Annotated in this window: 263 protein-coding genes, 4 pseudogenes and 3 riboswitches (1 of these 270 only partly in view); of the genes and pseudogenes, 63 read left to right on the forward strand and 204 right to left on the reverse strand. The window is 44.1% G+C overall.

All coding sequences use genetic code 11. The features are described 5' to 3' along the window. Window positions 1-163: 163 nt before the first annotated feature. From N288_RS12585 to N288_RS12600, 4 genes are all read right to left on the reverse strand, one after another. Window positions 164-361 carry a hypothetical protein gene (locus N288_RS12585; protein WP_009793540.1) on the reverse strand — a complete coding sequence of 66 codons (198 nt, stop codon included), beginning with the start codon at window positions 359-361 and terminating at the stop codon, window positions 164-166. Window positions 362-425: 64 nt separating this feature from the next. Further along, window positions 426-752 (reverse strand): MerR family transcriptional regulator, encoded by a 327-nt coding sequence (locus N288_RS12590; RefSeq protein ID WP_022543929.1) that lies wholly within the window; start codon window positions 750-752, stop codon window positions 426-428. 122 nt (window positions 753-874) lie between these two features. Beyond that, window positions 875-1,180 carry a hypothetical protein gene (locus N288_RS12595; protein WP_009793537.1) on the reverse strand — a complete coding sequence of 102 codons (306 nt, stop codon included), beginning with the start codon at window positions 1,178-1,180 and terminating at the stop codon, window positions 875-877. Window positions 1,181-1,199: 19 nt separating this feature from the next. Further along, window positions 1,200-2,045, reverse strand: coding sequence for a YwqG family protein (locus N288_RS12600; RefSeq protein WP_009793536.1), 846 nt, complete (start codon window positions 2,043-2,045; stop codon window positions 1,200-1,202). A 240-nt stretch (window positions 2,046-2,285) separates the two neighbouring features. Between N288_RS12600 and N288_RS12605 the strand changes: the two genes are divergently transcribed. Together N288_RS12605 and N288_RS12610 are read left to right on the forward strand one after the other, a co-directional pair. Further along, window positions 2,286-3,749 (forward strand): M20 family peptidase, encoded by a 1,464-nt coding sequence (locus N288_RS12605; RefSeq protein WP_022543930.1) that lies wholly within the window; start codon window positions 2,286-2,288, stop codon window positions 3,747-3,749. 129 nt (window positions 3,750-3,878) lie between these two features. Beyond that, on the forward strand, window positions 3,879-4,466 hold the full coding sequence (locus N288_RS12610) for a VanZ family protein (RefSeq protein WP_009793534.1): 588 nt from the start codon (window positions 3,879-3,881) through the stop codon (window positions 4,464-4,466). Between the two features lie 61 nt (window positions 4,467-4,527). Here the strand turns inward: N288_RS12610 and N288_RS12615 are convergent, their stop codons facing one another. The 3 genes from N288_RS12615 to N288_RS25680 all read right to left on the reverse strand — a co-directional run bounded on the left by N288_RS12615 (window position 4,528) and on the right by N288_RS25680 (window position 6,683). After that, window positions 4,528-5,415, reverse strand: coding sequence for an SDR family oxidoreductase (locus N288_RS12615; protein WP_009793533.1), 888 nt, complete (start codon window positions 5,413-5,415; stop codon window positions 4,528-4,530). 515 nt (window positions 5,416-5,930) lie between these two features. Next, window positions 5,931-6,413 (reverse strand): hypothetical protein, encoded by a 483-nt coding sequence (locus N288_RS12620; protein ID WP_009793531.1) that lies wholly within the window; start codon window positions 6,411-6,413, stop codon window positions 5,931-5,933. Between the two features lie 141 nt (window positions 6,414-6,554). Then, window positions 6,555-6,683, reverse strand: a complete 129-nt coding sequence (locus tag N288_RS25680; protein ID WP_009793530.1) for a hypothetical protein — start codon at window positions 6,681-6,683, stop codon at window positions 6,555-6,557. Window positions 6,684-6,825: 142 nt separating this feature from the next. Here N288_RS25680 and N288_RS12625 point away from each other — a divergent pair, with 142 nt between their 5' ends. Both N288_RS12625 and N288_RS12630 read left to right on the forward strand, forming a co-directional pair. Continuing rightward, the gene (locus N288_RS12625; RefSeq protein WP_009793529.1) at window positions 6,826-7,467 is read left to right on the forward strand and encodes a TetR/AcrR family transcriptional regulator; all 642 of its coding nucleotides are present in this window, start codon (window positions 6,826-6,828) and stop codon (window positions 7,465-7,467) included. Beyond that, window positions 7,445-7,645, forward strand: coding sequence for an anti-repressor SinI family protein (locus N288_RS12630; RefSeq protein WP_009793528.1), 201 nt, complete (start codon window positions 7,445-7,447; stop codon window positions 7,643-7,645). Before N288_RS12625 ends, N288_RS12630 begins: the two co-directional genes overlap by 23 nt. 362 nt (window positions 7,646-8,007) lie before the next feature. Here N288_RS12630 and N288_RS12635 read toward each other — a convergent pair whose 3' ends face one another. From N288_RS12635 to N288_RS12645, 3 genes are all read right to left on the reverse strand, one after another. Then, on the reverse strand, window positions 8,008-8,373 hold the full coding sequence (locus tag N288_RS12635; protein WP_022543932.1) for a hypothetical protein: 366 nt from the start codon (window positions 8,371-8,373) through the stop codon (window positions 8,008-8,010). 200 nt (window positions 8,374-8,573) lie between these two features. Continuing rightward, complete coding sequence (locus tag N288_RS12640) at window positions 8,574-9,011, reverse strand: GNAT family N-acetyltransferase (protein WP_009793525.1); 438 nt, start codon at window positions 9,009-9,011, stop codon at window positions 8,574-8,576. A gap of 193 nt (window positions 9,012-9,204) precedes the next feature. Then, the gene (locus tag N288_RS12645) at window positions 9,205-9,738 is read right to left on the reverse strand and encodes a GNAT family N-acetyltransferase (protein WP_009793524.1); all 534 of its coding nucleotides are present in this window, start codon (window positions 9,736-9,738) and stop codon (window positions 9,205-9,207) included. 170 nt (window positions 9,739-9,908) lie between these two features. On the opposite strand from N288_RS12645, the gene N288_RS12650 reads away from it, so the two are divergent. Next, window positions 9,909-11,234, forward strand: a complete 1,326-nt coding sequence (locus N288_RS12650; protein ID WP_009793523.1) for a S41 family peptidase — start codon at window positions 9,909-9,911, stop codon at window positions 11,232-11,234. Window positions 11,235-11,287: 53 nt separating this feature from the next. On the opposite strand, the gene N288_RS12655 is transcribed toward N288_RS12650, so the two are convergent. Together N288_RS12655 and N288_RS12660 are read right to left on the reverse strand one after the other, a co-directional pair. Then, window positions 11,288-11,578 carry a DUF5316 family protein gene (locus N288_RS12655; RefSeq protein WP_009793522.1) on the reverse strand — a complete coding sequence of 97 codons (291 nt, stop codon included), beginning with the start codon at window positions 11,576-11,578 and terminating at the stop codon, window positions 11,288-11,290. A gap of 77 nt (window positions 11,579-11,655) precedes the next feature. After that, on the reverse strand, window positions 11,656-12,096 hold the full coding sequence (locus tag N288_RS12660; RefSeq protein WP_009793521.1) for an HIT family protein: 441 nt from the start codon (window positions 12,094-12,096) through the stop codon (window positions 11,656-11,658). 181 nt (window positions 12,097-12,277) lie between these two features. Between N288_RS12660 and N288_RS12665 the strand changes: the two genes are divergently transcribed. Further along, on the forward strand, window positions 12,278-13,054 hold the full coding sequence (locus N288_RS12665; RefSeq protein WP_009793520.1) for a Cof-type HAD-IIB family hydrolase: 777 nt from the start codon (window positions 12,278-12,280) through the stop codon (window positions 13,052-13,054). Between the two features lie 58 nt (window positions 13,055-13,112). Here the strand turns inward: N288_RS12665 and N288_RS12670 are convergent, their stop codons facing one another. The 3 genes from N288_RS12670 to galU all read right to left on the reverse strand — a co-directional run bounded on the left by N288_RS12670 (window position 13,113) and on the right by galU (window position 16,449). Then, window positions 13,113-14,120: an NAD-dependent epimerase/dehydratase family protein gene (locus N288_RS12670; RefSeq protein ID WP_009793519.1), complete on the reverse strand. Its 1,008-nt coding sequence runs from the start codon at window positions 14,118-14,120 to the stop codon at window positions 13,113-13,115. A 25-nt stretch (window positions 14,121-14,145) separates the two neighbouring features. Beyond that, a complete protein-coding gene (locus N288_RS12675) occupies window positions 14,146-15,453 on the reverse strand; it encodes a UDP-glucose dehydrogenase family protein (RefSeq protein WP_009793518.1) in 1,308 nt (435 codons plus the stop codon). Between the two features lie 111 nt (window positions 15,454-15,564). After that, window positions 15,565-16,449: a UTP--glucose-1-phosphate uridylyltransferase GalU gene (gene galU, locus N288_RS12680; protein ID WP_009793517.1), complete on the reverse strand. Its 885-nt coding sequence runs from the start codon at window positions 16,447-16,449 to the stop codon at window positions 15,565-15,567. Between the two features lie 339 nt (window positions 16,450-16,788). Between galU and N288_RS12685 the strand changes: the two genes are divergently transcribed. Together N288_RS12685 and N288_RS12690 are read left to right on the forward strand one after the other, a co-directional pair. Continuing rightward, a complete protein-coding gene (locus tag N288_RS12685; protein ID WP_410110756.1) occupies window positions 16,789-17,847 on the forward strand; it encodes a CotS family spore coat protein in 1,059 nt (352 codons plus the stop codon). Beyond that, window positions 17,844-19,544: a glycosyltransferase family 4 protein gene (locus tag N288_RS12690; protein ID WP_009793515.1), complete on the forward strand. Its 1,701-nt coding sequence runs from the start codon at window positions 17,844-17,846 to the stop codon at window positions 19,542-19,544. The genes N288_RS12685 and N288_RS12690 overlap by 4 nt, the downstream gene beginning before the upstream one ends. Window positions 19,545-19,762: 218 nt before the next feature. Here N288_RS12690 and N288_RS25155 read toward each other — a convergent pair whose 3' ends face one another. From N288_RS25155 to N288_RS24310, 11 genes are all read right to left on the reverse strand, one after another. Further along, window positions 19,763-20,305, reverse strand: coding sequence for a hypothetical protein (locus N288_RS25155; protein ID WP_009793514.1), 543 nt, complete (start codon window positions 20,303-20,305; stop codon window positions 19,763-19,765). A 327-nt stretch (window positions 20,306-20,632) separates the two neighbouring features. Further along, window positions 20,633-20,812 carry a hypothetical protein gene (locus N288_RS12700; protein WP_009793511.1) on the reverse strand — a complete coding sequence of 60 codons (180 nt, stop codon included), beginning with the start codon at window positions 20,810-20,812 and terminating at the stop codon, window positions 20,633-20,635. Further along, window positions 20,809-21,393 carry a hypothetical protein gene (locus N288_RS12705; RefSeq protein ID WP_022543935.1) on the reverse strand — a complete coding sequence of 195 codons (585 nt, stop codon included), beginning with the start codon at window positions 21,391-21,393 and terminating at the stop codon, window positions 20,809-20,811. Before N288_RS12705 ends, N288_RS12700 begins: the two co-directional genes overlap by 4 nt. 60 nt (window positions 21,394-21,453) lie before the next feature. After that, the gene (locus N288_RS12710) at window positions 21,454-22,308 is read right to left on the reverse strand and encodes an aminoglycoside phosphotransferase family protein (RefSeq protein ID WP_009793509.1); all 855 of its coding nucleotides are present in this window, start codon (window positions 22,306-22,308) and stop codon (window positions 21,454-21,456) included. A gap of 16 nt (window positions 22,309-22,324) precedes the next feature. Next, the gene (locus N288_RS12715; protein ID WP_009793508.1) at window positions 22,325-22,753 is read right to left on the reverse strand and encodes a GNAT family N-acetyltransferase; all 429 of its coding nucleotides are present in this window, start codon (window positions 22,751-22,753) and stop codon (window positions 22,325-22,327) included. Window positions 22,754-22,848: 95 nt separating this feature from the next. Beyond that, on the reverse strand, window positions 22,849-24,420 hold the full coding sequence (locus tag N288_RS12720) for a DUF4179 domain-containing protein (RefSeq protein ID WP_022543936.1): 1,572 nt from the start codon (window positions 24,418-24,420) through the stop codon (window positions 22,849-22,851). Next, window positions 24,407-24,937: an RNA polymerase sigma factor gene (locus N288_RS12725; protein ID WP_009793506.1), complete on the reverse strand. Its 531-nt coding sequence runs from the start codon at window positions 24,935-24,937 to the stop codon at window positions 24,407-24,409. The genes N288_RS12720 and N288_RS12725 overlap by 14 nt, the downstream gene beginning before the upstream one ends. Window positions 24,938-25,081: 144 nt before the next feature. After that, window positions 25,082-25,267 (reverse strand): hypothetical protein, encoded by a 186-nt coding sequence (locus N288_RS12730; protein WP_009793505.1) that lies wholly within the window; start codon window positions 25,265-25,267, stop codon window positions 25,082-25,084. An 18-nt stretch (window positions 25,268-25,285) separates the two neighbouring features. Continuing rightward, window positions 25,286-25,927: a pyridoxamine 5'-phosphate oxidase family protein gene (locus N288_RS12735; RefSeq protein WP_035402472.1), complete on the reverse strand. Its 642-nt coding sequence runs from the start codon at window positions 25,925-25,927 to the stop codon at window positions 25,286-25,288. Window position 25,928: 1 nt separating this feature from the next. Next, on the reverse strand, window positions 25,929-26,165 hold the full coding sequence (locus tag N288_RS12740) for a hypothetical protein (RefSeq protein WP_009793503.1): 237 nt from the start codon (window positions 26,163-26,165) through the stop codon (window positions 25,929-25,931). Window positions 26,166-26,304: 139 nt separating this feature from the next. Beyond that, on the reverse strand, window positions 26,305-27,072 hold the full coding sequence (locus tag N288_RS24310; protein WP_022543937.1) for an STAS domain-containing protein: 768 nt from the start codon (window positions 27,070-27,072) through the stop codon (window positions 26,305-26,307). 239 nt (window positions 27,073-27,311) lie between these two features. Here N288_RS24310 and N288_RS12750 point away from each other — a divergent pair, with 239 nt between their 5' ends. After that, window positions 27,312-27,830, forward strand: a complete 519-nt coding sequence (locus N288_RS12750; RefSeq protein WP_022543938.1) for an NUDIX domain-containing protein — start codon at window positions 27,312-27,314, stop codon at window positions 27,828-27,830. Window positions 27,831-27,853: 23 nt separating this feature from the next. Here the strand turns inward: N288_RS12750 and N288_RS12755 are convergent, their stop codons facing one another. From N288_RS12755 to N288_RS12800, 10 genes are all read right to left on the reverse strand, one after another. Further along, window positions 27,854-28,354, reverse strand: coding sequence for a histidine phosphatase family protein (locus N288_RS12755; RefSeq protein WP_009793500.1), 501 nt, complete (start codon window positions 28,352-28,354; stop codon window positions 27,854-27,856). Between the two features lie 172 nt (window positions 28,355-28,526). After that, on the reverse strand, window positions 28,527-29,414 hold the full coding sequence (locus tag N288_RS12760) for an AraC family transcriptional regulator (protein ID WP_009793498.1): 888 nt from the start codon (window positions 29,412-29,414) through the stop codon (window positions 28,527-28,529). Window positions 29,415-29,516: 102 nt separating this feature from the next. Next, entirely contained in the window at window positions 29,517-29,711 is a 195-nt protein-coding gene (locus tag N288_RS12765) for a hypothetical protein (protein WP_009793497.1), read from the reverse strand. 52 nt (window positions 29,712-29,763) lie between these two features. Next, entirely contained in the window at window positions 29,764-30,255 is a 492-nt protein-coding gene (locus tag N288_RS12770; protein WP_009793496.1) for a GNAT family N-acetyltransferase, read from the reverse strand. A 279-nt stretch (window positions 30,256-30,534) separates the two neighbouring features. Continuing rightward, complete coding sequence (locus N288_RS12775; protein ID WP_009793494.1) at window positions 30,535-31,071, reverse strand: GNAT family N-acetyltransferase; 537 nt, start codon at window positions 31,069-31,071, stop codon at window positions 30,535-30,537. 98 nt (window positions 31,072-31,169) lie between these two features. Further along, on the reverse strand, window positions 31,170-32,264 hold the full coding sequence (locus N288_RS12780; RefSeq protein WP_009793493.1) for a threonine aldolase family protein: 1,095 nt from the start codon (window positions 32,262-32,264) through the stop codon (window positions 31,170-31,172). 115 nt (window positions 32,265-32,379) lie between these two features. Further along, window positions 32,380-32,634, reverse strand: a complete 255-nt coding sequence (locus N288_RS12785; RefSeq protein WP_009793491.1) for a DUF3949 domain-containing protein — start codon at window positions 32,632-32,634, stop codon at window positions 32,380-32,382. Between the two features lie 632 nt (window positions 32,635-33,266). Further along, on the reverse strand, window positions 33,267-35,096 hold the full coding sequence (locus tag N288_RS12790) for an ABC transporter ATP-binding protein (RefSeq protein WP_009793490.1): 1,830 nt from the start codon (window positions 35,094-35,096) through the stop codon (window positions 33,267-33,269). Further along, on the reverse strand, window positions 35,089-36,846 hold the full coding sequence (locus tag N288_RS12795; protein WP_009793489.1) for an ABC transporter ATP-binding protein: 1,758 nt from the start codon (window positions 36,844-36,846) through the stop codon (window positions 35,089-35,091). The genes N288_RS12790 and N288_RS12795 overlap by 8 nt, the downstream gene beginning before the upstream one ends. A gap of 77 nt (window positions 36,847-36,923) precedes the next feature. Continuing rightward, complete coding sequence (locus tag N288_RS12800) at window positions 36,924-37,349, reverse strand: MarR family winged helix-turn-helix transcriptional regulator (RefSeq protein ID WP_009793488.1); 426 nt, start codon at window positions 37,347-37,349, stop codon at window positions 36,924-36,926. A gap of 153 nt (window positions 37,350-37,502) precedes the next feature. On the opposite strand from N288_RS12800, the gene N288_RS25400 reads away from it, so the two are divergent. Further along, on the forward strand, window positions 37,503-37,643 hold the full coding sequence (locus tag N288_RS25400) for a hypothetical protein (protein ID WP_022543939.1): 141 nt from the start codon (window positions 37,503-37,505) through the stop codon (window positions 37,641-37,643). A 69-nt stretch (window positions 37,644-37,712) separates the two neighbouring features. Here the strand turns inward: N288_RS25400 and N288_RS12805 are convergent, their stop codons facing one another. After that, complete coding sequence (locus N288_RS12805) at window positions 37,713-38,435, reverse strand: sensor histidine kinase (RefSeq protein ID WP_022543940.1); 723 nt, start codon at window positions 38,433-38,435, stop codon at window positions 37,713-37,715. 235 nt (window positions 38,436-38,670) lie between these two features. Here N288_RS12805 and N288_RS12810 point away from each other — a divergent pair, with 235 nt between their 5' ends. From N288_RS12810 to N288_RS12820, 3 genes are all read left to right on the forward strand, one after another. Next, a complete protein-coding gene (locus N288_RS12810; RefSeq protein ID WP_009793485.1) occupies window positions 38,671-38,910 on the forward strand; it encodes a hypothetical protein in 240 nt (79 codons plus the stop codon). Between the two features lie 101 nt (window positions 38,911-39,011). After that, window positions 39,012-39,740 carry a ZIP family metal transporter gene (locus N288_RS12815; RefSeq protein ID WP_009793484.1) on the forward strand — a complete coding sequence of 243 codons (729 nt, stop codon included), beginning with the start codon at window positions 39,012-39,014 and terminating at the stop codon, window positions 39,738-39,740. Window positions 39,741-39,866: 126 nt separating this feature from the next. Beyond that, on the forward strand, window positions 39,867-40,130 hold the full coding sequence (locus N288_RS12820; protein WP_009793483.1) for a CotD family spore coat protein: 264 nt from the start codon (window positions 39,867-39,869) through the stop codon (window positions 40,128-40,130). A 33-nt stretch (window positions 40,131-40,163) separates the two neighbouring features. On the opposite strand, the gene N288_RS12825 is transcribed toward N288_RS12820, so the two are convergent. Genes N288_RS12825 through N288_RS12835 form a run of 3 tightly spaced genes read right to left on the reverse strand, consistent with a single transcriptional unit; the run spans window position 40,164 to window position 41,374 of the window. Further along, on the reverse strand, window positions 40,164-40,361 hold the full coding sequence (locus N288_RS12825) for a hypothetical protein (RefSeq protein WP_009793482.1): 198 nt from the start codon (window positions 40,359-40,361) through the stop codon (window positions 40,164-40,166). 9 nt (window positions 40,362-40,370) lie between these two features. Next, on the reverse strand, window positions 40,371-40,826 hold the full coding sequence (locus N288_RS24315) for a hypothetical protein (protein WP_022543941.1): 456 nt from the start codon (window positions 40,824-40,826) through the stop codon (window positions 40,371-40,373). Beyond that, window positions 40,823-41,374, reverse strand: coding sequence for a DinB family protein (locus N288_RS12835; RefSeq protein WP_009793480.1), 552 nt, complete (start codon window positions 41,372-41,374; stop codon window positions 40,823-40,825). The genes N288_RS24315 and N288_RS12835 overlap by 4 nt, the downstream gene beginning before the upstream one ends. 152 nt (window positions 41,375-41,526) lie before the next feature. On the opposite strand from N288_RS12835, the gene N288_RS12840 reads away from it, so the two are divergent. Then, window positions 41,527-41,772 carry a DUF2164 domain-containing protein gene (locus tag N288_RS12840; RefSeq protein WP_009793479.1) on the forward strand — a complete coding sequence of 82 codons (246 nt, stop codon included), beginning with the start codon at window positions 41,527-41,529 and terminating at the stop codon, window positions 41,770-41,772. Window positions 41,773-41,804: 32 nt separating this feature from the next. On the opposite strand, the gene N288_RS12845 is transcribed toward N288_RS12840, so the two are convergent. From N288_RS12845 to brnQ, 3 genes are all read right to left on the reverse strand, one after another. Further along, a complete protein-coding gene (locus N288_RS12845) occupies window positions 41,805-42,290 on the reverse strand; it encodes a GyrI-like domain-containing protein (RefSeq protein WP_022543942.1) in 486 nt (161 codons plus the stop codon). A 110-nt stretch (window positions 42,291-42,400) separates the two neighbouring features. After that, a complete protein-coding gene (locus N288_RS12850; protein WP_009793477.1) occupies window positions 42,401-43,246 on the reverse strand; it encodes an aldo/keto reductase in 846 nt (281 codons plus the stop codon). A gap of 907 nt (window positions 43,247-44,153) precedes the next feature. Further along, complete coding sequence (brnQ, locus tag N288_RS12855; RefSeq protein WP_022543943.1) at window positions 44,154-45,494, reverse strand: branched-chain amino acid transport system II carrier protein; 1,341 nt, start codon at window positions 45,492-45,494, stop codon at window positions 44,154-44,156. A gap of 260 nt (window positions 45,495-45,754) precedes the next feature. Between brnQ and N288_RS12860 the strand changes: the two genes are divergently transcribed. Further along, window positions 45,755-46,411 (forward strand): GntR family transcriptional regulator, encoded by a 657-nt coding sequence (locus N288_RS12860; protein WP_009793475.1) that lies wholly within the window; start codon window positions 45,755-45,757, stop codon window positions 46,409-46,411. A 40-nt stretch (window positions 46,412-46,451) separates the two neighbouring features. On the opposite strand, the gene N288_RS12865 is transcribed toward N288_RS12860, so the two are convergent. The 3 genes from N288_RS12865 to N288_RS12875 form a co-directional block, all read right to left on the reverse strand. Then, the gene (locus N288_RS12865) at window positions 46,452-47,021 is read right to left on the reverse strand and encodes a CBO0543 family protein (RefSeq protein ID WP_009793474.1); all 570 of its coding nucleotides are present in this window, start codon (window positions 47,019-47,021) and stop codon (window positions 46,452-46,454) included. 243 nt (window positions 47,022-47,264) lie between these two features. Further along, on the reverse strand, window positions 47,265-48,722 hold the full coding sequence (locus N288_RS12870; RefSeq protein ID WP_009793473.1) for a CoA-acylating methylmalonate-semialdehyde dehydrogenase: 1,458 nt from the start codon (window positions 48,720-48,722) through the stop codon (window positions 47,265-47,267). Between the two features lie 37 nt (window positions 48,723-48,759). After that, window positions 48,760-49,956 carry an iron-containing alcohol dehydrogenase gene (locus tag N288_RS12875; RefSeq protein ID WP_009793472.1) on the reverse strand — a complete coding sequence of 399 codons (1,197 nt, stop codon included), beginning with the start codon at window positions 49,954-49,956 and terminating at the stop codon, window positions 48,760-48,762. Between the two features lie 313 nt (window positions 49,957-50,269). Here N288_RS12875 and wrbA point away from each other — a divergent pair, with 313 nt between their 5' ends. Next, entirely contained in the window at window positions 50,270-50,893 is a 624-nt protein-coding gene (gene wrbA / locus N288_RS12880; RefSeq protein WP_022543944.1) for an NAD(P)H:quinone oxidoreductase, read from the forward strand. A 117-nt stretch (window positions 50,894-51,010) separates the two neighbouring features. Here the strand turns inward: wrbA and N288_RS12885 are convergent, their stop codons facing one another. The 3 genes from N288_RS12885 to N288_RS12895 form a co-directional block, all read right to left on the reverse strand. Continuing rightward, window positions 51,011-51,973 (reverse strand): RNA polymerase sigma factor, encoded by a 963-nt coding sequence (locus N288_RS12885; protein WP_022543945.1) that lies wholly within the window; start codon window positions 51,971-51,973, stop codon window positions 51,011-51,013. A gap of 134 nt (window positions 51,974-52,107) precedes the next feature. Beyond that, window positions 52,108-52,866: a MerR family transcriptional regulator gene (locus N288_RS12890; protein WP_009793469.1), complete on the reverse strand. Its 759-nt coding sequence runs from the start codon at window positions 52,864-52,866 to the stop codon at window positions 52,108-52,110. 24 nt (window positions 52,867-52,890) lie between these two features. Further along, window positions 52,891-53,709 (reverse strand): VOC family protein, encoded by an 819-nt coding sequence (locus N288_RS12895; protein WP_009793468.1) that lies wholly within the window; start codon window positions 53,707-53,709, stop codon window positions 52,891-52,893. 252 nt (window positions 53,710-53,961) lie between these two features. Here N288_RS12895 and N288_RS12900 point away from each other — a divergent pair, with 252 nt between their 5' ends. Continuing rightward, on the forward strand, window positions 53,962-55,104 hold the full coding sequence (locus N288_RS12900; protein WP_009793467.1) for a metal ABC transporter solute-binding protein, Zn/Mn family: 1,143 nt from the start codon (window positions 53,962-53,964) through the stop codon (window positions 55,102-55,104). 173 nt (window positions 55,105-55,277) lie between these two features. Next, complete coding sequence (locus tag N288_RS12905) at window positions 55,278-56,069, forward strand: STAS domain-containing protein (RefSeq protein WP_009793466.1); 792 nt, start codon at window positions 55,278-55,280, stop codon at window positions 56,067-56,069. Between the two features lie 43 nt (window positions 56,070-56,112). On the opposite strand, the gene N288_RS12910 is transcribed toward N288_RS12905, so the two are convergent. After that, window positions 56,113-56,703, reverse strand: coding sequence for a hypothetical protein (locus N288_RS12910; protein WP_009793465.1), 591 nt, complete (start codon window positions 56,701-56,703; stop codon window positions 56,113-56,115). 301 nt (window positions 56,704-57,004) lie between these two features. Here N288_RS12910 and N288_RS12915 point away from each other — a divergent pair, with 301 nt between their 5' ends. After that, window positions 57,005-57,760 carry an SDR family NAD(P)-dependent oxidoreductase gene (locus tag N288_RS12915; protein ID WP_009793464.1) on the forward strand — a complete coding sequence of 252 codons (756 nt, stop codon included), beginning with the start codon at window positions 57,005-57,007 and terminating at the stop codon, window positions 57,758-57,760. A gap of 118 nt (window positions 57,761-57,878) precedes the next feature. On the opposite strand, the gene N288_RS12920 is transcribed toward N288_RS12915, so the two are convergent. The 5 genes from N288_RS12920 to N288_RS12940 form a co-directional block, all read right to left on the reverse strand. Next, a complete protein-coding gene (locus N288_RS12920) occupies window positions 57,879-58,451 on the reverse strand; it encodes a hypothetical protein (protein WP_009793463.1) in 573 nt (190 codons plus the stop codon). Window positions 58,452-58,824: 373 nt separating this feature from the next. Then, on the reverse strand, window positions 58,825-59,241 hold the full coding sequence (locus N288_RS12925) for an RrF2 family transcriptional regulator (protein WP_009793461.1): 417 nt from the start codon (window positions 59,239-59,241) through the stop codon (window positions 58,825-58,827). A gap of 59 nt (window positions 59,242-59,300) precedes the next feature. Continuing rightward, window positions 59,301-59,696: a transcriptional regulator SpxA gene (gene spxA / locus N288_RS12930; RefSeq protein WP_009793460.1), complete on the reverse strand. Its 396-nt coding sequence runs from the start codon at window positions 59,694-59,696 to the stop codon at window positions 59,301-59,303. A 257-nt stretch (window positions 59,697-59,953) separates the two neighbouring features. After that, window positions 59,954-60,958, reverse strand: a complete 1,005-nt coding sequence (locus N288_RS12935; protein ID WP_009793459.1) for a DUF3231 family protein — start codon at window positions 60,956-60,958, stop codon at window positions 59,954-59,956. 148 nt (window positions 60,959-61,106) lie between these two features. After that, entirely contained in the window at window positions 61,107-61,619 is a 513-nt protein-coding gene (locus N288_RS12940) for an SRPBCC family protein (RefSeq protein WP_009793458.1), read from the reverse strand. A gap of 194 nt (window positions 61,620-61,813) precedes the next feature. On the opposite strand from N288_RS12940, the gene N288_RS12945 reads away from it, so the two are divergent. Beyond that, a complete protein-coding gene (locus N288_RS12945; RefSeq protein ID WP_022543947.1) occupies window positions 61,814-62,455 on the forward strand; it encodes a cupin domain-containing protein in 642 nt (213 codons plus the stop codon). A gap of 124 nt (window positions 62,456-62,579) precedes the next feature. Here the strand turns inward: N288_RS12945 and N288_RS12950 are convergent, their stop codons facing one another. The 7 genes from N288_RS12950 to N288_RS12980 all read right to left on the reverse strand — a co-directional run bounded on the left by N288_RS12950 (window position 62,580) and on the right by N288_RS12980 (window position 65,508). Further along, window positions 62,580-62,879 carry a hypothetical protein gene (locus tag N288_RS12950; protein WP_009793456.1) on the reverse strand — a complete coding sequence of 100 codons (300 nt, stop codon included), beginning with the start codon at window positions 62,877-62,879 and terminating at the stop codon, window positions 62,580-62,582. Window positions 62,880-62,893: 14 nt separating this feature from the next. Then, on the reverse strand, window positions 62,894-63,349 hold the full coding sequence (locus N288_RS12955) for a DUF4064 domain-containing protein (RefSeq protein ID WP_022543948.1): 456 nt from the start codon (window positions 63,347-63,349) through the stop codon (window positions 62,894-62,896). A gap of 165 nt (window positions 63,350-63,514) precedes the next feature. Then, window positions 63,515-63,982: a nucleoside 2-deoxyribosyltransferase gene (locus tag N288_RS12960; RefSeq protein WP_009793454.1), complete on the reverse strand. Its 468-nt coding sequence runs from the start codon at window positions 63,980-63,982 to the stop codon at window positions 63,515-63,517. A 64-nt stretch (window positions 63,983-64,046) separates the two neighbouring features. Beyond that, window positions 64,047-64,484: a hypothetical protein gene (locus N288_RS12965; RefSeq protein ID WP_009793453.1), complete on the reverse strand. Its 438-nt coding sequence runs from the start codon at window positions 64,482-64,484 to the stop codon at window positions 64,047-64,049. Beyond that, the gene (locus N288_RS12970) at window positions 64,481-64,687 is read right to left on the reverse strand and encodes a helix-turn-helix transcriptional regulator (RefSeq protein ID WP_022543949.1); all 207 of its coding nucleotides are present in this window, start codon (window positions 64,685-64,687) and stop codon (window positions 64,481-64,483) included. The genes N288_RS12965 and N288_RS12970 overlap by 4 nt, the downstream gene beginning before the upstream one ends. A gap of 122 nt (window positions 64,688-64,809) precedes the next feature. After that, window positions 64,810-65,022, reverse strand: coding sequence for a helix-turn-helix domain-containing protein (locus N288_RS12975; RefSeq protein ID WP_009793451.1), 213 nt, complete (start codon window positions 65,020-65,022; stop codon window positions 64,810-64,812). A gap of 9 nt (window positions 65,023-65,031) precedes the next feature. Then, window positions 65,032-65,508 (reverse strand): DUF2975 domain-containing protein, encoded by a 477-nt coding sequence (locus N288_RS12980; protein WP_009793450.1) that lies wholly within the window; start codon window positions 65,506-65,508, stop codon window positions 65,032-65,034. 329 nt (window positions 65,509-65,837) lie between these two features. Between N288_RS12980 and N288_RS12985 the strand changes: the two genes are divergently transcribed. Then, window positions 65,838-66,230: a hypothetical protein gene (locus N288_RS12985; RefSeq protein ID WP_129612697.1), complete on the forward strand. Its 393-nt coding sequence runs from the start codon at window positions 65,838-65,840 to the stop codon at window positions 66,228-66,230. 221 nt (window positions 66,231-66,451) lie between these two features. Here N288_RS12985 and N288_RS12990 read toward each other — a convergent pair whose 3' ends face one another. The 6 genes and pseudogenes from N288_RS12990 to N288_RS13015 all read right to left on the reverse strand — a co-directional run bounded on the left by N288_RS12990 (window position 66,452) and on the right by N288_RS13015 (window position 70,008). Further along, entirely contained in the window at window positions 66,452-67,036 is a 585-nt protein-coding gene (locus N288_RS12990; protein WP_009793448.1) for a GNAT family N-acetyltransferase, read from the reverse strand. A gap of 275 nt (window positions 67,037-67,311) precedes the next feature. Continuing rightward, window positions 67,312-68,130 (reverse strand): annotated as a pseudogene (locus N288_RS12995) (YitT family protein). Window positions 68,131-68,299: 169 nt separating this feature from the next. Next, window positions 68,300-68,695 carry an NUDIX hydrolase gene (locus N288_RS13000; RefSeq protein WP_009793445.1) on the reverse strand — a complete coding sequence of 132 codons (396 nt, stop codon included), beginning with the start codon at window positions 68,693-68,695 and terminating at the stop codon, window positions 68,300-68,302. Between the two features lie 17 nt (window positions 68,696-68,712). Further along, complete coding sequence (locus tag N288_RS13005; protein WP_022543951.1) at window positions 68,713-69,267, reverse strand: AAA family ATPase; 555 nt, start codon at window positions 69,265-69,267, stop codon at window positions 68,713-68,715. 52 nt (window positions 69,268-69,319) lie between these two features. Beyond that, window positions 69,320-69,739, reverse strand: coding sequence for a VOC family protein (locus tag N288_RS13010; RefSeq protein WP_009793443.1), 420 nt, complete (start codon window positions 69,737-69,739; stop codon window positions 69,320-69,322). 62 nt (window positions 69,740-69,801) lie between these two features. Continuing rightward, window positions 69,802-70,008 carry a hypothetical protein gene (locus N288_RS13015; RefSeq protein WP_009793442.1) on the reverse strand — a complete coding sequence of 69 codons (207 nt, stop codon included), beginning with the start codon at window positions 70,006-70,008 and terminating at the stop codon, window positions 69,802-69,804. A 77-nt stretch (window positions 70,009-70,085) separates the two neighbouring features. Between N288_RS13015 and N288_RS13020 the strand changes: the two genes are divergently transcribed. The 4 genes from N288_RS13020 to N288_RS13035 all read left to right on the forward strand — a co-directional run bounded on the left by N288_RS13020 (window position 70,086) and on the right by N288_RS13035 (window position 72,643). Further along, window positions 70,086-70,274 carry a DUF4083 domain-containing protein gene (locus tag N288_RS13020; RefSeq protein WP_009793441.1) on the forward strand — a complete coding sequence of 63 codons (189 nt, stop codon included), beginning with the start codon at window positions 70,086-70,088 and terminating at the stop codon, window positions 70,272-70,274. A gap of 134 nt (window positions 70,275-70,408) precedes the next feature. Continuing rightward, entirely contained in the window at window positions 70,409-70,945 is a 537-nt protein-coding gene (locus N288_RS13025; RefSeq protein WP_009793440.1) for a sigma-70 family RNA polymerase sigma factor, read from the forward strand. Continuing rightward, window positions 70,945-71,352 (forward strand): PadR family transcriptional regulator, encoded by a 408-nt coding sequence (locus N288_RS13030; protein WP_022543953.1) that lies wholly within the window; start codon window positions 70,945-70,947, stop codon window positions 71,350-71,352. The genes N288_RS13025 and N288_RS13030 overlap by 1 nt, the downstream gene beginning before the upstream one ends. Before the next feature lie 4 nt (window positions 71,353-71,356). Next, window positions 71,357-72,643, forward strand: a complete 1,287-nt coding sequence (locus tag N288_RS13035) for an FtsW/RodA/SpoVE family cell cycle protein (protein WP_009793438.1) — start codon at window positions 71,357-71,359, stop codon at window positions 72,641-72,643. A 51-nt stretch (window positions 72,644-72,694) separates the two neighbouring features. Here the strand turns inward: N288_RS13035 and N288_RS13040 are convergent, their stop codons facing one another. From N288_RS13040 to N288_RS13050, 3 genes are all read right to left on the reverse strand, one after another. Continuing rightward, complete coding sequence (locus N288_RS13040; RefSeq protein ID WP_009793437.1) at window positions 72,695-73,471, reverse strand: sulfotransferase family 2 domain-containing protein; 777 nt, start codon at window positions 73,469-73,471, stop codon at window positions 72,695-72,697. 178 nt (window positions 73,472-73,649) lie between these two features. Next, window positions 73,650-74,303: a 2OG-Fe(II) oxygenase gene (locus N288_RS13045; RefSeq protein ID WP_009793436.1), complete on the reverse strand. Its 654-nt coding sequence runs from the start codon at window positions 74,301-74,303 to the stop codon at window positions 73,650-73,652. A gap of 201 nt (window positions 74,304-74,504) precedes the next feature. Further along, window positions 74,505-74,927, reverse strand: a complete 423-nt coding sequence (locus N288_RS13050) for a cytidine deaminase (protein ID WP_009793435.1) — start codon at window positions 74,925-74,927, stop codon at window positions 74,505-74,507. Window positions 74,928-75,053: 126 nt separating this feature from the next. On the opposite strand from N288_RS13050, the gene N288_RS13055 reads away from it, so the two are divergent. Both N288_RS13055 and N288_RS13060 read left to right on the forward strand, forming a co-directional pair. After that, entirely contained in the window at window positions 75,054-76,169 is a 1,116-nt protein-coding gene (locus N288_RS13055) for a serine hydrolase (RefSeq protein ID WP_009793434.1), read from the forward strand. A gap of 842 nt (window positions 76,170-77,011) precedes the next feature. After that, window positions 77,012-77,335, forward strand: a complete 324-nt coding sequence (locus tag N288_RS13060; RefSeq protein WP_009793433.1) for a hypothetical protein — start codon at window positions 77,012-77,014, stop codon at window positions 77,333-77,335. A gap of 293 nt (window positions 77,336-77,628) precedes the next feature. On the opposite strand, the gene N288_RS13065 is transcribed toward N288_RS13060, so the two are convergent. After that, window positions 77,629-78,108 (reverse strand): NUDIX hydrolase, encoded by a 480-nt coding sequence (locus tag N288_RS13065; RefSeq protein ID WP_009793432.1) that lies wholly within the window; start codon window positions 78,106-78,108, stop codon window positions 77,629-77,631. 107 nt (window positions 78,109-78,215) lie between these two features. Here N288_RS13065 and N288_RS13070 point away from each other — a divergent pair, with 107 nt between their 5' ends. Further along, window positions 78,216-79,073 (forward strand): hypothetical protein, encoded by an 858-nt coding sequence (locus N288_RS13070; protein WP_009793431.1) that lies wholly within the window; start codon window positions 78,216-78,218, stop codon window positions 79,071-79,073. 17 nt (window positions 79,074-79,090) lie between these two features. Here N288_RS13070 and N288_RS13075 read toward each other — a convergent pair whose 3' ends face one another. The 6 genes from N288_RS13075 to N288_RS13100 form a co-directional block, all read right to left on the reverse strand. After that, window positions 79,091-80,923: an LTA synthase family protein gene (locus N288_RS13075; RefSeq protein ID WP_009793430.1), complete on the reverse strand. Its 1,833-nt coding sequence runs from the start codon at window positions 80,921-80,923 to the stop codon at window positions 79,091-79,093. Then, window positions 80,910-82,523, reverse strand: a complete 1,614-nt coding sequence (locus tag N288_RS13080) for an aminotransferase class V-fold PLP-dependent enzyme (RefSeq protein ID WP_009793429.1) — start codon at window positions 82,521-82,523, stop codon at window positions 80,910-80,912. Before N288_RS13080 ends, N288_RS13075 begins: the two co-directional genes overlap by 14 nt. 240 nt (window positions 82,524-82,763) lie before the next feature. Further along, window positions 82,764-82,964 carry a hypothetical protein gene (locus tag N288_RS13085; RefSeq protein WP_009793428.1) on the reverse strand — a complete coding sequence of 67 codons (201 nt, stop codon included), beginning with the start codon at window positions 82,962-82,964 and terminating at the stop codon, window positions 82,764-82,766. A 56-nt stretch (window positions 82,965-83,020) separates the two neighbouring features. Continuing rightward, a complete protein-coding gene (locus N288_RS13090; RefSeq protein ID WP_009793427.1) occupies window positions 83,021-83,596 on the reverse strand; it encodes a histidine phosphatase family protein in 576 nt (191 codons plus the stop codon). Next, window positions 83,589-84,158 carry a GNAT family N-acetyltransferase gene (locus N288_RS13095; RefSeq protein WP_009793426.1) on the reverse strand — a complete coding sequence of 190 codons (570 nt, stop codon included), beginning with the start codon at window positions 84,156-84,158 and terminating at the stop codon, window positions 83,589-83,591. The genes N288_RS13090 and N288_RS13095 overlap by 8 nt, the downstream gene beginning before the upstream one ends. 36 nt (window positions 84,159-84,194) lie before the next feature. Beyond that, on the reverse strand, window positions 84,195-84,665 hold the full coding sequence (locus N288_RS13100; RefSeq protein ID WP_009793425.1) for a GNAT family N-acetyltransferase: 471 nt from the start codon (window positions 84,663-84,665) through the stop codon (window positions 84,195-84,197). Between the two features lie 145 nt (window positions 84,666-84,810). On the opposite strand from N288_RS13100, the pseudogene N288_RS13105 reads away from it, so the two are divergent. Further along, window positions 84,811-85,270 (forward strand): annotated as a pseudogene (locus N288_RS13105) (DinB family protein). A 134-nt stretch (window positions 85,271-85,404) separates the two neighbouring features. Here the strand turns inward: N288_RS13105 and N288_RS25160 are convergent. Next, entirely contained in the window at window positions 85,405-85,551 is a 147-nt protein-coding gene (locus tag N288_RS25160) for a hypothetical protein (RefSeq protein WP_156917012.1), read from the reverse strand. Window positions 85,552-85,768: 217 nt separating this feature from the next. Here N288_RS25160 and N288_RS13115 point away from each other — a divergent pair, with 217 nt between their 5' ends. Next, window positions 85,769-86,992, forward strand: a complete 1,224-nt coding sequence (locus tag N288_RS13115; protein WP_022543956.1) for a Bcr/CflA family efflux MFS transporter — start codon at window positions 85,769-85,771, stop codon at window positions 86,990-86,992. A 13-nt stretch (window positions 86,993-87,005) separates the two neighbouring features. Here N288_RS13115 and N288_RS13120 read toward each other — a convergent pair whose 3' ends face one another. Beyond that, window positions 87,006-87,383, reverse strand: coding sequence for a DUF4181 domain-containing protein (locus N288_RS13120; RefSeq protein WP_022543957.1), 378 nt, complete (start codon window positions 87,381-87,383; stop codon window positions 87,006-87,008). A gap of 337 nt (window positions 87,384-87,720) precedes the next feature. Between N288_RS13120 and N288_RS13125 the strand changes: the two genes are divergently transcribed. Together N288_RS13125 and N288_RS13130 are read left to right on the forward strand one after the other, a co-directional pair. Then, window positions 87,721-88,338 carry a DUF421 domain-containing protein gene (locus tag N288_RS13125; RefSeq protein WP_022543958.1) on the forward strand — a complete coding sequence of 206 codons (618 nt, stop codon included), beginning with the start codon at window positions 87,721-87,723 and terminating at the stop codon, window positions 88,336-88,338. Next, window positions 88,339-88,899 carry a hypothetical protein gene (locus N288_RS13130; RefSeq protein WP_009793417.1) on the forward strand — a complete coding sequence of 187 codons (561 nt, stop codon included), beginning with the start codon at window positions 88,339-88,341 and terminating at the stop codon, window positions 88,897-88,899. A gap of 32 nt (window positions 88,900-88,931) precedes the next feature. Here the strand turns inward: N288_RS13130 and mgrA are convergent, their stop codons facing one another. From mgrA to N288_RS13175, 9 genes are all read right to left on the reverse strand, one after another. Beyond that, window positions 88,932-89,924 carry an L-glyceraldehyde 3-phosphate reductase gene (mgrA, locus tag N288_RS13135; protein ID WP_009793416.1) on the reverse strand — a complete coding sequence of 331 codons (993 nt, stop codon included), beginning with the start codon at window positions 89,922-89,924 and terminating at the stop codon, window positions 88,932-88,934. A gap of 125 nt (window positions 89,925-90,049) precedes the next feature. Continuing rightward, window positions 90,050-90,973, reverse strand: coding sequence for an ROK family protein (locus tag N288_RS13140; RefSeq protein WP_009793415.1), 924 nt, complete (start codon window positions 90,971-90,973; stop codon window positions 90,050-90,052). A 47-nt stretch (window positions 90,974-91,020) separates the two neighbouring features. Next, window positions 91,021-92,037, reverse strand: a complete 1,017-nt coding sequence (locus tag N288_RS13145) for a LacI family DNA-binding transcriptional regulator (RefSeq protein ID WP_022543959.1) — start codon at window positions 92,035-92,037, stop codon at window positions 91,021-91,023. Between the two features lie 91 nt (window positions 92,038-92,128). Further along, complete coding sequence (locus N288_RS13150) at window positions 92,129-92,971, reverse strand: carbohydrate ABC transporter permease (RefSeq protein WP_009793413.1); 843 nt, start codon at window positions 92,969-92,971, stop codon at window positions 92,129-92,131. After that, complete coding sequence (locus tag N288_RS13155; protein WP_009793412.1) at window positions 92,968-93,933, reverse strand: carbohydrate ABC transporter permease; 966 nt, start codon at window positions 93,931-93,933, stop codon at window positions 92,968-92,970. Before N288_RS13155 ends, N288_RS13150 begins: the two co-directional genes overlap by 4 nt. Before the next feature lie 66 nt (window positions 93,934-93,999). Beyond that, window positions 94,000-95,334: an ABC transporter substrate-binding protein gene (locus tag N288_RS13160; RefSeq protein WP_371931557.1), complete on the reverse strand. Its 1,335-nt coding sequence runs from the start codon at window positions 95,332-95,334 to the stop codon at window positions 94,000-94,002. A gap of 331 nt (window positions 95,335-95,665) precedes the next feature. Then, window positions 95,666-97,105, reverse strand: coding sequence for a glycoside hydrolase family 1 protein (locus tag N288_RS13165; RefSeq protein ID WP_009793409.1), 1,440 nt, complete (start codon window positions 97,103-97,105; stop codon window positions 95,666-95,668). A gap of 129 nt (window positions 97,106-97,234) precedes the next feature. After that, window positions 97,235-97,816, reverse strand: coding sequence for a GNAT family N-acetyltransferase (locus tag N288_RS13170; protein WP_009793408.1), 582 nt, complete (start codon window positions 97,814-97,816; stop codon window positions 97,235-97,237). Window positions 97,817-97,925: 109 nt separating this feature from the next. Further along, entirely contained in the window at window positions 97,926-98,534 is a 609-nt protein-coding gene (locus tag N288_RS13175) for an alpha/beta hydrolase (RefSeq protein ID WP_022543962.1), read from the reverse strand. A 232-nt stretch (window positions 98,535-98,766) separates the two neighbouring features. Between N288_RS13175 and N288_RS13180 the strand changes: the two genes are divergently transcribed. Then, a complete protein-coding gene (locus N288_RS13180; RefSeq protein WP_009793405.1) occupies window positions 98,767-99,618 on the forward strand; it encodes a pentapeptide repeat-containing protein in 852 nt (283 codons plus the stop codon). Between the two features lie 97 nt (window positions 99,619-99,715). Here the strand turns inward: N288_RS13180 and N288_RS13185 are convergent, their stop codons facing one another. From N288_RS13185 to N288_RS13200, 5 genes are all read right to left on the reverse strand, one after another. Next, window positions 99,716-100,069 carry a hypothetical protein gene (locus tag N288_RS13185; protein ID WP_009793404.1) on the reverse strand — a complete coding sequence of 118 codons (354 nt, stop codon included), beginning with the start codon at window positions 100,067-100,069 and terminating at the stop codon, window positions 99,716-99,718. A 54-nt stretch (window positions 100,070-100,123) separates the two neighbouring features. Further along, window positions 100,124-100,282, reverse strand: coding sequence for a hypothetical protein (locus tag N288_RS25165; RefSeq protein ID WP_009793403.1), 159 nt, complete (start codon window positions 100,280-100,282; stop codon window positions 100,124-100,126). Between the two features lie 70 nt (window positions 100,283-100,352). After that, window positions 100,353-102,020, reverse strand: a complete 1,668-nt coding sequence (locus tag N288_RS13190; protein ID WP_009793402.1) for a ribonuclease J — start codon at window positions 102,018-102,020, stop codon at window positions 100,353-100,355. A 26-nt stretch (window positions 102,021-102,046) separates the two neighbouring features. Then, entirely contained in the window at window positions 102,047-102,229 is a 183-nt protein-coding gene (locus N288_RS13195; RefSeq protein WP_022543964.1) for a hypothetical protein, read from the reverse strand. Between the two features lie 226 nt (window positions 102,230-102,455). Then, the gene (locus N288_RS13200) at window positions 102,456-102,899 is read right to left on the reverse strand and encodes a hypothetical protein (RefSeq protein ID WP_022543965.1); all 444 of its coding nucleotides are present in this window, start codon (window positions 102,897-102,899) and stop codon (window positions 102,456-102,458) included. A gap of 96 nt (window positions 102,900-102,995) precedes the next feature. On the opposite strand from N288_RS13200, the gene N288_RS13205 reads away from it, so the two are divergent. After that, window positions 102,996-103,421, forward strand: coding sequence for a hypothetical protein (locus N288_RS13205; RefSeq protein WP_009793399.1), 426 nt, complete (start codon window positions 102,996-102,998; stop codon window positions 103,419-103,421). A 43-nt stretch (window positions 103,422-103,464) separates the two neighbouring features. On the opposite strand, the gene N288_RS13210 is transcribed toward N288_RS13205, so the two are convergent. Both N288_RS13210 and N288_RS13215 read right to left on the reverse strand, forming a co-directional pair. Further along, the gene (locus N288_RS13210; RefSeq protein ID WP_022543966.1) at window positions 103,465-104,118 is read right to left on the reverse strand and encodes a hypothetical protein; all 654 of its coding nucleotides are present in this window, start codon (window positions 104,116-104,118) and stop codon (window positions 103,465-103,467) included. Between the two features lie 195 nt (window positions 104,119-104,313). Continuing rightward, window positions 104,314-104,814 (reverse strand): NUDIX domain-containing protein, encoded by a 501-nt coding sequence (locus N288_RS13215; RefSeq protein ID WP_009793397.1) that lies wholly within the window; start codon window positions 104,812-104,814, stop codon window positions 104,314-104,316. Window positions 104,815-104,986: 172 nt separating this feature from the next. Here N288_RS13215 and N288_RS13220 point away from each other — a divergent pair, with 172 nt between their 5' ends. Continuing rightward, window positions 104,987-105,499: a CBO0543 family protein gene (locus N288_RS13220; RefSeq protein ID WP_022543967.1), complete on the forward strand. Its 513-nt coding sequence runs from the start codon at window positions 104,987-104,989 to the stop codon at window positions 105,497-105,499. A gap of 177 nt (window positions 105,500-105,676) precedes the next feature. On the opposite strand, the gene N288_RS13225 is transcribed toward N288_RS13220, so the two are convergent. After that, the gene (locus N288_RS13225) at window positions 105,677-106,063 is read right to left on the reverse strand and encodes a hypothetical protein (RefSeq protein ID WP_009793395.1); all 387 of its coding nucleotides are present in this window, start codon (window positions 106,061-106,063) and stop codon (window positions 105,677-105,679) included. Between the two features lie 146 nt (window positions 106,064-106,209). Then, window positions 106,210-106,764 carry a GNAT family N-acetyltransferase gene (locus tag N288_RS13230; protein WP_009793394.1) on the reverse strand — a complete coding sequence of 185 codons (555 nt, stop codon included), beginning with the start codon at window positions 106,762-106,764 and terminating at the stop codon, window positions 106,210-106,212. A gap of 643 nt (window positions 106,765-107,407) precedes the next feature. On the opposite strand from N288_RS13230, the gene N288_RS13235 reads away from it, so the two are divergent. Next, window positions 107,408-107,605, forward strand: a complete 198-nt coding sequence (locus tag N288_RS13235; RefSeq protein ID WP_022543968.1) for a hypothetical protein — start codon at window positions 107,408-107,410, stop codon at window positions 107,603-107,605. 193 nt (window positions 107,606-107,798) lie between these two features. Here the strand turns inward: N288_RS13235 and N288_RS13240 are convergent, their stop codons facing one another. The 6 genes from N288_RS13240 to N288_RS13260 all read right to left on the reverse strand — a co-directional run bounded on the left by N288_RS13240 (window position 107,799) and on the right by N288_RS13260 (window position 112,462). Beyond that, window positions 107,799-108,668, reverse strand: coding sequence for a GNAT family N-acetyltransferase (locus N288_RS13240; protein WP_009793392.1), 870 nt, complete (start codon window positions 108,666-108,668; stop codon window positions 107,799-107,801). A 115-nt stretch (window positions 108,669-108,783) separates the two neighbouring features. Further along, entirely contained in the window at window positions 108,784-108,960 is a 177-nt protein-coding gene (locus N288_RS25405; RefSeq protein ID WP_009793391.1) for a hypothetical protein, read from the reverse strand. A 23-nt stretch (window positions 108,961-108,983) separates the two neighbouring features. Beyond that, complete coding sequence (locus tag N288_RS13245) at window positions 108,984-109,193, reverse strand: hypothetical protein (protein ID WP_009793390.1); 210 nt, start codon at window positions 109,191-109,193, stop codon at window positions 108,984-108,986. 114 nt (window positions 109,194-109,307) lie between these two features. Next, window positions 109,308-110,306, reverse strand: coding sequence for a DUF3231 family protein (locus tag N288_RS13250; RefSeq protein WP_022543969.1), 999 nt, complete (start codon window positions 110,304-110,306; stop codon window positions 109,308-109,310). Window positions 110,307-110,424: 118 nt separating this feature from the next. Further along, window positions 110,425-112,215: an oligoendopeptidase F gene (gene pepF, locus N288_RS13255; protein ID WP_009793388.1), complete on the reverse strand. Its 1,791-nt coding sequence runs from the start codon at window positions 112,213-112,215 to the stop codon at window positions 110,425-110,427. A 58-nt stretch (window positions 112,216-112,273) separates the two neighbouring features. Then, the gene (locus N288_RS13260; RefSeq protein WP_009793387.1) at window positions 112,274-112,462 is read right to left on the reverse strand and encodes a hypothetical protein; all 189 of its coding nucleotides are present in this window, start codon (window positions 112,460-112,462) and stop codon (window positions 112,274-112,276) included. 152 nt (window positions 112,463-112,614) lie between these two features. Here N288_RS13260 and N288_RS13265 point away from each other — a divergent pair, with 152 nt between their 5' ends. Next, entirely contained in the window at window positions 112,615-113,079 is a 465-nt protein-coding gene (locus tag N288_RS13265; RefSeq protein ID WP_083783098.1) for a BsuPI-related putative proteinase inhibitor, read from the forward strand. Window positions 113,080-113,117: 38 nt separating this feature from the next. Here N288_RS13265 and N288_RS13270 read toward each other — a convergent pair whose 3' ends face one another. The 3 genes from N288_RS13270 to N288_RS13280 form a co-directional block, all read right to left on the reverse strand. Then, entirely contained in the window at window positions 113,118-113,531 is a 414-nt protein-coding gene (locus N288_RS13270) for a hypothetical protein (protein ID WP_022543971.1), read from the reverse strand. Between the two features lie 47 nt (window positions 113,532-113,578). Continuing rightward, window positions 113,579-113,914 carry a hypothetical protein gene (locus N288_RS13275; RefSeq protein ID WP_022543972.1) on the reverse strand — a complete coding sequence of 112 codons (336 nt, stop codon included), beginning with the start codon at window positions 113,912-113,914 and terminating at the stop codon, window positions 113,579-113,581. A gap of 350 nt (window positions 113,915-114,264) precedes the next feature. Continuing rightward, window positions 114,265-116,271 carry an LTA synthase family protein gene (locus N288_RS13280; protein WP_035402433.1) on the reverse strand — a complete coding sequence of 669 codons (2,007 nt, stop codon included), beginning with the start codon at window positions 116,269-116,271 and terminating at the stop codon, window positions 114,265-114,267. A gap of 471 nt (window positions 116,272-116,742) precedes the next feature. Here N288_RS13280 and N288_RS13285 point away from each other — a divergent pair, with 471 nt between their 5' ends. After that, complete coding sequence (locus tag N288_RS13285) at window positions 116,743-117,339, forward strand: hypothetical protein (RefSeq protein WP_022543973.1); 597 nt, start codon at window positions 116,743-116,745, stop codon at window positions 117,337-117,339. Between the two features lie 31 nt (window positions 117,340-117,370). Here the strand turns inward: N288_RS13285 and N288_RS24320 are convergent, their stop codons facing one another. The 10 genes from N288_RS24320 to N288_RS13335 form a co-directional block, all read right to left on the reverse strand. After that, window positions 117,371-118,888: a CPBP family intramembrane glutamic endopeptidase gene (locus tag N288_RS24320; protein ID WP_009793376.1), complete on the reverse strand. Its 1,518-nt coding sequence runs from the start codon at window positions 118,886-118,888 to the stop codon at window positions 117,371-117,373. A gap of 16 nt (window positions 118,889-118,904) precedes the next feature. Then, complete coding sequence (locus N288_RS24325) at window positions 118,905-119,333, reverse strand: hypothetical protein (protein ID WP_009793375.1); 429 nt, start codon at window positions 119,331-119,333, stop codon at window positions 118,905-118,907. After that, on the reverse strand, window positions 119,330-119,533 hold the full coding sequence (locus N288_RS13300; protein ID WP_009793374.1) for a helix-turn-helix transcriptional regulator: 204 nt from the start codon (window positions 119,531-119,533) through the stop codon (window positions 119,330-119,332). The genes N288_RS24325 and N288_RS13300 overlap by 4 nt, the downstream gene beginning before the upstream one ends. Window positions 119,534-120,103: 570 nt before the next feature. Next, window positions 120,104-121,315: a TolB-like translocation protein gene (locus N288_RS13305; protein WP_009793373.1), complete on the reverse strand. Its 1,212-nt coding sequence runs from the start codon at window positions 121,313-121,315 to the stop codon at window positions 120,104-120,106. 54 nt (window positions 121,316-121,369) lie between these two features. Then, window positions 121,370-121,816 (reverse strand): SRPBCC family protein, encoded by a 447-nt coding sequence (locus tag N288_RS24330; protein ID WP_009793372.1) that lies wholly within the window; start codon window positions 121,814-121,816, stop codon window positions 121,370-121,372. A 19-nt stretch (window positions 121,817-121,835) separates the two neighbouring features. Next, entirely contained in the window at window positions 121,836-122,126 is a 291-nt protein-coding gene (locus N288_RS13315; RefSeq protein WP_009793371.1) for a hypothetical protein, read from the reverse strand. A 254-nt stretch (window positions 122,127-122,380) separates the two neighbouring features. Next, window positions 122,381-122,863 carry a tetratricopeptide repeat protein gene (locus N288_RS13320; protein ID WP_009793369.1) on the reverse strand — a complete coding sequence of 161 codons (483 nt, stop codon included), beginning with the start codon at window positions 122,861-122,863 and terminating at the stop codon, window positions 122,381-122,383. Between the two features lie 4 nt (window positions 122,864-122,867). Next, window positions 122,868-123,167 carry a DUF5316 domain-containing protein gene (locus N288_RS13325; RefSeq protein ID WP_009793368.1) on the reverse strand — a complete coding sequence of 100 codons (300 nt, stop codon included), beginning with the start codon at window positions 123,165-123,167 and terminating at the stop codon, window positions 122,868-122,870. Window positions 123,168-123,303: 136 nt separating this feature from the next. Further along, window positions 123,304-124,482 carry a GTP-binding protein gene (locus N288_RS13330; RefSeq protein WP_022543974.1) on the reverse strand — a complete coding sequence of 393 codons (1,179 nt, stop codon included), beginning with the start codon at window positions 124,480-124,482 and terminating at the stop codon, window positions 123,304-123,306. Between the two features lie 43 nt (window positions 124,483-124,525). After that, complete coding sequence (locus tag N288_RS13335) at window positions 124,526-125,695, reverse strand: FAD/NAD(P)-binding protein (protein ID WP_009793366.1); 1,170 nt, start codon at window positions 125,693-125,695, stop codon at window positions 124,526-124,528. Between the two features lie 519 nt (window positions 125,696-126,214). Between N288_RS13335 and N288_RS13340 the strand changes: the two genes are divergently transcribed. Together N288_RS13340 and N288_RS13345 are read left to right on the forward strand one after the other, a co-directional pair. Then, window positions 126,215-127,210, forward strand: coding sequence for a permease (locus N288_RS13340; protein ID WP_022543975.1), 996 nt, complete (start codon window positions 126,215-126,217; stop codon window positions 127,208-127,210). A 14-nt stretch (window positions 127,211-127,224) separates the two neighbouring features. Further along, complete coding sequence (locus N288_RS13345) at window positions 127,225-128,217, forward strand: TIGR03943 family putative permease subunit (protein ID WP_009793364.1); 993 nt, start codon at window positions 127,225-127,227, stop codon at window positions 128,215-128,217. 26 nt (window positions 128,218-128,243) lie between these two features. On the opposite strand, the gene N288_RS13350 is transcribed toward N288_RS13345, so the two are convergent. From N288_RS13350 to N288_RS13360, 3 genes are all read right to left on the reverse strand, one after another. Further along, window positions 128,244-128,765 carry a DinB family protein gene (locus N288_RS13350; RefSeq protein ID WP_009793363.1) on the reverse strand — a complete coding sequence of 174 codons (522 nt, stop codon included), beginning with the start codon at window positions 128,763-128,765 and terminating at the stop codon, window positions 128,244-128,246. A gap of 153 nt (window positions 128,766-128,918) precedes the next feature. Continuing rightward, complete coding sequence (locus N288_RS13355) at window positions 128,919-129,176, reverse strand: hypothetical protein (RefSeq protein WP_157638551.1); 258 nt, start codon at window positions 129,174-129,176, stop codon at window positions 128,919-128,921. 132 nt (window positions 129,177-129,308) lie between these two features. Beyond that, a complete protein-coding gene (locus N288_RS13360; RefSeq protein ID WP_022543976.1) occupies window positions 129,309-129,497 on the reverse strand; it encodes a hypothetical protein in 189 nt (62 codons plus the stop codon). 139 nt (window positions 129,498-129,636) lie between these two features. Here N288_RS13360 and N288_RS13365 point away from each other — a divergent pair, with 139 nt between their 5' ends. Then, window positions 129,637-129,810, forward strand: a complete 174-nt coding sequence (locus N288_RS13365) for a DUF4083 domain-containing protein (RefSeq protein ID WP_156917013.1) — start codon at window positions 129,637-129,639, stop codon at window positions 129,808-129,810. A gap of 36 nt (window positions 129,811-129,846) precedes the next feature. On the opposite strand, the gene N288_RS13370 is transcribed toward N288_RS13365, so the two are convergent. Then, entirely contained in the window at window positions 129,847-130,416 is a 570-nt protein-coding gene (locus N288_RS13370) for a DUF6434 domain-containing protein (protein WP_009793359.1), read from the reverse strand. 151 nt (window positions 130,417-130,567) lie between these two features. On the opposite strand from N288_RS13370, the gene N288_RS13375 reads away from it, so the two are divergent. Together N288_RS13375 and N288_RS13380 are read left to right on the forward strand one after the other, a co-directional pair. Next, window positions 130,568-131,071: a DUF2243 domain-containing protein gene (locus N288_RS13375; RefSeq protein ID WP_009793358.1), complete on the forward strand. Its 504-nt coding sequence runs from the start codon at window positions 130,568-130,570 to the stop codon at window positions 131,069-131,071. After that, complete coding sequence (locus N288_RS13380; protein WP_035402279.1) at window positions 131,058-131,858, forward strand: cytochrome c oxidase assembly protein; 801 nt, start codon at window positions 131,058-131,060, stop codon at window positions 131,856-131,858. The genes N288_RS13375 and N288_RS13380 overlap by 14 nt, the downstream gene beginning before the upstream one ends. A gap of 57 nt (window positions 131,859-131,915) precedes the next feature. Here the strand turns inward: N288_RS13380 and N288_RS25685 are convergent, their stop codons facing one another. The 4 genes from N288_RS25685 to N288_RS24335 all read right to left on the reverse strand — a co-directional run bounded on the left by N288_RS25685 (window position 131,916) and on the right by N288_RS24335 (window position 135,742). After that, on the reverse strand, window positions 131,916-132,764 hold the full coding sequence (locus tag N288_RS25685) for an STAS domain-containing protein (protein ID WP_022543978.1): 849 nt from the start codon (window positions 132,762-132,764) through the stop codon (window positions 131,916-131,918). 232 nt (window positions 132,765-132,996) lie between these two features. Continuing rightward, window positions 132,997-133,830 carry an STAS domain-containing protein gene (locus tag N288_RS13390; protein ID WP_009793355.1) on the reverse strand — a complete coding sequence of 278 codons (834 nt, stop codon included), beginning with the start codon at window positions 133,828-133,830 and terminating at the stop codon, window positions 132,997-132,999. Window positions 133,831-133,934: 104 nt separating this feature from the next. Further along, window positions 133,935-134,846 (reverse strand): aminoglycoside phosphotransferase family protein, encoded by a 912-nt coding sequence (locus N288_RS13395; RefSeq protein ID WP_009793354.1) that lies wholly within the window; start codon window positions 134,844-134,846, stop codon window positions 133,935-133,937. Beyond that, a complete protein-coding gene (locus N288_RS24335) occupies window positions 134,846-135,742 on the reverse strand; it encodes an alpha/beta hydrolase (RefSeq protein WP_022543979.1) in 897 nt (298 codons plus the stop codon). The genes N288_RS13395 and N288_RS24335 overlap by 1 nt, the downstream gene beginning before the upstream one ends. A gap of 362 nt (window positions 135,743-136,104) precedes the next feature. Between N288_RS24335 and N288_RS13405 the strand changes: the two genes are divergently transcribed. The 4 genes from N288_RS13405 to N288_RS25170 all read left to right on the forward strand — a co-directional run bounded on the left by N288_RS13405 (window position 136,105) and on the right by N288_RS25170 (window position 139,633). Beyond that, a complete protein-coding gene (locus N288_RS13405; RefSeq protein WP_022543980.1) occupies window positions 136,105-137,355 on the forward strand; it encodes an MFS transporter in 1,251 nt (416 codons plus the stop codon). A 139-nt stretch (window positions 137,356-137,494) separates the two neighbouring features. Further along, the gene (locus N288_RS13410) at window positions 137,495-138,007 is read left to right on the forward strand and encodes a DUF3231 family protein (RefSeq protein WP_022543981.1); all 513 of its coding nucleotides are present in this window, start codon (window positions 137,495-137,497) and stop codon (window positions 138,005-138,007) included. Window positions 138,008-138,624: 617 nt separating this feature from the next. Then, complete coding sequence (locus N288_RS13415; protein ID WP_009793350.1) at window positions 138,625-139,374, forward strand: class I SAM-dependent methyltransferase; 750 nt, start codon at window positions 138,625-138,627, stop codon at window positions 139,372-139,374. A gap of 97 nt (window positions 139,375-139,471) precedes the next feature. Further along, window positions 139,472-139,633, forward strand: coding sequence for a hypothetical protein (locus tag N288_RS25170; RefSeq protein WP_022543982.1), 162 nt, complete (start codon window positions 139,472-139,474; stop codon window positions 139,631-139,633). Between the two features lie 159 nt (window positions 139,634-139,792). On the opposite strand, the gene N288_RS13420 is transcribed toward N288_RS25170, so the two are convergent. Further along, the gene (locus N288_RS13420; protein WP_009793348.1) at window positions 139,793-140,236 is read right to left on the reverse strand and encodes a CBS domain-containing protein; all 444 of its coding nucleotides are present in this window, start codon (window positions 140,234-140,236) and stop codon (window positions 139,793-139,795) included. A 254-nt stretch (window positions 140,237-140,490) separates the two neighbouring features. Continuing rightward, window positions 140,491-140,629, reverse strand: a riboswitch (cyclic di-AMP (ydaO/yuaA leader). Between the two features lie 369 nt (window positions 140,630-140,998). Here N288_RS13420 and N288_RS13425 point away from each other — a divergent pair. After that, a complete protein-coding gene (locus tag N288_RS13425) occupies window positions 140,999-141,184 on the forward strand; it encodes a hypothetical protein (protein ID WP_035402415.1) in 186 nt (61 codons plus the stop codon). Window positions 141,185-141,348: 164 nt separating this feature from the next. On the opposite strand, the gene N288_RS24340 is transcribed toward N288_RS13425, so the two are convergent. Then, entirely contained in the window at window positions 141,349-142,125 is a 777-nt protein-coding gene (locus N288_RS24340; RefSeq protein ID WP_009793346.1) for a LysM peptidoglycan-binding domain-containing protein, read from the reverse strand. A gap of 409 nt (window positions 142,126-142,534) precedes the next feature. Here N288_RS24340 and N288_RS13435 point away from each other — a divergent pair, with 409 nt between their 5' ends. Further along, complete coding sequence (locus N288_RS13435) at window positions 142,535-142,726, forward strand: hypothetical protein (protein WP_022543984.1); 192 nt, start codon at window positions 142,535-142,537, stop codon at window positions 142,724-142,726. Between the two features lie 33 nt (window positions 142,727-142,759). On the opposite strand, the gene N288_RS13440 is transcribed toward N288_RS13435, so the two are convergent. Together N288_RS13440 and N288_RS13445 are read right to left on the reverse strand one after the other, a co-directional pair. Further along, entirely contained in the window at window positions 142,760-143,236 is a 477-nt protein-coding gene (locus N288_RS13440) for a hypothetical protein (RefSeq protein ID WP_022543985.1), read from the reverse strand. A 25-nt stretch (window positions 143,237-143,261) separates the two neighbouring features. Then, window positions 143,262-143,723 carry a hypothetical protein gene (locus tag N288_RS13445; protein WP_009793342.1) on the reverse strand — a complete coding sequence of 154 codons (462 nt, stop codon included), beginning with the start codon at window positions 143,721-143,723 and terminating at the stop codon, window positions 143,262-143,264. Between the two features lie 325 nt (window positions 143,724-144,048). Between N288_RS13445 and spoIIP the strand changes: the two genes are divergently transcribed. Further along, complete coding sequence (gene spoIIP, locus N288_RS13450) at window positions 144,049-145,182, forward strand: stage II sporulation protein P (protein WP_050767291.1); 1,134 nt, start codon at window positions 144,049-144,051, stop codon at window positions 145,180-145,182. 49 nt (window positions 145,183-145,231) lie between these two features. On the opposite strand, the gene N288_RS13455 is transcribed toward spoIIP, so the two are convergent. From N288_RS13455 to N288_RS13475, 5 genes and pseudogenes are all read right to left on the reverse strand, one after another. Beyond that, window positions 145,232-146,092 (reverse strand): DMT family transporter, encoded by an 861-nt coding sequence (locus tag N288_RS13455; protein WP_009793339.1) that lies wholly within the window; start codon window positions 146,090-146,092, stop codon window positions 145,232-145,234. 133 nt (window positions 146,093-146,225) lie between these two features. After that, on the reverse strand, window positions 146,226-148,106 hold the full coding sequence (locus N288_RS13460; RefSeq protein ID WP_022543986.1) for an FtsX-like permease family protein: 1,881 nt from the start codon (window positions 148,104-148,106) through the stop codon (window positions 146,226-146,228). Continuing rightward, on the reverse strand, window positions 148,081-148,845 hold the full coding sequence (locus N288_RS13465; protein ID WP_035402406.1) for an ABC transporter ATP-binding protein: 765 nt from the start codon (window positions 148,843-148,845) through the stop codon (window positions 148,081-148,083). Before N288_RS13465 ends, N288_RS13460 begins: the two co-directional genes overlap by 26 nt. 60 nt (window positions 148,846-148,905) lie before the next feature. After that, window positions 148,906-149,936: pseudogene (locus N288_RS13470) on the reverse strand (sensor histidine kinase). 3 nt (window positions 149,937-149,939) lie between these two features. Further along, window positions 149,940-150,638, reverse strand: coding sequence for a response regulator transcription factor (locus N288_RS13475; protein WP_009793335.1), 699 nt, complete (start codon window positions 150,636-150,638; stop codon window positions 149,940-149,942). A gap of 220 nt (window positions 150,639-150,858) precedes the next feature. On the opposite strand from N288_RS13475, the gene N288_RS13480 reads away from it, so the two are divergent. Further along, window positions 150,859-151,386 carry a small multi-drug export protein gene (locus N288_RS13480; protein WP_022543988.1) on the forward strand — a complete coding sequence of 176 codons (528 nt, stop codon included), beginning with the start codon at window positions 150,859-150,861 and terminating at the stop codon, window positions 151,384-151,386. Here the strand turns inward: N288_RS13480 and N288_RS13485 are convergent. The 3 genes from N288_RS13485 to msrA form a co-directional block, all read right to left on the reverse strand. Next, window positions 151,328-152,461 carry a DUF1835 domain-containing protein gene (locus tag N288_RS13485; protein ID WP_009793333.1) on the reverse strand — a complete coding sequence of 378 codons (1,134 nt, stop codon included), beginning with the start codon at window positions 152,459-152,461 and terminating at the stop codon, window positions 151,328-151,330. The two genes, N288_RS13480 and N288_RS13485, sit on opposite strands and share 59 nt — an antisense overlap. Continuing rightward, on the reverse strand, window positions 152,462-153,004 hold the full coding sequence (locus tag N288_RS13490) for a GNAT family N-acetyltransferase (RefSeq protein ID WP_009793332.1): 543 nt from the start codon (window positions 153,002-153,004) through the stop codon (window positions 152,462-152,464). Between the two features lie 264 nt (window positions 153,005-153,268). After that, window positions 153,269-153,799 (reverse strand): peptide-methionine (S)-S-oxide reductase MsrA, encoded by a 531-nt coding sequence (msrA, locus tag N288_RS13495; protein ID WP_009793331.1) that lies wholly within the window; start codon window positions 153,797-153,799, stop codon window positions 153,269-153,271. Between the two features lie 265 nt (window positions 153,800-154,064). On the opposite strand from msrA, the pseudogene N288_RS13500 reads away from it, so the two are divergent. Continuing rightward, a pseudogene (locus N288_RS13500) lies at window positions 154,065-154,229 on the forward strand (hypothetical protein); the annotation flags it as partial. Window positions 154,230-154,282: 53 nt separating this feature from the next. Here the strand turns inward: N288_RS13500 and N288_RS13505 are convergent. The 12 genes from N288_RS13505 to N288_RS13560 all read right to left on the reverse strand — a co-directional run bounded on the left by N288_RS13505 (window position 154,283) and on the right by N288_RS13560 (window position 166,654). Then, a complete protein-coding gene (locus tag N288_RS13505; RefSeq protein ID WP_009793329.1) occupies window positions 154,283-155,575 on the reverse strand; it encodes a histidine--tRNA ligase in 1,293 nt (430 codons plus the stop codon). A 256-nt stretch (window positions 155,576-155,831) separates the two neighbouring features. After that, window positions 155,832-156,680, reverse strand: a complete 849-nt coding sequence (locus N288_RS13510; protein ID WP_157638550.1) for a halocarboxylic acid dehydrogenase DehI family protein — start codon at window positions 156,678-156,680, stop codon at window positions 155,832-155,834. 167 nt (window positions 156,681-156,847) lie between these two features. Then, complete coding sequence (locus N288_RS13515) at window positions 156,848-157,786, reverse strand: catalase family peroxidase (protein ID WP_009793327.1); 939 nt, start codon at window positions 157,784-157,786, stop codon at window positions 156,848-156,850. 79 nt (window positions 157,787-157,865) lie between these two features. Then, on the reverse strand, window positions 157,866-158,600 hold the full coding sequence (locus N288_RS13520) for a membrane protein (RefSeq protein WP_009793326.1): 735 nt from the start codon (window positions 158,598-158,600) through the stop codon (window positions 157,866-157,868). Between the two features lie 352 nt (window positions 158,601-158,952). After that, window positions 158,953-159,804, reverse strand: coding sequence for an AraC family transcriptional regulator (locus tag N288_RS13525; RefSeq protein WP_009793325.1), 852 nt, complete (start codon window positions 159,802-159,804; stop codon window positions 158,953-158,955). Window positions 159,805-159,964: 160 nt separating this feature from the next. Then, window positions 159,965-161,077: an ABC transporter substrate-binding protein gene (locus N288_RS13530; RefSeq protein ID WP_009793324.1), complete on the reverse strand. Its 1,113-nt coding sequence runs from the start codon at window positions 161,075-161,077 to the stop codon at window positions 159,965-159,967. Beyond that, window positions 161,078-161,557 carry an ABC transporter substrate-binding protein gene (locus N288_RS13535; RefSeq protein WP_009793323.1) on the reverse strand — a complete coding sequence of 160 codons (480 nt, stop codon included), beginning with the start codon at window positions 161,555-161,557 and terminating at the stop codon, window positions 161,078-161,080. Window positions 161,558-161,681: 124 nt separating this feature from the next. After that, complete coding sequence (locus N288_RS13540; RefSeq protein WP_009793322.1) at window positions 161,682-162,197, reverse strand: RNA polymerase sigma factor; 516 nt, start codon at window positions 162,195-162,197, stop codon at window positions 161,682-161,684. A gap of 11 nt (window positions 162,198-162,208) precedes the next feature. Next, entirely contained in the window at window positions 162,209-164,419 is a 2,211-nt protein-coding gene (locus N288_RS13545) for a sensor histidine kinase (RefSeq protein WP_009793321.1), read from the reverse strand. 4 nt (window positions 164,420-164,423) lie between these two features. After that, on the reverse strand, window positions 164,424-165,116 hold the full coding sequence (locus N288_RS13550) for a response regulator transcription factor (protein ID WP_009793320.1): 693 nt from the start codon (window positions 165,114-165,116) through the stop codon (window positions 164,424-164,426). Window positions 165,117-165,697: 581 nt separating this feature from the next. Continuing rightward, entirely contained in the window at window positions 165,698-166,327 is a 630-nt protein-coding gene (locus N288_RS13555) for a DUF2812 domain-containing protein (RefSeq protein ID WP_009793318.1), read from the reverse strand. A gap of 12 nt (window positions 166,328-166,339) precedes the next feature. After that, entirely contained in the window at window positions 166,340-166,654 is a 315-nt protein-coding gene (locus N288_RS13560) for a PadR family transcriptional regulator (RefSeq protein WP_022543992.1), read from the reverse strand. A gap of 158 nt (window positions 166,655-166,812) precedes the next feature. Between N288_RS13560 and N288_RS13565 the strand changes: the two genes are divergently transcribed. Next, complete coding sequence (locus N288_RS13565; RefSeq protein WP_009793316.1) at window positions 166,813-167,586, forward strand: class I SAM-dependent methyltransferase; 774 nt, start codon at window positions 166,813-166,815, stop codon at window positions 167,584-167,586. Between the two features lie 57 nt (window positions 167,587-167,643). Here N288_RS13565 and N288_RS13570 read toward each other — a convergent pair whose 3' ends face one another. From N288_RS13570 to N288_RS13585, 4 genes are read right to left on the reverse strand one after another with little or no spacing between them, the layout of a single operon-like run. Continuing rightward, the gene (locus N288_RS13570) at window positions 167,644-169,347 is read right to left on the reverse strand and encodes a M56 family metallopeptidase (protein WP_022543993.1); all 1,704 of its coding nucleotides are present in this window, start codon (window positions 169,345-169,347) and stop codon (window positions 167,644-167,646) included. Window positions 169,348-169,359: 12 nt separating this feature from the next. Continuing rightward, window positions 169,360-170,421, reverse strand: a complete 1,062-nt coding sequence (locus N288_RS13575) for a LolA family protein (RefSeq protein ID WP_009793314.1) — start codon at window positions 170,419-170,421, stop codon at window positions 169,360-169,362. Continuing rightward, window positions 170,411-171,886 (reverse strand): HAMP domain-containing sensor histidine kinase, encoded by a 1,476-nt coding sequence (locus N288_RS13580; RefSeq protein ID WP_009793313.1) that lies wholly within the window; start codon window positions 171,884-171,886, stop codon window positions 170,411-170,413. Before N288_RS13580 ends, N288_RS13575 begins: the two co-directional genes overlap by 11 nt. Then, window positions 171,876-172,592 (reverse strand): response regulator transcription factor, encoded by a 717-nt coding sequence (locus tag N288_RS13585; protein WP_009793312.1) that lies wholly within the window; start codon window positions 172,590-172,592, stop codon window positions 171,876-171,878. The genes N288_RS13580 and N288_RS13585 overlap by 11 nt, the downstream gene beginning before the upstream one ends. Before the next feature lie 238 nt (window positions 172,593-172,830). Between N288_RS13585 and N288_RS13590 the strand changes: the two genes are divergently transcribed. Continuing rightward, window positions 172,831-173,154 carry a hypothetical protein gene (locus tag N288_RS13590; protein WP_009793311.1) on the forward strand — a complete coding sequence of 108 codons (324 nt, stop codon included), beginning with the start codon at window positions 172,831-172,833 and terminating at the stop codon, window positions 173,152-173,154. Window positions 173,155-173,443: 289 nt separating this feature from the next. Continuing rightward, a complete protein-coding gene (locus N288_RS13595) occupies window positions 173,444-173,779 on the forward strand; it encodes a hypothetical protein (protein ID WP_009793310.1) in 336 nt (111 codons plus the stop codon). Window positions 173,780-173,816: 37 nt separating this feature from the next. On the opposite strand, the gene N288_RS13600 is transcribed toward N288_RS13595, so the two are convergent. The 4 genes from N288_RS13600 to N288_RS13615 form a co-directional block, all read right to left on the reverse strand. After that, complete coding sequence (locus N288_RS13600; protein ID WP_022543994.1) at window positions 173,817-175,505, reverse strand: methyl-accepting chemotaxis protein; 1,689 nt, start codon at window positions 175,503-175,505, stop codon at window positions 173,817-173,819. A 156-nt stretch (window positions 175,506-175,661) separates the two neighbouring features. Continuing rightward, on the reverse strand, window positions 175,662-176,672 hold the full coding sequence (locus tag N288_RS13605) for an NAD-dependent epimerase/dehydratase family protein (protein ID WP_009793308.1): 1,011 nt from the start codon (window positions 176,670-176,672) through the stop codon (window positions 175,662-175,664). 13 nt (window positions 176,673-176,685) lie between these two features. Continuing rightward, on the reverse strand, window positions 176,686-177,570 hold the full coding sequence (locus N288_RS13610; protein WP_009793307.1) for a GNAT family N-acetyltransferase: 885 nt from the start codon (window positions 177,568-177,570) through the stop codon (window positions 176,686-176,688). After that, window positions 177,570-178,403, reverse strand: a complete 834-nt coding sequence (locus N288_RS13615; protein ID WP_022543995.1) for an alpha/beta fold hydrolase — start codon at window positions 178,401-178,403, stop codon at window positions 177,570-177,572. Before N288_RS13615 ends, N288_RS13610 begins: the two co-directional genes overlap by 1 nt. Window positions 178,404-178,544: 141 nt before the next feature. On the opposite strand from N288_RS13615, the gene N288_RS13620 reads away from it, so the two are divergent. Continuing rightward, window positions 178,545-178,889 (forward strand): YlbF family regulator, encoded by a 345-nt coding sequence (locus N288_RS13620; RefSeq protein WP_009793305.1) that lies wholly within the window; start codon window positions 178,545-178,547, stop codon window positions 178,887-178,889. 383 nt (window positions 178,890-179,272) lie between these two features. Here N288_RS13620 and N288_RS13630 read toward each other — a convergent pair whose 3' ends face one another. The 7 genes from N288_RS13630 to N288_RS13660 form a co-directional block, all read right to left on the reverse strand. After that, window positions 179,273-179,746, reverse strand: a complete 474-nt coding sequence (locus tag N288_RS13630; RefSeq protein ID WP_009793303.1) for a hypothetical protein — start codon at window positions 179,744-179,746, stop codon at window positions 179,273-179,275. 579 nt (window positions 179,747-180,325) lie between these two features. After that, window positions 180,326-180,640 (reverse strand): hypothetical protein, encoded by a 315-nt coding sequence (locus N288_RS13635; protein WP_022543996.1) that lies wholly within the window; start codon window positions 180,638-180,640, stop codon window positions 180,326-180,328. A 23-nt stretch (window positions 180,641-180,663) separates the two neighbouring features. Further along, window positions 180,664-181,866, reverse strand: a complete 1,203-nt coding sequence (locus N288_RS13640; protein WP_198018079.1) for a hypothetical protein — start codon at window positions 181,864-181,866, stop codon at window positions 180,664-180,666. Between the two features lie 206 nt (window positions 181,867-182,072). Continuing rightward, the gene (locus N288_RS13645; protein WP_009793299.1) at window positions 182,073-183,677 is read right to left on the reverse strand and encodes a DUF4179 domain-containing protein; all 1,605 of its coding nucleotides are present in this window, start codon (window positions 183,675-183,677) and stop codon (window positions 182,073-182,075) included. After that, window positions 183,655-184,221 carry an RNA polymerase sigma factor gene (locus N288_RS13650; protein ID WP_022543997.1) on the reverse strand — a complete coding sequence of 189 codons (567 nt, stop codon included), beginning with the start codon at window positions 184,219-184,221 and terminating at the stop codon, window positions 183,655-183,657. The genes N288_RS13645 and N288_RS13650 overlap by 23 nt, the downstream gene beginning before the upstream one ends. Window positions 184,222-184,351: 130 nt before the next feature. Further along, window positions 184,352-184,822 carry a hypothetical protein gene (locus N288_RS13655; RefSeq protein WP_009793296.1) on the reverse strand — a complete coding sequence of 157 codons (471 nt, stop codon included), beginning with the start codon at window positions 184,820-184,822 and terminating at the stop codon, window positions 184,352-184,354. Then, a complete protein-coding gene (locus N288_RS13660) occupies window positions 184,819-185,031 on the reverse strand; it encodes a helix-turn-helix transcriptional regulator (protein ID WP_009793295.1) in 213 nt (70 codons plus the stop codon). The genes N288_RS13655 and N288_RS13660 overlap by 4 nt, the downstream gene beginning before the upstream one ends. 168 nt (window positions 185,032-185,199) lie before the next feature. Here N288_RS13660 and N288_RS13665 point away from each other — a divergent pair, with 168 nt between their 5' ends. Further along, entirely contained in the window at window positions 185,200-185,790 is a 591-nt protein-coding gene (locus N288_RS13665; RefSeq protein ID WP_009793294.1) for a YhcN/YlaJ family sporulation lipoprotein, read from the forward strand. 200 nt (window positions 185,791-185,990) lie between these two features. On the opposite strand, the gene N288_RS13670 is transcribed toward N288_RS13665, so the two are convergent. The 13 genes from N288_RS13670 to N288_RS13730 form a co-directional block, all read right to left on the reverse strand. Further along, window positions 185,991-186,701, reverse strand: a complete 711-nt coding sequence (locus N288_RS13670) for a Type 1 glutamine amidotransferase-like domain-containing protein (RefSeq protein WP_035402266.1) — start codon at window positions 186,699-186,701, stop codon at window positions 185,991-185,993. Window positions 186,702-186,716: 15 nt separating this feature from the next. Next, window positions 186,717-187,337: a YdcF family protein gene (locus N288_RS13675; protein ID WP_022543999.1), complete on the reverse strand. Its 621-nt coding sequence runs from the start codon at window positions 187,335-187,337 to the stop codon at window positions 186,717-186,719. A 119-nt stretch (window positions 187,338-187,456) separates the two neighbouring features. Continuing rightward, the gene (locus N288_RS13680) at window positions 187,457-187,726 is read right to left on the reverse strand and encodes a hypothetical protein (RefSeq protein WP_050767296.1); all 270 of its coding nucleotides are present in this window, start codon (window positions 187,724-187,726) and stop codon (window positions 187,457-187,459) included. 234 nt (window positions 187,727-187,960) lie between these two features. Then, complete coding sequence (locus tag N288_RS13685) at window positions 187,961-188,461, reverse strand: GNAT family N-acetyltransferase (RefSeq protein ID WP_009793290.1); 501 nt, start codon at window positions 188,459-188,461, stop codon at window positions 187,961-187,963. Window positions 188,462-188,475: 14 nt separating this feature from the next. Beyond that, entirely contained in the window at window positions 188,476-189,837 is a 1,362-nt protein-coding gene (locus N288_RS13690) for an MATE family efflux transporter (RefSeq protein ID WP_009793289.1), read from the reverse strand. 349 nt (window positions 189,838-190,186) lie between these two features. Beyond that, complete coding sequence (locus tag N288_RS25410; RefSeq protein ID WP_022544001.1) at window positions 190,187-190,348, reverse strand: hypothetical protein; 162 nt, start codon at window positions 190,346-190,348, stop codon at window positions 190,187-190,189. A gap of 15 nt (window positions 190,349-190,363) precedes the next feature. Beyond that, complete coding sequence (locus N288_RS13700; protein ID WP_009793286.1) at window positions 190,364-190,627, reverse strand: hypothetical protein; 264 nt, start codon at window positions 190,625-190,627, stop codon at window positions 190,364-190,366. Between the two features lie 74 nt (window positions 190,628-190,701). After that, window positions 190,702-191,472: a 3-oxoacyl-ACP reductase gene (locus N288_RS13705; RefSeq protein WP_009793285.1), complete on the reverse strand. Its 771-nt coding sequence runs from the start codon at window positions 191,470-191,472 to the stop codon at window positions 190,702-190,704. 11 nt (window positions 191,473-191,483) lie between these two features. Beyond that, entirely contained in the window at window positions 191,484-192,977 is a 1,494-nt protein-coding gene (locus N288_RS13710; RefSeq protein ID WP_232217695.1) for an acyl-CoA reductase, read from the reverse strand. Continuing rightward, the gene (locus N288_RS13715) at window positions 192,940-194,043 is read right to left on the reverse strand and encodes a LuxE/PaaK family acyltransferase (RefSeq protein WP_009793283.1); all 1,104 of its coding nucleotides are present in this window, start codon (window positions 194,041-194,043) and stop codon (window positions 192,940-192,942) included. Before N288_RS13715 ends, N288_RS13710 begins: the two co-directional genes overlap by 38 nt. Further along, window positions 194,006-195,361 (reverse strand): solute carrier family 23 protein, encoded by a 1,356-nt coding sequence (locus N288_RS13720; protein WP_022544002.1) that lies wholly within the window; start codon window positions 195,359-195,361, stop codon window positions 194,006-194,008. The genes N288_RS13715 and N288_RS13720 overlap by 38 nt, the downstream gene beginning before the upstream one ends. Continuing rightward, the gene (thiW, locus tag N288_RS13725; RefSeq protein WP_009793281.1) at window positions 195,327-195,878 is read right to left on the reverse strand and encodes an energy coupling factor transporter S component ThiW; all 552 of its coding nucleotides are present in this window, start codon (window positions 195,876-195,878) and stop codon (window positions 195,327-195,329) included. The genes N288_RS13720 and thiW overlap by 35 nt, the downstream gene beginning before the upstream one ends. A 78-nt stretch (window positions 195,879-195,956) precedes the next feature. Beyond that, a riboswitch (TPP riboswitch) is annotated at window positions 195,957-196,067 on the reverse strand. 236 nt (window positions 196,068-196,303) lie between these two features. Next, window positions 196,304-196,414, reverse strand: a riboswitch (TPP riboswitch). Window positions 196,415-196,470: 56 nt separating this feature from the next. Continuing rightward, on the reverse strand, window positions 196,471-197,076 hold the full coding sequence (locus N288_RS13730; protein ID WP_009793279.1) for a DedA family protein: 606 nt from the start codon (window positions 197,074-197,076) through the stop codon (window positions 196,471-196,473). A 222-nt stretch (window positions 197,077-197,298) separates the two neighbouring features. Here N288_RS13730 and N288_RS13735 point away from each other — a divergent pair, with 222 nt between their 5' ends. Further along, window positions 197,299-197,565, forward strand: coding sequence for a hypothetical protein (locus N288_RS13735; protein ID WP_022544003.1), 267 nt, complete (start codon window positions 197,299-197,301; stop codon window positions 197,563-197,565). A gap of 74 nt (window positions 197,566-197,639) precedes the next feature. Here the strand turns inward: N288_RS13735 and N288_RS13740 are convergent, their stop codons facing one another. Beyond that, a complete protein-coding gene (locus N288_RS13740; protein ID WP_009793277.1) occupies window positions 197,640-198,485 on the reverse strand; it encodes a manganese catalase in 846 nt (281 codons plus the stop codon). Window positions 198,486-198,700: 215 nt separating this feature from the next. Here N288_RS13740 and asnA point away from each other — a divergent pair, with 215 nt between their 5' ends. Beyond that, on the forward strand, window positions 198,701-199,684 hold the full coding sequence (gene asnA, locus N288_RS13745; RefSeq protein ID WP_219620051.1) for an aspartate--ammonia ligase: 984 nt from the start codon (window positions 198,701-198,703) through the stop codon (window positions 199,682-199,684). Window positions 199,685-199,740: 56 nt separating this feature from the next. Here the strand turns inward: asnA and N288_RS13750 are convergent, their stop codons facing one another. From N288_RS13750 to N288_RS13765, 4 genes are all read right to left on the reverse strand, one after another. Further along, window positions 199,741-200,211 (reverse strand): GNAT family N-acetyltransferase, encoded by a 471-nt coding sequence (locus tag N288_RS13750; RefSeq protein ID WP_232217696.1) that lies wholly within the window; start codon window positions 200,209-200,211, stop codon window positions 199,741-199,743. Between the two features lie 28 nt (window positions 200,212-200,239). Then, entirely contained in the window at window positions 200,240-200,989 is a 750-nt protein-coding gene (locus N288_RS13755) for a hypothetical protein (protein WP_009793273.1), read from the reverse strand. Between the two features lie 84 nt (window positions 200,990-201,073). Further along, window positions 201,074-201,406 (reverse strand): hypothetical protein, encoded by a 333-nt coding sequence (locus tag N288_RS13760; RefSeq protein ID WP_009793272.1) that lies wholly within the window; start codon window positions 201,404-201,406, stop codon window positions 201,074-201,076. Further along, on the reverse strand, window positions 201,406-201,804 hold the full coding sequence (locus N288_RS13765) for a hypothetical protein (RefSeq protein ID WP_009793271.1): 399 nt from the start codon (window positions 201,802-201,804) through the stop codon (window positions 201,406-201,408). Before N288_RS13765 ends, N288_RS13760 begins: the two co-directional genes overlap by 1 nt. Before the next feature lie 82 nt (window positions 201,805-201,886). Here N288_RS13765 and N288_RS13770 point away from each other — a divergent pair, with 82 nt between their 5' ends. Then, window positions 201,887-202,114 (forward strand): hypothetical protein, encoded by a 228-nt coding sequence (locus tag N288_RS13770; RefSeq protein WP_009793270.1) that lies wholly within the window; start codon window positions 201,887-201,889, stop codon window positions 202,112-202,114. 312 nt (window positions 202,115-202,426) lie between these two features. Here the strand turns inward: N288_RS13770 and N288_RS13780 are convergent, their stop codons facing one another. After that, window positions 202,427-202,702 (reverse strand): hypothetical protein, encoded by a 276-nt coding sequence (locus N288_RS13780; RefSeq protein WP_022544006.1) that lies wholly within the window; start codon window positions 202,700-202,702, stop codon window positions 202,427-202,429. Window positions 202,703-202,704: 2 nt separating this feature from the next. Further along, window positions 202,705-202,953, reverse strand: a complete 249-nt coding sequence (locus tag N288_RS13785) for a hypothetical protein (RefSeq protein WP_009793267.1) — start codon at window positions 202,951-202,953, stop codon at window positions 202,705-202,707. A 158-nt stretch (window positions 202,954-203,111) separates the two neighbouring features. On the opposite strand from N288_RS13785, the gene N288_RS13790 reads away from it, so the two are divergent. Continuing rightward, entirely contained in the window at window positions 203,112-203,360 is a 249-nt protein-coding gene (locus tag N288_RS13790; RefSeq protein WP_101548457.1) for a YueH family protein, read from the forward strand. Between the two features lie 209 nt (window positions 203,361-203,569). Here the strand turns inward: N288_RS13790 and N288_RS13795 are convergent, their stop codons facing one another. From N288_RS13795 to N288_RS13885, 19 genes are all read right to left on the reverse strand, one after another. Then, a complete protein-coding gene (locus N288_RS13795) occupies window positions 203,570-205,030 on the reverse strand; it encodes a DHA2 family efflux MFS transporter permease subunit (protein WP_009793265.1) in 1,461 nt (486 codons plus the stop codon). Between the two features lie 30 nt (window positions 205,031-205,060). Continuing rightward, complete coding sequence (locus tag N288_RS13800) at window positions 205,061-205,639, reverse strand: TetR/AcrR family transcriptional regulator (RefSeq protein WP_232217697.1); 579 nt, start codon at window positions 205,637-205,639, stop codon at window positions 205,061-205,063. Between the two features lie 114 nt (window positions 205,640-205,753). After that, a complete protein-coding gene (locus N288_RS13805; protein WP_009793263.1) occupies window positions 205,754-206,665 on the reverse strand; it encodes an ABC transporter permease in 912 nt (303 codons plus the stop codon). Further along, window positions 206,662-207,528 carry an ABC transporter permease subunit gene (locus N288_RS13810; protein WP_022544008.1) on the reverse strand — a complete coding sequence of 289 codons (867 nt, stop codon included), beginning with the start codon at window positions 207,526-207,528 and terminating at the stop codon, window positions 206,662-206,664. Before N288_RS13810 ends, N288_RS13805 begins: the two co-directional genes overlap by 4 nt. 595 nt (window positions 207,529-208,123) lie before the next feature. Next, the gene (locus N288_RS13815; protein ID WP_009793261.1) at window positions 208,124-208,606 is read right to left on the reverse strand and encodes a hypothetical protein; all 483 of its coding nucleotides are present in this window, start codon (window positions 208,604-208,606) and stop codon (window positions 208,124-208,126) included. 64 nt (window positions 208,607-208,670) lie between these two features. Next, entirely contained in the window at window positions 208,671-210,446 is a 1,776-nt protein-coding gene (ggt, locus tag N288_RS13820) for a gamma-glutamyltransferase (RefSeq protein WP_009793260.1), read from the reverse strand. A 321-nt stretch (window positions 210,447-210,767) separates the two neighbouring features. Continuing rightward, the gene (locus tag N288_RS13825; RefSeq protein WP_009793259.1) at window positions 210,768-211,109 is read right to left on the reverse strand and encodes a hypothetical protein; all 342 of its coding nucleotides are present in this window, start codon (window positions 211,107-211,109) and stop codon (window positions 210,768-210,770) included. A gap of 45 nt (window positions 211,110-211,154) precedes the next feature. Then, a complete protein-coding gene (rpsN, locus tag N288_RS13830; RefSeq protein WP_022544009.1) occupies window positions 211,155-211,424 on the reverse strand; it encodes a 30S ribosomal protein S14 in 270 nt (89 codons plus the stop codon). A gap of 202 nt (window positions 211,425-211,626) precedes the next feature. Beyond that, on the reverse strand, window positions 211,627-213,135 hold the full coding sequence (locus N288_RS13835) for a tripartite tricarboxylate transporter permease (protein WP_009793255.1): 1,509 nt from the start codon (window positions 213,133-213,135) through the stop codon (window positions 211,627-211,629). 12 nt (window positions 213,136-213,147) lie between these two features. Further along, window positions 213,148-213,606: a tripartite tricarboxylate transporter TctB family protein gene (locus tag N288_RS13840; RefSeq protein ID WP_009793254.1), complete on the reverse strand. Its 459-nt coding sequence runs from the start codon at window positions 213,604-213,606 to the stop codon at window positions 213,148-213,150. A 14-nt stretch (window positions 213,607-213,620) separates the two neighbouring features. Continuing rightward, complete coding sequence (locus N288_RS13845) at window positions 213,621-214,625, reverse strand: tripartite tricarboxylate transporter substrate binding protein (RefSeq protein WP_022544010.1); 1,005 nt, start codon at window positions 214,623-214,625, stop codon at window positions 213,621-213,623. 201 nt (window positions 214,626-214,826) lie between these two features. Next, window positions 214,827-215,504 (reverse strand): response regulator, encoded by a 678-nt coding sequence (locus N288_RS13850; protein ID WP_009793250.1) that lies wholly within the window; start codon window positions 215,502-215,504, stop codon window positions 214,827-214,829. A 14-nt stretch (window positions 215,505-215,518) separates the two neighbouring features. Further along, window positions 215,519-217,099: an ATP-binding protein gene (locus N288_RS13855; RefSeq protein WP_009793249.1), complete on the reverse strand. Its 1,581-nt coding sequence runs from the start codon at window positions 217,097-217,099 to the stop codon at window positions 215,519-215,521. Between the two features lie 87 nt (window positions 217,100-217,186). Next, window positions 217,187-217,618 (reverse strand): DUF4362 domain-containing protein, encoded by a 432-nt coding sequence (locus N288_RS13860; RefSeq protein WP_022544011.1) that lies wholly within the window; start codon window positions 217,616-217,618, stop codon window positions 217,187-217,189. Between the two features lie 102 nt (window positions 217,619-217,720). Next, complete coding sequence (locus tag N288_RS13865) at window positions 217,721-217,924, reverse strand: ChaB family protein (RefSeq protein WP_009793247.1); 204 nt, start codon at window positions 217,922-217,924, stop codon at window positions 217,721-217,723. A gap of 75 nt (window positions 217,925-217,999) precedes the next feature. Then, complete coding sequence (locus tag N288_RS13870) at window positions 218,000-218,692, reverse strand: LrgB family protein (RefSeq protein WP_009793246.1); 693 nt, start codon at window positions 218,690-218,692, stop codon at window positions 218,000-218,002. Further along, window positions 218,670-219,059, reverse strand: coding sequence for a CidA/LrgA family protein (locus N288_RS13875; RefSeq protein ID WP_009793245.1), 390 nt, complete (start codon window positions 219,057-219,059; stop codon window positions 218,670-218,672). Before N288_RS13875 ends, N288_RS13870 begins: the two co-directional genes overlap by 23 nt. Window positions 219,060-219,133: 74 nt before the next feature. After that, window positions 219,134-220,321, reverse strand: coding sequence for an MFS transporter (locus N288_RS13880; protein WP_009793244.1), 1,188 nt, complete (start codon window positions 220,319-220,321; stop codon window positions 219,134-219,136). Between the two features lie 108 nt (window positions 220,322-220,429). Next, complete coding sequence (locus N288_RS13885) at window positions 220,430-221,896, reverse strand: aldehyde dehydrogenase family protein (RefSeq protein WP_009793243.1); 1,467 nt, start codon at window positions 221,894-221,896, stop codon at window positions 220,430-220,432. Between the two features lie 231 nt (window positions 221,897-222,127). Between N288_RS13885 and N288_RS13890 the strand changes: the two genes are divergently transcribed. After that, the gene (locus N288_RS13890; RefSeq protein WP_035402375.1) at window positions 222,128-223,828 is read left to right on the forward strand and encodes a transglutaminase domain-containing protein; all 1,701 of its coding nucleotides are present in this window, start codon (window positions 222,128-222,130) and stop codon (window positions 223,826-223,828) included. A 157-nt stretch (window positions 223,829-223,985) separates the two neighbouring features. Beyond that, window positions 223,986-224,201, forward strand: a complete 216-nt coding sequence (locus tag N288_RS13895; protein ID WP_022544013.1) for a hypothetical protein — start codon at window positions 223,986-223,988, stop codon at window positions 224,199-224,201. A gap of 493 nt (window positions 224,202-224,694) precedes the next feature. Here the strand turns inward: N288_RS13895 and N288_RS13900 are convergent, their stop codons facing one another. Further along, window positions 224,695-224,844: the 3' end of an ROK family protein gene (locus tag N288_RS13900; RefSeq protein WP_009793239.1), read on the reverse strand. 756 nt of this gene lie beyond the right edge of the window; the window shows 150 of its 906 coding nt (coding positions 757-906); its start codon lies beyond the right edge, outside the window — the gene reads right to left on this strand; its stop codon occupies window positions 224,695-224,697.

Consider the following 224,844-nt stretch of genomic DNA (forward strand, 5'->3'; position numbering starts at 1 on the left):
TGCATTGATTAGACTGTTTTCTATGCATGAGGTCTCTTTTGAAGCGAGGCTCATGCATCGATTAGACTCTTCTTATGTTTGCCCTCTTTCTGCAGGTCTCAAGCGTAACATGATTTTTTTTTAAGATAAAAAAGACCCTTCCTATAAAGAAGGGTTCATCTGGTCATACGCCCATTTTTCTGCGGGTATTACTCGCCTTTTTAGTCATCTGGCTTTTCATTACCTGATTTTTAGCAGCTGACTTGGCGCCTTGTTTTCCATTTCCCTGCGCCTGTTTCTTTTTCTCGAGCTGCTGCTTCATTAATTCTTGAAGGCTTACTTTTTTCTTTTCGCCGTTTTGGTTATTTTCCTGGTTAGACATATTGTTTCTCCTTCAGTTCGTATTTCTTTTTATTATAATACAAGCCGCGGAAAATTTCTTTCATTTATTGAAAGATCATATAGCCTTCTGAACTCAGCCATGAATCAAGGGCCGTCCTGGTAAAATAAACCTTATATCCAATTCTAATAAATGGGATGGATCCTTCATCATAATTTTGCTGGTCAAAAGGCCCTAGTTTCTGAAAATCCTCCATGCTAATGCCTAAATAGGCTGCAGCTTCATCAGGCTTCATCAGCATTTGAGGCTGAACAGCTTCCTGAACTTCTGCTTCTGTGTTCTCCTTCTTCAATGCTGTGCCGATATACCAGCTTCCCCCTGCAATACTGATCGCCAAACAGAAAATAGAGCAAGCTATCCAATTGATTTTCATAAAAATTTCCTTTTCATTTTAAACCCATTATATCATTGTGCAGTTATTCTAAGAACGCTTATCAAGAAATTACAAATTAAAACATTCGCAATATCAAAAGTTTTTGCAGCTTCAGCTCTCCCTCACTCAGGCATTTTCATCCTTGGAAAACAAAAATAGAGCATCAATCCCCCGATCCCAGCCATAAAAAGGAATCCTAATATACTGCCTTCTATTAAGGCAAAAAAGCCAAACACCAAAAAAATGATCGACAGCCATGTAAGAAAGGAATTAATCGTATATTCATAAATCGCACTTATAAAGGTCAGAGTCCTTCCAAGGAACTGTCCTTCGCTTCCTGCCCTTTTTGCGTGAATCGCTGCAAGCAGCGTACTCCATAAGAGTAAAGCAGGCAGCCCCCACAAGAAAATCCATCCAAAAAGCCCCATAGAAATCCTCCCCGCCAAATCAGCAGCAGTCCCAGTTAAACAGCACCCGGTCAAACCGGCGTGCCTTCAGGTCGCTTACGTTAATAAAAAAATTACAGATGCCGACATCCCCCCAAATGACCGCGTATTTTTCACTGACCTTGTCATAATCGCTGTCCAGCTGGAACAGGAGGGTATCATATCTGCTTCCGTCCTCACGCGGATCCATCTGTGTGAAATAAGGGTAGCCGCCCATCTGATGGTGGACTTCTCCCTCAGGATTGCTGTAGTCATTATAAAGGTCGTCAACCTCTTCATATCCTTCTGGCATTTCTTCTTCTGCCAGCCTTTCGAAATAATTTAGGCTTGATTCCCCGATCACTTCATCAAACCGGTAATCCCCTGCTGCTATATACATACTTGAAGCTTTTCCTTTAACCATAAACTCTCCGCCTTCGAGAACTTCATATTCACAATTGGAACGGTGTTCATCTATAGCGGAAAAGTCTGTGACCAGATTTTCTTCATTTTCCTCCACATCCTCAAAAAATAGGACACGGAAGCCTGACTGGTCATCCTGCTGATCAAAATTCATCCCGAAAACATCATCATTTAAGTCGATGTAAAAAGATAGAATGCCTTTGTCCGGAAAATCCGGCAGTTTAGGGAGTTTGCCTAAATTTAGCTGGGCAAGCAAATGAAGGGGCTCCCCTGCTTGATTAAGAGGATATTGGGTGCCTTTTGGCATGTAAGGATTTCCTCCAGCCTTGCTTTCCCAGAGCCGAAGCTCATATTCAGGCTTTACAAGTTCTAGCTGCACAAACTCTTTCCTCGTCTTTTCAAATGTTTCCCGATCATTATGGCGTATTAATTTTTCCTGTTTCATCAAACAAACCTCCTGATTTCAAAACATAGACTCTCATTTATTTTTTCTGGCGACAGTATTAAACGATGCTGCAGGGAGACAGTTCCTAGTCCATTTTCCTTTTTTCTTAAGAAGTAAGAAGTAACAGCTCAACCCAAATATAGAGTACTTTACAAATTGTAATCGTACAATAAAATTTTTCCGAAAATTCAACATATTAATCTATAATAAAAGCAGATAAAGAACTAAGGGGGAAATAGATTGAGTAAATGGAAAATCAGTCTTATGATCTTCGGAGGATTGCTTCTGCTATTTGCAGCTGTAACCGGTTTCAACACTTTAATGGTCAAATCCCGGCAGCCCGAACCAAAAGAAGCATCCTTGAATATCAATGAAGACCAGGCTGTCGGGCATTTATCAGAAGCAGTTACATACAAAACGGTTTCCTACCAGGACAGAACCAAATTTGACTGGAAGGAGTTTGACAAGTTCATTTCATTTCTGGAGGAAAGCTATCCACTCGTCCATCAGAAGCTGGAGCTTGAAAAAATCAACTCTTACGCACTCGTGTACAGATGGAAAGGAAATACCGGGAAGAACCCAATCGGCCTGACGAGCCATTATGATGTGGTGCCAGTCCTTTCAGGAACGGAAAATAAGTGGGAACAAGGACCTTTCAGCGGGAAGGTGGAGGGAAAGAAAATATGGGGCCGCGGTACCCTGGATGATAAAATCGGGGTCATCAGCATACTTGAAGCAGTGGAGCATCTCCTATCCGAAGACTATCAGCCTGAGAGGGATATCTATTTAATGTTCGGATTCGATGAAGAAATTGGCGGAGATGAAGGGGCCTTTGCCATCGCTGAAACTATGAAAAAGCGGGGTATCGAATTTGAATTTGTCCTTGATGAAGGCGGCGCCATCGTGGATGGGATGGTACCAGGCATCAGCCAGCCGGTCGGAGTTGTAGGGATTTCTGAGAAAGGCTCTGCAACAGCCGTACTATCGATTGAAGGCAGCGGAGGACATTCATCGCAGCCGAAAAACCATACGAATATCGGCCGTATATCCAGCGCGATAGCAAAGCTTGAGGAGAAACAGTTCAAAGGCGATCTGAAAGGCCCTGGCGAGGATCTATTCGATTTCACCGCACCGGAAATGAGCTTTCCGATGAAATACGTTTTTGCCAATAAAATGATCTTTGAGCCTGTCATTGAGCGGATTCTCCTGCAGCAGCCTGCATCAGCCGCCCTTATCCGCACTACGATCGCTCCGACCATCTTTCAGGCCGGGGAACAATACAATGCCCTGCCGGAAAAAGCAGAAGCAATCATCAACCTGAGAGTCATGCCGGGAGACACACTTGATTACATCCAGTCTTCCATAGAAGACACAATCGAGGATGAAGCTATTAAGGTTACCGTCACCGGCAGCGAAGCTTCCAAGGTTTCCAGCATTGACAGCTGGCAGTTCAAGACAGTGCAGCAGGCAGCAAGAAATGTCTATAAAGATGCCGTTATTGCGCCATACTTAATGTTCGCCGGCTCTGACGCCAAGCATTATGACTCTGTCTCCAAAAACACATACAGGTTCCTGCCTGTCCACATCACCTCAGAAGACCTGAACCGGATGCACGGAACAGATGAACATATTTCAATTGAAAACTATCTGAACGCAATTGCCTTTTATGCAGAAATCATGAGAGAGGCGGATGCAGCAGAATAGTTGCACTTGTCCTTTCAATGTCCATTTGCTGTGCTCGGCACAGTTCATGGGCATTTTTCATTTGTTCGGAACATTTTTACAGTGTATGATTCTCTTATCTGAAAAACTTTTAAAAAGGTGAATCTATTTATGTCCCGTACAATCGTCCGCAGTGCCGCCGCTGCACAGCTTTTCTTTCTCCTGTCTCTGCCATTCATCGGCAATCTGATTCAATATCTGCATCCGCTCGCTTTAATTGTCGTATGGGCCAGCATTACCAGCTTCACAATTACAGCTGGTCTGCTGATCCGCGGTGAAAAGCTGCCATTAAACAAATATCTAATTCTGCTCGTTTTTGCCTTCTATAGCGCTTCCCTCCTGGTCCTGCTTTTTTTCAGGCCGGGTGATCATGCTAATGCAAACTATAACTTAGACCCCTTCAGTACGATTGAATTTTATTTAGCCGGACGGGTGGACTTCCTGGTTGCCTTTTATAATTTAGCTGCAAATGTCCTGCTGTTCGTCCCTTTTGGGCTTTTTCTCCTTTCCCTTTTGAAAAAGCAGTCTTTCTTTACTCTGCTGGCCATTCCGTTTGCAGCTATATCGGCCATTGAGATAGCACAGTTTCTAAGCAGGCGGGGCAGCCTGGACATTGATGATCTGATCCTGAACATGTCAGGAGTATTTTTGGGGTATGCTTTATTGCCGCTTCTAAAGAGATCTTACCGGATTAAGTGATTTAAAAAATCAGCAGCCATAAAAAAACCAATCAGCTATTTAGGCTGATTGGTTTTTGGGTTTATGCAAGCTCAATCCCTCCAGTGACGCCATATACCTGGGCGGTCACATAGCTGGATTCTTCAGAAGCAAGGAACACGTAGACGCTAGACAGTTCGACCGGCTGTCCGGCACGCTTAAGCGGTGTATCCTGGCCAAATGTCGGGATGACTTCCTGAGGCTGCCCTCCGGAAATCTGCAGCGGTGTCCAGATTGGCCCTGGCGCCACAGAATTAACACGGATTCCTTTTGAAGCTACCTGTTTAGCCAGTCCCCGCGTAAAACCGTTGATGGCAAACTTAGTTGCAGCATAATCCAGCAGGTTCGGACTCGGGTTGTATCCCTGCACAGAAGAAGTGGTGATGATAGAAGCTCCTTCAGGCAGATGCGGAAGTGCCGCCTGAACGGTCCAGTAAAGGGAGAATACATTGATCTCAAATGTTTTGCGGAGCTGTTCGCTTGAAAGATCTTCAATATTTTCTACTGCCTGCTGCTTGCCGGCAACAAGGGCAAGAACATCAAGTCCTCCCAATTCTGATTGAGCCTGTCCGACCATGTCTTTGCAGAATGACTCTTCGCTTAAATCACCAGGGATAAGAACGGCTTTGCGGCCTTCAGCTTCAATCAGCTTCTTTACCTCTTCAGCATCTTTCTGCTCCTCAGGGAGATAATTGATTGCTACATCTGCACCTTCGCGGGCATATGCAATGGCTGCAGCACGGCCAATCCCGGAATCACCGCCGGTCACCAGTGCCTTTCTCCCCTTCAGTCGACCAGTTCCTTTATAGCTTTTCTCACCACAGTCAGGCTGAGGATCCTTCATCTCATTCTGGACCCCTGGCGGCTCCTGATACTGCTTCGGGAAATCTCCATTGAAGAATTGTTTTAGCGGATTTTCAGGGTTTGACATAGTCCAGCACTCCTTTTATAAATTTAGTCTCAATACATAAAAAGCCTGCTGCTAAGATTGTGCAGCACTTCACTATGTATTCGTACTAATAACATTCCCTTTTCTGGTGGCGATAAACTAGCAGAGGGGGATTTTGATTGAGAGCGGAAATTTGTAACTAGTTGGATTTTATGTAGAACCATTCAGTTTTTGTGTAGAATTCTAGTATTTTTAAGTAGAATTAATAAATTTTCAGATAGAATTAGGCTGATTTTATGTAGAATTACTAATCTTCCACAAATAAACCCGCCTTTTTGAGGGCGGGAATGATAATAATCAGGCGGAATGCTGCCAATCTGAGAAATACAAGCTCGGTAACCTCTCTGCACATGGCAGATTACGAAAAACCAGTCTAAATTAGGAAGCTGTTTAAGAAGGCTTGCATCACTTTTCGGCTGGTCATATTGCCAGCAGCCCGTATTTTTTAAAAATAGTTATACATGATCCTGTGAAGAATTTTCAGCAGACAGTCCCACTTAATCACAATAAGAGTCTGTGCTGCAGCGGCGCGCACAATGCTGGGTAAGTGCTTCAATAGCTTTTCTTACATCCGAAACTGTGATGAATATGGCATTTTCCTCACCAAAGAACAACGCTTTCACTTCGGTCCTGCACCAAAGAAGTCCATAGATCTGATTGATGAAGCCTGGCACACCTGCCGGGGTCTCTGTATTGGCAACGATTATTTCTATTTCCTTATAACGTATGCCTAAATTATGAAGAATCCTCCTGGCGGCACGCAAAGATTCCTGTGTCTGGCCCTCAGGGGCTCCTGCCACAAGCCTGACAAAATTCTTCCGGCTTTTATCCTTTGCCACCAGAATTCCTGTGATATTTACTGACATATGTGCTAATTTCTCCAATACAAGTGCCAGCTTTTTATCAGAAGCATAAAAGATAAATTGTCTTCGAATGTCAATGTCAATATTAAATTCATCAGAGCCATAGGGGTAGTTCATGTCATCCACTCCTTTACATAGATTTCCCTATATTCTATGAAAGGCAGTGGATTAAGGCTTGGACAAATATATTGCGTAAAAGGCACATTTCCTCATTCCTGAATGTAAAAAAGCCAGGATTCTTGTTCCCGGCTTTTTCGTTTACTTTTTCTTCACATCATCATTCGGTGAATCTCCTGTTGCTTTAAAGCCTTTGCTATTATTCGAGCCAAAGGTCTGGCCGTCATTTGTTACTTTAGCCCCTTCAGGAAAATTGTCCTTTGTTTTCATAGTCGTCACCCCTTTTGCTTATTATTGCACTGCAAAATAATATTATTCTTATGAAAATGGTTAAATTTTCTTAATATATTGACTGTTTATGGTATATAATAAATAATACTTATAAGTAATATAATCTTCAGGAGATAAATTTATGGCTAATCGAGGACGCAAGAAAGGCTCCATTGGGAAAAACAGCAAAAATCTGCTTTTAAAGATTGCTGCAGAGGAATTTGCAGAGAAGGGATTTCACGATGCCAAGATCAGCACAATTGTAAAAAAGGCAGGATTGACCCAGCCCTCCTTTTATCTGTATTTTCCAAGCAAGGAAGCAATTTTCCACGAACTGATCATGGAATTTCAGCAAAGGCTATCTAATTTAACAGAAGCAAGCCGAATAGAGCCAGGTGTAGAGTTGTCTCAGCTTCCCCTAAGAATTAAATCTGGACTTTATGGCATTTTCCATTTTTTCAATGAAAATCAAATGCTTGCTAAGATCGGTTTTTTTGTGAATCCCAATGCAGAAAGCATAAAAACGCAAATGGCTGCCCAAATCCATCACAACCTTCTTTCCGAGCAAAGAGCAGGCTACTTCCGGGAAAATGCTAACATGGAACTGGCTGCTGCGAGCCTTGCAGGTGCTATTGAAAGGCTTGCAGTCACAGAGATTTTTACGGGGAAGAAATCACCCGATATATTGGCAGCGGAAATAGTAGATCTCTTTCTCTACGGACTGATCAACAATAAGAAGGAAATGAACAGGGGGCTATCCTATGGAGGAAAAACAGCAAATTGATCCTGAATGGAGACTGTTAATTCTAAAAGCCAGACACTTAGGATTATCAAAGAATGAAGTGCGCCGCTTTATTCAAGGTTCAAACGGTTCAAAGACCCCCTTGAAGATACAGCTTGCCAGCAAATCAAAGCAAGAAGGAGACAAACAACATGAAATTCTTCCCCGGCAGCAAAGATAATATCCCTCATGAGCTAGATATAATGAATTCCCACCCGGAATTTTATACTATTGCCACAGGGAAGCCTATTCTATCACAAGAAGATATTATAAGGACTATCTAGAAGATTCTATGCTGAAAAAAGAAAGATATTTAATTGGCATTAATAACATTCCAGCAGGCATTATTGAATTTATCATGAAAAACACAAAGTTTTTCACCAAAAGATTCACGAATTTAAACATTTTTCAGCTAATTAGGGAATAAGCTGCCCATTAATCTGCATAGCTTTGTACTTTTGATTTAAATAAAAATATAAAGCCTTTGTTGCGGAGGCAAAGGCTTTATAAAAGAAAAAATTTATTGTTGATCCAGCAGTTTTTTCAGTTTGCCTGCTGCTCCTTATCGGCAAGATAAAATCGTTCTCCTTCTTTAAGGACCGCTGTCCCGTCCTCTGTGTACCATAAATAAGCAAATTTCTCGGCAACTCCTTGTTTTGGCCGTTTTAAAACAAAAGCAGTATCTGCTGTTCTGCCGGGCTCCCCAATTGAATTTTTTACTGTCAAATCGTCCAATAAAGACCGGAGCTGCTGGATTTGAGCGGAATCATCCACTTCAGTATGAAACCGGACCCCTTCAACTCCAGCCTCATGAAAAGGTTTGCCGACTGACAAAACTTCTTCAGCCGAACAGCCAGCCAAAATAGCAGCCAGCATAAGTAATAACAGTATTAGAATGTTTTTCTTCACTTTCAAAAACCCCTTAGACTTCTCTCTGGATAAGCTAAAAGGACATCACCCTTTTATGAAAATAAGCAGTGAGCTAACTTTATGAAGAACATTTTATAAGCATAGATGAAGTTTCATGCTCACCTGCCTGCAGCCTGCGGGAAGCTTTGGTAATGCCCAGCCAAAGCCATAAAAAAAGGAAGCCGTGAAAGGCTCCTTTCTTAAAGTTCTTTTAAGACAGCCATCTCCCTGCCGAATCTATCTCTCTTATCAATAAAACCAAGGCTTGCATATAAGTGATGTGCAGCCAGATTGTCAGGATGATAGCCAACCGCTATACTCCTGGCACCTGGCAGCTGTGCCATTTGCTCAATCATCAGGAGCGCGGCTGCTTTTCCAATCCCCTGCCCTTGCATACTGGAATCAATCATGATTCTGTATACCCAGATAGAATCCAATTCTTCTGGAACAGTATTATACATCAATAAGCCTGCCATTTTTCCATTATTTAAAATGGCAAAAGCTCTTAAGGTCTGTTCATAATGAGACTGCAGGATTGATACTGCATTAGGCTCCATATAAGCCTCCTGGTCACTGGCTACCTTCAGCTGGCAGCATTCATACCAATTTTCTTCATTGATTTCTTGTAAATTAATCATTGTTTTCCCCTTTCATCATAAGGGGAATGCTCGACTATTTTGTTAAGAAGCCGTATTCCCCTCTGTGCTGTTATGCTTTCTTACTGAATTGTTTGGCATAATGAACGCCTCCTTTAACTAACTGGTCCAGTTATATACTGGCATTCTTATAATAGCAGAATTTTCTATCTTCGCCTATATTTCTCTTATAGGATTACCGCTTTTCCTTTAAAAGAGAATAAAGGTATGTATCATTTGCTTTTCCATCCTGATACATATACCCCCTCAGCAGACCTTCCTTTTCAAAGCCCAGCTTGCAAAGGAGCTTATTAGATGCATGGTTCTCAAGAAACACAACCGCCCCGATCCTGGACAGTTCCATTTCTTCAAAACCGTAAGCAATTGCCTTTTCGGCAGCCTCTAAAGCATATCCTTTCCCCCAATAGCCAGGATGAAGCTCATAGCCTATTTCAGCGCGATGGTGCTTGGGGAGCCAAGAGTTAAACCCGATGGTGCCAATCAGCCTATCAGTTCCTTTTATTTCAATAGCCCAGCGGACTCCCCTTTTATCGTTGAAGTTTTTTTGAAAAGAACGGATCATTTCTTCAGCCTGTTCTACCCGCTGGAAAGCATCCTGTCCGTAATGGCGTACAATATCACTTCTCGAAAAGTACTCAAACAGGCTTGCCGCATCCTCCATCACAATCTCCCTTAGCCTTAATCTCTCTGTCTCGAGTTCTTCAAACATTTATTCTCCCCCTCGGAAAGTCATTTTCTATTTTACAGATATTTTCCCAATTGTTAAATACTTACTTTTTCAGTTAGTATAATAGTGTAGACTTATAGGCAGGCAGGTGTACGATGAAAAAATACATAATGATGCTTCTGATTTGTTCAATATTTTTATCGGGATGTCAATTGAAGCCTCAAGCGGTATTAACAGAAGATGAGATGATGAATAAAGAAATGCTGAAACCAGAAGACCTGCTTTCTCCTGACGTAATGAAAAAGGATTTTGATTTCATGAAAACAAAAATCATTGAGATCCATCCCGACCCTAAAAGGAATATCGATAATTGGGATAAAGCTGTAAGGGATACCGAGAAAAAGCTTGAGAGGCCATTAACTGCCGGAGAATATGCACAGGTAATCATGGCGTTTACAAGCAAACTGAAGGACGCGCATACTACTGTGTTTCCTTCTTCTGAAATGCTGGGGAAATCAAAAACCTTCCCGGCAGCTTTGGAATGGGTAAAAGAAGGACTGGTTGTCACCAAAAGTTTTGACTCTTCCCTAAAGGCTGGAGATCTTATACTAAAAATGGGCGGGAGTTCTCCTGAGGAATTGAATGAAAAGTTGAGCAAGCTGATTTCTGCAGAAAATGAATATTGGGAGAAAAAAACCAGCTTAGCATTGCTGCACTACGAAATCTTTCTTAAAGAAGCATCAATCGCTGAAAAGGACGATACAGTCAAAGCAACGATTGAACGAGATGGAAAACAGCTTAAGGCTGAAGTGAAATTATTAGAAAACAATTACAGCACCACTGGCCAATCAAAAGAATGGTTCAACTGGGAGATCCAGCAAGATCGGAATATAGCATATTTCAATCTGGACACATGCTTAGATACAATAGGCTATCAGTCTGCAGTAGACTCTTTTTTTCAGGAAACAGTTGAAAAAGGTATTGATAACATCGTTATTGACCTGAGGGGTAATGCTGGTGGAGATACGGACGTGACAAATAGTTTTCTCAAGCATCTTCCTGCTGCGAATATTCAAAGTATAGGATATATAACGAAGTACTCTAGCGAAGCGGCAAAAAAATATAGCTACAGACGGACTAAAGGTATGCCGAACATACCCTCAAGCAAAGTTGAAAATTTACAGGAGCCTCCTATATTCACTGGCAAGATTTATATTGCTTCAGATAGCGGCACATTCAGCTCTGCTGCTCAATTTGCAGTTATACTTCAGGACAACAATCTGGCTGAAGTCATCGGTGAACCTCCAGGCGGAAATCCGGAAGGCTTTGGCGATTATATTATCTTGAGCCTTCCATACAGCAAATTTGACCTAGGAGTTTCCCACAAGGAGTATTTCAGGCCCAATCCTGAAAAAAGCCATATCCCTTACATTGAACCAGATATATTGATAGAAAAAACAAGGAAAGATATCATCTCCGGACGGGATGGCCAGCTTGAACGGATTTTGGATTATGTAGAAAAGAATGGGCAGAGTTAACAAGAAGATTTGCGTAGAAAAAAAGTGAAAAGGACCTTCTCAAAAGGTCCTTTTCATCTGGCCATATAAAGAAGCAAAGCAACCGCAATATTCGGAAGTCCTATTAAAATAGAGGCAGCCGCTGTTCTTCTGCGCTTTTTTCTCTGCTCCGGAGGTTCTTCCACATGCAAATCAGCTTTGTACCTATGGGGTCCCATAATGATGCCTGAAATAAGAATGGATATTCCCAGGAAGAGCAGTCCAAGGGCTCCGGTCACCAAATGGGCATATTCCAAAATCTCTAATAATAACGAAGCTATAACACCAAGGATGGATATGAAAATCCCTATCAATAAATATTTCAAGCTGTTTCCCCCTTTTCCTTAGTTATAATACGAATCAGGCATCCATTCGGTTTCAGTTTATAGAAAATTCGAAATCATTAACTTTCTTTTTGGATTAACATTAGAGCTGAGGCAAGTTCCCTCTGTGTCAATGGTAATCTCCTTTTTGTCTCTTCATTTCCCAATACTGCATCTTCCGCAAAAAAAGCTGCGAAAGGTTGCCGCTGTCTTCTAGGAATCACATGAAGGTGAAAATGGTTCAGGTCATTGAAGATTCCTCTTTTTTGGCAAAGAGTAATACCGTCAGGTTTATAGAGCCGCTTTATCACTGTTGACAAATGCTGGGCAGCTCGAAAAACAGCCACGGCTGATTCTTCATCCAGATCAGTCAATTCTTCTGCATGCTTTTTGGGCAGAATCAGAACATGCCCCTCCCCGAATGGATCATGATCCAAGATACAGGAAATCAGGTTGTTTTCATATATTATAAAAACCGGCTCACTCTTGTGTGCCAGCCGGCATCCAAGACAATCATCCATAAACACCAGGGTCCCCCATTTTTCTTACAGTTATTGTCTCTATACACCTATCCAAATATTAACATATTTCTCAGCGAATGTTATAATACTCACTAAACATCTGAAAATAGTAATTCCGATTTTAGCGCGAATCATGCCTATTAAACTAATAAAATGAAAATAACTGTCGCCGGAGGTCCTTATGAGCTATAAAATTATATTTTTCGATGTGGATGGGACAATCACCCATCATGAAGACGGAAGCATTTCAGATAAGATGAAGGAAACGATATTTAAGCTGAAAGAGCAAGGGATCAAGGTTGCTGCTGCGACCGGCAGGCCCTTGTCATTGTGCAGGGAGATTGAGGAGCTTGGCATTGATACATTTGTGACTGCAAACGGCGGATATGTTAAGCACCGTGATCAGGTCATCCATAAGGTAACGCTTGATCCGCAGGTCATCCGCGATGTGGCTGCCTTTTCCCTAGCAGAAAACCATGGTTTATCCTACTTTACGGAAGAATTCAGCACCAATGGCGTACAAAGCGAAGAAATTCTAAAGACACTGAAGGAGACGCTGGCCTTCACAGATTATCCTCCCTTCTATGAAAATATCCATGAACAGGAAGTCTATTTAATGTGCCTGTATGCAAACGAAGAAATGATGGAAAAATACATTCGCGCTTTCCCCGATCTTTCTTTTCAAAGATGGCATCCGTTTATAGCAAATGTGCTCCAGAAGGAAGTTTCCAAGTCTTTAGCCATCATGAAAGTGCTTGAATTCTTTGAGATTGAGCCATCAGAGATGGTTGCTTTCGGAGATGGAAACAATGATATCGATATGCTTGAACTGGCCGGTCTCGGGATAGCAATGGGGAATGGAACTGATGAGCTAAAAGCCATTTCTGATTTTGTCACCCGCAAATCCAGTGAGGATGGCATCGGATACGCTTTAAAAAAATTTGGGATGCTGGAGTGAATTTGAAAAATAATCTTGCCTTCAAACAGCATTCAGCCGTTAAAATGAACCCTGGATTCTATAATCTAGGGTTCTTTGAATCAGGCACTATATGATAAAATTCTTTAAACCAATCGGCAAACTTTTCGAGACCCTCGTCAATGGTGGTTACAGGCTTGTAGTTAATCAGTTTCTCCAGATCATCAACTTTGGCATACGTCTCCTGTACGTCCCCCGGCTGCATAGGCTTGAAGATCTTAATTGCCGGGATGCCCAATTTGTCTTCAAGAACCCTGATGAATTCTTTCAGCTCAACAGGCTGGCTATTGCCAATATTATAAATACTGAACGGCAAAGACTTCTCCGGTCTTCTCTCCATCAGCCGCCAAATTGATTCTGTTACATCATCCACATAGGTGAAATCTCTCTTCATATTGCCATAATTGTAAACTTCGATCGGCTCTTTTTTGACTATTTTCTCGGCAAATCTGAAATACGCCATATCCGGCCTTCCCCAAGGGCCATAAACAGTAAAAAACCTGAGGCCGGTTGCAGGAACTTTATATAGATGGCTGTATGTGTATGCCATTAGCTCATTGGCTTTCTTCGTCGCTGCATATAAACTTACAGGCTCGTCTGTCCGATCCTCCACTGAAAAGGGGATGGTTTTGTTATTTCCATAAACTGAACTGGAGGAAGCGTAAAGCAGGTGGTCAATTTTATATTTACGGCAGCATTCTAATATATTCATAAATCCAGTCACATTTGATTGGATATAGGCATGTGGATTTAACAGACTGTAGCGGACGCCCGCCTGGGCTGCGAGGTGAACGACGATTCGAGGCTCATGCTGTGTAAAAAGAGATTCAAGCAGCCTTTGGTCTTCAAGTGATCCTTTTGTAAAATAAAAACCAGAATAGTTATTTAATAATTGGAGTCTTGAATATTTCAGATCCTGATCATAATAGTCATTTATAGTGTCCAGGCCAAGTACGGGGAGGCCTTTTTCGAGCAGCTTTTTTGATAAATGAAAGCCAATGAATCCTGCACAGCCAGTAATAAAAATAGGATTTTTCTTCTGATGCACCCTTCAGACTCCTTTCCTTCATGCTTTAAAATGAACTTATGCCGACCCCTTTATAAATAAAACCCGCTCTTTTCATAGCTGAAGGGTCCAGGGCATTGCGTCCATCAAATAAATGGCTTCCTGACGCAAGCACTTTCGCCTTTTCCCAATCCATTTCTACTATTTCGTTCCACTCGGTAACAACCAGAATCGCTTCTGCGTTTTTCACTGCTGCTAAAGGCGAAGAGGCATAAAGAATATCAGGATAGATTTTTTTCATATTTTCTGTTCCTTTTGGATCAAAAGCTGTTATGATAGCTTTCTTATGCAGGAGGAAATCTATTATTCTAAGCGAGGATGCTTCCCTGATGTCATCAGTTTGAGGTTTAAAAGTGAGGCCGAGCAGAGCGATTTGTTTCCCTTCTAATGGTCCAAGAGCATCTGTAACCTTTTCCAGGAACCATTCAGCCTGGGTATCGTTAACATTTGAAACAGCCGTAAGAATATCCATAGGGGTTTTCTTTTCCGAGGCCATGGCAAGCAAAGCCTTTAAGTCCTTTGGAAAGCAGGAACCACCGTATCCTATCCCCGCTCTAAGAAACTGCGGGCCAATCCGGCTGTCAAGACCCATTCCTTTTGCGACCTCATTAATGTTTGCCCCTGTTTTTTCGCATAGCCGTGCCAGTTCATTGATAAAGGATATTTTTGCAGCTAAAAACGCGTTCGAAGCATATTTAATCATTTCCGCGTCTCTTACTGATGTAAATAAAATAGTTGAGGAAACATCTTTATATAATCTTTCCATTGCTTTTTGGCATGGGCCCGGCTCGCATCCTATTACTATTCTTTCAGGATGGAGGGCATCCTCTAAAGCCTTCCCCTCTCTCAGGAACTCAGGATTTGAGACAAGGTCAAAAGGAATTTTTTTATCTTTTTCTGCAATCGCACTCCCTATTATTTTTTTGATATGGTCACCGGTGCCTACAGGAACGGTACTCTTAATGACAATAATTTTATAATCGTTCAGAAGTCCCCCAATCGACCTGGCAGCAGCCTCCACATAGGATAAATCGGCTTCTCCTTGAGGCGACGATGGTGTGCCGACTGCAATAAAAATATAATCACTTTTCCTTATACATTCTTCTAAATCACCTGTGAATAGTAGATTCCCATTTAGCTGAAGCTGCTGGAACTCGTTTTCTAACCCATCTTCATAAAAGGGAAGTCTATTCTGCTTCATCATGCTGATTTTTGTGGGATCCTGATCCATTACGAACACTTTGTGGCCGTATTTGGCAAATGCCACACTTGTCGTAATTCCGACATAGCCGGCTCCAATTACTCCTATATTCATCTTTTCACCCCGAATCCACTTCTGTCATTGCATTCCAGAAAGGTAATTTTCTATAAACTATGGCAGCCGGTACAGACTTGCAACCGTCAAAAACCCAGCAGAATGCAAACTCTAATGTGATTGATCTTCGAGGGCAAGCTTTCTGAGATAGCTTGAAATCTCTGCTTTCAGATCTTCCCGCTCTAACGCAAAATCGATCGTTGCCCTGATAAAGCCTGCCTTTGTTCCGATATCATATCGCTGCCCCTGGAAGCCGCAGGCTAGGACTGTTTCTGATTTATTTAAAATGTTCAGTGCATCTGTCAGCTGAATTTCCCCGCCAGAGCCTGGCGGTAAATCTTTAAGAATGCTGAAAATTCCTGGCGTTAAAATATATCGGCCCATAATAGCCAGCCTGGAAGGAGCCAATTTCTTTTTTGGCTTTTCTACCAATGCTTCTATATTGAACACATCTTGCTCTAAATTTCTGTTTATCGGTTTGATGATTCCATATTTTGACACATCCTCTTCAGCTACCTGCTGTACTCCTGCAACAGAACAATGATGGAGGTCAAAAACTTCTATAAGCTGCCGCAGGCAGGGTATCCTGGATTTGACAATATCATCACCGAGGAGGACAGCAAACGGTTCGTTGTTAACAAAACTTCTTGCACAGTAGATAGCATCGCCGAGTCCTTTCGGTTCTTTTTGGCGGATATAATGAATATTGGCCAGCTGGGATATTTTTTGGACCTCTTTTAACAGGCTTTGCTTGTTTTTTTTATAAAGGGTTTCTTCAAGCTCATAGGACTTATCAAAATGGTCTTCAATTGAACGCTTGCTCCGTCCGCTGATGATAATAATATCCTCTATTCCTGACAGCACCGCTTCTTCGACAATATATTGGATGGCCGGTTTGTCCACGATCGGAAGCATTTCCTTTGGCAATGCTTTTGTTGCAGGGAGGAATCTTGTTCCAAGTCCGGCAGCCGGTATGATTGCTTTTCTAATTTTCACCTGTCCTTCTCCTTTCCTAAGAATCTCATCATACTTGTTAACTATTTCTATGACAAAACAGACTAATGCGCATGTGGGATAGCACAGGTGTACAAAATATTGGTGAATATTCTAAAAAAACGGGGGAGCTGTCCTATACAAAAGTCTTTTAAAATCATAATTTAGTAAAAAGTACTCTCCCTTCAAATGACCCTGCTTTAATCCAACAAAGCTAAAATTCCGGCCAGGAGCTTATTACAGAAACTCTTTCGTTATTAATTTTGAGGGAAACTGCTTTTTAATTTTAGGAGGGATAGCGTGGAAAGGATAGAAATTGTCCCATGGGAAGTAACTGATTCCATGCATGAATTTTTTGTTCCAGAATATATTAACGAGCTTGCTGCCGAAGTTCTCAAATCCTACGACCTTTCCGTTCAGAGCATTACGGTGGTCACAACGAAGCCGGATAAAGGCGGAGCCATATGGAAGCTTGAAACCGGCTCTGGCCCGAAAAGCTTAAAGCTTTTGCACCGAAGACCCACAAGGAGCCTTTTCAGCCTCGGAGCCCAGGAGTACTTGGTTGATGTCCAGGATGCCAGGGTCCCGCCCATCTATAAAACAAAGGAAGGGCATAACTATGTTGAAGCAGGAGGAAAGCTCTGGTTTGCAGCTGAGTGGATAGAGCCCCTGGCGCCTGTTACCAAGGATTTGGAGGGTGCGAGGCAGCTTTGCTATGCACTTGGAGAGTTCCATCGCTTAAGTAAGGGATATACACCCCCTCCATCTGCTGAAATTGCTTCAAGAGTTTTAAAATGGCCGAAAAGCTACCAGAAAGTCCTCAACAAAATGGACTGGCTCCGAAATATAGCTGCTGCTTATAAAGAAATGCCGGCAAGCGAAAGTTTAAAAAACGCAGTCGGCCATTTTGAAGAACAGGCTAAGCAGGGAATAGAAAAACTAAAATCTTCAGCTTATGGCGATCTTGCAGCACATGGGAATGAGTTCTGGGGACTCGTGCATCAGGACTACGGCTGGTCTAATGGCCAAATGGGTTCTGGGGGGATGTGGATTATTGATCTTGACGGAGTTGCGTATGATTTGCCAATCCGCGATTTAAGAAAACTAATAACAGGTTCAATGGCAGATTTGTACAGATGGGATATTACTTGGGTAAGGGAAATGATCAAAGCCTATCACGAAGCATACCCAATATCTCCTGAACTATATGACCTGTTATTGATAGATCTTTCCATGCCTAATGAATTTTATAAGAATTTAAAGGAAGCAGTATATGAACCTGAATTATTCCTGAATGAACAAACAACACAGCTAATACAGACAATCCTGGACACAGACCAGACGAAATGGCCTGTGCTGGAGGAAATTCAAAATGACTGGAAGGGAGCCCAATCACTATGAAAATATTAATGATCTGTACGGAGAAACTTCCTGTTCCTCCAGTTCTGGGCGGGGCAATACAAACCTATATCTCCGGAGTCCTTCCTCATATAGGAAAACATCATGATATTACTGTCCTTGGAATCAGCGATCCTTCCCTTCCCGATCAGGAAACACTGGACGGCATTGATTATGTGCGGGTTCCCGGCAAATTATTTGACCTTTATCGTGACGGAGTAGTTGGCTATATAGAAAAAAATCAATTTGACCTGATCCACGTCTTTAACAGGCCCCGCCTGATCCTTCCCGTTCGAAAAGCGGCCCCTCAGGCTAAAATTACCTTGAGCATGCATAATGATATGTTCGGTCCTGATAAAATAGCCCCCGAAGAAGCTGCGGCAGCACTAGAAGAGATTTCAAATATTGTTACGGTCAGCAATTATATCGGAAATGTGATTAAGGATCTTTATCCTCAGGCTGCGCCAAAGCTGCAAACGATTTATTCAGGAGTAGATACCCAGCGCTTCCTGCCGGGAAATCATCCAAAAATGCAGAAAATCCGAAACGAACTCAGAAATGCTCATGGGCTTGAAAACAAAACCGTTCTTTTATTTGCCGGGCGGCTCAGCAACAACAAAGGTGTTGACAGGCTGGTCAGGGCGCTGCCACAACTTTCACAAAAATTTAAGGATCTGGCTTTAGTTATTGTCGGCAGCAATTGGTTCAGCCAAAACCATGTCACAGATTATGTCGCCTATGTCAGGGCATTGGCAAGTAAACTCCCGATACCTGTTGTGACAACAGGTTTTGTCGCACCGAGCGAAATTCATAATTGGTTTGCAGCCGCAGACATGTTCGTCTGTACTTCTCAATGGCAGGAGCCGCTTGCGCGGGTTCATTATGAAGCGATGGCTGCTGGCCTTCCTATTGTCACTACCGCACGGGGAGGCAATCCGGAAGTTATATTACCAGGTGAAAATGGCTTGATTGTTGAAAATCCTGAAGATCCTGACTGTTTTACAGAAAAAATTTCTAATATTCTTTCCAGCAAACCATTGATGAAGAAAATGGGGCAAAAAGGGAGAGAATTGGCAGTATCTCAATATGAATGGCCGAGGGTCGCCTCTGAGCTGCTTGGCATCTGGGAGAGAACAAAATTTACGACTTATGGTGCAGCACCAGAAGCAGGGACAATTCCGGTGGTTCAGGAAACTCCATCCAATACCTCAGTCAGGGAAATCACAAATTCTGCCCAAGATCGTAACGAAGCTGCACCCCTGACTGAGAAGACTTCCTTTGAAGATAAAAAAGAAAGGAAAAAACCTCTTAAAGAAATGCCGGTAAAACAGAAGCAGAAAAAACCCAGCCCTGAAAGTATGGATTCTGCCAAGAGTAAGCGAAGCAGCAGAGAACTGCTTAAGCTATTGCAGGATGAATCTATGAAAAAGGAAAAACATGATTCAATTTACAAACTAATAAGGAACAAAAAAGACAATATTTCAGAGGTGAACATGAAAGAGACAGTCAATGATGCCGTCTCCTCCGTAAATTCAAAAGCAGGCAAAGTAAATTCTGAACAGCCACATACAAAAGAGACAACAAAAAACGATAGGCTTAGGGGTATTGTCAGAGAATGGATCAGGGAATCCGCAAAAACGACCCTGGACCGTCTCAAGGAAGAACAAACAAAAAAAGAAAGAAGTACTAATCGAAAGTAAGAATAACTATATTGCCCGCCGTACTTAAAAGGCGGGCTATTTGGGTTGCATATATATGTAAATAGAAAAATCCTCCTTAGCAAAATATTAATGCTGCCAAGGAGGATTGCTTTCAATCTTAATTACATTACAATTCTTCAATCTTCTTTTGGATAGTAACAAAAACCGGACACCCAGCAGTAAGCAGCTGGGTCAGGCCAAGTTTTGTATGTCTAATATTATAGTGCCATTCGGTCAAGTATGAAAGTCTCAATGAGCTTACGTCTTCTGATTCGCTTGTTCTCTGCCTCATTTCCTGATGAGGCAGCTTCTGTATCAACAAGCTGAGCATCTTCGTCGTCTTCTTCATCATCTTCATCTTCATCTTCATCTTCATCGTCATCATCTTCATCTTCATCGTCATCATCATCTTCATCATCTTCATCTTCATCATCTTCATCTTCATCTTCGTCTTCGTCTTCATCTTCTTCTTCATCTTCGTCTTCATCTTCGTCTTCTTCTTCATCTTCGTCTTCGTCTTCTTCTTCTTCGTCTTCTTCCTCATCTTCTTCTGCTAAGTCTTCTCCTTCTTCACCATCTCTTTCAAATTCTGTCTCAGTTCCATCTTCAAATTCAACTTTTAAAGTGACTTCCCCGACAGCTTCATTGTTCATTGAACCTGACAGAAAGCTCAACACATCTTCATAGGTTGAGTTTTCATTCAGTTCAATTCCCTCCGTGAACTCGATCTTGATTTTGGCCTTTACAACTTCTTTAGACATTTCTCTTTCCTCCCTTGGAGCTTTCTTGTTTAATACCTATAAGCTTTTGAATATACATGTCCAAAATTGTCATCAGGGTTTCTGAATCCTTAGTATTAGAATATGTTTCTCTTAAAAACTTGATATAGGACAACTTTCTCATGTTGCGTCTTTATATAAAAATTGGGTAAATGCCCCTGCTGCCTAAGAGCTGACTTGCCAAAACAGAAGCATGAAAAAAAGCATCAAAATGATGCTGAGATTGGGTTCTATATTTTTTGGGAGGTTATTTCCCTTCTGAAGTATTCTCCAAGTATCAAAAACGAAGACTCTTTATAATACAATCACCTAAAAATTTGAGCCCCCATGATCCCTGTTGTCTCCCATCATATAATTGGAATCATCGCCAGGCTTGGCATGAGGATGTGTGACATTGGGCGGGTTATTATTTATTTTCTTTCGCCGCCAGTCGATCAGAAAGGCAAATCCAAGGACAAGGAATATGAAAATAAACAGAAACCAAATCATGATTCTCCTCCTTTTCCATAGTACTCCAGCGGGATTTTCAACTTGCCAATTATCAGTGTATGATCCTCATCCACTTCATATGACATCTTAATTAGTTTATTCTGGCTCTTTTCAGCGAGTTTCGAATCGTCTCTAAATTCTTTTCCCTCTTTATAAACATACGGTAAAACCCTGCTATAGACCTTTACGGCCACACCATCATAATCTTTTTGCGGTATTTCATAGCTAAATCCGGTGATGGCATAATCTGTACCTTCAATGATCGTATAATTTTCTGCAAACATGAGCCTTGGCAGGATGGATACAAGAATGATAAGCAGCAGAAGCACCGCTGCCATCCCAGGTATGCTTTTGTTTTTAAAGTATATTCCCGCAACCAGTGTGAACACAAAGACCATCAGAAAGTCGGGAACCAATGCTGCCATCTGCAGGTCCTGCCCTTCTGGTCCGATAAGAGCGAAGCCTGCCGCCGACAGAATGATCATGGCCAGTCTAATGAGGAGATACATTCCCGTAATTCCCAATAATGTTAAACAAAAAAAAGAGAGGATATAATGATAAGGACGCCCACTGGCATTCATCGCTAGACCTCCTTCTATCTGGCTTTTTCAAATACAATGAAGTGAAGAAAAGGTAAGCCTTCAAAACATCGACGCAAGCAGCAGCTCATTCTCTCTCATAAATTCCCTATGCTTCTCTGCCCCCCTCTTCTGCCCCCAGCCGACAGAACAAAATGCATCAAAGAACTTATAAAAAGGAAGGATGCTTTCCAGATCAATCATGGGACTTATGGTTTCATAGCCTTCTGTATAAGCCTGCCTGGAACCTTCATGACGTTCCCAGACATCCCGGTTTATCTTAGAAAAGTCCATTTCAGGAGATCCGGAACGGGCACTTTCAAAATCGATGATACCTGCCACATTATTGTCTTTCACCAGAATATTTCCCGGCCTGAAATCCATGTGGATGATACAAGGGCCATCAGGGGCGGGAAGTTCCTGCAAACTTTTATAAAAATGCTTCTGAGACATTTCAAGCAGACTATCAGGAAGCACCTTGGAGGCATGCAGGCCGAAATGTTCGAATGTCTCTCTGACCATTTCTCTCCACGCCTTAGGATCAAAGCAGGAATATGCCTTAGGAAGCGGCGCATTATGCAGCATTGCATGGTGCCTGCCAATCTTGAAGGCAAGATCCCCGTCCATACTCCGGGTGCATGGTTCGCCTTCGATTCCTTCAAGCAGCAGTGCACCTGCCATTTTTTCATCCCCTTCCCAATGATCAAGGACAGCAGGCACCGGGACATGTCCTCTTAATAATTGGAGCATTTCCAGTTCTCTTTCAAGCTTCTCCCTGGAAAATGGAATTTTCAAATATATCGTCTGTCCTCCATTAAGTACTAATTTGTACACAGTTGAACTGAAAGACTCGGGAACATTGCTGATTTGCTTTACACATATTTGAAATCGGTCAATATATTTCTGCATATATTCCATGGGTTCTCCTATTCTGCTATAAGCTTTTTACATAGCCTGTGCTTTTGGCCGCATAACCTGCGCTTAAATAAAACTGATGCGCTATTTCACGTTCTTCGCGGTTGCCGCTGTTCAGCACAATTCCTCCTGCGCCAAGCTTGACGGCCTTTTCCTCCATCTTAGCCAGGAGCATTTTACCTATGCCTGACCCGCGGAAATCTTTGTGTATGACTAGCGCAGTCACTCGTGCATACAGACTGTCCTGGGTATACAGATAGCCTGTGTGAAAGCCAATCATTCCCATTAAGCTGTCTTTCGATACTGCAGCTAAAGTATAATGATCAGCAAGTGTTTGAATCTTCTTAAATCGATCTGCCATCCTTTCGATCGATACTGGATAGCCGAGCTGCTCTATTAGTTCAGTCAGCTCCGGAATATCTTCATATCTGGCCTCCCTGATTTCCATTTTTATCTCCTTTTATGGTTGCTTTTGTTTTTACATTCGACTAAAGAATAGGAAAAACCTCTTAAAAAGTAATTTATTGTAAAATAAAAGCAGGGTCAGTGCCCTGCTTTTCCTTCCAGTTCAATCTTTATGTTTTTGCTGCTGAATATGGTGTAGCTGTAGCCCTTGATTTCAAGCCGTTCAGGAATCACCTCCCGGCTTCCATCTCCTCTTAGATTAATAGTATGCTTTGTTGTATACAGTCTCGGTTCGGATAGTTCGGCTGTACGCATAAAGTATTCGTCAGCCTTGTATCTCTGGCCATCTTTGGCGATAAAATAACCGTCTGAATTGCCTGCTGATGAGGTCCTGCCTTTACCTTCAATTGTAAATTGCAGTTTTTCATATGCACGGCTTTCCGGCAATTCCTCAGTCAAGACTACTTGAGCCGTTTTGCCGGGTTCTATGCTGTCGATTGAGATGCTGTTTCCTTTATATTCAGCCTTGATGGGAAGGCTTTTCCCCTTAAGATCAATGCTTTTTGGTTCTTCTACTGAATATTGCAGAGCACCCAGATTTATTTTAATATCCTTTGGCTCTTCCCCGTATATAGAATCGAAGGAAGCTGTCACTGTATTCCACCCACCGCCTGATATGTCTCCTCCAGGACCGAAGAGCTGGTTGCTGACAAGGCCTTTCTCTGTTTCAATACTGTCGATGGCAATATAATCAAGGATTTTATCACTATGGGTGTTTTGATATCTGTAAGTAATCATGGTCGCTGTAGGAGCAATGACGAGTTTTTCAAAAACAATTGGATTCCCATCCGCTTCTGTTTTGGCAGATAAAGGGTATTCCAAGCTGGGGTTTTTTACCACTGGAACCGTGAATGACCATTCCCCTTTCAAAGTTTCAAGTGTATTTTCTTTTCCCTCATCCCGATTTGATGCTTCAATAAATTTCTCCAGCTGCACAATTTTAAGATTAATGGTTCCTTCTGGCTGATCCATTGGCGCCACAGCAAGTTTTCCCCTAAAGGTATTTTTTTGATTGGAATAAAGATTCATTTGGCTTCTAATGGGCGAAAATGAGGGTTCATCCTGATCCCCCCAATACTCATCAGCATTCATGACTTGAATGCCGTCATAATCCGGCTTAAAAAGATCGTCGTTCTTCAAATTTTCTACTTCATAATAGATCAGAGTCTGGATATCATCTGCCGCCACACTTGTTATCCTCACTTTTACCCCGCCGCTTTCTGCTTCCAGATCCAGCTTTTCGCCAAGTCCTGACTGGATGTATTTCTGCTCCTGCTCACTTTCTTCGGTACTGAAATTCTGCCACCAATCTTTAAAAGTAGTGAATCCGCCATTGGCAGCTGCCGTACCGACAAATAAGGTAAGGCAGACAGCTGCCGCCAAACCGCCGATCATGCTGGCTTTGCTCTTCTTCTTCCTTTCCGATTCTGACAGCCTGACCCTTTTTGCCACATTCAGCATAAATTCTTCAGGCATGTCAATTTCTTGTGATCTTACAGATAATGCTGCCGTTATTTCCTGCAGCTGTATCATTTCAGCTCCACATTTTCCGCAGTTTTCCAAGTGGCCTTTCAATATTTTTTCGTCTTCATGCTGGAGTCTTCCTTCCAGGCTATCCATCATCAAGTTTTCTATTTCACTGCATGTCATGGCCAGCACCTCCATATTCTTTGCGAAGAATCAGCAATCCCCTATAAATACGGCTCTTAACAGTGCCGAGCGGAAGCCCGAGAATGCCTGCAATTTCTTCCTGAGAAAATCCTTGTATATATTTCAGCAGAATCGGCTCCCTGAATTTCTCATCAACCTGATCCAGTGCATCCAGCAAATCCAGACGGTCAGAGGGATGCTGCCCGGCCTCACTTCCTTCTATGGCATTTTCCTGCTGCCTGCGCTTATTCCTCCGGTAAATGTCCCTGCACTCATTGATGAAAATAGAAGTGACCCATGTTTCAAAATAACGGTCCTGCTTCAGTGTATCGATATGGTCATGAACCTTAAGAATCGTATTATGGAATACATCCTCCACATCATGATGATTCTTTAAATAAGCCCAGCCGATTTTGTAAAACTTTGATTTGCGTGCCTCAAACCAGCTTAAAACGGCATCTATATCCTTTTCCTTAATTTTTTTCAGCATAATTGAATCCTTTATCGCTTTAATCACACTCTTCCCCCGGCCCCTTCTGCTGTATCTTTGTTAATTAGAGGAATGACGGCTGCAAAAAGTTCCCATTAATTTTAGTTTTCAATAAAAAAAGAGCTGCAGAGCAGCCCTCATCAAGACAGTCATAATCCCACTTGTATTTTTTTAATGAATATGATTGCTGTAAGGATCATAAATCCCTGTCAATAAAAGCACAGAAATACAAAGAATAATAGTAGCGAAAGCCAATGTTAATGAGGCTGCCTTTTTGTTCAGCTTTAAAATTGAACATCCTGTTATCAGGAGAACAGCCCCCATGATCAGCAGTATGATGCCAGCCCCAACATTCATAAGAAAATCTCCCCGTGATCAATAAAGCCTCTGCACATAGCCTTCATTCAGTTCCTTTTCAACCTGCTCTGCAGAGACATTCGGTATCTTTGTATGAGCGACGATCATTTTAGCTGCAGATGGAAGCTCTTCTTTGTCTGCCCATGTTTCCGGGTTCCACAGCCCTGACCTGATAAAAGCTTTGGCACAATGGGTATAGCATTCCTTCACCCGGACCCCGATGCCGAACAAAGGCAGCTTACCATTCACCGCACTCATCTCAAGCAGCTCGTGGTCGCGGACTATAAAAGCCTCCCCATTAACCCTTAAGGTCTCACCAAGCCCCGGTATAAAAAAAACAAGACCAACATGGGGGTTTTTCAATATATTTTGGACAGAATCCAGCCTCTTATTTCCTGGCCTTTCGGGAATGAATAAGTGCTTCTCGTCAATTACGGCAACAAACCCCGGCATATCGCCTCTTGGAGAAACATCGCATTCGCCAGCACTGTTGGACGTTGCCATCGTTAGAAACGGTGACATACGGATGAACTCCCGGCAATGTTCATCGACTATTGGAATCACCTTGCTTTGTGCCCTTTCACTTGGAGAGCCGACGACAGGACGGAACTCTTCAAATTCTTCCTTTGTTTGAATGACATTTTTAAAAATAGTATTCATTTTAATCACCTTTTTCATCAGATTTACGCACCGCCTGGCTGTCACTCTTCTTTTCTGTAAATGCCCATGTAAAAAATAGCCTGGCTCCAGTAATACAGATTGCGATACTCACGTTCCTTTGCCAATGGATGCTATCTCCACGAATCACATCATATAGACTGAATGAAAACATCCAGATCAGATATAGGACTGCGGGATGCCATTTAGGGTTCCTGATGCCTGTTCCCCCAATCTTCATTCCAGGAATAATCCTTTTTAATATGTCTAAAACTTCCAGATCAGTATATGTATTCAGTATAATAGACGAAATGCTGAGAATAAAGATTCAATTTTCCGCAGAAAAAAGAGAAGCAGTTTCTGCCTCTCCTTTCTTCTGTCTATAATACCTGATGAAGGCTTGAAAAAACTTGTATGTCGTTTAAATTCACCCCAAGCTTCACAAATGTCTGGGCAATTTCCGGCCGGATCCCTGTCAGCTTAACTGTCATCCCTGTTATCTGAATCGCTTTGACTGTCCTAAGAAGTTCATGAGCGATGCGGGTATCGATGAATTCTACACCTGACAAATCAATGACCATGCAATTCAGTGACCTGCGTGCACCATACTGCAGCGCTTTTTCCATGAGGTCATTCGTCCTTTTTCGATCAAGATCGCCAACTAGCGATATGACCGCTACGTCGTCAGAAACCCGGATAATTGGAATAGACAGCATTTTAACCTTCGCTTCTGCTGCCAGCAATCTCGTGCGCATCAAAGCAGATCCCTTTTCACTGGTCCAGCAGATGATATCATCGGCTGTTTTGTGAAATTGCCTGTCCCATTGTTCATAAAGTTCCTCAGTCCAATGTTTTTGTTTGGCCACCTTTCTGAGCTTTGCAGCAGTTTCCTCTCTGAAGGAGCATACCTGCTCTATCATTAGCTCAGCCGGTGTACCTGCCGCTAGCAGCTGATCCAGATTATCTTCCCAAAAGCCAATTGTTGTCTTCCTATATTCCTTGTCAGGATGAAAGGCCTCCGCAAACATATCAGCCAGATAGTTTCTCCAATGATGGAGCACATTTTTCCACTCAGGGGGCATATCCCGAAGTTTGTTTTCCAGGAAAACCTGATGAGTAATCTCTCTCATAATGCTGGTGTATTCCATAATCGTCTCTCCGTTCTTCATAGACTGCTAATAAGTTTTATTTTGTGACCTGATGAAGAAGGATTCGGCTATTGTTCCCTCTTAACCTACCTTTTCCAGTATGGGGGTTCATCAAACGAAAAAGGACTTAAAGAATGTGGCTGGTTTGACCCGGTAGGTCAAGAGCATAGAAACTTGACAAGTCAAAATGGTTTTCCAAAGATAACCATCATATAATAGAAGAATAAGGAGGTATGTTCATGTCGGATATAATTGTGTATTGGGGAGATGCGAAAATCAAGCTTTCCTGGACTAAAAGCATTTCATTGCCGCCATTAAATAAGATTACCAGCATCCATAGCTTCTGTTTTTATAATGACCAATTACTGCTTGTTAATCTGAATGAACGGGGATGGGATTTCCATGGGGGACATCTTGAGGAAAATGAGACACCGGAGGAATGCTGCAGGCGGGAAGCCTGGGAAGAGGGCTATATAGAAGGAAATTGCACCCTTCTTGGGTATATCACTGTCAGCCATGAGGAAAATCCGCTTTGGAACGAAACCAGCCCGTATCCTAAGATAGGATTCCAGGCTATTTATAACATGGAAATAGAGCTGCTCCACCCTTTTGAAGGGAAATTCGAATCTGCAGAGAGAATGCTGATAGATCCTGATAGAACCTCTATATGGTATAAAGGCTGGAATTCGCTGTACGAAGAAATACTGGAAGATTCATTGGCCAGCCGGCAGCTTAGAGCAGTGCCTCCAGATATATAATGGGGACATTCCGGGCCGCGAAGCTAGACATGGTAAAGCCTGGTTACCTTTGAAAGTATGATTCCATCAAATTCCAATTTATATAAATCAGGCTTGGAGGAACTTAATAAAAATCCCAATCCGTATTCTCTACTAAACTTACCCATCATAAGAGTCATAACAGCCCCATGCGTACCGATGGCAATTCTCCTGCCCTGATTTGTTCGAATCAGATGAAGCAATACTCTTGTTGCTCTATCTTGGCAAGCTCTATTCGACTCCCCGCCCGGCAAAGTGTAATCAGGGTCGGAAAAAGAGCGCTCCAGCAGCGGCAGCAATTTCTCTTTACTTATAATAGCTTCATCCGGCAGGAACACTCTTTCCTTCAGATCCTCAAAAACATGGATGTCTTTATTGAGCCTTGCTGCGGCCCCCTCAATTGTCTGTACCGCACGCTGATAAGGACTTGATGCAAACATATTAACTCCTTCATCCAGAAGGCATTCACATACCTTTTGTGCATCTCTTTTTCCTTTTTCAGTCAACCCTCTTGATCTTTCATTTTCATTTTCTTTTGGCGACTCTCCATGCTCACCATGTATATGTATGTTATCATAGCTTCCCCTTTGTCTTTTTTTAGACGCCTCTATAGGCCATTTAATCAGCAGGCAAACTAAATATTAAAAAGGAAAGGATTGCTGCCCTTTCCTTTCTCATTCATTTAAAGGGTGTCTTCCGTTTTATTACCGGTATCCAAATTTCGCTTTTGAATTGAGGGGATGAGGTATCTTTGCTTTCGTTCCAGAGAATTTCCGGACCTTCCGTCTGTTCATAACCTGATGAGGGAAACCATTCAGCATAAATGCGTCCCCATATATTCTGCAAAGTCTCAGGAAAAGGCCCCTTCGCTTCAAACACAGCCCAGGAGGAAGACTCAATCTTGAGTGATTCATATCGTGCTGGGCCCGGCTCTCCAGTGGCAGCACCAATATAATGGTCAAGCTCTCCTTTTTCCTTCATCCTTCCTTCTGAAAAGTGGACAGAAGCACTAATCAGGCCCCCGGGTTCCTGGTCGGACAATGCTTTCAGTTCCTGGATCTTATCTGGAGTCAAACTCCTCCACATTTCAGCGATTTCTCCGTTCACACCATTAAATTGGATTCGAACCCTTTTTTTAAGGCCCACAATATAAAAAGGACCCTTTTCTTCAAGCCGGAAGTTCATTTCATTTCCTCCTTTTATTGTCAACTGAAAGGACATCGGTGGAAATGCTTTTAGCCTATAGCCAGTTTTCCGAGCTTCTGATGGGGTAATCCCATGCATCTGGAAAAATGCCCTTGAAAAAGAATCCGGCGAGCTGTAGCCATACTTCACTGCAGCATCAATCACTTTTATCTTTTCATCAGCCAGCTCGAGCGCTGCCATGGTCAGCCGCCTTTTGCGTACATATTCTGATATGGAGACCCCAGAAAGGAAAACGAACATCCGCTTAAAGTGAAATTCCGAACAAAAGGCTTTTTTTGCTGCCTCCCTATAATCTATATCTCCTGTCAAATTTTCCTCAATATAGGCAATAGCTTCATTCAGCTGCTTTAGCAAATCCACTTGAATGACCTCCTTTCATATTTAATTTAACAGTTGAAGGAATTGAGCATCCGACTTTCTATGCACTCTAGTGCATGATTGATCTTGTTTTGCAGCTGTTCTTTATTTTCTCTTTTTAATAAGCAAGAAATAAGTAAAGAATCCCACAGTCGCCACTATAGACAGCAGGTGAGGAACAAAAAAGAATTCTGAAGGGACTACCCAAAACATTATAATTGACACGGCAATAACCGGCAGCATGATGAGCACCCACGCTCGAACAAGCTTATTATTCAGGCTAAAATCAAAGCGATCCATATAGCCTTCCTCCCTCTATACGTTTTTTATTACAAGGATGAGACTTAGGGCATTAACTAACCAAACGCAAAACCATGCGGATTGTCATTAATACATGTCCTTCAAATTCCTCCTCGAACTCTTTGATAAGCTCAAAACCTTTTGCCAGATAAAAATTCCTGCCGATCTCATTATCTTTTTCTACATTTATATAAATCTCTTTCACACCGGCCAGTTCTTCTATACCTTTGTTGAGGAGGGAGGTTCCAATCCCTTTGCCCTGTGCTTCCGGAAAAAGATAGATGGCACCCAACTCTGCTTTTCCTTCCTTGTTTACAGGTGAAAAGTTGGCAAAGCCGACAATCTGCCCTTCTGCCTCTGCAACAAAAAGATGGGATCTTTCAATTCTTTGCAGCATACGTTCACTGCTGTAGGCTGCAGCCAGGAATTGATCCTGCACCTCCCTGGGTATGATGCCTTCATAGGTGCTGTGCCAGCTTGCCTTTGCTACATTCTGTACCTGTTCTGTATCATTTGGTTCCATTTTACGGATGGTATGTGTCATCTTTTATGCTCCTCTGCTAAAGTTGCTGATGGCTGTTATTTTACATCGTATTTGCTGTTCAAGACACCAGAAAAAAATAAGAAGAATAGCATATAGAGGGATTCCGGCAGGATCTGACGCTGCATGATGGCCTGCAGGGATGCTTATGCAACCGGCCGTACAAGATATCCTGCTTATTGACCACCATGAGGCAGATAAAGAACCAACCAGCAAATAGATATATTAGACACCCAGTTAGAATAATCGTACCAGTTGTCTCCATAACCGAAAGGATTTCTTTTAAAACTGATTCTGCAAGATTCTGCCCATAACTATTGTGTCATAATATTTACCGTCAGACAGCAGTTTATCTCTTCTCAATACACCCTCAATTTCAAAGCCAACCCTTTTGTAAAGCTGGATGGCATTTTCATTTGTTTCCAGTACTTGAAGGGTGATTTTTTTTATATCTGCATCTTCCGCCCACCTGATAGAATCAATCAGAAGGCGTTTACCGATTCCATTTCCCCAATAATCTTTCAGAACGCATACTCCGAACTCCACTTTATGGGCCGTTCTTCTTAAATTGGAGCCTTCGCAGCGGGAAAAGCCGACAAGTTTGCCATCCGCTTCAGCTACCAGAAAAAGATGGGTCTTCTGCTTGCTGTCATTTAAAATGACTTTTTTAAATCCTTCTTCACTGATAAAATCCTCGCCGCTCTCCCTGTCCATGTTTTCCGTTTCGCCGTCTATTTTCACCCTCAGTTCAGAAAGGCTTTTGGCATCTTCTATTTTCGCTTCCCTTATCGAGAAAGCATGCTTTGCATCTTGCAGCAATATAATCTCTCCTTGAGCATTAGTATCTTCTTAGGATTTCGTCTTTAGAAAAATGGTTATACCATCCGCATTATGTGCAAAAAACGAATATAAAAAAGTCATTCGAACGCCTTTGCCATCTTTTCATTGAGCAGCTGGAATGATTGATTGAGCAGGTCTTTTGGAACCCCCTCATACAAGTCGCCAATGCTTACCTCATAATAGGAGGAATGGCTGTCTTTTTCTCTAAGATTTCCTGTAAAACCTATCCCTGTCTCTTCCTGTATTTGAATCAGAATTGGTTCGGTTTCTCCTTTCGGGTGCTCAAAATGGACATGAAACATATTGGATACCGGAATAGTTGGTAAAGTATATACGCCTTCACAGCTGTTGTACAATTGTGCAAGCTCTTTTGCTTCTTCATAATAAGCATCCATTTTCCCGGAACGCTGGTCATAATAATAATCAGCTGAAAGGATATATGGATAAAGGCTGATCAAATCGCCTCCGTGGCGCCGTTTCCAGACCTTTGATTTCTCCGTGAACTCTTTGCTCCCCGCAAGAACGGCACCGGCAATCCCGCCAATTCCCTTGTAAAGTGAGACATAGACACTATCAAATAGTGCACACACTTCTGCGGCTGTTTTTTTATAGTAGGGGAGCACTTCCAGTAAGCGGGCACCGTCCAGCTGCAGCTTAATCCCTTTTTCACGGCAATAGGCTGATATTTTTTCCAAAGTCCCATAATCAGGAAGCTGTCCGCCGATCTCACGCTGAGGCAATTCAAGCAGCAGGCAGGCAACGTCCTCTTCCATGCCAGTGACATCATCAAGTTCAATCACCCTTGTTTGGTCTGCGAGCAGGACAGTTTCGATATGGTGCAGCTCTTTCAACCCATCTTCTTCATGAATTTCAAGATGGCTTAAAGGGTGGTAAGCAACCTTCGCAACGCCCTTTTCGTCGCACCAGATACGCAGAGCGATCTGCTGGGCCATTGTACCGCTTGGGAAAAAAACAGCAGCCTCCTTTCCGAGCAGGTTTGCCATTTTATCCTGAAAATCCTCGATTACCTTCCCTTTCCCGTACATTTCACTCTCTATAGAACCGCTGATCTGTTCAAATGCCTTTTTCAGTACTTCTACATTCCGTTTGCCATGGCCTGCGAGCGGATATTTAACCAGGCTGTATGATTCTTGAAGCGATTTAGTATGCATATGTATTCTCCTGTCTTTTCAGAATAATAGAATTATATCCCAAAGCGAGCTGCCGGGTCTATGGAATGCTCTGTTCCAGAAAAAAGGGCCGCCGCAAGGGCTGCCCTTCCCATTCTTATCTGTTTTTGAGTCTGTAAAATAATGAAGCAATTAGATTCGCTCCCCAGAATAGGAACCCTTGAGCATTATAATGCAGCAGCTGATTTTCAAAGGCCATGCTCTCATAAAACTCATCCTGGGCTTTTCCTTGTGCTTTCCGCTCCTGATCCATTTTCTTCAGCTCTTTAATATATCCATATTGAACGGGAGCAAGAATAAATGAAAGCAGCAGGTAAATGCCCGCAATCCATAAAAAGATCATACGGTCCATTTTTACAGCTCCTTTCCAGTGGTTTTCCTATATTTACGAATGGCGGCATGGAAAGGTTTCATTTTTTCAAAATATTTCCTTTATTTTTTGTTTAGCTCATCATATTTGTTTGTTTAACCACAGGACAATTTTGTTTAAGCTAGGATGATATCTTCATGCAGAAATAAGGTTTTAAAAAAAGGAGAAAAAAAGCTGTCTTTTTAGTCGACAGCCTGACATAATGGTTTGTTTTTGATTATTATAGCGAATCGGTTGGATGGATCCCTCTGTTTCGATTTTCTGTGTTCAGAGGGTCTTAGCCCGTATGACTAGTACCCTCTGTTTCTTTTTTCACCGTTCTAAGGGTTTTAGTCCGCATGACTAATACCCTCTGTTTCTTTTTTCTCTGTTCAGACGGTCTTAGTCCGTCTGATTAGTACCCTCTGTTTCTTTTTTCACCTTTCAGAGGGTTTTAGTCCGCATGACTAGTACCCTCTGTTTCTTTTCTCTGTCCAGACGGTCTCCACTATGCCTATCGCCAGCCTCTCAGTAATTTTATTTGGTATATAAAAAGATTCCGTTCTGCGAGCATAGATGAGTGTGCCATTTTTACATAAAAGCTATCAGTTTCTATCCTTACCATCAGCCTTTCTTTAAGAAGCATCCTCAAACTGGCTATTATACAAATCGGCATAAAAGCCATTCTGCCCCAGCAGTTCCTCGTGATTTCCGCTTTCGATGATGTCCCCATCTTTCATGACGAGAATCAGGTCGGCGTTTTTGATGGTGGACAGCCTGTGGGCTATGACGAAGGATGTTTTGCCTGCTGTCAGCTTATCCATTGCCTCCTGGATCAACACTTCTGTGCGTGTGTCTACAGAGCTTGTTGCTTCATCCAGAATCAGGAGCGGTGCATCTTTTACCATGGCCCGTGCTATCGTAATTAACTGCTTCTGTCCTGCTGAGAGATTTGCCTTATCATCGAGGATGGTATCATATCCCATAGGCAGCGTCTGGATAAAATGATGCAGGCCAACGGCTTTTGCAGCTTCCGCTACCTCCTGATCACTTACCCCTTTTCTGGAATAGACAATGTTTTCACGGATCGTCCCTTCAAACAGCCATGTATCCTGAAGCACCATGCAGAACAGGCTTCGCAATTTTTCACGGCTCAATTCTTTTGTGGGCACACCATCGATCAGGATTTCTCCCCCGCTTACTTCATAAAAGCGCATCAGCAGGTTGATGATGGTCGTTTTTCCCGCCCCAGTCGGTCCGACAATCGCCACTTTTTGCCCTGATTTTGCGAGAGCAGAAAAATCATTGATAATCATTTTATCTTCGCTGTAGCCAAAGCGGACATTTTTAAATTCAACTTCTCCTTTGACATCATTGAGAACTGTTTTCTTATTATCTTCATTTTCCAGCTCATCTTCAGCCAAAAACTCAAACACACGCTCACTTGCAGCTGCGGTGGCCTGAAGGTTTGCCGCTGCCTGTGCAAGCTGGGAAAGCGGCTGGGTGAACAATCTGATATAGATCATGAATGCGACGATGACTCCAAATGTTATTGATCCATTTACAGCCAATACTGCACCTGCCACACATACAACGACATAGCCTAAGTTGCCGACGAACATCATGATCGGCATCATGAGCCCAGAAAGGAACTGAGACTTCCAGGCGCTTTCATACAGCCTTGTATTGATTTTGTGGAAAGTTGCCTTAGCTTCCGGCTCTCCGTTATATACTTTTACCACGCTGTGCCCTGAATATATTTCTTCAATATGTCCGTTTAGCCTTCCCAGCTCTGCCTGCTGCTGGGCAAAGTATTTCTGGGACTTGGATATTAAGAAACTCATAAACACAAAACCGATCAATGTTGAAAGGATGGCAGAGACAGCCATGATCCAATTTGTATAGAACATCATGACGAGTGAGCCGAGGAACATCGTTATGGCTGATACCAATGTGCTTAAGCTCTGGTTCATCGTCTGCCCGATCAGGTCGACGTCATTTGTCACGCGGCTGAGAACATCTCCGGTGCTGCCTGAATCAAAGTATTTCAAAGGCATCCGGTTCATTTTAGAGGATAAATCGCTCCTTAAGTTTTTGGATACCCGCTGGGTAACTGTTGCCATGATGAATCCCTGAATATAATTGAACAGAAAACCCAGGCCATATAAAAAGGCGAGGATGGAAGCAATACTCACTACCTCATCCAAATTGATTTCTGTCATCAGCCCTTCTGCAATCAGGTCAGTGATCCTGCTGAGAAGGTCCGGGCCGATGATGCTGAAGATGGATGCTGCCATTGCCAGAACAAGGGCAGTCACAATAAACGGCAGATAGGCCCTGCAATAGGAAACCAGCTTCTTTATAGTCTTCTTGAAATTCTTCGGTTTTTGACCGCCTTCCGGCCCTTTGGCACCTGGTCCGCCCTTTTTTCCTGGCCTTTTGCGGTTATATTTTTTATCAGCCAATTTCCAGTTCCTCCTTTGACAGCTGAGAATAGGCAATCTCCTGATACACGCTGCAGCCGTCCAGCAATTCTTCATGTGTTCCGATGCCGACAACCTTCCCTTGATCAAGGACTACGATGCGGTCTGCGTCTTTGATGGTACCGATCCGCTGGGCCACAATCAGGGTGGTGCTATCACTGGTTTCTTTTTTCAAAAGTGACCGCAGCCGCCTGTCTGTTTTATAATCAAGTGCCGAGAAGGAATCATCAAACAGATAAATTTCCGGCTGCTTATAAATGGCCCTGGCAATGGACAGCCTCTGCTTCTGGCCTCCTGAAAGATTGGTTCCTCCCTGGGAAATCACGCCTTGATACTGGTCTCCCAGCTTTTCAACAAATTCAGAGGCCTGCGCTATTTCTGCCGCTCTTTCTATCTTCTCTCCAGGTTCTGTCCCGCCGGTGCCGTAGGCGATATTTTCCGATACTGTGCCGCTGAACAATACAGCCTTTTGCGAAACGTAGCCAAGCTTATTGCGGAGATCTTCCTGCCTGTATTCTTTTACGTTGATGCCATCGACCAGCACTTCGCCTTCTGTCGCATCATAAAAGCGGGGAATCAGGTTGAGCAAGGTGCTTTTCCCGCTGCCTGTTGATCCGATAAAAGCGACAGTCTCCCCTTTATGGGCGGTAAAGCTGATATTCTTCAGGATATAATCCGCCGCATCCGGATATTTGAAGCTGACATTCCGGAATTCAATCTCCCCTGCAGCTTTTGAATCATTCCCTTTTAAGGTGCCGTCAAGGATTTTGGAATCTGTTTGCAGCACCTCATTGATCCTCTTTGCGGATACCGTCGCACGCGGCAGCATCACAAAGATGATCGACAGCATCATGAAGGCCATTATGACCTGCATGCTGTAAGAAGAGAACACGACCATATCAGAGAAAAGGGTCAGTTTATCTGGTGTAGCAGCATTGTTGATGATAAAGGCACCGATCCAATAGATGGCAAGATTGATTCCCGACATGATCAATGTCATAACCGGCATCATGATCGCCATGGTCCTTCCTGTAAAAAGATTGGTCCTCGTCAGCTCACTGTTTGCCTTTTCAAACTTATCTTCCTGGTATTCCTCAGCATTATAGGCTCTGACTACCCGGATTCCAGTGAGGTTTTCCCTGGTCACGCGATTCAGGTTGTCTGTTAAAGTCTGGATCACTTTAAATTTAGGGAGCGCTATGACAATGATGACAGCGAGCATCACCATAAGAACGGCAACAGCAATCCCGGTCGCTGCAGTCCACTGCCAGCTTTTGCCCATAATTTTCAAAATTGCCCAAACAGCCAGTATCGGCGCCTTAACAATCGCCTGCAATCCAACAGCGATCAGCAGCTGAATCTGGGTGATATCATTGGTGGAGCGCGTGATCAAACTTGGGGTTGAGAACCCATTGATCTCCTCCATAGAAAACGACATTGTTTTTTCAAACACCATTCCGCGCAGCCGTACGGCAAATCCGGCAGCCACCTGTGCGGCAAAAAAACCGACTATCATGGCAGCAGCCATACTGCCGATGGCACATAAAAGCATGTAAGCGCCCTGAATAAGGACATCACCCATACTGCTGCCTTCTGTCTGGACAAGCATGGTGATTTCATGCATATATTCAGGCAGCTTTAAGTCAAGCCAGACCTGTACAATGATAAATATGAGGCTGCACAGGACAAGCAGCCAATCTTTCCCTTTAAAATGCTTAAACATAGCAAGCATCCGCCAAATTCCCCCTTAGACTTTATCTAACAGTATTAGATATTAAGTGCAGATTAACCGAATTGCGCGGTTGAACATTATTCCATTTCTTTATGAATTTCTTCTATGCGCTTCACAATACGGACAAACTCTTTAGCATCATGTTCCCCGAGCTTCCTGAAGGTCTTTTCGACAATACGCTTTGCTTCTCCATGCTCTTCCATTACAAAAGTTCTGCCAAATGGAGTAATGGAAACAATCACGAGACGTTTGTCATTTTCGTCCCTGCTCCGCTCGATATATTCTTTCTTTGCCAGATTTTTGAGTGCGGCAGCGACTCTCGGGGTTGAAAGGCACAGCTTTTCGCTCAGTTCACCTGAAGTAACCTCATTTTGTATAAAGGTCAGGTAGCCCAATATACTCCTTTCCCCATGAGAAAGGTCATTGACTTTCTTTTGGAAAGGCATCTTTGGTGATTTGCTTATATTCTGGAAAAATTCATCCACTAAATCTTTATAATCCATAATCAGCACCTTTTAATTTATTTTATCTAATACTATTAGATATCATAATGCCAAGAATGTCAACGACGTGAAACAGCAGCTAAAGGCAGCCAGCATAAACCCAAAATAAAAACCTTTAACATTGGTTATTTTACTGATATGGAGGTGATTGGAATGGCGGAAAAGGAATTTCCGAATGTGAGTCTTGGGGGTAAGATCGCCAAGGAAAAAGGGGACGGCGGAGACCAGGTGCACGGGCATGAAAAAGAAAATAAAAACGGAAGAGTCAATACAAACCCAAAAACGAATATGTGAGGGCTGCATGCCGGCAAGACAGGAGCATCTAAAGCTGTTCTCCTTTCTTGCCGGTTTTTTATACGAGGTTTAAGTTTCCAAAGATGGGGACATTGGAAACGAGACAGTCACAGCTGTGCCCCAGCCCTCTTTACTTTTGATCAGGAGCTCTCCTGAATCAGCCTTGACTAATTTATGGCAGATGGTCAAACCAAGGCCAGTTCCTTTTTCTTTAATTGAATAAAAAGGTTCTCCAAGCCGGGTTATTTTTTCGGCTGGAATTCCGGTTCCTGTATCAATCACCCTCATTCTTGCTCTGTTATCAGCGGAATCAACCACAACTTTTATTACTCCAGATGGCTGTGAAGCTTCTATTGCATTCTTAATAATATTTTCAGTGATGCGCTTAAGGTAATGCCGGTTAACAAATATGGAACAGGAAGCTTCCCTCTGTTTGTGGATCTGCAGTTTTTTCCCCTCTTTTCCGGCTTCAGTCTGAAGCGTCTTGACTGCTGTCTTTATTTCAGCAAAAAGATCGATCTCTTCTTTTCCTTGAAAATGTTGGGCAGCTTGAGGATTCGCCAATAAAAGCAGATTCTCTAAATATTCATCCATCCGGTCAATTTCTGTCATTATGACCTTTTCATATTCCTTAAAAGGAGTATTCCCCTGTTCACCGGCCAATTGCAGAAATCCCTTAACCACTGTCATTGGATTGCGGATTTCATGTGCAACACATGCAGCTAATTCACCCAGAACCTCCAGTTTTCCGCCTGCTTTATGTGCGGTTTCTTTAGTCGTAAAATTAACCACTTTGTCTCCTCCAAACAGCCACATATCAGTATGTATAAACTTACCATTTTAGTCATAATACCATAACTGGGTGAATGAAAATGTGGCTATCCAGATAAAGATGCATTGTTAGATGAATTTGGCAATATATTGAAAAGCACAGCAAAAAAATGATTCCTTAAACACATTCAAACAGGAAGCCACTCTCAGTCTCTGCTATTCTCTTTATTAAAGACATAATGAAGGAGTCCTGAAATTGGAAGAAGACCATTTGAATGAACTGCTGAAAATACTGGAAAAATACCCGCAGACCGAAATAACCCTCACCCTTTCGACCCAGCAAAATATTCCCTACGCCATTATAAATTACGTAAAGAATGTATTTGTACTTGTAGACCAAGGAACACAAATGTCCTCTGTTTATACAGATAAATGGACATTAATATCAGCCATACAAAGTTACTGGGATAACAAAAAGAAACTGGCAGGAGCCTAACATCACTTCCCTGGAACCAAAATAAGCATGTTTCCCCTTCAACTGTGCACTCTAAAAAGAGAAATTAAGAGTAGCCGCAAAAACCGAGGGGGTAAGTCTGCATGTGGAATGCCTTGTTTTGGGGAGGACTATCAGGATCTGCTGTCTTATTGGGGGCAATGGCATCAATGCTTTTGCCTATCCCGCAAAAAATCATAGGGCTGATCATGGCATTCGGTACAGGTGTACTGATTGGTGCAGCATCTTATGAACTGATTGGAAATGCCGTTCTTGAAGGCGGCATCCTAGCCACTAGCATCGGATTTCTCTCGGGCGCCCTCCTTTTTACCATCCTTGACAGCATAGTTTCCCGGAGAGGTGCGGATAAACGGAAACGGTCCAGCCATATGGCTGCAGGAAGCGGAGGAATGGCCATTTTTATCGGCACCGTCATTGATGCAATTCCTGAATCGATCATGATCGGAGCAAGTTTGATCGAGGGACAGTCTGTCAGCTTCCTCTTAGTCGCGGCCATATTCATCAGCAATATTCCGGAAGGACTCTCCAGTACTGCCGGCATGAAAAAAAGCGGATATTCCTATACAAAGATTTTTCTGCTCTGGTTCACTGTACTCGCCATCTCTGCCATTGCATCGCTTACAGGCTACAGCCTCCTTGCCGGGGCTCCTGCTGAAGTGATGGCGGGAATCGCTTCTTTTGCTGGGGGAGGCATCATTAGCATGATCGCTTCAACGATGATGCCGGAAGCCTATGAAGACAGCGGTCCTGTTACAGGGCTTGTCGCCTCCCTTGGGCTTCTTGTATCCATCATCCTGGATCATGCTTCTTAAGAAAGCTCCCGTTATTAAAATCACTTGTTCCCCCCCTCCTTAGCGAAAAGATGATGCTTTCATCTAGTACAAGCTCAGCCCCTCAATCATAAAATAATGTAGCGCCATGATGAGGGAGGTGGAGTCATGAGATGCAATTGCAGAAAATGCCGTGAACGTGCTGCAGCTGACAAAACGATTGTAAGCCCGACGGAAACAGTTGTCCGCAAGAACACACGCACTAAAACAATCAGAAGGATTCACCCGACGGAAATTGTGAATGTTAACCGCACGATCATCCGCAATGAGAATTATTTCCCTGTCACTGAAAGGACAGTGAACGAAACTATTGTGGAAAATTTCGATTGCGGCAGGGACCCTAACAATAATCGCAACTGCCGCAGAATCTAAGCTTCCAGAATAATAGGCACCCTGCATGGGTGCCTATTTCAATTTTTTGACCAGATCGATAACATAATACAAAAGTGCAATCAAAAAAGAAACTAAGATAATAATGATGCAGCCAAATGTCACTGCGGCGAATTCCCCCGGTGAACTGTCATCAAAAATACTTGCAAAGATAAAAAACAGTATGATGCTGGATCCGATCCCAAGAAAAAAGATGCTGATATATTTAGCCATGGCCCCTCCTTATTTCTTAAGCTTTGTTTCTGCCATAACTGTACCCGCCATTAAAAGAACAAATATAATAACAAGACCTGGGATAAGCAGCGGCTGAAATTTATTTCCTTCAGATTCTGAAAATGTGTATTCCCCATCCCTGTCAGCTCTTACATATATCCCGCCCCCTGCTTCCACTGCAATCGATTCTTCTGTACTCACTCCTTTTATTGAGAAATATTTGCTTCCTTTCTCAAACTCATTGGAAAAATTGCCGCCCATAGGATACATATCTGAATAAGATGTCACTTGCCCGATTTCTGACTCGATTTCACTTTCTTCTATATATTCATCCTGTACTGTATACTGATAGCCTTCCCAGACAACAAAGCTGCTCACCCACTTGGTCGCTCCAGTGATAGCCGGACATGCTGCAATCAAAAGAAATAGAAGGCTAAAGGAAAAGAACATTCTCCGGATTCTCACTTTTCTTCTCCTAACCCGGCATTTCCATTTCTGCTGAGTATACCAAGATACTCTACCCAAGGGCCGACATCCTTACGATATCTTTCTGCCATAACCCTTGCGATCTGTGAAAGATGGGTCAGGTCATGCACTGCCCAGGTGGAAACCAGCTCCCTTGCCTTCACGGTTCCAAATGCAGGATGCTTTCCTGCAGCTTCCAGCCTGTCTTCGGTCACCATCAGTTCCCGCAGAAGAGCCAGGTTTTCAGCCCTGATCTCTTTAAATTCATGAAGCTTCCGGGCGACCGTCTGTTCCTCCTTTTTCAAGTGGGAAAAGCGGTCAAACGGAGGGAATGATTCTTCTTCCCCTTTTTCCAGCATAAACTTGAGGCGAGGCACCCAGTTATGCTTTTCTCCTTCAATCAAATGGTCGACCACTTCGACAGGATTCCAGGTTCCTTCCCCTTCATTGGCCCCAAGCCATCCAGGAGACAGCCCTCCCAGAAGTATGTCCAATACCCGGGGTGTACGCTCCAGCACTTCCATTGCTTCACCCAGCTTGAATTTCATCCCTTAACTCTCCCTTATGTTTATAATTTCTATAATTCTATTCCAGACTTTTACCAATTACCTGCTGTACATAGATTTCAGGAAAATAACAGTCTTGGATTTGCTCCGCTATTTGTACTATAGTAAGTGCAAACCGAAGGAGTGATATATATATGTTCATCAAGCTGACGAAAGAACAGCAGCAAACCATGGTTTCTGATATCCAGGAGTTTTTCCTGCAGGAGCGTGACGAAGAAATATCAGAATTTGCAGCTGAAAGGGTGCTCGATTTTGTAAAACAGACACTCGCCCCTCATTTTTATAACAGCGCCGTTTCAGATGCAAAAACCTTAGTGGAACAGCAATTCGCTTCAATGGAAGAAGAAATTCTGACGCTTCTGCGCCCGATAAAAAAATAGATGTGATTGCCTGGATATACTCCGGGCTTTCTTTACTTAATGGAATCCAATAGCTCCACGTGTACATGATCAGTATTATCAGGATCGCTGTTAAAATCATAAATCTCCAGATTCCATCTGTCATTTGCCCGTTCATATCCCTTAGCTTCTATCCAGCGGTGCAATATTTCATAGCTTTTACGCATATCTGTGTTCGGCCCATGATGATGGATCGCAGCATACCGCTGAGGCGGAACAGTCAGACTTGTCATCCCTTCTGGCACCTGATCTTTTCGGTCAGCTGAAACCCCTATCCAATAACCATCTTCATCTTCCGAAGCCGGATTCACCACAAATGCGCCAATCTGCCGCCCGCTATCCTTTACACCTTGGATTTCGGAAACCCGCTCCTTCAGCCACTTAGCTGCCATGGGTATCTCCTCTATATATTGGCTTCCCTCACAAAGTACGCGAAAGCCTATCAGGTATACTTCTTCCATTTCGACTATCCTTTTTTCATATTTCAAGTTCGCCTGCATTCTGCCAGCTCCTTTCTTCTCACACCTTATTTCGACAAGGAGAGCAGGCAATCCCCCTCATTCACTAAAATTTGGGCAAAAAAAATGAGCTGTAGCCAGCTCATTTTTGATCAGAATTCCTCATATTCAGCCGGGTCCTGGTCATGCAGCCTGCCGCCGGGATGGCTTAATTTTGAGATGGCCTCCATATCCTCCACATCCAGTTCAAAATCAAAGATAGAAATATTCTCTTTCTGTCTTTCAGCAGAGGAGGATTTAGGAATGGATACAGCTCCCAGCTGATAATGCCAGCGAAGAACCACCTGGGCTATGGATTTCCCATGCTTTTCAGCAATCTTTTGAATATCCCCATTTCCGAGAAGATCGCTGCCGCGGCCGAGCGGGCTCCATGACTCTGTCAGAATACCATGTTTCTCATGATAGGCGCGCTGTTCTTCCTGGTTGAAATAAGGATGCAATTCGACCTGGTTCATGCTCGGTTTAACCCCTGTCTCCTTCTCCAGCCTGTCCAAATACTCCGGCAGGAAATTGCAGACACCGATTGAACGGACATACCCTTTTTTCTTTGCTTCTATTAAAGTTTGCCAGGCTTCAACATACAATTCTCTCTTCGGGTTTGGCCAGTGAATCAAATAAATATCATAATAATCCAAGCCAGCTCTGTAGAGGGATTCTTCAATTGCAATCATCCCTTTTGCTGATTCATGATAACGCCCCGGGAGCTTCGATGTGATGAGCAGATCCTCCCTGGAAACAGAGCTTCTTTTTACAGCCTCGCCGACTGTCCCCTCGTTTTCATAGTTATACGCAGAATCCAGAAGCCGGTATCCTCCCTCATCAATCGCCTTGCGGATCGACTCGGCGCCTGCACTCCCCTTCAATTGATATGTACCCAGCCCGATTGCCGGAATGGACAATCCATCATTAAGCTTTACTTCAGGTATCCCATTAACCATCTTCCATCACTCCTTTATCTGTCATACTATTACCTTACCATACTTTGGATTTTATACCCTGCTGGGGAGATTTGATTCTTCCCTCTTGGTATTCAGAAAACCGATCTCCTCCTGCAATTTTTGTTTTTCACTCCATATTTTTAAGGCAGCCTATTTGCTATTCTCGATATCTGGAGTGCTCCATAGAACTCTCCTGAGGCACTCTATCCACTTCTTTCACACTCTAGAGTGCTCTATAGACCTCTCTTGAAGCACTCTGAACGCTCCTTCAATCCTCTAGAGTGCTTCATAGACTTCGTTTGAATCACTCTGTACGCTCCTTCCCATCTTTAGAGTGCTTCATAGACTTCGTTTGAGGCACTCTGTACGCTCCTTTCCTACTCTAGAGTGCTTCATAGACTTCGTTTGAATCACTCTGTACGCTCCTTCCCATCTTTAGAGTGCTCCATAGACTTCGTTTGAGGCACTCTGTACGCTCCTTCCATCCTCTAGAGTGCTTCATAGACTTTGTTTGAGACACTCTGTACGCTCCTTTCCATCTTTAGAGTGCTTCATAGACTTCGTTTGAGGCACTCTGTACGCTCCTTTCATCCTCCAGAATGCTTCATAGGCTTCTTTTGAATCACTCTGTACGCTCCTTCCCATCTTTAGAGTGCTTCATAGACTTCGTTTGAGGCACTCTGTACGCTCCTTTCCTACTCTAGAGTGCTCCATAGACCTCTCTTGAAGCACTCTGTACAATCTTTCCTCCCTCTAGAGTGCTCTATAAACCTCTCTTGAAGCACTCTATCTGCTCTATTCCCACTCTGGAGTCCTCCAAAGATCAAACAATCCCCACCTCAATTCTCAACCTGCATCAATTTCACCCAAAAACAAAAAACCTCCCGCAAAGGAGGTTTTTCTACTATCAAATGCTTTCTTTCGCCTGCGATACACCGCCGCTGCGAATGGCAGCCACAAAGAATCCGATCACTGCACCCACTACGGCCGGCATGATCCATCCAAGCCCGACTTCATATAATGGCAGAATTGTGCTGAATACCTCTTCAACCGGTCCAAAGCTTAGGCCTGCAGCCTTTAACCCATCGAATAAGCTGACAATGAAAGTGAACAGCATACTTACCTGGTAAACTTCCTTTTTCCCTTTGAAAAGAGGATGAAGGAAGGTAAGGAACATCAGGCAGATGGCTAAAGGATAAATTCCTGTCAGAACTGGAACCGAAATGCTGATCAGCTGGCTGAGCCCGATATTGGAAAAGACGGCGCTGAATACAGACAAAATAACAACAAAAACTGTGTAAGAAACCGAAGGAAACACTTTATGGAAATAAGATGAACATGCTGTCACGAGTCCGATGCTCGTTGTCAGGCATGCCCCAAGAACAATGACGCTTAAAAGCAGGGCGCCGAATGAACCAAAATAATATTCAGATGCACCGGATAACACGGCTCCGCCATTATCAAGCCTTCCAAGCTCACCCACGCTTGATGCGCCAATATATGACAGTGAGGTATAGATAATAGCAAGAAGTGCTGCTGCAATAAGTCCTGCTTTAGCTATCGAAACCATGATCTCTTTTCTCGTGGCAGCTCCTCTTTCTTTTACTGCATCGACTACAATGATGCCAAATACGAATGCTGCCAGGGCGTCCATTGTCAGATAGCCTTCCTGGAAACCTTTAAAAAAGGTGTTAGCTAAATAATTTTCTCCTGGTGATTGGAAAGAACCCATAGGATTGAAAAAAGCGGCAATGATCAAAATGCCTACTACAATCAGCAGGATCGGCGTCAGGTATTTACCGACAATATCAACAATCTTGGAAGATTTTAAAGAAAAGAAGCCTGTTACTGCAAAAAACAAAACAGAAAAGACAATCAGCCCGATTGTGCTGTTCCCGGCTAAAAAGGGCTTTACGCCCATTTCAAATGAAACGGTTGCTGTCCTGGGAATCGCAAACAGCGGCCCTATGGACAGATACAAAAGCATCGTAAATACTGCGCTGAATGCTGGGTGCACCCTTCCTGCCAGCGACTGCAGATTGCTTTTGCCAGAAAAGCCAAGCGCCAATATCCCTAATAGCGGGAGCCCTACCCCAGTTACTATAAAGCCTGCATTGGCTGACCAGATACTGGTTCCTGCAGACTGTCCGAGCATCGCAGGGAAAATGAGATTTCCTGCCCCGAAGAAAAGTGCAAACAACATAAAGCCTACGGCGACTACATAAGAAAACGGTATTTTAGTTCCCATCCTATTCTCCTTTATGCTAAAGATTCTAGCTGCTTATTTTTCACCAACTTAAAAATTTCAGAAAATGATAAAAGCAGTTTAATAGTTACGTAATATATTGCATAACTCAAGATAACACACCATTAATCCGTATGCAATATATCGCATAAAGAAAATTGTCGAATTATGCAATATATTGAATTTTTCTTTCTAATTCTCTATACTAAATGTATAATCCAGTAAAAATTAAGAGTTTATGAAAATACTAGAGGTGAAAATAGATGCCCATCCCTGCCAATTTTGCTTCTCCTGCACGTGTATCAGCGAAAGACCGCGCCTTCCTTCAAATCCAGGAATGGATTATTGACGGCACCTTAAAGCCTCAGGAAAAATTAAACGATGGCGATCTTGCCAAGGCGCTCGGTGTAAGCCGCACACCGATCAGGGAAGCGCTTCAGCTGCTGAGCGTCCAGGGATTCGTAGAAATGTTCCCAGGCGTCGGCACTCAGGTCACTACCGTTAATCCGGAAGATATCAACAAGATTCTGCCGCCGCTTGGAGCCTTGCAGGCATTAGCAGCAGAGCTTGCAGCACCATACATGGACAGTTCGACGATTGAGAAATTGAGATCCATCAATCGTTCTTTTGCGGATTCCCTTCTACGGGGCGATACTTTTTCAGCACTGAAACAGGACGAACAATTGCACAATCTCATCATTGAAAAAGCGGATAATCCATACATCACCAGTTATGTTTCTTCCATGCAGGCACACGTAATGAGGCTTTATTATAATAAAACGATCATCTTGAAGCCCCGCTCAATCGATGAGCATGAGGATATCATCAAAGCTTTTGAAGAAAAAAATACGCATAAAGCTTCAGATGTAGCACGGACCAACTGGCTGAGGGCCATTGATGAATATTACGGTGAAAAATAAGATTAACAAAAAGGAAATGGCATATGCCCATTTCCTCTTTTTATTCTGCATCGGCCCTCAGATGTGCTCTTCTCACCAGCCTGGTGCCTATATAAGCAATAAAGGCAATGGCAAGATCTATCAAAAACAAGTAAAACAAGTTCATTCCCTTATTCAGCTCCACCATGCCGAGCGCTTTCTCTATCGAAGCAAAAACAAGCGAATACACTGCACTGAGAATGATAGTATACAGAATAAAATTTTTCCCATGACTGGTGCAGTACTGATAGATCAGCATAAATCCTACAGGCAGTACTGACATCGTGATGTTAAAAGCATGCGGGAAAATCGGCAGCATATAATAGGTGTGGACGAGCAAGGTATAATTACCGAGCACAATGTCCGTGTAGGTCCAAAGAGCATGTACAATAAATCCGAAAAAGAATATCTCAAAAATCCTCTTGCGGTCCACTGTAAAATATAATAAAACAAGCGGCAGCACCAGAAGTACTGCTACAGCCCAGAACTGCCATGAACCAGGACCGGAATAGCTCTTCCAATAAGAATCAACCAAGGAAGTCATCTCTTCGCTCAGCTGAAATATTTTATCCCAATATTCGCTATAGCTCATCTGCAGCACTCCATGATATGTATTTCAAGCCCGACTCTTACAGCTTGCCTTCTTATTGTTCGTAGAACTTATCTAGATATACACATAATTTCCATGAATCAAAATCAGAAAGAAAGGCACGCCAGCTCAGAACATCAACCTGGTAATATTCCCATTATCGACTGATTGCTTCCGTTACCAAAAAAAGCCAAAATAAAGACACCCAATTTATTTTAGGGTGTCTTCTCAGCACTATCCTTCCGTTTACCAGCGGGCAGTCAGCATCTTTCTTCTGGTATAAAACTCGACTCCGTCAGAGCCGTTGGCATGGAGGTCTCCATAGAAGGAATTCTTCCACCCGGAAAATGGGAAAAAGGCCATCGGTGCAGGTACGCCGATATTGACACCGAGCATTCCAACTTCAATGTTTTCCCTGAAATAGCGGACATTGCTTCCGCTGTCGGTGAACAGGCAGGCGCCATTGCCAAAATCTGATAGATTTGTCACCTCAATCGCTTCCTCAAGGCTTTTTACCCTGACGATGGAGAGCACCGGCGCAAAAATTTCTTCTTTCCAGATTTTCATGGTTGGATCCACATGGTCAAAGATGGTTGGTCCTATAAAATACCCATTTTCATGATAGGCTTCGTCTTTACGCCCATCACGAATAAGGACTGCTCCTTCTTTCTCGCCGACTTCAATGTAATGCCTTGTCCGTACTTTATTTTCCTGGCGGATGACAGGTCCTAAGAAAATATCTTCATCCAACCCATTTCCTATTGTCAGGCTGTCTGCCTGCTCCTGCAGCTTTGCCGCGAGTTCGTCAGCGATGGAGTCTACAGCAACCACAACTGAGCAGGCCATACACCGCTCCCCTGCTGACCCATATGCAGCTGCAATAATTTCTTTAACAGCTCCGTCAAGGTCCGCATCCGGCATCACAATCGAATGATTCTTTGCACCAGCAAGCGCCTGGACCCGTTTGCCCTTCGCTGAAGCTGATTTATAGATATACTCGGCAACAGGCTGAGAGCCTACAAATGAAATGGCCGGTACGTCCTGGTGGTCAATAAGGCTGTTTACAACCTCGTGGGCGCCATGCACAATATTGAAAACACCTTCAGGGAGGCCCGCTTCGGCAAATAGCTCTGCCAAACGGTTTGCGAGTATCGGTGTCCTTTCGGAAGGCTTTAGCACAAAGGTGTTTCCGCACGCGATTGCCAGCGGGAACATCCAGCAAGGGACCATCATCGGAAAATTGAAAGGCGTGATGCCGCCGATGACGCCAACAGGGTAGCGGTACATGCCGGATTCAATATTTGTCGCAATATCGGGCAGCTGCTTGCCCATCATAAGAGATGGGGCTCCTGCAGCAAACTCCACACATTCGATTCCCCGCTGCACCTCTCCATACGCTTCTTTATAGTTTTTCCCGTTTTCCTGTGTGATCAGTTTTGCAAGTTCGTCCCAATTGTCTATTAAAAGCTGCTGATATTTAAACAGAATTCTTGCTCTTTTAGGAACTGGCGTTTTGCTCCATGTTTTATAGGCTTCCCTGGCTGCCTGTACGGCATCCTCCACGTCTTCCTTGGTGGAAATCGGTGTACGCGCCAGTTCCTCGCCGGTTGCAGGATTGGGGACAGCTTCAAACCTTTCTGTTTTTGCATCCACCCAATCGCCATTGATAAAGTTTTTTAAAATATTTGCCGTTTTCGTTGCCATAAAAATAGCTCCTTTCAGCATTAGTGACAGTCAGCAATTATACTTTCTCAGATGCAGAGGAAAAATGATAGTCGTAGCAAATATGATAAAGTTCCTCCAGTTCCAGCTGGCTGGGCACTTTGGGATTATTGGCCGGGCTGCCGCTGTCAATAGCGTCTGCTGCCATTTTTCCGACGGCCTTCTCGAAGGCTTCCCCGTCAATTCCCCACTCCTTTAAGTTGGGTATATTTAATTTCCTGCATAACTCTTTTACAGATTGTACAGCTATTTCAGCTGCCTTAACACCGTCACCGCTTACAATATCAGGCCTGAAGATTCTGCCTATATCAGCAAGCCGTTCCACGCAGGCTTCCTGGCTGAATTCTAATACAGCAGGCAAAAGCATAGCATTTGAGATGCCATGCGGCACATGGAATAAGGCACCGATCGGACGGCTCATTCCGTGGACAAGGCAGACTGAAGCATTCGAAAAAGCCATTCCCGCCTGCAGTGAGCCAAGACTCATTCTTTCTCGCGCATCTAGATTCCCGCCATCATTGTAAGCGGTTAAAATATTCTCTGCAATGAGCTTCATGGCTGAGATGGCCATCGTGTCTGTCATGGGATGTGCTTTTTTAGATAAGTATGCTTCAATAGCATGACTTAGAGCATCAATCCCTGTAGCCGCGGTGATATTCTTTGGCGAAGATACTGTCAGCAGGGGATCCACAATTGCAGCATCCGGCAAGAAAGCAGGCTGCTTGATCATCATTTTAACATTGTTGAATGTATTAGTAATTACGGTTACATCAGTTGCCTCAGAACCTGTACCGGCTGTGGTTGGTATAGCAATATGCGGGACAGGGGTTTGCTGTGCCAGTTTCTTACCCCCCAAATAATCGCCAATAGATCCGCCATTTACTGCCAGGACTGCTATTGCTTTTGCAGTATCGATACAGCTGCCGCCTCCAATGGAAATCACCAAGTCGCACTGCTCACTTTTAAAAAGATCCAATGCTTCTGACACATATTTATCAGTGGGTTCAGATGCAATACCCAGATAGACTTCGCTTTGAACACCTGCAACATGAAGCAAAGCTCTGCCTTCGGTCACATATCCAAGCTGATCCATTACATTATCACTAATGATCAATGCCTTCTTCCCTTTAAGAGCCGCTTGCGATCCTAAATTTTCAAAGGAGCCCCTCCCATAAAAAATGGACTCCGGCACGCGGAATACCGCTGGTTTTTTCAATGCTTTTACACCCCTTTTTCATAGACGGCCGCAATTCCATCCCAGGCGTTATCTTTACAAATCATCCGGCAGATCCTGGCTAATTAGGTGAAAGGGCTGGAGGAACAGACGTCAGAATAGTTAGATTATTAAAATTATATCATTGAATTAAGAATTCCCGTGTGTTATTATGCAAAATTTCTCCTCTAAACAAAAGAAAACCCATCCTTAATCCTTAGTTTCCCTATTGAAAACTGAATGTATATTCTCTCAGAGAGCGGGTAAACAATGAAGAGTGAAAATATAAATTTAGCTTTGAATGGAGGATATTTTAATGACTGTCAAACTAGCAATTGTTTATTACAGCTCAACCGGAACGAACTATCAGATGGCCCAGTGGGCTGCTGAGGGCGCAAAGGAAGCAGGCGCTGAAGCCACAATCTACAAAGTGCAGGAACTTGCGCCAGAAAGCGTGATTGAAGGTGTTCCTGCATGGAAAGCACATTTGGAAGAAACAAAGGATGTGCCTGTAGTTACACCTGATGATATCGCTGAAGCGGATGCCATTATCTTCAGCACACCGACACGTTTCGGGAATATGGCAGCCCAGATGAAGCAGTTCCTCGATACAACCGGCGGCATCTGGGGTGCAGGAAAAACAGTCAATAAGGTTGTCAGCGGCATGACTTCCGCTCAAAACCCGCACGGCGGTCAGGAGGCAACCATCCTTTCACTTTATACAACCATGTACCATTGGGGTGCCATCGTCGTGACACCAGGATATTCAGATCAGTCTTTATTCCCTGCTGGCGGCAATCCTTACGGAGCAAGTGTGACTGTCGACCAAAGCAATGAAATAGTTGGGGATAAGGATGCTTATAAGGGAGCGATTAAATATCAGGCGAAACGTGTTATCGGAATAGCTGAATCTGTAAAGAATGGCGCAGGGCAGCAGTAAAGCGAAGAAAGCAACCAGCTCGCCAGCTGGTTGCTTTTTTTGAAACTGATTTATTGCCTGTGCTGAGTTCGTGTGAAACAGGATAAGAGCCTAAACCAACATGTAAAAGGCTTCACCTTAAATCCCCTGCCACTCCTGTCCAAACAGGTCTTTCTCTGTATCAAGCTTTATTGAAAGTTCAGCCGCCGCAGCCTCCAGAAATTCCCTGCAAAAATAATAGCTCTTATGCCGGATGAGCTTTCCATCCTCTATCTCCGCTGTTGCTATGTCCCATAATACAGGGCCGCAGCCTGCATCCCTTGTATAGATGACAGCATACCGTCCCCATAAGAAAGCAAGCTCTGCCGAGAGTCCAGCTGTACTGCTGCCCCAGTCGCCCATAGAGTTCTTCCTTATCTGTGTTTTTCCGATATCCATGCCCTGCCCGACCACTTCATTTGTTGCATATTTACCTAAAAGCTCGCCGATAGACTTAAAATCGCCTTTCACAAAATAGTCCATATACTGCTGGATAACTTGCTTTTTTTCATCCGCCAGCACTGCCTCTTGGAAAGGAAGATTCTCCACTGCTTTCTGCTTTTTGAGATTAGCTCTCGCCCGGCTTAACAAGGACTGGACACCGCCTTCTGTTGAACCGATCATTTCAGCGGTTTCCCGGATGGTGAAACGGTATACCTCTGCTAAAAGAATGGCTGCTGCCTGCTTCGCAGGCAATTGATGAATCAGAATCTCTACACTTTCAAGCACTTCTGAATAAGGTACGAGGTCTCCATCCGGAATTTTTTCGGACTCCATATCCAGGAGCTGAGGCGATTTTTTCCTGCAATGGTCTATCCAAATATTCGTCGCAATCCTGAACAGGTAGCTTTTTGCATTCATTGTCTGCCCGATTCTTGATAAAGAAGAAAACGCCTTTAACAATGTGTCCTGCAGCAAATCTTCCGCGTCCCAGGGTGAACCAGTCAGCTTCCTGCAGTAATGCCATAGCTGTTCCCGGTATGGCTGAACAATGCAGTCAAAAGAAGGTGCAAGCTCCTTCATATCTTTACTGATAGAAGACAAATCATTATGTTTTTCCACAAAAACTCCCCCTTTTTTATATCTAACTTGTAAGACGGAAAAGACTTGTGAAAACATACGGGCTGCATGAAATTTATTTCGTCATTTTTATAGCATAATTTCAGTTGGTTTTTTAGAATTTGAGAAAAATGCCTTCAGCTTCCAGCAAGCGGAATGAGGTAACTAAACGTCCGGCTCTCAGGAAATTCGTATTTTTCCAGTTTCATTCCTTCTGCTTTAAATCCGAACCGGTGAATCTGCCTCATATAGTGGAAGCAGGTGAAAGGATCATATACATTGCACTCTACTGCAGCAAATATTCTTGGCCCGAACGGCTCTGTATATAAGTCATCGAAAAAATCAATTTCTTTGCCGGGTATATTATGTAATAGGAAGCCCACTTCCCCGGCTATTGTATCTCCCTTTGATTCTAACGTTCTTACAAACACACCTGGCTTTGTCTCAATCCTCAATATCCTCAGTCTTTCGCTTATTTCAGACATTTTCTCTTGAAAAGGATGAAAAGCCCGTGGAACAGTGCACCTGAACCAGATGAAGCAATTGTCCCCCTCCCACTTAACGAGATGCAGATGCCGCTCTTCAGCATGCATGGAGCTCAAATATTGCTTCGCGATATTCATGGACGCAAGCTTTTCCTCTATTTCCCGCTTCCATCCGGATATCCATGTCTTCTTCTCTTCTTCTTCTGCCTCCAAATAGGATTGTATTTCTTCTATTTTTATATCAGCCTGCCGGAGAGAATGGATGATCATTGCCTTGTGTATCTGTTCTTCTGTATAGATACGATATCCTTTTTCACTGCGTCCTGCCGGCAGGATCAATTTTTTCCGGTCATAAAATCGGAGAGTACTCGGAGGAAGTCCAGTCCGCTCAGCAAACTTCTGTATATTCATTTCCAATGCAGTACCTGCTTTCTTTTATAAGGGATACGACCAGACATTGATCATGTTCCCATCAGGGTCATAGAAATGGAAACCGCCCCAGCCTGCTGTTGGATTGCCCGCAATTTCGGATGGGCTTAAGCCTTTTTCAGACAGCAGCTCATATGTATGATAAAACTCATCAGGCCTAAGATCAAAATAATTTCTCGCTGAAGGACTCCCTTTTTCGAAAGCAGTGCCAGCAGCCGTTTCGAGCCATACACTGTCATGGAATATTTGTTTATGCTGAATCCAATCGTAAGCATCTTCCACCTGCATATGAGCAAATTCGCTCCCAAAACGTTTAGCCAGTCTAAGTCCTAAGTGCTCCTCATACCAGGAAATTGCTTCATCCAAATTTCTTACGCCTATTCTTGCATTAACAGGACCGAATCCCGTGATTCTCGCATCCGGAAATTGATCTGCCTCATCAGAATTATACACGGCTGTGATTCTAGCGTTTTCATATGCAAATATATCAAAGCTCTTTTGTCCGCCGGGAAGCTCAGCTATCGGAGTAACTTCAATCCCCTCATTTTTAAAATAAGAAAGGGACCTGTCGATATCCAAAATTTCAAAACATAGCCTCACATGGCCTTCAGTCCCGCTGTCCTTTTGAAAGTGCTCAAAATTCCCTTCAAAAGATTTCAGTGTCACAACCCCCAGTCTTGGCATCTTCAAAAAGGCCTTTTTGCCGACCGGCGAAATGATCTTATCCAGGCAGCTCCAGCCAAAATGCTTAGTGTACCATTCTACCCCTTCCTCAAATCCATCCCATGAAACCATGATAAAGCCGCCATCCCAACGAAATGTCATTTTGCGAACCTCTTTTCATTTAAAATACGGAAAGTTCTTCCATACTTTATACTAAAGCTTAAAGTAAGTTTAAGGTCAAACAAAATTATTGATAAACTTAAAATGTTTGTTTGCTATTTTAAAATACATGCATTAGAATACAAATAGTAATCATTACGCTTTAATATGCTGTGCAGCTATTTTTTTACCAACTAAATCGTAATGATTTCTAATTACAGTACATAAAAGATTTAGAGAATAGGAGATTACACGATGAAAATAAAAAAATGGAAAAATGTCCTGCTCGGCACTATGCTTGTCTCCTCTGCTTTCCTGGCAGCCTGTTCAGATGCAGATAATGAAGGAAAGTCCGGTAAGGAAAATACAGGAGAAAAACTTCAAGTGTTCACCACAATTTTTCCTCTTCAGGATTTTGCAAAGAAAATTGGCGGAGATGAAGTTGTGGTTGAGAGCATTTATCCCCCGAATATTGATGCCCACTCTTATGAGCCGGATATTAAAACGATGACTAATATAGCAGATGCAGACCTGTTTATCTATACAGGAGCGGGTGTTGAAGGATTTGCAGAAAAGGCGGAAAAAACACTCCAAGGAGAAAAGGTAAAAATTGTAAAAGCAGCTGAAGGAATCGAACTCTTAAAAACGGCGGATGAACACAGTCATCAAGACGAAGGACACTCTCATGAAGAGGAAGACCATGACCACTCTGAAGAAGGCCACTCCCATGAAGGAGAAGACCATGACCACTCTGGAGAAGGCCACTCCCATAAAGGAGAAGACCATGACCACTCTGGAGAAGGCCACTCCCATGAAGGAGAAGATCACGACCACTCTGGAGAGGGCCACTCCCATGAAGAAGGACACTATCACGGCGACCATGATCCCCACGTTTGGCTTGATCCATCAAAGGCTATAACACTGGCTGAAAATATAAAAAACAGTATGGCTGAATTAAAACCCGAAGCAAAAGAACAGTTTGAAGAAAACTTTAATACTTTGAAAGAACAGCTTACATCATTGGACGCTGACTTTAAACAAACGATAGCAGAAAGCAATACAAAATACATTCTTGTTTCCCATGCAGCATATGGATATTGGCAGGAGAGGTATGGGCTTGAACAAATCGCAATTGCAGGCCTATCCCCTACACAGGAGCCCAGCCAGAAGCAGCTTGCAAGGATAATAGAAGAATCCCGGAAGCATGAACTGAATTATATCCTGTTTGAACAGAATGTTGAATCTCGTGTGGCAAAAGTCATCCAGGAAGAAATCGGTGCGGAAAGCTTGACTCTTCATAATCTTGAAGCGCTCACCGAAGATGACATTAAAAATAATGAAGACTATTTCTCTATAATGGAGCGCAATTTAGAGACGCTTGAAACGGTTTTGAATTAAATTTTCCAAGCCGAAGTGTATCTTATTATAGAACTAATGGCCGGCGGTTAGCCGGCCTCTTCTTATTCGCCCTCCCCTACTTTTTCCATCCGGCTAAAACGGCATAAACCTTACTTATCTGTTAAAATACTGTTAAGTGACTATCTAAATTGCCACAGCCTGGAGGAATACACATGAGTTCAATCGGCCGCTTGCCGGAACATATGCAGCCGCTGGATGCACTCAAAAGCATCGGCGAAAACATCATCATTGCTGATAAAGATTACAAGGTAGCCTGGATGAATGACAATGCCAGGAAACTCCTTTCTCAAGCAGCCCCTTTATTTGGCTTTGCAGGATCGGAGGATTTGATCGGCCTTTCTATGGACCGGTTCCATCGAAACCCCGGTCACCAGAAGCAAATAATGAAAAGGCTGAAGGGCAGCCACCGTTCGAGGATCAATATAAAAGACCAATTTGTAACTGATATCGTCATAAGTCCCGTTAATGACAAAAACGGCCAGATCAATGGCTATATCGTCATGCTGATGGATGTTACAACTAAAAGTGAGGAAGACCGCAAAAAAGAAGTGCTTATTCAGGCTCTGTCTGTTCCAATGATCACTATTTGGGATTGCACGCTTGCTCTGCCGCTGATCGGCGGCTATGATAAAGAACGATCTGACTATGTTCTTGGCAGATTGCTTGAAAAATGCGTAAAAGATAAAATTAAATATGTCTTAATAGACTTGAGCGGCCTTTACGATTTTCAGGAGGAAACAAAATTTGAGCTTCAGAAGCTGTATGACTGCCTAAGGCTCATCGGCACAGAATGCCTCCTTGTTGGAATGACAGCTGAGCTCGCCAGAACCGCAGGTGACATCCATCCTTCCATACAATCATTCCGGTCTGCCCATGAAGGATTAAAATACTTGATCAAACGAAACTTCCCTTCAGAAACAGAGCTTTCTTCAAATTTTTTATAAGCAGCATAACACATTGTCCCCTCCCTATTATAGGCGGGGACTTTTATTTTTTTTCCTTCCTTGCCGATTGTTTGTACCGCTTCTCCATCCACAAAAAAATATTTGTTATCACTTTTGCTGTCAATAGGACAATCAAATACCCTCCGAACAAGTGGAAATAATGAGTATCTCCATACAACCGAAAAAGGCCAACTGCAATTAAAAATGGCTTAAAGACAAATGCTAAAAATACTGCTGTAAGGATGGAATACACATAATAGTTCTTTCCTTTATTCAATGTCCACTGATAAACAAGCATAAAAACTACAGGTATTAAGCTCGAATCTAAGGATATTCCGGGAGTCACCGGAACCAGCGGAAACGGATAATTCCAAAAGCCGCTGTTTTTGCCGTACCAGTCTGTATAATTGAAAAACACATGAATGCTGTAACCGTAAAAACCCAGCAGAAAAATCCTACTTCGATCTATTCTGAAATAAAGCACAATTAGCGGAACAAAGAAAAAAGCCGCCATCAGCCAGTATTCAAAGGATGCATACAGCGAATAATCCATCCAGTAAGAATTGAGGGCATCCTGCCCTTTTTCATTCATCTCTACAATTTTATCGAATTCTTCGACCCTTTTATTCTCCATCACTAATCATCCTTATGAGCTGCTTCATTAATATTATTTCATGGCTGTTCCAAAAATAATTATTTTGTTCTCCTAACTATAATATCAATCAATATTTTCAAAAATATTCCTCGGACTTTTGCCATCCAGTAATTAAGACTCATGGGGCACCCTGCAAGACTAACTATTCCCTCTTATCTGGCAGAATAAAGGCCATGGATCCCTATTAGTCAGATGAGATGTTTAAATGTTAATAATTAGAGAAAAATTAGAGAGTACACATTAAAAAGTCAAAGTTTTTATACAGCAAGGAGGAATAGTCATGAGCAGCAATAAAGCAGCTATTATAACAGGTGCAGGAAGCGGAATAGGACAATCAACAGCGGTACGTTTAGCAAAAGAAGGTGTAGATATAGCTGTTGTCGATATAAGTGAAAAAGGCGGTAATGAAACAGTCGAGATGGTTAAAGGGCTGGGTGCCAATGCTATCTTTATTAAAGCTGATGTCTCCAGGAAAGAAGAAGTTAAAAATTATGTAGATAAGACCCTTGAAGAATTCGGCAAGATAGATTATTTCTTCAATAATGCGGGTATTTCCGGCAGCGGCCAATTCTTTCTTAACACAAGTGCAGAAGAAATTGAGCAAATTGTTGGCATCAACCTCATGGGAGCGCTGTATGGCGTCCGCTATGTTGCTGAAGAGATGCTGAAGAAAGGCGGTGGTTCAATCGTTAATACCGCTTCCAGTGCAGGTGTAATCGGGCAGGATTCTGTTGTAACATATTCCGCAACAAAGCATGGTATCGTTGGATTAACGAAGAGCATGGTTGCTGAGTATGCAAAAGATGGTTTAAGAGTAAACGCTATTGCTCCAGGTCCGACTGAAACTCCCATGGTTAAGGCCTTTTATGAGGCAAATCCTGAAATGAAGGAGAATGCAACAGGCGGCATTCCCCAAAAGCGTTTAGGAACACCGGAAGAAGTAGCAGAGCTTGTCACTTTCCTTCTAACTTCCAAAGCAGAATATATTAATGGTGAAGTAATCAGAATTGACGGCGGCTTCACTAATACTAAATAGCAATAAGAATATGGCATAAAGCAGAGGGACCCCCTCTGCTTTTCATTATCTATCTGTATATACCTATAATACTAAAAGCAGCACACTATCCTGCCTCACTTAAGCATTCTTCAGGGAGCTAAACTTCTGCCCGGTTCTTTTGCATGGAAATGAATATATTGGTGATGATTTTAGCGACGAGGAAAAAAGCAATATAACATAAGAACAAATGGAAATAATTCACGCCCTTGAACATTCTGAAAAAATCTAAGCTGACTAATATAGGCTTAATGACAAAAGCAAATACAGCAGATAATAGCAATGAATATAAATAAAAGTTCTTCTTGTGGTTTAATGTCCACTGGTAAAGAAGGATGAACGTAACAGGAACAAATGATGCATCCAGGGCAAAGCTCGGGAGGACAGGCAGCAGTTCATAAGGATACTCCCACAGACCCAGCCTGATTCCGATTGAATTCGTATAAGCAAACCAAATATGATAATTCAGTCCATAAAAACCCAGGAGCAGTATTTTACTTCGGTCAATTTTAAAATACAGAAGGATCAGCGGGACAATAAGAATAATAATTACTGCCCATAGCTGCCAATCATTAAAGCTCGAATACTCTTTCCAATATTCAATCTGCTCACTGGAAAGAGCCCCTGCCTTTTCTCTTATATCCTTAAGCATCTCCCGCTGTCTCTCACCCATCAAATACACACCTTTACTTTGAATTTAGTTCTGTTATTCATGCCATGCTGATTTTTGGCCCATCTGTGAAACTTTGTTTAGCACAGCATGATAATGGGATACAAGAATAGGTTTTGGTGTTACGGAACAAATTATTCCAAGATGCATTAGAAAAGCGGACTCAAAAAAGAACGCAGACTATAAATGCCGTGTTCAAAGGCAATGTCTTATAAATCCTGCCAAAAAGCCTTAAAAACACTCTCCTGGAATGGCATCTATGAAGTGACAGCAGCCAAGACAGCCATTTAAGCTGGAAATATGCTTCTTTGTCATAAAACGAAAAAATGCCAGCTGCAATGAGCCGGCATTTACCTGGAAAACGGTAAGAACATATTTAATTGCTGTCCTGATTGACCAGTTCAACTATGTCCTTAATCGTATAATCTTTCAAATATTCGCCAAGATGCTCTTCTGCTCCGATGAAGATGCTGAAGAGAACGTTCCGCATATTGGCCCCTACTATGCATTGTTCGTTGGATTCCGGACATTTTGGCTGCAATGCGCCTTCAGAGGTGATTTTATAGATATCCCATAAACTGACCTCATCCAGCTCCCTTGCAAAAATAAATCCTCCGCCGGTGCCTTCCTTGGATTTGATAAAGCCATTCCTTTTTAAAAGGCTCAATACTTTACGGATCCGTACAGGATGGACCCCGGCGCTCTTGGAAATTGCCTCGCTTGTAGACATCCGGTCCAGCTGCAGCGCAAGATAGGCCAGGCTGTGAATGGCTAGTGTAAAGTCGCTGTTCATGGATAGCCTCCTAACTAAGCAGAGTTCCAAGCCATTCTGCTGTTTTATGCATCAGCAGATCAGTTGGCCAAATTCTGCATTTGCATGAATGAGAATGTGCGCAGTTTCCGCGGAAGGAAACTTCTGATTTCTTCATCATTATATCCGACCTGCAGCCTTTTTTCATCAATGATGATCGGCCTTCTAAGCATCTGCGGATTGTCAGCAATCAACTGATACAGCTCTTTAAGCGGAAGAGAATCTATTTCCATATCCAGCTGCTGATAAGCTTTTGATTTGGTTGAGATGATTTCTTCAGTCCCATTTTCCGTCATGCGCAGAATGGATTTAATTTCTTCAACAGAAAGCGGTTCGTTAATGATGTTTCTTTCAGTATACTCAATATTATGCTCTTCAAGCCATGCCTTTGCTTTGCGGCAGGATGTACAGCTGGATGATACATATAGATTGACCATTAATCATGCACTCCTTTAATGAAGATATAATGTTATATAGTGATTATTTTATGATTATAATTAAAGTGTAAAATAAAAAGTTACAGTTGCAGCAAAAAAATAAATACAAATTTAAATCCCTTACTGTAATTTTAATATTTACAGTTGAAAAAGTCAACCTGTTTCTTGCTTAGGGATCTGGTCATTGCATGATCTTTTACCAGCCCCCAGCGAGCTTCTTGATCCTAGTATAAAAGAAGAATACGTATTGTGACGGATTACTCCTTAGCCAGAGCTTCATGATCGGCAGCTGCAGGAGGTGCTTCAAACCAGGCATTTTTAATCATAAGCTGCATGCCATCCTCAGCGATCAGAGCAATTTCTACATTCATTCTGGTATATGCAGAAACAATATCCCTTCTTTGGCTGAGGGCTGCTGCTTTGCCATAATAACTGATTGCTGCCGACAAAAGGCCAGTTATATGGAAAAGCATCAGCTTATCAGAAAATGGCGGCACAGTTGAATCTGTCACTTCCGATTCAAAGACTTTGGGGACATGCAGGTTCTCTTCTTTCAGTAATGATGCAAGTATTTCAAAGTGCTTTACACAAAGCCCTCTTGCCCTTTCCATGTACGCCCTCACATCATTGGATTTGCAAACCTGGCTGAAGCCGAGCTCTAATACCATCTTCACCATCGTCTTCTGCATATTCAGAAAGACACCGCTGATTTCAATCGCATTAATGGGCCTGCGTTTTCCAAGCCAGCCCTTCATATAACCGTTTTTGATAAAATGCACTTTCTGTTTATTATGGAGCGTTGGAGCTTTATCAATTATACCTTTTTGAAGAGCCACCTCGGTAGTGCGGTCATACAGCTCCAGAGCTTCTGAGGTACATTGCATAAAGTATTGCCTGATATCCTTCCGTGAGCATACTGACGTCGCGCCTGCATATCTTGTAAGCCCATGAAGTGCCATGATATGTAAATAAACGATTTTAAAAGCATCCGTAAATAATCCAGGGGCATCTGCATTTACATCTTCTTCAGAAAAGCCTATCGGCAGAGGCTGATTCTCACTTTTCAGGAGCTTTTTAGTCTTTTCTAAATGCGGCTCTGACAGTTCAAGGGCGAACTCAAACACTTCCCGGATATTTTTGTCTTCTGCATCTTTCAGCATATGCTGAAGCACACAGCTTGATAAACTGTCATTTATGTATTGCGACCATATGACAGCATATTCAGAAGCATTCATTTTTGTTTGGTGCTGGATCTGTTCCATGCATTTCCCTCCCTGCTGTATATCCGTTATTTTTAACTTTTTTAATAAAATTATTTATCTTTAAACATAAAGGGAGGGTGCAGGTTTTTATTTCTATTCTGCCATTCATACAAAAAGGCCAAATCCCATGATCCGGCCCCGCTCAATTTTAAACCTTATTCCCTGACAAGAGTGCATCCAGTTTTCTTAGCTGAGAAGAGAACCCCTCAGCAGCCCCCATATCGATGATCTGCCTGATAGCTCCGCTGGAGGGAAATTCAGTGACGGACACATACTTGGTTTTCCCCTCTTCTTCACTAAATGTTGCCGTAATCAGGGTTTTTGGCAATGATTCATTAATATTTCCTTCTTCATCGGAGAAAGCATCAGTATGGACAATTTTCTCTGGTGCCGAGATTTCCTTATAGACAGCAAGCCCCCAAGATTCCATCCCATAAAATTCGCCCTGGCTTTTGTCCTTGCAGGTCATACCATAATGCCATATCCCGCCAGGTTCAAATTCAAATTTCTTATTATTCGTTTCCCAGCCCTCAGGCCCCCACCAGCTTTCCAGCAATTTGGAATCTGAGAATGCTTTAAATACTTCCTCCCTTGGCGCATCAAAAATCCACTCCATTATCAGGTTATTGCCTTCTTCCCTCATAATCAGCTTTCCGCTCATTTATTTCTGCCTCCCTTTTCGTTTGTTCCGCGCTGCCTTTAACTTCTGTCCGTGTTTATATTCAACAGGCAGTAAGCATTTCCTTTAGGCAGGCTTCAATACATTTCGACATTCTTCTCTCAGAATGGCACCTGCACAATCAGCTCATTGCTGCATAGTTTATTGGAAATAACATTCCCTGGGAGAAAATGAACATGACTGCTTATCTGGATTACACTTCCCCGTCCCTTGCGTACGCTTTCGATGTGAATAAAAGCCCCCTTATGAAAAAAGACAAACATAACTTTATCAATATTCTGGGGATTGCCCAGCTGAATACCCTTGAAAATGTTTCCCTGCTTGATATATTTCTAAGCACCGGCAATGCGGTAGAACCCCATTACCACCAGAACGCTGCAGAATTGGTCTACTGCATATCCGGAAAGGCCACTGTTTCCCTGCTGAATCCTTTTACAAAGAATATCCAAAACTATACGATCGGACCAGGACAGGTTGCCAATGTACCTCAAGGCTGGTGGCATTACGAAGTAGCCCTGCAGGATAACACGCATCTTCTTGCTATTTTTAATGCACCTACGCCTGAAGTGATACTTGGTTCTGATATCCTGAAATTTACACCGGCCAATATTATGGCAAATACCTACTGTATAGATGAAAATCAGTGGAATGAGACGGTTGCCCAAGTGCAGCCTACAGCCTATATCGGACCCGCCAATAGCTGCAGCAAATCCAAAAAAATGGCGCGCAGGCACCATTATTCTTATGGACATCAGGGTTCAACTTCCCGGCGATCCGCTTATAGCAGAGCAGGATACTGGCCCGTATATCCAGGATGAATGCTTTCATTCCACAAAAGGATTATTAAATTTAAATGCATCCCCAAAAAGAGGATAAATAAAATCCGCTGCTTTTATTAATAGAAAGCGGCGGACACCTTGACAGAGTTAAGAATAATTTTACTCATAGTTGTTTCTCTTCTTTACTATTGCTGTACTTTTTCCCGGCTCCAGAACCTATGAATACAGTAAACATAATGCAGGAAAAGGTATAGACTCTCTCGTCTTCAATGGGGACAAGCTCAGTGAGCAACAGCCATGCTGCAAAAGGGAGTGTGATCGCCAATGCCCCGGCTGCCATTGTGCCTAATCTGTTGAAAAGTTTTTCACGAATTTTAAAGACAGGCTCTATTGCGAACTCTAAAAAGAGAGCCAGAGCTAATGGAATGGTTATAAACATCCTATTTTCCTTTCCATATTCCATAAATCCGGCCTTTTTTAATAATCCGGATACGAAGGTTCTTTTTTCTTATTCGCTGTCAGGATCAAAATTCCGGAAGTTATCAGGAGGCCGGGAATAATTAATGTGGGAAGACTCAATACACCAACGACAATAAAAATAACCGCTGCGGCTTTAGGATTTTTCTTTATAGTTAAAATGCCGGCCAGGTTAAGGAACAGCATAAGGAGCCAAAAAACGAGAAATATAATAAGCACAACCTCGACAAAATCCATAGTGCCGTCCGCTATTTCCCTGGCTGCTGCCGTTCCGTCCTGCCCTGACATTTCCCGCTGGAATTTTGGATCGCTGCTGATAAGTTCAGTTAAAACATTCGCCGTATACCCCCTTGATACGAGGAAATAGAAGAGCCCTGCGGTAAAGTTTATCAAGACCGTGATGCCAAAAGAAATTAATCCAAGCAGTTTAGGCACCCTATAAGTTTCTTCTGCCAACTTTTTTCTCTCCCTGCTCAATCTGTATTTTTTCATTTATTTGAGTTTTTAGACAAACACACTTTTGGATTCCCACCAGGAATCATTTTCCTTTTTCATTGTAATCTTTGCCTCTTTATTATTCAATACTTCCGGTTATTCTTGTGCCAGGCAAATTCATTGCCTTTAAATAAGCGGACCTTTATATGGAATTTTCGGCATATTGATAAAGTCATAGCCGGCAATCTCATCTGCCTTAGTCAGGTATGCATGCAGACTTTCCACCAGCATCAAGTTCGGGATGCTGGTTTCTTTTTCTTTTATCAAAATGATCGGCTTTTGCAGTGCATACGCATAGCCAAGCTCAAAGGCTGTCCCGCTGTCCACGGAATTTTCTTCATAGTCGTGAATGGCAACTACTACGTCAGCACGCCGCAAATATCTTAAATCATTCTGGAAAACAGTCTTCCTCCAGGGATCAGAAGCGAAAGTCAGCTGCGGGAACTGGTAAAACCTCGCCGAGAAGAAATCAGCCACATAGGGATTCTTCCTCAGTGCATTCTCGAGCCTTCCGATCCTTTCCAGCTGCTCTTCATTAAAAAAGGGGCTGGCGATAAAAACTCTTACCGTCCTGAAAAATTGATTATTTTCCATTGTTATTCCTCCGCATTTTTTTGTATATATATGTGCCGAAGGAATGTGATTATGTTAAATCCTTTCATTCGTCTTCCTCATTATACAAAGCTGCCTGTTTCAGCCGCAGCCGGTAAATGTAAAAGACAGGTATTCCGCCGCAAACTGCGATAATCACACCCAGGACCAGACCATCATCCCATCCATAGCCCGGCGTAATGCTGATCAAATATGAAATGATGGCAGCCCCTCCGAGAATGGCTGCTATGCTTAAAATAAATGACTTTTTCGGGTTTTTCCCCTGTCTCTCATGCTCTACGCTAACACTCATGGATAGATAAGCAAATACAACCGAGGTTCCGATAAAAACAAGCCAAAGCGGATTCCCACGCATAGCTTCCATGCCGCCTTGCATTAAATCGTATGCAAGAATGCAAAGGATTCCCAGCGTCTGGACGATATAGACTATCCGTACATGCTCCAAATTCCTTTGCTTCAAACGTTCATCGGTCATTTTTTTCATCTCAGCTCCTCCTCTTCCACCCAAAATAATTCGTCCAGCTTTGACTGGACTGCATAGCAGATCTGCAGGCACAGCTTTAAAGAAGGATTATACTTGCCCTTTTCAATCAAGCTGACCGTCTGCCTTGTAATTCCCACCCGATCCGCCAGCTCTTGCTGGGTCAGCTCTGCCTGCAGCCGGGCCTGCTTTACATTATTTTTCATATATTTTTCCTCCACCCAGAATGTAACATATATATTCCTTTTTGTAAATTATATATTCCGTTCTCATATGTGGAGTCTTACGAAAAAAAAGAGACAGGGTCGCCTGTCTCTTCAAACTTCTGCTAATGTTCTTCTCCCCGGTATTCGAGAATATCTCCCGGCTGGCAGTCCAGCGCCCTGCAGATGCTGTCAAGCGTGGAAAGCCGCACTGCCTTTGCTTTGCCGTTCTTCAGTATTGAGAGATTGGCCATGGTAATACCCACCCGCTCGGACAGCTCTGTAACACTCATTTTCCTTTTTGCCAGCATAACATCTATGTTAATGATTATTGCCATTCCTTCACCTCAGATAGTCAGTTCATTTTCATTTTTCATGGTTAGGGCGCTCCGCAGAAGCTCCTTCAGGACAGCTGCAAACACACTGATGACAAAAGAACAGAAAGCAATGGCTGCACCCATAAGGAAGACTCCTGGATGAAGGGCCCCGGCAGCTCCAACTCCGATGATCCCGGCAGCATATATAAGCCCCAAAGCAATGCCGCAATTCCTGATGCAGCGCAGCGACTGCACAGAGAAATCGGAAAAAGCAGTCTGCCCTTCAATGTATCTTAATAATTTCCATGATTCATACAGCGCAATGTAAAATGGAATCGCGGCCGCATACATGCCCAAAAGGACCGGCCATTTCAAATAAGCAAACTCAGGGTTCTCTGCAGCTGCATCACCTGCAAGTCCAGGCAGAAGAAAAATACAGAGGAGTGCCACGATCAACCCCATAATAAGGATGGCGGCTTTCAGGAAACTCGTTATAGCCTTGTTCATAAGGTACCTCCGGTTTAAGGATTATTAATAATATACTAATACAACATTTATCGTATTTCAATAAAAAAGGAGCATATGTCAGTAAAAGTTCATCGAAATTTAATATTAAACCATTGACTTCATTTATTGATTTACGATAAATTATCTTTACATATCAATAATGGAGGCGGTAAGTCGTGACATCCTTTTTACTTTTGGGAATCATCGGAGTTGCTTTTTTGCTTATTCTGTACAAAAGAAAACCCGCACTTGAGGGGAGTGCAGCCAATCGGAAGATGGTGCATTTATTGAGTCAGGCTCCCTGGTTTCAAAGCCATTGGAGAGCTGGTTTGTTTTTATTTGTTACCAATGCACTGCTATTTGCGGCAACACTCTTGATTTTGTATTCGCTGCTGTTTTTGAATATCCCTTATATACACCTGCTGATCATGTTCCTTGCAGCAGCCTTCAGCATCCGCTTTTGGCTTGATATAAAACTGGCTTGGAGAGGCGCTGCAAAAGAGCGGTTGAAAGCGGGCTTGATTGGAAGCAGCTTTTATCTGATTATTTTCGTTATCTTTCTCTATGAGTTTGCATCAGCAGAATCTGAATTTCCTGGTGATGATCCCTTTATGCGGGCCATCGGTTTCTTCTTTGGAATGATTGTGGCTGCCACAGCAGCGATTTCCTGTGTAGCAGCTATAGGATTTTCCAGTAAAGGACATGAAAAAAGGCAGATATAGCATCTGCCAGAACATTACCGTATATATTGCACCGGCGGGACAGACTGTATCAGAATCAATCCATCATACTGTTCAGCCGGAACGAGGGTATTTGGATACGAACTCAGCAGTTTCAAGCTGACAATCAGCATTACTGCTCATGATAGACATTCAAATAGTGCTCCCTTATATTATAGATTTAAAGAACTGCGCGAGACAGTTCTTTCTATTACCAAGCAATTCTAAAGACCTTTTTCAAAGCAAACACATTCATGCACCCGTTTAAATCTCTTTTTAATTACTGCGGTTTCTTCCCCTGTATAATGGGCAAAAACCTGCACAGGATGCAGATTCTTCAAGCCTGCAGAGACAGCACCTTTCAGCTCGGAATCTCCTTCCATGTAAACATGCAAGTACGATTCTTTTTGAACGAAGCCGTTGCTCTCATACCAAGCGCGAACCCAGTTATCATCACGGGTCCATGCTTCCATCCTGTTCAATCCCTGTTCCCTGGCGAGCCTTTCTGCTTCCTCCAGCAGGGCTGCTCCAATTCCCCTCCGCCTAAAGTCGGGGTGGACAGCAATATGCCAAATCATGCCGCCCAGCCCGGTTCCGCGGGAGCAAACCGTCTCTTCTTCTTCCTCATATTCCAGATCAAGCAGCCCTGCTATCATTCCGTCCACTTCGGCAACAAGCTCAATCGCCGGATTTTCGTATCGTTCCTTTTCACGCAAGACATTGTCAAAATAAGCCGTATCCAAAAATGACAGCACCCTGCAGCGGACCCAGCCTTTCTCATCTTCCGGCTGATAGGTTCTGATAATCATAAATTCCTCCTTCAGGGCCGCTTACAGCAAGGCCCCTATTCCTTCTTTAAAAATATTCTTTGGCTGATACGACAAGTTCCTGAAATTCCTCTTTGGCTATTCAAGAGGCATCACCTCCAAAATTTTCATGATCTTACATTGAAAAACTTGTTACCATGGAATGGTTCTTTATCAGGTATGGAAAATCCTTCTAAATCCTTAAAAAGCAAACAAAAAGTAAGGGATATTCTTTAAACAAAAAAAGGCCCTCACATTTGGAGGACCTGATAGGCTTTTTAATGGATGCTTCTCTTTTTAAAACGTCCGCCCCTCACCTCAGTGATATCAGCTATCGCTAAAAAGGCGGACGGATCAAGTTCTTCAAGGATACTGGTGAGCTTGGATTCTTCCAGTCTGTTGATGATGCAGAAAATTACTTTCTTGTCGTCTCCTGTGTATGCGCCTTCCCCTTTCAGGTACGTGACACCGCGTCCCAGCCGGTCATTGATGGTATCGCCGATTATGTCAGCTTCTTCGCTGATGATCCAGACCGATTTGGATGCTTCGAGGCCGTCAGCGACAATATCAATCGCTTTTGCAGCGATGACATAGGCAAGTATAGATTACATGGCCCGGTCCCATGTGTAGACAAAGCCTGCAGAGCTCAGAATGAAGAAGTTGATGAACATGACGATTTCCCCGACAGAAAAAGGGACACGCTTGCTGATGACGATGGACAGAACTTCAGTCCCGTCAAGCGCTCCGCCATTGCGGATGACAAGCCCTACGCCAATTCCGAGGAAAATGCCGCCGAAAATTGTGGCTAAAAGAATATCCTCTGTAAAAGGAGGGATTGGGTGAAAGAATGAAGCAAAAAGGGAGAGCATGATGATGCCGTAAATGGCAGAAAGCGAAAATGTTTTGCCCATCTGCTTGTAGCCTAAATAAATGAAGGGCAAGTTCAAGACGAATAAAAATAAACCCAGCTTGATTCCTGTAATATGAGAAAGCATAATGGATATGCCTGTGATTCCGCCGTCAATTACCTGGTTGGGGATCAGGAAAATTTCAAGCCCGGTAGCCATCAGCAAAGCACCAAGCGTTATAAATACCATGCGCTGGATAATCTTGAGCCTGGAAAGCTTTTTATGACCCTTCTTTAATGTTATAAGTTCTTCCAAGTGGCACACCTCTATATTGTATTTGTTTTCAATTATACCTTAAGTCTGCTATTTTAGAGGTGTTTGAGGATTGGTTGATTGTTCACCGGACTTCCTCTCAATTTTAAAAAATCCGCAATTCCCTAACCAGATTTGCCACTTCAGCCGGCCTTACAGGCAAATCTGCCAATAAACCGATATCCACCCAAAGCGGCTCATAGGTGCCGCGGCCCTTTGCCGGATCGAATTCTTCTCCTGTCCCGCTCCCAAAAATACCAGCCCTCATCTCTGCAAAATAAAAAAATTGCGGTCCATCAAAATCATGACGGACCAGCAGTCTGCCAACCTTCACTTCAATTCCCAGTTCTTCAAGGACTTCACGTGCTGCTGCCTCCTCAGCCAGCTCTCCAGGCTCTGCCCCTCCGCCGGGGAACACATAATATTCTTCACTTTCCCGGATCCGCTTAATGAGTGCCACTTTACCATCTTTTACAATAACTGCCCTGCCGCAGATTCTCATTTCTCTCTACTTCCCCTTCAATAAAATTGTTCAGAAAGCTTTACAATTTCTCTAATGACAGAACCAGCCTCTTCATTATTTTTTATAACAAAAAGATAATCTGCTTCATTTTCGGCGGGGTCTTCCCTACGGGCATCCTGCTGCCGCTCCAGCACCTCTTTAAAGGTGGCTGCATTCCTGAAAATATTAGTGCTCCTGTTGCTTTCTGCAGCTCTTGCTTCCAGAATGGAATCCGGGATTTGGAAATGAACCATAATCCGGAAGAAATCTTCACTCGGAAATAGTTCATTCAACAGATAGTCCCTGTCTTTCCTGCTGAGATTAGAATTGCAGATGATCATATGCAGGCTGGTATTTTCTTTTGCATATTCGACAATATATTTTGATAGCCCGTGCTTGAGGGTATTCGGCCCGCTTACAGGCTGAAGAGCTTCATAATATGTATGGATAAATCCCGCGTGATTATCCTGGTCCATCACAAAAGAGCCTTTCAGCTCTTTCTTCAATTCTCCCGCAAATGTGCTTTTTCCGCTGTGTGTTTTCCCGACGGTCATGATTACAAATCGTTTCACAGTTTCAGCTCCCACTCGTAAAATCAGACAAAAAAAGGACCAGGAGGCCCTTTTACTGCGATACCATAAATTTCTCCTTGAATGAAGGACTCAGCTCGCTCCATACATCGAACAGATTGCCGTCCGGATCCCTGAACACAAAGTTCCTGCCAGCGTGTCCCCTCTCCTCGATCTCGCCTGTATGGACTCCTTGTTCACGGAACTCCTGATGAACCGCTTCAAGGGCAGCCTGCCCATCCACTTCAAACGTCAGAGAAAACCTTTCTGCTCCCGAAGCATCTGTGAAATTACTAGTTTGTGATTCTGCTGCTTTAACAAGGAAAAAGCTCTGGTTCGCCAAATTAAGGATAGCTTTGTCTTCATCAATATAATTCAGCTCTGCCCCCAGCTTTCCCGCATACCAATTTGCAGATGCCTGAACATCCTTAACCGGAATATAAGTAGTACCTACTCTCCAAATCTTTTTGCTCATAAGAACCCCTCCTGGAAAATTCAGTATATACAGAGATTCTCCATCCAGAAGCAGGATTCCTTTTATTCTGCTGCATTATTTGCCTTTTTTCTCGAAGAAATTGAAATCCAGGCTGCTGTATAAAGGATGATGATCAGGACCCCGCTGATTAGAAACAGATAAAAAGAGGCAGTCCTTCCCTCAGCAAAGCTGCTGTATGCCTGAGAAAAAGAAACGAGTGAAACAAAATATCCGATAAAAATCTGAAATGGCTGTATATGTTTGAACATTGCAATCCCTCCTGCTGACTGTTAGTATTATACCATAATTTCCCTTATATCTTAATCAACAGCACTGGAGGTATAGTATGTATCTAGGAGATTGGCTGATTTTAATAGCCGTTGTTTTACTGACTTTGCTGGGTGTATTCTCTTTTACTCTGTTTATGCGAAGGATGGTGTCCCGTTCAGCGGCCTCCTATTCTTCTGATCAGGAGCTGCACGCCAAGCTGGATGAAATCATCAGATTGCTGAATAAGCTGGAAAAAGATAAATAATTATCTATGCCCTCCTGATCCGGGGGGTTTTCTTATTCTCCTGTTAAAAGCTAAAATGAAATGTAACTTTTTATAAAAAACACAAACCTGAACAGCGGGTGCCCCGTCTAATGGTTGGAAGGGAGCAAAGAACCGTGGAAGAAACTTTATCAGAAATATTATTGGCAATGGACAGGGAAGCAGCCATTGACCAGATTATGCAGCTTTATGGACAGGATATTCTCCAGCTTGCCTATACATATGTGAAGCAAAAAGATGTGGCAGAGGATCTGACACAGGAAATCTTCATTAAATGCTATAAAAACCTCCATCAATATAACCGAAAATCGATGCTGAAAACATGGCTTTGGCGGATTGCCGTCAATCATTGCAAAGACTATCTCAGAAGCTGGCACAACCGCCATATCATCCTTTCAGAGGAACAGGCAAAATCGGGCAGCGGCATGAAGGATGAGGTCGAGGCAGCCGTCATAAAAAAAGATGATGATTCACAGCTCGCAGCGGCAGTCATGAACCTGCCGGACCACTACCGAGAAGTCATCTACCTGCATTATTTCGAGGAGATGAGCATGAAGGAAATAGCGGCCGTCACTGGCATCAACCAAAATACGATCAAGACGCGCCTGAAGCGGGCAAAGCAGCTATTAAAAGAAAGACTGGAGGAGCTATGATGGAAGAGCGCCTGAAGAAATTAAAAAAAGTGATGGAAAATTCCGTTTTCCAGGACCTGTCATTTACCGGCAAAAGCCGTGAAGAGGTAAAGGCAAAGGCAAGAAATCTTCAGATAAAAAGTGATGAAGATGTCATCCTTGCTGTCCTGCAGCTGCTTGTCATTGAAAAGACAGGATTTGAATTGACAAGAAGCATCATCGCAAGGGGAATTTCTAACTTTGAAAAAAACGAAGGCTTCCTCTATGCCCTGCTGCACAGGCTGGAACGGAAAAACTATCTTCAGTCCAGCTGGCAGGATTCACGCAAATACTACCAGCTGAATGACAGGGGCAGGAAACTCCTGGAGCAGTCAGAGAAAAAATCGGCCGGCAGGCGTACGGCCCTGCAGGAATTATGGGAGGGCTGAAATAATGGCTGCTGAAAAAGACGGCTTCCTCTCGGAGGTCAAAAAGCATATAAAATCCAAAGAAGCCAAGGTTTTTATCCATAAAGAGCTGGAGCATCATCTCCAGGAAACGAAAATAGAGCTGATGGCAGAGGGAATCGAAGAAACAGAGGCGGAAGAAAAGGCAGTCCTGCAAATGGGCAGCCCGGCGGAGCTTGGGATGCAGCTGAACAAAATACATAAGCCGAGGGTGGATTGGCTGCTGATAGGGCTGCTGGCTGCGGCTTTTGGGATGGGGCTGCTTCCATTGTTTAATATCCATTATGAAGATTATGATGTTGCATTTGTTTCAAAGCAAATCTTCTATATTGGCCTTGGATTACTGACTGCACTAGCTGTCATGTTCTTTGACTATCGGAAACTTCAAAAGTGGAGCTGGCACTTGCTTACAATCGGGGTTTTATACCTAGTTTCATTGCTTATAGCTCCATTTTCTATCAGGGCCATAATAAACGGATTCCCATATTTCATGATCCCTGGAATTGGAGCATTCGGCGGAATGTCGATACTGCCATTTTTCTACCTCTTCTGGGCAAGTTTTTTTTCAAAAGAAAAACCAAATCTATGGATAGGCTGGCTTATATTTGCTATTACTTTATTTCTATTCTTATCTTTGCCGGGCTTCCCGATTGCCATGATGTACGGCTTCCTGGTCATGATATTGTTTATCAGAAGCGCAGTAACACGGAAAACCATCATCGCAACCACATCATCTGTCGGAGGCATCCTAGTCTTATTGGGCATATTAGCATGGTTCACAAGCAACGAGTATCAAAAAGTCCGCATATTCGCTTTCCTTAACCCAAAAGAATACTCAGAGACTTCGGGATTTATGTATATTAAGATAAGAGAAATGCTGGCTGAAGGCGGCTGGCTTGGCAATCCGGAAAAAACAGCATCCATTCCAAATTTGCATTCCGATTATGCCTTTGTTAATATCACCTATTTTTACGGATGGCTGATGGCTGGCCTGTTAATTGTCATTCTTGCCCTTCTTTTGGCCAGGATGGTATCTGTCGGCGGACAGATTAAAGACCCTTACGGCAAACAGCTTGTCACAGGGGCAATCGCCCTCTATTCTGTTCAGTTTCTTTACAATATCGGGATGACATTAGGGTTCCTCCCTATCATCTCGATATCCTTGCCGTTCATAAGCTATGGCCTTACACCGGCGATCCTTAATGCTTTTGTCATAGGCATCGCCCTCAGCGTCTACAGGCGAAAGGATTTTACTGCCGCTGCCTGCAAGTAATACTGAAAAAAAGACTTCTTTTCCGGAAGTCTTTTTCCATTCAAAGAAAGATTATTTAATCCTTTCCACAGCATATCCATAATGGCTGAAATCATTTTTAAATAGCTCTTGTACAAGCTTCTTTGTTTCATCATTATAAAAATCAGTGTAATCTGGGAGAGGTGTTTTAATGGTTTGTCTCGAAAATCTTGTATCGGCAAATGATTGCCTGCCATTGCTTTGCATCGCTTGTGTAAGGTGATGGGGGGACTTTACAAATTCATGCAAAGGCGAGTTCTTCAGCTTAAATTTTTGTTCGAGACTCTTTATTTCTGCGGTAAAGTTCTCCAGCCGGATATGATTTTTGACAAACAGCTCTTCATCCTGGATATACTGCTGGGCGATGTGGGGATCAAGCTTAGGATTATCAGCCCCGATTTCTTTTACCTTAAATAGAAACTCCTTGAAGGAAATGCCGGTATCCTTTGCTCCGGGAGCAATCTGATTCAGCAATGTCTCATTATAAATAGCGGCAAGATATGAACTTACCGCTCTTGTATAAGGATTGCGGACCAGTTTATAGGATTCCTTCTTATTAAAAAGGAGCTGCTCTGCTATACGCAATAAATACTGGGGCTGCTTCTGGTAAACCTGCAGCCTGTAGGTATGGACCCATGGATTATGCTTTAATGCCTCATCAAGCTTGCCGATCTGGAAATAAAACCACTTAATCAATGAAGTACATCCGCTTTTCGGGCTCCAGAAAAAAATGACCGGGAAATCCTGTTCGAATAAAGGCGGCCTGGAGTTGGTGAGTACATCCTTCAGCTTTTGTTCTTTTTTATTCATAAGAATCCTTCTGCCTCCCTCTTTTTATACTAATAAATGCAGGCTGGCCGCCCTGCGATTGGACCATAACCCGGTTTTTAGTATAAATATCCGCAAAAAATGAGAAAGCAAATAATGCTTTCTCATTCTTAAAAGGTTAAAGGAAGATCCTGTTCATACAGGATAGTTTTATTCGTTTTTATAGCTTCTTCCTTCTCATCCACTGGGTGGCTGCCCACTTGCTTCCCTTAATTACAGGCGCTCCGCCATGGAGAGTCAGATCATTTAAATCCTGATTATCATAGAAGTATTCAAAATAAACTGCCGAGCCTTTTTGCGGGTTCACAGAAAAATTCAGCTTAGGAAAATAGGTTTCCCCGCCTTCCTCGACATCATTCAGATACATAACAAGCGTGCTGATTCTTGGATTGCTTGCCGCCCTGCTAGATGAAGAGAAAAAGTCAAAATGAGCCTTATATTCCTGCCCGATGTGATAATTCAGCATCTGCAGTCCTTCCCCGTGTTCCACAGGAATGTTCATGATTTGCGACAGCCTTCTTTCAATTCTTGCCACCAGCTCATTTTCGCCTTCTTCAAAAAACATGCTGCTGCTCGTCCTGATATCGTCCACCGTGCGGGTGTTGCCGATTTTTGAACGCTTCAGCTTATCTTCGGACATCCTGATCAATCCTTCACATTCCTCATCACTCAGCACATTACCCAAAATCACAATCAGCGGTTCCTCTAATTTAGCAATGATATGAATCTCTCTATCTTCTGTTTGAATCTTATTACCAATATGATCAAAAATAGTCTGTTCTTTTACATGTGTTTCATTAGCATCTATTTTCAACTTTCATCGTCCTCTTATTCAATTTTTATATTTCTGAAATATTTGATAAATCAAAACCTGGAACCGCTTAAATGGGATTGCTGGCGATCGGGATGCCCATCACGAAATTCGTTTGAATTTCATCTTAATATTACACTGAGGGTAAAAGAATTTCTATCATTTTATTGCTGAATTAGACAAAATAGCATTCATTCAGGGAGCTTATACTCCATACTTTTCAGGTAGCAGCTCCATTACATTGCATTTAACAAGTTTCCCGTGATAAGAAAGAATAACATCCGTTTCCTTTCCATAGTCGCTGATCAGTTCCCGGCACATTCCGCATGGAGCGACTACCCAGCAATCTTCCATATCTTCGTGAGGATGGGGATGGGCGACAGCCACAATCGTCTTCATTTCATGCTCTCCTTCAGAAATAGCCTTCCCCATCGCCATCGCTTCGCCGCAAACCGTGATCCTTCCTACATTTGCCTCCACATGGACGGCTGCAAAGATTTTGCCTGACGATGACCTGACAGCAGAACCGATATGGTGCCGTCCATAACGGTAATTTTTTTTGATGACTTCCTCTGCGGCGTGTATCAGTTCGTAATCTCTTTCATCAAGGTTATTTGTTTTAATCATAGGCACTCTCACCTCATATACAATTCACTGATTCTATTTTATCTTAAACATGCGGAATTTTCTATTTTGCAAAAACATTGAAACATTACAGGCTTTTTTCCGTAAAGTAGAACAGGAGGTTAAAGAATGAAAATTATTTTATGGATACTTGCCGGAGTTGTGCTGCTGGCAGCTGCATTATTTGGAATTGGAGTCTGGATGTATTGGAAGAATTTAAAAAATGAAGAACCTGGCTATCTTGTCTCTTTCATAAAAGAGAAGGCAAAAACAAAAAATGCTGCACTCGTTATAAAATACAATCAGGAGGAAATTGCCAATATCAATCCTGAAACAAGCCTGCCTTTGGCAAGCACAGTCAAATACATTGTGGCATTAGAATTCGCCAAGCAGGCAGCTGCAGGAAAAATAAATCCTGAGCAGCAAGTCAATCTGAAGGAGCTTGAAAAGTACTATGTGCCGAAAACAGACGGCGGCGCCCATGAGGCATGGCTCTCTGAATTAAAAGGAAATAATGCTACACTGCAGCAGGTCACGAAAGGCATGATTGCTTACAGCTCGAATGCGAACACAGATTATTTAATTGAAATGCTTGGACTCCACCACATCAACTCTAATCTGGAAAGCATGAATTTAGAAAATCATGAACCGCTGTACCCGCTGGCCAGTTCCTTATTTATCCCAATGAAACTTATGGAAGAAAATAATCTGTCAAAAAAAGAAGCACTGGCCAAACTAAAGGAAATGCCTTTACAGGATTACCGCGATATGGCAATTGACATTCACAGATCCTGGAAGTCCGCTCCCCCAACAAATGAAGAAAAGTCCCAGCTCCTCAAAAAGCTAGATATGGACTTTCAGCAAATCTGGTCTGACCGACTCCCGAGATCAACGGCTGCAGATTATGCTTCTCTTATGGAAAAATTGAACAGTAAAACTTACCTGGCTGAAGACATACATATACATCTTGACCCGGTTCTCGAACAGCTGATGGAAGACCCCCGCAATCAGGAATGGCTTTTGCATGCAGGCCAGAAAGGCGGCTCTACTGCTTTTGTCCTTACAATGGCTATGTATGCTACAGATAAAGATAACAATCAAACTGAAATCACTTTTCTATCAAACAACCTGAGTCCCATAGAGCAGACAAAACTGACACGCAATATGAACAGCTTCCAGCTGAAGCTGCTGAAGGATGAAGATTTCCGGGAAAAAGTGCGTCAAGAGCTAAAAAATCTAAACTAACAATAAAATCGCCTGGGGCCGCTTATTATTTTTATTTGAGAAATAGACGTCCATCAGCTTTCTCCGCTGGCTGGAACCGTTATTTTGAATTTTAAGAGAAATAGCGGTTCTAGCTCTCTCTGCTGGAACCGTTATTTTAGTTTTTCAGTGAAATAGCGGTTCCAGTGCACCTCGCTGCAACCGTTATTTTAGTTTTCCAGTGAAATAGCGGTCCTAGCTCTCTCCGCTGGAACCGTTATTTTGCTTTTTAAGAGAAATAGCGGTTCTAGCTCTCTCTGCTGGAACCATTAGTTTAGTTTTTCAGCGAAATAGCGGTCCCAGCGCACCACGCTGCAACCATTATTTTAGTTTTTCAGCGAAATAGCGGTCCCAGCGCACCTCGCTGTAACCATTATTTTAGTTTTCCAGTGAAATAGCGGTCCTAGCTCTCTTCGCTGCAACCATTATTTTAGTTTTTCAGCGAAATAGCGGTCCCAGCGCACCTCGCTGCAACCATTATTTTAGTTTTTCAGCGAAATACCGGTTCTAGCGCACCTCGCTGCAACCATTATTTTAGTTTTCCCAATGAAATCGCTTCCCGGCTCACTCCTTTCTTCCGCTGTTACTGTTTTCAGAGAAGCCATGGTCTTACCTTATCACTCTGAATTCAAACCACAAAAATCCCCCTATCTTTATTTCGTTTGAGGGTCGACTTTTCCAGACCCTTTTCAGTCGTTCTAGAAGCCAGAGAAATAAATTTAATCAAATTGTAAATAAAATACTTTTTAAAGTAACAAAAACGGGGAATAAAATGAATAGATTACTTATCTCTATAAAAATTTGAAATACCGGAGGGAATAACCATGAAAAAGTCGACAATGAACATGGCTGCAGGAATCCTGCTATCTGCTGGCGGAGCTGCACTGGCCATTGCGGCAATGAAGAAGCGCAGCGAAGAATCTGCCACTAATACAAGTACCTTTTCATACACAATCAAAGACGGCGTCATAGAAGACACGAGTATGCGGAACAGTGAGAGGATTGACCAGATTGAAAGTGTGGATGCCGATAAAGTGGATGCTGAAAAAGGGCTCACCCAGTATGACTCAGCCTTAAGGGCAGAATGGGTAGCCAATGGATTCCCCCAGACCCGGATGGAGATAGAACTGGAGGAACAGGACATCTAATGAAGGCCTAAAAAGGACTGGCAGAGTCCTTTTTTTCTGGGAATCATAAGCTCTTCGCTCTCTTCTTAACCATTTATAACAAAACATAAATACCAGCTTAATATTTCCCTATTAATATAGAAATCAGCGGGGGCAGCATGCGTGGCTGCCATGGCATTTGGCGAAGGAGGAGCCAGATGCAGGGACAATCCTTTAAAGGGGGCTGGAATTTATGTTTGAATTTATTACAAGGCTGCTGATTCTTACGCCTGTTTTAACCCTGTTTCCTTAATGGCGGCTGTCACATACAGCAATTATTCTGTCGCGTATTTTTCCTTTTTATAAATATTACATATAAAATCCTCTATGATTACTTTGTGGCTGCCCACCATATTCTCCGGAAACTCATCTGGGTGGTAAAATTTAATATTCATCGATTCCTGCGGATCCATTTTCATCTCACCACTAAACGTTTCAGTAAAATATGCAATAGTGACTGCGTAAAATTGATCTCCATTTTCGGCCGTCACCAAATAATTCTTTCCAGAATAAACATTAATCAGCTTTAGAGAACCGGCTGTCAGGCCTGTTTCTTCCCACACCTCCCGCATGCATGTTTCTTCTGCAGACTCCCCAAGTTCCATCAGCCCGCCAGGCAGGCCCCATGATCCTGCCGGAAACACCCTCTGCTGAAGCAGCAGCTGTCCCCTCTTATTGACCAATATCCCAACACTGCCTGTAAGAATAAGCGGCCTGTGGCCAACAATCTTCCTTAGCTCTTCTATATAGCCCATTTGTGCGCCCCCATTCATGTGTTATTAAAGGCTTTTTTATTGTAAAATTCTCCCGCATAAGAGATCCCTCTATGTTATATTGAAAAAAAGAGCAGGAGGACCTTTTTATGAAAATCACCAATACAATTCCTTTTTTTCTCGAAACAGGACATCTTTCCGCTGATTTTTTCAGGGAATACCATCGACAGTATCCTGATATTTTTGCACAGTATTTTCAGTATCACTGCAGGAATCATGAAAAACGCATACCAAAAAGCATTGAGCAGCTTGAGTGTGAAAAAAACCATATTCAAAGAGTGCAGGAAAATATCCTTCCCATTATTCACGAGACGGCCGCCAGGTTTAAAGCAGCTTATGGAGTCGAGTTTCCAATTGAAGTCAGCCTGATTGCCGGCATTTATGGATCAAATGCCTATACTTGGCGGCAAATCATCCCGAATATTACTTTTGCTCTGGAGCAGCTGACCGATGATAAGGAACATTTAAGGGCCATCGTTTCCCATGAATTCGGCCATGCTGCACAAAATATTCTCAGTGATCAGGCTGGAATGGACTGGAAAAGCGTTTCATGGAATAATCCCCTGATCTGGCTTAACCAGGAAGGCGCCGCCATCCATTTTTCGCGAAAAATTGCTCCAGGCCTTGCCTCCTCCGCCTATTTCAGCTTCAATGATCAAGGAGATGCCTGGTTATCCTTCGCCAAGTCCCACACCAATGAAATCATAAGAAAGTTCTATGGAGATTTCAAAAAGCTGCAGCATGAAGAGATATTCAGAGAATGGTTTTCCATCAGAGGCGGCCAATCATTCGGGTTCAGCAGATTTGGCTACTATGTTGGGGACTTATTTTTTCAAAGCCAGATTCAACGGCTGGGAGAAGAAAAAGCGATCATTGCCTGGTGCAAGACAGACTTTCTGGAACAGGTGCAGATCTGGCTGGAGAGCAAAAAATCACTTTCAAGCTGAAAGTGATTTCGTTGCCCCTACTTCAAAAATCTCAGGAGGTCTCCGTTCACAACATCATCTGACATGCCAAGCTCTTTTCTGGCTGTTTCCAGATAAGGTTCGCACTTGCTGATATCCGCTTCTTCCCCGGAGTCTATTTTCAGGCAGCTGCCGCTTTTATAAAGATAATCTTCTGCAATGAAGCTTCCATCCCGGAAAACAACTGGCTGATCGGGATTACGGGCAAAAAGATTGCGGCTGAAGCTGTAATGCTCTTCGGGATTGATGCCAAGCAAATGGAGGAGAGTTGCTCTTATATCAATTTCGCCGCCAATTGTCGATATACTCTTCCCCTCTTGCCCCGGAATATGGATGATCAATGGGATCTTCTGCAGCTTCATCCTGTTGACAAGGGTATCTTCCTGTCGCAAAAGCTCCAGCACACCATGTTCATATTTGTCGGAAATGCCGTAATGATCCCCGTACAGCACAAACACCGTATTGTCGTATTCTCCACTGTCTTTCATTTCCTGGAAGAAGGTCTTGATCGCTTCATCCTGGTATCTGACTGTTGTGACATAGCGGTTTACCACCATCTCGCTTGTCTCAGCCTCAGGAATAAGCCGGTCCTCTTCCTCGAGCAGGAATGGAAAGTGGTTCGTTAATGTTATGAAGCGGGTGTAATACGGCTTTTCAAGGCTCTTTAAGTGCGGAATTGACTGCTGGAAGAACGGGATGTCCTTGATCCCATAGTTCACTGAATTTTCCTCTGTCACCTCATAATCGCCTTTAGAGAAGAAACGGTCATAACCAAGCGACTTATACATATCTTCCCTGTTCCAGAAGGTAGGCTCATTGCCATGCAGGACCGCAGCCTTGTAGCCTTCTTCATTTTTCAAAATATGCGGCAGGCTTTTGTACGTATTCTCAAATTTCCGGACAAAAGCCGATCCGCTCGACAAGGGATACAATCCGTTATCGACCATGAATTCTGAATCAGATGTTTTCCCCTGTGCGGTCTGGTCATATAGATTATTGAAATAAAAGCTATCCTTTGACAGCGAATTTAGGAATGGGGTTATTTCCTCACCCTTTACCTTTTGATTAAGGACGAATCCCTGGGTCGATTCCATGCTGATGAGGACAACATTCATTCCTTCGGCAGCACCGAAATAATCGGAAGGCTCCGCTGTCCTGCCGTTTACGTACTCGGCAGAAGCCTTGGCATCAGATGCATCTGCAAATGCCTTTTGCAGGGGATATGAGGCAGCTACTCCTATATCATATAGATGATACGGATACAGTCCAATATTTTTGACAAGCTGAGGACGGTTGTATGATTCTGTGAAAAGATGCGGCGCATTTACAAGCCCGATCACCCCGGTCATGAGGAATAGGGCGATGCAGGCACCACCATACTGCCATGCCGTTTTTCCTGTCACCGTCATTTTTGTCAGCTTCTTTTTCCTGATAAAAAGAAAATACAATAGCAAATCAATGAAAAGCAGCAAATCCCAGGGACTGATCAGTTCCAGGGTGCTCGGTCCCAGGCCTCCGACGTTTTTGAATTGGAAAAGAATCGGCACCGTGACGAAATCAGTGTAAAAACGGTAATATAAAAGATCGGAATAAAGGATGCCAGTCAGGACCAGCATTATCAGCCATATTCCAGCAGGCTTCACTTTCTTTTTCCAAAATAGGCCGCCCCCGATCAAAAGCATCAGCAGCCCCAATGGCGAAAAAGTGAGCAGCATTACTTCAAGCAGGCTTGCAGCATGCAGATTAAAGCCGATGAAAGATACTGCAGCTGTTTTGAGCCACATAAAGAAGACGGCTACCCATACCGGGGTCAATTTCTTAAACTGTTTCATATTGATACCGTTTTTCGTTCTGTATTTTAAATGCATGTTCCAGGATCTTCAATGCCTCTGCTGCTTCTTGTTCGCTTATGCTCCCCATGAAAGCGGCCTGAATCCAATTTCTTTTCAGCAGATATTCACTTTCATAGCTGATCAGCACACCTTTACTTTTGCAGTAATCACCTATTTTTTTGCTGGAAATAGTTTCCGGTACGAGTATTGTGATGATGCCAGGAGAATAGCTCTCATCCCCAAGAACTATCCACCCGTTTGCCAACAGCCTCTCCCTTGCCTGCTTTCCAATCCTTGATGTTTTTTCATAATCAATGAGACCGCAAGCTTTGTTAAGCGCCGTGACGAGATTAGAAGAGTGGGTATAAGGGATGCTTTCATGTTCCTGATACATTTTCAAGTCCAAATATCTTGGTATATGATTGCCGCCTAGAATCCTCTCCCTGTGAAAAACAATCGCCAGGCCGGGATAGGATCCGAATCCTTTGCCGCTGACCGCTGATGCAAGATAGATTTCCTTCAGATCAAGGGGCACTGCACCTGCCGAGCTGCAGGCATCCACACAAAGCTCAATCCCACGGCTGCCGCATAGCTCCTTAAGTGAATCTAAATCATATAAATAGCCTGTCGAAGTTTCACAGTGAACAGTCCAAATCCAGCTGATCGAAGAGTTGGATTTGATTAACTGTTCAATCTCATATAAATGGATCGGCTCATTCCATTCTTTTTCAATAGATTGAAAGGATAGCCCCTGCCTTTTGGCATGGTCAATCAGCCGGAAGCCAAATTCGCCATTCGCCAGAATCAGCCCTGTTCCCCGTAAGCAGGATAGCTGTGCAGCAACCAGATCATTGGAAAGGGTTCCTGTCCCGACGACAACTTCTGCATGGGCAGCCCCGGTCATGTGGCATAGACTGCTGCGGAGTTGATGGAGTTCTTTTTTAAACTCTTCGCTTCGGTGGGATATGGCAGGCTCTCTGAATGCTCTTTCAGCCTCCGGATGGATCGAAACCGGCCCTGGCAGCAAAGAAATCCTCTTAGCAGGCTCAGTCTTTTTCTCCATGAGGCGGATAAAAGCTTTAGTCGAGCGTTCAAAGTTTTCCTTTGTTAAGTACATGGGCTGAAATTGTGCCCCCTCTTCCCCTGTTAAAGGGCCAAAAGGAATAAAGCCGATCCGCCTGTACAGTTTCAGCTGCCGGACTGTACCGGAAATAAGGGCCATCGTATACCCTTTTTCAAGGCAGAACTGTACAAGCCTTTCGCATAAATGATAAAAAACACGGCTGCTTCTGTATGCTTTCTTGATCGATAAAAGACGGACCTCGCAAGCTGTTCCCTTTACGGGGAGGCAGTCATCAAGTGACTCAAGCTTATAGTCTAGAGAAAATGGCCTTTTGGCACGGATGGCAATCATACCTACCACTTCCTCTCCTTTTTTGGCAATCATATATGTATTTTCCTGATGAAATCTATCAATCAATTCATTTTTATCATTTTTGCTGTGCTGCGGAATTTCCTCTACAAATGTTTGATAATTAAGCTGATGGATTTGTTCAAACTCGCTCTGCTCACTGGCAAGCTTATACGTTAAACTTTCCACGGTTGACCTCCTATGTCAGACATGATGATCCGGTTAACTGGCTCAGCTAATGGATAATATATTAATTAAAAAGTATAGACTACCTCGTAATACTATATATAATTTAACGTTTAAAAAGAGTAAAAAGTTTCATTTTCTAACATATTTCTTCTTTTAGCCTTTCTAAAAATATTGCAAACCCGCAAAATAAAAAGGAACCCTCTATAAATCTGGGTTCCCGGACTTGCTTAAGACAGCGGTCTATTTCTTCCCGCCTCCGTTGTTCAGATAATTCGGCCTGTACCGGTCATCATCCCTGGCAGAATACACAAAGCTTATCCCCATCGCAAATGTGCCGAACATAAAGCCGAATAAATAGCCGGCGGAATGGAATCCCGAAACGAAGCTGACAATTGCCGCAGCAAGCAGAACCAGCAGAATAGACAAGAAAACTTTACCCATCCTTCGCCCTCCTTTTCCTTAATATACCATATCATATTTTCTAAAAAACTTCCTGTTTAAAGTGCCTTTAAGTGGCCGGATTCATTATAGTACTCTACAAGCCACCCTTTTTCATTAAATTTAAGGCTGCAGATGCAGGCATTTTCAAGCTTCGTTCTGCCAGAACCGATCACGCCTGATGAAAGCAGTGACAGCAGGGCATTTATGGATGCTCCGTGCGAAACAAGGATCACTCTTTTCCCGCTATAGAGCATGCTGATTTTATCAAGCCCTTCACTGAGCCGTGTATGATGGTCCTCTTTGCTTTCCATCTCTGGATAATCCCTATCGGGAAAAAGAGCGTGCCTCTCCACAGCTGTTAGACCTTCAGCTCTGCCAAAACTTCTTTCAATGAATTCCTCCATTAACACCAAAGGCTTCTGGATATTTTGGTTAATGATTTCTGCAGTCTGTCTGGCTCTTTGCAGGGGGCTTGAAATGATAATATCCCAATTTTCATTAGCAAGGTGATCCCTGCACGCTGCTGCCTGGCGGACACCCATCTCATTTAACTCAATATCTGTTCTTCCCTGGATCCTGCCTTCAGCATTCCAGTCAGTCTGGCCATGGCGTACAAGGCAGATTTCAGTCATGTTCACTGCCTCCTGCTATTGGACTCTTATAATGCGAGAGTCTCTTCCCCATAATGACGTAGGCAGTTCCTGTTTGGTCAGGAAAAAAGGATTCCTTTACTGTTGTCCAACCAAGAGACCAATACAACTGCCGGGCAGCGATGTTATCCTTTTGAGTTGTGAGAATAGCGGTCTTATTTGGCAGCTGCGCCAAAACTCTTTGTTCAAGAAGGCGGCCGATCCCCTGCTTTCTGCTTTCAGGATGGACGGCCAGCTCCACCACTTCAAAGCAATCCTCCAGCCAAGTCAGCGCCTCTTCTTCAGAAAGCTCCTTTTCAATCAAACCTCTATAATATTGACCCTTTTGTGAGTAATAGCCATAAACGAAACCTGCCAGTCTGGCATCACCCTCATACGCCATTTCTCCCTGGAAGCCATCATAGCTGCCATGTCGCATCAGTCTTTCCACAAAAGATTGATCTTCTTTATTCCAGACCAGATTATACAGGCTTGCAGCTTCGACCAGGCATCCTTCTTTCGTTTCCATTTTCTTCAGATGTATTTTGTCTTTATTCATATTCATGCCTCACCCTCCATTATTCAGGCAGACAATCCTGCTCTAATTCTGCGGAAAATATTCCATCGGCGCATTGCAATGCTTATAACCATTCCTTTTATAAAATTCGACCCCTTCCTCACTCGGCCAGACGATGATAAATTCATAATGGTTCTCTTCAATCCATGTATTGATGGCCGTGATCAGCCTGCTTCCGACTCCTTTTCCGCGATATTCCGGTACAGTATAGACATTGGTCATATAGGCGAAGGGATAGGTGATACGGCCGGGCCTTGGAACTTTTTGTATTCTTTCTATGTACATATGTGATACAACTTTCCCATGATCTTCCGCGATCCAGATATACCAAATGTCTCCCTCAATAGCTTCCTCCAGAAAGAATCTGCATTCTTTCTCGAATTCCGGATAATCTTTTTCTGAAAAAGTGCCCTCCTCATAATCTTCAAGCGTGAAGTCCCATCTCATTCTAATCAGCTGATCTATATCCTTTCTTTCTGCGAGCCTTATTTGCATTTTACAGCCTCCATATTTTCATTAAGTAATTCTTCTGCAGCCTGCCATGGTTTTCCTTTATTTTAAAAAACTGCAGTGAATATTGGCAATTTTATGCTAAAATAAATTCCATTCAAATGATACTTATATAGAAAGGCGGTAAATGATGATTCAATTTTTCACCTATAACTGGCAGGTCAGGGATGAGTGGTTTTCAATGGTGTGAACAGCTGAAAGAGGATGAACTGCTTAAGAAGCGGACGGGAGGAGCGGGGAGCATACTTCATACACTGCTTCACATAGCCGACGTTGAATACAGCTGGATCCGTGCTATCCAAGGTCTGGGCGATACCATCGTTGATTTTGAAGAATATCGCAGTCTGACTGAGGCCAGGCAGCTCTCCGACTCTTTCCGGAAGGATATCAGGAGCTATTTTGCCGAAGGTCTGATTGCTGCATCTGATTTTACTGTTTCTGTCCCATGGGATGATGAGGATTTTAGCAAAAACGAAATTCTTCATCATATTATTGCACATGAAATCCATCATATTGGACAGCTATCTGTTTGGGCACGGGAATTGGGACTAGCACCGGTCAGTGCGAACTTTTTAGGCAGAGACTTGTAAAATACCAGCTTAAAAGGCTGAAGCAGCAAAATAACCCTGTCTGTCTTTCTCTGAATTTTTAAAAGAAGATTGATCCTTTTTCACCGGCCCGCTTTTGGCCGAAAGTAAAAAAAAAACGCCCCTGCAGGCGTTGATTATTTTCGGCTGGCTTGCTCTTCATTTCCATTGATCATATTTCTGACATCCTCAACCATACTGTTGAAGGTTTCATTTACTGTATTTAAAAGAGTATCTTGGCCTCTTTCTACTGGCACGCCTGCTTGTTTCTCTTCCTTTTGCATAGATATCACCTCCCAGCCATAGAATGTGCCAAAAAAAGCAACATAATGCATGGGAAAATCAAAAATGCAAACTCTCTTCATCGAAAATGAAAAAGCGGGTGCCCGCATCTCCTGTCATCTTTCTATGATTCTCTGCTGGACATCCCCGCCCGGCTGACGTATACTAGCCATATTTATGCAAGAAATAGCAGATTGCTGGAAAGAAAGGTTTGAGATCATGCTTCAAAACCCAACAGGAAGAGAAAGGCTTGCCCTTGCTTTTCTCCTTAGTTCATTAGGAATTTTAGGGCCATTTAACATCGATATGTACTTGCCAAGCTTTCCCGATATCGGCAGAGACCTTGATGCCTCTGCGTCCCTTGTACAGCTCAGCTTGACCGCCTGTCTGATGGGGCTCGCTGCCGGTCAGATGATTGTCGGGCCGATCAGTGATGCACAAGGCAGGAGAACACCGCTTCTGATTGGGATTTCCCTTTTTAGCATCGCTTCATTATTTTGTGCGCTTGCACCAAATATCACTACGTTTATAGCTGCCCGTTTCTTTCAGGGGCTAACCGCTTCAGCCGGGATTGTCCTGTCGCGTGCAGTTGTGAGGGATGTATTCAGCGGTACAGAGCTGACGAAGTTTTTCTCACTATTAATGGTGATAAATGCTACCGCTCCGATGATTGCCCCTATGACCGGCGGCGCGCTCCTTTTACTGCCATTCGCCAGCTGGCACACCATTTTTTACTTTTTATGTGCGCTTGGACTTGCCATCGTTACACTCATTTCCATACGCCTGCCTGAGACGCTTCCTGCTGAAAAGCGCATTCCCAGCAGTCTGGGAGGCACAGTCAAGGCAATGGGCGGCCTATTTAAGGATCGCTCATTCATCGGCTATGCCCTGATTGTCGGTTTTGTACACGGAGGAAGCTTTGCTTATGTATCCGGAACACCATTTGTTTACCAGGGAATCTATGGCGTCTCTCCTCAGGTGTTCAGCATCCTGTTCGGTATCAATGGGATTGCCATCATCACCGGGAGCTTTCTGATCGGCCGCCTTGCCGGCATTGTACAGGAAAGGACCCTGCTTCGGACAGCCGTCTGCATCGCTGTGAGCGCGACTGCATTATTGCTGACTATGACCATCATTAAAGGGCCGCTGTTTATGCTGGTCATCCCGATATTCATCTATATGACGTCCATGGGGATGATCCTTACCAGCTCCTTTACGCTCGCCTTGAAAAATCAGGGGCATCGCGCCGGAAGTGCGAGTGCCGTTATCGGCATGATGCCGCTCCTCCTGGGCAGCATCGTCTCCCCTCTTGTCGGGATCAATGAAGCATCAGCCGTACCTATGGGAAGCATCTTATTTACCACTTCCTTCATCGGCTTCGTCCTTTTCTTTACATTGACGAAAGAAAAACAGTCTAATTTCAAGATTAATCCGGAGGGGTGAATCCCCTCCTTTTTTATAAATATTGCCCCGCCGCCAGAACTGCGAAGAAGATGGACATGATGGTAGCTGCAAGCCAGTTATGGTAGTAAGCTTTGCTATCCCGATCGGTCATCCATAGTTCTAATCCCCGATTAAAGTTGAGTAATACGAAAAACCCGATGATGGGAGCGATTCTTACAAAAAGCGGAAAATAACCTTCAACTAGTACGAAAAAATGGAGATATAGAAAAATCACAAAAATTCCCGCTTCAGCCAGCTGGAAACCCCTTTTCCTTTCTTTAGATAAAATACCCTTAGATTTGATGGGGATGTTAAGATTCTTCTTAAAATAAATTTTGCTGATGAGGAGATTTACGATAAGGAATATTGCCAAAATAAAGATATTAATCATTTCCGGGCTCCCTTCTAAGGAAAGTCTCTTCGAATGATTATAATTATGAAATAAAAAAGCTAAAGTTGCAGATGTCCCTTTTAGTTTTACTGAGGGAAACCGCGAAATCTGCATTTTGCATAGGGAGAATTATCACTTTTTCTACCCAAAAAAGTAATGATTCTACATAAAAATGTAAGGATTCTACATAAATTTGCAGTTATTATACCTTAATTACATATTTTCCCAAAAACACACCTCTTAGAATGCCAAATACCTGTCTATGCTGTACGCATGAATATATTCATGATTAACAGCAGATGACTATGTTAAAAGATTTTTCTGAAGGGTGATGTAAATGGACTTGAATTGGATATGGAAATCGATATTGATTGTATTGGCAGGCACCCTGCTGCTCAGGATCGCCGGCAGAAAATCAATATCCCAAATGACACTTGCCCAGACTGTAATCATGATTGGTATAGGTTCTTTATTGATACAGCCTCTCGCCGGAAAAAACATTTGGACAACAATTACTGTTGGAGCAATTCTGGTAGTAACCCTGGTTGTCATGGAGCTTTTACAGGTGAAGTTTGATAAAATTGAAAAATTCATTACTGGAAGAGCAAAAGTACTGATCAACAATGGAAATCTTGATGAGAAAGGCCTGAAAAAGGTAAGGCTGACGGTTGACCAGCTGGAGATGAAGCTTAGGCAGAACAATGTGTCCAGCCTGAATGATGTCAAATGGGCAACATTGGAGCCAAACGGGCAAATTGGATTCGAGCTGAAGGAAGATGCCAAGCCGGCTTTGAAAAAGGATCTCCAAATGCTTCAGCAGCAGATGAACCAAATGATCATGCTCCTGAAGGGAAGTACAGTCCCTATGCCTCCGAATGACTCATCTAAGCAGGATCTATTTGCCGAAGTGGCGAGAAAATCCCATACCACAGAGCCGCCAGAGCAGCTCCAGTAGATGGCGGCAAGAAATAGGCTTTTAGTTGTTCTTTCAACTGTTTTTGGGGTCTTTTTTGCGGCGTTATGTATTTTTTATCTTTTCAAAGACGATTCCTCCCGCTGGCAGGTAGCTCTTGGAGGAATCATCGTAAGCGCACTTCCCTTATTACTGATCTTATTAAAAAAAACGTTCCCGACTTCCCTGGTCTTCGGCTACTTTTTGTTCGTATTCTGCTCCATCTATCTGGGGTCGATTGCAAGCTTCTATCGCAAATATGCCTGGTGGGATAGCACGCTTCACCTTTATAAAGGAATCTTTGCCGGCATAGCTGCCGTCTTTGTTTTTAAGATATTATCCGGTGGAAAGGGAAATTCCCGCTCAATTTTATTCCTTTTCAGCTTTTCTTTGTCTGCTGCGGCCAGCATCCTCTGGGAAATTTATGAGTTTGCCGGCGACCAGCTTGTTACTGAAACGATGCAGCGCGGCGGCAATAAGGATACCATGATAGATCTCATTGCCGGTACTTCAGGTGCATTACTAGCAGGCATATACAATATCTCAAGGTTCAGGAAACTATAACGGCCGGCTCCTCAAAGGAACCGGCCTTATTTTCAGCTTTTTAAAATATCTTCGATTCTGTTAAGCTCTTCAGCAGTAAACTCCAAATTATCCAGTGCAGCTACATTTTCTTCAATCTGGGAGACCCTGCTTGCACCGATCAGGGCAGATGTCACCCTGCCTCCGCGAAGGACCCATGCCAGAGACATTTGTGCAAGGCTTTGCCCGCGTTCAGAGGCGAGTTCATGCAGCTTTCTGACTTTTTCGATTGTCTGCTCTGTCACCTGGTCCCCTTGAAGCGCACCGGTCTTGCTGGCAGCCCTGCTGTCAGCCGGGATGCCGTCAATATACTTATTGGTCAGCAGTCCTTGTGCAAGCGGACAGAAGGCAATTGACCCTGCACCATTCTTATCCAGAACATCCTGCAGGCCATCCTCGATCCAGCGGTTCAGCATTGAATAGCTTGGCTGGTGGATAACGAGCGGCGTCCCAAGTCTGTTAAGAATTTTCACTGCTTCTTCAGTCTGCTCTGCCGAATAACTGCTGATGCCGACATATAAGGCTTTCCCTTGTCTGACAATAGAGTCCAAAGCCCCCATTGTTTCCTCTAACGGTGTGTCCGGGTCAGGACGGTGTGAGTAGAAAATGTCCACATAATCAAGCCCCATCCGCTTCAAGCTTTGGTCCAGACTTGAAATGAGGTACTTCCTGCTTCCCCACTCCCCATAGGGACCGGGCCACATATAATAGCCTGCCTTCGTTGAAATGATCATTTCATCCCTGTAAGGAGCAAAATCCGACTTCATCATCCGGCCGAACATCTCCTCAGCCGAGCCTGCCGTAGGGCCGTAGTTATTGGCCAGATCGAAATGAGTAATGCCAAGGTCAAATGCCTTCCTGAGCATCTCCCTTCCATTTTCGTATGTATCAGTTCCCCCAAAATTATGCCATAAGCCCAGGGAGATGGCCGGGAGCCGGAGGCCTGAGCGACCGCTTCGATTGTATTTCATCGTCTCATAGCGTTTTTCTCCTGCAAGGTATACCATCGATCTTCCTCCTTCAAGTATTGCGTTCTTTTCCATATTAAACGCTTTCACGGCGCTGTACAAAGAAACTGCCCAAAGCATGATATCTTCTTAAATGAAAATAAAGATTAGCCGGGAACTAATCTTTATCTTAAGTCCATTACTTTATCTTTTGCCTTCTGGCTCTGCAGAAAGTGGTACAGTGCTCCAATCAGATTAGAGTCGTTTCCGAACTTGCACACCTCGGCTTTTACATCAAGAGAATGGATATCCGATTTCATGCTTGATAGCACCCGATTGATTCTATCGCAAAAATCATGCCGGGCCGAAATCGCACCGCCGATCAGGATTTTTTCCGGGTCAATGATATAATGCAGATTCAGAATCCCGACAGCCAGGCGTTTGTAGAAGCGGTCTATTTCTTCCTGAATCTCTTTATCTCCATTCTCTGCCATCTCAAACACTTTACGGCCGTCCAGTGTTTCTGGATCCAAACCTTTTTTGGCTGCTGCAATATTGACCAGTGCCCCAGTGGCACCAAGATCGCTCCAGCTTCTTCCTAAAGGACCCTCTAAATAATCCTCCATGATCATATAGCCGAACTCTCCGCCATGGAAGCTCGCTCCATGCCTGACTTTTTTGTCCAGGACAATGGCCCCGCCTATTCCTGTCCCGATGACGATGCAGATATAATCCCGGACATCCTTTGCTGCACCGATCCAGCCCTCTGCAAGGCCGGCACAATTAGCGTCATTTTCCAGTTCTGCGGGAAGCCCTGTCCTTCTTTCCACCAGCTCCCTGATGTTGGGGCCATGAACATAAGGGACGGCGCTCGCGCCATGGATCGTTCCGCTTGCCACATCGACTGCCCCAGGCATGCTCATCGCAATTCCTTCAACAGGGCTGATGAACCGGAGGTCCTCGACAGCGTTTCCGATTGCTTCAATAAATGCTTCAATACCTTCCTTTGGAGTCGGGATTGATGACTTTTTTATAATGCTGCCCGCTTCATCCATCAAAGCATATTTTATGGATGAGCCCCCTACATCAAATGCTGCATAATTTCGCATGCTCCTACCCCCATATATCCTTTCGCCAAAGGATCATTTTCCTTCTTTTACAGATGTGTTCCGCAGGATTCCCTGATGATCAGCTCAGAGTCGATCAGGGCAGGCCGCGGCTGGGATTTGCCGTTGATGAGATCGTTCAGCATATAAGCTGACAGTTTCCCGAATTTCTCTTTATCCTGTTTTACAGTCGACAGCTTGGGATCGCTGTAGCGGCAGGCAGCAATATCATCGCAGCCAATCACCCTTATATCGTGAGGGACGGAAAGCCCGGCTTCCTTAATGGCCCTTAATGCTCCAAGCGCCATTAAATCTGAGGCCGCAAAGACAGCCTCTGGCTTCCTTTTCCCCTCAAGGATCCTTTTCATGCAATCATAGCCGCTGTCTTCATGATAATCACCATATTGAATCCAGTCGTCCCTGATTTCCAGGCCGAACTGGTTCATGGCCTCAAGGAATCCCTTCTTCCGCAAGTTGGAAATGACAGATCCCTTCATTCCTCCTATAAAACCAACATCCCTGACTGAATTCAGGTAAAGATGTTCAATGACCTTTCGGGAAAGATTCACGTTATCTGTCATGACAAAGGCTGATTTCGGACCTGACAGTTCAATGTCGATCCCGATGCATGGAAAGTCAGCCTTAGCTAGCTCATGTACTGCTTCCTCTACTTCTTCCCCGGCAATGACGAGGCAGCCGTCCACATTGAAGTGTCTGCATCTTGCCATATAGCTTCCATTGTCCTGCCGGAAATTTTCATTGGAGAACATGAGGATATCATAGCCGAGCATGCCGATATTCTTTTTAAAAGAAGAAATGACTTCATTGAAATATGGGTGGGTCATGTCAACATTGATTTTGCCGGCATAAATCAGGCCAATCAGATTGGATTTTTTCGTGGCGAGCGACCGCGCTGAGAAATTTGGTTCATAATCCATCTCAAGAATGACATCCATTACCTTTTTCTTCGTTCTTTCGCTGATGCCTCCGTAATTATTGATGACCTTTGATACGGTAGCGGCAGAGACACCTGCAATTTCCGCAATATTCTTTATCGTTAGGCTCATGAGAATCCCTTCTGCTTCCAAATTATGTTCTTTGTTACTAGATTACTAGCTGTTCCCTTTCCTTTCAATCTCCAGAATCAGAAAGGTCCGATTATTTTACAGACCCTTCTGTAATGCTGGAAATGAAAAGCTTGTTAAACATCAGGAATATGACCAAAAGAGGTACGGTAGCCCAGAAAACACCTGACATGATCATCCCAAAATCAATATTATGGGTGTTGCTGAGATTGGCCAAAGCCACCTGAATTGTATACATTTCTGGGTCCCTCAGCACAGTAAATTGCCACAGGAACTCTCCCCATACAGCCGTAAACACGATGATCCCCAGCGTGGCGAAGGCAGGCAGAATGATGGGCAGGACAATGCTGCGGTAGATCCTAAAGTTAGAGCACCCATCCAGCTTGGCCGCTTCTATCAATTCATCCGGCACAGCTTCGTTCACATATTGCCTCATCAGGAAGATTCCCAGAGGATTCAGGAAGAACAGGAGCATCACCCCGGGAAGTGTATCCAGAAGACCAGCTTTGGAAATCAGGAAATACTGGGGGATGAGGCCGAGCTGCGGCGGAATAATCATGGTTACCAGGATTGAGATGAATAGAATATTTTTCCCGGGAAACTTGAACTTTGCAAATGCGAAACCGGCCAGTGAACTGATCGCCAGTACCACAAGCGTAACAACCACACAGATGATAAAGGAATTCCACATTGCGTTGAAAAAATCAATATTGCTCAGTACTTTCTTGAAATTGTCCACAAGCAGATTCCCAGGTGTCAGTGTCGGAGGAATCGTGTTGTATGCTGAGCTTGGACTCGTCGCCATTACAAACATCCAGTAAAAAGGGAAAAGGGAGACTAAAGAAGCAATACTCAGAAACAAGTAGATCGGCAGATTCCCTTTTCCTGGTTTCTTTTTGGCAGTGTTCATGCTCATTTCGCAGCCCTCCTTTTGCCCCGCCCATATCCGGATGTCAGCATCGTATTGATGGTTGCGAAAGCAGCGATGATGACAAGCAGAATGATGGCTGTTGCAGATGCTGTACCAAATGATTGAAGTTTGAACGCATCACGGTACAAATACATAACAATCGTCATTGCTTCATCCCTTGAAAATGCTCCGGCCCCAAGGAATACAGTAGGCTCTGAGAACAGCTGGAGCGCACCGACTGTTGAGAAGAAAACGGTCAGGAGAATAAACGGCTTCAGCAGCGGAAGTGTAATGTAAAAAAGCTGCTGCGTTTTGCTTGCTCCATCGATTGTTGCCGCTTCGTACAAGTCGTTCGGAATACTCTGGATCCCAGCCAGGAAAATGATCGTATTATAGCCGACCCATCTCCAGAAAACCATAATGGAGATGGCGATTTTTGTCCCCCATTCGGAAGCTCCCCAGTTGACCGGATCAAAGCCGAAAAGGCCCAATACATAGTTGGCCAGCGACGTTTCATGGTTGCTGAACAGGACGCTGAAGATCAAGGCCACTGCTACCATGGAGGTGATATAAGGCATAAAGATCGTAACCCGGAAGAAATTTTTAAACCGGATGAACGTAAGATTGAGCAGAAAGGCCAGAATGATACCGATAATCAGCTGTGGTGCTGTTCCTAAAAGCCCCATCACAATTGTATTGTAAACCGATTTCCAGAAGAGCGGATCTTCCAGTACAATTTTGAAGTTATTCAGACCGGCAAACGTCATTGGGCTTAGTCCGTTCCATTTCTGAAAAGCCAGGTATAAGCTGAATAGGGCCGGATAAAGGCCAATGATGGCAAAAATGATAAAAAAAGGTGCAATATATAAATAGCCGGATATCATATCTTTCTTTGATTCAGACAGACGCTTTTTCGTTCCAGTCATCTGGCCTGTACCCGTCTTGCTTTCTTTGGCAGCTGTTTGCATGTTTCCGCCTCTTTTCTATGCATAAATCAGGAAATGGCTCAAATAAGCCATTTCCCCTTTCATTCTTTATCTTCCTAGTAAGTCTTTTGCCCGTTTGATGGCAGCTTTCCATTCTTTTTCAGGATCTTTGCCGTTTTGAACATTCTTCAGGGCATTTACAACCTCCTGGTGAACCGGGAAGTACTTCTCGCCTTTAAAGACAGCGCCTTCGATATCCTGGGCAGCATTTGCAAATACAGTCGAAGTTACCTGTCCGCCAAAGAATTCATCTTCATTTGATTTGAAAGCATCCATATCATAGACAGCTGGTGCAGAAGGGAACAGTCCCTTGCTCTGGAAGGATTCAAGCTGCTGTTCAGGTGCAACAAGCCACTCGATAAAGTCATATGCTGCCTGTGCATTTTTTGTTTCCTTCGGTACAGCTATATAAGAACCGCCCCAGTTTGCAGCGAACTCCTTCGGCAGTGTGGCAACTCTCCACTTGCCTACTGCATCCGGCGCATTGCCTTCCATCCAGCCCTTCAGCCAGCCAGCTCCAAGCTCTGCTGCAAATTCGCCTTTATTGACAGCATTGGACCATTCAGGAGACCACATGTCATACTTTCCAACGATGCCCAATTCATTGAGCTTAACGGCATAATCGTACGCTTCCTTAACGGCATTACCGTCTTCTTCAAGCAGAAGCTCTCCATCAGGATTCAGATAAGTACTTTCTGCTGCATCCAAATAGGCACGGTACGCCATCTCGATGCTATCGACGAATGGTTTGCCGGTCTTTTCCTTCAACTGAATGCCAGCTTCCTGGAAAGCCTCCGGCGAATTGATGAGTGACTCCACCTCGGCAGGCTCTGTCGGAAGACCGGCTTCCTCGAATAGATCTACACGATAATACAAAGCCTTCGGCCCGATATCGGTCGGCATACCGAACAGGAAGTCTCCATCCGCATTTTCTCCGCCCTTCCATTTCCAATCCAGATATTGATCTTGTACATCCTTGGCACCTAAATCGTATAAGTTCTCGAAACGGTCCTGGGCAACTTTAAAGCGGTCGAACTGGTCAATTTCCAGCATGGCAATATCCGGCGCCCCGCTGCCGGCTGATAATGCAGTAAATAAGGCATCATGGTGATCTGCGGTCTCTGATGATTTCACTTTGATTTTGACATTCGGATTTTGTTCTGTATATTTCTTTGCAAGCTCCTCATAATTGGTAGCTCCGAAGGTCCAGAAGCTCAGGGTTACGTCGCCGCCTCCATCGGATCCTCCGGATGAAGTTTCCTCGCCGCTGCAAGCTGCAAGCGATAACGCAAGAACAGATGATGCTCCGAATGCCGCTATTTTTTTTAGGCTATTCCATTTCAAGTGAATCTCCCCCATTATTAGTAAGTAAATTTGAACCATCCCTTTGAGAACCTGCCCAATCCTGCCTTCAGCCACCCCCTCCAATAGAATCCCAGGACCTGTCTAAAATTTAATAAGTATGGAAACCGGTTTCCGTAATGGGTGGAAACCGCTTTCATTTGTTATTATAAGAGCCTGTTTTTCAGAAATCAACTATATTTTTGAAAATTTAGTCAATATTTTTTTTTGAAATTAGACTAATATAATAATACTCTCTTTAAAATCAGTTAATCAACGCTGTTATTAAACTAATTTCCAGGGTTTTTCTTCCTCACAGAAACCGATTTCCAAAATAAAAGAGAGCATTACGCTCCCTTTTTTCTTTATAAGCCTATAACGTTTCTCCATTGCTTTTTATTACTTCGCTATACCAATAAAAACTCTTCTTCTTTGTTCTTTTAAGGTCATGCTCGCCTTCTTCATGCTGATTAACATATACAAAGCCATATCTCTTCTGAAATCCATTAAGCCAGCTCAGCAGGTCGGTAAAGGACCAGACACAATAGCCAAGCAGCTCCACTCCATCGGAAATAGCTTCTTGCATGGACTGGATATGAGCACGGATAAAAGCAATTCTGTAATCATCATTCACCTTTCCATCTTCTTCTAGCTTATCGAACTCACCCAGCCCATTTTCACTGATCAGTACTGGTAGCTGGTATCTGCTTGTGATCCGGCGGAGTGCCACACGCAGGCCTTGCGGGTCGATTGTCCAGTCCCAGTTCGTTTTTTCCAGGGATGGGTTGTCAGCTGTTCTGTATAGTCCAGGCACACCTGAGGCCTTAGTGGTCCCTTTTTTGCCTGTGGTATTCATTTCACCTTCAGACACTCCCCCATCAAGCGGATTGGCTTCAAAGGTAGCGGTTTGATAATAATTGAGTCCCATAAAGTCCGGCTTCCCTTCTTGCAGGAGCTCCAGATCCCCTGCTTCCAGCGATGGTGCCAGCCCTTCCTTCTCTAAGTAATCCCACGCAGCTTTCGGATACTTCCCCCATGCGTAGACATCCATCCACCAGTGGCTGTTCAGCTCTTCTGCATTTTCGCTGGCAATGATGTCCTTTGGTTCAGGAGAGCGGGGGTACGAAGGCGTGTAGGCAAAACTTGGCCCGATTTTCCCTTCCGGTACATATGAGCGGAATGCTTTTATCACACTGGCATTTGCAAGATTGGCATGATGATTCACCTGGTAAAAAAGCTTGTCATCCTTTACCCCGGGCGGGTGCATGCTATTCCGGTAGCCGAACATGGTAAAGATATTCTGCTCATTCAGGCTGACCCAGTATTTGACCCGATCGCCGAAACGCTTAAACAGTTCTGTACTGTATGCTGTGAAGTCTCCAATGATCTGCCGGGATTCCCAGCCGCCGTATTCTTCCTGCAGTGCCTGCGGCAAATCCCAGTGATATAGAGTCACGATAGGTTCAATATCATGTTTGATCAGTTCATTGATCAGTGAATCATAAAACTCGATGCCCTTTTCATTCACTTTTCCTTTTCCTTCAGGAAAGATTCTCGCCCAGGCAACCGAAAAACGGTATGCCTTCAAGCCCATTTCAGCCATCAGCTGCACATCTTCTTTATAGCGGCGGTAATGGCCTACAGCTGTATCGCCTGTGGTCCCTTTAAATGTCTTTCCAGGGATCCGGACAAATTGATCCCAATTGGAGAGACCTTTGCCCTCTTCATTCCAGGCCCCTTCTACCTGATAGGCCGCAGAAGCGGCCCCCCAAAGGAAGTTCTGGGGAAAGGCCTTCAATTCTTTATGTATCATATTCACTGCCCCTTTCTTCATATTGAAACCGGTTTCCTAAAACAGTATAACAAATTCTGATAAAACAATATATTCAGAATTATACTTTTCTACACTTTTTCACAAAAAAAAAACCGCACAGGGCGGTTATCAAATGGTCGTGCTATGTAAAACTTCTGTTTCTCTTCCTGAATACTCCCTTTTCAATAAACCGTAAACTATATGATCTACATAATGATCATAGAGCCATTCTGCTTCTCGTATTAAGCCTTCTTCCGCGAAACCGAACCGCTCCGGTAAAGCCCGGCTTTTCATATTGCCGGAAGCAGCCCTTACTTCTATCCTGTTTAGACCTGCTTTTTCGAACCCATAGTCTACCAGGGCTGAAAATGCCTTGCTCATGATTCCTTTTCCCTGGTACTTCTCGCCAAGCCAGTAGCCGATTACGCCGATTTTGTGAAGCGTGCTGATTTCATTAAATCCTATCGTGCCGGCTATTTTCCCCTTGTAAATGATGGCCGCAGCCTGGGGATGCCCTCCATTCTTCTCAAACGCATTAAGAGAAGATTGAATAAAGCTGGCTGAATCTTCTGCTGTCCTGGTATAGTCCAGCCAGCCCAGCCACTGCTTTAAATATTCCTTTGACTCGATGGTTAAAATGAATAGCTCTTCTGCATCCTCAGGCTTATAAAGCCTAAGTGAGAACTCTTCATCCAAATCCAAATTAAACATGAATACTCCCCCTTTAAGTTTTCACTATTTTACCATAATTTCCATTACTAAATATATCTTCTAATCAAAAAGGCTGACCATAAAAATGGCCAGCCTTTGTCAAATATCATTATTTTACTTTGCTCCTATACCATTCTGCAGCAGCTTCCGCTTCCTGTGATGTCAGCTGATGCCCATAATTCTCCCAGTGCAGCTCAACATCTGCATTGGCGTCCTCCAGAAGAGATGTCAGTTCTTCTGATTCTGAAGACGGGCAGATCGGATCGTTTTTGCCGGCGGCGATGAAGACGGAGGTACCGGTCAGGTCAGGCAGCTCTACACCCCTTCTCGGCACCATCGGATGATGAAGGATTGCCCCCTTTAAGGCATCTTCATAGTGGAATAACAAACTGGCAGCTATATTGGCACCATTAGAATAGCCGACGGCGAAGATATTGCTGCGGTCAAACTCATATTTGGCAGCTGCCTCATCCAGGAATTCATTCAGCTCACTTGTGCGGAAAACAAGATCTTCTTCATCAAATACACCTTCCGATAATCTCCGGAAAAAGCGCGGCATCCCATTTTCCAGCACATTTCCCCTTACGCTCAGCACAGAGGCTTCTTCATCTATAATGACAGACAGCGGAATCAGGTCCCTCTCATTTCCCCCCGTCCCGTGTAAGAGCAGGAGAGTCGGTTTATCCGGATTTGCACCCTTTCGAAAAATATGTTCCATCCCTATCACCTTCCAAAATTATTAATTGTATTGATCTTTCTCTGATTTCCCCTATTTTTAGGGTATTTAACCTTCTGATTTTTATCTTTAATTCGAGATAATTTTAAGATGCTTCTCCCATAATGTCAACAGATGCGTATTCTCTCTATATTTCATTTGTAAAAATCCTCCACTCTGATGCCTGGCACCATGTTATAATTTCCTATAGACAAGCTTAAAGGAAGTGTGCGTTTTGGCTGCTCAATCAACCGAACCTAAGAATTCATACAAAGACCTTTCCTCTGATTGCGAAAGCTGCTTCGGCCTCTGCTGCGTGGCTCTCCCGTTTGCAAAGTCTGCAGATTTTGCCATAGATAAAAGCAGCGGTGCTCCCTGCCCGAATCTGCAGGATGACTACCGGTGCAGGACCCATGAAGCACTAAGAGAGAAAGGATTTAAAGGCTGCACTGTATACGAGTGTTTTGGAGCCGGGCAGAAGGTCTCGCAGCTCACTTACGCAGGCAGAGACTGGCGGAAAAACCCTGAGATGGCAACCGAGATGTTCGAGGTATTCCCTGTGATGCAGCACCTCCATGAAATGCTTCTGTATCTGACAGAGGCACTTAGCCTGAAAGAAACACTTCCCCTAAAAGATGAACTTCAGTCTGCCTTGGACAGCATTAAGCTGCTGACATTGCTGGAGGCTAAGTCCATTATAAACCTCGATGTTCATGCACACAGAAGTATGGTCAGTGAATTGCTGAACAAAAGCAGTGAACTATACAGGAAAAATGTCCCTTACAATAGGTCCCCTAAGGTAATGTCCAAATTGAAAAGAAGCAGTGATTTTATAGGTGCCTCTTTAAAAGGGGAAGATCTCAGAGGAGCCAGCCTGCGAGGGGCACTATTGATTGCAGTAAATCTGCAGAATGCCGATTTGCGCAAATGCGATTTGCTTGGCGCAGATTTAAGGGATGCCAATATTTGCGGAGCAGACCTGAGAGGATGCCTTTTTTTGACGCAGGCACAAGTGAATGCTTCTATGGGAAACCTTTCGACTAAGCTGCCACCCCCCCTTAAGATACCTGCCCATTGGAGCAGGTAATTTTTTGCACAAGATGCAAAGTATAAAATTTTTGATTTAGTTTACATAATAATTTTATTGAAAACAAACTAAGGGAGATTCAGTTTTGTGAATTTCCCTATTGCCTGTATTCTGCATTATATGAATTCTCACCTGAATGGACAGACAGCAGTGTATCGGCATAGCCTACAAGACGATTGACAATTTCATCACAAACAGCGTACACAAATTTATGCCTGCCTGCTATGCAAAGTGCCGGATCATCCCAAATAATCGTCGTATTGATGTTAAAATGCTTTGTATCGTATATATTATAATGGATGATTGCCTTCCCTGCTGCTCCGCCCGTTTGCGGATCCTGGTATCCCGGCAGGAACACATACCATTCCTCAGCAGTAGGGGACCGGAAATTTTTTGTGAATGATAGTCCTGCTATTGCGGTGCTGACTTCTTTCTTAGTCTCTTCATCCATTGCATCGATTAATTTATTGTTCAACCATTCTTCCTTCCTTCTATAACCAAATAATCACTTTTGATGCCTGTGTGCCTTGCGGATGCATGAACGGCAAAAACCCATTTCATCTTCATATGGAAACCAGGACTCACAGTTCAAGCATCTTTTATACAGCACCCGGTCAATCAGCAGATCATAGCCGTAATAGGTTTTCAGCTTTTCAATCCTCATGATTCAGCCTCCCTGCTTGAGCATATGGGCAATATATGCAGGGAGGCTGGGCGATGCAGCTTGGGCTTTTTTAAATCTCAATGATGATCGGCAGGATCATCGGCTTCCGTTTCGTTTCGGAGAATAAATATTGCCCGACTGCTCTCTTGATTTTCTGCTTGGTGGAATTTCTTTGGTAGTAATTTTCCTGCCTTAGATCATTCACTGTACTTTTGACAATACTGTTCACTTTTCTCAGCAGATCATCAGATTCGCGCGTATAGACAAAGCCCCGTGATATAGTATCAGGCCCTGAAACAATTTTCCTTTCCTTCTTGCTGAAGGTGAAGACGATGACAAGCATTCCATCCTCTGACAGCTGCTTCCTGTCGCGGAGGACAACCTCGCCGACATCTCCAACACCCATTCCGTCAATAAGGGTATTGCCTGATGGCACCTCCCTGGTCTGGCGGGCTGTTCCATTTTCAATATCCACGACATCCCCGTTTTTCACAATAAATGTATGTCCCTCTTCTACACCTGCAGACTCAGCCAGCAGCCTGTGGTGATGAAGCATCCGGTATTCTCCGTGTATGGGAATGAAATACTTAGGCTTCATCAGAGTGAGCATCAGTTTGAGATCCTCCTGGTAGCCGTGGCCTGAAACATGCATTCCGGTTGAACTGCCAGAGCCGTATATGACATTTGCGCCAAGCATATAAAGATTGTCAATTATCTTGGTCACACCACGTTCATTCCCGGGTATAGGACCTGCTGCAAGAATGACCGTATCTCCCGGCAGCACTTCGGCATCCCTGAAATTATTCCTGGACAGCCGGGCAAGAGCGGCCATTGGCTCCCCCTGGCTTCCTGTACACAAAATACACACCTTTTCAGGAGGCAGCGAATCGGTATCCGATCCCTGGATCAGCATGCCTTCAGGTATAGTCAGATAGCCTCGTTCCATTGCGACGCCTACTACATTGATCATGCTCCGGCCTAGAAGAGCCAGTTTGCGCCCCGTTTTGAAGCAGGCATCTGCCACCTGCTGGACCCTGTTCACATTAGAAGCAAAGGTGGAAATGATGACCTTCCTCTCCGCCTTAACGAAAGCCTCCAGAATATGGTCACCAACAATTCTTTCGGACGGAGAAAAACCGGTCCGCTCCGCATTTGTACTTTCAGAAAGAAGAGCCAGCACACCGCTTGTCCCTAATTCCGCCATCTTATGGATATCCGCATACTGCTCATTCATAGGGGTCAGGTCGAATTTGAAATCGCCTGTATGGACGACCAATCCTTCCGGAGTTTGAAAAGCAATCCCGAGGCAGTCCGGTATGCTGTGGTTGACCTTGAAAAAGCTTGCCCTGATGCTGCCGAGTTCCAGAACAGTGTCAGAGTCAATCTGAATCAGTTCAGTATCAGCAAGAATCCCATGCTCCGTCAATTTCAGTTCAATCAGGCCCAGAGTAAACCTTGTTCCATAGACAGGGACATTCACCCTCTTCAGAAAATAGCCGATGCCTCCAATATGATCTTCATGCCCATGTGTAATAATCAAACCTTTTATCTTTGATCTGTTTTCTTCAAGATAAGAAATATCAGGAATGATTAAATCTATGCCCATCAGGCTTTCATCAGGAAATTTCCCTCCGCAGTCGATGACTATGATATCATCACCGGATTGCAGAACATACATATTCTTGCCGATTTCATTTACGCCGCCAAGGGCGAAAATAGACACTGCACCTTCGTTCATGCTCAAACCCTCCTATTCATTCAGCCCTAACTCGGCTGATTCCAGATTCTGTCCAGGTCCAATGGGACATACACCTTTTCTCCATTGATCTGCTTATGTACGATTGGCTGCTGGAAATAATGGTCCAAAGAGTATTCCTTGCCCTGATGCCTTGCTGTTATATTCTGCCCTAGCAGTTTTTCCAATCGGGTCTCTGATTGATGCATCATGATGCCCCCCCTTGTCAAAACCTTTTACATCGTTAATATGACCTGAACATGCTGATATTATTTCCATATATCAGTAAAAAACATATGCAGATAGAATCTGGACATACTGCAAATATTGTTTGGTCATTACACATAGATTTTGAAAGCATCCCCCGTGTATTGGAACGTCTGCTTTTTATTATTATTATTCTAATTATTTATATCTCCAAAAAAAAGGCTGCTCCAATTAGGAGCAGTCCTCATTCATAATACTCACATTCCTTGTTTCATTTTGGTTATTCCGCCAAGTAAGCCAGCCGGCAATAAAACCTGCCAATATATTGGCAGACACGTAAATTAAGTATTCTCCCCATAAATCTTCGTTTTCTCTGAATTCAGCCAGGCTGGAAAAAACGATGAAGCCGACCAATATACCCCAGCCTATTGCCCATTTAAACAGATAAAGTGCCATACCTCTAGGCGCTTCTTTTTTCTGCCACATGAGCAGACGCTGCTTTCTGGTTATATGACGCTCTTTATAGACCACCCAGGCTAGAATGGCCATTATTATGCCTGCTGTCAGCCGAATTGTAAAAGCAGCTGTACCCTGGTCAGCAGTGAAGGCTAAGAAGATTTTATAGAAAGATACTGACAATGAAAACAGCATCAATATAATTTTAAAAAACATCATGTTCAGCATCTCTCCGGGAGTGGATTTATTTGGCTGGGCAATATTAAGGAAAATTGTTTATAATGGCAATTGAATTCAATAACGGGAAGGTATCTTATGTTATATCAAAAATTTCTTACAGCCATTGCAGTTTCCTTGATTTTTTCTCTATCTATATATCTGATAGGCTTTATAATAACAGGCCGGGAACCCCTGCTTGATACTTTGCTGGGACTTTTTCTTACCATTATGTTTTCGCTTGCCGGCACCTTGTTTTACGGTCTGCCTGTTTCCCTGCTTGCTTCTGCTCCAGCCGCTCTTTTTAAAGGGAATATTGCACTGCAGACATTATTTTCAGTCTTCATTTATGGTGCTTTTACTTTTCTGGCCTTTTTATTGGCGGAAGAGAATCTACTGCTAAGGGGTTCAGTCATCACCTGTTCAATATTGTTTTTCCTGCTGGATATCCTGTTTGACACCAGAAAGCGGCGATGGATTTTCTCCGTTTGGTCACGGAAAAATAAGAGAGCTGCTGAAAAGTAAATCCCGATGCAGCATTCTTTTTATCATGAATTTAAAAGGCCGCTCAAAGCCGCCTTTCCTTCCCCTCCGCCTCAATCACAATATTAATGTAGCTTCCTTCTCCGCTATCTGTATAATGGTCCATTCCCGAGACATCTATATCAGCTGTAAGTTCAATGAAACGCTCCTCATTTGGATCAAGATGTATGCTGAAAGGACCTGCCTTATTCATAAGTGAAGCAAAAGGTATTTCAGTGTCGGGATAATCGCTAAACGATAGACTGAAATCAGCACCGCGGCTGCTATAGTTTTTTAAGGGTACTGTACAGGTTCCATGCAAGTGTTTCCTTTCTCCCATTTCAAAAAGGCAAGTACTCAATTCTTTTTCATACTTTACTGCGTATATCCCGCTTGCTGCTGTTCTTTGATACATATCTGCCAGGAATGGCGGCACCAGGGAAACAGCCAGAATAGCTGCCAGTATGGCCCGGCCCTTAAACATATCAAATGACTTGGCCAGCAGATAAAAGCTTCCAAGGAGCAATATAAGGACTAAGATACCTGGCAAATGAATTCCGCTTTCCAAAGTGACCGGTATATTGAAAATGGTGAGTAAGCCCTCTCCGAGCGGATACTTATGAGGAAAGGGGAAATTCAAAACCATTACGGCACCCAGAAGGACGAGAGCCGCTGTAAACATTCTCTTATTATTAATCATAAATGTCCCCCGCTGCGTTTATCATCTAATCTATATACGATTAAATAAGGAAAATGTTTCAATTCTGCCTTCTGTTTTCTCAGGCAGATGCCTGCCTCTTGAGAGATGGTTCAATGTGAAGGCTGTTATGCTTTGCCAGAGGTTTTGTTGACCGCTATTGATTAAGGCTGTACTAAGCTATTTATGAGTACAATTTTAATACAAACTATTCCCCGCAGGATCTGCTGCATACTCCTCGAGCTTATGTTCCTCAATAAGCTCCAGATTCCTTTTATTACGGGCGTATTCCAATATATGTTCCTTCATATTTGGATAAAGGATAATTTTGTGAAGCTCTGATAGCTTTACCCACCTGACTCCTGTTTGCTGCGGATCCGGATTATCCGGCATTTTAGCATGAGACCCTTCTTTTATTTTGCATTCAAACATCAGACAGAGTGAGTGTGTCTCACCGAACCTGCCTTCAGCTGTATGCGGAGCATATTCATAAACAAATGCAAGCGGACCTGCTTCAACATCTATTGATGCCTCTTCCATTGCTTCCCTTCTGGCAGCTTCCTTGACCGTTTCTCCCGGTTCGGCGCCGCCTGCCGGCAGATTATAATGGAGGCCGTTTTCATCATTAAATTCAATCAGCAGGATTGAGTCATTTTCCATAATGACGGCTCCTGCCCTGACTCTTATATGGTGCGGCATATTTTTCCCCCTTGATATAGGAATTACGATAATTCTTCTATTTTCTTCTCCTGTAGAATGTATTCGACACGCTGCTGCAATAATCATGCTTGATTTGTGAGATTTGGCTTTTCTGATTGAGTGTTTCCTTTAGTGGATATAATGTTACTACTATTTGGGAGAGGCTTATCATATGTACCTTTTACTGGTTATTCTTGTCTATATCTTATTTGCGGTCTATCTGGTCGACTGGAAGCGCTGGAATGAATTTTATCCGACTATCCAGTATTTCATCATCTGCAATCTTTTATATAATTTCCTTTTCTATAATCATACTCTTTGGAGTTATCATGCAGTAACGGTTGACTGGCTTAACCACACGCTGATTGAATTAGCTTTCACTTTTTTTGTACTGCCCGTTGTCTTAATGATCTACCTCCGGTTTTATCCTAAAGGCAAAAAGAGTTTTGCTTATATAGCCATATGGATCGCTTACTTCACGGCTCTTGAATATGTCTTTTACAAAAAAGGGCTTTTTATCTATGAAAATGGCTGGAGTATCATATGGTCTGGAGTATTTAATATCATCCTTTTCACAATGATCAGGCTTCACAGCAAAAAACCAAAACTGGCATTAGCCTTATCCCTGCCTATAATCATCATACTGCTATGCTTCTTTCACCCGGACTTAAAAGACTTAAAGTAAAAATTGGGGTGCTGATAATGGAACCAAACCCAATACCTACACCAGTTTTTCTGATTATGGTGATCTTCATCTACCTCTCCATGGCCATCTATCTCAACAGAAAAAAATAACGTGCCAGGCACCTCACACGGACACTTTGCTGCATTTTGTCTATACAGAGTGCCTGACACGGACTGTTTATAATCTTTTAGAAAGAATTATCCAAGATGTCCAGACAGCGATAATAATGATTGAGAGAAGAAGTCGAACGACCTCCAATGACGTGAGTGCGAGAACTTCTGTTTGAATGAAGATATTCAAAATAACCAGACATAGAAGCGAAAATAAAATGACATAATACAGCCCTTTTTGTTTAATCATCTTAACGCGTTCATCATTATTCTTGAACTGCGGTAACAAATAAGCAATGCTGCATCCCATAAATGCCAGCGCTCCCCAGTTGGAAAGCTCAATCAGCTCCGTACTTCCAAAGCTGGATCCAGCCAAGAGCAGTACTAGCAGCCTTAAAAGAAAAATGCATACAAATAATCCGGCAAGCAGCATATAATTTCTTCTTGTTGCCATCACTTTCTCTCCTTCATCATTTATTTGAAGGTTTCTATATTTTTCCTCCAGTACAATAAGTGTATTGTAAAGGACACTTTACGTCAAGCTTCCTTTACAATGTTATCCTGCACCACCAATAAATCTTTTTCGGTTTCCTCCAATGCCTAAAAATACCTCACATAAATGAGAAAATCCGTCCATTCTCCATTTTCAAAGGCGAACTTCTTTCGTGTGCCTTCATAATGGAAGCCGCTTCTTTCGGCAAGGGATATGGATGGGCGGTTATCGGTGTTGATATGCAGCTCAAGGCGGTGGAAGCCGAGTTTTTCATGAAATATCTCAGCTGCCGCAGACACCGCTTCTGTAGCATAGCCTTTTTTCCAGAATTGGTTATGAAGGGAATAGCCCATCATTCCCCACTGATAATCCATTCTCAGGATAGTGAACAGTTCAACTTTACCAACATTAAGGCCATCTTTTTTCCTGAATATGCCAAGGTTTGTCATCTGGTCCTTCATGGCTGCTTCCGCAAAACCTCTGATCCATTTCTCAAACCGTTCTCTAGTGTTATGCTCCATAGTGATTGGCCTTCCTTCATCATACTTATATAATGAAGGGCTTCTGTCCGAGAATCCCTTATACCAATTTTCATAATCAGAAAGCTCGAATGGGCGTATGACTAGTCTTTCTGTCTCGATAGATGCTATTTGCAAATCCATTGCTTATCTCCCCTTTCATCCCTTCCACTTCAATGAAAGATTGGCAGAATCCTTCTTTTCTCAAGGCTCTATTCGCTTAAAATAGTGCTATCTTTTTAAGAAGTTAGGAGACAAATGCTGCTCATCCTCTCAACATTCAAACAGCATAACCGTCAATCAGAGTGAGGGAATCTATGACAGGGAAAAAATAAGCGGAGAAATTCCCCCTAAACTCGAAAAATCTCTAAAAATAGCTCAAATAGACGGAGAAATTCCGGCTATTGATTCAAAAAATAGGAAAATGAGCAATTTCGCTCTCCTTAACCGCAAAATCTACCCTTATTTACACCCGCCAGAGCCATATCAAGCAGCTTAACCGGAAATTCTCCGCTTATTTTAATGCTCCTGGTCATACACTTCAATAAGGATTCGCCAACCTGTTTCTTCAATACCCTTCCTTCAGTACCCTTAGCTGAGTAAACCTCTCTTTATAAACTACCAAATAAAGTAAATAATTCCGAATCAACAACCTTTACGAAAAGAGCCTCTTTAAAAGAGTTTTAATACCAACTTGACAAATCGGATATATAAGGATTATAGTTATACATAATATGTTAATTCACATTCTTTAGCCATAGCAGAATAATTGAGGGGGATGAGCATTTTGATGATGACGAAGGAAGAATCTCGCAGAAACCTTATTCTCGATAAATTGATGGCACTTGCACCATTCCAGGACAATAAAGAACTGGGGGAAATGACTTGCACAGAGCTTGAGGGGCTGTATTTAAGCCAGCTTTTCTCTGCCTCTTCACATCCCCACAGCGGACATAAATCGATCCGGTTAATCGGAAAAAAATAAATAAAAAAGGTGGAGAGCCACATTTGACTCTCCACCTTTCTTTATTCAGTAAAGGATCACTGACAAGAGTTTACCGTTCCCCTTACTAAAACGGATCATTATTTCCTCTTACTCTCCGCTTGACATGATATTCTCTTATTGTACAGGCCATCCTGCTTCATGTTCTATTGTTAATTTGCTTTTTCTCTATTCCTCACCCAAATGCCTGTGCCGCCAAAGCAAACAAACGGCCATTTCTTGCAGGCATGGCTTCCGCATGTAACACCATGACAGGAGGTGAAGCAGAAAGCGTAAAACCTCTGTTTTCAATCATTTCCATAAAATCATCCTGACCTGACGGCACATCAATCCTCAGCTGTCCCTGATGGCCGTTGGCAAGCCGGTCAAGCAAAAGGGAGGCAGTTTCAGGATCTTCTGCTGCAATGGGGCCAAGAATGAGATTGACTGGGCCCTGAATCGAAAGACCATAACCAATCAGCTTTCCTTCTGAATCAAAAGCAAGCAGGCATTGTTTAGCCTGTGCTATTCTATTTTTCAGGAAAGCCGTCCTCCCGTCCCCAAAGGCTGGTTTATCGAACTCTACTAGACTATCAAAATAATCAGTTTTGAATCCCTTGATGACTGAAACTTTCCCTTTCCCAGAGACTGATGGCTGATTATAATCCCGGCATAGATATTTATGTATGGTGTCAACTTCTGAAAAGCCCATTTTAAGGTATAATGGCCTGCCTTCTTCAGTGGCAACAAGCAAAATGCTTGTTCCATCAGCGGCCAATTCCAGGCAGCCCTGCACCACCTTTTTGGCGAGACCTGTTCCCCTGAAGCCGGGATCTGTAATCACCAGCCCGAGCCATGCGAGGCTTTTATCATATGGGATCAGTGCGGCACAGGAAACAAGCTTCCCGGCCATAGTCTTATGGCCCAGAACAGTTCCAGATTTAAGGATCGTTAAGACTTCTTCCTGTTCATAGTCCCAGCCGACCGCTGCGGAAAGCGTGATCAATCCTTGAATATCATCTTCACTCAGTGGCATGAGGGAAATATCTCCTGCAATTTGCTTCATTTCCTTTTCCCTACCTTCTTTCTAAGCTGCTTATCTTTCAGTCAGGCTTTGAATAGTGTTCATGTGAATGCTGGATTCAGTCTTATTAAACTCTGCTTCACCCTTCACCAAGCCATCAGTTAAAGAAGGACATAATGATGACGGCAGCAATTGAAAACAGGAAAAAACCGATAATGACATATTTTATGATCTTAATCGGTTTCGGAAGGCTGCGCACATCTGCTGCATCCGGCAGCCCCTCAATCTTTTTCATATGATCCACTGCATCATTCATCGGTTCTTTTCCAGCCATTTTGCCATCCCCCTTCGCTCTTTCTACATATTATTCTCTGTTTCAGCCATCATTCCTTTAAAACAATGAGATTTTTTGTAAGAATAAAAAGCCTTCATAATCCGGTCTGTTTCCATAAAATTCAAATCCTTAAGGCTCATCCCGCCTGACATCAGGCTATTGATGATTTGAGCCCCGGCGAAATAGCCGCTCCTGCCCTCAGCCTCTGTACCTGTGAAGTATTTCTCAAGCATCCTCCTATCGAGAGGTCGGTCCAAATCATTAAGAATTTCTTCTTCTAATTCTGATAATAGAGAGAATGACCTTCAAAATAAGAAAAAGAGCCGAAAATCAGCTCTAAAGCAGACTTATTTAATAAGTTTATCCCGATCCGCAGCATGAGGAGGCTTTTCCATCCATTCATGATTAATAAGAATCTGTGCCCCGTCTTCTGCATATAAACCCACTTCAGCCAGAAGGCGGCTATAGTCAGCAGCAATATCTCTCCTTGGACTGGCAGACATTGCTGTACCGTAATTTCCTATTCCTGCAGCGGACATCATGTTCAGCTGGAACATCATTAATTTATCAGAAAAAGGCGGCTCCTGGCTGTCCGTTATCTCAGCATCCCAAGTGACCGGCGCAGGCAGATCATTTTCCTGCAGATACCGGCTGAATATTCTGGTATGTTTTTTGGTGATTTGCTTTCCCCGCACAAAATACTGCTTAACTTCTTCATCTTTAACGCATTGTGCAAATGCTGTTACAAGGGTCCCGCCAAAATAATTGGTCTGGATATTGGCGAATAGATGTGTGATCTCAATTGCGGTAAGCGGTCTCTGCTTACCGAGCCAGCCTGCAAGAAAGTGCTCCCCCTTTACCATCTCTGGTTTTGCAAGAGGAGGGATATAAGGCGACCGCACTTCAAGGCCTTTGGAAAGGAGCAAATCCTTCGTTTCATTCATCAATTCCATTGTTGATGATATACACGACATAAAATGCTCCCTGACATCATTCCGGTACGTTAAAGGCAGGATGGCGCCATAAGTCACCAGTGCCCCTTTAGCCATTTGCTCTGTATAATACAGAAAAAATTCATCAGAAAACAGCCTGGGTGCATCAGGATGGACATCATCATCAGTAAAGCCTGCGGGCACTGAATGCCCTTCTTCTTTGAAAATTCCCGATATCACTTTAATATGCTGTTCAGCTAAGTCGAGGGCATGGCTCAAGATGTTTTTCGTTTCACGATCCTCTGTACAAGCAATAAAATATTGATAAACACATCTGAACATGCTGTCTGATACAAAATTTGTCCATAATCCGCCAGTTTCTGATGAAGTTAATCGAATACGCTGTTTCTCCAAAAAAATACCTCCATCTTATTGATGGAAGTATTTTTCCCAAGTTCCCCGGCAGTTATGAATTTTTGTAGGATCTAAAATTGAACCTCTTGAATAACCCTTTATATCCGCATTTCCTTCTCTAAAGAGTCTTCTCCAATTCCTCCACAAGCTCGCCAAACTTCTTCATAGAATTTTCAATAGGCTCTGGTGAAGTAAGATCCACTCCAGTTTTCTTAAGCAGTTCAAGCGGGTAATCGCTGCTTCCGCTCTTCAGGAACTCGATATAAGACTCAAGCGTCTGTTTGTCACCTTCGAGTATTTTAGTGGCAAGATGGATGGCTGAAGCAAAGCCGGTGGCATATTTGTACACATAAAACGGGCGGTAAAAATGCGGAATACGGGACCAGCCATATTTCACCTCTTCATCAAAGACAAGCTCTTCGCCATTGTATTCACGGAAGAGCTTTTCATAGATCCCGTTGAACACTTCGACATTCAGCGGTTTGCCCTGCTCTGCATATTCATGGGTGACCTTCTCAAATTCGGCAAACATAACCTGTGTAAAGAATGTTCCTTTGAACTTATCGATAAAGTGATTGAGTAAATGCTTGCGCACATTTTCATCCTTCTCGTTATCGAGCAGATAGTTGATCAAGAGCACCTCATTGACCGTTGATGCCACTTCGGCAACAAAAATGCTGTAGCGAGCTGAGATCTGCGGCTGATGCTGGCTGCTCAGCTTGCTGTGCACCCCATGCCCGCACTCATGCGCCAGTGTGAATAAGCTGTTCAAATCATCCTGGTGGTTCAGGAGGATATAAGGATGAACACCATAGACACCCATATTATAAGCGCCTGATCTTTTCCCCGGGGTTTCGCGGACATCGAGATATCGCGCATCTTTAAAGTCCTTTAATGTCTGGACATAATCTTCGCCAAGCGGTGCCAAAGCCTTCAGCATAATCTCATAGGCCTCATTATAAGGAATTTCCTGTTTCACCCCGCTTACAAGAGGGACACTCAAGTCATACTGATGAAGCTCATCAAGCTTGAGCTTTTCTTTTCTCAGCCTGTTGTATTCATGCATTGGCGCAATATTATCCTTTGCCGATTGAATCAGGTTTTCATAAACCTCTTTCGGGACATTATCCCCGAAAAGCCCTTTTTCCAATGCAGAAGGATAACGGCGAAGCTTGGATGTCGCCACATTATTCTTGATCGCAGCAGACAAGGTGGATGCAATTGTATTTTTCAGTTCGACATATGGCTTGTAATAAGCTTTATAAGCTTCCTTCCGCTTTTCGCGGTCTTCATCTTCAATCAGCTTGCTGTACATGCCCCGCGTAAGCCGGACCTTCCCGCCATCGTCTTTTGTTACCATCCCGAACTTGATATCGGCATTATTGATCATGCCATACGTATTGCTTGGAGATGAAAGCGCCTCGCCAAGCTGTGAAAGAATTTCTTCCTGCTCTTTGGTCAGGACATGTGTTTTATACCTAAAAGATTCAAGCAGATCTTCCTCGAAGTATTTCAGACCGTCTTCAGCTGCGATATATCCTTTAAGCGTCCCTTCATCAAGTTCAAGGAGATATGGCATGAAAAATGAAGTGGCCGATCCGACTTTTACCCCAAGCTGTTTGACGCGGTCCTGCAGGGCTTGTGCAGCTGTATCCCTCGTATCCTGATCCGCTTTAAACATACTGTAAGCATATACATGAGTAAATGTGTACGACAGCTCTTCACTTAGCTTTAAATATTGGTAAAGGTCTTGTGCATCATGAATGTTGCCGTCATACTCTTTAAGCTTTTCAGCCATCTTCCCGACTTTATCGAAATCCTGCTCCCACAGCTTTTCATCACTATAGATATCCTCAAGATTCCACGTTTCTTCAACAGGCACATCCTGCCTGGAAGTGTATGCTGTCATACCCGTCACTCCCTTTGAAAAATACTTCTATTTATTATGTACGGAAAACCCGCTGAGGCTATTCCCCTTCAGAAATAAGTATTTTGTAGCCTGCAAGCTGGGGACCTTCTTCATAGCTTTCCCTGCTGATGATATAAAACCCTGATTCTTCAGGATCGGCAATCACCAGTTCATCCGGACTTTTATCCACCTGGGCAGCGTCCAGGCTGAAATATTTTTCCCCTAATAGGGCATGGTCGAAATTCATAAAAAAACCTCCTTTTGAAAAAGATATCAGAACATTAAAGAAATACCAAAGCTTATGCTTTATTTTACCCTTATTGCCTGTAACTTTCTTTATCCTGTTTACGCCAATATATATAAAGGGAAAAGGAATCCTGGCAGCAAAGAAAGGTGATCATGATGTATAAATGGATCCTGGTGCTGACACTTGTTTTAGCAGGGTGCGGCACGAGCGCAGAAAATAATGAACCGGGTAAAGAAACAGAAAATAACACAAATGGAGGAGGGAGCGGCATTATTGCAGGCAGTGTAGAACCTGAACTTCACAAACAAAGCTCATTGAATTATATGTACACCATTAAAAACCAGACAGAAAAGGAAGTTGAAATGAAATTCCCCACTTCCCAGCGTTTCGACTATTCCGTAAAAGATAAGGACGGAGCAGAAGTATTTCTGTTCTCAAGTGCGGCATTTTTCCTCCAGGCTGAGGGAGAAGAAGTTTTGAAGCCTGCTGAAGAGCTGAATTACGATATCAACCTTAGCCAGCTTAAGCTTGCCCCGGGAACGTACACGCTTGAAGCCTGGATGACACAGCAGGACGGGGAAGACTATAAAGTCACCGAGGAAATTACTGTTCAATAGACAATGTCCCCTGCATTTGCATCCTTGCAGGGGTGTTTTTATATAATTCTTATCACAGGCTCATGAAAGGAAAACACGTGAACGTGATGCTCAAAACATGCAAAAGAATAATGCGTCAGCTCTTTTCCTTCTGATTCCTGAAAAGCATATTCCTTTTTTACGAAATCCTGCAGCTTTGACTTCATATAGACCCTGAACACTTCTCCCTCAAAAACTTCTTCATTATCCCAAACCGTATAATCATCATGAACGACAGAATAAGTAACATAATTCTTAAACTCAATATCTGCCCTTAAGGCTTTGCTGTCGGGATGCGGAAAGATCATCAGGTCTGTGGCGTCTTTGCTTATAAGAACTGTAATGCGCAGCATCGCTCCTTCCATTCTCGGCTCGGAAATATCATGAAATGAAATCGTGATATCCTTCATCTCCATTAAGTCTTTATATCGCATATACTCTCCTTTCCAAACCAGGATTTTACATACTATGATAGTAAATATTAAAAATAATACCAGTAATAGATAGCCGCGCCTGCCGCCGCCATCCCTAGAAGCATGAAACTCCGCTTCCTGCTTTCTTTCCAAATATATATGCTGGCGTTAACCATTCCGGCGAGAACTAAACAGAAAGACAAATTCCTCAAACCTTCATCAAAAAACAAGAAATTCACAAAGTTCAGAAGCAAGCCTGCAGACATCAGGCCTGCTCCTCCGCCAAGCGCATCTCTCCAGAATTCCCCTTTATCCTCATCAGGGCTCTTGCGGTATTCCTTTCTTACCGCAGCAAAGATCCAAAGAAAAAAAAGAACGACCATTACGAGCTTTATGTAGAACAATCAGTGCCCTCCTACTTAGCAGTATCTGCCAATTACTAAAAAGTTCTTGAATCCTGCATTCAATGGAATCAGCCATATAAAAAGACTAAGTATGGCAGTAAGTATAAGCAGCAGCTTAATCCCTTTTTCGGCAGCCAGCTGAATCATGTATATTGAATGAAAAAGAGTCCGCTGCTAACTAGCAGGAAAACCATCATTGGTCCTACAATGAAAAATAATGAATTCAAACCGTTCACTTCCAATTGGGGTCCATATCCTCTATACGGTCAATCCTGGGAAAAGTTCCCTAAATTCTGCATGCTATGGACTAAAAAGAAAAAGGCTGCCCTTTTATAGGACAGCCTTTACTGCTACTCAGCTTTGCTTGAATTTTCCTCTTCTATTTGATCTTCTGTTATTTGTTCTTTATCAGCTTCTTCAGCATCAGCATTTTGATTCTCTGCAGATTCATTCAGCTTGTACTGATATTTCGAGCGGTCCACCGGTTCAAAGCCTTCCGGTGTATAAAATCGGAGCAGGTCACCGTTAACAACTTTATCTGACAGTTTAAGCTTCTGCTCTACATTCAGCTTATATTTTTCCGCTTCTTCAAGCCTGTTTTCATCCAGCAGTTCACCTGTCTTGGAATCGTAGAACTTACCGCCTGTCGAAGTAATCTCAGGGCTTGCAAAATCTCCATTACGGAAAGGAACGATTTCATCATGCTCCTCTGACAGAAGGTCTGTTCCAAACTGAATATTGTCTTTGTTCTCTATTCCAAGCAAGTGGAGTACGGTCGGCAGCAGGTCGATCTGGCCGCCATATTCATGATTGACTCCGCCTTCCATGCCAGGCACACGGATGAACAGAGGCACCCTTTGCAATCCTTGGCTGACAAAGTCATCGACTTCATGTCCAAGCACCTCTTCCATTGCCTTATTATGGTTTTCGGAAATCCCATAATGGTCTCCGTACATAATAATAATGGAATTATCGTATAGGCCTGCTTCCTTCAGATCCTCGAAAAACTGCTCCAGCGCCTCATCTGCGTATCGGGCAGTCTGGAAGTAATTGTCGACTGATTTATCCCCCGTTGTATGAGGGGCAATCGTAGCTTCAGCCTGATCCATCTTATAAGGATAATGATGAGTTACTGTAATGAACTTTGTATAGAAAGGCTGCTTCAATGATTGTAAATGGTCCATGGACTGCTCAAAGAACGGTTTATCCATCAGGCCGTATTCTGCCTGAGGGGCAGTCATATCATAATAGCTTGAATCAAAGAATTGATCGAAGCCAAAGGATTTGTATATTTCATCCCTGTTCCAGAAGCTTCCGGAGTTACCGTGGAAAACAGCGGATGTATAGCCATTCTGGCCCAGGATGGCAGGTGCAGCCTGATACGTGTTCGTACCCTTTGTTGTAAAAGCGGAGCCCTGAGGCAGTCCGTAAAGGGAATTTTCAAGCATGAATTCCGCATCAGCCGTCTTCCCTTGAGCTGTCTGATGGTAAAAATTATCGAAGTACATCGTATTCTGATCACTTGTGAGTGAATTCAGGAATGGCGTTACTTCTTCGCCATGCAGCTTATAATCAATCAGGAAATTCTGGATAGACTCAAGGTGAAGGTAAATGACATTCATTCCTTCACCGGCCCCGAAATATTTTTCATTGGGTTTGGCATGATTTGATTTTGTGAAGTTGATGACTTCTGTCACATCATTGCTGTCTGCAAAGGCCCTCTGTGCAGTTGATTTGGTACTTTGAACAGCATCATAGATTGTATAATTGTACATTCCAAGATATTTGACAATATAGTTGCGGTCAAATCCGCGCGTCAGCAGCTGCGGGCGATCTGACTCAGCCAGTCCAAGATTGAAGCTGGAAATAGCCAATGACAGGAACATTAATGCCGCTGCTTTCCTGCGCGGCACAGCAGCCATATCCATTTTCACAAAACGGCTTGCCAGCAATACAGCCAGGAGCAGCAGATCAGCAAAATATAGGATATCATGCGGCTTTAACAGGGATGTCACACTTCCGCTCACATCGCCGAAGTTTTGCGTCTGAGTCAATGTCGGCAGTGTCAGGAAGTCATTGAAAAACCTGTAAAACAGAACATTTGCATACAAGAGGAAAGACATGAGCAAGTCTATTCCAATCAAAGCAAAGTATTTCTTCCGCCCTTTAAAGAAAAAGGCAACTCCGAGGAACAGCATTGCTGATCCAAGCGGATTCAGCACAAGCAGGAACTGCTGCAGGACGCTGTCAATTCCAAGGCTGAACTCATGGGCCTGCACTGTGTAAGTCTTAATCCACAGCATCAGGACGGCCAATGCATAAAAGCCTGCAAATTTAGTTAGTATATTCGCATTCATATAGTTTGTTTTCTTCAAGTATAAAACCCTCTTTCTATTGCAAAATCGAAATCTTGCACAGGGGAAGCCATTTCCCGTTTCACATCTTTGGCCCTTACATTGCAAATGAAGCACAACATAATGTGTAAGTGTATCATGTTTCTGTGCAAAAATGAACTGGAAACCGATTCAAACCAGCTTGTTCACAAAAAGCTCACATATATTATACGTATAAACAGCCCAAAAAGTTTCAGCGTGCTATGGACAGAAAATATCACAGACTCAAATATATATACCCAGGATTAGAAAGATATTCCTGGTTTTTTTGATTAAAAAGAAATAGTCTGCTAAAATTTAGGAGAAAAATTTGTTATCCATTATATGGTATTAGCGTTGCCAGGGCGTAACGCGGAAATTATGCATTTTCTCCTGGCTGCGACAAATCTTGTTTTCCTTTGTCGAGATCAGGAGGTCGCAAATGGAGGTAACTTTATGACTGGGCATATAGGGGAACCATGGCAGAAATATTGCATAGAGGAAAATTTTATCGGAATCGGATCTACAAGAAAGGTTTACAGGCATAAGAACTATGCCATCAAAGTGCATCTTCATCCAATAGGATACAAGCAATCTTTAATGGAGAATGAAATTTTTCAATTTATGAAAACACAAGGATTGGCCAGCCTGTTTGCTGAAACCTTTTATGCTGATCCTTCTGTTGCCGTGCAAAAATACTATGAGCCTGTACCGTTAATCAATCTTCAATCTTTTGAGATTGATAGAGATAGAAACAAGGCATCCATTCAAGCCGGCTATGAAAAAGCTTTGCGGATTCTTGATGCTGAATTCGACTCTTTTGATCTTAAAGACAGCAGCAACTATGGTCTTAATGAAGCGAAGCAGCTCGTTTTCATTGATTACGGCATGACAAGGACGCTGTATGAAGAGGAGTGGGTCCCTTTGGCTGAATGCGGTGTCCTGCCGCAAATATATTTTGAACGGTGCATCTCATGCGGGATAGAAAAAGAGCTCCGCATGTACGGAGAAGATGATGAAGACAAAAGGTGCCTGCAATGCGGCAAAGAATGAAGCAAAGAGGCACCAGAGAGCTATTAACCTCTCAAATAAATTGCGGGGCAACGACATGTATGACGATATCAGCAAAGATATGGGCGATCATTGCATATTCCAGCCCCGCATAAACGAATATCGCTCCGAACACGATACCGCCTATTCCATTTATAAGGAGCATTCCAAGAACAAGACCAAGAGTCATGTCGAAAGCCGAAGCTGCAACACCGTAATGCAGGGCGCCAAATAAGAGAGCTGCGCTAAAGATGCTGATCCAGATGGCAGTTTTCCCAGGCTTCTTTTTCTTGATTTTCACTGTTAACCAGAGAAGCAGAGTGACAAAGAACAATCGGAACATGGTTTCTTCTGTAGTACCCGCTCCGAAAGAGCCTAAAAGACCCAGTTTCCAATCAGGCTCGTTTATGCTGGAATTATCAATACCGAGCGGCTTCGATATAAAGTAGCTTGTGATACAAATCACAATCCCTGTCAGGACTCCATAAAAGACAGCCTTTCCTGCATCTTTTCCATGCTTCCTCCAATTTCCTGTGCGCATAATGAAAGATTCCAAAATGGGAAGTTTAACAGCTGCCGTTCTCGCCATCAGCAGAGCGAGCAGGATTAGAATGCCAGCTTCGATTAGGGTCTGACCTGCAAAAATCAGCGTAAACACTCCTTCGGACACACCCAGTTCCTTATGGAAACCTTCCCTGGCCATTGCATAAGGAGCTAATGCCAGTGCCCCTGCCAGGTTGATCGCGAGTAGCAGGAAATACACCCTCCAATTAACAAGCGGCTCTTTTATTGTTTGGACCTGGATTTCTTCTTCCTCATCTGAACACTCAGCCATTCTCAGCTTCAGCAGTTCAGCAAGTTCGTCTGATTGCTCGATATATATGAAGGCTTTCTTCACTTCTTTCTTTAATCCAAAATAACCTCTTGCCGTAACAGGATGCTTAAATATTATTTCATGCCTCAGCTCGTCACCCATTCCAAATATCCTGGTCAGCACTCTCGGGAAAGCGGTCGCATGAAAGACACCCTTTTCGTAAATGATTCCCCCGCTTTTGTTGTATTGAAGGGATGCTTTCTGTATGCTGTCAATCTCGCTGATATGGAAGGACAATTCCCTCCTCGCCCCGATTTTCATATCAACCCTGTTATTGCTTACGGTGATAGGTGTATTGCGGAGCCAGTTATAATCGCCGATCATATAAATGATGCTGTAAATATGGACCGCTGAAATAGTGTAAGCAAGGGCGGGCTCCTCATTTCTCAGATAGATATGAAAAACAATCATCTCAAGAATCTGTTCATGTAAAAGAGCGAGGAATAGCCAAAAATAATTGGAGCCTTTCAATAATGGAAAAACAGCTGTCTGATTTGCAGGCCTCGTCTTCCCCCATTGGAAAAGGCTGTAATACAGAATCTTCCCTTCTTTTAACACCATCGCTCCAAATGGGTTATGATCGATCCTTCCCTGTTTATATTTGATAAAAACAAATATCAGAAAAGCCTCGAGCAATACAGCCAGTATGGAAAGTGAAATCAGCATCTGTTTATCCATTTTAGCTCCCCCTTTATCAGTGTCTTCTCAGCTCCAGCCAAAAAATCACGTATTGCACAATGCCCATCCCGGCAAGAAGCATGACCGGGAAGTAAGGAATATGATTCAAGAAAGCTGTCAGTGCAATGGCAACTGGGATGAATGAGGCAAAAAAGATATACACCTTCCTGGTCGCCTTATAGGTGATCCACTGCTGACCTTCGTCCTCTTCCCTCAACTCCATCGGGATGATCTGCGGTTTCACCTTGCTGCCAGGGTTCAGCTTATTGTAGACAGGTATGGAAGCAACAAGGATGAGTATTGGAATGCCGAGGTACAGCGGATCAATATTCATCCATCCAGGAACACTTTCAGTATAATAATTGCCGATCATTATGATCCCAAGGCCCAGGATCAGCAGGCAATTAAAGAGTGGAGATTGAAAAATAGCTTTTAGCATGGTCATTCTTCCCCTTCTAAATGGAATATCTGTTCGACCGGGACTCCAAATACAGAAGATATCTTTAAGGCGAGTGTGATGGACGGGGCATAATCGCCCTTTTCAATCAGCCCGATCGTCTGCCGAGAAACACCGATCTTATCTGCAAGATCCTGCTGTGTGTAACGGAATCTCGCCCTCATTTCCCGAACGGAATTTTTTAACATGGTAATTTTCCCCTCCCTATGTCACCTTAAGAGTAAAGGATTATAGTCAAAATGTAAACGATAGTTGTCATTTATCCATAATTTTGTAACAATTAGAATAATAAATTTTGGTTTTTTGGAAGGAAAAAGATAGGGAGAATATCAATAACAAGCGAGTACCTAGAAGGTTATTGGGGGGGCTTTCGTAAACAAGTGGCGATCTCAGCCTGGGCGAGATCGCTGCTTTCATTACAAATCATGTGTTGATTAGCCTCTATTCGATGCATGAGGGACTTCTTTTTTTCAACTCATGCACTGATTAACCTCTATTCGATGCATGTGGGGCTTCTTTTTTTCCAACTCATGCATTGATTAGCCTCTATTCGATGCATGAGGGACTTCTTTTTTTCCAACTCATGCATTGATTAGCCTCTATTCGATGCATGAGGGACTTCTTTTTTCTCACCTCATGTACTGTTTAGCCTCTATTCATACATATCATCGCTTCTTCTCAACTCTAGCTTAGTTTACACTCATTCGTTATCTGAAAAAACATATCAAATAAGCCCATCCTCAGCGAATGGGCTTTCTCTACTTGCTGTTGTAAAAAACCGGTGCACCGTCCACTCTTTCAAGCCATACCTTTGCTTTGCCGGCTGCTCCCTCTTTGATCCAGATTTCTCCCTGCAGTCTCCCGCTTTCTTTTCGCATCCATGCAATATACTTTCCTGTAACTTGAGGCTTGATATCCATGCTGCCTGGTTTTGGGAAAGTGATTTGCTTTTGGATGCCTGATTTGATATTGATGTTGTATAGCTTTGAATACATCTCTGGGACCGGCCCTTCCTTCCAGTCTTTATTTTCCTTTGCCCGGGCCGTGATCACCTCATCTGCTGTCAGCCAAGCGAGGTCAATATCTACATAACCTTCTGGGGTATAATCCTTTTGGCCTGCTGAAATTGGAATATCTGCTACCGACGTCCTTTTATCCTGAACTAGAAATCTGCCTTCACCTGAAATATACGCAATTTTATTTTCTGCCGGGGACCATTTAAACCAGTCCGGCTGGTTCAGCATCTTGCCGATAGTCTGGAAACGGGTTCCTCCTGCCGACAATACTATGAGTGTGTTGCTGTCTGCAGACCATGATGCGGTCGGGACTCCCAGAAAGCTTATCCACTTATCGTCTGTGCTCCACTTAAAATGATTTGCATCAATCGCGAACAATTTGTCAGGGTCCGTTTTAATCGTATAAAACGGCTTGATTTTTTCAGCGTTCAGTGCGGCATCCTTCTTTATTTTGAACAGCCTTACCGGCCCCCATCCTGTGGGCAGCAGTTCCGCTTGTGACGAGGCAATGAATCCCTTGCCGTCCGGCGTCCATGTAAAATCACTTACGCCCAAAGAGACATTTTCAAAGCCTTTTGGTATTCCGTTTTTTGTTTTTGTGATATTAAGGACTCCCCTGGAAGTGTAAGCAATCGTATTGGCATCCGGAGACCATTCGAAGTGATAGGTTTCGATTGTTTTATAGGGCTGATAGCTGCGGTTCTTCTGTAAATCATATATATACAGATAACGCTGTTCACCCTCTGCAGACAGATAAGCAATGAACCTTCCATCATAAGACCATTTCGGATCTGAAGCCTGTCCCCCTTCAGTCAAACGGGTTTCTTTTTTTCCCTCAGCAAGCCACAAATTACCGTCCCGTATAAAAACTGCCTTTAAATTTCCTTCAGCCTGGCTGGAAAGGGGCATGCTTGCAAAAATAATCACTATGCATAAAAAAATCCTTAATCTCATGGAAAATCCCTCCTGCCATTAGGGTGTCCCGATTAAGGATGAGCATTCTAATATTCAGCCTAAATCCTGCTTGCAGACCTGGCCATGCTCTGCATAAAACTTAAGGAGGACCAGTGCCTCTCCCCAGCCGGCTGCACATTTAACGCAGGCATCCAAGTCTTTTCTGGAGGAGGAATACCCTGTCTCCCGAACACTGACAAGCGTACCTTTATCAGCAGGCTCCAGTGTAAACGCCACCGTCGTCGTACTTTCACCTGGAGTCCATTGAAAAGTGAATCGCCTGCCCTGCTCTGCATGAAGGATCTTCCCTCCATCCTCAAGCACAAGTTTTTCCGGACCATAACTGTTCCATTTCAGGCGGATATCACCTGTGCCATCAGATTTCAAATTCAGGATCGTTCCATCGGTAAACCAGCTGTTCCAGCCTTCCCCAGTGGTTAAAATCCGAAATATATCATCTCTGTCTTTCCTGATCAAAATTCTATGTTCGATCTCTGGCATCTACTATTCCCCCAATTTATCAAGGCATAGAGCTTGTTATCAGCTCTATGACAAATGCTAGTACGGCCAGCAGCATGGTCATGATCGTACTGCTGAATAAAATGTTTTTACTTATCCTTATATATTTCTCAGGCTCCCTGAGCTGGTGGTAAATGAGGGAAACCAGAAGGCCAAGCATAATGGCTGCACCCCACAGAACCAATCCAGGTACAGTCGTCAGCTGTTCCCAATCTGCCATCCATAAAAATAGTATATACAGCTGTGATCCCAGGATAAATAAACCTGCGATCGCTCCTAGTTTTCTTCTCATAATAAAACCTTTCCTCTCAATTCTGACTGCTCACGCTGCGCTGAAAAGGGATATGGCACAAGACTTTCCCTATGCTTGAGGTCCCCTTCGCTTCTTTTTTGAAGATGATCTTATGTATTCCTTGTGCTGTTTCAGACAGCTCGATTACAGACACTTCTACTGCTTTTTCATTGCCTTCTTACTTTTATAATAGATTTGACGAAAAAAAGAACAGTAAGTTTCACATTAAAGAAAAAAGGACCTGTTAAAGGCCCTTATTTCCAGACTGTATCCAACTTATCTGCATAAAATAATATTGCCTTTCTATACTGGTGAATGCCTTCGTCTGAAGATGTTTCCGCCAGGCTTTCCAGCAGAAGGCCCATTGCTTCTCCATGGCTTCCTAAATTGTACAAAACCATAGAATAAAAAACGCTCATTGCACGGTTATCAGGGAATCTTTCCATCCCCTTCTCAAGCGTATATCTTGCCTTCTGATATTCTCCTAATGTACGGTAAGTGCTCCCCAATCCGAGCAGTGCCCCCTCCAGCTCTTTATCTGGAAGTCCAAGGCTGATGGCTCTTTCATAATAGGGAGCTGCATCCGCTTCTTCCCCCAGCAAATCAAAGCTCCAGGCAGTTTGATAGCTGATCAGCGCATCGCTGGGATTTCTGTCAGCAAGCTTCTTGAGGATAAGATTTGACTTCTTGAGCTCTCCCGATCCCCTAAGGTTAATTGCAAATTCAAGTTCTTCCATAGATTTATCCTCCGCCTGACACAAGATAATATACCAATACTGCTATCATATTCGGGAGGCCGAACAGCAGGACACAGCCCCCTATTTTTTGCCGCTTCTTTCTATCATTCTTGCTTTCTGTGTGAAAATTAGCCCTGTTCTGTTCGCCGCTGGTAAAAACACCAAACAATAGCCCGCTTATTAAAATTGAAATTAATGATACAGTCCCGCTAAGCATCACTAAAAGATTCCAGTCATCCCGAGCAAAAGAACCAGCCGCCGCAAGACCCGCCAGTACTATCCCTGTTAATAATGCTTTTCTCATTAAAACATCCCCTTTTCTTCATTATATTTATGAAGAGAAAGAGCCGTTAATCTTGTATTCTTCTTTTTTAAATGAACTTTATCCTTCCTCTAAAAAAAAAAAACGCCGCAACATTTTAATGCGGCATCTTACGATTTTAGAAAGCAGGCAAAGGGTCCTCAAAAGTCTTCCAGTCTGCCTCAGCTTCCTCTTCACTAATCAGGCAAACATCAAGCGAATCCTCAATGGCCCGGCGGTCCATTTTTATGCCGATCATAACCAGCTCTGTCTGCCGGTCCCCTGTTATTTCATCCCAGCTTTGCTTAAGCTCGGGATCTTCTGACAGTATTTGTTCCCGTTCGGCCTCGGGACGCGATGCAATCCATGCACCAGCCCCTTGCAGGATAAGCGACGGTCCAGCCTGAGAAAGAAGACCGGCAGTATCTTCCCTGCCTGCAACCCAAATGAAGCCTTTTGATCTGACAACCTCGACAGGCCATTGTTCAAGCCATTGCATAAACCGGTCAGGATGGAATGGCTTTCTTCTTCTATAGACGAAAGAAGAAATTCCGTATTCCTCGGTTTCCGGTATATGCTCTTGATTAAGCTCTTTAATCCATCCTGCATTTTGTCCAGCTTGTTCCAAGTCAAAAAGCTTTGTATTCAGCACGCGTTCCAGGGGCACTGCCCCCTGTATTGTTTCGATGATATCTGCTCCCGGGTTGAGCTTGCGGAGGACGGCTGTAAGCTTTTCGGCAGCTTTCCTGTCTGTTAAATCGATTTTGTTCAGCAATATCACATTGGCAAATTCAATCTGATCGATCAGCAGGTCCACCACTTCGCGCTCATCTGAATCCCCTGCCGCCTCCTGCCTGTCCAGAAGGCTTTCTCCTGACGTAAAGTCCTGCCAAAAACGGTACGCATCCACAACTGTCACCATGGTATCCAGCCTGCAAATGGAGGACAGATTAATTCCTAAGTCTTCGTCTGCATATGAAAAGGTCTGAGCAACAGGAACCGGTTCGCTGATTCCTGTTGATTCAATCACGATATAATCAATATCGCCTTTGGCCGCAAGCTTTTCAACCTCTATCATTAAATCCTCGCGCAGCGTGCAGCAGATGCAGCCATTCTGCATTTCAACCAGCTTTTCATCTGTCCTTGAGAAGCCGCCCTGCTTCACCATTGCAGCATCAATATTCACCTCGCTCATATCATTGACAATCACAGCCACCTTCAGGCCCTCACGATTTGCCAGAATGTAATTGAGCAAAGTTGTTTTTCCTGAGCCAAGATAGCCGCTCAAAACAGTAACAGGTATTTTCTTTATAGTCATAAAAACCTCTCCCTTAAACGTATTCATTACGATTTAAACATGATCATAAGCTGCTTGTAATTCTTTCTGCTGCCTGGCGTGCCCCCGAGATATTTCGGGCAATCGGCCCTATCTCCAGCTCTGCCAGTGCTCCTGTAACATAAAGTCCCTGAGACCATTGGAGTGAATGGCCAACAATCGGATAACCGCATTTTGCACAAGGCAGGCTATGCGTTTCAATAAAAGGGGCAAGCCATTCTTTTCCCGGAAGGCCGGCCTGAAAGCCGGTGGCCAAAACAACAGTCCCAGTCTGATGGATGAGCTCCCCTTCTTCATTGAACATAGAAATGCCCTCTCCGCTCCATTCAGCCCGCTCAACATGGCCATCAATAAGGTGAAGCTTTTCCTCTTTAGCCAAATGCTTGATTTTTGACAGAAGATCAAATGGAAGGGATCCCTTATTCCTTGCTTTTATAATCTGCCGGCGTTTTTCCTTCCAGGATTCCAGCTTGCGGAAGCCATATTGGTTTTTGGGACCGAGCCACCCTGGATCACTGTCAAAATCATGCACCCTGAATGGATGACGTTTAAGCAATGCTGCCTGGCCGGGATATTGTGTGCTTAAGCTTATGGCCAAATGTACCGCTGATATTCCCCCGCCAAGGACCGTTATAGGAACCTGGAGATGTTCAAGGGGCGGAATGCCTTTTTCGAAAATATGATATATGGAAGGACAGCCCTCTTCTTTTAGACTGATGGCCCATTCAGGAAGTAAGGGCTGTTCTCCAATCCCGATTGCAATGGCTAGATTTTTCGTATCTAATGTACGGCCATCCTGAAGGGCAACACGCCAGCCGCCCTCCCGCTCCAAAGCTTCGCTCACCCTGCCATGCACCCATGAATCTTTTAATTTTGTTTCCTGGATAACATGCTGGCAATGCTCATTGAATAATCTTAATGAAGGTCTCTTATACCTGCCATAGAATGCTTTCGTTTGTTCGGTATCACCGGCAAATTTCTGCAGGCTGAAAGGCCCGTCATCGATATGATGCACAGAAGGCGATCTTAAATAAGGCATCGAAATGGCAGCTGTGCAGTGGTTCCAATTAAATAGCGGCTCATGATGCGGATCAATAATTGACAGCCCTTCTAAGGATACTTTTTTCTTTCTCAGCAAGAAAGCAGCCAGCGTAACACCCTGAATTCCCCCGCCGACAATGACCCATTCTTTCATCTTTTGAATCCTCCTTGAAAAAAGCGCTTGGCTGATGTGATCTATGTAAGGTTCTGCCTCAGCTTTTTGTGTTTATTAGCAACTTTTTTCTTTTATTAGCAACTTTTCCAGTTTACTAGCAACTTTTTTCTTTTATTAGCAACTTTTCAGTTTTACTAGCAACTTTTCAGTTTTATTAGCAACTTCAGTGCCAACTATTCTAAAATAAAACGTAATAGTTACGATTTATTAATTAAACCACAACTTCTAAACCTATGCAATCCCCACTTCTGATAAGGTTCCCCAACATTCTATTTGCCTGCATCTGTTCTGGTTCTATTCACTAATCAGGATCTTCCTAGGACGATTTGCGCACCTCTTCTCCTGAATAAACAGGTATTCCAGCCTCCTTAACTGCTATAAATTGGGCAGGTATATTCCCATGGACAAACACATATAGTTAGCTTAGAATGTAAAGCGTAATAATTACGTTTACTTCAAATTCCGATACCCGCGGGTGCTGTTATTTAGGAGGCTTATATGGATCGAATAATGAAAAGCAATATGGGCGATCTGACAGGTATGATTATCGCTGTTGCAGCAGGCCTGTTTATCTTTTTGATTGTCAGTTTTCAAGAAGCAGTGGAGCTTCCCTCATCATTGCTCAATTTGAATACGATTTTTATCAGTATTTTGATAGAGGCGCTTCCATTTGTATTGATCGGTGTTCTTATAGCCGGGTTTATACAGATTTTTGTAACTGATGACCATATTAAAAAATGGATACCTAAGAACAAATATATGGCGATATTGATGAGCTGTACGGCGGGAGCCCTTTTTCCAGCATGCGAATGCGGTATTGTTCCGATTATTCGAAGACTTGTAGGCAAAGGGGTGCCGATTTATGCGGGAATTGGCTTTATGCTTACTGGACCGCTTATTAACCCGATCGTTATTGCTTCTACATATATGGCATTTGGCAATGATGCGAAGATGGCCGGTCTTAGAATGGGGCTGGGTTTTGTCATTGCACTGGCATCCGCTTTTGCTGTCAGCCTTTTCTTCAAAGGCAATCAATTTAAAAAAGGCCTTCATACAGAGTCCGCGCAATCAATGAGCAAAGCCCCCTTCATGGACAGGCTTTGGTCGATGCTGACACATTCTATTGATGAGTTTTTTGATATGGCAAAATATTTAATCCTGGGGGCTTTCCTGGCTTCATTCGTACAGGTATACTTGCCTGCAAGGACACTGCTCGAGGCAGGGAGCGGCCCTGTCACATCCCTGCTGGTGATGATGGGCCTTGCTTATATTCTATCATTATGCTCTGAGGCCGATGCATTCATCGGGGCGTCATTCGGCAGCATCTTCCCTCCTGCCTCTGTTTTGGGCTTCCTGATTTTCGGTCCTATGATTGATTTGAAAAATACTCTGATGATGCTCAGCGTCTTCCGCAAAAGATTCGTCTTATCCGTCCTGCTGATTGTCGCGGCAGCCGTCTTTGCAACTTTGCTCATTGTACAGGGATTATGGTAAAGGAGGGAGAATAAATGGTCATACACTATCAGCAGGGCTTGAGGGCATTGATACTGCTTATCTTTTCTGCATTGATTTTCAAGCTGCATTATACAGGAGAGATCAGCAAATATATCAATCCCAAATATGAGAGCCTCAGCCAAATTGCATCTGTTATTTTTCTGGTCCTGTTTTTTATTCAAATCACACGTATATGGGGACAAAAGGAAAAAAAGCATCATCATCATCATCATGGTGAAATGGGATGCTGCCATCATGATGATGGAGGCCATGACTGCGGGCATCATCATGATCATGGCACCTCCCCTTTTACAGCAAGAAAGCTGCTATCCTATACGATCATCATCTTCCCCTTGATCACGGGCTTCCTCCTCCCGCCCAAGGTGCTGGACGCATCAATTGCGGATAAAAAAGGGGGAATGGCCATTTTATCGCATGGAAAGCAGAAGGCTGACCAGAGTAAAGCGGCAACAGAGGAGAATCAGACTGACCAGAATGAAGCAGCAAAGGACCAGCTAGAGGTTAAACAGGGTGACACTATAGACGAAAATGAACCTGATCCAAATCTGGAAGATCAGCCTGTTATGACAAATGACGAATACACCGCATACAAAAAAAGACTGGCAAAAAGCAATAGCATTCTTTTGAACGACGATGTATATGCCGCCTATTATGAGAGCATGCATGAAGATCTGGACAGCTATCTGGGGAAGGAAATAGAGCTGATGGGATTTGTTTATAAGGAAGAAGGCTTTAACGAGGACCAGCTTGTCATCTCCCGTTTCCTTGTTTCCCATTGCGTGGCAGATGCAAGCATCGTCGGCTTTTTATCACAATTTCAAGAAGCTTCAGGGCTGGAAGCTGACAGCTGGGTGAAAGCAAAAGGAATAATTGAGATGGCTGAATATAATGGTACAATGCTGCCGCTCCTTAAAGTGACAGAATGGGAATTGATCAGTGAGCCTGATCAGCCATATATTTATCCGATAACAATCAAGGTTATATAAGAGGGCGGACTATGATCCGCCCTTTTTCATGCCTGCCCGTCCGCAAGCCTTTTTATAAGCTTAATCTGACCTCTATGGCTGACTTCATCCTCGATGACGTGAAACCACATCCAATAGTGATTATATGCCAGCCCATTTTCCCAGTGATGATCCTTAAGGAGCCAGGCTTCATCTGCGTCCTTCAGTTTTTCCAATGTGTTTCTCCGGACTTCATCAAGTTCAGCCAAGTAAAATGCCAGATCATTGCCTCTATACTTTTCTCTGGCCTGGTTTCCCAGTTCCAATGCGGTTTCCCATTTTCCTCTTTCATCCTCATTTAAGTCCCTTTGCTCAAATGTTATGATGGTGTGGACAAATTCGATCGCAGCCATGTGCATCAGCAGGGCACCGATTGAATTAGAGGCCTCTTCGATCAAAAAATCGAGCCGGAATTGATCCAGGCCCTGGATTTCACTAAGTGTTACAGACCTGGAATGTTCAAGCATACTCACCACATCAGCAACTCTGCTGCGGTATCCTGCAGCAGGCTTTATCCGGTAATCAATCAATAGAACTCCCCCTTAAACATCGACTATTATCATCCTATCAGTCAAGCAGAAAATGATAGACTGACTATTGGAGAATTTACAAGGTATACTTAAATGGACCATATGATCCACTAGTACTGCACGGCATATTAAAAACGGATTCCTCGAGTGAATCTATCCTTTTTTAACCGCAATGATTGCTGCGCATTTGGATGTGAGTAAAATTTCCGCTGAAGCCATTAAAGCATGATGAAACCCGAATTCCCGCACTGTATCAGGCTTTCCCTTCCATTCCTCAGGAAAATGCTCTTCAGGCGTGAAATCATCCATAAACAGCACCCCATTTTGATCCAGCATTTTTATCAGATCTTCACCTTCTTTTTGTTTGGCTGAAGCAGCATCAGCAAAAATTAATTTGAATGGCCCGTGCACCGCTGCCTCCTTCCAGTCGCCATGAAGAAAAATTGCCTGTTTATGATGAATGCCGCCTCTGACTTTTTCTATCCTCTCAAATGAATTGTCTATTGATACCAATTCAGCTTCAGGTGACAATCCCGAAAGAATTCAGGCGCTTCCAACACCAAGCCCTGTTCCGATTTCCAGAATTCTTCCTTGGCCTGCCTGAGCAGCCATAACAGACAGTAGCCTCCCAGCTTCATCTTTGCATGATTGTTCAAAGCCTTCATTGAACGCTGCCTCTTTTCTTTGCCGTACTATGTCCGGAATACCACGATCTGTATATTCGTTTATCATGAAGTAATCCCCTTTTACAATTGTCATTACCTTACCAATCAAATTTTTAGTGCTGCCCTAAATCTTTCGTTTGTAAATTATATCCCATCAATAAACAGGATAAATGCTATACTGGAAAAAAAGAAAGGTTGTGGAAAGAATGTTTAACGGTGGAGATCTTATATTCCAGATTCTTATGTTAGCCGTAATGGCTGGAATGGTTTTTGCTGTCTATTTCCTGGTCCGCTGGATGGTTATAGGAAAACCCGAATCCAAAATGGAGCAGAAACTGGACAGAATCATCGAGCTGCTTGAGGAGGACAAAAAAAGCTAGCCTCCCCTGCCGGCCGGCCCGGAAATATGGAGGAATCTATTTCGGGGACTTATATTCATTGCTTCCTGGCCTGCTTTTAATTAGCATCCACGCTGCAATAGCCTCAGCTCTGCTTTTCCCCTGGTTTTTTTGGTCTGCATAATAATCACGGATAAACTGGTTGTATTCGAACTGCCGGCCAATCTCACTCTTATACGAAGGATCCTTTTTCCGGCTTTCTTCCTCGTGCCACGCTGATACAGCATCATTATAGGTCTTTCCGGGATTATGCTTAAAATAATCTTGTATGTAAGTAGAAAAGTGAAAATGTGAACCTATGACACTCTTGAAAAAAGCACGGACTTCCTGTGAGCAAGTATGATTTTCAGAAATGACAGTATCAAGGCTTAATGGGGCTTTGGCTGCACGTGGCTTTGGCCTTCTTTTTATTATTGGACCTTTCTTCTCCCCTGTAGTCAGATATATCCCAATCCTTTCCGACAGCTCCGCCTTTCCGCCTGACGTACTCATCCCTTCTTTCCTGCAGAAAGCCTGAAGCTCTGTTTTCAGCCAATAATATTCACTGAATTCTTTATAGCTTATTTTACTGGTAAGTTCCGGCCTCATTTAACCCTCCACTATTTTTATTTACATTACCATTATAGAACAAACGTTCTTTTGAAACAAGGTTTAAGGAAAATAATTCCACTGCTTAAATATGCGTTATTATGGGTAGATTGGTGAGAAAAGGACTTTTTAAAGGATAGGAGGCTGGCTGATGGCAAGAATGGACAAAACCCTTTCCCAGATCCAGGCCAAGTTTGCCGGCAGGAATCTGGGTTCTGGTGCTTTGTTTGGCGTTGGTCTGGCAGCTTTTTTGGATGAAGCTGTTTTTCACCAGCTTTTACACTGGCACCATTTTTATGACCTTTCCACCACAGCCGCAGGACTGGTTTCTGACGGATTTTTTCATGCTTTCAGCTGGTTTGCTACGGTAGCAGCTTTATTTATGCTTGCAGACCTTCGCCGGCGGGCAGCCTGGTGGCGGAAGAGATGGATGAGCGGCGTCATGCTGGGTTCAGGCGGCTTTAATTTTTATGACGGGACTATCCAGCATAAGTTAATGAGAATTCATCAAATTCGCTATGAGGTTGAAATATTGCCTTATGATCTGGTTTGGAATGCTATTGCGCTCTTTTTCATTCTTTTGGGAACCACGCTTTTCCTGAAGACGAACAAACAGCTGCGAAGGGCAGGTGCTGCACCAGATGCACGGCAATAGCCATCAGCACCACGAAGCAGTGGGTAGTACTGGGTTAAACGCTTCCCAAGGTGCCCTTATTGTGTTTTTTGTTTGCCTGCTTCTCATGTACCTTGCAGTCCAATTTTTCGGGAAACGTGATTGGCCTTTATACAGGACAGCTCTCTGGGCTGCCGGAATCCTTTGCTGTATAGCGGCGGCAGGTCCAATAGCTTCCTGGTCCCACAATCATTTTCCGATGCATATGATGGGCCACCTGCTCCTCGGGATGCTCGGCCCCCTGCTGATGGTCCTTTCCGCACCTGTCACATTATTTTTGAGAATGCTGCCTGCCCGATATGCGAGAAAGGGGGCCAGATTGCTAAAATCGCGCTTATTTAGGTTCGTTTCCCATCCGGCAATTGCGGCAATCTTAAATATTGGAGGGCTTTGGCTTTTATATACAACCGATTTGTTTACAAGGATGCATGAACAGCCTCTGCTTTACCTGCTGGTGCATTTGCATGTTTTTCTGGCAGGATATCTGTTTACGGCTTCGTTTATCTCAATTGAGCCTTCTCTGCATAGAAAGAGCTTTATGCTGAGGGCAGCCATCCTGATTACAGCCCTGGCCGGCCATGGCATATTATCAAAATATCTATACGCCCATCCCCCGGCAGGTGTATCAATTGATCAGGCTCAGAGCGGCGCAGTCCTCATGTATTATGGCGGCGATTTGATAGACCTGTTCATCATTATTTTTTTCTGCCTTGAATGGTATAAAGCGAGGCGCCCGAGGGAAGCCGGAATTGGCACCGCACCATCTTAGCATCGAGGCGCCGCAGAAAGAAAAGAGCACTGCCAGCTGGGCAGTGCTCTTCTCTTTCTATAGAACGTTTTGTTTATTCAGACGCGTCAGCGCCTTTTTCAGGCTGCCAAGGAAGACAAGCCCGTCCACCTCAAGTCCCAGATTAACCATAGTCTGTGCTATTTCAGGACGGATGCCGGTAAAGATCACCTTGATGCCAAGAAGCTTGAGTGCATCAGTTACTTTAAAGAGCTCATTGGCCACCATTGTGTCCACGATCATCACACCTGATATATCAAGAATCAAGTGTGAAATACCCAAATCTCTAGACTTTTCAAGTGTTTCTTCCATCAAAAGCTGTGCCCTGTCAGTATCAATATCACCAATCAGCGGGAGGATGGCCACAGAGTCTGTGATCGGGACAACCGGTACAGAAAGCTCAAGGAACGCCTTTTTGGAATTATTCAATGTTTCTGAATACGATCTCACATATGCCAGGCTGAAGGCATGGACCGCCGTATCCAGCAGTGGATCGATTGTTTCTATAATTTCAAAAACGGTTTCTGCTGCCAGTTCATTTTTGAGAACTTCTCTTTTGATTACTTTCCATATGTATTTCCTGTATAAAGCCGTATCCATGAGGGCCTCATCAAGCGACACACCTTGAACACACAGATTTTTCCCTGTTTCGGCTCCCCAGTTTTCAAAAACTCCTGATACTTCTTCCCCTTTGGATGACTTGATAAGACTGTCTCCAAACATGCTGATAAAAGCAGCTCTTAAATTCAAAATCTCTGTTTCATATTTGCTGATTTCTTCTCTTTCTATATCTGTCAGATCAGCGAATCGCTCTGTTTGGACCTGTTTGGCAATCTGCATTTTTTCCTGGTTAATTCTTTCCCCTATGTGTGCAAGTTCTCTTGTCATAAGCTCCCCCAACATGAATATACAAAAAATCTTTTTTTAGTTTATTTTATATTATTATAATGCTACCATTTCAAATTTCCTAGCTTTTCGATAACTAATTATGCTTTTTTCCAATATACCTTTAACCGTTTTTTTGGATGATTAAACACTTTTTGAAAAATATATATGCTGCCGGATACCTGTGAAAATACAGAAAAGGAAGCTGCAGAATGACAGCTTCCAGAGGGTGGATTTATTTAAGTGAATTGATGGCTCTCTCCAGGGTGGAAGTAACACTGATCCTGTCGAATGAGATTCCCAGCTGCACTGCCGTCTGGGCAATTTCTGGCCGGATGCCAGATAAAGTGCTCTTCACGCCAATCAGTGTAAGCGTCTCTATCAGCTGAAAAATCTGATGGGCAACCATAGTATCAATCATGACCACCCCTGACAGGTCGATGAACAGATGGTTAACCTTTTTCTCATTGCATTCGAGCAGCGTGTGCTCAAGGATGAACTTGGCTCTTGCCGTATCGATATCGCCTACAAGCGGCAGCAATGCTGCATTATTATTAAGCGAAATGACCGGCGAGCTGAGTTCATTGATCATTTCCTGGCTGGCCTTGAGTCTGGCCTCAGAAAATTTATGGTTTTCCTGTGTGAACCAGGTCATCACCTTGCTGAACGCCTTGATGATCAATCTGTTCCAGGTGTTGATCTGCTCCTGAGTATACTTGCCTTCATTTTCTCCGGTAAATTTTCCAACCAAATCAAGATACTGTTCCTGGGTGTTAAAGAACTCTCTTAAAATAAAGTGGACTGGAGTGCTCAAGTGCTCTTCATCCTGGGCTATAGAAAGAATCCACTGCTCAAATTCATGGAAAAACTGATCTTCATCCATGATAAAAATTTTGCAAAAATGCTCGTGGAAATCATGATTTTGCTGCTTGATTGTACGAATAACATTTGGATTGGTCGAGCTGTATACTCCTTTTGGATCACTTTTGTCCAAAGAAGCATACCAGTCTTCTGTTAGCTGCCATGTTTTATCTACTAAGTATTCATGTAAATCTTCATTTCTATGCATAGCTTCCCCTGAGACCTCTCTATTTAAGATATTTTTCCTTTACTATTGTAGCATTTCTGCTTACAAGGGTCATCTTTTAAACTGCATTGGAAAGTTAATTCCTTTCAGGCATTCCTGCTTTTGTTGAGCATCTCTTTAAATGCCCAAATACTGTTAAAAAAAGAAGGTTCGCAGCGGCCATTTTCTTTCCAGCTCCATGAAGCCGAGAGGATCGAATGGGCATATCCCCAGCTGATCAGCTTATCCCTTTCCAGGCCGGCTTTCTCAGCGAATAGGTTAATCCTTTTTGAGATGATAGATTCAGCATTTGTTTCAGGCAGCCGGTTGAGAAGGTACTGTATAACATCATATTCCTTTTCTCCGATCAGCCCTTTTGGATCGATGATAATCCAGCCATTTTTCCCGCCATCCAAGATATTATAGTGATGCAAATCTCCATGAAGAAGGAAATTGTCTGCTGTATTCCTTATGTTCTCAGCAAATATGCTGTTTGCTTCATTCAGCATTGAAGCTGTTATTGGTCCCAGCCCTTCCGGATTTTCACGGAGAATCCGCTGAAGACTTTGATGCCGCTCCTCCATCCCAGGCAAATCAGACGAATCCTGTGCAGGAACCCAAAGGTTCTTCATCAGATTTGCGGCAATCCCAGCGGCTTCTTCGTCGTCTACAACTCCAGCGAGAGTTGAACCTGGGGACACCTTTTCAAGGAGGAGAATGCCTTTTTCCACGTCAGCTTCAAATATTTTCACGACGCCCGGCCCTTTAAGCTGCTCCAGGGCATATGCCTCTCCTTTTGATTCCCCGCTGGGTACGGAGAGTTTCAGAACTGCCTCTGTTCCATTTGCCATGATAACGGGCGCCGCAAAATTATAGGAAAGCTTATAATACTCCCCTATTTTAAGCTTCCACCGCCGCTCGCATTCTTCTATTAAATCATCAAAGTTAGAAAGCCATTGTATGCCTTTCTCTTTATGTACATTTATAATGGTTCTTTTAAACGCTTCTGGCAAGTCCATTAAGAAGATAGCCTCCCTGATTTGAAGCTTTTATAAAAAGATATGACGGCGTCTGCAGCCTGGAAGGGAAACTGCAGCCAAACATACGCATGCAGTGAGTCGGGGATATAGGTAATGTAATGTTCCCGGATAAGGGAAGAAAAATGCTGGATGCTTTTTTCCGCCAGTCTGTTTTCAGACTCCTCCTGGCTAGGCAGAAAAAGAACAGGACAGCTGATTTTACAGTAATAGTCTTCCAGCCTGATATCCCAGCATGACGAAATAAAGCCGGCTAGGACATTCTTTGTAAAGCGATTCGCGAAGTGTCCGTTTACTTTTTGTTCCATCGTGCTTCTTATAAATGTTTCTGTATGTCTGTTCCAGATTTTAGCTTCCTTGAATTCTCCTTTCATTGACGAAAGATACTCTTCAGCTGACGAGTAAACAAGCTCTTTTTCATTATAAATGCTTGCCAGGAGCTCTGTTCTTTCTATCTCTGCCTCTTCTTTTGTTCCTTCCAGCAAGCTGTATTCACCCCAGCGATCATATAAACCGCCTTCACAAACAAGCGACTGGACCATTTCGGGATGGGAGGCTGCGATGCTGAGCCCCACTTCTGCCCCCATGGAGCTTCCAATGATATGGCAGCATTCAATGCCTAATTCATTTAAAAGCAGGATGATATCATCAGCCATTTCTTCAATATGGTAGCCGCTTTCAGGTTTTTCCGATTTACCATGTCCCCTCATATCCGGTGCAATCACACTATAGTCTGCAGAAAAATGCGGAAATATTCCATGCCATGCCTGCCATGTTCCTCCGCTGAAATGCAGGCACAGAATGACTGGTTTTTCAGAAAGACTATGAGCCACATTCAAACTTATACCATTTGGCAATTGAACTCTTCCTTCCTTCATGACAGTCCCCTTTCCCGTTCTATTCTCGAATTAGGGTAAATCCCCATTCAACCTTAATGATTATTTTAAACTTTCTGTAATCAATTTCAAATCAATAACCTCTGCTGAATATGTCGATTTATTATTCAATCCCTCCTCTTGCCTTCCCCTCTAGATTCCGGTAATATATGTATATTAATTTACCGGAAGGGTGACAAAAGGGCGATGAACAACTAATTCTTTTTGGAAAATGTTCGTAATTCATTTATACGATTCTTTTCTGGATAGGATTGGTGCATCCCTTTGTTACAGTAAGCAGAATCCCTCTGCTCTGCTTTACACCCAAGGAGCCTCCTGACCAGAAAAAGCCAGGAGGTTTTTTTATGACAGAAAATATGCTTGCAGAAAAAGCAGGCTTCGGAGCGCTGTTTCAAAATCGCGTTATCAGAACCATCCTGCTGTCCGTCTTTTTCCTGCAAATCGGGATCTGGGTCCGAAATTACTCAATCCTTCTTTATGTAATTGAAAAAACAAATGAAAACCCGGTAGCCGTGTCTCTTATATCAGTCGCCGAATTTGCGCCGATCTTCCTGTTTTCTTTTATCGGAGGGACATTTGCAGACAGGTGGAGGCCGAAAAGGACTATGGTATGGTGCGATTTATTAAGTGCTTTGTCCATATTTGCGGTGCTGCTGACCTTGCTCTTCGGAAGCTGGAAAGTGATCTTCTTTGCGACGCTTGTTTCTTCGATCTTATCCCAATTTTCCCAGCCTGCCGGCATGAAGCTTTTCAAGCTGCATGTACCGGCAGAATTGGTTCAGATGGGAATGTCTATTTACCAGACTGTATTTGCGCTTTTCATGATTCTTGGACCGATTATCGGAACCTTTGTCTATCAGCGTTTCGGAATCATGACAGCCATTGCTGTTATGGGTATAGCTTTTATCCTCTCTGCCCTCATTCTGCTTATGCTGCCAGCTGACAGGGAATTGGATGAAACATCTGAAAGAAAATCACTGTTCCAGGAAATGAAGGATGGCTTCCGCTATGTCTGGAGCAGCAAGCCGCTTACCCTGCTCGGAGGCTGCTTTGCGGCTGCCGGCCTTGCTATCGGCCTTACCCAGCCGCTGGGCGTCTTTCTCATAACTGACAGGCTTGGCCTGCCAAAAGAGGAACTGCAATGGCTGATGACTGCATTTGGAGCCGGCATGATACTTGGCGGAGGCATTACTATAGCTCTTTCCAAGAAGGCTCAGCCCCAGCTGCTTCTTGCGCTTGGAATGGCAGCCAGTGCACTCGGCTTTATAGGAATGGGACTGTCCACCGCTTTCTGGCTCACACTTGCTGCACAATTTTTCTCCGGACTGTTTATGCCGTGCATCCATATCGGCATTAATACGATGATTCTTCAAAATACAGAAGAAAACTTTATCGGCAGGGTCAATGGCATCCTGAATCCCCTCTTTATGGGAGCAACCGTCATTACCATGTCGATGTCCGGCTGGCTGCTCAGCAAGCTTTCCATCGTACTGATTTATGAAGCTTCAGCTGTGCTTTTGGCGGTTGGAATTCTTATCCTCCTGCCAATCATGGGCAGAAGCTCCGTTAAATCCGGGGTGAGCGAAAAGATTTAATATCAGCTTGAGGCGATTTAGCCTCAAGTTTTTTTTCTTTTTAAAAAGATGAAATGAATTCCAGGCAGATTGGCAATACTACCCTTGTGCTTAACAGAAAGGCGGCACTCTGATGAGAGATAACTTAAGGAGGTTTATGATGGGAATTTTAAGCGGCAACCCGAAGGAAGAACCGTTGCATTATGGCGAAGTATTTAGTATCTGGTCCTCCCAGCTTGCAGGAAATGCGATGATTGCAGGATATCAGACCATGATGAACCATGCAGGTGACGGTGATCTTAAGAAGCTGTTGACTGAAGCGATTGAACTCGGCAAAGAAAATCGCAGGCAGGTAGAGGAACTGCTGAAAGAAAATGGAGTAGGCCTGCCGCCGGCACTGCCTGAACGGCCGGATGCGTGCCTGGATGACATCCCGGTTGGCGCAAGGGTTTCCGACATGGAAATAGCGGGAACACTCTCAGCTGACATTGCCGCAGGGCTAGTTGCCTGCAGCCAGGTTATAGGTATGTCGATCCGTGAAGATGTAGCCATGATGTATGGGCAGTTCCACACACAAAAAGCCCAGCTTGGCGCCAAGGTTTTGCGTCTGAATAAAGAAAAAGGCTGGCTGATCCCTCCTCCCCTGCATCTGTCTAAAGGGAAGGACTGCTAACTGCTAATCCGGTTCAGCTGTCCAGATTATGAGCTTTACTTTACTAATAAAATCAGTCTTGAGCCGTATAAAAATACAGCCGGGGCTGATTTTTGATTTCTGCAGAATTTCTTACACTAATAATAGAAAATGAGTGATAAGGATAACTCTGATATGTCCGATAGTCAAAATAAGCTTGTTTGCTCTGAATTGTATTTCCATGGGTTATGCTTGATCGCGCTCTGGCTGCTGTTTTAATCATTGTTTCTGATAAGGAAATATTGTTTTTAGAGCTTCTTTAATAAACATCTGTTTTAGCATGATCAGCTAAGTGTCATTCAGGCGTTTCTTCCTTATTGCCTCCTTCACAAAAGCGAATACTTCCTTTTGTCCTGACTAGTCAGTCCGGCTGGCAGTCTTCTTGACATGGAATTATCCCAGGTTGCTTTCCTGGTTACATCTGCTGCTTTCCATTACTCGCCATCTCTATGACACTGCTGAAAATCTTGCTTAAACAAAGCGAATAGACTAATTTTCCCTTAGATTTAAAGGAGAATATTGGAAGTGCACCGAATATTGATAGAGGTTCCTCAGGTCAGCATGAGAGCCTTTTTATAATTGGATAAAGGATGATACTTATGAAAACAGAAATTCTAGAGAAAAACAAAGAAAGCTGGAACCTTTCAGCAGAGCGCTTTTTTGGCCGAAATCCGCTCCCTGAGTATGGTCCCCTGGCCCCTGTAGAAGATGAACTGAACCTGCTTGGCGACCCTGCCGGGAAAAAGGTGCTGGATATCGGCTGCGGCAGCGGGCATTCTCTTCTCTATATGGACGGGCGGGGTGCGGCAGAGCTTTGGGGCATTGATTTGTCGCCGAAGCAGATTCAAACGGCACAGCAGGTGCTCGGCGGTGCTGCAGCGCCAGTAAGACTTTTTGAATCCCCTATGGAGAATGATCCGGGGCTCCCTGATCAATATTTTGATATTGTCTATTCCATCTATGCTCTCGGCTGGACAACGAGCCTCGAGGAAACGCTGGGTAATATCCACAGGTTTTTAAAGCCTGGCGGCACTTTCATTTTCAGCTGGGAACATCCATTTTTCAGCAGAATCCGGTGCAAAGATTCCTCCATTATTATCGATAAGCCTTATCACGAAGAAGGCATTTATAACCATGAGGGGTGGAATACGCCTGCTTTTATGCAGCAGTATAAGGTAAGCACCTATATCAATGCGCTGGTCAGCCAAGGTTTTAAAATCGAGAGAGTGATAGAAGAAGCATGCCTATCTGAGGAAGACAGGAAAAGGCACAGCAACCGCTGGTATTCCTATGAAAAAGCCCAATTTCTTCCGACAACTATCATTATTAAGAGCACAAAAGCTATTTAAAGGATAAGAGCCGGGTACGCCCATGAATCTTACTGCTTCATATGCAGCATCTTCACCGCTGCTTTGTATAGTCTTTTGTAACTATATGGGATTAAGAATGATTAATGCGGAAACCGGCATGAATTATGGCAGATATGGAAAGATTATTGCCGAAACAGGCCCGATTATAGGCATATCAGGAATGATTGTGAAGGTATCCGGAATGATCGTCCTTAATTTTGATGTAATCTCTTTAAATGTCGGGCGAAGCAGCTTCTAGATGTAATGCTCACCCTTCATTTTAAAGACTTCCCCCTAAAATTGATGCCATTTTCCAACGGAACAATGCAATCCCAGTATCAATCCTCCCCTAACCCCTGCCGCGCCAAAAAGTCCATACAAAATTGTATGGACTTTTTTTCTAAATAAAAGCGGCTGCTTATGTTGTCTTGCTCTGCTCCCCGGGAACAGACAAGTCCCTTTCTTTGAAGCTGCCTGCCAGATAATCGATAATTTCCCTTCTTCGGATCAATCCTATGAATACGCCGCTGTCGTCAGTAACAGGGACAAAATTCTGATTTAGTGATGAATTAATGATTTCTTCCATCTCACTGCTAACTAGCACTGGCTCATATGATCTATGAAGCGGCACATCCTTCAGCATCACTCCCTGGATCTCATTAAAGTCGACCCTGCCCATGCTTTTGAGCTTCCATAACAAGTCTCCTTCCGACAAGGAACCTACATACTTTCCTTCTTTATTTAATATCGGAAAGGTTGTATAACGGTGATACTCCATTTTTTCCATGGCTTGCCTCATTGTCCAATGGTCGTAGACAAAAACCAGTTCATTTTTAGGCAATAAAAAAAACGCGATATTCATTACAGCTGATTCTCCTTCTTCTTATCAGTGAACACCTGCAGCATTCAATCCGGCTTAATGGTTCCCTTGGGGTTATTGGGCACAAACTGTCCCTTGGCAATGAAAATGCCTAAACAGCCACATTCCTTTTCTTCCCTGAATACAGCCGCTCTAAAACGTACGCAGGTAATTTACAGCACAAAAAGACCTATCCTGGCTCCAGGCAGCTTCTGCAAATTTGGATGCAAGGGGCTGCTCATTAGGCGGTCTAAAATGACCTCACTCGCTTTAGCCGACGAAGTTAGCTGACGGGCAGGATGGCGAAAGATCATTCTCATCCCTCCTGCTTCCTGCAGGATTAGCCCCAAAAATTGGTTCCTCCGCTCTCAATATGAGATTAAGCCGATTCATTTTTCAGGTGTTGAAATAATTTTACTTCCAACTTTCCGTATAAGCAAATTTCTGCATATCCCTTTTTTCATCTGACTTTCAGCATTCTGCAGAAAAATGAGTGAATCCTCTATTCTACAAAGACATCACCATGTTTTCAACCCGTTTATTTCTTTTTTTATTTCTTTTTTATTTCTTTTTTATTTTCCGTTGACAGCCATTAAGTTCGTGAGTAAGATAAGGCAGAACAGGATTTATTATTGGAAATCATGACTTAAAAATCCGGTTTCTCCTCCTCTGTTTTTGTATAAAACAAGAGGATCTGAGAATAGGAGAAACCATGATGGAATGCATGCATTATACCTTTTAAACACCACAGCAACGGGAGGATTTATGGGAAACACTTGCCGATATGTCATTAATGCAGTTGGAAAAGGCGGAGAAACCTACTATACGCAATGCAAAGATAAAAAAGAAATGGAAGAATGGATTTCTGAGCATCAGGACCGGATAGTGATGGAGGAAATCAAGGTGAAGGACAAAAATAAGCATCCGCTGCTGAAGCTGTTTTCAAAATAAAGCATAACACCCTATAGACTTGTACGATAGAGAGCTTGCTGAAGCTCTCTATTTTCTACCTAGCCATTCTACTTTCACTTAAGCAAACATTGCCGAAGAAGTCTGGAAATAATCATGGGGAATGGCAAGGGAGGGGACCGCTGGATCCCCTCCCTTTTTCATTTTCAGTATGCTTTCACGCTTCCGAGAATCGAGATCATCGTCCCGTAAACCTCTTCTGATTCCTCCTGGTTCACATAATGAATGGTGAATCGAAGCAGCTTCCCGTCTACATTTTTGACAATGATGTTTGCCTGGTCAGTTTTGTTATGTGCGTGCAGCACCATCATACTGTCTCTATAAAATGGAAGCTGTACTGGTTTCATGTCTTCAGGCTTGCCAATCGTCCTAAGATATTCCAGAGAATTTTTCTTTACTTCATCCATTGCTGATTTTCCGTCAAGAACTTCCACTCTGGCAAAATACCGGCTATTCTTCCCATATTCCAAAAGGAAGCGGCGCGGCTCTTCTGCATGAAATGTGTAACCTTTCTTGGGGGAAACGGACAATTTCACCTTTTCAGCATCATATGAAGCAATACTGCCTTTATTGACTGACAGATTCTGCCCTATTAGGATCAGGTCGCTCCTCAGTCCGTTTATTTTCTTGAGTTCAGCGACACTGAGACCGTATTTTTGTCCGAGTCTCCAAAGTGTGTCTCCTTTCTTCACTGTAATCTTTCCGGGAACCTCCAATCTGCTGCCTGCATAGATCAAATCGCCCTTTAATTTATTGAGATGCTTCAGCTGTCCGACTGTACTGCCATATTGCCTGGCAATGCTATAGAGAGTGTCCCCTTTTTTGATGGTATAAAATTCTTCAGCAGATGCAGTGCCCTGGCTGAATGTTAGAATGCCAAGGGCGACAAGCGCTGAAGCAGCCAGTTTTTTTACTTTTTTCATTTTAGAATCCCCCTTCTGTCAATCTTGTTGTATTTTGCCTTCACAACAGATTAGACGGGGAGAACAAAGAACCGTTTCAGAGGGACAAGCCCATTTTACTGAAAGCATGATATCTTGTTATACGGCTTTTTTCTTATAATTTAAGTACGGAATGTACTTTTCCAATATTGATCGCAGGTTATTATCAAAACGCAGAACTAATATCGACTATTCCAGTTCCCTGGTTTCTTTTCAGAAGGATGGCAAATATTTCATTTAGGACTGAGTTCTTTTTCAATAAGATGTTTTTTTGCAGAAGAAAGATTAGAGAATAATTGCCGGGGTAAAAGTATCTTAGCTTCTCATTTATTAAGTGCTTTTCGCCAGACTTCCTTTGTATAAAGGAGGATTGGCGGGAGGTGATTAATTTTTGAGAAAGGCGTACAGCATAAAAGATCTGATAGCTTATCTGGATATGAAAGATTATCCGCTGTCTGAGGAGGCCATTCTGGATCTCATACAAAAACGGAAACTCCCCCATCAAAGACCTTTTGGCAGCATGATCGTTTTTGATCTGGATCATATAGACTGGTGGGTAGACCATCAGCGCAGCAATGGTTAGCTGTCAGCAGGCCCCGCTCTCTAAGAGCGGGGCTCAGTTCTGTTCACTGGGATCGGAACTTCGCAGCTTTTCATAAAGCACTTGGAAGCCATATAAAAGGACTGCTCTGAACTGCTGAAGCAGGATGAATTGCTGCTTAGTCATTTTTTTGAGAGAAGCAATTCCTGTCCACTCCAAAAACCGGACGCCTGGGAATGCATATAAAATATGAAGGACAAAATTGACGATCATATAAAAACCAAACTTCCCGTACATATACTTCAATACCAGAAAGGACAAAACGAAATAAGGACCGATAACAAATGGTACATCTCCTCTTATCTTAGGATGGATACTGGATTGGAAAACCCACCACTTGCGTTTTGCTGCAGGTATATTCATGATCACTGCAATGGTACATATGAATATAGATGCCGGAAGAAATCTTTTAAAAGACCTCTTTCCTATCAGGGGAATACTAGCCCAGGAAAGAAGCATCATCACAGCCAAAAGCAGTCTTTGCCGTTTCATATAAGCACCTCTTTTATGGAACAAACTATTTTGCGCCTTCCAGTTTACGTACCCATTTATAATACTGAATCAATAAAAAGAACAAAATTGGATCAGCAATGGCAGCATGCCACAGCTTCCACCACCCGTAGTGAAAATATCCCCACGGTTCAGGTAGCAAAGTGAAATATTCGTAAAGAAGAATGGCTATCACCCAGAAAACTACATAAAATATCCTTGTCAGTCTATCAGAGCTAAAAGGATAGCGGCTGAGAAAGAGGACATTCACCGGGGGAAGCAGCAGTGTGTGTGCCAGCAGTCCGCCAATATCAGGATCCAGGCTGAAATACCAGTATCCATGGAGCTTAAATTCTATGATAACGTCAAAGGTTTGCTGAAATGCAATCGTAAATGCCCATATATGCAGCTTTTGATTGCCAGTCAGGGTTTTGCCGAACTTTACAGCTGCGATATTAAAAATGATAATTGAAATGATTAGTCCTGCCATATCTTTTCCCTACTTTTCAATCAGCAGGATTCTGCTTTTTTTTATTATGGCATTGTTAAACTTTGTTGTTGATTTTGGGCTCATTTCAGCTGTACTGAAATGCGTGTGAAACAGACTTTCACACGAATGAGCCCAAAATCAACAAGGTACACTAACATAGCCTTTATTATAAAATCTCCTCATTGGCGGCAGGTTATTCATGTGATGTTCAGATAGAGCCTTTCACATTCTGCAGGCTCTTTCCCCGTAAAACTTTACAAATCATTGTCCCCTCATATCGCATACTCTCGTAAAAATGAGCATATGGTGAATTGAGGTGAATTTCATGATAAAAGTTGTAACAGTAAACGTTAAACATTACAAAGATCTCATCTACCTACTAATCGCGGCCGCCGTTTTCCTCTTTTCTATCATTATCTACACTCAATTCAGCTCAAAGTCACTGGAGCGCGTCATGAGAAATATTGAAATCAATGAACTGCTGACTTATTTTATCAGCTCGGCCAATCATTCCTTCGCTCCTGACAGCGATCCTTTCACATTTGAAAATGTGACAGATGCCTTATTTTCCCTTGCCACTAATGTAAAGCCTACGGATGCCCGTACCTTTCTCGGGACAGAGCTTCCCGGCCTTGTTTATTTTGATACAGAAATAGTGGTTGCCGGGGAAGGAACAGATCTTTCCACCCTACCATTTGAATCAGCACCTCCAGCAGAAGTACTCATGAATGAGCGTGAAGTTGCAGAAGAAAAGCTGCAGCAGCCTGTGGCGGACAAGCCGGCACAACCGGCCAAAAAGCCTGAAAAAACAGATGTGCTGATTTATCATTCACATAATATGGAGGCCTTCCTTCCGCTGCTGAAAAATACAAAAGACGCCAATAAAGCCGTAACTTCAGATGAACGGGCCAATGTGGTCGGACTGGGCAGCAAACTTTCAGATGCACTCCTGCAAAAAGGGATCGGAGCATCCCAGGATAAGACCAATATTAATAAAGAATTGCTTAAGAGAGAGTGGACCTACTCTTCTTCCTATAAAGTATCCAATGAAGTTGTCCACGCTTCTGCAGAAGCAAATCCAAATTTGAAATATTTCATAGACATCCACCGCGATTCTGCCAGGAAGGATAAAACGACTGCGACGATCAACGGCAAAACCTATGCACGTCTGTATTTCATCGTCGGCAAGGAAAATAAAAATTACCAGGCCAATCTGGAATATACAAAAAAACTGAATGCGAAGGTTGAAGAAAAATACCCGGGCCTCAGCCGTGGAGTATTCTTAAAGACAAAGCTTGAAGGAAACGGGGTATATAACCAGGATATATCCAACAGAGCCATTCTGGTAGAGCTTGGCGGGGTCGATAATAATCTGGAGGAACTCCACAGAACAGTTGATGCTTTATCTGAAGCTTTTGCAGATATCTATTGGGACGAGAACGGCGGCAGCAAGGAGTAATCCGCCGCGAACAGAGAAAAGCCGCACTTCTGAGGTGCGGCTCTCTTTGTTAGGTACTGCTCTTTTTGAAAGTCCAGTTGACAAGAAAAATCCCGAGAAAAATAAGTGCTCCTCCGGCATAGACATACCAATGGACAGCTTCCCCCAGCAGAAGCCATCCGGACAGCACGCCAAAGAATGGGGCAAGGAAAAGGAAGGCACTCGTTTTCCCCGGATCTCCTTTGCTTAATAAATAAAACCAGACAGCGAATTGGACAATAGATGCCATCAAAGCGAGCCATACAACAATGAAGATTGAAAGCGGAGTGATGTGCAGCTCAATCTTTTCCATGGTCAAGCTCATAAGCAGCAGGACGATTCCTCCGAAAAGAAGCTGATAAGCTGTCAAAACCCAGGTATTGAATTGCCCTCCCCACCTTTTAATAAGCAAGGTCGCGATTGCCCATGAAAAAGCTGCCCCAAGACCGAGCAGGGTGCCTGATTCCAGCCGAAATTGAAAGCCAAGTGTCAGGATCACACCCAGAAATCCAGCAATGACGCCTATCCATTGAATCTTTGTATATTTTAGGCCGAAAATGATCGTGCCCAGAACAACAACAATCAGCGGATTACTGAACGTAAGTATGGATGATTCCCCGGCAGTGATGGTCCTTAAGCTGAGAAAAATACACCCCATCACCCCTGCTGTCTGAAACAGGCCGATCGAGAACACCTTCAGCCAGTCTGGCAATGCACTTGGCCGCGGCTTCCGCTGTACAATGACTGCCATCAGCACCCCGGCAATGGTAAAACGAAGCCCTGTCAGCATAAGGGGGGAAATATAATCAAGTCCGATTTTACCTATAGCAAAGGACGATCCCATAAGAGAGGTTGTCAAAAGTACCAGCAGCATATAAGTGAGGCGGTTCATATCAGCATCCCCCTGTTAGTATTAACTCTATGTACACTTATCTATTTTACAGGCAGACAGGCAGACAGCGTCAACAAATCCGTTTGCCGCCGGCGTAAAATAAGCAGGACCCTGATTTCTGGTCCTGCTGCATTTAGCGGAGTGCCTTCTTGATATTTTTCAAGTATGCCGAACGGATGAATACATAATAAACCAGCTGAATCAGTAAAAAGCTTCCCAGCACAAGGGCTGACTCCTTGAAGAGCGAGGTGCCGAACATATTCTGCATGCTGGTAAGAGCTACAGCGCCGTGGACAGCTGCAACGCCTGACGGTACAAAAAACAGGAGCCCGATCTGCACTGAAACCACTTTTGACAGTTCATCATCCGTTAGTCCGATCTTTGCAATGCGGGAAAATTTCTTTTTATCCTCATCAAGATCGCTAAAGAGCCTGAAGTAAAGAAAGCTCCCGGCGGCAACAAAAAACACTGCTCCGATAAATAGGCCGACAAATAGGATGGCCCCATACCCTTGAACAATCTTATCCATTTCATGAGCTAGCGGAAAAAAGCTGTATTCTTTTCCAAGTCTGCTGATCGGAAGCTCTTTCGCCAGTTCTTCCCCGATATCTGATGTGCTTTTCCAATCTTCTGCATCAAAAATATAAAAATGCTGTGTTTTGGCAGAACTTCGCAGCGCGGCAAACTTATTGTCTGATACAACATAAAAGCTTTCATATGAAGGGAACGCAAATGATTGTGTATTTCCAGCTATGGAAATGGGCTCCCCGCTTTCTTTGAGGGTCAGATTTGTTTGTTTTTCGTTTTCAGCAGGTGTTTTCATAGGTATTATTTTGATTGCTTTGTCTCCTTGAGGATCTACCGCTTTCCCGCCTGCCGCTCTTGCTATCGGATTATATTCTGAACTTTTCACAAACATCGCCTGACTGTCGCCGATAGTCTGGTAAAGCCCTTTTGCTCTAAGTTCGCGATAGGAAATCCCCTCTTCATTAAGCCTAGTCCGGATAAGCTCAACCTGGGATGCTTCCCTCTCGTTTCCTGCATAGCTGCTGTAGTCAAAAGCAAACGGATTCTCCTCCTGGACTGCCTTGGTCATAACTGTCCTGAAGCCGACCAGTGCACCAATGGCTGAAAATGCCACAGTAGATACAATCGAAACAATGAAGAAGGTACGGGCGTTATCCTTCATCCTGTAAGCTAAATCAGAGAAAAGAAGCAGATTCGTCTTTTTGAACAGGATTGATGGATTCTTTTTTAAGCGGCCGATGATATACACGCTGAGCTGTGTAAAGAGAAAATAAGTCCCGATGATGACAACAGTGCTGACCGGCACCAATGCCACGCTTACATAAACCCCCTTCACCTTGAGCGCAGTAATATACCCTGCGGCAAGAAGCAAGGCAGATAGCAGGGCAAGCAGGCTGGAAGCGCGAGGTTCAGGCTTTGGAGCAGCGCTTCTTTTAATAAAAGCTGTCAGCTGATTCCCCCTGAACATGGAAACTGTGAAAAATGAAATAACTGCGAACAGCAGGACAAAAGCACCCGCTGTAAGGCCCAGCGCTTCAACAGGCATATAAAAAGGCAGGGACTTTTTTAAACCGAGTACATTTTCAGCTGCGAGCAGGATTGCCTTGGCAAGCACCATGCCAGTTCCGATTCCTGTCAGAATTGAAACCAGTCCGATCATCATGTTTTCCATGAAGATCATCTTTCTGAGCTGCATACCTGTCATTCCATGCATAACCAGCAATCCGAGCTCCTTTTTTCTCGATTTCAGGAATGCACTCATGCTGAAAAGGACAAAAAAGAAGGAAAACACATATATAACTGCTTCGGCAAAATGCAACCCGGTTGAAACATGCCCGCCGATTCCTTCTGTTTTAAGGCCCGGATGGAAGGCAAAAACCGCATAGACGAAAAATACCATGACCGAAAAGGCGCTGCTCAGCAGATAAGCCGCATACAGCCGTTTATTGCGGTGCACATTCTTAAACGCGAATTGACGAAAGGTCATGTGCATTCCCTCCCAGTATTGAAAGCATATCAATGATTTTCTGGAAAAAGGCCTGGCGGCTGTCTCCCTGGCGGATTTCATTATAGAGCCTGCCATCCTTGATAAAGATAACCCGGTCACAATAACTGGCAGCCAGGGCATCATGGGTGACAAGCAGCATGGTGGTACCGTCATTCCTGTTTATGTCTGACATAGTTTCCATCACATCGCGTGAAGCCTTTGAATCCAGATTCCCTGTCGGTTCGTCTGCCAGCAGGAGCTTCGGGGTATGAATGATGGCCCTTGCAATCGCCGCTCTTTGTGCCTGTCCGCCCGAAATTTCATAGGTCCTTTTGTTCATGATCGGCCGGATGCCAAGCTTGTCTGCGACCTTTTCTGCTTTCTCTTCCATTTCCCTGACGCGTACCCCTTCCAATGTAAGAGGAAGCATCATATTTTCTTTCACAGTCAGCGTCTCAAGCAGATTAAAATCCTGAAAAACAAAACCAAGCTCTCTCCGGCGGAATTTCGCAAGATCCCTTTTCTTCAGCTTGTTCGGATCTTTTCCTTCTATCAGGATCTCGCCTGATGTTGGAGAATCAATCGTGGATATCATATTCAGCAGTGTAGTCTTTCCGCTGCCTGAAGGGCCCATGATCCCTGCGAACTCCCCTTTGCTGATTTCCAGGCTGAGTTCTGACAGTGCCCGGTAAGAAACCTTTCCTGTATATACTTTACTTAGCCGATTTATCTGAAGCATCTTCATTTAATTTCTCCTCTCTTTCTTCTGATGCTTTAATAGTAAAGGAGAGAGATTGCTTCAGCTATCGAAGTTCCTTTCACGAGGCTTACAATCTTGTAAGATGCTGTTCGGCTCATTGAACAGGAAGCGAACAGCAGTCCCCTTTCCTTCCTCGGACTCCAGCTCCAGCTGAAATTGAAGCTTATGCTGATTTCTGAAACCAGATACAGTCCCATTCCTGTAGACTCCGAGAAACGGCGCCCGTTTTCGCCGGTAAAGAAAGGCTGGAAGACACGCTCGATATCACTGGCCGGTATTCCATGCCCGCGGTCCTTCACTTCAAGGATGACAGTTTCTCCTTCCTGCCAGAAGGAGATGGTCACCTGTTGATTTGTACCTTTTGAATATTTGATGCTATTTATCAGAATCTGGGAGACTGCGAACTCGAGCCATTTTTTGTCAGAATGGACAATAAGATCAGCTCCAGCTGCAATTTCAGGATAAACTTCATTCCGGATGAACAAGCGCTTGTTCTCCTGCACCAGTTTCACAGCCAGCTCCCTTAGCCTGACAGGCTCTGCATGGAAATCATGCTCAAAAGATTTAAGCCTTGCATTGTACAGTACTGTTTCCAGACCTTTTTGAATTCTGTCCGTCTCTTCCCTGATGTTTTCACGGCTTACTTCGTCCTCATCCTGCAGCAGCAGTTCTATGACAGATAGAGGGGTCTTCATTTGATGCACCCACTGATTCATAAAGATAAGATGTTCGTTTTTATCTCTTTCCCATTGCGCCAGCTTGTTCTCATAAAGCTGGTATTGATTCAGCAAAAGCTGATCAAGAGCTTCTGCCATCGGATAGAAGCCTGTCGCAGAAATCGATTCATCGAGAGCCGCAAACGGATTAGTGAGCCGTGCATAATATCCCTTCATTCCTGCATAACGGAAAACCAGATAACCGCCGAGCAGGCAAAGCCCCAAAAAAACAGTATATAAGCTTACCTTTATGTCCCGGAATCCTGCCATACGATAGATAATAAGCACAGAAAAGAGCATGACAATATGGAGAAAGATGACCCCTGAATGATCCTTAAAAAAGAGCTTCAACACCAATCAGCTCCTTTTCCAGGTATTTTGAAGCAGATAGCCTGCTCCCCTGACGGTCTCAACCGCTCCGGTTATAGATATTTCCCTGAGCTTTTTTCTTACTCTGTTCATATTGACATTCAATGTGTTTTCATCCACATAAGCCTGATCATCCCACAGCTTTTCGAGCAGCGCTTCCCTGCTGGCAAAGCGGGGATATCTTTTCATCAGAATTTCCAGGACCGCACACTCATTCTTTGTGACCGAAGCCTGCTTTTCCTCAAAAACAAGCAGGAGTCTTTCAGGATAAAGGATAAGTCCCTCAGCTTCAATCTGCCGTTCCTTCACATTCAATGCATATTCCCCATATGCCCTCCTAAGATGGCTCTTGATTTTAGCCAGGACGACCTCATAATGAAATGGCTTGGTTATGTAATCATCGCCTCCATGCTCTAATGCCATAATCTGGTCCATCTCACCCGCACGGGCTGAAATGAATATGATCGGGCAGGTGGTCAACTGCCTGAGCTGGCGTGTCCAGTAAAAACCGTCATAGCTCGGCAGATTGATATCCATCAGGACCATCGCAGGCTGCTCTCTTTCAAAGCATTTAACTACCTCATCGAATTCCGTGCATACGGCCGCTTCATAGCCATACTTCATGAGATGCGACTTCAGCAGATCTGCTATTTTCACATCATCTTCCACAAGCAATATTTTGTGCATATCCTATCTCCTGTTTACAATAAGTTTGATTTAATTTTAACAGCATGATGTTTTCTTCTGAATATAGCCGCAGACACACTTTCAGCCCTCATTTTATATGCTGGAAGAAGATATATCTGCGTTTTAAATAAACATTAAACCCGATCTTACCCAATATTAAACTGGCTCTCTTATAATAGTAATAAATAGTTTGAGCAATATTGAAGAAAGGAGAAGAATGATGATTGAATGGGCTCAATCTGCCAGTGCTTTCTGGCAGTATGTCGTTATTTTTATTTTCTCAGCTGCACCCTGGATGGACATTTCCATTGTGGTTCCGCTTGGAGTACTTTGGGGGCTGTCACCCTTTTGGACAGGAGTCCTGGCATTTGCCGGAAATCTTCTGCTGCTCATTTTGCTTGCCATCTTTTTTGAGCAATTTTTTCAGTGGAGGAATAGAAGGCGGGAGAAAAAAGGCGCAGCCGGCCCCACAAAAAGAGATAAACGTTCACAGCAGCTTTGGGAAAAATACGGTATCCCGGGCCTCGCCCTTCTCGCACCGCTATTGGTGGGGACTGATATTGCTGCCGTAGCCGCTTTTTCCCTCGGGGCTTCCCGTTCCCGGGTTCTTGCCTGGATGACCGTCAGCCTTGCTATGTGGACAATCGTGTTTGCGGCTGCTTCCGCCTATGGGGTCAGTTTGCTGGATTTCACCCAGGAAGCGCTGTTGGTTTCTCCTCCCGCAGTTTTACCCGGTAATGCCTCATAGATTTCGGGACTCCTCTTAATTCAAGGATGCCATGGTATATCAGCTCTCTGAGGCGGTACTCCAGGTAAAATAAATCTGTGTCCGGCAAATCTTTATCTGTAATGGCTCCAATTAGGTGTCCAGCTCTGACAAAGCCATCTTCACTATCAGCTTCCATTTCTTTTATTGTTTCGAGGATTCTTGGGTCAAAATGGTCCTCTCGAACGGAGACAATGCTTCCGTTCTCCCAAATGCGCAAAACAGATTGAGTGCGGGCGAGTTTTTCCCACTCACTCAGCAGCTTCATCCGCTCTTTCTCGCTCAGGGGGGAGTTCTCTTTGCCCCTCTTAAAAATAAGCGATAGATTGTCGGGCTCCATTTGGCTTGTATGACGGGCAGGCCCATTATTCTTCAAGCCCATCTCTGAAAATTGGCCAGTGGAATTAATGACGATTATGTCATTTTTCTTGCCTTTTAGCAGATTCATTAAATAGCGGAGATTTGTCTGCTCATCCGCATTTTCGCCTGCCCATAGGTAGATGGGCACTTCTTCAGGAATATCAGCTATTTGCAAAAGCATATTGTCATTTTTCTGGTCCAGTTCAAAGTCTTCTATTTGGTAGTTGATATGGTCGAACATCCAGTCAGCACGATGTTTTTTCCCCTCTTCAGTATCCAGTTTCCATAGAGGCCCAATGCCAAGATATTCTATCTGGCTGATTACTTTCTCCCGCTGAGGCAGCATAACCCTTATGCTGCCGGCAGCGGATTCTGATGGTGCAATATGGACTGCGGTATATGATGGGCTTCTCCTGGTTCCTGTTTCTTTTTTATGCTTCTGAATCGCCCTGTTGATTATTTTGATCATTTTATAGTGATTTTCAAGACTCATGAAATAACCGCGGCCTTCCAGAGGCTGATGGTTTTCATGATAGAAATCAGAGAAATCCTCCCCTGGTGCCATCTCATAAGTCTGCTTCTCCAGTTCACGGAAACTATTGGAATCCAGAAATTCTGTCCTATTTATTTTGTAGACAAAAACAACATTCGGCTCAGCATAGAAATAAACAAAAGGAAATCGGATTCTTGTAGACATTCAGTCACTCTCCATTCCTGCAGCAGTATCGTGAAGATGCCATTCTTCCCCAAGAATCGCATAATAATATTCATCCCGCCATCCTTCTCCATGCGGAATGCACTTCTTGAAAAACCCTTCTCTCCTCATCCCGATTCTTTCCATTACTTTATAGGATGCAATATTTTCCGGCTGGCAGGTAGCAATGATTCTGTGGAGATTCTTTTGTTCGAACCCGTGCTTCAAAACAGCAGATGCTGCTTCAGATGCTAATCCCCTGTTCTGGAAATGAGGATTCATTACCCAGCCGATTTCATAGGTATGTGTTCCAAAATAGGGATGAAAAACGATATGGCCGGCGAGCTGACTGTTTTCTTTAACAATGACTGGGTAGTTTCTGGCTTCAATCATATTTTCCCTCACAAATTTCATGGCAGCTTCTTGATTGAAAACACCTTCCGGCATATACTCCATGACTTGTGCATCAGAGGTATATGTATAAACTTCCCGCCAGTCCTCCTCCTGAAAATCCCTGATGATCAGCCGTTCTGTTTCTATATACATTGATTATGCTCCTTTGTATTCAGATCAACTGACAATATTCGGCATTTTATAGAGGAATTCCTGCTGAGCTAATTTGTTTTCTTTATTTGAAGATGCAAACTGTTTTTCAGTGAAAGGACTTTAATATCAGACAAGAGATGCAGCTTACCCTTTGAGTTATGGCAGCAATATTTCCCGCGCTTCGGTATGTTCTCCATCCTCTCAGAAGATAGTGTCATAAATAAAAAAAGCCCCGCATGCAAGATTGCGGGGCCTTACTGAGCTTTACTTTTCCCAATGTTCTTTAATGAACTCATCACGCCCTGATTTTTCTCTGTCTTCCTTGTAATGGGCGGAATTTTTCTTATAATAGTCCTGATGATAATCTTCAGCCGGGTAAAAGGTTTCAGCAGGCAGCACCTTTGTGACAATCGGCTTGCTGAACTTTCCGCTTTCCGCAAGCTTATTGCGGGCGGCGATTGCTTTGTCCCTCTGAGTTTCATTATGATAGAAGACAGCAGTCCGATACTGGTCCCCGCGGTCATGGAACTGGCCGCCTTCATCGGTAGGATCTATTTGCTGCCAGAACAGCTCAAGCAGGTTTTCATATGGAAACACCTCAGGATCAAATTCGATCTGGACGACCTCATAATGGCCGCTGTCCCCTTTTTTCACATCTTCATATGTGGGATTAGCAGCATGCCCGCCGGTATAGCCGGAAATGATGCTATGTATTCCGTCAAATTGATCGAAAGGCTTGACCATGCACCAGAAGCAGCCTCCAGCAAAAGTTGCCAATTCTTTTCTCTCTGTCATTCACAAATCACCTTTTCTATTAAATATGAGAAGCTTTTCTACCAGTTTACCACCTCCACTGGCTTTTGGATATTCTCATGTTCAGTATAAGAAATTTTCACTGGGCAAATGTCCATTTTCAAAATTCCCCGCCATAATTGCGGGCAACTGCCCTCCTTCTGCATAGCATACAGAGAAAAAGAGACTGGAGGCTATGCAAATGAATCCTTATATGGCAATTCCTGAATATGCATATCAGCAGCATGATGAAAGGTTCCTTCCCCTTCTGGCAGTTGGTGCAGCTACAGGCGGGTTCGGTTTTGGCCGCCCTGGATGGGGCTATGGCGGGTATGGCTTTGGCTACGGCCGTCCCGGATGGGGCTATGGCAGGCCAGGCTGGGGATATGGACGTCCTGGATGGGGCTATGGTTTCGGACGCCCCGGCTTTTGGTATTAATTAAAATAGGAGAAGCATGCAAAGCAGATGTTTGCATGCTTCTTTTTTCAGACATACTTCTTAAAATCATATTTCTCGAATGCTTCTTCCCCTGTTTCCATATCCTTTACTTTATACTGGTTATTAGAGACTTCTTCTTCTCCCAGCAGAATTACTTTCCTGATGTTTTCCTTGTTAGCCCTTTCAAGAGCCTTGCTTATTTTCCGGCTGCCCAGCTCCAACTCTACTCTCCACCCTTTTTCGCGCAGATACTGTGCAAGAGCAAGGGATTCTTTTGGCGTATTGATTGGAATGATAAAATAATCTGCCGTACTTTCCCGTTCAGTCCAGGAAAGGCTTTGGCTGACTGCGGTGAAAATGGCATCCAACCCAAACGAGATTCCAACAGTCGCAACTTTTTTTCCGCTCCCTATGAAGCCGCCGATTGCGTTATCATATCTGCCGCCGCTCCCTATGCTTGAGGCAAGCGATCTGTCCGTGAGGAATATTTCATAGATCGTGCCTGTGTATATGTCCAGGCCTCTTGCTAAAAAAGGATTAAAAACCGCTTTCCGGCTGGAATTCAAATAGTTTAGATAACCTTCCAGCTCCATCAATTCCTGCAATCCTTCTTTTAAGTGGACGTTTTTATCCTCCATTTCCTCATAGTAGGCAAGTTTTCCAATGTTCTTGTCAGAAATAAAGCCCGCAATTCTTTGAATCGCTTCGTACCCGATTCCCTTTGCTGCCAGTTCTTCAGAAACCTTCTGCCAGCCTGCTTTTTCCAGCTTATCGAGCACAAGGATTGCCTCATTGCGCTTCTCTTCCAGCACCCCGAATTCCTGCAGCATGCCGGAGAGCAGCTTGCGGTTATTATATTGAATTGTAATATCGAGGCCAATCCTCTGAAAGGCATCCAGTGCCATTACCATCAGCTCGGCTTCAGCAAGCTGGGAATCTGCCCCTGCTATATCAACAGCACACTGTGTGAACTCGCGGAGACGCCCTGTCTTTATCGGGCCATCTCGGAAAACTCTGCCGATTTCATACCGCTTGAAAGGAAGCCGTATTCCAGGATTCATGGCAGCTGCTTTTGCAAATGGGATAGTCAAATCATACCTTAAAGCCAAATCTCTGCCGCCGCGGTCAGACAGCGTATACATCTCCTCAAGAATCTCTGCTCCCCCGCCATACTTAGAAGCGAGAAGTTCAGTATAGTTCAGAATCGGGGTTTCCAGCGGTTTGCATCCGTATTGAATGAATACATCCTCCAGTTCTCTTTGAATCCTCCGTCTTACAATCTCTTCTTCAGGCAAATAATCTTTAGTGCCTTTTACATTTTGATAATTCATCTTTTTCATCAGCGATTCCTCCAGATTAATTTTTAGAGATCATCCTCATCCTTTTAGAAATACAAAAAAACCGCACTCTTTTAAGTGGACACTTAAAATAATGCGGTTCATGATTAATAGCCTTCCTATTTGCGATTTTTTAAAAAATCGATAGCAAGGCTAGTTTTTATGATGATGGTTTTGTGAAAATGGACAACAGCTTCTATCCGGCTGCATAAGGATCACCTCTAATTTCCATATAATGTAGCATAGAGGAATAAAAATATCAACCGGATTTTAATGGCGCATATAAAAAACGGCGGATGCACTCACCTTCTATGATAAGATCTGCAAGAAAATCAGAAAAAAGGGCTATCACTGCCATTATGCCGGCAGCATCCTTATGTGAGTACATGCCCGCCAGATCTTCAGGCGTGATAATAACAGGATAAGGAAAGTTTGTATGGACGAGCTGCCTGGCATGCTCCTTAATGCTCCTGGACCTCAGTGAAAACTCATCAGAAGATACATACTCTTTCATCCCAGACCAGACCGGCTGCAGAAATTCAGGATATAAAGCAAGTGCGCGGTAATCACTTGCAATATCATAGCTGTGCTTCACAGTCATAATATCCCAGAGTAACTCCTTTTGCCTGCTGTCAGCTTCCGGAAAATCGATCAGCCGGATGGATGGCAGTCCCAGTAAAATTCCCGGCTCTATCAATCCACCTGACAAGGCCACGCCCTTTATCGGCCTGTACCCCAAACTTTCCTGCCAGGCCAATGCAATCAAAAGAAGCTTGGGATTAACATAGTTGAAAGTAAATACTATTTTTTCAACTTTTTTCAGACGCTCCATACCCATAATACTCGCCCAGTCGTACCGTTCAGGCACGAAAGAAAGGGACGGTTCTCTCAAACTTGCTGCAGCCCTTTCTGCACTCATGGTGAGCATGCTGGAACGCACCTGCTGCCACCCTGTATAAAGAAATTTTTCGTATTGTGCCAGCGCCCGGAAGATAAAATTGATAATGGGCACCTTTAAAACTTGCTTTATATCACCATACAGCACCTTAAGTGAAGCTGAAGCGCTTTCCTCAAAAATTTCCGGAATGCCGAATTGTATTTTTTTCAATGTAGCCACCGTTTCCTTTTTCATTAAACATATGCTTAGAGAAACGGAATATGTAAGAACAGAAAACACTTCTTCCCAAGGCTTTAAAAGGGTGTGGATCACAGGATGCTGGCTGAAGAGGTCGGCAGACATAAGCAAAAAATAGAGCTGCCTTTACAGCAGCCCGTTTAAAGCCCTTCCTTCTTCTCGCTTTCACGCCTTTTCCTCGATTCATGGTAGGCTTCATGCCGGAAATGGAGGATAGGATCTTCGCTGCATTCAATGCCTTCAGGTAGAATGGTTGGATCAAAAAACTCTTCATTTGAATCTTCGAGCCTGCGGTTGACCGTCAGCTCCCCAACCGCAATCTTTTGCCTGTCTCCCGGCCATAGCACTGTAGGATCATCTGTCGGGTCATCTTTTTCTCCCAGCTGCACAGATAATGTAAAGCGGACTGGACCTTTTGCCAGCCTCTCATCCAGCTCTGTTTCGAGGTATGTTTCCCCAAGATGGCCGGCTGCTTCTTTTTTTGTATACATGCTGACCCCTTCTTCCGGCTCCCAGATGAATTTAACTGCCTGCCGTCCTCCCTCCCCGGTGGTGAGGTAAAAGGCATGGATAGAATAGTAAGGAGCTGCCGCATAGCTTGCAGGCAGTCTCACCTCCTGGATCAATTCAATGAACGCCTTGCTTTCAGGAAAGTCTTTAGCAATGCCTGCTAATGATTTAGGATCAGGCTTCCCCTTTCGGATAGAGGCGAACAGCTCGATGATTTTGGTGAAGGATTCAGGCGTTTTCGCAAAGAACAGCGGAACTGTCGTGCATACAAGGTTTGTAACGTCTTCGTCAGGCAGCTGGAATTGAACTGCCATTCCTTTAGGAGGAGTCAGGGCATCACTGTGTCCAGGATTTGTTGAGCTGTTGGAAAAACGGACGATAGCCGGCACCTCGCCACCCTGCAGATGAGGGGCAGACGTTAAATAGGCGGCTTTTCCGTTTGGCTTAAAAGTTCCTTTATAGGAGCTTCCCCGTGCATGCGCCCTTTTGCGGCCAGGGAACTTCCCGGCTGCTCCTTCAATACTGTCTATGGCACGTCCGGCAAGATTAGTATTTTCAATGCCATCCATTGGTTGGCCCCCTTTTCTCTTATTGATTACTCTATTCTTCCCCTGACCCGGCTACCAGAAACAAATGGGTGTGTGTTTTTTAAATGACCATAAGGAGTACTGAATAGCCGGCAAGGCCGATGCAGAAGGCCGCAAAGCTGCTTTCCCGCTCTTCGGGAAGCTCTTCCTTCAGCACATTCAGAACAACTCCTCCGGCCAGGAAAGCGACAAGGATTGAAATGATCAGGTCATGGACTTCCATAAAAGCTCCGATCACCCAGCCGAGCATAATTGCTGCAGTCAGGAGCTTGCGGCCGTATTTGTCATAAACTTCCCGGTGATCCCGCCTTAGCCCCCTGTCATTGGTGATGAAGTGAATGCTTAAAGCTATAAAATAAAAAAACATGCCCCAAGGGCTTTCAAATTCCTCGCGGATGAGGAGATAGCCGATGATGCTGTTGTAAATAAAAAAAGATCCGATGTGAATCCAGAACACGCCTGCCGAAGTCTGATTTTCCGTCTTGTCTTTCTTCTTCTTTTTAGAAACCTTCACAATCCGTTCAAGGCCATAGAATATCGCCAGCCCGATCATGGCAATCAGATAAATATGATTCTCAATATATTTTCCAGCATCCGTCCCGATCGAATCCTCCAGGCTCTCCTGATAGCCATTCAATTCCGGGAGCAGGTGCAGGAACACATAAGCAACGGCAATGCCGCCGGCTATGGAAAGGATTCTGCTCCTTGGGGTTTCTTCAATAAAATTCATATATTTTGAGGAGAAATGGATGAGCGCAAAACCGATGGCAAAAACCATGCTGAGCCAAAAGAGCATAAGATCATTCCTTTTTTAGTTTGGTGTCTGTTTCGGGACGGCAGGTTTGCTTGGATCGGCGCCGCTGCTGAAAATGTGAATTGGTAGAATATTTTTTGAAATGGTAGATTATCTGCTGAAAACGGTAGATTATCCTGCGAAATGATTGTATTATTTGCTGAATTGATTGAATTAACCGCCAAATAAATTAAAAAGCAGCTGCACCTATAAAAAATCCCAATAAGATACTAGATTTATCACAAACCACAAGCTTCCCGAAGCCTAATATTCCATAACCTGACTCCAGACAGTCTAAACACCCTTCTTTACGCAAAAAAGAGCAGCTTTCTGCCGCCCTTTCACTTCAATCTGCTTATTTTACCGGTATCCAGATCTCAGAATAGCAGTCCGGGCTGTAAGGATCATCGTCATTGTAGACTTCCAGCTCTGGTGTCCCAGCATGCTCGTACGGGTTGGAAGGGAACCACTCTGAGAAGATTTGCTTCCAGGTATTCTGCATAGCATCAGGCATCTCACCATGCACCTCGAAAACAGCCCATTTGGAGGCAGGAATGATCAGCTCTTCTAATCCTTCCGGCTTCCCGCCTTTGCACTCTGCCGCAATCCAATAGTCCATCTTCGGCTCTCCGGTCTCACCCCTTTTATCGACACAAATTCCAAGAACATGTTCATTCAGCGTAAAAAGGATTTTATTGATGCCGTCTTCATGCACCTGCTTCCACATTTTTGGAATGCCTTTGAAATTCTCACCGTTTTCCATGGAAAATTCCTTTCTGATCCCTGCCGCTGTAAAGCTTTCTTTTTCAATGATTTTGTACTTCATTGGTTCCGCTCCCTTCAAGGTTACCTGTATGACCAGGCGATTATAGGCGTTCAGCTGTCCAGCCTTTTTCCGCGCATCTGTTGGTGTCAGCCCATGCTGGCGGCGGAAGGCTTTCGCGAAAGCCTCGGGAGTGTCATAGCCATATTTCAGGGCGATATCGATGACCTTTTCATCTGATGTTGTAAGCTCCTGCGCTGCTAGCGTCAGCCTCCTCTTCCGCAGATATTCTCCAATCGACATATCTGTCAGTACCGAAAATGTCCGCTGAAAATGGAAGGAGGAAGCATTTGCCTCCAAGGCAATATCCTCAATTGAAATATCATCCAGAAGGTGTTCCTCCATATAATCGATCGCTTTCTGAAGCCCCTCAGCCCATCCCATATCGCTCACTCCTTGCTTTTATAGTAGCAGTGGAATCTCGCCTGCTCCTGTCAATTCCTGCTCTCTGCTGACAGAGACTATGTTCCGTCTTATATAATTCGCGGCCGCCCTTCCAGTACCTTTTTTTCAAAAAAAAGAAACCCTAAGGTTCCAACATAGTCTATCTTCTTGACCAATGTCCTGCATCCACCGATGTTTCTGCCAGTTCAAAGGTTGTTGCATAGGGCTTGAAATCAACATGCTTGTTGACAGCATAAAGTTTATCCGGAACACAAAGAAACAAAAGCAGGGCATGATGATGGACGAAACGGTCAACATCCCTTGCAGCCTCCAGCAACCTGGACCTGTCGGTTTCTGCTGACATTTTAGCATATATCTCCTCAAACTCATTGAGAACAGGTCCGGTACGCAGCGATCCGTCACGGCCGAGTAGCTCCCGGTGAAAATAAGCAGGTGTTCCTTCGTAAAACAGCGCGGACGCTTCACCAATAAAAATGTCCCATGGAGGATTGAACTTCTTTTCTGCAATCAGGCGCCTCCAATATACTTCCTGTTCGGCAGGAAGTATTGAATATTCCACCTGGATGCCCAGACCATTCTGTATTTGTGCTGCCGTGGCCTTCAATAGCTTTTGGTGTTTCTGGAAAGATGCCATACGGAGCACCCGGCCGCTGGGATAGGCACCTTCAGCCAGAAGAGAACGCGCCTGCCCGGGATCAAAAGGGAATGGTTTGAGCTCCGGAGGAAAATCTTGTGCAAAAGAAGGTGTCAAGGCTGGCGGTGCCTCCGCAAACCCGTTATATGCGTTTTCAATCAGCAATTCACGGTCCAAGGCTAGATTAATGGCGAGGCGGAGGGACAGACTGTCAAAATTTACGTTCTTACGATATCTGTTGAAAATCCCTGCGACCGCTTCGTTTCCATTAGAAATGACAAGCCTGGCATACTTGGAAGCCACTGTTCCTTCCGCCTCATCGGGAGAAAGTTCAGTCACAATATTCACCTGACCTTCTGTGTTTTTGCACAGCTCCAGTGCCTGCTCTTTCGTCAGGTCGTTCCGAAAAACGGCTTTATCCAGCTTTGGTCCCCGGCCGCGATTATGATAAGCTTTATTTGCATCCAAGATAACATAGCGGGTCCTTTCCTCCATTACTGTCAGCCAAGCAGCCGCAAAAGGGGCATTCTCAATTAACGCTGGTATATTTTGAATCGAAGAATATCCTTCTGATAAAACAAATGGTCCGGTACCCCACGGGCCGGGTGCATCCAGCACTCACCAGTGTCCTTCTCCGCTGCCAAGCTTAAGGTAGCCAAAGCCGAGAGTATCCCAGAACCTCCTGTTTGCCAGATGGGCTGCACGCAGCTTTGCCGGAGCCAGTCCATCCGGATCGGCAAATTTCAGGAGGACCGTATACTCATCTTTTACTTCCAGTGTGAAAGGAATAAAGTTCAGGAAGGTTCCCGGAGGGTGTGGAGCTTGCCATCTGGACAGCTCGTGTAAGCTCTCCTGTACAGTTAGTGCCGATAACTTCTCTCCATTCTGAAACTTCACTCCTTCCTTAATCCTGAGTTCAAGCACATTCTCACTGTGCCAGTGATAATCCGCCAGGTTCGGGACAACCTTCCCTTCCTTGTCAGCCCGGACCGCCTCCTCCATAGTATTGAATAAAATATACAGCCAATTTTGGGGAGAGGAATCTGCCACATAAATCATCCCGGCTGCTTCCTTTTTGCCTGTTTGCAAGCTTTTCATCGTTGCACCTCTTTGCTCCTAAAGTATCATTCTGGGTATAGAATATGCTTTTCTGGCGTATTTGCCCCAATTCCTAATACGCAAAAAAGGAGCCTTTTCGTGGCCCCTTTAGTTCTTATGTCTTCTATATATTCGCCGCTCCCATAAATAAAGGCTTCAATCTTTTCCTCGCCCTGTACAATCTTGTTTTTACTGTACATGGCTTCAGGTTAAGCATCTCTGCAATCTCTTTTTCCTTCAGTCCCTTGCTTGCTTTGAGGTGCAGGATATCTCTGTAGCCATCCCCTAGAGTATTAATCGCCCGATTGATCTGCGCCTCCATCAGCTGGGCCTCTACCATGCTGTCAACCGCTTCGCTATTAACACTCCCCAGAGCTTCGATTGCCTCTAATTCCATAGGCTGGCAGCTTTTCTTCCGTTCCCTGCGTACAAAATCAATTGCTGTTCTGGCTGCAGTAACAGACAGCCACGCTCCCAGCTTCTCCTTGTCTATAATGGTGTGTGCCTTATTAAGTGCCTTAATGAATGTTTCCTGGACAGCATCTTCGGCTAAATAAGAGTCTCTTGTAATAGAATAGCTGATATGGAAGAGCCTTTTTTTATGAGTTTCATATGAATTTGCTATTTCTGTCCCAGTCATTTTTCCACCCCTCACTCCTCCAATGGCAGTATAAGAATCACCTTGAAAAGATCGCCGTCAGTCCCGATTTCAAGCTCTCCTTCATGTAAATCAATGATCGATTTGGCGATGGCCAGCCCCAGGCCTGATCCATCAGTATGGCGTGATTCATCTCCCCGTTTAAATCTTTCGGACAGCTCTTCTGCGTTATCATTAAGCTCATATTTGGAGACATTCTTGAAAGTGATTTCCGCTTTTCGGCCAGTTTCCCGGATAGAGATATACACACGGCTGTTTTCCAGTGAGTACTTCAGGATATTGCCGATCAGATTATCAAAGACCCGCCAGATTTTTTGTCCATCAACCATAGCAGCCAGCGGTTTGTCAGGTTTTGTGACCCGGAAATTCAGGCTTGATCCCTGAATCATCTCATCATATTCTCCTAGGGACTGCTGAAGAAGCTGAACAAGGTCTGCTTTCGTTTTGGCAAGCTCGATATTTCCGCTTGCCATTTTGCTTACTTCAAACAGATCCTCAATCAAAACCTTCAGTCTTTGGGATTTGCGGTCTATGATTTCAAGGTACGCCTTCCTCTCATCCGCCTCGATGCCTTCCTGCTTCAATAGCTCTGTATAAGTGATAATCGACGTCAAAGGAGTCCGGAGATCATGGCTCACATTCGTGATCAGCTCTGTTTTCAGGCGCTCGCTCTTGGCTTCCTGCTTCTGTGAAGTCCGCACCGCTTCCTTCAATAGATTGACATTGGCAGCATGGTCAGCCAGGACAGATCTCCCTGCAACTTCCAGATCCGGACCCAGATTTCCTGAAGACAATTCCTCCGTATATTGGACGATGCGGTTAAAATAGCCGATCTTTCTTACAAGGCTCATGGCAATCCGCGTGCCCAAACCAAATAGAATGATAAGATACACAATGATAAATATTGGATCTATAAGAATGATGATGGAAAGGGCTCCCATAGCAAACACGAGGATGAACATGATGAGCATTTTGGTGCTTGTGCTCCATTGTAAAAAGGCATCTTCCAAAGCTCTTTTGGATTGTGTATAAGCACTTTTGAGAACACTTCCTCCTTCATGGAGAAGACTCTTTTTCCATTCATTTTGGAATCGGTTTCCGTCCCTCACTACAGCTAAAATATAGAAAAACTGCACCAATGCCAATCCCCACAAGACTGTTCCAGCTATAATAAATGCAATCAGCTCCAGCCTGTCATACGGGACTTCTATCCAGTTTCTGACGCAGTCTATAATGACAGGCATACAAAGTGATGCACCCAGGGCAGAAAGCAGGAAAAAGAGAATTCTGGTATCGATCGGCAGCTTATTATAAAAAGGCACCCATTTTCCCATTTCGGTTTTTAATGCCGCAGATCTGCGCGTGACCATTATCCAGAGAAGGAAAGCAGCCATACCAGCGGCAGCCATAATTCCAAGTACCAATTGATTTAGCTTATAAGCTTGGCTTTCATAATAAAATGAATTTGAAGGCCCTATACTGGAGGCAACAGCAATTTTCCCTTCATAATCGCCAATGGCATTCAGAAGGGGATCAATCATTTCAGTTTCATGGGGCAGAGTATAGAAAAATGAATCTGGCCCCACGTAAAAATTTGTTGCAAACTGCACTTCATCTCCACGGAAATACTCTTCTGCTGTCTCACCGCTTTTTAAATCAACATTTGTAACTACCTTTCCATTCTGGTCATTTTTAAAATAATACAGAAAGTTCTTTTTAACCGTTTGATATTCTTCCCGGTACTGTTCCCTTTGTTTGAAAAGCGCTTCAAGCTTTTCTTCCTTTTCCTTGACCACCTTAGGCCTGACATGGTCATCACTTTGAAAATTCTTTGTAATGTCAGCGATTTTTTCATCTCTTTCCTTGATAAAACCTTCTTCTGCTTCAATATTTCCGGAATCGGCCGCACCCATAATGACAGCTTCGTACTGTGCATTGATATTATCTATCTGTGCCGGCAGGGAACCGTATCTCGTCCGATGTTCCTCAATTTCAGCGTCTGATACCGTTATGGCCTCTTTGGCTTCCGCTAAGTTAAGATCATGCAGCTCAAACATGCTTAAATATCCGGCTGCTTCATTAACTGAATACATGAAAGAATCTGAATGAAAAAAATCACGATGAGAATAATTGCTTGCTAAAAGAAAAGCTGAAAGCACCCCATTGATGAAAATGGTGAACAAAAGTGCCCATACGCCAATCATCAGCCTACCTTTCCATCTTGTATCCAACTCCCCAAACCACCTTTAAATATCTTGGATTTTTTGCATCGATCTCTATCTTTTCCCGTATTTTCCTGATATGTACGGCAACCGTATTTTCTGCATTATAGCCCGGTTCCTTCCAGACCAGTTCATAGATCTCCTGGATGGAAAATACCCGGCCGGCATTAAGCATGAGCAGCTCTACTATTTTATATTCTATCGGTGTAAGCTTGACAGGCTCGCCATTAACCTTGACTTCCTTTGTTTCCTTTTCAAGCGTCAGGCCATTCAGATCCACGACTTTTCTGATGCCTTCAAACGTCCCGAATGACACATATCTTCTCAGCTGTGACTTAACCCTTGCGACCAGTTCCATAGGATTGAAAGGCTTGGTTACATAGTCATCAGCCCCGACCTGCAGCCCCAGGATTTTGTCGGTATCCTCGCTTTTCGCGCTCAGGATGATAATCGGGATATTCTTTTTCTCCCTGATTTTATAAGTTGCTGAAATGCCGTCCAGATTCGGCATCATCACATCCAGGACGATCAGATGGACCTGGTGTTCATTGAGCATCTCGAGCGCTTCAATGCCATCGCCCGCCTTCAGCACCGTAATTCCTTCGTTTTTTAAATAAATTTCAATCGCGTCCCGGATCTCTTTTTCATCATCTACCACAAGTACATTATAATTTTCCATTCCCCTATTCCTACCTTCTTAGCAGCTGCTTATGTATCTATCATAAAGAGCAAATCTTAATATTCCTTTTATAAATATCTTAAGATTTTCTTAATATTGGATGTTGCTTCCCTATTGTATACTAGAAACCTAGCGGTGAAAGCAGCGAATAGAAAAAAGCCGCCGGGAGGCAGCTTAAGTGAAAGGTAACGTATATAAGGTGAAAGCAAGTTCCTCCAGTGACTAATTGATCATGATTTCCGTTTATGGTGAAAATGGGCCCCTTTCGCTGGGCTGCTGTATATCTCTTTTCAATAGGATTAGGCTGGCCTTTCAAGCAATAAAAAAAGCTTAACATGTTTTCGGGAAGTGATTCTGCTCCGTCCACTATTTTTCTTTTTACACGAAATAGTGGTTCCAGCTACTCCGGCTAGGACCATTATTTTTCTATTTACAGCAAATAGTGGTTCCAGCCCCTCCGCTTGTAATCACTATCCCTCTTTCTTATAAAATTCCCCTTACATTTCCTCCTTCCGCCCTCGCTACCCTGCCTTCCGCAAGCGGTCTCAGCACTTCCATAATGACTTGGACAACGCTTCTCCTTAATACTTCAAGGTTCCCGAATCCTTCGTTTCCCGGTACAGGCGCTCCGCTTTTGCACTGAATACGAGATATAAGATGAGCATGGCCGGAAGAACCAGCCAGGAGGCTCCTCTCATCAGTGCGAAGGGGGTCTCGAATAGAAACGCTGACCAGAAGCGGGCGCCTTCTTTTTCCCATAATCCCGGTGTAAAATAAAGCTCTTTGATATTCAGCAAAGCCATCGGTTCTATCGCGTCTGTAACGATCAGAGCGGTCAGGATAGGCAGGAAAGTCCAAAACAAAGTGAGATACATCTTTGACATGCGCTTGTACCGCCCAGCTTTTGAATCGGCATCTGAGAAGATATCTGCTTCAGCTTCAGATGAAGCTTGTATAAAGTACTGAGATCCTGAGGTTTTAGTTCCAGATATATGTTCCCATCCGCTGTCCCTAAAGAGCATCAGGTAATCATCGAAGTCGCCCTGCGAGGAAAATTGCCTGAAATCTATTTTATAATTAGCTCTTACTGGTTTTGCTTTGCGGAACCGGTATCCAAATGTCTTGGACTCAAGCAGAAATCCTTTGCCTGCCATCTTATTAAGCCAAAGCGCTTCTTTATCAAAATCAAAGAACCATTTGAACTTCCTCATTCTGTTCTCCTCCTATTCTTTTAACGCTTCCTCCGTGATCCTGGTCATGTGCTGCATTCTTTGATAATCCAGGAGCAGCATTTCCTTTCCTTTTTCGCTGATGACGAATACCTTCCGCCTGCTGTCATCGCTTTTAACAGGCTGAATGAATTTCAGCTTCTGCAGATTTTCCAATGCTCCATACAATGTACCTGCAGCCATCCTGACTTCCCCGCCGCTCAGCTCTTCTACCTTCTGAAGGATAATGTAGCCGTGTGCCGGTTCGAGCAATGATAATAAAATATAATAAACCGTTTCTGTAAGCGGGAGATGCTTATCTCTTTTCATATTGCCCTCCTCTTTAATCTTGTTCAACTGTATAGTTTTAGTTTATACAGTCAAACTGAATAATTCAACTGTATACTTACCTATTTTTCCATAAAACAGGAAAACCACCACAACCTGCAGAAAACATACTTAGTGACTGACAGAAAGGAGGAAACAAATTGACAAAACTCACTTCTATTCAGGGCTGGCTGGCACCACATTCAATCGAATGGTATGAACAGCTCGGCAAATTGGAAGGAAAATATCTGTATCCTTGGGATTCATTCATTAATGAGCCGAATGGAGAATCTATATTTGACAGCGAGGCTGAAGAATTGTCGGTCAATCAGAAAGTTCTTGACGTGGGGTGCGGGGAAGGCCGTTTTACCATGCACTTTGCCTCATTTGCCAAGGAAATTGTGGGGGTTGATGCATCAGAGGCGTTCATCATGGAAGGGCATCGACAGCGGATGCCTAATGTATCTTTTATCAATGCAAATACAAAAAGCGGCCTGCCATTTGCCAATAAGGAGTTTGATTTTGCCTATATTAGAAAAGGACCCACTTCTGCTTACCCTCTTTTAAAGAGAGCGGTGAAAGACGGCGGGCATATCCTGGGCCTTCATCCGGGCGACAGTCAGGGCCGGGAATTGCCTGGGTTGTTTCCGGTTCTATTTGAAGAAAAAACGGGTACTCCTATTCTAAAAGGACTGGAGAATCGTGCAGAGAATTCCAATTTTACGAATGCGACAATTGAAGAGGTGACCAGTATTGAATATCTCAAGTCACCGCTGGACGTCATCAAACTGGCCTGTTTCGGACAGCTGCCATCTATAACAGCATTCGTCAAGGAAAAATACGGCTCTGAAATCACCAGGATTTTCAATCAGTATGCAGCTTCCAGAGGATTGGCCATTACTCATTCCAGATATATCGTCCGGGCAGCTGTTTAAAGCAAGGAAAAAAAATGACCTGTTCTCTCCCTAAAGAAAGCACAGGTCATTCATACCTTATCTTGTAAAAGACTCCCTCATCCTGTCTGCGGCCCATCTCTTGATCATCCCTTTAGGGGAAGAGCTGTTTTTCAAGGTTTGCACACGCCAATACATAGGCGGATGGGGCATGAACTGAAATTCAATGAGGCGCCATATAAGCTTGTCGCGTTCAAGCGAGGAGATGACTCTCCTTTTTTCATCTTTTGCTGCACGGTATTCGGCTGACTGATTGACTTCATGATCCTGCCTTTCTGCCAGATCAGCAAGGCCGCCAGCCATTTGGCTATAGCCTCCCTTAAGAAGCTGTGCCCCGAGCTGGTCTGCTCTTACTTCCATCCACTGGGAAATAAAAGATTGATAAATAGGCAGAAACATCATGAGGAGCCAGACGCCAATAAAAACCGGAACAGGATATTCAGTAATATCAGGAACCCTGTCTAAAAGAAGCCATGCACATAATGCCAGCATCAAAAAATAGGCAATCCTCCAGATTTGCGACCAGAGTACATCCCGCTTCTTAACATGTATGGCTTCGTGGGCAAGAATGCTTTCTATGCTTGATGGGGGCAGAGATAATGTAGCTGTTGTTATTGTTACCATCCCGCGTCCAATATTCATGCCAGTGGCAAGGCCATTATATTGCGGAGAGTCAGTTTCATATACCTTTACTCCCGGAATCCCCGCCTTTGCAAAAATCCTCTCAGCCATCTGCCTGATTTCTGCATTTTCAATTTCCTTTGCATCCATCGCTATTTTCAAAACTCTATCAGACAGGTATAAATTGATGAGCCAATACAGGAAAGCTGAGGCTGCAATGGCCCAGGAATTCGCCTCCAGGAAATAGAGGATAAGAATGATCGATGTGTATGCTGAGATTCCTTTGACTGTGACCGCATAGTAAAGCTTTCCCGCCAGCCGCTTCAAATTTTTCCAGTGGTAAAGAGGAAGAACAGCTGCAGCTTCTTTTCCTGTTTGGCATTCCGGATAGCAGCTGATCATTTCTTTCAGCCTGTCTGTATCGGCTATATTGAGGTAGATCGTTTCATTTGCAGACCCTAAACGCTGAACTTGCCCCAGACTAGTTGTAAAATCGCTGTTTGAAGTAAATAGAGTCAGCAGGGGGTGAAGCCTCAAAATATCTGCCGCTTCTTCTTCCCTGTATTCTTTCAAAGCATACAGAGGCAGCTCTCTGCAATCGAGCCTGGAAACAATGAACAGCATATTGTTTTCTTCAGAAAAATAGATTCTTAAAGTAACAAAGACTATTACACGTTTTCCCAGTTCTGCCCCGGCAGCTATTAGGCCGAAAAGGAGAAATACCTTAAGCGGACTGGCCTCAGGACCATATATCAAAAACAAAATGGCTCCCAGAAAGACGGCCAGGCTGATTAGAATATCAGTCCAGATTCTAGCTGCATTCCGGCTGACTATCCATTCTTCCGCCTCTATCCTGCCCAGCTCCTCTTTCAGCTCCCTGTACTTTCTATAGCCGATTCCCGCCAGAAAAAGGGAGAAATAGGAAGTAGAAAGAAGGGAAATCAGCAAAAGGCTATCCAGAAATCCATTTTTATAAATCATCCAGCCGATAAAAGCAGCAGCCAGCAGGATTTCAGCGGCAGCTGCCCATTTTCGGTGATTAATCCCGATCAGCAGACCGATTCCGGCAATGGCAAATCCCCAAAATATCGGGAACATCATTTCAGTTATACTAGGCAGCATGATTCTCCTCCTTTAGCTGACAGGCTCCATGTCTTCAAGTTCCTTAATGACTTCCTCTTTGCTCAAATCAGGATGTTCAATCATCAGCACATAGCGGAGTCCCTCTTCATCCCAGCTGATCATGCGGAGTTCTTTCTCAAAAGAACCAGCTGTATTCCTTACAGTGACTCCCTCTCCGCCAAGATCCATATCCTCTCCTTCAGGAACCGGGAATGTTGAAATGCTGTAGCTCGGTATATCGTCTTTGGAATAATAGGCAGTCACCTCGGTCCGTGCCAATTCTCCGCCAAGCTCTGTCCATTCAATTCTCTCTAAGCTTTCTTCCAGGATCAGGATTGGCCTGCCCAACTTTTCTGCAGCCTGCTCTGCAGTGCCCTCAGTTGCTTCCATACTGGAATCGATCGATACGATCTCAACATCTTCTGGCAGATTTGCCTTAAATTCATCAGCTGCAAAATCCGGGGAAAAATCAACACTTTCATAGATTACTTCTGATCGGTTATCCCCTGAATTGGAAACTGACTTTATCGGAAACCATGTTTTTTTGTCAACCCAGAATTCCATATCGCCAAGCAGGTTTTCCTTTGACTTGGCATTTATTTTCAAATGATAAACATCCCTTCCGATCATCTCTTCTTCACCGGCCACTTCATATGAATGCGTGCCGCTGAGATTTTCAAGCATACCGGTGATCTGCTCTTTTTGCGTCATAGCAGCTGGAAGCTCAGCTCCACTGATATCTATTGATTGTGCCGTATTGCTTCCTTCCTCATAGCTGATGAGCTGTTTGCCGTCATTGATGGCAATGAACCGCATTCCATTTTCTCCGCTGTTCTCCATGATGATTTTCCTTTTTCCGTCTTTGTCTGCATATTCTTCAAAAGACGCATCCTCGGTGAGTTCACCATCACTATAAATCTTGTAAGATCCTTTTCCAAAATAAGCTGCAGGTTCTTTTCCGGACTCAAGTACATTGGAAACGATCTCATCTGAAGAAACATTGATGCTTCCGCTGCAGCCTGATAGAATCATGACCGCTGCACCTGCTGCTGTTATCATCTTTTTAAATCTCATTCTTGGTTTCCTTCCTTTCTCTAATCCAGCAGGCAAAAAGGGTTCCATCACCTTCACTGGACCATACACTGATTTTTCCTTCATGCTGCTCCATCAGCATTTTGCTGATGCTCAGCCCGATACCGGAGCTCCCTCCACGAGCCCTTGAATCTTCACCCTGGACAAATGGGAGAAAGATAGTCTTCTGCAGCTGTTCCGGGATATAGCTTCCTTCATTTTGTACCAGAAGTACTGCTCCACCTTTTCTCCACTTTTCCAGTTCATTTCTAAATGGAGAGTAAACAGCTTCAGGCAGTGATTCATTTGCAGAGACAGCAGCTGCCAGGATGGTGCTGCCTTCACCGGTATGCCGGATGGCGTTTGCCATTAGATTATCAGCTATCCTAAGCATTTGGCTTGCATTCAGGCTGTATATCCCGCTGACCTTTGTTTCCACTTGCAGACTGATTCCTTTTTTTAGGCAGGGCTCTTCATATCCGGCCAATAGATATTCAAAAAACTCTTCACCTTCCACCTCTGCCAGTTCAATTTTTTTCTGGCCGGTCTGCAGGGATGCATAAAGGGCGAGATCATCGATCAGCTGCTTCATGTAGCCGAGCTTCTCCAGCAGTATTTCTTTATATTCACTGCTTTCCTCTGCACTTAATGGCCGGCTGCCAGTCAATGCTTCTGCATAAGCCTGGATAACAGTGAGCGGCGTTTTCATATCATGTGACAATGCTGCTAAAATAAATTCCTTTTCCTTCTGCTGCTGTACGATTTCCTCCTGGGACTTCTCCAGCTGAGTTTTCATCTGATAAAAGCCTTCGTAAAGTGCACCAATTTCATCTCCTGCAGTCTGTTCTTTTTCTATTGGCATTCCGCCGGCAAAAAGCTCCATCTGGTTTTCAAGCCGCTGCAGGGGCCGATTCAGCTTTCGGTTTATCACGAGCGCTGCTGCCGCATACACTGCCAGCAGGAAGACGGCTAATGATGCCCCATAAAGGAGGGTGCGGTTTTCAACGCCTTTCATCCAGGTCTGCCGGGCAAAGGTGACCTCATAAATCCCTATCAAGTTGCCATCCGCAAATACCGGTTTTTTCACCACATAAGATCTCATGTTTTTTTCCATTTCATGGAGCCCTTTATACAGATCTTCCTGCCTCCTCTGCTGGAGCCTGTTCACTGACAGGTCTTCAAGGGAGGAAAAAAGAGAGACTCCATCCGGGCGGTAAAGAGAAATTTTGAGCTTATCGCTGGATAGCTGTTTGATCTGTTCGTACCGGCTGGCCGGCTGGATCTGATAAAGATCATTGTTATCCAGTTTGGGGCTGAGCTCCTGCATTGTTTGCTGCACTTCCATGTATTCCGTAATATCTCTTTGTTTGTCCCACTCAGATATGCTCGAGTACAGCAGAAAAAGAAACAGCAGAGGAAGCAGCATCACGGCGAGATAACTGATTCTGAGCCAGGTTTTAATTTTCATCCTTATCTTCTCCAATGAAACGGTAGCCGGAACCCCAAACTGTCTGTATAAAAACAGCTGACCTGGAAGTATCCTTCAGCTTGCTGCGCAGGCTTTTGATATGCACGGTTACCGTATTGCTTGCAGAAATATCCTCCTGTTTCCAGATCATTTCAAGCAGAGCTTCTTTCGAAAAAGTTTCAAAAGGATTTTTAGCCAGGAGATGCAGCAGCTCATATTCCTTTGCAGTCAGATTCAGCAATTGACCGTCCAAGTGAACCGCTTTTTGAGAAAAGTCGATTGAAAGGCCATTATGATAGACATTCACCTTGCTGGTATCATTTACTCCCTGATATCTTCTGTACCTGCGTAAATGGGAGGTAATTCTGGCACTCAGCTCTTCAAGGCTGAACGGCTTTGTGATATAATCATCCGCTCCCAGGTTAAAGCCTTTCACCTTGCTTTCATCTTCTGACCTTGCACTGATGATCAGCATTGGAATTTCATGCGTCTTCCGGATGGTCCGCAGCAGCGTGAAACCGTCCAGCTCAGGAAGCATTAGATCGACAAGCACAAGATCAAAGGCCTCTGCAGCAAATTCCTCCAGCCCCTCTTTTCCGGTAGATGCCCATGCCACACTGAAACCATACTTCCGTAAATGATCACTAATGATTTTGGCGATCTGCCCATCATCCTCCACGAGCAGCAGTCTTGCTTGCTTTGCCATATGCCCCTCCCCTTCCAGTCCATTATATAAAATGATACATGTATCTAAGAAAACTTTATAAACACTTCATAATTTCAAAAAAAATAAAACTGCCAGGCCCGTTCCCAGCAGTTCAAATTTCAAACCATCTTTTACCTTTTATTCTAATTATTATATTGATATATTACAACACTATTAATTCTGTTTAAAAAGGGATTCGCCCCTTTTTGCAGAAAGTAGTATATAAAGGAGTGGTTCAGTGAAACCGGGAGAATTATATATTATGAAAGGTAGCGGCGGAAATTATAGCCTCGTCAGATTGGCCAAGGGAATTTATATGGGGAGCAAGAAAATAAAAAATCTTATAACAGAAGATTTTTATGTTGATTTTCAATGCCTTTCTCCTGTGGAACAAAAAAACCAGGTTCAATCTCTTGAGGCGGACATATTTTTTAATAATGGCATACATGTGTCTCCAATAGCAGCATGCGGAGAATGCGGTCAGAAGGTAATAGCCTCTGAATCTGATATTTGTACACGCTGCGGCACGATTTTCTGCCATACACATTCATGCAGCTGTTAATTGACGGCAGATGGGCCTACCCAATGGGACCATCTTTTTTTCGGTAAAAAAATATTTTCCTGGACTTGACCGGTCAGCCAGCTTCTCCACACAATTCCCCTGCATTTTTCTCCAGATACCGTAGCGTTTCAGCTACATCTGCCAAATACCGCCAAGCACTGCCATAAATAGACATAAATGCTTATCGATTGTGGCGGAATTACCTGTTAGTATTAGAGTAAGAATTCAATAGGGGATCCTTCAGACTTTTCTTAGTCCCATCCCATCTTGCTGGATAGGAGGAATTAGGATGACCACAAAAAAAGAAATCCGGAATATGCTTCTGAATCTTATGTATTACAGGGATTGTGACATAACCCATATCTTTACGGAGCGGAATTTGCGTATGGAGGTCAGTTTTCTAAAAGAAAGCTACTGTTATTCTCTGATGGTTTCCGTGCCTGTTGAGTCTGTATTCAATCAGCGGACCTTGAGTTTTCAATCAATCGATTATGCAGCTGGTGCCATTGAACAGATCCTTTTTAATAATGACAACCCGAGCCCCTTTATTTTCGACCCTTCATCTGATGACCTGCCCATTACTCCTGCCGCCGAACCTATTTCCATCACGATTAAAGGATGTTAAGAAAAAAAGCACCGCTGACGCGATGCCAATTGCTTTACTAATTCAATCTGAACCTGCTTACTGATTCATTAAGCTCTTCTGCCATTTTCGCGAGCGATGCAGCTGATTCTGACATTTCATCCATGGATGCAAGCTGTTCTTCGGTTGAAGCAGAAACCTCCTGGGTGCTCGAAGCCGACTCCTCGGCTGCAGCAGCTATATCATCGATCGCCCGTACAATATGTTCGGCTCCTGCTGCAAGCTGCTGCACGGCGGCTGAAACCTCTTCGATCTGTGCTGTGACCCCTGATACAGAGTCCCCAATCTCTTTAAAACTCCCGCCTGCTTCCTCAACTGCAGATATTCCCCTTTCGACTTCCTTGCCTGCATCGGCCATCGAAGAAATGGCTTTTCCGGTATCCCGCTGAATGGCGGCAATAATACCGGATATTTGCTGCGCAGAATCTGCTGACTGCTCGGCAAGCTTCCTGACTTCGTCGGCGACTACTGCAAATCCTTTTCCAGCCTCACCAGCCCGCGCTGCTTCAATTGCTGCATTCAATGCAAGCAAATTGGTCTGATCCGCTATCCCGGTAATAGCCTCTATAATATGCGTAATATCATGTGACCGCTGTCCAAGCTTTTTAATAACCTCTTCCAGCCCTGCAAAGGTTTCATGAATAGAACTCATTTGTTCGATTGCAGAACCGATCGCCTTGCCGCCCTCTGCTGACAGGCTGACTGCACCAGCGGCAGTCTCGGAAACAGCAGCCGCATTATCTGCGATTTGCTTTACACCGGCAGACATGCGCCCTACTGTAATAGAAGCCTGCTCTACCGATTGCACCTGTTTATCAGAACCTGACGCCACGTTATTCATGGCAGCGGCAATCTGTCTTCCTGCAGCCCCTGACTGCTCTGCCCCTGCTGTCAGCTGTTCGGCCGAAGCTGCCACCTGTTCGGCATTTTCAGCAGTATCTTGGATAACTTTCCTCAAATTATGTGCCATCAGATTAAAAGAATCTGCCAATAGGCCGATTTCATCTTTGTTCCGGACGTTCAGCTTCCGGACTGCCAGGTTTCCGCCTGCAATTTCCTTTGCTTCAGCCGCAAGAAGCTTAACAGGCCTGGTAATGGTTCTTCCTGTCAGGATAGCGGCCAGGATGCCTATAAGGATGGCCGCAAATCCGATTAAGGAGACGGCAAGCATAATCCCTGCGGAATCCTTAGACACAGCAGACTGCCCATCTGCCATCAGTTCTTCCTGGTATAGGGACAGCTCTTTAACCTTTTTGTTAAAATTCTCCACGATCTGCTGTTTGGATACAAGTATCTCCAGCTGTTCCGTTTCTCCCTGCTGCTTTAGTTGAAAAACAGACTGGGAAAAAAGATAATATTGCAGTTCAAGTTTATTTAGGTCCTTAAATAATTCCTTCGATTTTTCCCGTTTGATTGTGGATTGAAGCTCCTTGCTTAATTTTAGATAGGCAGAGTGACCTTCCTCAAACTGCTTCAAATACTTCTCTTCGCCAAGTGCCAGGTAGCTGCCCTGATTGCTCTGCTGTTCTGCAATATTAATGTTAAGCTCTTTGATTTTCACTAGCTTTGCAGCCCGGTCATCTATCAGCTCTGAATATTGGCTGTCGATTGATTTAATTTGCGTAATACTGATCACCGACATCGCTGCCAGCAGTATAAGCACGCCTGAAAACCCCGCAAACAGCTTACTCCCGATTGTCATTCTCATTAAGCTCCCTCTCTCTCTGTTGTCAGCTCGTTCATATGACATATCGGCAGATTTTGCAGGTTTTTCAGTTAATGTGCTGAATTCGAACTATTCAGTTATTGAAGTAAATTCTAAGCCTGTTTTTCAACAGTGCGGACCTCTGCATTCCCTGCATTATTAGATTCTTTTTTCAAATTCCCTGATGATCTCATCTTCTTTATCATAATTAAAATCTTCCGCAGCTGGTTCTGCAGGCGAATTGTTAAGCTCCCATTCAATTGTCTTTTGAAGCCCTTCCCCGAATGAAATGCGTTCTTTATAGCCCAGTTCATTTCTTATCTTATCGGATGAAAGATCAATACTCTGCCTGGCATTTATGCCTAAGGGAAGCTGCCCTTCCTCCACCTCCACTACTGAGCCTTGCCAGCCCACCGCTTCTGCAATCCTGCTGACCCATTCTCTTTCCGAAAAATTATTTTCTGCGACATTATAAATTTTTCCGGCAGCCTTGGGGTTTTCGATAGCCGCTGCAATGGCATGGGCGACATTCTCAACATATCCCCTGCAAGTCTTCCACCGGCTGTGAACTTCATCTAATAATATATACGGCCTCTTATCTGCCATTCTCTTAATATATTGATAAAGTCTGTGCTGTCTGTCACCTGGCCCATACACCATTGGAAGCCTCAGGACCGTGCCTTTCAGCTTTTCGCTTTCCATATAGACTTTTTCTACGGGAATTTTGTCATAATGATAATAAAAGTGTTCCTCACTTACATTTTCTCTATAGGGATAAAGCTTTTCCCTCAATGGAGAATCTTCTTTGGATGGTGCAGGAACCGGTTCTCCCGGCTCCGTTCCGAGGAGCCGGCCAAAACTCCGGTACACATCTGCACTGCTGATGGCCACAAGCCGGTCTGCTGTTCCCTCAAAAATTCCCCTCACAGTCTCAGCATGCTTTTCAGTAAACGGAATCATATCAAGGACTATATCTGGACGGAAGCCTCTTAGCTCATCTTTATGATGAGTGATATCATTGATATCTCCCTTAAAGCGGATTATATCCTCCGGCATGGATACTTCAGTCTGCCCTCTGTTAAAAACTGCAACACTATGGCCTTTTTGAATAAGCTCTTCTATCACATACGGCCCCATAAATTTTGTACCGCCAATGATTAATACCTTCATTTGATGGCCCCCATTATGATAACTCTTTTATCATATAAACCTGCTTTACGGCAGGAGTAAATCCTATACCTGACAAAAGTTCATACGTTTCTCTGTTGTCCTTAACAGGAAAGTTAGGTATGACTCTTCGAATTTCATCACTGAAGTCCCCAAAAATTTCAGTCAGCAGAAAGGTGATGATTTCCTGCCAATCTTTTCTTCCTGGGTCAGCTTGAATTTGGAACAAAGTGGTTGCAGCATGCCTTCCTTCAGCTGTGAAACCTTTACGGAAGACAGCATAGCCAGCTGCACTTCCGTTATCCAATGCAATCAGAGCCTCGCCATCCTTTGCATTCTGCCAGGAAGTCTGCCATGGGGCAGTTCCTTTGTAGAAGCTCAGCGAGGAAGCCTCCTGGGGATAAACATACTCTGCCAGATAAGAATGCTGGTTATTCAATCTGACAGGATTTTGCTCCAGGCAGCCTTTCAGCTCCAAATATTCCAGACTATCAGCTTTCTGGTAGCCCAGTTTTTCATAAAGGGCAATTGCCTTGCTGTTCTCGCTGATTGCCTCAAGCGTGGCAAGCTGGACGCCTTCCTCTTTGTATATTTTAATAGATTCATCAATCAGCATGCGTCCGACCCCTTTGCTGCGCCAGGCAGCAGCAACACCTGTACCGCCATTCCAGGCAATCTTCCTTCCCCTGAACTCCCGGATGCCGCTTTTTACAATCCCGATCGGCTTTCCTTCCGCAAAAGCGACAATAGACAAATCCGGCGACAGTCCTTCAGCTGCCATCCGTGCAACAAACTTTTCCGGTGTTGTCGATGCATCAAAGAAATATCCTTCAAACCCTTTGTTCCAAGCCGTCACTGCTTCATTTATACTGCAATCCGACAAGCGCCTTATTTCAATCATTACTTTTCTCCTTTGAAAAAAGCTATTATTTTTTCCATTAATATTGCCGGCTGTTCAATCGCAGTCCAGTGCCCGCATTCAGGTATCACTTCTATTGCTGCATGGGGAATAAGGGAAAGCAGCAGCTCCTCCAGCATATCGGGGGTCAGTATATCCCTTACACCCTGTGCTGCCATAACAGGGATATCAGCCAGAGCAGCTGGATTGATGCTGGATTCATAATTTTGCAGAATATCTTCCCCGATCTGTGAATTTACAATAGTATTGCTTTTCGTCTCAGTTTTCCTGGAAAGATTGGCACTATCAAACAAATAATATGGATCGATGATCTGAAAGATATCTGCAGCAGCTGCCTTGCCTTCTTTATAGTCCTCTGTAACTTGATGGAAGCGCTCAAGCTCTGCTTCAGAGAGCCTTTCCATCAGCAGGCGGCCAAAATTTACGTAGCCTTCTGTTTTGGCACCGACAGCGGCGGTCAAAAAAAGCCTATTCACGTTTTCCGGATACTTGGAAGCATATAACAGGGCAAGCATCGACCCCCAGGATTCACCGACAAGATTCAGTTTGTCAATTTTGAGATGCTCTCTTAACGATTCTAAAGTTTCAACTTCTTCCCCCATAGTATAAATGGCTTCTTCACGAAAAGAAGACTTGCCGCAGCCGCGCTGATCATAAAATACCAGCTTGAATTGTGAAGACAAGGGGGCAAGATGGGGGAGAAAAAAGCCATGCTCCCCGCCTGGTCCCCCATGCAAAAAAACGATTGGTTCGCCTTCCCCCATTTGCTTTACAAAAATAGACTCATTTCTTAACGTAACAAGAGCTGATCCCACTGATATTCCCCCTAAATAAACTAATTAGTCTATTTAATATTATCATTCTATTCTGAAATTTATCCAGTTATTTTTAGTTATTCGAACTTTTTTTTTCATATGTACATACGCTGTATGATCTAGGCTAATGGAGGGGAAATAATGAAAGCTTTATTAGAGCAGGGGCCTGCATTGGAAACCATTATTCGCGGAAGCAGGGAGTATCAGCTGTTGAGGAAGCTGGCAGCAGAAATCAATGCCGACCCGGCAGCAAGGCAGCTGATCGAGGATTTCCGCAGCATCCACCACTTGCTGCAGGAAAAGCAGATCCGGGGAGAAAATCTGAGTCCTGCTGATATCCAGAAACTGCAGGTGCTGGAATCCGGTCTGATGCAAAATCCTAAAACCGCTTCATATCTGCAGGCAGAAGAACAAATCTTCAAGGCAATCCAGGAACTGAATATGATGCTGGCCAGGCCGATGGATGAGATTTATAGCGGAGTGTAGAACGGCAGCAATAAGCTTTTTAGATCAGCCCTCTTTTCATTTAAAAAAAGGAAAGCAAATTTGCTTTCCTTTTATATATGGTCCAAGCTTTGCAAAATTATGGCCTGCCCTCCTCTTTATAGTATTGCCGCTCCTCTGTTCCAACTCCTTTGCCAGTAAAATTGGCGGCCAACTTCATTCGAAATATACCATGAGCCGAACTTACCGTCTTTTCCCCATGATCTTTATATGAAATAATGAATTTTTCTTTCCCTATTTTTTCTGCTGACGTTTCTTTTACCACCTGATATCCTTTAATCTCTCCTTCTCATTTTCCTTCTCTCTCGGGGAAGCGGTCAGTCATGGATCCTTCTCCCATTGAAGCAAACCCTAGCGCTTCCGTCTCAGAAAGGGGGCTGAGGATCTGATATCAGTAAAAGATAACCCCAAAGCAAACCGGCGCATAAAAGCGGAAGTACTATAAATAAGATGCTGCCTTCTCTCCTGAAAATCCGCCTGTCCAGTAATGCGTATAAAAGAGCGGCTCCCATACCATATAATGCTGCAATCGTATTCTGAAAAAGCAGCCCGTTTGCCAATCCGAAAAGCCCGTGGAGAAAGATATAAAGCCAGTCTTTCCTAAGGACAGCTACCCGTTTCTGCAAAACTTCAAGCAGAAACGAAACAAGGTTCCCGTAAAAAAAGACAATCGCTCCTGCATACAGCATAAATAAAAGCAGCCAGCCAAGAAAGGCGGTTCCAAGTCCAGAGGCAGGTTCAGAATCATTGACAGCAAAAAAAGCAAACAATATGGAGACCGCTGCTGAGACAGCAAACGAAGCAGTCAATTTTCTCTGGATGAGTTTTCTAAGCTTCATTTATTGCTTCCTCCTTATTTCAGGCGCCTTCTTGACTTTCTTTTTTGTTTGAGTGACTCATTTTTCTCCTCTTGAGGCACTCTGAACGGGTTATCCGACCGGAAGAGTGACTCATATCTTTATTTTGAGTCACTCTAACCAGCTTTTCCCCCATCAGAGTGACTCATATTCTCCTCTTGAATCACTCTAACCAGCTTTTCCCCCATCAGAGTGACTCATATTCTCCTCTTGAGACACTCTAACCGGCTTTTCCCACCATCAGAGTGACTCATATTCTCCTCTTGAGACACTCTAACCGGCTTTCCACACCATCAGAGTGACTCATATTCTCCTCTTGAGGCACTCAAACCAGCTTTTCCCCCTTCAGAGTGACTCATATTCTCCTTTTAAGTCACTCTGACTAGTTTCACACTCCATCAGGGTGACTCATGACTCCCTAATCAGGGATATTCCTTACTTTCTAAAATCTCATTTTCCTTTCCCCGGACAACAATTTGGTAGACTTCTTTATGTGCCTCATCATTTGCTGCACTAATTATGCTTGTGCTTCTTCAATCATCCTTGCTGCTGATGCAGCTTCTAATTAAAAGAAGTTTTTATAATATATTTAACCGGTTTGGGATGTGTATAAATGGCAATGCCTTTAAAACCTTCAAACTCCCTAACTTTATGTTGGATTTCGGAAGCGGGCATACTCCATGTGCTTACCTGCTCACCTTTCATTCTATAAGCCTTGCCGGTTTCCTGTTGAAGCGGTCCGCTTATTGAAAAAAGGAGGACAACCCCCAAAAGTAACACAACCGCTTCAAAAGTCTGCTTTCTGCTTTTCTTTTTGGACAGCATTTTATTTTGGTAGGCTTGCTGGACTTTTCTTTTCATAACAACCATTTTCATTTTACCGCTCCTAAATACCTTCATTATTGGGTGATACTCATTAGTGTATCTAAGTTCTCTTTAGAGTATAGAAATTTAAGCAATTCATCATAAGCATCTGTCTGAAAAATAAGCTCTTTTTCGTTAAAAACAAAAATTGTAAAATCGTTCAGCTCTTTTCCGTTCTCCATTTTAATAGAGTTTTCAGCTGAAGTCTTCACAACAGTTTTAATTCCCTCTTTTTTCAAAGATTCCATTTTCTCTTTTGATTTATTTCCAATAGCAAGTATGGACAGTTTACCACTTTCATTCGACATCCAATTACTGCCATAAAAGATTTTATCCTGTTCCTCGAGAACCCTGACTTCTTCCAGAATTGGAAACCATAATTGACCGTCTTCTGGATATCTCGCATTAAATGCAAGTTTCTGGCCTGTATGATACTTTGCTCCCTTATCAATCCAAAACGGAACCCCATCTATTTTTATAAAGCCCAGTTCACGGTTGACTTCGGTTACAATACCTTCCTGGCTGGTTGCTTGAGGAAGTACATTTTCATCTATATATTTTTCCATTAACCCGATATCTTTGCTGCGGAATACTTCTCCTTCCTCGTCCAATAATATATAGGAAGGTACTTCTTTAATATTTAATTCCGATAGCTCTTCTTCTGCTCTTTGTAAATCTGTATACGCCCCTACTGTTATAAGTGCAGAGGGATACTGCTTTAATAACTTCCCTCTTAACTCCAGATCTTTTTCCAGCGTGGCCTCTTTTTCTGTTACCACAATGGAATACTGGCCTTTAGACCTTGGAAAATAAGGTTTTATCTGTGGCTGTTTTTCAACTTTAATAGGAAGATAATACTCAGCCGTTCTTCCATCCTTCCAATATGCCTGTAGAACTGCTGTTTTAATTCCCTCACCTTCACTGATTAAGCCGTTTTCTCCCATTATACTCGGCAATATATCCGGGAATTTTTTTCCGTTAGGCATCAGAGTGCTTTTTCCTATAAAAACAGGGCTGCCAGTTTCATCGGGAAATTCGACCTTCATTTCCTCATTCTCGTATACATGCTGATTTTTCAGAGATTTGGTAATATCCTTCATCTCTCTCTCCACCAGTCCGTCATTCCACCGGTAAGAACCCATGATTGCCTGCACCTCTGTATCTCCAACTGTGATCACCGGCATCGGCGGCTTTTCTTCCTTATAAACCTTTTCTTTATCAAAATAAAGCATCGTCAAAATGACGATAACTGCCCCGGCTCCCCATAGAAGCGGGCGAATCCAATGAAATCTCTTTTTACTGCTTTCTTTCATGAAAATCCCCCTATCGCCACATATACAAATCAAGATACTTTATATACGTTTTGGCAAGCAGAAAGTTGCAATTTTTCCCAAAATCTTCCCAAAAGAAAAACAGGCTGCTGAAAGCCTGCTTTTCATTCTGTTTATCTAAATAACGGCACCTTCCACTCTTTATCTACTGGATAATAACGCGTGCTAGATATGAGATGCAATGTCAGTTCTTCCGGCTCTTTCTCCAGATCATAAGCTTTGAGATTGAGAGAAGTTTTGAAGCGCCCATTTTTGTCTTTTTCGTTTAATATGGAACCACTATGATACAGGGGATAGACATTTCCTTCTTCATCCCTCATCACCCATGACCCAAAATCAGCGGAAGGTACTTCCTTGCCGCCCTCCATCTCAATTTCGAAATAGGATTCCTTTTGAATTGGCAGCAGTGACTTACGCAGCGAGTAATCATTTTTCTTCTTTGCTTTTTTAATTGTTATATGATTGCCTTCGTATTCAAAGCTGACTGGTTTCTTCCGGAGATCATCCGGTTTAATTTTTATAGAAAAATCGGCTGGCAGGGTTTTGATTACGCCATCGAGTACAAGAGTATAACTGCTTTTATTTTTCTGCGGGATAAATGATTCATTCCAGCGTACTGCCCCAAGTTCATCCAGATCTTTGCTAGACCCTGATATCCAGCTTGTATCGCTGGGATGGCCCTGCCCCTCAGCGAAGGTATTGTGCTTATAAACGGCTTCATTTTTTTCATCCACAATATGATATTGAATCGCCGTTCCGAATCCAGAGAACATCCCTACATTTTCTTTGCCAAACTGTTCTTCAAGCTCTTTAATCCTAGTTTCCACGTCGGCTTTTTCCTTTTTCGTGAATGATGTCTCATAGATCAGCTCGTTTGAAGAAGGAGCAAATTGCACTTCTTTTAGATCAATTGAAACACCATTGAAAGCGGCGCTATGCTGGTCGAGCGCAAGCCTGCTTGTATATTTTTGCCTTTCCTTCAGGTCAACAGGCACTTCAACATTCCAGTTCCCCTGCTTACCGTTCAGCTCCTTAAGATCGACTTTAATCAAGACCTCTTCTAGACCGGTCCGATCCCTCAGCGAAAATTCTATTAATCCATACTCAGATCCCTCTGTCCAGCGCATTCCGTAGCCATCGATTTCTTTACCATCTTGATCATAGGCTGCGATCCTGTTTTCTGTGTCATCCATATTGATACTGGTATCAAGCGGTTTGCCGTTTGAATCCAATACTTTAAAAGAAAGCGCAATTCTTGATGTATCCGCGACTACATCCTCTATTTTGAACGTTGTGTTCTGATCTGTTGCAGCAATATCCACCCGGGTCGCCATTCCCTCTTGAGATGCCAGCCTCAGACCGTCATCCACCTCATTGGAGGAAAATAGCCCGCCGACCCAGTCTGCAAAGCCAGGGACCGTGCTGATTCCTGCAGCCAGCAGCAGTCCGGCTGCCGCTGCGGCCATCCGTTTCCCTGAGACAAACTTTCTTTTTGGTCTGTATGATTCAAGCTGCCCAATGATGACATCTGCAAAATCGTCGGGAAGCTTTGGCATCTGCAGGGTTTCTTTCATGAATTCAGCTTCATGTTCAAATAAACCAGCAACTTCAGCACAAGACGGACAGCCTGCGATATGGCCTTTCAGTTCAGACTGTTCCTTTTCGGTTAAAAGCTGATCGGTATATTGAGAGATTTTATCCGCCGTTGGACAATTCATTATAATAGCCTCCCTGTTTTTTGACTGTTTCCCTCATTTTCTTTTTGGCCCTGTGAAGCTTGTTCCGGACCATGGATAAGGGCATGCCTGTCGTTTCTGCAATTTCCTCATATGGCAATTCATTGGCATAGCGAAGGAGTATAATAATCCTTTCATCCTCCGGCAGTGTGCTGATCAGCTTTTCCACCTGCCTATTTTTCTCTTTTTTCAGAAGAATCACTTCCGGGTGCTTAGTGTTGACGGCAGAGGCCTCGTTTATTTCCGCCTGCTTGATTTGGGAGCTTTTCTTCCTGAATTCATCCATGCAGTGATTCACTGCCACCCGGTAAAGCCAGCTTGAGAAGGCCCCTTTCTGGTCATACTTGCCAAGCTGATTGTAAATTTTGATAAATGCCTCCTGGACCAGATCCTGGGCATCCTGCGGGTTTTTTGTCATCCTCAGTATCGTTGCGTACAAAGGGTTTTTGTATTTATTGATGATGTGCCCGTAAGCCTGCTTGTTTCCGGCCAGCACCTGCTTTATCCAAAATGCTTCCTCTTCCATATGTACCTCCCGTTCCTTCCTGCCCTTTTTTCCGATTCTTCTATAATAACGGAAACTATGGTAAAAAAATCTCAAAGTTTTGCAAAAAAAAATAGCAGCTGCAGGATATTCGCAGCTGCCTTGCTATTTTTCACAGATTTTTTCGTATCGACAGATAATAAGAAAGCATCTGGATGGCCGGGATCAGCAGAATGATCAGGATGGGGTAGAAAGGGATCTTATCCTCGAGCACTGGATAAAAAAGCATAAGGGCTGCAGTAAACGGCACCGCAAAATACAGGGAGATATAGGAGCTTCTGCAGGCTCTGGCAGTCATCATTTTTTCCCGTTCATCCTGTTCCTCGAACTCAGGCGGCAGGAGAAGCAGAGCACCGATACTTGACCGCTTTTTCTTGTTCTTGCTGTAAAGGAACCAGCTGATCAAACCCCCTATCAGCAAAAAAACGGCAACCGGTGTGATATTAATCGTCAATGACCAGGGCGGCTCAGGGTTCCGCAGCACCTCTGCAAACTGGGTCTGGGCATCGTACATTGCTATCATAGCCCAGGCAAATAACGCATATAAAACAAAATTTAATAAGATTGTCCGATTCGTTTTCATTTCTCTTCCTCCTTTAATAGCCAAAATACTTCTTCCATCTTCAGCTGGAATGCCTCGCATATCTTCAGGGCAAGCAGCAGGGACGGGATATAATCCCCTTTTTCAAGCGCTGCGATTGTTTGCCTCGTCACACCTGAAGCCTGGGCCAGCTTTTCCTGTGTCCAGCTGTTTCTGGCACGCAGCTCTTTGACACAATTGCCAATTTCCATAAAGCACCTCATTCACCGTCTCTTTGTTAAGTCAACTTAACATCAATTAAGTCAATTGTATAGAAGACTTTACATTATGTAAAGCCCATTTAACATTGACCTAAAAAAGTGTATAACATTTATGTATTTGGAAAAATTACTCATGAATATTAATTAGGAGGTATTAGAATGAAAAAGTTAAGATGGCTTTTAATAGGCGCTGCTGCGTCTGTGCTGATTACCGGCTGTGCCTCATCCAACCAGGGCAGCCAGGATGGAAATGACGGCCAATCCGGCACATTATCCATGAGAAATGTCACCGACAGCGATGCAACTGACAATGACAATAACTTAATGGACGACGAACAAAATAACAACAAGCAGTATAACAATGGACTGGAAGATAATGGGCAGAACGGCAATGAACAGAATGGCAGCGATCAGAATGATCTTCGCAATTCAGAAGATGCCCAGCAGAAAGTTGAAGCCATGAAAGAAGTTGATAAGGCGGTAGTCATTACAGCCGGAAGCAAGGCATATGCAGCTGTAAAGCTCGCAAATGGGGAAAATGCTGATGTAAATGATGAAATGAAAAAGAAGGTTTCCGATCAGGTTCAGGCAGCAGATCAAAATATCAATGAAGTTTTTGTTTCAAGCAATCCTGATTTCATGGAACGCATGCGCGGATATAGGGATGATATTCAGAATGGTAACCCTGTAAGAGGATTATTTGATCAATTTTCCGAAACAGTGCAAAGAATTTTCCCTGAATCACGATAACAGTAAATCGCCCGTTTCCAAATAGGAAGCGGGCGATTTTATTTGATACTGCAGGGTTCAAACAATAGTATATCCTATTTGCACTGAGTCACTCTGATAGATAGGAAGAGAGCCAGTCGATGCATGACAACCCTCAAAAGAAGCCACTCATGTATAGATCATGGCCCATTCAATGCATGACGGCCATCAAAAGATACCACTCATGTATAGGAAAGGTCTGCCAGATAAATGCAATCGAGTCTTGTTTCTTCAGCTTTGTTATCATTGACTTCTACATAATAAGCGCTGGCATTCCTTCTGGAGCAGACCGTTTGATAAAGCGACCCATCCACAAAATGAAGTGCAGCCCCATCATCTGCCGCATAGCCCGGCTTCATGAGCGCTTCCCTGATATATTTTCTGTAAGCTGGCTTTCTCTTATTCTCCCCGTCATAGTGCGGGCAATGGCTGCCTTTTAGGATGCCCAAACCTTTAATGGGATACAGCGGTCCGTTAAGAGGATCTGTAAGGCCTTCTTCAAACCAGCAGATGCTTCCTGCGCTTATGCCGGCCAAAATGATTGCTTTTTGATAGCATTTCAACAGAAGCTTATCCAGTCCCCATTCTTTCCAAAGAATCATCATATTGCGGGTATTCCCGCCTCCAACGTAGATGATATCCTGTCCAAGCAAAAATTCTTCAGCATCATTGAAGTTTGGCTCAAACAGCGACAGATGGGCCGGTATGCACTCCATTTTTTCGAATGCTTCATAAAATCGGTCTATATAGTTTTGCTGGTCTCCGCTTGCCGTTGGCAGAAAGCATATTTTTGGTTTCTTATTTTGCGACTGCCCAATGATATATTGATCAAGAAGGAGGTTTTCAGGTTCCATGGAAAATCCTCCTCCTCCCATTGCGATGATCTGCCTCATTTTCATTTCCTCTCTTTAAGAATCTGAAATCTCAACCTCAGTGTCTATGATGATTCCTTGTTTAACATAGTAGATCAGTTTTTCCGCTTCCCTCTTTGCCCTCAGCCTGCCTGCTTCTGAAAGCTGCCAGTTCCCTTCTATTGTATGGATGTCGTCCACAGGGCAAAGCGAGTATTCTATCCAGTCCGGCATATAGGTTTTCATGGCCAGATATGCCCTTCTTATATGGCAGGAAGCTGTCACAACCAATATCCTTTTTATTTTGTGGAGATTGAACTCCCGGTCAAGGACCAGCAGTGAAGCAAGCACATTTTCCTTTGTGTGGAGAGATTGATTTTCTATTAAAATATCTGCTGCCGGGATACCAAGTGCCAGAGCTTTCTCTTTTAAAAGTTCTGCCTCGCATAGCCGGGACGGTGCCCAGACTACGCCGCCGGAAAAAAGCAGCTTGCCTGCCCTGCCGCTGTTATACAGCTCGAGCGCCTTTGGCAGTCTGTATTCAGCAGCCTTGCTGCTTCCCAGGACGAATATGCATTCTCCCGATTTTTTATCATCCGCGATATTTTTATAAAGAAGATCCCCAATCTGCCTGTCTGATAACTGATTGAAATTAAGCTTTGATATTAGTGTTTTCATGGATTGCCCCTCTTTACTCACAAGTATATTATTCTCCAGCCTCTCTGAAATTCCTGTCATATTTATATTTTATGTAAGAAAGGCGGGCTGCTTTTCCGCCGTCCCGCCTTAAACCATTTTTAATAATAGTATGGGTAAGGCGGATAAGGGTAAGGATAGCCGTATCCATACGGTCCGGCGAGGGCGCTTCCCAATAGCAGGCCTCCTGCTAACCCTCCCAGGAATGGGAAACCGAACCCAAAGCCAAATGGACGTCCGAACCCAAATCCAAACGGACGGCCAAACCCGAATCCAAACGGGCGGCCGAAGCCGAATCTGCCAAAGCCTGGACGGCCAAAGCCAAAGCGGCTCAAATCTCCATGAGAAGCTGCTGCTTCAGGGCGATACATAAACTGCTGTTGATTCATCATGCCTTCTCCTCTCATATTCTATCTTTTTTTTCCATATGAGGGGCAGCAACAATGATGTCAAAGCCCCCTCATCGTATAGGTTTCAGTCTAGAATATGTCAGAGAAGGCCTCGTTGAATAGACATTTACCCAGGATTGGAGGCAAAAATTATAAATTCCTTATTCAGGACAAATTAAATAAGAACCTGCTGAAAAGACAGGTTCTTGCCAGAACTTATTTTAAAAGCTTTGCCATTATATATTCATCATGATAGTTCCCATCTATGAGTAAGGAGTTTTTCTTAACACCTTCAACTTCGAATCCTGCTTTTTTATATAACGCAAGCGCATTTTCATTTTCACTGACCACTGAAAGCTCCAATCTGTACAGGCTGGCTTCCTTGGCCCAGCTGTCAAGCTTCTGAAAAAGACTGTAGCCGATTCCTTGACCCCGAAAGTCTTTTTTAATGCCTATAACGAGGGCAGCAGAGTGGCGCACCCTGCCGGCCATTCCGCCATTGACAATTAAATACCCCGCCAGACGGCCGTCTTCTTCAGCTGCGAAAATGGCGGCATTATCCCGGCTGGAAAGCGCCTCGATCATCTTTTTTTGAATGTCTGCGGAAACATTCCGTTCCCCTGGCCCATACAGCATATATGACGATTCATTTTCCACATCTTTAATAAGCTCGGCAAAAGCTTCTCCATCCTCTGGTACAAGCTTTCGGATCATCATGTCATTTCCTCCAATTATACCCCTTCGGCCGGAGCGAATTTTTTCTTTTGGATATAAATCAGCCTTGCTGACAGGCATATGCCCGCTGCCAAAAGACCGGCGGTAAGTCCGATCCAATATCCCGGGGCACCGAGGCTGGTATAATGGGCCAGCCCATATCCGAGCGGCAGGCAGATCAGCCAATAGGCAATAAGCGTGATGATGAATGCAAGATTAACATCCTTATAGCCTCTTAGCGCTGCCTGGGCAGTTGCCTGGATGGCATCTGAAATCTGGAAGAACAAAGCATAAATCAGGAAATGTGCCGTCAGGGATATTACTGCTGCATCATTGGAGTAAAAGCCTGCAACCTGATAGCGGAAAAGGACAACAAGAAGGCCAGTGACAAGTGCAATGACAACCGACAAATAAATGCCGATCCAGCTGTACGCCTTTGCATCTCTATTCCTCTTTGCCCCCACCTCATAGCCGACCAGCACAGTCTGTGCCATCGAAATGCTGATCGGAATCATATAAAGGAAGGAAACGATATTGAGTGCCGACTGATAGGAGGCAAGCGTCTCCACACTGAAACGGCTTAACAGAATCGTCACCACCGCAAACATGCTTGTTTCAAAAAAGATCGACAGACCCATCGGAACACCGATTTTTAAGATTTCCTTGCATTGGGACCATGAGAAGTCTTCCAAATTGGAAAACACCTTATACACTGCAAACGGCTGCTGTGTCCTGATAATGAAAATCGTCAGCGCTAGTATTACCCAATAGGTGGCAGCAGTAGCATAGCCTCCCCCTGCCCCGCCAAGCTCAGGAAAGCCCCAGAATCCAAAGATCAGGACAAAGTTCAGGAAGAAGTTAACAGGAAGCGCACAGAGAAGAATGACCATAACGACCCGTGTCTTCCCGAGAGCATAAATGAACGAGCGCAGAACATTGAATAAGAAAAGAGGAATGATTCCAAAGCTTAATCCAATCAAATAACCTCTTGCCGTCTGTTCAACACCGCTCTCCAGATCCATCCGGTCCAAGATGGGTCCTATCAGGAAAAAACCCGCCGCAATGACAGCCAGTGCAATCATGATTGCCAGATACATGCCGTTCTTGACAACTGCCGCTACTTCTCCATGCTTTTTCTCGCCAAACCGCTGCGCCGCGATCGGCGAAACAGCCAGGAGAATTCCGCTCAGCCCTGTAAAAACAGGATTCCAAATCGATGACCCAATAGCAACCCCTGCAAGATCGGAAGCACTGTATTTACCGGACATAATGGTATTAAAGAAAACCATTGAAAACATCCCAAGCTGCGTAATCAAGATGGGAATCAATAATATGAGGATCTGTTTGATTTTTTCTTTTACTGTAAAAGTCTGATTCATGATGGTACTCCTTGGTAATAAAAGTCACAAGGATAATTATAAGCCAAACAAAGCATCAGCGGGCGGAAAAAATGTAATTGTTAGAAAATCTCCTGTAGAAAGGAAGGGCAGGATGCTGGCTGTAAAAGCTTTTACCATTTATGGATAGCTCTTCCCAATCAAATTATAGCAGCCTGTTGATTGGAGTGGAGGGCACTCAGACTCCTGCGGGAGGCAGCGGCAGGGCTGAGACCCCGCATGAGCGAAGCGAAGAGGAGGCTCAGCGCCGCCCCGCGGAAAGCGAAGTGCCTGGAACGGAAATCAACAGCCCTCATTTATAAGCAAAAAAGCCTGCTGCTGCAGACTATTGCTAATGACTGTTCTTATTCTCAACATAAATCCACAAATAATAGACAACCCACATAACCAATATTGGCAGTATGGCAAAGCTGCGGAAAGGAGCATACAAGAGCATGCCTATACTCGCAAGCAGTGCCCACGGGGCCAATCGTGAATATTTCTTCCATTCCATATACCTTCCCCCCTGCTAATTCCCGGTTCCCGCCGGCTGCAGATATTTTGTGAAATAGGCTCCGGCCAGCAGCAGGATAAGGGCCATCATCCAGTTGAAAATCCCAAGCCAGCCCATCCAGTACGAAATAAGATTGACTATGGCAATCAGGAAAAAGCAGATCGAGGTAAGGGCACTTTTGAAGCCGGTAACGCCTGCTTCTTTTCTTTTTTTCATTAAAATTGATATAGAAAAAGGCAGACTTATAACGAGTATAATAGTCAGCAGGATCGGAATCATAGATTTCCCCTCTTTCTAACAAGATCTTGATTATATGTCCTCTAACTATTATACGGACAAGATATGAAAAAGTTTCACCCGCCCATGACCAGGCCGCCATCGACATACAGGCACTGCCCTGTCACAAAGCTTGAGAGCGGGGATGCGAAATAAAGGGCAGCATCTGCAATATCCTCCGGTGCTGCAAGGCGCTGCATCGGAGTGAGTTCAATAATACTGTTCCTTACATCCTCCTTTGTCCCGGCGCTCGAATCGGTCGGATAGGTCAGCCCTGGGGCAACTGCATTGACGGTGATTCCAAAACAGCCAAGCTCCTTCGCGAGATTCCTGGTAAACCCGAGCAAGCCTGACTTGGCGGTTGTATAGTCGTGATAGGGAATCACTGGAAAACTTACAAGGTTGCTCACAATATTTACAATATTACCGCTCATCTGCTCTTTCATATAGGGAATGGCTGCCCTGCATACATTATAAGCGCCGCGGACACTTCCTTCCCACTGACGGTTATAGTCGTCCCACTCAAGCTCCCAGGCTGCCTTGCGTTCCTTGGGATTAAAAGAATAATGGCTTAAGGCATTATTAATGACCGCATCGATGCCCCCATAACTCTCGATAATATCGTTCATCATCCTTTTGACCTCCTCTTCATCAGTCACATCTGCCTGCATGGCAGCAGCGTGGCCGCCCGACTCCCTTATTTCCTTTGCGGCCGACTCGGCGGCCTCCCTGCTGGAAAGATAGTTAAGGATGACTAAAGCTCCCTCCGAACCCATCTTCCTGCTAATTGCTCTGCCGATTCCCCTGCTCGCACCGGTAACAAGGACCACTTTGTTTTTTACAAGCATGATTTCCCCTCCTATTCAACATCCGGATCATAGCGTTCCATATCTTCTTCTGCATTTCTTTCAATATCTATGACTCTTGCAAGCGACAGCAGATTGAAGCTTCCGTCATGATGCCAGCCCGGCTTTGCCCTGTTCATCTCCCCGACCGGGCAGATTCTGCTGATTCCGGCCTCACCGAGTTTGGCGCTTATATCCATTAGTCTATCAGGCAGGACCGCCAGCCCGCATGACTGCATATACTTTTTATAGGGCTGAAGATTGCCTATGCATCCTTCAAGTTCCTGGACAGAAAAAATATGAACAAATCTATTTAAGGGAGATGCTTCAAAACCGCTTCCTTCCTGAAAAACCACTGTCCAGCCTGTATTCATTCCATCTTTATAAACTGCGGTTCTGCTGCCTTTCAGTTTTTCCAGTTCATATTTTCCCCTTGTTCTTTGGATTGACAGGTGCTCTTCTTCTGACAGGACGGACCGGCGCCGCTTTTTTTCGTACCGGGCAAGCTCTGAGCCGAGCAGCTGGGCGAAACGCCGGGGCTCAACCGTCCCTCCTTCTTCTATGTAAACGGATTGCGGAGAGAGACAGCCCTGCTGGTCATAGATGCAAATGTCTTCCGCAAGCCTGCGGGCTGTCCTCGCATACAGATCAGGAGTCAAAGCTTCTTTTCCGATCATGCTGATGCTGATTTTATGCCCGTATGCCAGAAGGCACTTCCCTTCAGGAAGCCTCTTTTTAATGCTATTCACTGTTTTGTCTGATCCATATACAATAACAGCTTCGGCTGATTCAAGAGCCGGCGCTTCCATTTCGGAATTCCCGCCATGCCATGGAAGAACCGCTGCGGCCTCTGCAAGATTTTCATCTATTTCTGCCAGGGATTTCAGAAATAAAACCGGCAGGACGGGCTCAGAAAAAGAAGTTTTTCCAAGGTGTGCAGATTTCATGAGAAACCCCATGATCAGGCTCCATAGCTGGACACCAGGAACATTGCCTGAAAACACATGAAAAATCAGATCTGGCCCATAAGCCCGGCTGAGCCCGCCGGACTTTCTTGGCCGGAATTCATCCAGCATTCCCGGAGAATCAAATTCTTCTTCCAGGAAGCGCAAGAGCTCTTTTTTTCGGAATGTCCTCATATACCTTTTCAGCTCCAGCCGGATCATTTCACTGTCATAGCCGGTGACGGCAGGAAGGAGCTTCTCCGCCAATTCTCTCAGATGATAGTCAGGATTCAGCCATAGCCGGACTGCTTCATCAATTGTGCTGACTATGCTTGAAACCGGCAAATCTTTGAGGTATTGGCTGCGTTTTTCCAGTACAGCTTCAATTGTATGTTTCATTTCTTCGCCGCTGAGTTCAGGATATCTAAGCGAGAAAGTTTCTCCTTCCGCGTTATAAATCTTCTCTTTTACAACAGCTGGCTTGATTGATGACGGCAAATGGAAGATATCGACTGTTTCCGCCATCTTACCGGCCGCCCTTTGAGAGAAGCTGGTCGGCTGCAATGGAGCAGCCTCTTGCCTCAGAACCCTTTACTCTCCCGAGCAGCCTGAATCCATGCTCCGTTTTCATACCAAGATCTTCCGTCAGGACGGCCAGGCAGGAATTCCAGTTCGCCAGGTCATAGTGGGCAAGCACTCCCGTCTCTCCTTCTTTTACCGGTTCAAAAGTGGCTGGGTCCAGCACTCTCGTCTTCAGCCAGACCGGCCCGCTCTTATCGGTTATTGCCTGTTTTCCCGCAAACCTTGAATGAATATTCTGGTCATAGATCTGAGAGCTGAGCTCCGTCATGCCGTACATGTTTATCTGCAGATCCTTTTCTATTCCAAAGAAACGTACATAATGTTCAGCCATTTCTTCCGGGCTTATTTCCTTTGCCTGGCCTTTGAACCCGCCGGTATCAAAAATCCTGCTGCCCTCATGCATTAAAAATGACTGATTATTTTCTTTCAAAAAATCAAAAAAATGAACATAAGCATATGTTGCCCCCATGATCAGTACAGGTTCTCCCCTTTCTGACATCATGCCGAGCGACTCTGCTGCTCTCTGAAAGTCAAGGCCTTCTCCATTGTGAAAGAAGCGGCTGTACTCATTGCCGTAATAAAAGACAGCATTGGTAAGGTAGCGGGAAAGGGAAGAGTTTTTGTTATACTCATCTGATGGTGACAGTACAAAAATGGCCATCTTTTCCCGGTCAGGCAGTACAAAGTTTTTGAAAGGGCCTTTCATGGAGAGATCCCACAAGGATAAATCCGGATGAAAGTTCTTACCCTTAGCATCAGGATTGGTCGTCCCACTGGTCATAAAGACTGCCTCCGCCTCTTCAGCCGGTTCGCAGGTTAGTGTCAGATCTTTAAAACCATGAACCGGCATAGGGGGAATTTCTTCCCATGTGTGCACTGTAAAGGGAGTCTTCCTTTTAGCCTGGCAAAAGTTTTTATAAAATAAGTTATTCTCATACTGATAGCTGAAAAGTTTAAGCGCCAGTCTGCCAAACCTCTCATCAGAATCTTTCCCTGCTTCGATAAAATCTTTAATTTCCGCTATCAAACTGATCGATTCTTTTTTCATCACTTGCCGCTCCTTTCTTAAACAGATTTGGGAGATTGACTAAAGACAGCTGAAGAAAGATGCTAGTGAATGCTCCGATTAAGATGCTGTTCGTCAGGAATGTCCCTGCTATTCCTGACGCATTCACAGCATATGAAGGCAGTGATATGGCCAGCAGCATGGAAAGCCCGACAATCATATAGTTGATTTGAGTAGCTTCCGCCTTTGCCAGAATCGAGATCCCTGTGAACACCAGCGTTGCGGCAGCCGGCAGGAAGATTCCGCCGACAACCGGGGCCGGCGTCAGAGCCAGGAGTGCGCCCGCTTTAGGCACAAGCCCGAGCACCAGGAAGATGACAGCAGCAGCCATGACCGGGTATCTTGAGCCAACCCCGGTCAAACGCAGCAGGCCGACATTCTGCGCATAAGCTGTCGTCGGAAATCCGCCGATCAACGCTGACACAAAAGAGCCCGCCGACTCTCCCGCAAAACCGCCGCGGATCCTTTTGGCTGTCAGCTCCGTTTTCAGCATCGCAGAGGACGCCTGATAAACGCCCATTGCCTCTATTACAGCCACAAGATACGCAATGAAAAAGGTCAGGAAGGCTGCCCATTCAAATGTAAGTCCATACGGAAGCAACTGTGGAAGGCCAAACCATGCACTTTCCTTGATCATGGCAAAATCAGCTTTTCCCAGCGAAAAAGCAAGTGCATCGCCTGCAATCAAAGCAATCAAAAACGAAAAAGACTTCCAAAGACCTTTTCCGAACAAAGAAAGGCCAAGGACAATCAAAGCTGTTGTTATCGACAGCAGCAGGGTTGATGGACTGGCAAACCCTTCATCACCCGGAGAGCCTCCCAGAAATTCATGCAAAGTGAACCCGGCAAGCGAGATCCCGACTAAGAAAATGACGGTCCCGGAGATGACTGGTGTGAACAGGGCCCTCAAGCGCCCAAGCACCCCGGTTATTGATAAAAGGAACACAATGGCGGCACTCACCAGGATGCCCCCGGTTGCTGCAGCAAGCCCATTCGCCTTGCCGGCTGAAATCATAATTGCATCAAATGCAGCTGACGGTCCCTGAATGATCGGCAGGCGGACCAGCTTTGTCGCCTGTATAAAGGTGACAATACCGGCTGCAATGAAGATGCTGTTCACCATATTAGCCGATAATGCAAATGGCAGTCCGATCATAGCTGCCACAAAGATGGGATCCAGCCAGACATTCGAGACAAAAACGTGCTGGAGCCCATATAAAACGGTTTTTCCCGGCGGAAGCTTTTCTTCCAATCCTATTAATATCTCATCCGTGCTGGATTCTGTTCTTCTTTCGTCCATCTTCATTCTCCTCATCCTTTAAATTGACCTGTTCGAAAATCGGTGTCCGTTTTTTCTTCAGAATGGCCAAAATAATGATTCCCAGTAGGGCTCCGGCAGTCGAACTGAAGATAAAGAGCGGAATAAAGCCGAATAGTGCGGCCTTCTGCCCCATGATCATGGTGGCAAGCGGATATGAAAGGAGCGCACCGATGATGCCGGTGCCAATCACTTCCCCAGTAAAGGCCATCGACAGCTTTTTTGTCCTGCTGTAGAGAAGCGCTGCAAGCAGCGCACCTGCCATGCTCCCTGGAAAAGCAAATACTGAGCCGGTTCCCATTAGATTCCTGAGCAGCGATATACATAACGCCTGTGCCACGGTGTAATAAGGGCCAAGCAATACGGCTGACAGCACATTCAGCAGATGTTGGACCGGGAATACTTTTGTAAAGCCAAGCGGAATATACAGCATGCTGCCTGACAGCGTTCCCACTGCAGCCATCATTGCAGCAGCAGTTAATCTTTGTGTTTTACCCATACAAAAATCCCTCCATGCTAATTTGCACTGAGGGAATGGAGGCGGAGGGGTTAACATGCCGGCTCTTTGCCAGCCGCAGCATAAAATCCCGCACTTCCCTCCGCCGGCATAACCCGGATCAGGTATAAGGGTCAGGGCCGAAAAAGGCCCACTCTCAGCCGGACTCCTCCGGCTCCCCCAGTGCTTTTATGTATTAACTTATCTTGGATATAAGGCTGTTTAGACCTTTAACGGCCTGGCTTAGAGTTTTTAAAATGAAGTGCCGGCCATTTTACCGTTAATTCCTGCTGGTATAGGAATCTATCAAGAAGGAACTGATATAGGCTTCCAATCAATTTTAAGATTACTGCTCTTTTGATCCCCACTAAAAAAGCCCGGTCCCCATATGAAAGAAGGACCAGGCTTTTGCACACATAAAAAAAGTACTGTTGCTCATTCTACTTTCCTACGCTGGCATGATCCAGTTCAGGTCCAAAGGGTTAAAAAACATCGGTTTTCCTCTCAGCCCGCCTGTGCGGACACCCCTAGCAGTCACACAATATCCAATTAAGAATCATCATAACTTTGTTACTGTCAAAAGTAAAGACAATGTTTATTTCTTCCTGCGCCTGATCAAAAAGAAAGCTGCGCCAATAACAGCCGCCGCAATCAGCATATACACCACATTAGAATACATATCCAGATACCCCACTGCCGTTTCCCATGAATCACCAAAGGCCGCTCCAATATTTACAAGGATTGTATTCCAGATCAATGTGCCGATGACTGTAAATAGCAGAAACAGCGGAAAGTTCATTTTTGCCATCCCGGCAGGAATGGAAATCAGGCTTCTTACCAGCGGGATCATCCGGCATATCAGAATTGTCCAATAACCGTAGCGGTCAAACCATCCAAAAGCTTTATCTAAATCAGCCTTTTTCAGGCGGAGTATGCCTCCCCACCTGTCTATCATTCTCTCAAACCTGTTTCGGCTCAGTAAAAGGCCCGCCCCGTATAGCAAAGCAGCGCCCACTGTCGAGCCAAGGGTAGCCGCTGCAATCGTTCCAATAACAGTAATATTTGTTTGTGCCGTCATGAAGCCGCCAAATGTCAATATAATTTCAGACGGGATAGGGGGAAAAATGTTCTCAAGCGCAATCAGCAGGAAAATTCCTGCATATCCGAATTGTTCAATCACATCTTTAATCCAGTTCTCCATAATACCTCCCAAGACGAAAAAGCATATCAGTTAATTAACGTTAAATTCTGTTTCCTCCCCTTCAGGAAAAGGAAATTCCCTATAAGTTCAGGCCATTCAGATGAAATTAGAATAACTCATCCTGAAAAATAATCAAACAATAACTTGCACAAGACCAAAAACAAGAACATTTGTTCTTGAAGTGCATATGTTTTATGGAGACTCTTAATGAGGAGGATGTCCATGAAAGCTATCCCTGATGCTTTTGCCTGCATGGCACGTTATCTTATGGAGGATGATGAAGCATCTGCAGAATTGTGGAATAAAGTACTCCTTGCTGCTAAAAAAAACGGGTTGGGAAATGACGAGGAAGCTATATTGCCTGCTGCTGTAGAATCATTAAGGGTACTGATGAGGAAAATGAAATCATCCCAGCCTGCAAAAAGTCCTGCCGCTTATTTTTACGTTGTCATAGATCGCAAGCTAAAGCTGCTGAAGGTACATTTTTAATTTTGTTAAGAACTTACCTGAGCCGAAAAAAGATCCGCCAGTGATTAGGGGCGGATCTTCTCTTTTATGCGTAATTAAAATTGGGATGGAGGCGGTGTCTGTCCAGACGGCATTGTTCCATGAATATAAATCGGGCCTGGCGCCAAAATTGGTATCTGCCCCATCGGCTCCGGGTTTTCAATATATTCGAACTGCCCCTGTCCATCCATGCTCGGCCCTTTTGCCCATCGGCCTTCTGCACTGTCTGTCCCTTTTGAGCAGTTCATGAACGAATAAGATACTTCCTGCTTTTCCTGCTGGCGGTTGAATGTGCCAGGCACAACCTTGCCGTCCCGTGCTTCAAGCTCTGAGATTGCTGCGAGCCATTGGTTTTGGTGCATAGTGTCACGGGCAATCAGGAAAGACAGCATGTCCCTGACCCCGCGGTCTTCTGTCATTTCATAAAGACGGACCGCCTGAAGGCGTCCTTGTGATTCGGCATTAAGGTTCGCGCGGAAGTCAGCCAGCAGATTCCCGCTTGCCACTGTATAGCGGGCTGTCCAAGGATAGCCCATGCTGTCGTCCGGCTTCGCACCAAGACCGGAAACAATCGCGTGCTGCACGTTCATTCCGCCCATTGCAGCCCTGATGATTGGATCCTGTGCGGCTTCTTCCTGTTCTTTAACAGGCGCATTATCAAGCAGCTGCGCAATCATTGTAGAAAGCATTTCGACATGTGCAATTTCCTCAGTTCCGATATCAAGCAGCATATCGCGGTACTTTTGGTCAGCCCGGCAATTCCATCCCTGGAAAAGGTATTGGATCATAACGCTGATTTCACCGAATTGCCCGCCAAGGATTTCCTGCAGCTTTCTCGCATAGACCGCATCCGGTTTTTCAGGCTTTGCATTGTATTGAAGTTCTTTTACATGGTAAAACATGCTGGTCACCTCTCTTGTCTTTTAGTATCAAGGATAGCTTTACCAATTGGCCGGGAAACATGCTTGCATTTTGACAAATCATACTCTGACATTCATTAAATTGGTACAGGAACAAATGAAATTTCCTGACATAAAGTATGAAGCGGCCTATATACATGGCAAGAAAAGTGAAAACGGAGGTGCCCGTCATGAATAACCGACTGCCTGTCCCTCATTTGTATGCACCTGTAATGAATTTAATTGACACCGAAAAAGCATTGAAAAATGTGAAAGACTGCTTCGAGAAAGAGCTCTCTGAAAGGCTGAACCTTACAAAGGTATCAGCGCCGCTGCTTCTTGAAAGCAGGACCGGCATCAATGATAATCTTAATGGGGTCGAGAGGATGGCCACAATTGAGGCCAAAGACCTCGCGGAAACTTTAGAAGTTGTCCAGTCACTGGCAAAGTGGAAAAGAATGGCCCTTGCCCGGTACGGTTTTTCAGAAGGAGAAGGCTTGTATACCGACATGCGGGCAATCAGAAAGGACGAAGAGCTCGATCAGCTGCATTCCATTTATGTAGACCAATGGGATTGGGAAAAGGTCATCCCGAAAAATAAAAGAAACAAGCAGACACTTAAGGCTGAAGTAGTTTCCATTTATGAAAGCATAAAGGAAACAGAAAAAAAGCTTTTCTATTCCTGCTCGCATTTGGTGCCAGTTTTGCCAGAACAAATAAGCTTTATTACGTCACAGCAACTCGAAGACATGTTTCCCGATCTCCCTGCAAAACAGCGTGAAGACAGGATAGCAGAAAAGCTTGGTGCCGTCTTCATCATGAATATCGGCGGCTCTCTGCTTTCAGGCAGCAAGCATGACAGCCGTTCCCCGGATTATGATGATTGGAACCTCAATGGCGATCTGATCTTCTGGTACGCACCGCTGAACAGAAGCATTGAAATTTCATCCATGGGAATACGGGTTGATGAAAAATCACTCAGAAGCCAGCTCAAGGAGTGCGGAAATGAGGAAAGACTTGAGCTTCCTTTCCACAAGGCACTCTTGGACGGCAAGCTTCCTTTCACAATCGGCGGAGGAATTGGCCAGTCAAGATTATGCATGTTCCTGCTAAAAAAAGCCCATATAGGCGAAGTTCAGGCATCCGTCTGGAACAGCAGGATCAGGAAAGAATGCCAGGATGCCAATATCCCTCTTTTATAAACGGTGACAGGCACCTATACCAGTAAGCCAACTGGTATAGGTGCCTGTCACTACTGCTATTTCAGCTTCAAACAATAAACCGGCTCTGGATGATGCCCTTCCTCTACCTCTCCGGTTGGGACGAAGCCGGCTTTTTCGTACATTTTTATCGCTTTGTCATTGTTATGGATCACAGTGATATAAATTTCACTGCACTCCATGGACTCTGCCATCTCATCAATGACGGCCTTCAGGACGGGACCGCTGTATCCTTGGCCCTGATACTGATGGCCGATCATTAAACTGACCAATTCATACCACTCTGTTTCCTTCCTGAATCCATATGAAGCAAACCCGATCAAATTGCTGCCATCGTAAATAGCTCTTGGCGTATACCCAAACACCTGGCAGGCGCCAAGGAAAAAGGCATTCGATCCGACCCACCTTTCATAAATCTGGATTCGTGTTTCCTGCACTTCATCTGATTTAAGATTGATTACATCAAAGAAGTTTTCTTCCGTTACTTCCGCAAGTCTGATATCCATCATATCCCCCATTGGTAACAGCACCATGTTATTAATTTACCTCTCCAAGCGTCTTATAAAGCTCCAATGATTCTTTAAGAAAAATCTTACAAAAGCCTGTCTTTTCGTAAATCCGTTCCGCCCATGCATCAAACTCTTCAAGCGGAGGGTCATATACCAGTCCATTTTCTGTGCTGAGAAAACTTTTCCAATCATAAAACTCCCAATGGGCCGTTTCACCTGTTATGGGAACGCGGCATTCCAGGAGCGGAATAGGGTGTATTTGGCGGCTTGAATGCCCCGCAGCTATCCAAAATTCATCCCTGTCGACCGGCTCCAGATGATACGTCTGCATTGACTGCTTCCCGCCCGGCCTATGATAGGTGATTTCTGCTGCATTGCCGCTGCTTTTAATCTCAATGCCTGCCGCCGGAAAATACCCTTTTTGCGGAACTGTCGTGTCTCTATCAATCAGTACCGGCTGCAGCCACTGGTCGCCAAGGTCGCATAAAAAGCGGCTGCCTTTATCATCCTCGGCTACAACGGCGGCATGCGCCTTTTCCGTATGCAAGCTACTGCCGACAGGATAGGCCCTGATTCCTTCTTTATCAAACTCATCAAGCAGCCACAGGGCAAGATCAAAGCAGTTTCCAGTGATCCCAAACTCCTCACGGTGCTCTTTCATCTGAGAAACTTCCCTCTGCCCTATTCCTTTATGGTGCAGCCATAGCTTAGTAAGCGTCTCCATTGGAAAGCTGTCAAATCTTTTCCATACAGAAAAAATGCTTTCTGGTGCTTTCATCACGCCACTCTCCCCTAATTATCCGTTTGGTTAATTCGACAATCAATGAAGGATTTCCTTTTACATTCAAAATAAAAAAACCGGCTATTGGCCAGTTTCACTAAAACCGTCGTTTTCTTCTTCATCCATCCCCATATTTTCTTCTTCCCCATCTTCCTGCAGAAGTTTCCCTATCCATTCGGGAATCTCTTCTCCTCCGTTCTTGTGAAACACTTCGGTTACATCCTTCTCTTCCAGCCGGGACATGATATCATGAATATCATTATGGTCTCCCAATACATTGCCGAATCCCTGATTATGTTTCTTCAGGCTGGTAAAGCCTGATGGAAAGCTGTTTCCGAAGTTGACGCATGAGGCATCCTCGATGGATCCTATGTGAATGCTGTTGATTTTAAACAAAGGAGAAAAATATCTCATCACAGTTCCTCCGTTCCCGTGGTGCTTTCCAGAGCATATGGAGTCTCTTTTCCGTTGACAAGGATACGAATGCGGGCATCATCGCTGTTTTTTTCTGCTGTTTTAGTCCCTCTTGCATTTCCTTTTTTCCCGGTCTGCGGCTTCTGTTTGTTTGCTGGTGTGTAAAAGCTGTTTCCGAGATTCATCATCCCGCTCAGGCTTTTAACATCAATCCTGTCGAGAAAATAAGAAAGCTGATCCAGCTGGAAACTCTCTATATTCACTTCATTTATCTCCAAGTGGATGTTATGCCCGCTGGACTTTTCTTTTTCAAGCTCTTTCAAACGGCCCTCCATATCAGCAAGGCGGCCGTTCAATTTTCCCAGTATGGTAATCAGAGCTTTGTCATCCAATTGCATAAGAGTTCATCCTTTTTAGTGTCACATCTTCTGCTTTTGAAGGCATATGGTATAAGAGGCATAAAAACCGGGAGGGGCACGGATGAAAAAAATGATTGGACCAGCAAAAATCCATTTTGACGATATTTTCATCGGACAAATCACTGACAGCTCTGGCGTATTCATGGGCAGAAACAGACAGAAGAATTGGTCCTCCGATATAAATGGCACCTCAGGCTTTGGCTCTGTAGCGGGAGATCTCAATAAGATTTCGGGCAATCTCCACCTTGTCCAGACAGAAGGCAAAAAGGGAAAAGAAAGCTATAAATAGGCTAAGAACCCTCTTTGCTTCGTGCCACCCGTGTATAATTCCGGCTGATTTTATTCCCTTTTCCCGCCACTTTGCCAAATCCTTCTGAGATTTTACCGGTATGCTGCCAGTATACTGGTGTATTCTGTCCATAAAATATCCCGGAACTGTTTTGGATCTGATTCACTTTTATCGTTTTAAATCTGATATTGGCCAACATCCCACCTCATCTTCAAAGCCGCCTTTTTCATATTCTTATTTTGCCGGCAAGGAAAATATGACCTTCATCCTGTAAAGCTTTTTCAGGAAAAATAAAAAGCCCTAGGAAATGGCTTAAAGATCCTGACTGTCATGTTCTTGCCCTTGTTCTTCCTCACCTTCAATCCGGTAAAAGAAGGCATCCATAAAATCGCTGTCATCAACAATATTGACATTATAGGCTGAGACGTTCTGGCTTCCAGTCACCGACCCGAAGCCTGTATTATCCTTCCTGTTCACCTGCCATCCGGATTGTGTATTGTCTCCCGTAAAGATGCCGGAATTGGCCGCCATGGAGGTTATATTAATGTTAGTGAATTTTATTGAGATATTCTGTAAAGCTGACTTCATCTTTATATCTGGGAGACAGGCTGAGGATTGATGTTTTCCGGCTGGGCAATCGGCGTATCTGCAACATCCGGATCATTGACAAAACTGAAGTTGCCAAGAGAGGCAGCGTTGATATATACCCCGTTTCCAGTATTCAATTTCCCTTGAGCGTTCCAGTCCGGCTGGCTGTTCTGCCCCGTGGAAATGATGGAATTGGATGACATGCTAATAACATTAACCTGATTAAAAATAACCGAAACAGGCAATTCCATCCCTCCTTTCTGCTTGTAATGCCACTATATGCATGATTAGATCGGTTTGTGTGCCACGGGCACTCAGGCTTTTACAGAAGCTTCACCACGAATATTCGATTCTGCATCCAAATGATGTTATAATGGATGAAACGGCTCATAAGGGAAGGATGACCAATTTGATAACTTCTTACGAGAAAATTACCATTTCCGGAAACAAGTATGCCGAGGTCTTCCTGAATATAACAGAAGACAAACGATTCATTATATCCATCCCTTCCATCAGCTGGTCAGCTGAAATCAGCCAGCTGGATGAATTGAAAGAACAATTTAATCATCTCCAGTCGTCACTGAATTTTCATATGTTTGAAGGGAACACAGAAGAGCTTGCTGCCGCCATTATTAAAGAAGCAGAAAAACATATCTGATTCTCTTTTTCAAACCGCCTGGCAGAGTGACTCTGTTAGGTGTATAAACATCATAAAGCCCCTCGATCCTACCCTACATTCTCTTTTTTTGCTAAAAAACCCATAAAGAAAGCACGGAAGAGGATATCCGTGCTTTTTCATATTCCATTTTTTATCTGCTACGATTGCTAAAGAATAAAGCCCGGAACATAGCCCGGGCTTTACGCTATTTAATTTTCCTGATGCTCAACCTTGACACGCTTAATAAAGAATGAAGCAATCAATCCCAAGATGGCCACACAAATGGCAAATATAAAAGCATCCTGGATGCCTGCTGTCAATGATAGCGGCAGCAGAGAAGAATCCTGCGGGTTTGCAGCTTCTTCCATATAGCTCTTTTGGCCCGCTGTCATGATGGAAATCGCGACAGCCGTCCCAATCGCACCGGCTACCTGCTGAAGTGTATTCATGATAGCCGTTCCGTCTGGATAAAGTTCTGGCGGCAGTTCATTGAGGCCATTTGTCTGAGCCAGCATGAATACCATCGCAATACCAACCATCATGAAGATATGCAGCATTACAATATATCCGGCTGACGTATCATTTGTAATTCCGGAGAACGCAAACATGACGATTGTGACAATCACAAGACCGCCGCGGACCAGCCATGTGGGACCATATTTATCGAACAAGCGTCCCATTACAGGGGACAGGATTCCATTGACCACTCCTCCGGGCAGCAAAACCAGCCCAGCCGCAAATGTAGTCAGCAGAAGTGAATTCTGCAAGTAGAGAGGAAGCATGATCATTGAAGATAATATGACCATCATTGCGATCAGCACCATCAGCAGGCCTAAATTGAACATAGGGTATGAAAAGGTGCGAAGATTGATCATAGGCTGCTTCATCTTTGTCTGGCGGATACAGAAGAGAATCAAACCGACTACTCCAAGCACAAGAGCAAGGATAACTTTCGGGCTCCCCCATCCGCCTTCTCCTTCACCGGCACTGCTGAATCCGAATACGATTCCACCGAAACCGATCGTTGATAAAAGGATGGACAGCAGATCGATCTTTGGCTTGGTAGGGCTGGAAACATTCTGCATATAAAATAGTCCAAAAATAAGAGCAAGAACAAAGAACGGCAATGAGATCCAGAAAATCCAATGCCATGTCAGATTCTGCAGAATCAATCCTGATATCGTCGGTCCGATTGCAGGAGCGAACATAATGACCAGACCGATGATCCCCATCGCCCCTCCCCGCTTATGCGGTGGTATGATGACAAGAATTGTATTGAACATAAGCGGCAGCAGAAGCGCTGTTCCGATTGCCTGGATGACACGAGCGAGCATCAGGATGCTGAACACAGGCGCAATCGCTGCAATGAATGTTCCAATGATTGAGAATACAAGCGATACTGCAAATAGCTGCCTCGTCGTAAACCATTGCAGGAGCAATCCTGAAATCGGCACCAATATCCCAAGGGTCAATAAATACCCTGTTGTCAGCCATTGAACGGTAGCTGCATCCGTTTCAAAAATCACAATTAGATCCCTGATTGCCATATTCAGGGCGGTTTCACTGAACAGGCCTATAAATCCTGCTATCAGGAAAGAAATAATAATAGGAACCGCTTTGATATCCTTTAATGCATTCGGCGCGGCTGCGCCTTGGTTAGTACTTTGCACAATGATTCTCCTCTCAACTTCTGCGCTGCTTTACTGGACTCTGAATACATATGTAAAATGTTCAGCTATATTCCGCAGCGGCTTGCCATTTCCATAGGTGTTAGAAAGCATGACCGCCCCTTCAATCATAGAGCTCACAAGCAGGGCCAGCTCCTTCGACCTCTCCTCAGAAAATCCGGAAAGCAGCAGTTTTTCTTTGTACAGCGATTGCCATTCATTGTAAGTTTCCTGACAGGCCTGCCGGATTGGCTCACTCGTCAGAGCCGTTTCCGAAGCAATCAGTCCGATGTGCAGGCCGCTATTTTCATGGCTCAGGGGCACATCAAAGTATGAAGCAATTTTTTCGGCATGATAGCGGAAGGCTGCTGCCGCATCTTCAGAAGATGCCAGCTCTTTCTTTATCATCGTTTTTATTTCATTTCCAACATGCTTAACAGCTTCCACTGCAATCTCCTCTTTGCCGCCTGGAAAATGATAATAAATTGACCCTTTGGGAGCCCCGCTTACCTCTATAATTTGATTCAATCCGGTGCCATTATACCCCTGGCACTTGAATAGATTCGATGCCGCACACAAAATTGACTCTCGTGTCTTTCGCTTACCCTCCAAATTCATTCTCCTTTCGGAAAAATTATAACAACCGGTCTAGATAAATTTATAGGAATTCATGAGGAAAGTCAACAAAACAAAACTGAAAAAGCACATTTTTTTGAATGTGCTCTGTTATATATGAGTTGGCCTGTTAAGTTTTTTCCTATCCTTTAATCCTGCAGACAGCAGATAGAACGCTACCAGCAGGAGAACATAAGCTGCAAGAGGGAAGATAATGATCCACTGGGAGTGGTAAAGGAAAGAACGCGACTGTCCGATAAGGCCTGACCACTCATTGGTTATTGATAAATAAATGGTAGGAAAATACTGCTTTTCCGTTCCGCCCAGGAATAAATTAAAGATTCCCAGCTGTCCGATGATGTGCAGAACCTGGATGCATTCATTTACAAAAATCGCCGAGAAATCAGCCCGCAATGATGGAATGATATGCTTGCGAGAAAGATGCGAACTATTGCCTCCAAGCGTCCTTGCTGCCTCCACATAAGCCATTTTTTTAAGCTCAAGCGTCTTATTGAAAATAACATTGTAAACCCCATTAATGCCAAGTATGGTCAATAGGGCCCCTTGTATAAGGGTAAGCTGAAGCGGTGAAAGCTTGGGTTCAATATTGATGCCGAGCATGATGAAATAGATGAAGATAAATATAGGGATCCCGCTGAACAAGGAAATGTTGTTAAGTACCCCTTTTTTTGTCCGGATCCCCTGAAAGATTCCTAACGCTGCTCCAATCACCAGCCGCAGAAGGGCCACACCCAACACAGTAAAAATAGTATATTTAGCACCATGCAGCAGGAGGGTCAAGATGTCATAACCCCATTTATCCGTCCCAAAAGGATGCTGCGCAGAAGGCGGAAAAGGCGAACTTACTAATTTCCTGTTACCTTCTTCATCTATGATATGGTCGATCTTTTTTGATTCGTTTACACCATAGGGTGCAATCTCAGGCCCGGCTAGTGCGGCCAGCAGGAAGAAGGCAAGCATCAATAAACCTGCGGCTAGTGGAAGATTCCTCCTTTTTTTCATCTCTGCAGCCCCCTTTCAATCAGCCATAATAATAGCTTTAAAGTATATAAAGAAACGAGATATAGTAAAAGAAGGCTTAACAAGCTAAAGATAACCAGATTATATTGATACCCAAATTGAATCTGCTGGACAAACAACAGCGCTGTGATTCCCCTTGTGTTATATAAGTATTCAATAATGAAAAGATTCCCAAGCATGATGCTTAAAATCTTGTGAAGATCTGCTTTCAAGAAAGGAAGCACATTTAGGAATACATGAAAGAGATAGATACTCCCCTTTCGTAAGCCCTTAGCTTTCGCAGCCAGTATGTAATCTTCTCCTTTAACTTCATGGCTCCGCTCTGACAAGGAGCGAAGCAGATAAAACAAGGGAATGATAACAAGAGTAAATATAGGCAGAAATATAGCCGGCTCACTCATGGAAGAAGAAGCCACCTTTACTGTCTTTATTCCGGTTTCTTTGTGCACAAATACCGTCAGCAGCTGCAAAAGCAGAACAAGAATAAAATCAGGGAGCATTCCAGTGAAACCGAGAACCGCATTCAGCAACCTGCCTCCTTTTTCCCATAAAAACACACCAAATAAAACGGACAGAATGACAGCAATCACCGCACTTACAGTCAGATAGAGAAAGGAAGACAGCCAATATGGGATCAAATCCTCAAGGAGCGGCCTTTCCCGCTCTCCCTGCAAATATAGCCAGGATTCCCCTGACTTCAGCCCTTGAATAAAATCCCTGATTTCGTCAATCATCGGGATGATACTGAATACCACCTTCGCATCTCCATTATGGAACCCGAGAGGAAGCACTGCCAGAATTATAATGAGCACCACACTCGTCAGGCTACGAAAAATAGTCGCCATAAGTACTCCTTCCTATGTATAAAGTCGGTTTCTATTATATATCAAGGGAGGATGCGGCAGGAGGAAATTTAGGAAGGTTAAAAGATTAAGCGGGTACATAGGGAATCAGGGCTGCAGTGCACTGAGGAACAATATTTTTGCTTGATATGCTGAAGCGATTGCCTTATGTAATTCACTTGAAGCACTAATTGTTTTTTCGTAGTCTGAGTGACTCATGTCTGCTTCTTGAGTCACTCTGTTCAGCTTTCACCCCCATCAGAGTGACTCATCTTCCTCTTGAGGCACTCTGTGCTGCTTTCACCACCTTCAGACTGACTCATATCCTCTTCTTGAGTCACTCTGTTCGGCTTTCTCCACCACCATGGTGACTCATATCTTCCTCTTGAGTCACTCTGTGCGGCTTTCACCACCTCCAGAGTGACTCATATCCTCCACTTGAGGCACTCTGCTCTGTTCTCTCTCCATCAGAGTGACTCATATCTTCCTCTTGAAGCGCCCTGCCAGGCTTTCCCCACCATCAAAGTGACTCATATTTCCCTCCAGAGGCACTCTGCCACGTTTCCCCCACCATCAGAGTGTCTCAAATGTTAACAACCTATATTTCCCGAAGCTCCTCTGCCCGCTTCCGCATCTCTTCGTAAGTCTCCCCGTTCCTAAAATCCTCAAACTCCAGGCCCAGACTTTCTACCGCATAGTAAAGGTGCTCCAGCCAGTCATGATCCCTGCATCTGATTGCTTCTTCGCATTCCCTTTCAATATAGGGAGAACTGATTTCTTTTCCTAAGTCCCTGAAAACCTCAATTGAGTCGAGGGCACCAGGCCAGTTCCTGTCCTGCAGGAGACCTGCCAGCCGCTGCAGCGCGTTTTCATTTCTTGGATAGCCTATTTTCCTTATGACTGCTACTCCATTTTCCCAGCAGGCTTTGCCATACTTTGGGATAATCATGCGGACTTTGTCTGCGGGGAGCTGTAATAAGATATCAGCCGCTTCTTTTTGAGTTTCTTCAGGAAGATGCCAGTTCAAATTGTAAACATGATAGATGATCTCCTCATCCTCCATATGGATAAATCCGCTCATAAATATCACCTCGTTACCTATTTTACCAGAAAAAGGCTGCGGAATTTCCGCAGCCCTCTAGTATCTAATGCTTCTTCTTCCCTTTTCCTTTCAGGTCAACTCCAATCGCTGCTCCGCTTCTGCTGGAGTCGGCCACTCCCTTGAATATTCCCTGTTTGTGATCAATCAGGATGCTTTGGACATTGCCTATCGTTTCTGGTTTCTCGCCGAATCGATGGCCCATTTCCTTCAGCCTCTGCAAGGCAGAAACTGGCACCCCTTCTTCAAACCGGTAGGACGATGGGTTATTCGTATAGATCCTCGGTTCTTCAACTGCAGCTTTCAGTTCCATATCGTACTCTATTGCATGGATGATCGTTTGCAGGACAGAGGTTATGATGGTCGGTCCTCCCGGTGATCCGACTGTCAGTACCGGCTTGTCATTATCAAAGACGATCGTCGGAGTCATGCTGCTGAGCGGGCGCTTATTAGGCTGGACCTCATTTGCCCCTCCAGGCACAGCATCAAAATCAGTCAGTTCGTTATTCAGCATCACTCCAAAGCCCGGCACCATGATGCCTGTACCAAAAACCTGCTCAATCGTTGTTGTATAGGAAACCACATTCCCCCACCGGTCTGCTACCGTAAAATGGGTGGTTTCCCCATATTGTCTGTCTGCAGGCTGAGCTGCTGCACTGTAATCAGGTTTCCCGCTTTCATACTTCCATGGGTCCCCAGCTTCAGGCTTTGTATTCATTTCATCAAGCGATATTAACTGCTGCCGTTCTTTAATATAGTCCTTATCCAGAAGTCCTTTAACTGGAACCTCAACGAATTCCGGGTCCCCCGCATAAGCTGCCCGGTCTGCATAGGCAAGATGCATGGCTTCTGACATGAGGTGATATTTTTCCCAGGAGCGGACTGGATATTGGGAAAGGTCGAAGCCGTCCAGTATTTTGAGCATTTGCAGGAGGAAGACACCGCCTGAGCTTGGCGGAGGCATGCTGGCAATCTGATAGCCTTGATATTCCCCCCACACAGGCTTGTCTATTGCTGCTTCATATTTTTCTAAATCGTCCTTCACCATTGATCCGCCGAAATCCTGGACAGTCTCGGCAAGGGCATCCCCAATCGGCCCTTCGTAAAGCGCCTCGCTTCCATCTTTCCTAATTAGCTTAAACGCTTTGGCTAGATCTTTCTGGACCAGGATGTCGCCTTCTTCCAGCGGCTCGCCTCCTGGGAGAAACACTTCAGCAGCTGCTGACCGGGACAGCTTTTCTTTATTATCTTCTATTGCCGCTGCCAGTACCGGATCGATTGGAAAACCTTTATCAGCCAGTTTAATAGAAGGCTGGATCAATTTCTTCATAGGGATGGTTCCCCACATATCCAGTGCTTTTTCAAGGCCTTTCAAGGTTCCCGGTACACCGACTGCTGTTCCGCCCGATGATCGTTCTGCAAAGGGAATCGGCTTTCCTTTTCCATCAAGGAACATATCCGGCTCTGCTCCGGCCGGCGCACGCTCACGGCTATTGATGATTGTTGTTTCCTTTGTTTTTCCATCATACACCATCATGAATCCGCCGCCTCCGATGCCTGACATCATCGGCTCAGTTACATTGAGGGCAAACTGGATTGCCACAGCTGCATCAACCGCGTTTCCGCCTTTCTTCAATACATCAGCCCCAATCTCTGAAGCAAGCGGATGGGCTGTGGCGACCATGCCATCCTCACCTACAGCAACTTCGCCATATTTTTCATAAGGGTCCTGTTTATGCTTTGCATCTGCAGCAGCAAGAGGAGCGAATACCAATATAAAACTCGACAAATACACAAATAAAACACTGGCGGCTTTTTTCATCTTATCCCTCCTATTGTTGGTTCATTTCTAACTTAAAAGAAGGAAGGCTGGATTGGCAAATTTGCGGCTGAATATTTAGAATTTTAAATATTTTTACCCATACAAATTCTATGTAAGTTGGGCCTAATGGCATTGAAAAATCCGAAGTTGCTAATATATCCCAATACTTGCTAATAAAATGTAAAACTTGCTAATATATCCGAAAAGCTGCTAATAAAATCCATTTCTTGCTAATAAAACGAAAAACTTGCTAATAAACCACACGCCGCATTCCGCCACGTTCCCTACATACGAAAAAAAGAGCCCACTCAGGCTCTTTCATCAAGAAATAAACAAAAACAGCTGTCTTTGCCCATCGGCATCCAGCCTATCTGTAAGGTCAATCCACTTCATTCTGGTTCTCCGTTCTTCAACCAGCTTGTTAATCTCCCGCTCGATCATTTGCATCCTTTGATAGGTTTCCGTCACTCCCAGGCTGAACTTTTCTGCCGCCTGTTTATGCGGGGAGTGCTTGACCAGGAGGCTCATGAACTGGTCGGAGGTTTCGGACTGCTGTGCAAGACGGTCCTCTATGTTTGTGACATATTGGTAGAGATCCCGGTCTTCAGGGGGCAGCCCCGAGACAATCTCTCTTATGATTATATCGACGAGTCTTTCATTCATGCTAAACACCCCGCCATGTAAGATTTGTTCCTTTAGTTTATCATATTACCAGCTTGCTTTTTTGACTCCGGGGATTTGCCCTTTATGAGAATATTCACGGAAAGCGATCCTGGACATTTTAAATTTGCGCAGGTATCCGCGCGGACGGCCTGTCACCTCACAGCGATTCTTCAATCGGGTTGGGGATGAATCGCGCGGCAGCCTTCTCAGTGCCTCATAATCGCCCTTCTCCTTCAGTTCCCTGCGGATCTCAGCATATTTAGCGACCATCTCCTGCCGCTTTTTCTCTTTTGCTACTTTTGATTTTTTAGCCATTTTAACGAATACCTCCATGAATTAATACGTAACAATTACGATTTAAACAAGATAAAATAAAGATAGAACAGCGAGATCGGAAAAGGATAAATCGTAACCATTACTATCTATAACAAAATATATCGTACCATGAATCAGCCTTTCGTGTAAACCCGCCTGCTCGAAAACAAAAAGAAGCTGCCAAAAGACAGCTCCCTCCTCACTATGCAGCATGTGATCCTTTAGACGAACCAGACTTCTTTTTTCTCCTGAAAAGCGGCACAATCATAACAAGAACAGCTATGATCATGAGCGTCAGGCCGATTGGGCGATCCAGCAGGATAGCCAGACTGCCGTCTGAGATAGTCAGTGTCTGCCTCAGTGCCTGCTCCATCATTCCGCCCAGGATAAAGGCAAGGATAAAAGGTGCCGCCGGGAAAGAGAAAATTCTCATAAGAAATCCAATGATGCCGAAGATCAGAAGCAGGTACAAATCAAACGTGTTGAAGCTCAAGGCATATACGCCTACCATACTGAAAGTTATAACGAGTGAAATCAGCATCGGCCTCGGAATTGTGAGCACCTTAGCTATATACGGCACAAGGGGCAGATTCAAAATCAAAAGAAACACATTGCCGATATACATGCTCGCAATAATGCCCCAGAATACATCCGGGTGATCCTGAACCAGCAGGGGTCCCGGCTGGATGCCCAGCACCAGGAAGGCCCCCAGCAGGACTGCAGTTGTCCCGGATCCCGGAATACCGAGGCTCAAAAGAGGGACGAATGCTCCTCCGGTTGCTGCATTATTGGCTGTTTCCGGAGCAGCCAGTCCCCTGATGGAGCCTTTCCCGAATTCTTCCGGCTTTTTCGCAAGCTTTTTTTCTGTAATATAGCCGATGAAAGAAGCGATAGTCGCCCCTGCTCCAGGAAGGACGCCGAGGATGAAACCCAGTACCGATTGGCGGGCCATCGGTCCCTTCATCTCCTGGAAGTCTTCCCTGGTGATTTTCAGGCTGCCGATGTTCTCATTTTCCGATGAAGAAGTATTCTTCCTATTAAATATCAATGTACAAACCTCTGCCAGGGCAAAAAGCCCAAGAGCGATGATAAGGAAATCGATGCCTTCCAGCAGATAGGCGTTGTCAAAGGTGAAACGGGCTGTGCCTGTCTGCCCGTCGATTCCAATAGTCACGACAATGACGCCGAGAGTGGCCGAGATAAAAGCCTTTAGTGTGGATCCTTCTGACAAGCTGGAAATGGCCGTCAGTCCCAAAAGCATCAAAGCGAAGTATTCGACGGGGCCAAATGAAACGGCAACCGACGAAAGAAGCGGGGAAAACAGCATCAATAGAACAACGCTGACTGTCCCGCCAAAGAACGATGCAATGGCGGCAATGGCCAGCGCCTTGCCCGCCTTCCCCTGCTGGGCCATCGGATAGCCATCAAATGCGGTAGCAACCGTCCCCGATACTCCCGGTGCATTCAGCAGGATCGAAGAGGACGATCCGCCGAAGATCGCTCCATAATAGACTCCTGCCATCATCATCAGCGCAATGGCTGGGTCCATATTATAGGTGACCGGGATCATGATGGCAATCGCACTGATTGGGCCAAGGCCCGGCATCATGCCGATGAATGTACCGATGAAAACACCGAGGAATACAAATAAGATCCCCTGCAGGCTCAGTGCAACCTGAAACCCTGATAATAATCCTTCAAACGAACCCATAAGATCCCTCCTTTAAAATGGCAGAATGCCTGCCGGCAGTGAGATTTGCAGCAGATAATTGAACATCATGTAAATGGACAGCGAGAAGACGACCGAAACGATTGCATTTGTCCATTTTTTCTTATAGCCCAAATACCAGGTTGTGATAAATATGAAAAGAGCCGTCATGACTACAAAGCCGACCATTTCAAAAAAGAAGATATAAACCAATATAAACGCGCAGACAGTAAGCAATGTCCTTGCTTCGCCTTCCGGTATCTTCCGCTTTTTCTTTTCTTCTTCCGTCTCCGCCTTCCTGGAAAAAAACAGCAGGACAGACAGCAGGAGAAGCAGAAAGCCCAGAGATTTTGGCACAAAGTCTGCATCAATTGCCGCATACGGATACTCAGGCAGCCTGAAGCTCAAAATAAGGTAAAACAGTGCAAACCCTATTAATACAAGGCCAATTTTTCGATTGATTGGCTTGAGCATGTATGATTCCCCCTTTATCTGATCAGCTTCAGCTCATCAAGCAGTTTATACAATTCATCGTTTTCCTTCTTTAGAAACTCCTTGTATTCGCCGCTGTCCATATAGAGCTCATTCCAGCCATATTTCTCGCGGATCTTTTTCCACTCCGGCGAATCATTCAGCTTTTTTAGCCTTTCTTCGTAATACTGAATTTGCTTTTCATCCATATTAGGAGGCCCAAAGAAGCCCCTCCAGTTCACAAAGGTTTCATTGATGCCCTGCTCAATGGCTGTCGGGAAATCCTCGAGTGTATCGCCCTTCAATCTTTCCGGAGAAGTTACTCCCAGCACTTTTATCTTTCCGGCACGCACCTGCTCGATTGTTTCAGAAGTACCGGCAGAATAAACGTCAACACTTCCGTTGAGGAGCTGTGTCAGTGCTCCGCCATCCTGGTCTGAAACATATTTGATTTTAGTCACATCCACACCGGCGGCTTTGGCAATCTTGATAAATTGGATATGGTCCATGCTTCCTGGAGATGAAACGCCAACCACCGAGATTTTGGAAGGATCTTTTTTCATATCATCAAACAAATCATTCAGATCATCCCATTTTGCATCAGCCCTGACAGCAAAGGCTGCATAGTCGGCAATCAGATTGGACAGCGGGGTAAAGTCGTCTACTCCGTATTTTGACTGCCCATTAAGTGGTACAAGAATAATAGGCGGAGACGAGACAAATATATTATGAGGGTTGCCTTCCTTTTTCATCATATACGCCCAGCCGACGGCTCCCCCTCCGCCCGGTTTATTGATGACAGGCATCCTTTGATCAATAAGCCCGTCCTTTTCTAGCGTCTGGGCAACCATGCGGGCTGTGGTATCCCAGCCTCCGCCGGCTCCAGCCGTAGCCACCACTTCGATCGGCTTGCTTGGCATCCATTTGCCATCCTTATAAATGCCTGCAGCTTCCTTGCTCGAGCAGGCTGACATCATCACCATGCAGAGCAGCAGTGCTGCTGCCAGAATCATTTTTTTCATCAAACTTTTGCTCCTTTCCATGAGTGAAAACGTTTTCTTTTTTGTTATTGTAAAAAAATCAGAAAAGTTTGTATCTATTAAACAAGTATTGAGCGTTAAGAACTTTGCGGGCTTTTTGTTCATTTTGTTCACGGGGTTGAGAACACAAAAAAGCTGCACCCTCATCAGCTAACATGGGGTGCAGCTATTATAAACTATAGACTATAATCGATAATATTTTCTCTCGGGCCTTCCGACAATTCCATATTCCAGCTCAGCTTTTGCTTCATCGGAGGCTACCAGGTATTCCAGGTATCTGCGGGCAGTCGTCCTTGAAGCGCCCATTTCCTTTCCAAGTTCTTCTGCATTAACGCCTTGCTTCATACCGTCCAGGATTTCTTTCACTTTTTTTAAAGTGAGTGAATCGATTCCTTTGGGCATCTTTTCGGAAGCTATTACTGCCGCTGAACTGCTGCTTAAATAATGATCGATTGCTTCTTGCGTCAGTTCACTTTCCCGGCATTCGAGTAAATCTCTTTTTTTGTTCACTTTGCGGATTGCTTCCGTGAAACGTTCAAAGGTTACCGGCTTGATCATATAATCGATCACTCCGTATCTCAAGGACTCCTCTACCATCTGTTTTTCATTGGATGCGGTAATCATGATCACTTCAAGATTGGGAAAGCATTGTCTTATTTTAGGCAGAAGGCTGCTTCCAAGCTCGTCCGGCATATAGATATCCATAATCAGCAGATCTGATTCCTTTTCCTCGAGCAGTTCCAGTGCTTCTGCAGCATTCAATGCTTTTCCAATACACTCGATGCCGTATAATTTTTCTATGAATTGTTCATGGATGGCAGCCACCCGGTAATCATCTTCTGCTATAATCGCTTTGATCATTCTTTCTCATCCTCTTATATTTTTGGCAGGAAAACAGTGAAAATCGTCCCCGCCTCTCCAGTCTTCATTTCAATCGTTCCATCCAGTTCCCCGACTGCCTGGCTGACGAGAGCAAGCCCATATCCCCTGCCGTCCTTTTCTTTTGTCGAGAAGCCTTTTTCAAAAATCCGCTGCTCATCCTCAGGCAAGATTCCTCCTCCATTATCTTCCACTTCAAAGACAATGTCATTACCGATATCTGTAGCAAAGAAAGAAATACGCCTGTCCGCCATCCCTTCTGTCGCTTCTATGGCATTATCAATCAGATTGCCGATGATCGTAATCAAATGGGTAACCGTCATTCTTTCCGGCAGCGGTTCAACCGCCGAGCTGTCATCAATCGTAAAGCTTACCTTCTTTTCAGAGGCTTTCGCCAATTTTCCCAGCAGGACTGCCTGCAGGCTGCTGTCCCTGATCTGCTCGAACAGAATGAGATTTTGCTGATCATGGGCACCTGATTCCTCCTGGATCATACGGACCGCTTCCTCATACTGACCCAGCTGCATCATGCCGGACAGCACATATAATTTATTTGTAAATTCATGCGTCTGGGCGCGAAGGTCCTCAGAATATTGCCTCACTTCTGATAAAGTATTAAGCATCTCATTAATTTCGGTTTTGTCCCTGAAGCTGGCGACCGCCCCAATAACCTCATCGTTCTCAACGATAGGCGTCCGGTTCACAACGACTGGTTTTTCCTCGAGGAGTACTTCCACATCTTTTTCGGGCACACCTGTTTCCAAAACCTTATTCATGCCCGTCCCCTTGATAACATCAGCGATTCTCTTATTTACTCCGTCTTCATCTAGAGCGAGAATCCGCCGGGCAGATGGATTCATCATCGTGATGACACCATAACGATTCACAGCAATGATCCCTTCTTTCACCGAATCAAGGATTGCACTCCTTTCATGGTATAAGGAGGCAATTTCATGCGGCTCCAGACCCATCATATCTTTCCGGATATCTCTAGCAAGCAGTGTCCCTCCTGCTACTCCAAGGAGAATGGCTCCAAAAGAGATGAGCCCGATTTTCTTCAGCCTGCTTAAAGCCTCCTCCTCGATATCATCCATCAGGAAACCTACTGATACTATGCCTGCAATATCCCCATTGTCATCCACTATTGGCGCCTTCCCTCTAATTGAAGGTCCAAGCGTCCCAGTAGCTTTTGACACATATGCTTCTCCCTGTTCGAGGGCCCGCTCATTATCTTCACCAACCATCCGCCCGCCAATCTTGCCGGCATCCGGATGTGAATAGCGAATGCTGTCCGCATTTCCTATAACGATAAATTCAGCATCAATATCCTCCCTGATTCTCTCTGCCAGCGGCTGGATTTTTTCTGAGGGATTATCCTCTCCAAAAGCGTCCCTTACCCCAGGCATATGAGAAACCGCCAGCGCCACATAAAGGGCCTGCTTGCCCATACTTTCCTCTGTCTGTTCAAATTCTACATAAGCGTATAGCCCGGACAAAAGCACAATGACTCCCGCTATTAGCCATACAATCAATACGATAATCTTCGTGCGCATCGTAACCGCTTTCTTTTTTCTCATAAGCTGGCACCCCGAACTGTTTGTCTTCTATTATAATAGTCAATTTCAAATAGAGTGTCATATGTATTGGTGAAAACTGGACTCGCTTTATTTCGAGATTATCAAAATACTATAATCTTCTTTTTTCCACCCGCAGCCGGTAAGGGTATAATTTGACTGCTTTTTCCCTTTTTCTATATCAACAGACTTGCATTCTCTTTCTTCAATCATTCCCGCTCCAAAACCATCTCTTCGTGTATCAAGAATAGAATGAATGACTTGCCCATCATATTCAAGATCATGAAGGATCGGGGCGCCTTCTTCTGTATAACTTACCACCCTGATGGTATCTTTACGCCCTTGCTGTACATGGACGATAAAGGAATTAAACCGGTCCAGGTTCTGGATTTCTCCGTGCATGGAGACAATATCATCTTCTGAAGGCTTGTAGTCTGGGAGTTTAGGTGCAGGTTCCTCCTGGGTTTGGCAGGCCAGGAGGATGAGAGAAACCAATATGTAAAGGGGGAAGAGTTTTTTCAAAAAGCAGCCCTCCAAATATATATTATCTCAGATTATACCATTTGAAAGCTTGTCTATTAAATGAAAAAAGCTCGACCCTGTCACCAGGATCAAGCCTCTTTCCTATTCTTCCTTCTCCACCCAGTTATCATCATCGTCTTTCTCATACTTTTTCTTCACCGCACTCCACGCCACCTTGAAGGCTGTTTCTTCTTCGTCGTATTCTTCACTTGCTGAGTTGAAGGCTTCTTTGAAGATTTCCTGGGCGTGATGCGGCAGATTGTCTTTGACGGAATCCGGCAGTTCACTTAGTTTATCGTATGGCATAGTGATTCCTCCTCTTCTCTTGTCCTGTTAGGTATTTTTCCTGAATGGCATTTTCTTAAACACCAGAAGTTGAAATCATAGCAGGAACTGGAGGAGCGGATAAAACCATGGAATGACCAAAGAAGTAAGAATAGCCGAGAAACCCATGGCTGCGCTGGAGACTGCTCCCTGCACAGGGTCTTCTATTGCTGCCTGGCTTGTGCCGATCCCGTGGGCCACTGTTCCGATGCCAAGCCCTCTAGCGAAAGGATCGCTGATTCTTAGAAAAGATAGAATAACAGAGCCCATGACAGCCCCAAAGATACCGGCCGAGATGACGAAAACAGCTGCAAGCGGCGGGTCACCTCCGATTATTTTGGCAGCTTCGATTGCGACCGGAGTCGTGATCGCTTTCACGGCAGAGGTCGCCTGGATTTTTTCCGGGAGACCAAGCACTTTTGCCAGCAGTACGGCCGATGTGATGGTCGATAAGGTTCCAGCTGTAAGACCGATGACAGCAGGCATTAATCTTTCCCTGATCACCCTCCGGTTATGATACAGAGGAACGGCAAGAGCGACAGTGGCAGGACCAAGCATGAAGGTCATGATATTTTTAGCCGGCGTGTATTCTTCATACGTAATCCCTCCGGCAAGCAGCAGAAGGATCATGATAAGTGTAGCTGTAAAAACAGGCGTGGCAAATGGGGAAAGCAGCCGGGCAGAAAGCGCCTTTGCCCCGATATAGACGATGATCGTCAAAAGGATGCTAATGAGTGTGATCCCGCTCACCCTTTTCCGCCCCCTTCCCTGAAAAATAAGCTGCCAGGCCGGAAGTTATGATTAGCCCGATGACGGTACTGCCGATAATCATTATGAGAAGCTGCCAGCCGCTCGTCCGAATCAGTCCCCCGTAACTCATAAGCCCGACAGCTATCGGGATAAAAAAGAAAGCCAGGTGCCGGTTTAGGAATGCTGCCCCCTTTTCGATCTGGCTTACCTTTACGGCACCGGTCAGCAGGAGGATGAATAAAATCATCATGCCAAGTACGCTTGCAGGAAGGGGCAGGTGAAGAATTTCAACGATAAAATCTGAAACGGCGTAAATCATCCACAGCAAAAAAAGCTGCCATAAAAAGATAAGTGCATTTTTCACCATTCTAACCCTTCCCCCACTAGATAATCTACTATCCATAATAGAGGAAAAAGTGCAAAATTGCTTAGAATTTTATTCTATACATTCAGCCGTCGGACGGCTTTCCTTCCATGGAGGATCAAGTAAAGGACTGCAGCAATCAAGACAATCACTGTTCCTATCATGTATATATAGCTGTAGCCTGAATGGGCCGCAGCAGTTCCGAGGATAAAAGAGCCAATGGCAAAGCCTCCGTCAAAAAAGACAAAGAAAGTCGCGGTTGCCGTCCCCTTTCTGCCTGCGGGAGCCGATTCCACTGCAATGGTTTGAAAACACGACACCAGCGTGCCAAAACCGATGCCGACAAATGCTCCTGAAAGCAGGAGCTGGAAGCTTGATGATGCCTGACTCAGCATCCAGACGCCGATCCCAAAGAAGAGGATGCACGGATAAATCACTTTATTTTCCCCGAACTGATCAAACCATCTTCCGGTAAATGGGCGGGAAAGCAATAACGCTGCGGCATAAACGACAAAGAAATAGCTTGCTGCCTGGACGAGGTCCAGCTCTCTCGCATACACCGAGATGAAGGAAATGACGCTCGAATAGACAAAAGATAATGTAAAAGCAACGAATCCGATGGGCACTGTCTTCCGTTCAAAGAAGTCCGACAGCTTCATCTTTTTCCCTGCTGCTGCCTGCCGGGTCTGCCTGTCTTGCTGTTCTTTCAGCTCCATCATCAATCCGCAGGTAAGAGCAAGCAAGGAGCAGGCAATGCAAACCGCGAACAGTACGGTGTAACTGGCTGCTCCTATAATGGTCAGCCCGGCGAATGGTCCGATGACCATGGCAAGGTTCATGAAAGTGGCATAATAGCCCATCCCTTCCCCGCGGCGCGCAGCCGGAATAATGGCTGCAGCAATAGCTCCTGTTGCGGTGGTTGCCATACCAAAGCCCGCACCGTGGATGACCCGGATAATCAGCAGCACAAACGGTGATTTAACAAAAAGGTAAAGGATAGATCCAGCCAGGAAAATAGAGGCTCCGATGATCAAAATTTTCTTCGGGCCAAAGGTATCAAGCCATTTTCCTGAAAACGGCCTGAAAACTATCGCAGACAGAACAAATACCGTAATAACGAGCCCGATGGCCTGCCCTCCGCCCTGCAGTTCATCTGCTACATAAACCGGCAGTGTAACGGTCAGCATATAAAAAATTACAAATACAAAAAAACTGGCAAAGGAAATATTGATGAAATCCTTTGTCCAAAGCTGAGGTTTTTCCAACTGTTTCACATCTTTCTCCTGATATATGGATATATTTAACGCGGGAAAAGCTCCCCAAGTGATCTGAGGAGCTTTTCCCTATATTATAGGATATTTTCCTGTCTTTTATTAGAATGGGAACTCACGATAAGTTTTTTGGACAGATACCCATTTGGTTGTTGTAAATTCTTCAATGAGCCAAGGATTGCCGAAACGGCCGACGCCTGAAGCTTTATTGCCGCCGAATGGAATATCCGGCTGCGCATTAACAGTCTGATCGTTGATATGAGTCACACCGCTGTCAATCTGCAGGGCATATTGCTGCGCTTTTTCAAGATCCTGCGTAAAGATGGATGATGACAGTCCATACTCTGTTTCAGAGGCAATCCTGATCGCTTCTTCATCACTTTCAACCGGAATGATGGTTGCGATTGGCGAAAAGACTTCAGTCTGAGCAAGGGCAGAATCATTTTTCACATCTTTGAAAACGTACGGAGTCAAGATGTTGCCAACTCTTTGTCCTTCAAGCGCAATTTTCTCGCCGTTTGCAATGGCGGCTTCGATGACTGCCTGAGCCTTCTGCAGCTGCCTATCGTTGATCAGCGGTCCAACGACAGTTGCAGGATCCTTTGGATTGCCATAAGGAAGTGCTTTTGCTCTGTCGACGAATTTATTTGTAAATTCTTCAGCAATATCCTTATGGACAATGATCCTGTTTGTGATCATGCAGATTTGGCCCTGGTGGACGAATTTTCCGAAGATAGCAGCATCAACAGCACGGTCAACATCTGCATCTGAAAGGACGATGAATGGATTGTTTCCGCCAAGCTCCAATGCCACTTTTTTCAGGTTCCTTCCGGCAATTTCCCCGACATGTCTTCCGACAGCGGTTGAGCCAGTGAATGAAATGAAGCGTGGAATTGGGTGTTCAAGCAGATAGTCGCCTGTCCCATCTGTTTTCGGATCTGTGAGCAGAAGGTTCAGGACCCCTGCCGGCAGGCCGGCTTCTTCAAAAGCTTTTGTCAGGATGACGCCGCCAGTGATGCCTGTTGCCACATCCGGCTTATGCACAACTGCATTACCAAGGGCAATGGCTGGCGCTATGGTCCTTACTGACAGGTTAAGCGGGAAGTTGAATGGCGAAATGGAGGTGATGACACCCACCGGCACGCGGTACACGTGGTTTTCCTTCCCTTCAATAGTTGCCGGAACCTGGTTCACGACATTTACTTCATCAGCAAATTTGATCGCTTCCTCCAGCTCCTCAAATGTGATCTGCAGGGCAATATTGGCCGCAAGAATGGTTCCGCCTGTTTCTGAAGTATAAATATCTATAATTTCTTTTTTATGTTCTTCAAGATAGGCAATTACTTTCCTTAAAACTTCTTTGCGTTCCCCGGGGGTTGTCTTTGCCCATTTCTTTTGTGCTTTTTCAGCTGTAAGCATAGCCTGATCAATGTCAGCCTCATTTACAGTTTTTACAGTATAAAGCCTGGAATCGTCATATGGATTCAATACATCGATTGTATTGGCGCCGCTTCCCTCCAGCCATTTACCGTTAATATATTGTTTGGTGTAATCCTTAAAATTGACCATAAATCTCTCCCTCTCCCTTAAACTTACTGCAAAGAAGATTCCTAGGTTGCTATAGCAACATTTAGGGTCACGTCATCAGCAGCACTAGAATCTTAACACATATAAAGTTGCTATAACAACTTATGTGCTTAGCTGGCTAACCTTTTTAAAACAGGAGTTTATACCCAGAAACTTAAGGAGGACACCGTCCGTAAATAAGCTATACCGAAACAAATGTCTGAGGAGGAAAGCATGAAGGGACGCAAACGAAGGTATTTATTATTATCATGTATATTGAGCAGCTTTCTGATCATCTCTGCCTGCAGCCCTACGGAAGCTGATAAAGAAAAAACACAGGCTGCCCAGCAGGAGGAAGATAAATACGAAAAACTCGCAAAGGATCAGAATAAGGAGTCAGAGCTGGAGCCGATTGAATTGACTTCCTACAGCGAAGAGGTTGGGCTGAAACTGAAGGAACCGGCTTACAAGGAATTTACCGTCAATGAGAAGGCGGTTATCGAGGGGACGATCGAAAAATCAGCCAGCCTGAAATCTGACTTTGTCTGGATCAAAGTCCATGCAGCTGAAGAGGGTCCGGCAGGCACTGACCACGAATATTACACAAAAATTGAAGACGGAAAATTTAAGCAGGAGCTTCACTTCTTCAACGGTGAGGGAGAGTATCAGGTAAAGGTGCAGATTCCGAGTATGGATCAGGAAAACTATTATTATGATACTGCATCTTTCACGGTCCATAATGTGAATCCGCAGATCGTCCGCGATGTCACATATACCCCTTTCGGACAGGAGGATGAAATCAGCCTGGATCTTAAGTCCAGCTATGTTGAGGATAATGAGATCTTTAAGCTTGAGGGAAGCGCCGGCAGGCTTAGCGACAATGATACAATCATGATTAAACTGAATAAGGATGCTGATACCTGGACACATGTCCTGCCGGTTGAACAGGGCAAGTTCACCTACGATGTTCCCCTTCTATACGGAAAAGGTCTCCACGAGCTGGAAGTGCTTGTGCCTGACAAAGAACGGGAGAACTATTACCAGACTGCCACAACGCTTCTGATCGACAATCAGTCAGACAGGACCATGAAGCCAATCGAGTTTTATGAAGCTTACAGGGAACGTGGTGTCACACTGAAGGCTCCGCAGTTTGGAGGAGAAGAGTCCAATGGTGAATATACGGTAAAAGGAAAAATAGATCCTGAGGCTGATTTCGGACCTGAAACCACGCACATCTATGTTTCTACCAAAAAAGGCGAGGATGAAGCACTTGATGTCATTCCTGTAGAAAAATTTGAATTCGACGGCTCCTTCTACCTCCGCTTCGGGCCGGGCACTTATGAAGTAACGCTGAGTGTACCGGAAATCAAGGAAGAAAACAGTGACAGTTTCCGCTATTACGGCTTTGCTTCCTTTGAAGTGGAAGCAGAAAGCGAAGATAAGCGCGACCTTCTGCCATCAAGGGGCGTCGAGTCAGAAGCACCAGAAATCAAGAGTCTTGCCGGCAAACTGACAGAGGGAAAAAGCACTGAGAAGGAAAAAATCAAAGCCATCTATGAATATGTCGCCAAAAATGTTTCCTATGATGTCGACAAATATGAAAATAGTACATTCAGCTGGGATGACAGCGCCCTGAAAACGCTGGAAACGAAAACCGGCGTCTGCCAGGATTATGCCTACCTCTCCACCGCACTATTGCGTGCCAGCGGGATTGAAGCAAGAATCATTGAGGGTACCGCGCGCGGCGGCTTCTGGCCATCCAACCATGCCTGGGTCGAAGCAAAAGCGAACGGCAGCTGGATCGTCATGGACCCGACCTGGGGAGCCGGCTATATTCAAGACGATCAATTCGTTGCCAAATATACCGATAAATACTTTGAGCCCAATCCGGCCGAATTTGAAAAGACCCATACAAGAAAAGGGGTCACCTACTAAAATATTTGGAGAGACAGAACCTTGGCGTACTGTCTCTTCTTTTTAAAAGGGTCATTTTCATATAGGGCGAAAGACCATAATATGGTAGTATAAAACTAGATAGAAGTGAAAATTCTGAAAAAACCAAATGTCAAATCTTTAAAAGGGGGAGTTGCAAATGACAGGTTTGGTCACTGTAGTAATGATTTTTTCCATCCCGCTTGTCGCCATCGTCACAAGCCATTATCAATCACTTGCCAAAACAAAAGTAAAAATCATTGAAAAAGAGCTGGAACTGGAAAAATTGAAACATGAGAATTATTTAATAGAAACGCAGAAGATGAGGATTGAATTGGAGAAGATGAAGCTGGAGGGGCCTTTGGAGGTAAAGTAACACATCTGTATCCTGTGGCAGAGGAATTTATTCCTTCCCCTCTTTTCATCGAAAAGAGGGGAAGGAGTATAATATCCTTCAATGCTGAAGCCAGAGCTGAACAGGAAATTCACTTTGCCTTTCCACTCAAACAGGTCCTGAAGAGCTGCAGCAGGCTCTTTTGCATTAAACCATCACCAAACTGAGGATCTGGTTCCCTATTTGCCTAAAATAGAATGTCCGGCAACCCTTTTGTTTGGGGCAGCATGACCGGTACGCGGTTCCCTATTGGGGGCTGTTTCAGCTTCAGCATGCTCCACATTCAGTTTTCAGGCTGATACCAAATGCAAGCTATTATTTCAATGATTGATCAGCCAAGTATTGTTCCCGCAGAACTGCTGGCCCACCTTAAAAATGCTGTACAAACAAGACAGCTATCCATTTAGCTGTCTTGTTGACATGGCTTATGAATCAGTTTTTTGTACAGCGGGTAAAGGAAGGACAGAATTCAAATTTATTCTTTTGCTTGGTTTAACGCCATATAGCCGGCACCGATCACCCCTGCTTCTCCCCCAAACTCACAGATGCCAAGCTTTATTTTGCCTCTTAGATTGGCATATAATTTTTCCTTCATTTTATGGTTAATCTCATCTATCAGCCAGGG

Source organism: Bacillus infantis NRRL B-14911 (assembly GCF_000473245.1).
In the GTDB taxonomy this organism is placed as follows: Bacteria; Bacillota; Bacilli; order Bacillales; family Cytobacillaceae; genus Bacillus_AB; species Bacillus_AB infantis.

Coding starts and splice junctions, on each gene's coding strand:
- N288_RS12585 (WP_009793540.1), bottom strand. CDS start 361: ATGTCTAACCAGGAAAATAACCAAAACGGCGAAAAGAAAAAAGTAAGC.
- N288_RS12590 (WP_022543929.1), bottom strand. CDS start 752: ATGAAAATCAATTGGATAGCTTGCTCTATTTTCTGTTTGGCGATCAGT.
- N288_RS12595 (WP_009793537.1), bottom strand. CDS start 1,180: ATGGGGCTTTTTGGATGGATTTTCTTGTGGGGGCTGCCTGCTTTACTC.
- N288_RS12600 (WP_009793536.1), bottom strand. CDS start 2,045: ATGAAACAGGAAAAATTAATACGCCATAATGATCGGGAAACATTTGAA.
- N288_RS12610 (WP_009793534.1), top strand. CDS start 3,879: ATGTCCCGTACAATCGTCCGCAGTGCCGCCGCTGCACAGCTTTTCTTT.
- N288_RS12615 (WP_009793533.1), bottom strand. CDS start 5,415: ATGTCAAACCCTGAAAATCCGCTAAAACAATTCTTCAATGGAGATTTC.
- N288_RS12620 (WP_009793531.1), bottom strand. CDS start 6,413: ATGAACTACCCCTATGGCTCTGATGAATTTAATATTGACATTGACATT.
- N288_RS25680 (WP_009793530.1), bottom strand. CDS start 6,683: ATGAAAACAAAGGACAATTTTCCTGAAGGGGCTAAAGTAACAAATGAC.
- N288_RS12625 (WP_009793529.1), top strand. CDS start 6,826: ATGGCTAATCGAGGACGCAAGAAAGGCTCCATTGGGAAAAACAGCAAA.
- N288_RS12630 (WP_009793528.1), top strand. CDS start 7,445: ATGGAGGAAAAACAGCAAATTGATCCTGAATGGAGACTGTTAATTCTA.
- N288_RS12640 (WP_009793525.1), bottom strand. CDS start 9,011: ATGATTAATTTACAAGAAATCAATGAAGAAAATTGGTATGAATGCTGC.
- N288_RS12645 (WP_009793524.1), bottom strand. CDS start 9,738: ATGTTTGAAGAACTCGAGACAGAGAGATTAAGGCTAAGGGAGATTGTG.
- N288_RS12660 (WP_009793521.1), bottom strand. CDS start 12,096: ATGGATGATTGTCTTGGATGCCGGCTGGCACACAAGAGTGAGCCGGTT.
- N288_RS12665 (WP_009793520.1), top strand. CDS start 12,278: ATGAGCTATAAAATTATATTTTTCGATGTGGATGGGACAATCACCCAT.
- N288_RS12675 (WP_009793518.1), bottom strand. CDS start 15,453: ATGAATATAGGAGTAATTGGAGCCGGCTATGTCGGAATTACGACAAGT.
- N288_RS12685 (WP_410110756.1), top strand. CDS start 16,789: ATGCATGAATTTTTTGTTCCAGAATATATTAACGAGCTTGCTGCCGAA.
- N288_RS12690 (WP_009793515.1), top strand. CDS start 17,844: ATGAAAATATTAATGATCTGTACGGAGAAACTTCCTGTTCCTCCAGTT.
- N288_RS25155 (WP_009793514.1), bottom strand. CDS start 20,305: ATGTCTAAAGAAGTTGTAAAGGCCAAAATCAAGATCGAGTTCACGGAG.
- N288_RS12700 (WP_009793511.1), bottom strand. CDS start 20,812: ATGATTTGGTTTCTGTTTATTTTCATATTCCTTGTCCTTGGATTTGCC.
- N288_RS12705 (WP_022543935.1), bottom strand. CDS start 21,393: ATGAATGCCAGTGGGCGTCCTTATCATTATATCCTCTCTTTTTTTTGT.
- N288_RS12710 (WP_009793509.1), bottom strand. CDS start 22,308: ATGGAATATATGCAGAAATATATTGACCGATTTCAAATATGTGTAAAG.
- N288_RS12715 (WP_009793508.1), bottom strand. CDS start 22,753: ATGGAAATCAGGGAGGCCAGATATGAAGATATTCCGGAGCTGACTGAA.
- N288_RS12720 (WP_022543936.1), bottom strand. CDS start 24,420: ATGACATGCAGTGAAATAGAAAACTTGATGATGGATAGCCTGGAAGGA.
- N288_RS12730 (WP_009793505.1), bottom strand. CDS start 25,267: ATGAATGTTGGGGCTGGCATCATACTGCTGATCATGGGGGCTGTTCTC.
- N288_RS12735 (WP_035402472.1), bottom strand. CDS start 25,927: ATGAATACTATTTTTAAAAATGTCATTCAAACAAAGGAAGAATTTGAA.
- N288_RS12740 (WP_009793503.1), bottom strand. CDS start 26,165: ATGAAGATTGGGGGAACAGGCATCAGGAACCCTAAATGGCATCCCGCA.
- N288_RS24310 (WP_022543937.1), bottom strand. CDS start 27,072: ATGGAATACACCAGCATTATGAGAGAGATTACTCATCAGGTTTTCCTG.
- N288_RS12750 (WP_022543938.1), top strand. CDS start 27,312: ATGTCGGATATAATTGTGTATTGGGGAGATGCGAAAATCAAGCTTTCC.
- N288_RS12765 (WP_009793497.1), bottom strand. CDS start 29,711: ATGGATCGCTTTGATTTTAGCCTGAATAATAAGCTTGTTCGAGCGTGG.
- N288_RS12770 (WP_009793496.1), bottom strand. CDS start 30,255: ATGACACATACCATCCGTAAAATGGAACCAAATGATACAGAACAGGTA.
- N288_RS12780 (WP_009793493.1), bottom strand. CDS start 32,264: ATGCATACTAAATCGCTTCAAGAATCATACAGCCTGGTTAAATATCCG.
- N288_RS12785 (WP_009793491.1), bottom strand. CDS start 32,634: ATGGACCGTATGATCTTTTTATGGATTGCGGGCATTTACCTGCTGCTT.
- N288_RS12795 (WP_009793489.1), bottom strand. CDS start 36,846: ATGCTTGCTATGTTTAAGCATTTTAAAGGGAAAGATTGGCTGCTTGTC.
- N288_RS12800 (WP_009793488.1), bottom strand. CDS start 37,349: ATGGATTATAAAGATTTAGTGGATGAATTTTTCCAGAATATAAGCAAA.
- N288_RS25400 (WP_022543939.1), top strand. CDS start 37,503: ATGGCGGAAAAGGAATTTCCGAATGTGAGTCTTGGGGGTAAGATCGCC.
- N288_RS12815 (WP_009793484.1), top strand. CDS start 39,012: ATGTGGAATGCCTTGTTTTGGGGAGGACTATCAGGATCTGCTGTCTTA.
- N288_RS12820 (WP_009793483.1), top strand. CDS start 39,867: ATGAGATGCAATTGCAGAAAATGCCGTGAACGTGCTGCAGCTGACAAA.
- N288_RS12825 (WP_009793482.1), bottom strand. CDS start 40,361: ATGGCTAAATATATCAGCATCTTTTTTCTTGGGATCGGATCCAGCATC.
- N288_RS12835 (WP_009793480.1), bottom strand. CDS start 41,374: ATGAAATTCAAGCTGGGTGAAGCAATGGAAGTGCTGGAGCGTACACCC.
- N288_RS12840 (WP_009793479.1), top strand. CDS start 41,527: ATGTTCATCAAGCTGACGAAAGAACAGCAGCAAACCATGGTTTCTGAT.
- N288_RS12845 (WP_022543942.1), bottom strand. CDS start 42,290: ATGCAGGCGAACTTGAAATATGAAAAAAGGATAGTCGAAATGGAAGAA.
- N288_RS12850 (WP_009793477.1), bottom strand. CDS start 43,246: ATGGTTAATGGGATACCTGAAGTAAAGCTTAATGATGGATTGTCCATT.
- brnQ (WP_022543943.1), bottom strand. CDS start 45,494: ATGGGAACTAAAATACCGTTTTCTTATGTAGTCGCCGTAGGCTTTATG.
- N288_RS12860 (WP_009793475.1), top strand. CDS start 45,755: ATGCCCATCCCTGCCAATTTTGCTTCTCCTGCACGTGTATCAGCGAAA.
- N288_RS12865 (WP_009793474.1), bottom strand. CDS start 47,021: ATGAGCTATAGCGAATATTGGGATAAAATATTTCAGCTGAGCGAAGAG.
- N288_RS12870 (WP_009793473.1), bottom strand. CDS start 48,722: ATGGCAACGAAAACGGCAAATATTTTAAAAAACTTTATCAATGGCGAT.
- wrbA (WP_022543944.1), top strand. CDS start 50,270: ATGACTGTCAAACTAGCAATTGTTTATTACAGCTCAACCGGAACGAAC.
- N288_RS12890 (WP_009793469.1), bottom strand. CDS start 52,866: ATGAATATACAGAAGTTTGCTGAGCGGACTGGACTTCCTCCGAGTACT.
- N288_RS12895 (WP_009793468.1), bottom strand. CDS start 53,709: ATGACATTTCGTTGGGATGGCGGCTTTATCATGGTTTCATGGGATGGA.
- N288_RS12900 (WP_009793467.1), top strand. CDS start 53,962: ATGAAAATAAAAAAATGGAAAAATGTCCTGCTCGGCACTATGCTTGTC.
- N288_RS12905 (WP_009793466.1), top strand. CDS start 55,278: ATGAGTTCAATCGGCCGCTTGCCGGAACATATGCAGCCGCTGGATGCA.
- N288_RS12910 (WP_009793465.1), bottom strand. CDS start 56,703: ATGGAGAATAAAAGGGTCGAAGAATTCGATAAAATTGTAGAGATGAAT.
- N288_RS12915 (WP_009793464.1), top strand. CDS start 57,005: ATGAGCAGCAATAAAGCAGCTATTATAACAGGTGCAGGAAGCGGAATA.
- N288_RS12920 (WP_009793463.1), bottom strand. CDS start 58,451: ATGGGTGAGAGACAGCGGGAGATGCTTAAGGATATAAGAGAAAAGGCA.
- N288_RS12925 (WP_009793461.1), bottom strand. CDS start 59,241: ATGAACAGCGACTTTACACTAGCCATTCACAGCCTGGCCTATCTTGCG.
- spxA (WP_009793460.1), bottom strand. CDS start 59,696: ATGGTCAATCTATATGTATCATCCAGCTGTACATCCTGCCGCAAAGCA.
- N288_RS12935 (WP_009793459.1), bottom strand. CDS start 60,958: ATGGAACAGATCCAGCACCAAACAAAAATGAATGCTTCTGAATATGCT.
- N288_RS12940 (WP_009793458.1), bottom strand. CDS start 61,619: ATGAGCGGAAAGCTGATTATGAGGGAAGAAGGCAATAACCTGATAATG.
- N288_RS12945 (WP_022543947.1), top strand. CDS start 61,814: ATGACTGCTTATCTGGATTACACTTCCCCGTCCCTTGCGTACGCTTTC.
- N288_RS12950 (WP_009793456.1), bottom strand. CDS start 62,879: ATGGAATATGGAAAGGAAAATAGGATGTTTATAACCATTCCATTAGCT.
- N288_RS12960 (WP_009793454.1), bottom strand. CDS start 63,982: ATGGAAAATAATCAATTTTTCAGGACGGTAAGAGTTTTTATCGCCAGC.
- N288_RS12965 (WP_009793453.1), bottom strand. CDS start 64,484: ATGAAAAAAATGACCGATGAACGTTTGAAGCAAAGGAATTTGGAGCAT.
- N288_RS12970 (WP_022543949.1), bottom strand. CDS start 64,687: ATGAAAAATAATGTAAAGCAGGCCCGGCTGCAGGCAGAGCTGACCCAG.
- N288_RS12975 (WP_009793451.1), bottom strand. CDS start 65,022: ATGGCAATAATCATTAACATAGATGTTATGCTGGCAAAAAGGAAAATG.
- N288_RS12980 (WP_009793450.1), bottom strand. CDS start 65,508: ATGAACAAGGCTATAACGAGTTTCCTGAAAGCCGCCATCCTTATTATG.
- N288_RS12990 (WP_009793448.1), bottom strand. CDS start 67,036: ATGATTATCAGAACCTATCAGCCGGAAGATGAGAAAGGCTGGGTCCGC.
- N288_RS13000 (WP_009793445.1), bottom strand. CDS start 68,695: ATGAGAATCTGCGGCAGGGCAGTTATTGTAAAAGATGGTAAAGTGGCA.
- N288_RS13010 (WP_009793443.1), bottom strand. CDS start 69,739: ATGAGCAAAAAGATTTGGAGAGTAGGTACTACTTATATTCCGGTTAAG.
- N288_RS13015 (WP_009793442.1), bottom strand. CDS start 70,008: ATGTTCAAACATATACAGCCATTTCAGATTTTTATCGGATATTTTGTT.
- N288_RS13020 (WP_009793441.1), top strand. CDS start 70,086: ATGTATCTAGGAGATTGGCTGATTTTAATAGCCGTTGTTTTACTGACT.
- N288_RS13030 (WP_022543953.1), top strand. CDS start 70,945: ATGGAAGAGCGCCTGAAGAAATTAAAAAAAGTGATGGAAAATTCCGTT.
- N288_RS13035 (WP_009793438.1), top strand. CDS start 71,357: ATGGCTGCTGAAAAAGACGGCTTCCTCTCGGAGGTCAAAAAGCATATA.
- N288_RS13040 (WP_009793437.1), bottom strand. CDS start 73,471: ATGAATAAAAAAGAACAAAAGCTGAAGGATGTACTCACCAACTCCAGG.
- N288_RS13050 (WP_009793435.1), bottom strand. CDS start 74,927: ATGATTAAAACAAATAACCTTGATGAAAGAGATTACGAACTGATACAC.
- N288_RS13055 (WP_009793434.1), top strand. CDS start 75,054: ATGAAAATTATTTTATGGATACTTGCCGGAGTTGTGCTGCTGGCAGCT.
- N288_RS13060 (WP_009793433.1), top strand. CDS start 77,012: ATGAAAAAGTCGACAATGAACATGGCTGCAGGAATCCTGCTATCTGCT.
- N288_RS13065 (WP_009793432.1), bottom strand. CDS start 78,108: ATGGGCTATATAGAAGAGCTAAGGAAGATTGTTGGCCACAGGCCGCTT.
- N288_RS13070 (WP_009793431.1), top strand. CDS start 78,216: ATGAAAATCACCAATACAATTCCTTTTTTTCTCGAAACAGGACATCTT.
- N288_RS13075 (WP_009793430.1), bottom strand. CDS start 80,923: ATGAAACAGTTTAAGAAATTGACCCCGGTATGGGTAGCCGTCTTCTTT.
- N288_RS13085 (WP_009793428.1), bottom strand. CDS start 82,964: ATGGGTAAAGTTTTCTTGTCTATTCTGCTGGTTCTGCTTGCTGCGGCA.
- N288_RS13090 (WP_009793427.1), bottom strand. CDS start 83,596: ATGACTGAAATCTGCCTTGTACGCCATGGCCAGACTGACTGGAATGCT.
- N288_RS13095 (WP_009793426.1), bottom strand. CDS start 84,158: ATGAATATGAATAAAGACAAAATACATCTGAAGAAAATGGAAACGAAA.
- N288_RS13100 (WP_009793425.1), bottom strand. CDS start 84,665: ATGCAAATAAGGCTCGCAGAAAGAAAGGATATAGATCAGCTGATTAGA.
- N288_RS25160 (WP_156917012.1), bottom strand. CDS start 85,551: ATGCAAAAGGAAGAGAAACAAGCAGGCGTGCCAGTAGAAAGAGGCCAA.
- N288_RS13115 (WP_022543956.1), top strand. CDS start 85,769: ATGCTTCAAAACCCAACAGGAAGAGAAAGGCTTGCCCTTGCTTTTCTC.
- N288_RS13120 (WP_022543957.1), bottom strand. CDS start 87,383: ATGATTAATATCTTTATTTTGGCAATATTCCTTATCGTAAATCTCCTC.
- N288_RS13125 (WP_022543958.1), top strand. CDS start 87,721: ATGGACTTGAATTGGATATGGAAATCGATATTGATTGTATTGGCAGGC.
- N288_RS13130 (WP_009793417.1), top strand. CDS start 88,339: ATGGCGGCAAGAAATAGGCTTTTAGTTGTTCTTTCAACTGTTTTTGGG.
- mgrA (WP_009793416.1), bottom strand. CDS start 89,924: ATGGTATACCTTGCAGGAGAAAAACGCTATGAGACGATGAAATACAAT.
- N288_RS13140 (WP_009793415.1), bottom strand. CDS start 90,973: ATGCGAAATTATGCAGCATTTGATGTAGGGGGCTCATCCATAAAATAT.
- N288_RS13145 (WP_022543959.1), bottom strand. CDS start 92,037: ATGAGCCTAACGATAAAGAATATTGCGGAAATTGCAGGTGTCTCTGCC.
- N288_RS13150 (WP_009793413.1), bottom strand. CDS start 92,971: ATGAGCATGAACACTGCCAAAAAGAAACCAGGAAAAGGGAATCTGCCG.
- N288_RS13155 (WP_009793412.1), bottom strand. CDS start 93,933: ATGCAAACAGCTGCCAAAGAAAGCAAGACGGGTACAGGCCAGATGACT.
- N288_RS13160 (WP_371931557.1), bottom strand. CDS start 95,334: ATGGTTCAAATTTACTTACTAATAATGGGGGAGATTCACTTGAAATGG.
- N288_RS13165 (WP_009793409.1), bottom strand. CDS start 97,105: ATGATACATAAAGAATTGAAGGCCTTTCCCCAGAACTTCCTTTGGGGG.
- N288_RS13170 (WP_009793408.1), bottom strand. CDS start 97,816: ATGTTTAATTTGGATTTGGATGAAGAGTTCTCACTTAGGCTTTATAAG.
- N288_RS13175 (WP_022543962.1), bottom strand. CDS start 98,534: ATGGAACATATTTTTCGAAAGGGTGCAAATCCGGATAAACCGACTCTC.
- N288_RS13185 (WP_009793404.1), bottom strand. CDS start 100,069: ATGGATGAAGAGACTAAGAAAGAAGTCAGCACCGCAATAGCAGGACTA.
- N288_RS25165 (WP_009793403.1), bottom strand. CDS start 100,282: ATGAGGATTGAAAAGCTGAAAACCTATTACGGCTATGATCTGCTGATT.
- N288_RS13190 (WP_009793402.1), bottom strand. CDS start 102,020: ATGAACGAAGGTGCAGTGTCTATTTTCGCCCTTGGCGGCGTAAATGAA.
- N288_RS13195 (WP_022543964.1), bottom strand. CDS start 102,229: ATGATGCATCAATCAGAGACCCGATTGGAAAAACTGCTAGGGCAGAAT.
- N288_RS13200 (WP_022543965.1), bottom strand. CDS start 102,899: ATGATGTTTTTTAAAATTATATTGATGCTGTTTTCATTGTCAGTATCT.
- N288_RS13205 (WP_009793399.1), top strand. CDS start 102,996: ATGTTATATCAAAAATTTCTTACAGCCATTGCAGTTTCCTTGATTTTT.
- N288_RS13210 (WP_022543966.1), bottom strand. CDS start 104,118: ATGATTAATAATAAGAGAATGTTTACAGCGGCTCTCGTCCTTCTGGGT.
- N288_RS13215 (WP_009793397.1), bottom strand. CDS start 104,814: ATGCCGCACCATATAAGAGTCAGGGCAGGAGCCGTCATTATGGAAAAT.
- N288_RS13220 (WP_022543967.1), top strand. CDS start 104,987: ATGTACCTTTTACTGGTTATTCTTGTCTATATCTTATTTGCGGTCTAT.
- N288_RS13225 (WP_009793395.1), bottom strand. CDS start 106,063: ATGGCAACAAGAAGAAATTATATGCTGCTTGCCGGATTATTTGTATGC.
- N288_RS13230 (WP_009793394.1), bottom strand. CDS start 106,764: ATGGATTTGCAAATAGCATCTATCGAGACAGAAAGACTAGTCATACGC.
- N288_RS13240 (WP_009793392.1), bottom strand. CDS start 108,668: ATGAAGCAAATTGCAGGAGATATTTCCCTCATGCCACTGAGTGAAGAT.
- N288_RS25405 (WP_009793391.1), bottom strand. CDS start 108,960: ATGGCTGGAAAAGAACCGATGAATGATGCAGTGGATCATATGAAAAAG.
- N288_RS13245 (WP_009793390.1), bottom strand. CDS start 109,193: ATGCTTGAGAAATACTTCACAGGTACAGAGGCTGAGGGCAGGAGCGGC.
- pepF (WP_009793388.1), bottom strand. CDS start 112,215: ATGACAGCATACACTTCCAGGCAGGATGTGCCTGTTGAAGAAACGTGG.
- N288_RS13260 (WP_009793387.1), bottom strand. CDS start 112,462: ATGAATTTCGACCATGCCCTATTAGGGGAAAAATATTTCAGCCTGGAC.
- N288_RS13265 (WP_083783098.1), top strand. CDS start 112,615: ATGATGTATAAATGGATCCTGGTGCTGACACTTGTTTTAGCAGGGTGC.
- N288_RS13270 (WP_022543971.1), bottom strand. CDS start 113,531: ATGCGATATAAAGACTTAATGGAGATGAAGGATATCACGATTTCATTT.
- N288_RS13280 (WP_035402433.1), bottom strand. CDS start 116,271: ATGAATGCGAATATACTAACTAAATTTGCAGGCTTTTATGCATTGGCC.
- N288_RS13285 (WP_022543973.1), top strand. CDS start 116,743: ATGACTGGGCATATAGGGGAACCATGGCAGAAATATTGCATAGAGGAA.
- N288_RS24320 (WP_009793376.1), bottom strand. CDS start 118,888: ATGGATAAACAGATGCTGATTTCACTTTCCATACTGGCTGTATTGCTC.
- N288_RS24325 (WP_009793375.1), bottom strand. CDS start 119,333: ATGACCATGCTAAAAGCTATTTTTCAATCTCCACTCTTTAATTGCCTG.
- N288_RS13300 (WP_009793374.1), bottom strand. CDS start 119,533: ATGTTAAAAAATTCCGTTCGGGAAATGAGGGCGAGATTCCGTTACACA.
- N288_RS13305 (WP_009793373.1), bottom strand. CDS start 121,315: ATGAGATTAAGGATTTTTTTATGCATAGTGATTATTTTTGCAAGCATG.
- N288_RS24330 (WP_009793372.1), bottom strand. CDS start 121,816: ATGCCAGAGATCGAACATAGAATTTTGATCAGGAAAGACAGAGATGAT.
- N288_RS13315 (WP_009793371.1), bottom strand. CDS start 122,126: ATGAGAAGAAAACTAGGAGCGATCGCAGGTTTATTTATCCTGGGATCA.
- N288_RS13320 (WP_009793369.1), bottom strand. CDS start 122,863: ATGGAAGAACTTGAATTTGCAATTAACCTTAGGGGATCGGGAGAGCTC.
- N288_RS13325 (WP_009793368.1), bottom strand. CDS start 123,167: ATGAGAAAAGCATTATTAACAGGGATAGTACTGGCGGGTCTTGCGGCG.
- N288_RS13330 (WP_022543974.1), bottom strand. CDS start 124,482: ATGACTATAAAGAAAATACCTGTTACTGTTTTGAGCGGCTATCTTGGC.
- N288_RS13335 (WP_009793366.1), bottom strand. CDS start 125,695: ATGAAAGAATGGGTCATTGTCGGCGGGGGAATTCAGGGTGTTACGCTG.
- N288_RS13340 (WP_022543975.1), top strand. CDS start 126,215: ATGGATCGAATAATGAAAAGCAATATGGGCGATCTGACAGGTATGATT.
- N288_RS13345 (WP_009793364.1), top strand. CDS start 127,225: ATGGTCATACACTATCAGCAGGGCTTGAGGGCATTGATACTGCTTATC.
- N288_RS13360 (WP_022543976.1), bottom strand. CDS start 129,497: ATGATAAACGAATATACAGATCGTGGTATTCCGGACATAGTACGGCAA.
- N288_RS13365 (WP_156917013.1), top strand. CDS start 129,637: ATGTTTAACGGTGGAGATCTTATATTCCAGATTCTTATGTTAGCCGTA.
- N288_RS13370 (WP_009793359.1), bottom strand. CDS start 130,416: ATGAGGCCGGAACTTACCAGTAAAATAAGCTATAAAGAATTCAGTGAA.
- N288_RS13375 (WP_009793358.1), top strand. CDS start 130,568: ATGGCAAGAATGGACAAAACCCTTTCCCAGATCCAGGCCAAGTTTGCC.
- N288_RS13380 (WP_035402279.1), top strand. CDS start 131,058: ATGCACGGCAATAGCCATCAGCACCACGAAGCAGTGGGTAGTACTGGG.
- N288_RS25685 (WP_022543978.1), bottom strand. CDS start 132,764: ATGACAAGAGAACTTGCACACATAGGGGAAAGAATTAACCAGGAAAAA.
- N288_RS13390 (WP_009793355.1), bottom strand. CDS start 133,830: ATGCATAGAAATGAAGATTTACATGAATACTTAGTAGATAAAACATGG.
- N288_RS13395 (WP_009793354.1), bottom strand. CDS start 134,846: ATGGACTTGCCAGAAGCGTTTAAAAGAACCATTATAAATGTACATAAA.
- N288_RS24335 (WP_022543979.1), bottom strand. CDS start 135,742: ATGAAGGAAGGAAGAGTTCAATTGCCAAATGGTATAAGTTTGAATGTG.
- N288_RS13405 (WP_022543980.1), top strand. CDS start 136,105: ATGACAGAAAATATGCTTGCAGAAAAAGCAGGCTTCGGAGCGCTGTTT.
- N288_RS13410 (WP_022543981.1), top strand. CDS start 137,495: ATGGGAATTTTAAGCGGCAACCCGAAGGAAGAACCGTTGCATTATGGC.
- N288_RS13415 (WP_009793350.1), top strand. CDS start 138,625: ATGAAAACAGAAATTCTAGAGAAAAACAAAGAAAGCTGGAACCTTTCA.
- N288_RS25170 (WP_022543982.1), top strand. CDS start 139,472: ATGATTAATGCGGAAACCGGCATGAATTATGGCAGATATGGAAAGATT.
- N288_RS13420 (WP_009793348.1), bottom strand. CDS start 140,236: ATGAATATCGCGTTTTTTTTATTGCCTAAAAATGAACTGGTTTTTGTC.
- N288_RS13425 (WP_035402415.1), top strand. CDS start 140,999: ATGGGAAACACTTGCCGATATGTCATTAATGCAGTTGGAAAAGGCGGA.
- N288_RS24340 (WP_009793346.1), bottom strand. CDS start 142,125: ATGAAAAAAGTAAAAAAACTGGCTGCTTCAGCGCTTGTCGCCCTTGGC.
- N288_RS13440 (WP_022543985.1), bottom strand. CDS start 143,236: ATGAAACGGCAAAGACTGCTTTTGGCTGTGATGATGCTTCTTTCCTGG.
- N288_RS13445 (WP_009793342.1), bottom strand. CDS start 143,723: ATGGCAGGACTAATCATTTCAATTATCATTTTTAATATCGCAGCTGTA.
- spoIIP (WP_050767291.1), top strand. CDS start 144,049: ATGATAAAAGTTGTAACAGTAAACGTTAAACATTACAAAGATCTCATC.
- N288_RS13455 (WP_009793339.1), bottom strand. CDS start 146,092: ATGAACCGCCTCACTTATATGCTGCTGGTACTTTTGACAACCTCTCTT.
- N288_RS13460 (WP_022543986.1), bottom strand. CDS start 148,106: ATGACCTTTCGTCAATTCGCGTTTAAGAATGTGCACCGCAATAAACGG.
- N288_RS13465 (WP_035402406.1), bottom strand. CDS start 148,845: ATGCTTCAGATAAATCGGCTAAGTAAAGTATATACAGGAAAGGTTTCT.
- N288_RS13475 (WP_009793335.1), bottom strand. CDS start 150,638: ATGCACAAAATATTGCTTGTGGAAGATGATGTGAAAATAGCAGATCTG.
- N288_RS13480 (WP_022543988.1), top strand. CDS start 150,859: ATGATTGAATGGGCTCAATCTGCCAGTGCTTTCTGGCAGTATGTCGTT.
- N288_RS13485 (WP_009793333.1), bottom strand. CDS start 152,461: ATGTCTACAAGAATCCGATTTCCTTTTGTTTATTTCTATGCTGAGCCG.
- N288_RS13490 (WP_009793332.1), bottom strand. CDS start 153,004: ATGTATATAGAAACAGAACGGCTGATCATCAGGGATTTTCAGGAGGAG.
- msrA (WP_009793331.1), bottom strand. CDS start 153,799: ATGACAGAGAGAAAAGAATTGGCAACTTTTGCTGGAGGCTGCTTCTGG.
- N288_RS13505 (WP_009793329.1), bottom strand. CDS start 155,575: ATGAAAAAGATGAATTATCAAAATGTAAAAGGCACTAAAGATTATTTG.
- N288_RS13515 (WP_009793327.1), bottom strand. CDS start 157,786: ATGGATGGCATTGAAAATACTAATCTTGCCGGACGTGCCATAGACAGT.
- N288_RS13520 (WP_009793326.1), bottom strand. CDS start 158,600: ATGCTCTTTTGGCTCAGCATGGTTTTTGCCATCGGTTTTGCGCTCATC.
- N288_RS13525 (WP_009793325.1), bottom strand. CDS start 159,804: ATGGGATGGGCTGAGGGGCTTCAGAAAGCGATCGATTATATGGAGGAA.
- N288_RS13535 (WP_009793323.1), bottom strand. CDS start 161,557: ATGAAAAGCTTGCAAACAGGCAAAAAGGAAGCAGCCGGGATGATTTAT.
- N288_RS13540 (WP_009793322.1), bottom strand. CDS start 162,197: ATGACTGGGACAGAAATAGCAAATTCATATGAAACTCATAAAAAAAGG.
- N288_RS13545 (WP_009793321.1), bottom strand. CDS start 164,419: ATGATTGGCGTATGGGCACTTTTGTTCACCATTTTCATCAATGGGGTG.
- N288_RS13550 (WP_009793320.1), bottom strand. CDS start 165,116: ATGGAAAATTATAATGTACTTGTGGTAGATGATGAAAAAGAGATCCGG.
- N288_RS13555 (WP_009793318.1), bottom strand. CDS start 166,327: ATGAGGAAGTTCAAATGGTTCTTTGATTTTGATAAAGAAGCGCTTTGG.
- N288_RS13560 (WP_022543992.1), bottom strand. CDS start 166,654: ATGAAAAGAGATAAGCATCTCCCGCTTACAGAAACGGTTTATTATATT.
- N288_RS13570 (WP_022543993.1), bottom strand. CDS start 169,347: ATGCTGCCTAGTATAACTGAAATGATGTTCCCGATATTTTGGGGATTT.
- N288_RS13575 (WP_009793314.1), bottom strand. CDS start 170,421: ATGAGATTTAAAAAGATGATAACAGCAGCAGGTGCAGCGGTCATGATT.
- N288_RS13580 (WP_009793313.1), bottom strand. CDS start 171,886: ATGAAAATTAAAACCTGGCTCAGAATCAGTTATCTCGCCGTGATGCTG.
- N288_RS13585 (WP_009793312.1), bottom strand. CDS start 172,592: ATGGCAAAGCAAGCAAGACTGCTGCTCGTGGAGGATGATGGGCAGATC.
- N288_RS13595 (WP_009793310.1), top strand. CDS start 173,444: ATGACCACAAAAAAAGAAATCCGGAATATGCTTCTGAATCTTATGTAT.
- N288_RS13600 (WP_022543994.1), bottom strand. CDS start 175,505: ATGAGAATGACAATCGGGAGTAAGCTGTTTGCGGGGTTTTCAGGCGTG.
- N288_RS13605 (WP_009793308.1), bottom strand. CDS start 176,672: ATGAAGGTATTAATCATTGGCGGTACAAAATTTATGGGGCCGTATGTG.
- N288_RS13610 (WP_009793307.1), bottom strand. CDS start 177,570: ATGATTGAAATAAGGCGCTTGTCGGATTGCAGTATAAATGAAGCAGTG.
- N288_RS13620 (WP_009793305.1), top strand. CDS start 178,545: ATGAAAGCTTTATTAGAGCAGGGGCCTGCATTGGAAACCATTATTCGC.
- N288_RS13630 (WP_009793303.1), bottom strand. CDS start 179,746: ATGAAGCTTAGAAAACTCATCCAGAGAAAATTGACTGCTTCGTTTGCT.
- N288_RS13635 (WP_022543996.1), bottom strand. CDS start 180,640: ATGAAAATGGTTGTTATGAAAAGAAAAGTCCAGCAAGCCTACCAAAAT.
- N288_RS13645 (WP_009793299.1), bottom strand. CDS start 183,677: ATGAATTGTCCAACGGCGGATAAAATCTCTCAATATACCGATCAGCTT.
- N288_RS13650 (WP_022543997.1), bottom strand. CDS start 184,221: ATGGAAGAGGAAGCATTTTGGATAAAGCAGGTGCTGGCCGGAAACAAG.
- N288_RS13655 (WP_009793296.1), bottom strand. CDS start 184,822: ATGAAAACGAATCGGACAATCTTATTAAATTTTGTTTTATATGCGTTA.
- N288_RS13660 (WP_009793295.1), bottom strand. CDS start 185,031: ATGGAAATTGGCAATTGTGTCAAAGAGCTGCGTGCCAGAAACAGCTGG.
- N288_RS13665 (WP_009793294.1), top strand. CDS start 185,200: ATGAAAAAGTTAAGATGGCTTTTAATAGGCGCTGCTGCGTCTGTGCTG.
- N288_RS13670 (WP_035402266.1), bottom strand. CDS start 186,701: ATGAGGCAGATCATCGCAATGGGAGGAGGAGGATTTTCCATGGAACCT.
- N288_RS13675 (WP_022543999.1), bottom strand. CDS start 187,337: ATGAAAACACTAATATCAAAGCTTAATTTCAATCAGTTATCAGACAGG.
- N288_RS13680 (WP_050767296.1), bottom strand. CDS start 187,726: ATGTATCGCCCTGAAGCAGCAGCTTCTCATGGAGATTTGAGCCGCTTT.
- N288_RS13685 (WP_009793290.1), bottom strand. CDS start 188,461: ATGATGATCCGAAAGCTTGTACCAGAGGATGGAGAAGCTTTTGCCGAG.
- N288_RS13690 (WP_009793289.1), bottom strand. CDS start 189,837: ATGAATCAGACTTTTACAGTAAAAGAAAAAATCAAACAGATCCTCATA.
- N288_RS25410 (WP_022544001.1), bottom strand. CDS start 190,348: ATGGAATGGAAGAAATATTCACGATTGGCCCCGTGGGCACTGCTTGCG.
- N288_RS13700 (WP_009793286.1), bottom strand. CDS start 190,627: ATGATTCCGATCCTGCTGACTATTATACTCGTTATAAGTCTGCCTTTT.
- N288_RS13705 (WP_009793285.1), bottom strand. CDS start 191,472: ATGCTTGTAAAAAACAAAGTGGTCCTTGTTACCGGTGCGAGCAGGGGA.
- N288_RS13715 (WP_009793283.1), bottom strand. CDS start 194,043: ATGAAAAAAGAATCGATCAGTTTGATAGCGGAAATTAAAGATTTTATC.
- N288_RS13720 (WP_022544002.1), bottom strand. CDS start 195,361: ATGGACGAAAGAAGAACAGAATCCAGCACGGATGAGATATTAATAGGA.
- thiW (WP_009793281.1), bottom strand. CDS start 195,878: ATGGGTAAAACACAAAGATTAACTGCTGCTGCAATGATGGCTGCAGTG.
- N288_RS13730 (WP_009793279.1), bottom strand. CDS start 197,076: ATGGAGAACTGGATTAAAGATGTGATTGAACAATTCGGATATGCAGGA.
- N288_RS13735 (WP_022544003.1), top strand. CDS start 197,299: ATGAAAGCTATCCCTGATGCTTTTGCCTGCATGGCACGTTATCTTATG.
- N288_RS13740 (WP_009793277.1), bottom strand. CDS start 198,485: ATGTTTTACCATGTAAAAGAACTTCAATACAATGCAAAGCCTGAAAAA.
- N288_RS13750 (WP_232217696.1), bottom strand. CDS start 200,211: ATGATGGATATCAGACTTGCGGAAGTAACGGAAGAAAACTTCTTTGAT.
- N288_RS13755 (WP_009793273.1), bottom strand. CDS start 200,989: ATGAAAGCACCAGAAAGCATTTTTTCTGTATGGAAAAGATTTGACAGC.
- N288_RS13760 (WP_009793272.1), bottom strand. CDS start 201,406: ATGAGATATTTTTCTCCTTTGTTTAAAATCAACAGCATTCACATAGGA.
- N288_RS13765 (WP_009793271.1), bottom strand. CDS start 201,804: ATGCAATTGGATGACAAAGCTCTGATTACCATACTGGGAAAATTGAAC.
- N288_RS13770 (WP_009793270.1), top strand. CDS start 201,887: ATGAAAAAAATGATTGGACCAGCAAAAATCCATTTTGACGATATTTTC.
- N288_RS13780 (WP_022544006.1), bottom strand. CDS start 202,702: ATGAAGTCAGCTTTACAGAATATCTCAATAAAATTCACTAACATTAAT.
- N288_RS13785 (WP_009793267.1), bottom strand. CDS start 202,953: ATGGAATTGCCTGTTTCGGTTATTTTTAATCAGGTTAATGTTATTAGC.
- N288_RS13805 (WP_009793263.1), bottom strand. CDS start 206,665: ATGAAAAAAAGGAGGAATCTTCCACTAGCCGCAGGTTTATTGATGCTT.
- N288_RS13810 (WP_022544008.1), bottom strand. CDS start 207,528: ATGGCGACTATTTTTCGTAGCCTGACGAGTGTGGTGCTCATTATAATT.
- N288_RS13815 (WP_009793261.1), bottom strand. CDS start 208,606: ATGAGCGGATTTATCCATATGGAGGATGAGGAGATCATCTATCATGTT.
- ggt (WP_009793260.1), bottom strand. CDS start 210,446: ATGAAAAAAGCCGCCAGTGTTTTATTTGTGTATTTGTCGAGTTTTATA.
- N288_RS13825 (WP_009793259.1), bottom strand. CDS start 211,109: ATGAATGAAAGACTCGTCGATATAATCATAAGAGAGATTGTCTCGGGG.
- rpsN (WP_022544009.1), bottom strand. CDS start 211,424: ATGGCTAAAAAATCAAAAGTAGCAAAAGAGAAAAAGCGGCAGGAGATG.
- N288_RS13835 (WP_009793255.1), bottom strand. CDS start 213,135: ATGGGTTCGTTTGAAGGATTATTATCAGGGTTTCAGGTTGCACTGAGC.
- N288_RS13840 (WP_009793254.1), bottom strand. CDS start 213,606: ATGCTCAAGCCAATCAATCGAAAAATTGGCCTTGTATTAATAGGGTTT.
- N288_RS13845 (WP_022544010.1), bottom strand. CDS start 214,625: ATGAAAAAAATGATTCTGGCAGCAGCACTGCTGCTCTGCATGGTGATG.
- N288_RS13850 (WP_009793250.1), bottom strand. CDS start 215,504: ATGATCAAAGCGATTATAGCAGAAGATGATTACCGGGTGGCTGCCATC.
- N288_RS13855 (WP_009793249.1), bottom strand. CDS start 217,099: ATGAGAAAAAAGAAAGCGGTTACGATGCGCACGAAGATTATCGTATTG.
- N288_RS13865 (WP_009793247.1), bottom strand. CDS start 217,924: ATGCCATACGATAAACTAAGTGAACTGCCGGATTCCGTCAAAGACAAT.
- N288_RS13875 (WP_009793245.1), bottom strand. CDS start 219,059: ATGGTGAAAAATGCACTTATCTTTTTATGGCAGCTTTTTTTGCTGTGG.
- N288_RS13885 (WP_009793243.1), bottom strand. CDS start 221,896: ATGGTCAATTTTAAGGATTACACCAAACAATATATTAACGGTAAATGG.
- N288_RS13890 (WP_035402375.1), top strand. CDS start 222,128: ATGAAGGGACGCAAACGAAGGTATTTATTATTATCATGTATATTGAGC.
- N288_RS13895 (WP_022544013.1), top strand. CDS start 223,986: ATGACAGGTTTGGTCACTGTAGTAATGATTTTTTCCATCCCGCTTGTC.